At 54.1% G+C, this 230,686-nt stretch carries 214 protein-coding genes, 2 tRNA genes and 1 riboswitch (1 of these 217 running past the window's edge); of the genes, 94 read left to right on the forward strand and 122 right to left on the reverse strand.

The features are described 5' to 3' along the window. Nucleotides 1-85 precede the first annotated feature (85 nt). Nucleotides 86-2,335, forward strand: a complete 2,250-nt coding sequence (locus ABFZ83_RS08760; protein WP_411816169.1) for an ATP-binding protein — start codon at nt 86-88, stop codon at nt 2,333-2,335. A gap of 9 nt (nt 2,336-2,344) precedes the next feature. Here ABFZ83_RS08760 and ABFZ83_RS08765 read toward each other — a convergent pair whose 3' ends face one another. The 15 genes from ABFZ83_RS08765 to ABFZ83_RS08835 all read right to left on the reverse strand — a co-directional run bounded on the left by ABFZ83_RS08765 (nt 2,345) and on the right by ABFZ83_RS08835 (nt 19,707). Next, nucleotides 2,345-2,923, reverse strand: a complete 579-nt coding sequence (locus ABFZ83_RS08765; RefSeq protein ID WP_411816170.1) for a periplasmic heavy metal sensor — start codon at nt 2,921-2,923, stop codon at nt 2,345-2,347. Continuing rightward, complete coding sequence (locus tag ABFZ83_RS08770; protein ID WP_411816171.1) at nt 2,908-3,363, reverse strand: hypothetical protein; 456 nt, start codon at nt 3,361-3,363, stop codon at nt 2,908-2,910. The genes ABFZ83_RS08765 and ABFZ83_RS08770 overlap by 16 nt, the downstream gene beginning before the upstream one ends. Further along, complete coding sequence (locus tag ABFZ83_RS08775) at nt 3,353-3,952, reverse strand: RNA polymerase sigma factor (protein WP_411816172.1); 600 nt, start codon at nt 3,950-3,952, stop codon at nt 3,353-3,355. The genes ABFZ83_RS08770 and ABFZ83_RS08775 overlap by 11 nt, the downstream gene beginning before the upstream one ends. Nucleotides 3,953-4,016: 64 nt before the next feature. Beyond that, nucleotides 4,017-4,439: an EF-hand domain-containing protein gene (locus tag ABFZ83_RS08780; RefSeq protein WP_411816173.1), complete on the reverse strand. Its 423-nt coding sequence runs from the start codon at nt 4,437-4,439 to the stop codon at nt 4,017-4,019. Between the two features lie 44 nt (nt 4,440-4,483). Beyond that, complete coding sequence (locus ABFZ83_RS08785; protein ID WP_411816174.1) at nt 4,484-5,647, reverse strand: glycine cleavage T C-terminal barrel domain-containing protein; 1,164 nt, start codon at nt 5,645-5,647, stop codon at nt 4,484-4,486. Then, nucleotides 5,644-7,248, reverse strand: a complete 1,605-nt coding sequence (locus ABFZ83_RS08790; RefSeq protein ID WP_411816175.1) for a phytoene desaturase family protein — start codon at nt 7,246-7,248, stop codon at nt 5,644-5,646. The genes ABFZ83_RS08785 and ABFZ83_RS08790 overlap by 4 nt, the downstream gene beginning before the upstream one ends. After that, entirely contained in the window at nt 7,241-8,578 is a 1,338-nt protein-coding gene (locus ABFZ83_RS08795; RefSeq protein WP_411816176.1) for a hypothetical protein, read from the reverse strand. The genes ABFZ83_RS08790 and ABFZ83_RS08795 overlap by 8 nt, the downstream gene beginning before the upstream one ends. 15 nt (nt 8,579-8,593) lie before the next feature. Beyond that, the gene (locus ABFZ83_RS08800) at nt 8,594-11,467 is read right to left on the reverse strand and encodes a bifunctional [glutamine synthetase] adenylyltransferase/[glutamine synthetase]-adenylyl-L-tyrosine phosphorylase (RefSeq protein WP_411816177.1); all 2,874 of its coding nucleotides are present in this window, start codon (nt 11,465-11,467) and stop codon (nt 8,594-8,596) included. A 103-nt stretch (nt 11,468-11,570) separates the two neighbouring features. After that, nucleotides 11,571-11,855 (reverse strand): HU family DNA-binding protein, encoded by a 285-nt coding sequence (locus tag ABFZ83_RS08805; RefSeq protein WP_411816178.1) that lies wholly within the window; start codon nt 11,853-11,855, stop codon nt 11,571-11,573. A 191-nt stretch (nt 11,856-12,046) separates the two neighbouring features. Continuing rightward, a complete protein-coding gene (locus tag ABFZ83_RS08810; RefSeq protein WP_411816179.1) occupies nt 12,047-13,471 on the reverse strand; it encodes an ATP-binding protein in 1,425 nt (474 codons plus the stop codon). Nucleotides 13,472-13,478: 7 nt separating this feature from the next. Next, nucleotides 13,479-14,159, reverse strand: coding sequence for a response regulator transcription factor (locus tag ABFZ83_RS08815; RefSeq protein WP_411816180.1), 681 nt, complete (start codon nt 14,157-14,159; stop codon nt 13,479-13,481). A gap of 118 nt (nt 14,160-14,277) precedes the next feature. After that, the gene (locus ABFZ83_RS08820; RefSeq protein WP_411816181.1) at nt 14,278-15,789 is read right to left on the reverse strand and encodes a Do family serine endopeptidase; all 1,512 of its coding nucleotides are present in this window, start codon (nt 15,787-15,789) and stop codon (nt 14,278-14,280) included. A gap of 112 nt (nt 15,790-15,901) precedes the next feature. Next, complete coding sequence (locus ABFZ83_RS08825) at nt 15,902-17,122, reverse strand: alpha/beta fold hydrolase (protein WP_411816182.1); 1,221 nt, start codon at nt 17,120-17,122, stop codon at nt 15,902-15,904. 98 nt (nt 17,123-17,220) lie between these two features. Further along, complete coding sequence (locus ABFZ83_RS08830) at nt 17,221-18,642, reverse strand: hypothetical protein (RefSeq protein ID WP_411816183.1); 1,422 nt, start codon at nt 18,640-18,642, stop codon at nt 17,221-17,223. A gap of 90 nt (nt 18,643-18,732) precedes the next feature. Next, nucleotides 18,733-19,707, reverse strand: a complete 975-nt coding sequence (locus ABFZ83_RS08835; RefSeq protein ID WP_411816184.1) for a DnaJ C-terminal domain-containing protein — start codon at nt 19,705-19,707, stop codon at nt 18,733-18,735. 182 nt (nt 19,708-19,889) lie between these two features. Here ABFZ83_RS08835 and ABFZ83_RS08840 point away from each other — a divergent pair, with 182 nt between their 5' ends. Further along, nucleotides 19,890-21,674 carry a DUF885 domain-containing protein gene (locus tag ABFZ83_RS08840; RefSeq protein ID WP_411816185.1) on the forward strand — a complete coding sequence of 595 codons (1,785 nt, stop codon included), beginning with the start codon at nt 19,890-19,892 and terminating at the stop codon, nt 21,672-21,674. 1 nt (nt 21,675) lies between these two features. Here the strand turns inward: ABFZ83_RS08840 and ABFZ83_RS08845 are convergent, their stop codons facing one another. The 19 genes from ABFZ83_RS08845 to ABFZ83_RS08935 form a co-directional block, all read right to left on the reverse strand. Continuing rightward, entirely contained in the window at nt 21,676-23,427 is a 1,752-nt protein-coding gene (locus tag ABFZ83_RS08845; protein ID WP_411816186.1) for a phage tail protein, read from the reverse strand. Continuing rightward, the gene (locus ABFZ83_RS08850) at nt 23,310-24,677 is read right to left on the reverse strand and encodes a hypothetical protein (protein WP_411816187.1); all 1,368 of its coding nucleotides are present in this window, start codon (nt 24,675-24,677) and stop codon (nt 23,310-23,312) included. The genes ABFZ83_RS08845 and ABFZ83_RS08850 overlap by 118 nt, the downstream gene beginning before the upstream one ends. Then, nucleotides 24,677-25,129, reverse strand: a complete 453-nt coding sequence (locus ABFZ83_RS08855) for an NlpC/P60 family protein (protein ID WP_411816188.1) — start codon at nt 25,127-25,129, stop codon at nt 24,677-24,679. Before ABFZ83_RS08855 ends, ABFZ83_RS08850 begins: the two co-directional genes overlap by 1 nt. Further along, entirely contained in the window at nt 25,126-25,986 is an 861-nt protein-coding gene (locus ABFZ83_RS08860) for a DUF2163 domain-containing protein (RefSeq protein ID WP_411816189.1), read from the reverse strand. Before ABFZ83_RS08860 ends, ABFZ83_RS08855 begins: the two co-directional genes overlap by 4 nt. Beyond that, entirely contained in the window at nt 25,986-26,618 is a 633-nt protein-coding gene (locus ABFZ83_RS08865; RefSeq protein WP_411816190.1) for a TIGR02217 family protein, read from the reverse strand. Before ABFZ83_RS08865 ends, ABFZ83_RS08860 begins: the two co-directional genes overlap by 1 nt. A gap of 12 nt (nt 26,619-26,630) precedes the next feature. Then, nucleotides 26,631-27,176: a phage tail tape measure protein gene (locus ABFZ83_RS08870; RefSeq protein ID WP_411816191.1), complete on the reverse strand. Its 546-nt coding sequence runs from the start codon at nt 27,174-27,176 to the stop codon at nt 26,631-26,633. Beyond that, nucleotides 27,160-27,330 carry a phage tail assembly chaperone gene (locus tag ABFZ83_RS08875; protein ID WP_411816192.1) on the reverse strand — a complete coding sequence of 57 codons (171 nt, stop codon included), beginning with the start codon at nt 27,328-27,330 and terminating at the stop codon, nt 27,160-27,162. Before ABFZ83_RS08875 ends, ABFZ83_RS08870 begins: the two co-directional genes overlap by 17 nt. After that, nucleotides 27,327-27,644, reverse strand: a complete 318-nt coding sequence (locus ABFZ83_RS08880; protein ID WP_411816193.1) for a GTA-gp10 family protein — start codon at nt 27,642-27,644, stop codon at nt 27,327-27,329. Before ABFZ83_RS08880 ends, ABFZ83_RS08875 begins: the two co-directional genes overlap by 4 nt. Then, a complete protein-coding gene (locus ABFZ83_RS08885) occupies nt 27,644-28,066 on the reverse strand; it encodes a phage major tail protein, TP901-1 family (RefSeq protein ID WP_411816194.1) in 423 nt (140 codons plus the stop codon). Before ABFZ83_RS08885 ends, ABFZ83_RS08880 begins: the two co-directional genes overlap by 1 nt. Further along, entirely contained in the window at nt 28,063-28,479 is a 417-nt protein-coding gene (locus ABFZ83_RS08890; protein ID WP_411816195.1) for a DUF3168 domain-containing protein, read from the reverse strand. Before ABFZ83_RS08890 ends, ABFZ83_RS08885 begins: the two co-directional genes overlap by 4 nt. Further along, nucleotides 28,476-28,775: a phage head closure protein gene (locus ABFZ83_RS08895; protein WP_411816197.1), complete on the reverse strand. Its 300-nt coding sequence runs from the start codon at nt 28,773-28,775 to the stop codon at nt 28,476-28,478. Before ABFZ83_RS08895 ends, ABFZ83_RS08890 begins: the two co-directional genes overlap by 4 nt. An 8-nt stretch (nt 28,776-28,783) precedes the next feature. Next, nucleotides 28,784-29,329, reverse strand: a complete 546-nt coding sequence (locus ABFZ83_RS08900) for a head-tail connector protein (RefSeq protein WP_411816198.1) — start codon at nt 29,327-29,329, stop codon at nt 28,784-28,786. 129 nt (nt 29,330-29,458) lie between these two features. Beyond that, the gene (locus ABFZ83_RS08905) at nt 29,459-30,676 is read right to left on the reverse strand and encodes a phage major capsid protein (protein ID WP_411816199.1); all 1,218 of its coding nucleotides are present in this window, start codon (nt 30,674-30,676) and stop codon (nt 29,459-29,461) included. 25 nt (nt 30,677-30,701) lie between these two features. Further along, nucleotides 30,702-31,208 carry an HK97 family phage prohead protease gene (locus tag ABFZ83_RS08910; protein ID WP_411816200.1) on the reverse strand — a complete coding sequence of 169 codons (507 nt, stop codon included), beginning with the start codon at nt 31,206-31,208 and terminating at the stop codon, nt 30,702-30,704. Nucleotides 31,209-31,219: 11 nt separating this feature from the next. Further along, entirely contained in the window at nt 31,220-31,495 is a 276-nt protein-coding gene (locus ABFZ83_RS08915) for a hypothetical protein (protein WP_411816201.1), read from the reverse strand. Continuing rightward, nucleotides 31,488-32,648, reverse strand: coding sequence for a phage portal protein (locus ABFZ83_RS08920; protein ID WP_411816202.1), 1,161 nt, complete (start codon nt 32,646-32,648; stop codon nt 31,488-31,490). The genes ABFZ83_RS08915 and ABFZ83_RS08920 overlap by 8 nt, the downstream gene beginning before the upstream one ends. Nucleotides 32,649-32,659: 11 nt before the next feature. Next, nucleotides 32,660-33,913 (reverse strand): DNA-packaging protein, encoded by a 1,254-nt coding sequence (locus tag ABFZ83_RS08925; protein ID WP_411816203.1) that lies wholly within the window; start codon nt 33,911-33,913, stop codon nt 32,660-32,662. Continuing rightward, nucleotides 33,858-34,256: a hypothetical protein gene (locus ABFZ83_RS08930; protein ID WP_411816204.1), complete on the reverse strand. Its 399-nt coding sequence runs from the start codon at nt 34,254-34,256 to the stop codon at nt 33,858-33,860. The genes ABFZ83_RS08925 and ABFZ83_RS08930 overlap by 56 nt, the downstream gene beginning before the upstream one ends. Before the next feature lie 130 nt (nt 34,257-34,386). Continuing rightward, nucleotides 34,387-34,824, reverse strand: a complete 438-nt coding sequence (locus tag ABFZ83_RS08935) for a YcgN family cysteine cluster protein (RefSeq protein ID WP_411816205.1) — start codon at nt 34,822-34,824, stop codon at nt 34,387-34,389. Between the two features lie 153 nt (nt 34,825-34,977). Between ABFZ83_RS08935 and ABFZ83_RS08940 the strand changes: the two genes are divergently transcribed. Further along, nucleotides 34,978-35,463 carry a DUF2165 family protein gene (locus ABFZ83_RS08940; RefSeq protein ID WP_411816206.1) on the forward strand — a complete coding sequence of 162 codons (486 nt, stop codon included), beginning with the start codon at nt 34,978-34,980 and terminating at the stop codon, nt 35,461-35,463. 21 nt (nt 35,464-35,484) lie between these two features. On the opposite strand, the gene ABFZ83_RS08945 is transcribed toward ABFZ83_RS08940, so the two are convergent. Then, a complete protein-coding gene (locus ABFZ83_RS08945) occupies nt 35,485-36,150 on the reverse strand; it encodes a helix-turn-helix transcriptional regulator (protein WP_411816207.1) in 666 nt (221 codons plus the stop codon). A 79-nt stretch (nt 36,151-36,229) separates the two neighbouring features. Here ABFZ83_RS08945 and ABFZ83_RS08950 point away from each other — a divergent pair, with 79 nt between their 5' ends. The 4 genes from ABFZ83_RS08950 to ABFZ83_RS08965 all read left to right on the forward strand — a co-directional run bounded on the left by ABFZ83_RS08950 (nt 36,230) and on the right by ABFZ83_RS08965 (nt 39,832). Then, a complete protein-coding gene (locus ABFZ83_RS08950; RefSeq protein ID WP_411816208.1) occupies nt 36,230-36,670 on the forward strand; it encodes a VOC family protein in 441 nt (146 codons plus the stop codon). A gap of 60 nt (nt 36,671-36,730) precedes the next feature. Continuing rightward, nucleotides 36,731-37,270, forward strand: a complete 540-nt coding sequence (locus tag ABFZ83_RS08955) for a flavodoxin family protein (RefSeq protein ID WP_411816209.1) — start codon at nt 36,731-36,733, stop codon at nt 37,268-37,270. A 36-nt stretch (nt 37,271-37,306) separates the two neighbouring features. Continuing rightward, nucleotides 37,307-37,528 carry a hypothetical protein gene (locus ABFZ83_RS08960; RefSeq protein WP_411816210.1) on the forward strand — a complete coding sequence of 74 codons (222 nt, stop codon included), beginning with the start codon at nt 37,307-37,309 and terminating at the stop codon, nt 37,526-37,528. A gap of 192 nt (nt 37,529-37,720) precedes the next feature. Beyond that, nucleotides 37,721-39,832 carry a transglycosylase domain-containing protein gene (locus ABFZ83_RS08965; protein ID WP_411816211.1) on the forward strand — a complete coding sequence of 704 codons (2,112 nt, stop codon included), beginning with the start codon at nt 37,721-37,723 and terminating at the stop codon, nt 39,830-39,832. A gap of 3 nt (nt 39,833-39,835) precedes the next feature. On the opposite strand, the gene ABFZ83_RS08970 is transcribed toward ABFZ83_RS08965, so the two are convergent. Continuing rightward, on the reverse strand, nt 39,836-40,027 hold the full coding sequence (locus ABFZ83_RS08970; protein ID WP_411816212.1) for a hypothetical protein: 192 nt from the start codon (nt 40,025-40,027) through the stop codon (nt 39,836-39,838). 16 nt (nt 40,028-40,043) lie between these two features. After that, entirely contained in the window at nt 40,044-42,164 is a 2,121-nt protein-coding gene (locus ABFZ83_RS08975; RefSeq protein ID WP_411816213.1) for a TonB-dependent receptor domain-containing protein, read from the reverse strand. Nucleotides 42,165-42,389: 225 nt separating this feature from the next. Here ABFZ83_RS08975 and ABFZ83_RS08980 point away from each other — a divergent pair, with 225 nt between their 5' ends. Next, entirely contained in the window at nt 42,390-43,427 is a 1,038-nt protein-coding gene (locus ABFZ83_RS08980) for a DUF6607 family protein (protein ID WP_411816214.1), read from the forward strand. 58 nt (nt 43,428-43,485) lie between these two features. Here the strand turns inward: ABFZ83_RS08980 and ABFZ83_RS08985 are convergent, their stop codons facing one another. After that, entirely contained in the window at nt 43,486-44,223 is a 738-nt protein-coding gene (locus tag ABFZ83_RS08985) for an SH3 domain-containing protein (RefSeq protein ID WP_411816215.1), read from the reverse strand. Nucleotides 44,224-44,303: 80 nt separating this feature from the next. Here ABFZ83_RS08985 and ABFZ83_RS08990 point away from each other — a divergent pair, with 80 nt between their 5' ends. Next, nucleotides 44,304-45,464 (forward strand): DUF2336 domain-containing protein, encoded by a 1,161-nt coding sequence (locus ABFZ83_RS08990; RefSeq protein ID WP_411816216.1) that lies wholly within the window; start codon nt 44,304-44,306, stop codon nt 45,462-45,464. 19 nt (nt 45,465-45,483) lie between these two features. Here ABFZ83_RS08990 and ABFZ83_RS08995 read toward each other — a convergent pair whose 3' ends face one another. The 3 genes from ABFZ83_RS08995 to ABFZ83_RS09005 form a co-directional block, all read right to left on the reverse strand. After that, the gene (locus ABFZ83_RS08995) at nt 45,484-45,819 is read right to left on the reverse strand and encodes a DUF1491 family protein (protein ID WP_411816217.1); all 336 of its coding nucleotides are present in this window, start codon (nt 45,817-45,819) and stop codon (nt 45,484-45,486) included. 34 nt (nt 45,820-45,853) lie between these two features. Next, nucleotides 45,854-47,605 carry an ATP-binding protein gene (locus tag ABFZ83_RS09000; protein ID WP_411816218.1) on the reverse strand — a complete coding sequence of 584 codons (1,752 nt, stop codon included), beginning with the start codon at nt 47,603-47,605 and terminating at the stop codon, nt 45,854-45,856. A 195-nt stretch (nt 47,606-47,800) separates the two neighbouring features. Next, nucleotides 47,801-49,048 carry a sensor histidine kinase gene (locus ABFZ83_RS09005; protein ID WP_411816219.1) on the reverse strand — a complete coding sequence of 416 codons (1,248 nt, stop codon included), beginning with the start codon at nt 49,046-49,048 and terminating at the stop codon, nt 47,801-47,803. A 244-nt stretch (nt 49,049-49,292) separates the two neighbouring features. Between ABFZ83_RS09005 and ABFZ83_RS09010 the strand changes: the two genes are divergently transcribed. After that, the gene (locus tag ABFZ83_RS09010; RefSeq protein WP_411816220.1) at nt 49,293-50,363 is read left to right on the forward strand and encodes a hypothetical protein; all 1,071 of its coding nucleotides are present in this window, start codon (nt 49,293-49,295) and stop codon (nt 50,361-50,363) included. A gap of 60 nt (nt 50,364-50,423) precedes the next feature. Here the strand turns inward: ABFZ83_RS09010 and ABFZ83_RS09015 are convergent, their stop codons facing one another. After that, a complete protein-coding gene (locus ABFZ83_RS09015) occupies nt 50,424-51,035 on the reverse strand; it encodes a hypothetical protein (RefSeq protein ID WP_411816221.1) in 612 nt (203 codons plus the stop codon). Nucleotides 51,036-51,241: 206 nt separating this feature from the next. Between ABFZ83_RS09015 and ABFZ83_RS09020 the strand changes: the two genes are divergently transcribed. Continuing rightward, a complete protein-coding gene (locus ABFZ83_RS09020) occupies nt 51,242-51,643 on the forward strand; it encodes a SufE family protein (RefSeq protein WP_411816222.1) in 402 nt (133 codons plus the stop codon). On the opposite strand, the gene ABFZ83_RS09025 is transcribed toward ABFZ83_RS09020, so the two are convergent. The 14 genes from ABFZ83_RS09025 to ABFZ83_RS09090 all read right to left on the reverse strand — a co-directional run bounded on the left by ABFZ83_RS09025 (nt 51,596) and on the right by ABFZ83_RS09090 (nt 63,218). Further along, nucleotides 51,596-52,054, reverse strand: a complete 459-nt coding sequence (locus ABFZ83_RS09025; protein ID WP_411816223.1) for a helix-turn-helix domain-containing protein — start codon at nt 52,052-52,054, stop codon at nt 51,596-51,598. The two genes, ABFZ83_RS09020 and ABFZ83_RS09025, sit on opposite strands and share 48 nt — an antisense overlap. 138 nt (nt 52,055-52,192) lie before the next feature. Beyond that, nucleotides 52,193-53,926 carry a Na(+)/H(+) antiporter subunit D gene (locus ABFZ83_RS09030; RefSeq protein ID WP_411816224.1) on the reverse strand — a complete coding sequence of 578 codons (1,734 nt, stop codon included), beginning with the start codon at nt 53,924-53,926 and terminating at the stop codon, nt 52,193-52,195. Further along, entirely contained in the window at nt 53,913-54,191 is a 279-nt protein-coding gene (locus ABFZ83_RS09035) for a hypothetical protein (protein ID WP_411816225.1), read from the reverse strand. The genes ABFZ83_RS09030 and ABFZ83_RS09035 overlap by 14 nt, the downstream gene beginning before the upstream one ends. Further along, nucleotides 54,191-55,699 (reverse strand): monovalent cation/H+ antiporter subunit D family protein, encoded by a 1,509-nt coding sequence (locus ABFZ83_RS09040; protein ID WP_411816226.1) that lies wholly within the window; start codon nt 55,697-55,699, stop codon nt 54,191-54,193. Before ABFZ83_RS09040 ends, ABFZ83_RS09035 begins: the two co-directional genes overlap by 1 nt. Then, a complete protein-coding gene (locus ABFZ83_RS09045) occupies nt 55,696-57,201 on the reverse strand; it encodes a monovalent cation/H+ antiporter subunit D family protein (protein ID WP_411816227.1) in 1,506 nt (501 codons plus the stop codon). The genes ABFZ83_RS09040 and ABFZ83_RS09045 overlap by 4 nt, the downstream gene beginning before the upstream one ends. Continuing rightward, nucleotides 57,198-57,956, reverse strand: a complete 759-nt coding sequence (locus ABFZ83_RS09050; protein ID WP_411816228.1) for a sodium:proton antiporter — start codon at nt 57,954-57,956, stop codon at nt 57,198-57,200. Before ABFZ83_RS09050 ends, ABFZ83_RS09045 begins: the two co-directional genes overlap by 4 nt. Before the next feature lie 11 nt (nt 57,957-57,967). Continuing rightward, the gene (locus ABFZ83_RS09055) at nt 57,968-58,408 is read right to left on the reverse strand and encodes a Na(+)/H(+) antiporter subunit B (protein ID WP_411816229.1); all 441 of its coding nucleotides are present in this window, start codon (nt 58,406-58,408) and stop codon (nt 57,968-57,970) included. Continuing rightward, nucleotides 58,408-59,016, reverse strand: coding sequence for a DUF4040 domain-containing protein (locus ABFZ83_RS09060; protein WP_411816230.1), 609 nt, complete (start codon nt 59,014-59,016; stop codon nt 58,408-58,410). The genes ABFZ83_RS09055 and ABFZ83_RS09060 overlap by 1 nt, the downstream gene beginning before the upstream one ends. Then, on the reverse strand, nt 58,994-59,341 hold the full coding sequence (mnhG, locus tag ABFZ83_RS09065) for a monovalent cation/H(+) antiporter subunit G (protein WP_411816231.1): 348 nt from the start codon (nt 59,339-59,341) through the stop codon (nt 58,994-58,996). Before mnhG ends, ABFZ83_RS09060 begins: the two co-directional genes overlap by 23 nt. Next, complete coding sequence (locus ABFZ83_RS09070) at nt 59,338-59,622, reverse strand: monovalent cation/H+ antiporter complex subunit F (RefSeq protein ID WP_411818818.1); 285 nt, start codon at nt 59,620-59,622, stop codon at nt 59,338-59,340. The genes mnhG and ABFZ83_RS09070 overlap by 4 nt, the downstream gene beginning before the upstream one ends. Continuing rightward, nucleotides 59,622-60,104, reverse strand: coding sequence for a Na+/H+ antiporter subunit E (locus tag ABFZ83_RS09075; protein ID WP_411816232.1), 483 nt, complete (start codon nt 60,102-60,104; stop codon nt 59,622-59,624). Before ABFZ83_RS09075 ends, ABFZ83_RS09070 begins: the two co-directional genes overlap by 1 nt. A gap of 328 nt (nt 60,105-60,432) precedes the next feature. Next, nucleotides 60,433-61,035: a hypothetical protein gene (locus ABFZ83_RS09080; protein WP_411816233.1), complete on the reverse strand. Its 603-nt coding sequence runs from the start codon at nt 61,033-61,035 to the stop codon at nt 60,433-60,435. Continuing rightward, a complete protein-coding gene (locus ABFZ83_RS09085) occupies nt 61,032-61,736 on the reverse strand; it encodes an AAA family ATPase (RefSeq protein WP_411818819.1) in 705 nt (234 codons plus the stop codon). Before ABFZ83_RS09085 ends, ABFZ83_RS09080 begins: the two co-directional genes overlap by 4 nt. Before the next feature lie 204 nt (nt 61,737-61,940). Continuing rightward, nucleotides 61,941-63,218: a DUF2336 domain-containing protein gene (locus ABFZ83_RS09090; protein ID WP_411816234.1), complete on the reverse strand. Its 1,278-nt coding sequence runs from the start codon at nt 63,216-63,218 to the stop codon at nt 61,941-61,943. Between the two features lie 78 nt (nt 63,219-63,296). On the opposite strand from ABFZ83_RS09090, the gene ABFZ83_RS09095 reads away from it, so the two are divergent. After that, a complete protein-coding gene (locus tag ABFZ83_RS09095) occupies nt 63,297-63,635 on the forward strand; it encodes a hypothetical protein (RefSeq protein ID WP_411816235.1) in 339 nt (112 codons plus the stop codon). Between the two features lie 120 nt (nt 63,636-63,755). On the opposite strand, the gene ABFZ83_RS09100 is transcribed toward ABFZ83_RS09095, so the two are convergent. The 8 genes from ABFZ83_RS09100 to ABFZ83_RS09135 all read right to left on the reverse strand — a co-directional run bounded on the left by ABFZ83_RS09100 (nt 63,756) and on the right by ABFZ83_RS09135 (nt 70,310). Further along, a complete protein-coding gene (locus tag ABFZ83_RS09100) occupies nt 63,756-65,339 on the reverse strand; it encodes a tetratricopeptide repeat protein (RefSeq protein WP_411816236.1) in 1,584 nt (527 codons plus the stop codon). Nucleotides 65,340-65,430: 91 nt separating this feature from the next. Beyond that, nucleotides 65,431-66,030, reverse strand: coding sequence for an energy transducer TonB (locus ABFZ83_RS09105; RefSeq protein ID WP_411816237.1), 600 nt, complete (start codon nt 66,028-66,030; stop codon nt 65,431-65,433). Between the two features lie 11 nt (nt 66,031-66,041). Then, complete coding sequence (locus ABFZ83_RS09110; protein ID WP_411816238.1) at nt 66,042-66,452, reverse strand: ExbD/TolR family protein; 411 nt, start codon at nt 66,450-66,452, stop codon at nt 66,042-66,044. A gap of 53 nt (nt 66,453-66,505) precedes the next feature. Continuing rightward, nucleotides 66,506-66,928: an ExbD/TolR family protein gene (locus ABFZ83_RS09115; RefSeq protein WP_411816239.1), complete on the reverse strand. Its 423-nt coding sequence runs from the start codon at nt 66,926-66,928 to the stop codon at nt 66,506-66,508. 4 nt (nt 66,929-66,932) lie between these two features. Continuing rightward, nucleotides 66,933-67,466, reverse strand: a complete 534-nt coding sequence (locus tag ABFZ83_RS09120; RefSeq protein ID WP_411816240.1) for a MotA/TolQ/ExbB proton channel family protein — start codon at nt 67,464-67,466, stop codon at nt 66,933-66,935. Nucleotides 67,467-67,508: 42 nt separating this feature from the next. Further along, nucleotides 67,509-68,885, reverse strand: coding sequence for a MotA/TolQ/ExbB proton channel family protein (locus ABFZ83_RS09125; protein WP_411816241.1), 1,377 nt, complete (start codon nt 68,883-68,885; stop codon nt 67,509-67,511). A gap of 33 nt (nt 68,886-68,918) precedes the next feature. Continuing rightward, entirely contained in the window at nt 68,919-69,887 is a 969-nt protein-coding gene (locus tag ABFZ83_RS09130) for a DUF3450 domain-containing protein (protein WP_411816242.1), read from the reverse strand. A 348-nt stretch (nt 69,888-70,235) separates the two neighbouring features. Next, nucleotides 70,236-70,310 (reverse strand) — tRNA-Gln (locus ABFZ83_RS09135). Nucleotides 70,311-70,614: 304 nt separating this feature from the next. On the opposite strand from ABFZ83_RS09135, the gene ABFZ83_RS09140 reads away from it, so the two are divergent. Continuing rightward, nucleotides 70,615-70,691: transfer RNA gene (locus ABFZ83_RS09140), tRNA-Pro, on the forward strand. Between the two features lie 42 nt (nt 70,692-70,733). Here ABFZ83_RS09140 and ABFZ83_RS09145 read toward each other — a convergent pair. From ABFZ83_RS09145 to ABFZ83_RS09160, 4 genes are all read right to left on the reverse strand, one after another. After that, a complete protein-coding gene (locus ABFZ83_RS09145) occupies nt 70,734-71,645 on the reverse strand; it encodes an HNH endonuclease (RefSeq protein ID WP_411816243.1) in 912 nt (303 codons plus the stop codon). Between the two features lie 82 nt (nt 71,646-71,727). Then, the gene (locus ABFZ83_RS09150) at nt 71,728-72,147 is read right to left on the reverse strand and encodes a GFA family protein (protein WP_411816244.1); all 420 of its coding nucleotides are present in this window, start codon (nt 72,145-72,147) and stop codon (nt 71,728-71,730) included. A gap of 68 nt (nt 72,148-72,215) precedes the next feature. Next, nucleotides 72,216-72,890, reverse strand: coding sequence for a hypothetical protein (locus ABFZ83_RS09155; protein ID WP_411816245.1), 675 nt, complete (start codon nt 72,888-72,890; stop codon nt 72,216-72,218). Nucleotides 72,891-73,149: 259 nt separating this feature from the next. Next, the gene (locus ABFZ83_RS09160; protein WP_411816246.1) at nt 73,150-74,940 is read right to left on the reverse strand and encodes an acyl-CoA dehydrogenase; all 1,791 of its coding nucleotides are present in this window, start codon (nt 74,938-74,940) and stop codon (nt 73,150-73,152) included. Nucleotides 74,941-75,284: 344 nt separating this feature from the next. Between ABFZ83_RS09160 and ABFZ83_RS09165 the strand changes: the two genes are divergently transcribed. After that, the gene (locus tag ABFZ83_RS09165) at nt 75,285-75,887 is read left to right on the forward strand and encodes an outer membrane protein (protein ID WP_411816247.1); all 603 of its coding nucleotides are present in this window, start codon (nt 75,285-75,287) and stop codon (nt 75,885-75,887) included. 88 nt (nt 75,888-75,975) lie between these two features. Further along, complete coding sequence (locus ABFZ83_RS09170) at nt 75,976-76,941, forward strand: L-threonylcarbamoyladenylate synthase (RefSeq protein WP_411816248.1); 966 nt, start codon at nt 75,976-75,978, stop codon at nt 76,939-76,941. Nucleotides 76,942-76,947: 6 nt separating this feature from the next. Here the strand turns inward: ABFZ83_RS09170 and ABFZ83_RS09175 are convergent, their stop codons facing one another. Then, entirely contained in the window at nt 76,948-78,063 is a 1,116-nt protein-coding gene (locus ABFZ83_RS09175) for an FAD-dependent oxidoreductase (protein ID WP_411816249.1), read from the reverse strand. Between the two features lie 6 nt (nt 78,064-78,069). Beyond that, entirely contained in the window at nt 78,070-78,876 is an 807-nt protein-coding gene (locus ABFZ83_RS09180) for a class I SAM-dependent methyltransferase (protein WP_411816250.1), read from the reverse strand. 174 nt (nt 78,877-79,050) lie between these two features. On the opposite strand from ABFZ83_RS09180, the gene ABFZ83_RS09185 reads away from it, so the two are divergent. Both ABFZ83_RS09185 and yaaA read left to right on the forward strand, forming a co-directional pair. Continuing rightward, nucleotides 79,051-80,478, forward strand: coding sequence for an FAD-binding oxidoreductase (locus ABFZ83_RS09185; RefSeq protein WP_411816251.1), 1,428 nt, complete (start codon nt 79,051-79,053; stop codon nt 80,476-80,478). A gap of 30 nt (nt 80,479-80,508) precedes the next feature. Continuing rightward, a complete protein-coding gene (yaaA, locus tag ABFZ83_RS09190; protein ID WP_411816252.1) occupies nt 80,509-81,312 on the forward strand; it encodes a peroxide stress protein YaaA in 804 nt (267 codons plus the stop codon). 39 nt (nt 81,313-81,351) lie between these two features. Here yaaA and eda read toward each other — a convergent pair whose 3' ends face one another. The 5 genes from eda to ABFZ83_RS09215 form a co-directional block, all read right to left on the reverse strand. Next, nucleotides 81,352-81,999, reverse strand: coding sequence for a bifunctional 4-hydroxy-2-oxoglutarate aldolase/2-dehydro-3-deoxy-phosphogluconate aldolase (eda, locus tag ABFZ83_RS09195; protein WP_411816253.1), 648 nt, complete (start codon nt 81,997-81,999; stop codon nt 81,352-81,354). Next, nucleotides 81,999-83,822 carry a phosphogluconate dehydratase gene (gene edd, locus ABFZ83_RS09200; RefSeq protein ID WP_411816254.1) on the reverse strand — a complete coding sequence of 608 codons (1,824 nt, stop codon included), beginning with the start codon at nt 83,820-83,822 and terminating at the stop codon, nt 81,999-82,001. Before edd ends, eda begins: the two co-directional genes overlap by 1 nt. Nucleotides 83,823-83,876: 54 nt before the next feature. After that, entirely contained in the window at nt 83,877-85,364 is a 1,488-nt protein-coding gene (gene zwf, locus ABFZ83_RS09205; RefSeq protein ID WP_411816255.1) for a glucose-6-phosphate dehydrogenase, read from the reverse strand. Between the two features lie 409 nt (nt 85,365-85,773). Then, nucleotides 85,774-86,241 (reverse strand): GNAT family N-acetyltransferase, encoded by a 468-nt coding sequence (locus ABFZ83_RS09210; protein WP_411816256.1) that lies wholly within the window; start codon nt 86,239-86,241, stop codon nt 85,774-85,776. A gap of 200 nt (nt 86,242-86,441) precedes the next feature. Further along, entirely contained in the window at nt 86,442-89,159 is a 2,718-nt protein-coding gene (locus tag ABFZ83_RS09215) for a TonB-dependent receptor domain-containing protein (RefSeq protein WP_411816257.1), read from the reverse strand. A 401-nt stretch (nt 89,160-89,560) separates the two neighbouring features. Here ABFZ83_RS09215 and ABFZ83_RS09220 point away from each other — a divergent pair, with 401 nt between their 5' ends. From ABFZ83_RS09220 to dld, 5 genes are all read left to right on the forward strand, one after another. Continuing rightward, nucleotides 89,561-90,598 (forward strand): SIS domain-containing protein, encoded by a 1,038-nt coding sequence (locus ABFZ83_RS09220; RefSeq protein ID WP_411816258.1) that lies wholly within the window; start codon nt 89,561-89,563, stop codon nt 90,596-90,598. Further along, entirely contained in the window at nt 90,598-91,734 is a 1,137-nt protein-coding gene (gene nagA, locus ABFZ83_RS09225; protein ID WP_411816259.1) for an N-acetylglucosamine-6-phosphate deacetylase, read from the forward strand. Before ABFZ83_RS09220 ends, nagA begins: the two co-directional genes overlap by 1 nt. Nucleotides 91,735-91,898: 164 nt before the next feature. After that, nucleotides 91,899-92,783, forward strand: coding sequence for an N-acetylmuramic acid 6-phosphate etherase (locus ABFZ83_RS09230; protein WP_411816260.1), 885 nt, complete (start codon nt 91,899-91,901; stop codon nt 92,781-92,783). A 5-nt stretch (nt 92,784-92,788) separates the two neighbouring features. Further along, nucleotides 92,789-93,502, forward strand: coding sequence for a GntR family transcriptional regulator (locus ABFZ83_RS09235; protein WP_411816261.1), 714 nt, complete (start codon nt 92,789-92,791; stop codon nt 93,500-93,502). An 8-nt stretch (nt 93,503-93,510) separates the two neighbouring features. Beyond that, nucleotides 93,511-95,214 (forward strand): D-lactate dehydrogenase, encoded by a 1,704-nt coding sequence (dld, locus tag ABFZ83_RS09240; RefSeq protein ID WP_411816262.1) that lies wholly within the window; start codon nt 93,511-93,513, stop codon nt 95,212-95,214. On the opposite strand, the gene ABFZ83_RS09245 is transcribed toward dld, so the two are convergent. From ABFZ83_RS09245 to ABFZ83_RS09255, 3 genes are read right to left on the reverse strand one after another with little or no spacing between them, the layout of a single operon-like run. After that, the gene (locus ABFZ83_RS09245) at nt 95,189-96,067 is read right to left on the reverse strand and encodes a protein phosphatase 2C domain-containing protein (RefSeq protein WP_411816263.1); all 879 of its coding nucleotides are present in this window, start codon (nt 96,065-96,067) and stop codon (nt 95,189-95,191) included. The two genes, dld and ABFZ83_RS09245, sit on opposite strands and share 26 nt — an antisense overlap. Nucleotides 96,068-96,089: 22 nt before the next feature. Then, the gene (locus ABFZ83_RS09250; RefSeq protein ID WP_411816264.1) at nt 96,090-97,295 is read right to left on the reverse strand and encodes an exo-beta-N-acetylmuramidase NamZ domain-containing protein; all 1,206 of its coding nucleotides are present in this window, start codon (nt 97,293-97,295) and stop codon (nt 96,090-96,092) included. Then, entirely contained in the window at nt 97,295-97,891 is a 597-nt protein-coding gene (locus ABFZ83_RS09255) for a DOMON-like domain-containing protein (protein ID WP_411816265.1), read from the reverse strand. The genes ABFZ83_RS09250 and ABFZ83_RS09255 overlap by 1 nt, the downstream gene beginning before the upstream one ends. A 264-nt stretch (nt 97,892-98,155) precedes the next feature. Between ABFZ83_RS09255 and ABFZ83_RS09260 the strand changes: the two genes are divergently transcribed. From ABFZ83_RS09260 to ABFZ83_RS09275, 4 genes are all read left to right on the forward strand, one after another. Next, nucleotides 98,156-99,040, forward strand: coding sequence for a BadF/BadG/BcrA/BcrD ATPase family protein (locus tag ABFZ83_RS09260; RefSeq protein ID WP_411816266.1), 885 nt, complete (start codon nt 98,156-98,158; stop codon nt 99,038-99,040). Nucleotides 99,041-99,148: 108 nt separating this feature from the next. Next, nucleotides 99,149-100,732, forward strand: a complete 1,584-nt coding sequence (locus tag ABFZ83_RS09265) for a sodium:solute symporter family transporter (RefSeq protein ID WP_411816267.1) — start codon at nt 99,149-99,151, stop codon at nt 100,730-100,732. A 12-nt stretch (nt 100,733-100,744) separates the two neighbouring features. After that, a complete protein-coding gene (locus tag ABFZ83_RS09270) occupies nt 100,745-101,806 on the forward strand; it encodes a beta-N-acetylglucosaminidase domain-containing protein (protein ID WP_411816268.1) in 1,062 nt (353 codons plus the stop codon). Between the two features lie 394 nt (nt 101,807-102,200). Next, complete coding sequence (locus ABFZ83_RS09275) at nt 102,201-102,356, forward strand: hypothetical protein (RefSeq protein WP_411816269.1); 156 nt, start codon at nt 102,201-102,203, stop codon at nt 102,354-102,356. An 84-nt stretch (nt 102,357-102,440) separates the two neighbouring features. Here ABFZ83_RS09275 and ABFZ83_RS09280 read toward each other — a convergent pair whose 3' ends face one another. The 4 genes from ABFZ83_RS09280 to ABFZ83_RS09295 all read right to left on the reverse strand — a co-directional run bounded on the left by ABFZ83_RS09280 (nt 102,441) and on the right by ABFZ83_RS09295 (nt 105,185). Beyond that, entirely contained in the window at nt 102,441-103,592 is a 1,152-nt protein-coding gene (locus ABFZ83_RS09280; RefSeq protein WP_411816270.1) for a dipeptidase, read from the reverse strand. A gap of 72 nt (nt 103,593-103,664) precedes the next feature. Next, nucleotides 103,665-104,258 carry a TIGR04282 family arsenosugar biosynthesis glycosyltransferase gene (locus tag ABFZ83_RS09285; protein WP_411816271.1) on the reverse strand — a complete coding sequence of 198 codons (594 nt, stop codon included), beginning with the start codon at nt 104,256-104,258 and terminating at the stop codon, nt 103,665-103,667. Further along, complete coding sequence (locus tag ABFZ83_RS09290; protein ID WP_411816272.1) at nt 104,258-104,944, reverse strand: TIGR04283 family arsenosugar biosynthesis glycosyltransferase; 687 nt, start codon at nt 104,942-104,944, stop codon at nt 104,258-104,260. Before ABFZ83_RS09290 ends, ABFZ83_RS09285 begins: the two co-directional genes overlap by 1 nt. 88 nt (nt 104,945-105,032) lie before the next feature. Next, nucleotides 105,033-105,185, reverse strand: coding sequence for a hypothetical protein (locus ABFZ83_RS09295; RefSeq protein WP_411816273.1), 153 nt, complete (start codon nt 105,183-105,185; stop codon nt 105,033-105,035). A 116-nt stretch (nt 105,186-105,301) separates the two neighbouring features. Between ABFZ83_RS09295 and ABFZ83_RS09300 the strand changes: the two genes are divergently transcribed. From ABFZ83_RS09300 to ABFZ83_RS09315, 4 genes are all read left to right on the forward strand, one after another. Further along, nucleotides 105,302-106,444, forward strand: coding sequence for a PA0069 family radical SAM protein (locus tag ABFZ83_RS09300; RefSeq protein ID WP_411816274.1), 1,143 nt, complete (start codon nt 105,302-105,304; stop codon nt 106,442-106,444). A 39-nt stretch (nt 106,445-106,483) separates the two neighbouring features. Then, on the forward strand, nt 106,484-107,110 hold the full coding sequence (locus ABFZ83_RS09305) for a ribonuclease HII (protein ID WP_411818820.1): 627 nt from the start codon (nt 106,484-106,486) through the stop codon (nt 107,108-107,110). A gap of 149 nt (nt 107,111-107,259) precedes the next feature. Next, the gene (locus tag ABFZ83_RS09310; RefSeq protein ID WP_411816275.1) at nt 107,260-108,399 is read left to right on the forward strand and encodes a site-specific DNA-methyltransferase; all 1,140 of its coding nucleotides are present in this window, start codon (nt 107,260-107,262) and stop codon (nt 108,397-108,399) included. Between the two features lie 103 nt (nt 108,400-108,502). After that, nucleotides 108,503-109,246 (forward strand): hypothetical protein, encoded by a 744-nt coding sequence (locus ABFZ83_RS09315; RefSeq protein WP_411816276.1) that lies wholly within the window; start codon nt 108,503-108,505, stop codon nt 109,244-109,246. Here ABFZ83_RS09315 and ABFZ83_RS09320 read toward each other — a convergent pair. Next, the gene (locus ABFZ83_RS09320; protein ID WP_411816277.1) at nt 109,133-109,678 is read right to left on the reverse strand and encodes a lipocalin family protein; all 546 of its coding nucleotides are present in this window, start codon (nt 109,676-109,678) and stop codon (nt 109,133-109,135) included. The two genes, ABFZ83_RS09315 and ABFZ83_RS09320, sit on opposite strands and share 114 nt — an antisense overlap. A gap of 141 nt (nt 109,679-109,819) precedes the next feature. Here ABFZ83_RS09320 and ABFZ83_RS09325 point away from each other — a divergent pair, with 141 nt between their 5' ends. Both ABFZ83_RS09325 and ABFZ83_RS09330 read left to right on the forward strand, forming a co-directional pair. Then, nucleotides 109,820-110,698 (forward strand): 5'-nucleotidase, lipoprotein e(P4) family, encoded by an 879-nt coding sequence (locus ABFZ83_RS09325; RefSeq protein ID WP_411816278.1) that lies wholly within the window; start codon nt 109,820-109,822, stop codon nt 110,696-110,698. Between the two features lie 135 nt (nt 110,699-110,833). Continuing rightward, nucleotides 110,834-112,357 carry an acyl-CoA carboxylase subunit beta gene (locus ABFZ83_RS09330; protein ID WP_411816279.1) on the forward strand — a complete coding sequence of 508 codons (1,524 nt, stop codon included), beginning with the start codon at nt 110,834-110,836 and terminating at the stop codon, nt 112,355-112,357. Here ABFZ83_RS09330 and mutY read toward each other — a convergent pair. Then, nucleotides 112,354-113,472, reverse strand: coding sequence for an A/G-specific adenine glycosylase (gene mutY, locus ABFZ83_RS09335; RefSeq protein ID WP_411816280.1), 1,119 nt, complete (start codon nt 113,470-113,472; stop codon nt 112,354-112,356). The genes ABFZ83_RS09330 and mutY overlap by 4 nt on opposite strands. A gap of 26 nt (nt 113,473-113,498) precedes the next feature. Here mutY and ABFZ83_RS09340 point away from each other — a divergent pair, with 26 nt between their 5' ends. The 3 genes from ABFZ83_RS09340 (at nt 113,499) to smc (ending at nt 118,434) form a co-directional block, all read left to right on the forward strand. Continuing rightward, nucleotides 113,499-113,960, forward strand: a complete 462-nt coding sequence (locus ABFZ83_RS09340; RefSeq protein WP_411816281.1) for a DUF721 domain-containing protein — start codon at nt 113,499-113,501, stop codon at nt 113,958-113,960. Nucleotides 113,961-114,102: 142 nt separating this feature from the next. After that, the gene (locus ABFZ83_RS09345) at nt 114,103-114,834 is read left to right on the forward strand and encodes a DsbA family protein (RefSeq protein WP_411816282.1); all 732 of its coding nucleotides are present in this window, start codon (nt 114,103-114,105) and stop codon (nt 114,832-114,834) included. Between the two features lie 132 nt (nt 114,835-114,966). Continuing rightward, nucleotides 114,967-118,434: a chromosome segregation protein SMC gene (gene smc, locus ABFZ83_RS09350; RefSeq protein ID WP_411816283.1), complete on the forward strand. Its 3,468-nt coding sequence runs from the start codon at nt 114,967-114,969 to the stop codon at nt 118,432-118,434. Here the strand turns inward: smc and ABFZ83_RS09355 are convergent, their stop codons facing one another. Next, nucleotides 118,435-119,133 carry an HAD family hydrolase gene (locus tag ABFZ83_RS09355; RefSeq protein WP_411816284.1) on the reverse strand — a complete coding sequence of 233 codons (699 nt, stop codon included), beginning with the start codon at nt 119,131-119,133 and terminating at the stop codon, nt 118,435-118,437. It lies immediately after the preceding gene. A gap of 122 nt (nt 119,134-119,255) precedes the next feature. Here ABFZ83_RS09355 and ABFZ83_RS09360 point away from each other — a divergent pair, with 122 nt between their 5' ends. The 12 genes from ABFZ83_RS09360 (at nt 119,256) to ABFZ83_RS09415 (ending at nt 125,324) form a co-directional block, all read left to right on the forward strand. Then, complete coding sequence (locus ABFZ83_RS09360) at nt 119,256-119,609, forward strand: ArsR/SmtB family transcription factor (RefSeq protein WP_411816285.1); 354 nt, start codon at nt 119,256-119,258, stop codon at nt 119,607-119,609. After that, nucleotides 119,609-120,010 (forward strand): VOC family protein, encoded by a 402-nt coding sequence (locus tag ABFZ83_RS09365; RefSeq protein WP_411816286.1) that lies wholly within the window; start codon nt 119,609-119,611, stop codon nt 120,008-120,010. Before ABFZ83_RS09360 ends, ABFZ83_RS09365 begins: the two co-directional genes overlap by 1 nt. 17 nt (nt 120,011-120,027) lie before the next feature. Next, nucleotides 120,028-120,498 (forward strand): SRPBCC domain-containing protein, encoded by a 471-nt coding sequence (locus ABFZ83_RS09370; RefSeq protein WP_411816287.1) that lies wholly within the window; start codon nt 120,028-120,030, stop codon nt 120,496-120,498. Beyond that, nucleotides 120,498-120,974 (forward strand): SRPBCC family protein, encoded by a 477-nt coding sequence (locus ABFZ83_RS09375; protein ID WP_411816288.1) that lies wholly within the window; start codon nt 120,498-120,500, stop codon nt 120,972-120,974. Before ABFZ83_RS09370 ends, ABFZ83_RS09375 begins: the two co-directional genes overlap by 1 nt. Beyond that, nucleotides 120,975-121,448 (forward strand): VOC family protein, encoded by a 474-nt coding sequence (locus tag ABFZ83_RS09380; protein WP_411816289.1) that lies wholly within the window; start codon nt 120,975-120,977, stop codon nt 121,446-121,448. 8 nt (nt 121,449-121,456) lie between these two features. After that, a complete protein-coding gene (locus ABFZ83_RS09385) occupies nt 121,457-121,807 on the forward strand; it encodes a DUF1428 domain-containing protein (RefSeq protein WP_411816290.1) in 351 nt (116 codons plus the stop codon). A gap of 285 nt (nt 121,808-122,092) precedes the next feature. After that, nucleotides 122,093-122,419 carry an AtpZ/AtpI family protein gene (locus ABFZ83_RS09390; protein ID WP_411816291.1) on the forward strand — a complete coding sequence of 109 codons (327 nt, stop codon included), beginning with the start codon at nt 122,093-122,095 and terminating at the stop codon, nt 122,417-122,419. A 24-nt stretch (nt 122,420-122,443) separates the two neighbouring features. Next, on the forward strand, nt 122,444-123,235 hold the full coding sequence (locus tag ABFZ83_RS09395) for a F0F1 ATP synthase subunit A (protein ID WP_411816292.1): 792 nt from the start codon (nt 122,444-122,446) through the stop codon (nt 123,233-123,235). 81 nt (nt 123,236-123,316) lie between these two features. Continuing rightward, nucleotides 123,317-123,547, forward strand: a complete 231-nt coding sequence (locus ABFZ83_RS09400; protein ID WP_369312129.1) for a F0F1 ATP synthase subunit C — start codon at nt 123,317-123,319, stop codon at nt 123,545-123,547. 34 nt (nt 123,548-123,581) lie between these two features. Further along, nucleotides 123,582-124,136: a F0F1 ATP synthase subunit B' gene (locus ABFZ83_RS09405; RefSeq protein WP_411816293.1), complete on the forward strand. Its 555-nt coding sequence runs from the start codon at nt 123,582-123,584 to the stop codon at nt 124,134-124,136. Between the two features lie 28 nt (nt 124,137-124,164). Then, the gene (gene atpF, locus ABFZ83_RS09410; protein ID WP_411816294.1) at nt 124,165-124,728 is read left to right on the forward strand and encodes a F0F1 ATP synthase subunit B; all 564 of its coding nucleotides are present in this window, start codon (nt 124,165-124,167) and stop codon (nt 124,726-124,728) included. Beyond that, entirely contained in the window at nt 124,728-125,324 is a 597-nt protein-coding gene (locus ABFZ83_RS09415) for a DUF924 family protein (protein ID WP_411816295.1), read from the forward strand. Before atpF ends, ABFZ83_RS09415 begins: the two co-directional genes overlap by 1 nt. On the opposite strand, the gene ABFZ83_RS09420 is transcribed toward ABFZ83_RS09415, so the two are convergent. From ABFZ83_RS09420 to ABFZ83_RS09445, 6 genes are all read right to left on the reverse strand, one after another. Then, nucleotides 125,321-126,844: an FMN-binding glutamate synthase family protein gene (locus tag ABFZ83_RS09420; RefSeq protein WP_411816296.1), complete on the reverse strand. Its 1,524-nt coding sequence runs from the start codon at nt 126,842-126,844 to the stop codon at nt 125,321-125,323. The genes ABFZ83_RS09415 and ABFZ83_RS09420 overlap by 4 nt on opposite strands. Nucleotides 126,845-126,916: 72 nt before the next feature. Beyond that, nucleotides 126,917-128,491, reverse strand: a complete 1,575-nt coding sequence (gene gcvPB / locus ABFZ83_RS09425; protein ID WP_411816297.1) for an aminomethyl-transferring glycine dehydrogenase subunit GcvPB — start codon at nt 128,489-128,491, stop codon at nt 126,917-126,919. Continuing rightward, entirely contained in the window at nt 128,488-129,831 is a 1,344-nt protein-coding gene (gene gcvPA / locus ABFZ83_RS09430) for an aminomethyl-transferring glycine dehydrogenase subunit GcvPA (protein ID WP_411816298.1), read from the reverse strand. The genes gcvPB and gcvPA overlap by 4 nt, the downstream gene beginning before the upstream one ends. Beyond that, complete coding sequence (gene gcvH / locus ABFZ83_RS09435; protein ID WP_411816299.1) at nt 129,831-130,202, reverse strand: glycine cleavage system protein GcvH; 372 nt, start codon at nt 130,200-130,202, stop codon at nt 129,831-129,833. The genes gcvPA and gcvH overlap by 1 nt, the downstream gene beginning before the upstream one ends. 10 nt (nt 130,203-130,212) lie before the next feature. After that, nucleotides 130,213-131,379, reverse strand: coding sequence for a glycine cleavage system aminomethyltransferase GcvT (gcvT, locus tag ABFZ83_RS09440; protein ID WP_411816301.1), 1,167 nt, complete (start codon nt 131,377-131,379; stop codon nt 130,213-130,215). Nucleotides 131,380-131,507: 128 nt separating this feature from the next. After that, a riboswitch (glycine riboswitch) is annotated at nt 131,508-131,594 on the reverse strand. Between the two features lie 83 nt (nt 131,595-131,677). Then, nucleotides 131,678-132,112: a Fur family transcriptional regulator gene (locus tag ABFZ83_RS09445; RefSeq protein WP_411816302.1), complete on the reverse strand. Its 435-nt coding sequence runs from the start codon at nt 132,110-132,112 to the stop codon at nt 131,678-131,680. Nucleotides 132,113-132,245: 133 nt separating this feature from the next. On the opposite strand from ABFZ83_RS09445, the gene ABFZ83_RS09450 reads away from it, so the two are divergent. Beyond that, nucleotides 132,246-132,623 carry a nuclear transport factor 2 family protein gene (locus ABFZ83_RS09450; RefSeq protein WP_411816303.1) on the forward strand — a complete coding sequence of 126 codons (378 nt, stop codon included), beginning with the start codon at nt 132,246-132,248 and terminating at the stop codon, nt 132,621-132,623. Nucleotides 132,624-132,668: 45 nt separating this feature from the next. Here the strand turns inward: ABFZ83_RS09450 and ABFZ83_RS09455 are convergent, their stop codons facing one another. Together ABFZ83_RS09455 and ABFZ83_RS09460 are read right to left on the reverse strand one after the other, a co-directional pair. Beyond that, a complete protein-coding gene (locus ABFZ83_RS09455) occupies nt 132,669-133,745 on the reverse strand; it encodes a Fe(3+) ABC transporter substrate-binding protein (RefSeq protein WP_411816304.1) in 1,077 nt (358 codons plus the stop codon). Between the two features lie 91 nt (nt 133,746-133,836). Next, the gene (locus tag ABFZ83_RS09460; RefSeq protein WP_411816305.1) at nt 133,837-134,859 is read right to left on the reverse strand and encodes an ABC transporter ATP-binding protein; all 1,023 of its coding nucleotides are present in this window, start codon (nt 134,857-134,859) and stop codon (nt 133,837-133,839) included. A gap of 147 nt (nt 134,860-135,006) precedes the next feature. Between ABFZ83_RS09460 and ABFZ83_RS09465 the strand changes: the two genes are divergently transcribed. Next, the gene (locus tag ABFZ83_RS09465; protein WP_411816306.1) at nt 135,007-136,623 is read left to right on the forward strand and encodes an ABC transporter permease; all 1,617 of its coding nucleotides are present in this window, start codon (nt 135,007-135,009) and stop codon (nt 136,621-136,623) included. A 60-nt stretch (nt 136,624-136,683) separates the two neighbouring features. Here the strand turns inward: ABFZ83_RS09465 and ABFZ83_RS09470 are convergent, their stop codons facing one another. Together ABFZ83_RS09470 and ABFZ83_RS09475 are read right to left on the reverse strand one after the other, a co-directional pair. Further along, entirely contained in the window at nt 136,684-137,961 is a 1,278-nt protein-coding gene (locus ABFZ83_RS09470; protein WP_411816307.1) for an amidohydrolase family protein, read from the reverse strand. 8 nt (nt 137,962-137,969) lie between these two features. Then, nucleotides 137,970-139,493, reverse strand: coding sequence for an amidohydrolase (locus ABFZ83_RS09475; protein WP_411816308.1), 1,524 nt, complete (start codon nt 139,491-139,493; stop codon nt 137,970-137,972). A 170-nt stretch (nt 139,494-139,663) separates the two neighbouring features. Here ABFZ83_RS09475 and ABFZ83_RS09480 point away from each other — a divergent pair, with 170 nt between their 5' ends. The 3 genes from ABFZ83_RS09480 to ABFZ83_RS09490 are packed head-to-tail and all read left to right on the forward strand — an operon-like array spanning nt 139,664 to nt 142,955. Further along, nucleotides 139,664-141,388, forward strand: coding sequence for an alkaline phosphatase D family protein (locus tag ABFZ83_RS09480; protein ID WP_411816309.1), 1,725 nt, complete (start codon nt 139,664-139,666; stop codon nt 141,386-141,388). Further along, nucleotides 141,388-141,951 carry a hypothetical protein gene (locus ABFZ83_RS09485; RefSeq protein ID WP_411816310.1) on the forward strand — a complete coding sequence of 188 codons (564 nt, stop codon included), beginning with the start codon at nt 141,388-141,390 and terminating at the stop codon, nt 141,949-141,951. Before ABFZ83_RS09480 ends, ABFZ83_RS09485 begins: the two co-directional genes overlap by 1 nt. Next, nucleotides 141,948-142,955 (forward strand): adenosine deaminase, encoded by a 1,008-nt coding sequence (locus tag ABFZ83_RS09490; RefSeq protein WP_411816311.1) that lies wholly within the window; start codon nt 141,948-141,950, stop codon nt 142,953-142,955. Before ABFZ83_RS09485 ends, ABFZ83_RS09490 begins: the two co-directional genes overlap by 4 nt. Here the strand turns inward: ABFZ83_RS09490 and ABFZ83_RS09495 are convergent. Beyond that, nucleotides 142,952-143,494, reverse strand: a complete 543-nt coding sequence (locus ABFZ83_RS09495; protein ID WP_411816312.1) for a YSC84-related protein — start codon at nt 143,492-143,494, stop codon at nt 142,952-142,954. The genes ABFZ83_RS09490 and ABFZ83_RS09495 overlap by 4 nt on opposite strands. A gap of 173 nt (nt 143,495-143,667) precedes the next feature. Here ABFZ83_RS09495 and ABFZ83_RS09500 point away from each other — a divergent pair, with 173 nt between their 5' ends. Continuing rightward, a complete protein-coding gene (locus ABFZ83_RS09500; RefSeq protein ID WP_411816313.1) occupies nt 143,668-144,036 on the forward strand; it encodes a DUF423 domain-containing protein in 369 nt (122 codons plus the stop codon). A 236-nt stretch (nt 144,037-144,272) separates the two neighbouring features. Here the strand turns inward: ABFZ83_RS09500 and ABFZ83_RS09505 are convergent, their stop codons facing one another. From ABFZ83_RS09505 to ABFZ83_RS09515, 3 genes are all read right to left on the reverse strand, one after another. Next, complete coding sequence (locus ABFZ83_RS09505; RefSeq protein ID WP_411816314.1) at nt 144,273-144,662, reverse strand: hypothetical protein; 390 nt, start codon at nt 144,660-144,662, stop codon at nt 144,273-144,275. 157 nt (nt 144,663-144,819) lie between these two features. Beyond that, a complete protein-coding gene (locus ABFZ83_RS09510; protein ID WP_411816315.1) occupies nt 144,820-147,453 on the reverse strand; it encodes a TonB-dependent receptor in 2,634 nt (877 codons plus the stop codon). 400 nt (nt 147,454-147,853) lie between these two features. Continuing rightward, nucleotides 147,854-149,005, reverse strand: coding sequence for a response regulator (locus ABFZ83_RS09515; RefSeq protein WP_411816316.1), 1,152 nt, complete (start codon nt 149,003-149,005; stop codon nt 147,854-147,856). Between the two features lie 193 nt (nt 149,006-149,198). Here ABFZ83_RS09515 and ABFZ83_RS09520 point away from each other — a divergent pair, with 193 nt between their 5' ends. Continuing rightward, nucleotides 149,199-151,973, forward strand: a complete 2,775-nt coding sequence (locus ABFZ83_RS09520; protein WP_411816317.1) for an ATP-binding protein — start codon at nt 149,199-149,201, stop codon at nt 151,971-151,973. On the opposite strand, the gene ABFZ83_RS09525 is transcribed toward ABFZ83_RS09520, so the two are convergent. Next, on the reverse strand, nt 151,970-152,659 hold the full coding sequence (locus tag ABFZ83_RS09525; protein ID WP_411816318.1) for a helix-turn-helix domain-containing protein: 690 nt from the start codon (nt 152,657-152,659) through the stop codon (nt 151,970-151,972). The genes ABFZ83_RS09520 and ABFZ83_RS09525 overlap by 4 nt on opposite strands. A 232-nt stretch (nt 152,660-152,891) precedes the next feature. Between ABFZ83_RS09525 and ABFZ83_RS09530 the strand changes: the two genes are divergently transcribed. Continuing rightward, nucleotides 152,892-153,095: a phosphoglycolate phosphatase gene (locus ABFZ83_RS09530; RefSeq protein WP_411816319.1), complete on the forward strand. Its 204-nt coding sequence runs from the start codon at nt 152,892-152,894 to the stop codon at nt 153,093-153,095. Here ABFZ83_RS09530 and ABFZ83_RS09535 read toward each other — a convergent pair. Further along, entirely contained in the window at nt 153,092-153,769 is a 678-nt protein-coding gene (locus ABFZ83_RS09535) for an HAD-IA family hydrolase (RefSeq protein WP_411816320.1), read from the reverse strand. The genes ABFZ83_RS09530 and ABFZ83_RS09535 overlap by 4 nt on opposite strands. A 148-nt stretch (nt 153,770-153,917) precedes the next feature. On the opposite strand from ABFZ83_RS09535, the gene glmU reads away from it, so the two are divergent. The 5 genes from glmU to aceB all read left to right on the forward strand — a co-directional run bounded on the left by glmU (nt 153,918) and on the right by aceB (nt 159,718). Continuing rightward, nucleotides 153,918-155,294: a bifunctional UDP-N-acetylglucosamine diphosphorylase/glucosamine-1-phosphate N-acetyltransferase GlmU gene (gene glmU, locus ABFZ83_RS09540; protein WP_411816321.1), complete on the forward strand. Its 1,377-nt coding sequence runs from the start codon at nt 153,918-153,920 to the stop codon at nt 155,292-155,294. A gap of 9 nt (nt 155,295-155,303) precedes the next feature. Continuing rightward, the gene (gene rpiA, locus ABFZ83_RS09545) at nt 155,304-155,999 is read left to right on the forward strand and encodes a ribose-5-phosphate isomerase RpiA (RefSeq protein ID WP_411816322.1); all 696 of its coding nucleotides are present in this window, start codon (nt 155,304-155,306) and stop codon (nt 155,997-155,999) included. Between the two features lie 78 nt (nt 156,000-156,077). Beyond that, the gene (locus ABFZ83_RS09550; protein ID WP_411816323.1) at nt 156,078-156,593 is read left to right on the forward strand and encodes a hypothetical protein; all 516 of its coding nucleotides are present in this window, start codon (nt 156,078-156,080) and stop codon (nt 156,591-156,593) included. A gap of 9 nt (nt 156,594-156,602) precedes the next feature. Further along, on the forward strand, nt 156,603-157,976 hold the full coding sequence (gene gor / locus ABFZ83_RS09555) for a glutathione-disulfide reductase (protein WP_411816324.1): 1,374 nt from the start codon (nt 156,603-156,605) through the stop codon (nt 157,974-157,976). 146 nt (nt 157,977-158,122) lie between these two features. Further along, the gene (aceB, locus tag ABFZ83_RS09560; RefSeq protein ID WP_411816325.1) at nt 158,123-159,718 is read left to right on the forward strand and encodes a malate synthase A; all 1,596 of its coding nucleotides are present in this window, start codon (nt 158,123-158,125) and stop codon (nt 159,716-159,718) included. Between the two features lie 10 nt (nt 159,719-159,728). Here aceB and ABFZ83_RS09565 read toward each other — a convergent pair whose 3' ends face one another. After that, complete coding sequence (locus tag ABFZ83_RS09565; RefSeq protein ID WP_411816326.1) at nt 159,729-160,259, reverse strand: invasion associated locus B family protein; 531 nt, start codon at nt 160,257-160,259, stop codon at nt 159,729-159,731. 273 nt (nt 160,260-160,532) lie between these two features. Here ABFZ83_RS09565 and acnA point away from each other — a divergent pair, with 273 nt between their 5' ends. The 5 genes from acnA to ABFZ83_RS09590 all read left to right on the forward strand — a co-directional run bounded on the left by acnA (nt 160,533) and on the right by ABFZ83_RS09590 (nt 167,132). Next, nucleotides 160,533-163,202, forward strand: coding sequence for an aconitate hydratase AcnA (gene acnA, locus ABFZ83_RS09570; protein ID WP_411816327.1), 2,670 nt, complete (start codon nt 160,533-160,535; stop codon nt 163,200-163,202). 132 nt (nt 163,203-163,334) lie between these two features. Further along, the gene (locus tag ABFZ83_RS09575; protein ID WP_411816328.1) at nt 163,335-164,150 is read left to right on the forward strand and encodes a hypothetical protein; all 816 of its coding nucleotides are present in this window, start codon (nt 163,335-163,337) and stop codon (nt 164,148-164,150) included. Further along, entirely contained in the window at nt 164,147-165,685 is a 1,539-nt protein-coding gene (locus ABFZ83_RS09580; protein ID WP_411816329.1) for a glycosyltransferase family 2 protein, read from the forward strand. Before ABFZ83_RS09575 ends, ABFZ83_RS09580 begins: the two co-directional genes overlap by 4 nt. Before the next feature lie 12 nt (nt 165,686-165,697). Next, the gene (gene dapF / locus ABFZ83_RS09585; RefSeq protein ID WP_411816330.1) at nt 165,698-166,552 is read left to right on the forward strand and encodes a diaminopimelate epimerase; all 855 of its coding nucleotides are present in this window, start codon (nt 165,698-165,700) and stop codon (nt 166,550-166,552) included. Nucleotide 166,553: 1 nt separating this feature from the next. Continuing rightward, the gene (locus tag ABFZ83_RS09590) at nt 166,554-167,132 is read left to right on the forward strand and encodes a thymidine kinase (protein WP_411816331.1); all 579 of its coding nucleotides are present in this window, start codon (nt 166,554-166,556) and stop codon (nt 167,130-167,132) included. A 1-nt stretch (nt 167,133) separates the two neighbouring features. Here ABFZ83_RS09590 and ABFZ83_RS09595 read toward each other — a convergent pair whose 3' ends face one another. The 9 genes from ABFZ83_RS09595 to msrA form a co-directional block, all read right to left on the reverse strand. Continuing rightward, nucleotides 167,134-169,944, reverse strand: coding sequence for a phosphoenolpyruvate carboxylase (locus ABFZ83_RS09595; protein WP_411816332.1), 2,811 nt, complete (start codon nt 169,942-169,944; stop codon nt 167,134-167,136). 225 nt (nt 169,945-170,169) lie between these two features. Next, on the reverse strand, nt 170,170-170,940 hold the full coding sequence (locus ABFZ83_RS09600; protein WP_411816333.1) for an IclR family transcriptional regulator C-terminal domain-containing protein: 771 nt from the start codon (nt 170,938-170,940) through the stop codon (nt 170,170-170,172). 310 nt (nt 170,941-171,250) lie between these two features. After that, nucleotides 171,251-172,597, reverse strand: a complete 1,347-nt coding sequence (locus ABFZ83_RS09605; protein ID WP_411816334.1) for a M24 family metallopeptidase — start codon at nt 172,595-172,597, stop codon at nt 171,251-171,253. A 64-nt stretch (nt 172,598-172,661) separates the two neighbouring features. Beyond that, a complete protein-coding gene (locus ABFZ83_RS09610; protein WP_411816335.1) occupies nt 172,662-174,023 on the reverse strand; it encodes a M24 family metallopeptidase in 1,362 nt (453 codons plus the stop codon). A gap of 20 nt (nt 174,024-174,043) precedes the next feature. Then, nucleotides 174,044-175,318 carry a M24 family metallopeptidase gene (locus tag ABFZ83_RS09615; protein ID WP_411816336.1) on the reverse strand — a complete coding sequence of 425 codons (1,275 nt, stop codon included), beginning with the start codon at nt 175,316-175,318 and terminating at the stop codon, nt 174,044-174,046. After that, nucleotides 175,318-176,757 carry a M20/M25/M40 family metallo-hydrolase gene (locus ABFZ83_RS09620; RefSeq protein WP_411816337.1) on the reverse strand — a complete coding sequence of 480 codons (1,440 nt, stop codon included), beginning with the start codon at nt 176,755-176,757 and terminating at the stop codon, nt 175,318-175,320. Before ABFZ83_RS09620 ends, ABFZ83_RS09615 begins: the two co-directional genes overlap by 1 nt. Nucleotides 176,758-176,844: 87 nt before the next feature. After that, the gene (locus ABFZ83_RS09625) at nt 176,845-179,874 is read right to left on the reverse strand and encodes a TonB-dependent receptor domain-containing protein (RefSeq protein WP_411816338.1); all 3,030 of its coding nucleotides are present in this window, start codon (nt 179,872-179,874) and stop codon (nt 176,845-176,847) included. 67 nt (nt 179,875-179,941) lie between these two features. After that, a complete protein-coding gene (locus ABFZ83_RS09630; protein WP_411816339.1) occupies nt 179,942-181,669 on the reverse strand; it encodes an alpha/beta hydrolase-fold protein in 1,728 nt (575 codons plus the stop codon). A gap of 550 nt (nt 181,670-182,219) precedes the next feature. Beyond that, entirely contained in the window at nt 182,220-182,729 is a 510-nt protein-coding gene (gene msrA / locus ABFZ83_RS09635) for a peptide-methionine (S)-S-oxide reductase MsrA (RefSeq protein ID WP_411818821.1), read from the reverse strand. A gap of 215 nt (nt 182,730-182,944) precedes the next feature. Here msrA and ABFZ83_RS09640 point away from each other — a divergent pair, with 215 nt between their 5' ends. Together ABFZ83_RS09640 and ABFZ83_RS09645 are read left to right on the forward strand one after the other, a co-directional pair. Continuing rightward, nucleotides 182,945-183,430, forward strand: a complete 486-nt coding sequence (locus ABFZ83_RS09640; RefSeq protein WP_411816340.1) for an MgtC/SapB family protein — start codon at nt 182,945-182,947, stop codon at nt 183,428-183,430. 259 nt (nt 183,431-183,689) lie between these two features. Continuing rightward, on the forward strand, nt 183,690-184,880 hold the full coding sequence (locus tag ABFZ83_RS09645; protein WP_411816341.1) for an aromatic amino acid transaminase: 1,191 nt from the start codon (nt 183,690-183,692) through the stop codon (nt 184,878-184,880). Between the two features lie 121 nt (nt 184,881-185,001). On the opposite strand, the gene ABFZ83_RS09650 is transcribed toward ABFZ83_RS09645, so the two are convergent. Continuing rightward, nucleotides 185,002-185,943 carry an AraC family transcriptional regulator gene (locus ABFZ83_RS09650; RefSeq protein WP_411816342.1) on the reverse strand — a complete coding sequence of 314 codons (942 nt, stop codon included), beginning with the start codon at nt 185,941-185,943 and terminating at the stop codon, nt 185,002-185,004. Between the two features lie 106 nt (nt 185,944-186,049). Here ABFZ83_RS09650 and ABFZ83_RS09655 point away from each other — a divergent pair, with 106 nt between their 5' ends. The 6 genes from ABFZ83_RS09655 to ABFZ83_RS09680 all read left to right on the forward strand — a co-directional run bounded on the left by ABFZ83_RS09655 (nt 186,050) and on the right by ABFZ83_RS09680 (nt 192,496). After that, the gene (locus ABFZ83_RS09655) at nt 186,050-186,538 is read left to right on the forward strand and encodes a DUF1772 domain-containing protein (protein WP_411816343.1); all 489 of its coding nucleotides are present in this window, start codon (nt 186,050-186,052) and stop codon (nt 186,536-186,538) included. Continuing rightward, nucleotides 186,538-187,611: an MBL fold metallo-hydrolase gene (locus tag ABFZ83_RS09660; RefSeq protein WP_411816344.1), complete on the forward strand. Its 1,074-nt coding sequence runs from the start codon at nt 186,538-186,540 to the stop codon at nt 187,609-187,611. Before ABFZ83_RS09655 ends, ABFZ83_RS09660 begins: the two co-directional genes overlap by 1 nt. Before the next feature lie 51 nt (nt 187,612-187,662). Further along, the gene (locus ABFZ83_RS09665) at nt 187,663-188,910 is read left to right on the forward strand and encodes a serine hydrolase domain-containing protein (RefSeq protein ID WP_411816345.1); all 1,248 of its coding nucleotides are present in this window, start codon (nt 187,663-187,665) and stop codon (nt 188,908-188,910) included. Nucleotides 188,911-189,037: 127 nt separating this feature from the next. Then, complete coding sequence (locus ABFZ83_RS09670; RefSeq protein ID WP_411816346.1) at nt 189,038-190,282, forward strand: TetR/AcrR family transcriptional regulator; 1,245 nt, start codon at nt 189,038-189,040, stop codon at nt 190,280-190,282. 110 nt (nt 190,283-190,392) lie between these two features. Continuing rightward, nucleotides 190,393-191,304: an SDR family NAD(P)-dependent oxidoreductase gene (locus ABFZ83_RS09675; protein ID WP_411816347.1), complete on the forward strand. Its 912-nt coding sequence runs from the start codon at nt 190,393-190,395 to the stop codon at nt 191,302-191,304. Nucleotides 191,305-191,317: 13 nt separating this feature from the next. After that, the gene (locus ABFZ83_RS09680) at nt 191,318-192,496 is read left to right on the forward strand and encodes an acetyl-CoA C-acyltransferase (RefSeq protein WP_411816348.1); all 1,179 of its coding nucleotides are present in this window, start codon (nt 191,318-191,320) and stop codon (nt 192,494-192,496) included. Nucleotides 192,497-192,570: 74 nt separating this feature from the next. Here the strand turns inward: ABFZ83_RS09680 and ABFZ83_RS09685 are convergent, their stop codons facing one another. From ABFZ83_RS09685 to ABFZ83_RS09705, 5 genes are all read right to left on the reverse strand, one after another. Continuing rightward, nucleotides 192,571-193,593: a phosphotransferase family protein gene (locus ABFZ83_RS09685; protein ID WP_411816349.1), complete on the reverse strand. Its 1,023-nt coding sequence runs from the start codon at nt 193,591-193,593 to the stop codon at nt 192,571-192,573. 104 nt (nt 193,594-193,697) lie between these two features. Beyond that, entirely contained in the window at nt 193,698-196,058 is a 2,361-nt protein-coding gene (locus tag ABFZ83_RS09690; RefSeq protein WP_411816350.1) for a TonB-dependent receptor, read from the reverse strand. A 387-nt stretch (nt 196,059-196,445) separates the two neighbouring features. Further along, the gene (locus ABFZ83_RS09695) at nt 196,446-198,713 is read right to left on the reverse strand and encodes a molybdopterin cofactor-binding domain-containing protein (RefSeq protein ID WP_411816351.1); all 2,268 of its coding nucleotides are present in this window, start codon (nt 198,711-198,713) and stop codon (nt 196,446-196,448) included. Next, a complete protein-coding gene (locus ABFZ83_RS09700) occupies nt 198,710-199,174 on the reverse strand; it encodes a (2Fe-2S)-binding protein (protein ID WP_411816352.1) in 465 nt (154 codons plus the stop codon). Before ABFZ83_RS09700 ends, ABFZ83_RS09695 begins: the two co-directional genes overlap by 4 nt. A gap of 10 nt (nt 199,175-199,184) precedes the next feature. Beyond that, nucleotides 199,185-200,141 (reverse strand): dihydrodipicolinate synthase family protein, encoded by a 957-nt coding sequence (locus tag ABFZ83_RS09705; RefSeq protein WP_411816353.1) that lies wholly within the window; start codon nt 200,139-200,141, stop codon nt 199,185-199,187. A gap of 268 nt (nt 200,142-200,409) precedes the next feature. Here ABFZ83_RS09705 and ABFZ83_RS09710 point away from each other — a divergent pair, with 268 nt between their 5' ends. From ABFZ83_RS09710 to ABFZ83_RS09720, 3 genes are all read left to right on the forward strand, one after another. Then, a complete protein-coding gene (locus ABFZ83_RS09710; protein ID WP_411816354.1) occupies nt 200,410-201,204 on the forward strand; it encodes a FadR/GntR family transcriptional regulator in 795 nt (264 codons plus the stop codon). Nucleotides 201,205-201,398: 194 nt separating this feature from the next. Next, nucleotides 201,399-202,502, forward strand: a complete 1,104-nt coding sequence (locus tag ABFZ83_RS09715) for an amidohydrolase family protein (RefSeq protein WP_411816355.1) — start codon at nt 201,399-201,401, stop codon at nt 202,500-202,502. Between the two features lie 30 nt (nt 202,503-202,532). Next, nucleotides 202,533-203,333 carry an SDR family NAD(P)-dependent oxidoreductase gene (locus tag ABFZ83_RS09720; RefSeq protein WP_411816356.1) on the forward strand — a complete coding sequence of 267 codons (801 nt, stop codon included), beginning with the start codon at nt 202,533-202,535 and terminating at the stop codon, nt 203,331-203,333. A gap of 32 nt (nt 203,334-203,365) precedes the next feature. On the opposite strand, the gene ABFZ83_RS09725 is transcribed toward ABFZ83_RS09720, so the two are convergent. Then, nucleotides 203,366-204,772, reverse strand: a complete 1,407-nt coding sequence (locus ABFZ83_RS09725; protein ID WP_411816357.1) for a spinster family MFS transporter — start codon at nt 204,770-204,772, stop codon at nt 203,366-203,368. A gap of 409 nt (nt 204,773-205,181) precedes the next feature. Between ABFZ83_RS09725 and ABFZ83_RS09730 the strand changes: the two genes are divergently transcribed. Genes ABFZ83_RS09730 through ABFZ83_RS09765 form a run of 8 tightly spaced genes read left to right on the forward strand, consistent with a single transcriptional unit; the run spans nt 205,182 to nt 213,484 of the window. Further along, complete coding sequence (locus tag ABFZ83_RS09730; protein ID WP_411816358.1) at nt 205,182-206,057, forward strand: CoA transferase subunit A; 876 nt, start codon at nt 205,182-205,184, stop codon at nt 206,055-206,057. 8 nt (nt 206,058-206,065) lie between these two features. Then, entirely contained in the window at nt 206,066-206,854 is a 789-nt protein-coding gene (locus tag ABFZ83_RS09735) for a CoA-transferase subunit beta (RefSeq protein WP_411816359.1), read from the forward strand. 9 nt (nt 206,855-206,863) lie between these two features. Continuing rightward, nucleotides 206,864-207,751, forward strand: a complete 888-nt coding sequence (locus tag ABFZ83_RS09740; protein ID WP_411816360.1) for an enoyl-CoA hydratase — start codon at nt 206,864-206,866, stop codon at nt 207,749-207,751. Between the two features lie 6 nt (nt 207,752-207,757). Next, nucleotides 207,758-208,813, forward strand: a complete 1,056-nt coding sequence (locus ABFZ83_RS09745) for an NAD(P)H-dependent flavin oxidoreductase (protein WP_411816361.1) — start codon at nt 207,758-207,760, stop codon at nt 208,811-208,813. Between the two features lie 30 nt (nt 208,814-208,843). Next, a complete protein-coding gene (locus ABFZ83_RS09750) occupies nt 208,844-209,593 on the forward strand; it encodes an enoyl-CoA hydratase family protein (protein WP_411816362.1) in 750 nt (249 codons plus the stop codon). A gap of 11 nt (nt 209,594-209,604) precedes the next feature. After that, nucleotides 209,605-210,753: an acyl-CoA dehydrogenase family protein gene (locus ABFZ83_RS09755; RefSeq protein WP_411816363.1), complete on the forward strand. Its 1,149-nt coding sequence runs from the start codon at nt 209,605-209,607 to the stop codon at nt 210,751-210,753. Nucleotides 210,754-210,758: 5 nt separating this feature from the next. After that, nucleotides 210,759-211,841, forward strand: a complete 1,083-nt coding sequence (locus tag ABFZ83_RS09760; protein ID WP_411816364.1) for an acyl-CoA dehydrogenase family protein — start codon at nt 210,759-210,761, stop codon at nt 211,839-211,841. Then, nucleotides 211,838-213,484, forward strand: a complete 1,647-nt coding sequence (locus ABFZ83_RS09765) for a class I adenylate-forming enzyme family protein (RefSeq protein WP_411816365.1) — start codon at nt 211,838-211,840, stop codon at nt 213,482-213,484. The genes ABFZ83_RS09760 and ABFZ83_RS09765 overlap by 4 nt, the downstream gene beginning before the upstream one ends. Before the next feature lie 11 nt (nt 213,485-213,495). On the opposite strand, the gene ABFZ83_RS09770 is transcribed toward ABFZ83_RS09765, so the two are convergent. Next, entirely contained in the window at nt 213,496-214,260 is a 765-nt protein-coding gene (locus tag ABFZ83_RS09770; protein ID WP_411816366.1) for a FadR/GntR family transcriptional regulator, read from the reverse strand. Between the two features lie 91 nt (nt 214,261-214,351). Here ABFZ83_RS09770 and ABFZ83_RS09775 point away from each other — a divergent pair, with 91 nt between their 5' ends. The 10 genes from ABFZ83_RS09775 to ABFZ83_RS09820 all read left to right on the forward strand — a co-directional run bounded on the left by ABFZ83_RS09775 (nt 214,352) and on the right by ABFZ83_RS09820 (nt 224,798). Continuing rightward, nucleotides 214,352-215,149: an enoyl-CoA hydratase/isomerase family protein gene (locus ABFZ83_RS09775; protein WP_411816367.1), complete on the forward strand. Its 798-nt coding sequence runs from the start codon at nt 214,352-214,354 to the stop codon at nt 215,147-215,149. Between the two features lie 2 nt (nt 215,150-215,151). Next, nucleotides 215,152-216,315, forward strand: a complete 1,164-nt coding sequence (locus ABFZ83_RS09780; RefSeq protein ID WP_411816368.1) for a thiolase C-terminal domain-containing protein — start codon at nt 215,152-215,154, stop codon at nt 216,313-216,315. A gap of 2 nt (nt 216,316-216,317) precedes the next feature. Beyond that, nucleotides 216,318-216,731, forward strand: a complete 414-nt coding sequence (locus tag ABFZ83_RS09785; protein WP_411816369.1) for a Zn-ribbon domain-containing OB-fold protein — start codon at nt 216,318-216,320, stop codon at nt 216,729-216,731. A 7-nt stretch (nt 216,732-216,738) separates the two neighbouring features. Next, the gene (locus ABFZ83_RS09790; RefSeq protein ID WP_411816370.1) at nt 216,739-218,136 is read left to right on the forward strand and encodes a phenylacetate--CoA ligase family protein; all 1,398 of its coding nucleotides are present in this window, start codon (nt 216,739-216,741) and stop codon (nt 218,134-218,136) included. 27 nt (nt 218,137-218,163) lie between these two features. Beyond that, nucleotides 218,164-218,340 carry a hypothetical protein gene (locus tag ABFZ83_RS09795; RefSeq protein ID WP_411816371.1) on the forward strand — a complete coding sequence of 59 codons (177 nt, stop codon included), beginning with the start codon at nt 218,164-218,166 and terminating at the stop codon, nt 218,338-218,340. After that, complete coding sequence (locus tag ABFZ83_RS09800; RefSeq protein WP_411816372.1) at nt 218,330-219,124, forward strand: SDR family NAD(P)-dependent oxidoreductase; 795 nt, start codon at nt 218,330-218,332, stop codon at nt 219,122-219,124. The genes ABFZ83_RS09795 and ABFZ83_RS09800 overlap by 11 nt, the downstream gene beginning before the upstream one ends. Before the next feature lie 20 nt (nt 219,125-219,144). Further along, nucleotides 219,145-219,933, forward strand: a complete 789-nt coding sequence (locus ABFZ83_RS09805; RefSeq protein ID WP_411816373.1) for an SDR family oxidoreductase — start codon at nt 219,145-219,147, stop codon at nt 219,931-219,933. Nucleotides 219,934-220,196: 263 nt separating this feature from the next. After that, nucleotides 220,197-221,105 carry a flavin reductase family protein gene (locus ABFZ83_RS09810; RefSeq protein ID WP_411816374.1) on the forward strand — a complete coding sequence of 303 codons (909 nt, stop codon included), beginning with the start codon at nt 220,197-220,199 and terminating at the stop codon, nt 221,103-221,105. 85 nt (nt 221,106-221,190) lie between these two features. After that, on the forward strand, nt 221,191-223,560 hold the full coding sequence (locus ABFZ83_RS09815; RefSeq protein ID WP_411816375.1) for a membrane-bound PQQ-dependent dehydrogenase, glucose/quinate/shikimate family: 2,370 nt from the start codon (nt 221,191-221,193) through the stop codon (nt 223,558-223,560). 53 nt (nt 223,561-223,613) lie between these two features. Beyond that, complete coding sequence (locus ABFZ83_RS09820; protein WP_411816376.1) at nt 223,614-224,798, forward strand: PLP-dependent aminotransferase family protein; 1,185 nt, start codon at nt 223,614-223,616, stop codon at nt 224,796-224,798. A 23-nt stretch (nt 224,799-224,821) separates the two neighbouring features. Here the strand turns inward: ABFZ83_RS09820 and ABFZ83_RS09825 are convergent, their stop codons facing one another. From ABFZ83_RS09825 to ABFZ83_RS09835, 3 genes are all read right to left on the reverse strand, one after another. After that, nucleotides 224,822-226,000: a sulfotransferase family protein gene (locus ABFZ83_RS09825; RefSeq protein ID WP_411816377.1), complete on the reverse strand. Its 1,179-nt coding sequence runs from the start codon at nt 225,998-226,000 to the stop codon at nt 224,822-224,824. 12 nt (nt 226,001-226,012) lie between these two features. Further along, nucleotides 226,013-230,152: an amino acid adenylation domain-containing protein gene (locus ABFZ83_RS09830; RefSeq protein ID WP_411816378.1), complete on the reverse strand. Its 4,140-nt coding sequence runs from the start codon at nt 230,150-230,152 to the stop codon at nt 226,013-226,015. A gap of 237 nt (nt 230,153-230,389) precedes the next feature. Beyond that, nucleotides 230,390-230,686: the final stretch of a CPBP family intramembrane glutamic endopeptidase, BDIM_20840 family gene (locus tag ABFZ83_RS09835; RefSeq protein WP_411816379.1), read on the reverse strand. It continues 420 nt past the right edge of the window; the window shows 297 of its 717 coding nt (coding positions 421-717); its start codon lies beyond the right edge, outside the window — the gene reads right to left on this strand; the stop codon is at nt 230,390-230,392.

Below are 230,686 nucleotides of genomic sequence, written 5' to 3' on the forward strand. Positions count from 1 at the left end.
TAACCCGTGGCGTGCAGCATCATGCTAAAGACACGGTCTACTTGTGATTTTTGGCGCATTTATTGGCGGATCGGCCCTTACCTTCATGGCGGAAGACAAAAAAAATATTGATGGCGACAAGCTGGCAGCGCGAATCGATGCGCTTTCGCCCCGCCGTCTGGCCATTTTAACCGGTGCCTTTCTCGTGGCGCTGGCGACTCTGTTTGTCTTCGAGATGAACGATAAAGCCGAATTGCGGGTTGCAGAAACCCAATTGCGGTTGTCCCAGGCCGCGAGCGACGGCGCTGCGGCGCTGAATATCGCTATTATGACGGGAACCCCGGTTCGCGAGTCCCTGAGCGGAATCGAATTGGGCGGTTACACCGCCATGTTCCACCTCTCCGCCTCGGGGGATATCCTGACGGCCGAAGGTCGCACGGACATGATCGAAATCCCGGCATCATCCCTGCGGGCACTAAATCTTGATGCGGCGACATCGACCCGCCTCGATCTGCCCGGCGGAAAGATCGCGGTCGCGTGGCGGCGTCTGGATAATGGTGATGCGTTGGTGGTTGCTGCCCCCGCTAGAGATATGTTCGACCGGACGCGGGTCTGGGTTCTATATGCGGTTCTGATGGGTGCAATCACATTGGTGGTTGGCTCGTTGATGGCCGCATTCATTCGCCAAAGTCGGGCAGCCGCGAGCGCGGCTCACGCGCTTTCCACCTTAACTGAATTCAACGCCGCGCTCACAGGCGGTCGGTGTTCGCCTTGGTTTTATGACCACAAAGAACGCACGGTTCATCTTACCAAATCATTCCTGCAGCCACTTGGCCTCAGCGCGAGAGATCGAAAGTTTTCCCTGCGCGAGATTTCTGCACTGGTTCATCCACAAGATTTGCGGACAGCGCTCGCCGTAATTTCCGGCGAACCATCGGGTGTTAGCGAGGGCGTCGTCCGCCTTCGGGAGCCGGGTGGCGGATGGTCGCGCGCCTATTTCAGAACCTCGCCAGAGGCGACGCGTTTCCACCGCGCGGGCGTTGCATTTGACTTGGTCGGCGCATCGACATTAGCGCCCGGTGCCGCGATTGCGGAAACAAGGCTCCGCGACGCAATTGAAAGCATTCCAGAAGCATTCGTTCTTTGGGACGCTCAGGGCAAGCTGGCAATTTGGAACAAGCGCTTTACCAGCATATTCCGCATCCCTGCGAAAATGCTGAAACCCGGTTTGACAATTGACGAAGTCGCGACCTGCGCCGCTGTGGCCGGCGATATTCTCGTCGCCCATTTCAGCCCGCTCGAAGACGCGCAACAGGAAAATCAGGAAGTCGCCCTGCCCGGTTCCCGTTGGGCCCACGTTTCACGACGGAAAACTGCAGAAGGCGGATATGTTTGTGTCGCCAGCAATGTGACGGACCTCAAGCGCCGCGCATGGGCGCAGAAAAAGAAAGAGCGCGAGTTACAACGAACCGTTGAAGATCTCGAAAGCTCGCGGAAAGAATTATCCGAAGCCCTGCGCAAATATGAGTTTGAAAAATATCGCGCAGAGGAAGCGAGCCGGTCGAAATCCGAGTTCCTCGCTAATATGAGCCATGAGCTTCGCACACCATTAAACGCAATCAATGGCTTCTCTGAGGTCATGCAATCGGAACTTTATGGTCCGCTTGGCGACGATAAGTATAAAGAATATGTTACGGATATTCTGTCCAGTGGCCGCCACCTTCTTGAGTTGATTGACGACATTCTCGACATGTCAAAAATCGAGGCTGGTCGTCTTTCGCTTGAGCCGAAACGGATTGAGCTTGAACGCATATTAAATGAAAGCGTTCGGCTTGTGGCAAAACGCGCAAGCGATGCGGGCGTGAAGCTAACTGCGTCTGTTGCGCATGCTCCTGCAGTTTGGGCCGATCAACGTGCCGTCAAACAGGTCGTTCTGAACCTTTTGTCAAACGCGCTTAAATTTACCGGGCGTGGCGGCGAAGTTACCCTGACGGCCGAAGCAGACCTAGACGGTGTGACGATTATCGTCGCCGATAGCGGTACGGGCATCGATAAGGAACAATTACGCAAATTGGGCGCACCATTCGAACTCGCGGAAAGCCACTTCTCCCGCTCGCGGAATGGATCAGGGCTTGGTCTCGCTTTGTCGAAATCACTGATGGAGATGCAAGGCGGAATTCTTGCCCTCGCAAGCCAGCCAGGACGCGGCACCGTCGCTTGTGCGACCTTCCCTCGCCGGAAGGAAGCAAAGGTCCGCCTTCCGCAATTTATCCGTAAAGAGGCCTATGTGCTGACCGGGCGCGAAGCCCAACAGCCGCAACCCCTTCAGATCGTGGCGACACAGGCGGCAGAATAAATCTCGACCTTATTCCTCGGGTGGTGGCGGCGGCATTTGGCGATCATCTGGTCGCTCATCGCCTGGCCTGCCGGGATGATCTTTGCCGGGACCGCCCTCTCTTTGGCCACGACGATATTTCTTCTTTTTGCGCTCTAAGCGCTTGGCATTTGCCGCATCAATCAGTCGCTTTCGTTCAGCGGCGGGCAGCGTTTCAAAAGCATTCACGAAGGCTTCGTTGAAATAGACAAATTTTTGATCCTGTAACACACGGATCTCATCAAGCTTTGCGTTAACTGCTTCGCGATCCCACGGATCGGCGCTCATCAATACACCTAATTCCCGGCGTAATGCGCGAACCTGACGGTGATCTTCACGCATTTTCGGCAACTGTTTTTTGAATTCATCGCGGAACTGATCGCGCAATTCCGGAGAGAGTTCTTCGGCATAACGCATCAGTTTAAATGGGTCGTCCAATCCGGAACGATGATGAGACTCCGCCCGGGGCTTGGGCGGGCCGCCTGCGATCATAAGACCCGACAAATGACCGACCGCAAAAATATTCAACCCCAGTGAGGCTATCAATAAAATAATCAGTCCGCGTCCCATTGAAGGGTCTCCTCATCACTCAATTCTGAGAATGTAAGCCCACTCTCAATATAGGATAGCGCCTCGGTTTCAGGCGTTAGCGGCGTTTGGGCAGAGGCCGAAACAATTCCCGAAGCAACGCCCATCGCGCCGATGCCAGCCAATAAGCCCGCTGGTGCCAAGCGCACCCTTGGCAATCGGTCACGGAAACGCGAAAACCAACCGGCATTCTCAGGGATGGTTTCAAACCCCGCCAGCACCCGGCGCTCTAAATCTTCCGCCATTCGCGGTGCAGTAGCGGCGTTCAGAAAACCGTCCAGCATTTCTGCCTCAAGACGAACTTCCGGTAATTCGTCGAGCAATTCACCATATTGTTCGCGCAGTGGCGCAGGCCAACGAGCGACGTCCGCACCATACGCATCACAAATCTGGCGCACTCTTTCCATTTGATCAGTTGACATGGCTACTTTGCTCATCGTCCATCTTTCCCAACAAATGTTCACGCATAGGTGCCAATAAGTCCCGCAATTTACGTCGGCCACGAGCTAATAGTGACTCCAATGCGTCAACACTCACTTCCATAATTTCTGCCGCTTCGATATTCGACAATTCCTGATAGTGACAAAGCGTGATCGCCATGCGCTGACGCTCCGGCAATTGTTCCAACGCTTCGTCAATCGCAAAGCGCCGTTCACTGAGAAATAGCGTTTGATCCTGCCGATCAGCACCATCCGCTCGCTCAGGCGCGGCCTCTTCCGGGGCCTCGCGTTTCGTCTTTCGCAACTGATCAACGCATATATTCATGGCCACCCGGTATAACCAGGTTTCAAACTTCGCGCCCTTGGGCTTCCACTTTGACGCATGCCGCCATAGGCGCAAGAATGTCTCCTGCACAACATCTTCAGCAGCGTGTTTGCTGCCTAACATGCGATATGACGCGGCGTAGATCATCTTTGTATGTCGCTCCACAAGCATTGCGGCCGCGGTTTTGTCACCGTTGCCAGCGCGCTTGACCAGCGCTTCACTGCTATCGTTATCCGTTTCCAACAAAACGCTGGTCTTGTTCCTTCGTTGGCCGGCTCAATCAGAGCCGGCCAAAATTTTGCCAAGTCAGTTACCGATCACCACGACGTTTACCGTGATGGCCGCGGCGGCGTTTTTGCTCATCCTCAGAAAGGACGCCGTCACCATCTTTGTCCATCCGGTCAAATCGCGCTTCCGCTGCATCGACAAATTCGGCCCGGTCAACAACACCATCGCCATTCGCATCCGGATTACGCTTTTCACGGCGTTCAGCGCGCTTTTTCTTGTGATGCGCTTTTAGCTCTTCTTTTGAAACTGTACCATTGCCGTCCGCATCGGCAGCCTCAAAAAACTCTTGGTTTTTAGCACTCATTTCTGAGGCAGAAATCTCACCATCGCCATTTGTATCCAAACGGTCCCAACGGCTATCTCCCTTACCGTCCGCCGCATAAGCGGTCGCCGCGATCAACGCGGACCCAGCTACGGCCAAGGTGGCAAATGCAATTTTCTTCATAGCGTTCCTCTAGGTTATCGCCTTACCAGCACCCATTAAACGCTTCAGCGCCGAAAATCCGTCGCACGCCCCTGTTCACTAGAAAATTGGCGTTCTAACGCGCTTTCTGTGGTCTCAAACGGCTTTGCCAACACCCGTTTTTCGCCGGGCATCGCCATGGAAACCTCAAATTCCGGGCTGTGGCACGCGGCCCCAATATCTGCAAAGGCCAATACTCTTTTGCGTGAAGGCGACCACCCGCAGCTCGTTATTCGGCCAATATTCTTTCCCGCCAAATAAACGCCAGCACCCGGCACCGTCTCTTCAGCATCAAGGGAAAGTGAAATTAACCGCCTCTCGGGACGTCCTGCGGATTTTCGTAGTGCTCGGCGACCATTGAACCACCCTCCGTCAAGCGGCGCGAGATGCGCGAGCCCGAGTTCTTCGGGTGTTCGCTTGGTAGCGCTGCTTCGCCGATCCGCTGGTATAAAGTCGAGCCCACTGCGCGGCACACCGCTTTCGAGACGTAAAATCTCCATCGCATCAAGCCCAATGGGGCGCGCCATGCTACGTCGTATAATTCGTTCCCAAATCGTCAGCGCCTCGTCTTTCGGGAAAATCAATTCCACCCCTTGGATACCGCCGAATTGCAGCGGGCGCGTCGCAGTTTCAACACCGCGCAACACGCTGGACGCCGCAAAGGTTTCGCTGACTGACTTTAGGCCCGCCGCGTTCAGGGCGCTCCCGGTTTGGGGCCCCATAATACCAAGCGCGGCGACATCGCTTGAGATATCTTGTACTTCGACATCCATGCCGCGCGCCGCCAAATCAACCCGCCGTGCATGTGGCCCCGGAAAGGTGACGAGAAATAATTCTTCACTAAGGCGCGAAACCTCAGCCAAATCGATGACATGACCTTCATCCGTCAACAACAGCCCTCGCGCCCCTTCGCCGATATGAAGAGAGATCGCGGGCGCTGTCGTCAGCCGCGCCAAAAACTGCGCCGCATCATTGCCGCGTACCGCGTATCGCGCCATCGGGCCGAAATCACCGATAACCGCATTATTGCGCGCAGCATCATATTCTTCGGCGACGGAGCTATATACGCGGGCTGCAGTCCATCCGTTTACGGATGTCCAGAGATTGGCTTCGCTGACCGATGCCGCGGCCGCATAAAGTGGTGTTGGCCGTGGCGCATCCACGAAAATGTCTTCCGTTGCGAAAATCATGCCCCACCCTTTTTATAGGCGCGCAATGCTGCTTTCGCGGCCGCCCGTCCCGCCGCACAGGAAATTCCGCTACCGATTTGCGCCTCGGGGCCGCAAAAGAACAACCCACCAATTCTCGCGGCGTCTGTCACCGTACGTGAAATCGCCCATTGCTGGAGTATATCGGGCTTGGACGCTAACGCGCCCGGTGTCGCGCCGGAATTCTTGACCTCGTCCGCTGGTAATTGAAGGTCTATAATCTCGGCACGATCCGAAATGTCTGCGGCAAATGCTTCTAGGTTTTGCAATATTGCTTTTTTAATTTCATCTCGGCGGTCGTCGCTTGGGTCCGCTTCGAATGGAAGCGGATGCGCAATTACTGAAAGAAGCTGCTTCTTATCGAGCGAGGCCCCCTCATCAAGCGCGCTGGGAAACACTGCCTCCAAGATCAACTTCTTGGGAACGCGTCCCGCCCGCGCGTCAATGAAAGCCGCGGCGAGGTTTTCTGCGGTTGGCGCGAAAACCAATCGTCGCGTGAGGTTTTGACGTGTCGCATCATCCTCTGCGACGCCTTTTAGCAAAACATGCAATCGCGCGGAGCAATATTTTTGCGTGCCTGCAGTCAGTATGCGCTGCAATTCTATATCGATCATTTTCGGGCCGATCATGTCGACAAAGGTCCGCTGCGCATCGATCGCCGCCACCACGATTGGCGCTCGTAACTGGCCACCATCCTTTAACGTCACGCCGGCAACGCGATCCGCTTCGATCAGAATAGACTGAACCGGTGTCGCCGCCCGAACATCAACATTGGCCTGTTGTGCCGCTCGCCGAAGCGCGGTGATTACGGAAATCACGCCGCCCTTGGGATATGCCACCGCCCCTTGCAATCCGGCGGCCTCGCCGGAAAACCGGCGTATCAAATTCATAAAGCTATAGGCTTCAAATGGCGGAACACCTGATCTGAACGCCGCCTCGGTCAACAGTAAAACCCGCAGGGGCGATTCCCCCAAACGCGCTTTTAAAATGGTGTCAGTATTGCCCATAATCGCTTGGGTAACACTTTGCGTCATCTCCGACGGCAATGCCGCGATGAGTTTCTCAACTTTTCGCCCACCATCCTTTTCTGAAAAAGACGACATGCTGAAGAGCGGACGCAATTGCTCGGATAATTCGAGCATTTCATTCAAGAAGATCTCGAAATTCTCGCGATCGTTGTCCTCCTCCAGCGATAGCAACGCCGCTTGAGACGGGTTTCCATCAAACTTTAGAACGTCACCACCATCGAAAAAATAAGTTGTGTCGAGACGGCGCGAAGAGAATTCCAGACCATGTCTGTAGAGATCGAGTTCGTCGATTACGTCCGGGTCCAGATTGGTAACAAGGTGCTCACCATCAATAACCGAAATATTTTCGGCGATATTGCGCTCGGCGATACGGCCGCCAATTTCACCTCGGGCACCGACCAACACGGTTTTGAGGCCAGCCCGCCCAAGATACGACGCTGCGGTCAGTCCATCAGCACCCGCGCCAATCACGATCGCGTCGATGCCGCCCTCGATCCGGCCCGGCAAACGCTCGTCTTCGGTCATCACGATGGGTTCTTCGGTATTGCTACTCATCCCGGCCGATGACCTCATCAATCAGCTTTACGGCTGCACTTATTGTGTTGTGCGGACGAGACTGAACTATAATCTGATCGCAGCCGGCAAAGGGTGTTTCACCTAAATACGGTGTCACGACCTCGGTTTCTGTACGGCGTATTTGTGCGGCGAGCCCCGGCATACGGCTTGTAAGCCGTTCCTTAATGAGTGTGACCGCCGCCTGCCGGTCCTGTCCCGTCCAGCCGCGCCATTCGCCATCTTCGAAAAACGCGCCCGGAAGAAACGACGATCGCGCAATGATTTCGCCATTGCGCGTATATTCAAATTCAACGGGCAATTTTTTCGGGAACTGCCCTTTTACGGCGCTGTCACGGGCCTCCTGTAATTCAGTGGCTGAATCGACAATCTGAAAAATCCCATCACGATCACCTGCCGGCGGATCAATGAATTCCGCCAATTTAAACTTTACAGAAAAGTTTGCATGGCCCGGCGCATCGACCATTGGCGAAGACAAATTTTGATCAACGCCATAGGCGCGCGCGGTCTCGGGGGTCGCAAAAAAGATAATGCGTGTTTTGACGCTTTCATCAGCGCCTATTGATAGCGCGATGTGTTTATTGCTGGCGGTCGTTACCTCTGTTATCCGCCCAGCGAGAAATGATACGCCTTCGGTCTGACAAATTTTTTCAAGAATTGTACGTATGCTTTGACTATTTTTGTCTGGCCTGACTGGCCACGCTGTTTCATCGAGAAAATTAATCAGCGCCGCCGCCGATCCTTGTTCCCGTGGCCCAAAACCAGAGGGGGAAAGCGCGTGCGCTGAAAGATGCGCCTTTAAGGAACCATCCGTTAGATAGTCGTCCAACAGGGTTTCACTCGCACCAGTCATGCGTGCGGCACGGTCCAATGCGTAGGGGTCAGATAGCAACTTCGCTAGGCCGTTACGCAGTTTCTTTTTGGTCGAAAATTGAAGGTCTGCGACGAAATTATCATGTGCCAGAGACGCCACCTCATCGGTGAAATCCGACCAAATGTGATGATCTTTTATCTCCTTCCCCGCCAGCCAATCGGCGGTCTGGCGATCATTATCGAACGTAGAAATTTCCTTCGCGCCATGCAATAAAGTCACGCGCGTGCTGACGGGGTTGAGCGCCAGATCATAATCCTGCAATTCCAATCGTCGCCAAACAAAGTTCGGGATCGCTGGTGTCGAGGCAGTAAAGCTTTTTCGACGGGTTGCATTTTTTCTCAGTACACCGACACGTGATCCTGCCTTCGCTGCGCAAGCGGCAGCGCATAATGCTGGCTCGTCATCGCCAATAATCAATATGTCGAAAGGCCCATTCATCAAACTTGGTATAACCTAATTCATCCGCATATTCCGATCACCAACGATACTCGCAAAAAGTTGTGCGACAGTATCCTGATGGGCCTTAAGTGCTTTTTCAGCGGCTAAATGATCTTCCTCTCCGCAGACAGATGCCATCCGGCTGCGTAGCGCCTCTCCTGCCCGTTCTGGCGAGTAAACACCGCCCGTCGCCGCACGGCTCACCTGCAGCACCGCTTCGAAAATTGAATGGGCGTCAAGCAGGCTCGTCGCGTCTTTCGCCGTCAACATTTGCTGTTCCTTAAACCACTGTAATGATTGCCGGACTGCACGGGGTGGCCGTCCTACCTTATGGGCATGTCTTAATGTGAGATACTGGCAAATGAATGCAATATCCGTTAGCCCGCCGACAACATTTTTAACATCCCAAGCACTATTCCCCGGCTTGGCTGCATCAAGACGCATTCGCATATTGGCAACATCAATACCCAAGCTCTCTTCGTCGCGCTGCCGAGCAAGGATCTCTTGTATTTCTGCCTCGACTTTATCAGCCAGCGCACCGGCTGGGCCAATGACCCGCGCTTTGACGAGGGACATTGCTTCCCATGTCCAGGCTTCGTCACGATAATAGTTATGGAAGGCAGAAAACCGAACGGCAGCGGGCCCCGCCTTTCCAGAGGGCCGCAACTGCATGTCGACCTCGAAGAGCGCGCCTTCTTCGGTTGCCGCAGAGAGCGCGGTTACCGCGCGGCGAACAAAACGGCTAAAATATTCGACAACGCCTAGCGGACGCTTTCCGTTGGACTGCTCTTCGCTCTGCGCATCATAAACAAACATCAGATCAATATCCGAGGTTGCCGTCATTTCACCGGCGCCGAGGCGACCTAAGCCGATAACGACAAATTCACCATCAATTTCGCCATGCTGATGTTTCATCTCTTCCATTGCGGCTGCCAACAGCGCATTTATTGCGGCATCTGCGATTTTGGTAAAATGTGATGATGCAATGTCCGGCGCAATAAGGCCGACTGCCAATTGCGCCGTCACCTGAAATTGTTGCTCGCTGACCCATCGCCGCGCAGCGTTAAGCGCCGCTTCGTAATCCGGTGCAGCATCGACCATCGCCTCGCACGCGGTTACGTAATCCGATGTGGCAGGCGGCGGCGCTGACCATCGATTGTCGAGAAGTCGCTCAATCAAATTTGTGCGTTTCGAAAACTCCCGGCCCAGATAGGGCGAAATCGTCATGATACGAATGAGCGCATCAAAGACATCGAGATTGTTCAAGAACAGAGAAAAAATCTGAACGCCCGCGGGAAGCCGCTCAAGGAATTTCTCAAACGCAAAAAATGCTTCGTCGGGATCACTTGCCTTTGCGAGCGCCTCTAGCAAGGGCGGCACCAATTTGGTCAACAGGGTTCGTGCACGCTCTGTCTTTGTGGCCCGCATCGAACCCGTATGCCACCGGCGAATGGCGGCACTTACATCCCCCGCCCGCTGGAAACCGAGTTTTTCGAGTGTTTCAAGCGTTGCCGGGTGGGCTTCAACGCCCGTGAAGACCATTGGGCCAAGGCGTTTTTGTGGATCTTCGTCATCTTCGAAAAGTGCGTCATAACATTTTTCGACCGCGTGGAAGGTTTCCAATATTTTCTGGCGGAACTCGGTTGGGTCATTCGCGCCAACAAAAATCGACAAACGCTCTATATCGCTTTGCGAAGCAGGCAATCGATGGGTCTGCTCATCATTGATCATTTGCAACCGGTGTTCGACATGACGCAGATAGAGATAAGACTCTGTCATGATGTCCCGCGCATCTGTTTCTATCACACCCGTCTCCGCCAAAGCGGATAGCGCATCAAGCGTTGCCCTATGGCGCAGCGACGGGTTTTTCCCGCCGAGGATTAGTTGCTGGGTCTGCGCGTAAAACTCGATCTCGCGGATACCGCCGCGCCCTAGCTTTACGTCGTGACCTTCAAATGCGACATCGCGGCCACCTTTGGCCGAATGCATCTGGCGTTTAACCGCGTGAACATCTTCGATGGTGGCGTAGTCAAGATATTTCCGCCAGATGAAAGGGCGTAAGGTTTTGAGAAACTCTTCACCAAGAGCAATATCACCTGCGCAGGGGCGTGCCTTGATGAAGGCCATTCGTTCCCAGTTTTGACCATAGGATTCGTAATAGGTTTCGGCCGACCTTACCGACACAGCGGGTGCAGTCGCGCCCGGATCAGGCCGGAGCCGGAGGTCCGTTCGGAACACATAACCATCGGCCGTCTGCATTTGCATGAGATTGACAAGATCACGCGCAATTCCCACGGCGTATTTTTGTGCATCGAAGCGATCAATATTCATCCGTTCAGGATCAAATAAAACGACAAGATCAATGTCGCTTGAATAGTTGAGCTCAAACGCCCCATGTTTGCCCATGGCGAGAACGACAATACCGTCACTTGTCTCAAGCCTGGATCGCTTAATCGCGCCTAAAAGAGCACCATTCACCGCCGCATCCGCAAAGCGCGATAAACCATCTGTTGCGCGCATGACCGGCCAAGCGCCGGCAATATCCGCAAGCGCGATGACAAGTGCTGCATCGGCTTTTGCCTCACGCAGAAGCTTCATTTGCTGATTGGCATCATCCGCCATTTCGGATTGGTGACAGGATGAAATCGCTGCCTCTAACGAAGTTTCCGCTGGCACCGCCAGAATATTCGCAAGCGCTGATTTGCGCCGCGCGAACAGCCGGCGCAAATATGGTGAGGCACTGGCTACTGCGCTTAGAAAATCGGAAGCATGCGGCGGAATATTGACTAACGCATCCTTGCATTCATCGCGAAATCGCTGCGCCGCATCCGGATCAAAAACCGCCGGTGCGTGCTGGATGGCATCCGCAAGACTTGGTTGTTTATTCATAAAGCCAAATTGACATTGGCCGGGCATAAAAATCCAGCAAAAAAACCGCTGAGGAAGCGATTCCATCAGCGGTTTGACTTAGGTTGAAATGCAAACTGGTTTCTTAGCAGCCCGCTGCGTCTTTCAACGCTGATGACGGCCTGAAACGCAGGCTTTTCGATGCCTTGATCTTGATCTCTTCACCGGTGCGCGGATTGCGCCCTTTGCGTGCCGCGCGCTTGGAAACCGTAAAGGTACCAAATGTCCCGATTGTATATTTGCCTTCTTTTTTGGCGCGCTTCAGACCTTTTTCGATTTCGCCGAAAACCAGCTCGACAACCCGCTTCGCTTCCGCATTGCTCATGTCACCTGCTTGCGCGACATTGGCGATAAATTCTGCCTTGCTCATATCATTTCCCTCACGAAATGCGGCCCCAGCATTCTTTGCAAAGCCGCGATTGCAAATATTTTATAGTGGAAAGTGAGAACTGATTTCCCCAATCGCGCAAGGGCAATAACGCTAAAAGCCTGTTAGAATCTGGCAATAATGGCAATTCGAATCACTTTTCCGATTCGTTTTGCGCTGCCCCCAAAGCGAATTTACTCCGGCGGCCCGAATTTCATAACAATCCGTAGACCAAACGAATCACCATTCTTTTGCGGCAGGCCGTCAATCAATTCCAGACTAGCACCATGCGCCCGCGCAATCGCGGATACGAGCGATAAACCGAGACCGCTACCTGGGGTAGTACGGCTCTGTTCAAGGCGCACAAAGCGCTCCAATACGCGGTTTCTGTCCTCTTCCTTAATACCCGGTCCATCATCGGCAACCGACAAGACCGCACCGCCATCTTTCGAAGGCTCAACCCGAAGTTCTATTTTTGATCCGCCCTCCGCATATTTGAGCGCGTTATCAAGGAAATTCGCAACGGCCTGCGATACCAATTCACGCGAGCCTTTAACCGCCGGGGTTGGTGCAGTCACCAAAGAAAAATCAAAACCGGCATCTTGTGCGGCGGGTTCATATAGCTCGGCCATCTCCTCCGCAATCGCCACGATGTCGATCAGTTCCATCACGCCCGCGCCCTCACCAGAGCGAATGCGAGCGATCGACAAAAGCGCATTAAACGTCGCGAGAACCTTGTCTGAATCGTCAATGGTCGCGCGCAAAGCCGCATCTTTATCTTCCGCTGATCCTTCGAGCGCGCTGTTCAGACGGTTTCGGATACGGGTTAATGGCGAGCGCAGATCATGGGCAATGTTATCGCTGACATCACGCATACCAGTCATCAGACGCTCTATCTGATCGAGCATCGAATTAAGGTTTTTACCCAGATCATCAAGCTCATCACCGGAACCGGTCGTCGGAATACGCTGGGAGAGATCACCACCCCGAATTGCCCGCGTGGTTTTATTGACCACCTCAACGCGGCGCAGGAATGACCGCGAAAACATGAGGCCAATCAAAACACCAAATGCAATCGTTACCAACGCGGCGCGCATAACAACGCTTTGTGAGCGCTCGCGCAGATATTCCCGCCCCGCAACATCTCGGGCAACGACAACGAGATATGATTGCTCAGCGTCAGGAGCGGAACGAAACCGCATCATCTTGCCGCGCGCCTCGCGCTGCTGAACGCCGACTTCACGCCCCGCCGCATCAACAAGCGGTTTTTCGAATTTGAAGTTGAAAAAATCACCCTCAGCGGTCAACGCTTCGGGCGGTAGTGCGGTCAAGTTCCCCGCCAGAACAGCACCAGATGGCGCGCCAATTAGCATGTAAATCGCATCATCCGACCAAGCAACGCGCTGGCGGATAACGCGGGTGAGCATGCCCGACCCGCTAGTCGAAAAAAGATCCGCAAGCACACCGATTTCACTATCGATAACAGTGTCGGTCTGCTTGGCGGCTTCGCCAAATGTCGCGCTGTAAAGATAGGCCCCGAGTGCCGCCATCGCTCCCGCAAAGAGCACGACATAGATAATCGTGAATCGAAACGATGTCGTGCGCAGTAGACGGAGCATCACTTACCTATGGCTCTTCCGATAACCTGTATCCGGCACCGCGTATGGTTTTCAACAAAGGCTTATCGAAATCCTTATCAATTTTGGCACGCAGCCGAGAGATATGGACATCAATAACATTCGTCTGCGGATCAAAATGATATTCCCAGACATTCTCCAACAACATCGTCCGGGTTACAACCTGCCCTGCGTGGCGCATCAAATATTCCAACAGACGAAATTCGCGCGGCTGGAGATCGATCTTGGTTTCTGCACGACGCACCGTCCGCGTCAGGACGTCAAGCTCAAGATCCGCGACCTGAAACCGCGTGGTCACGCCCGCAGGCTGCGTCCGGCGCCGACCCAATGCTTCAATCCGGGCCAATAGCTCAGAAAACGCATAGGGTTTAACGAGGTAATCGTCACCGCCAGCCTTGAGGCCAGAAACGCGATCATCAACCTCGCCGAGCGCAGAGAGAAATAGCGCCGGCGTTTCATCGCCCGCTTCGCGTCGCTTGGACAATAAGGATAAGCCATCCATTTTCGGCAACATTCGGTCGATGACAAAGGCATCATACCCACCAGAAGTCGCCATATTCAGGCCAGTCTCGCCGTCAAGCGCATGGTCAACCACATGCCCGGCCTCTCTCAGGCCTTTAGCGACATAGGCTGCCGCTTCTGCATCGTCTTCAACCAATAGAATTCTCATAAGTCCACCTTACAATATGTTTGGCGAATTGGATAGAAAACAGCGCTCCCAAAACCTATCGCAAGGCCAAACAAGGCATGCGGCGGTCCCGAATAGGAGCGCTGTAAAAACCGTTACGCTATTCGTTATCCAGCGATAACGCGCCGAACTGGCGATTTGATCCATATTGCATGCGCAAGAGAACGGCGTCTTTTTTCGCTTTCTTGGCATTGGCGATCTTGTCTCGCAAATCATCACCGGAATCGACAGGCTCTCCATCAACCTGAAGAATCACAACCCCTGGCTGAAGCCCGGCATCCTGCGCGGGACTACCGGGACGCACGGCGGTAACAACCACACCGTCAACATCGTCCGGTACGCGGAATTGCTGACGCAGCATATCGTTCAGTTCAGAGACCCGCAGTCCGACATCCGCCGCCAGCGAGTCATTGTCGTTCGATGGCACGTCTGCTTCGGCAACATTCTGCTCCGCATCACGTGCGCCGAGCGTAACCGTCAGATTACGGATCTTTCCGTCTCGGTGAATTTTGACGTCAATTTTCTTACCGGGCGGGAATGACGCAACGCGCCGTGACAACGCATTCGCAGTTTCGACTTCTTCGCCTTCAATCCCGATAATGACATCGCCATCACGAAGACCGGCTTTTTGCGCGGGCGTGCCGTCAATCACATCCGCAACGAGAACGCCTTTATCATCTTTAAGGCCAATCGCCGCTGCGATCTCATTGGTCACTTCCTGCAATTGAATACCAAGCCAACCGCGCGTGACGGAACCGTTCTCAATCAGTTGGGCAACCATATCTTTTGCAACCCGCGCGGGAATAGCAAAGCCAATGCCCACACTACCGCCATTTGGCGAAAAGATCGCCGTATTCACCCCGACGACCCGGCCTTTAAGGTCAAAGGTCGGCCCACCAGAATTACCCCGGTTAATCGGCGCATCGATCTGAAGGAAATCGAGATATTGGTTTTCACGGTTCTGGCCACCAATCGCCGAGACGATGCCGCTGGTCACGGTGCCGCCAAGCCCAAACGGGTTACCAACAGCCACGACCCAATCACCAACGCGGAGATTCACATCATCGGCAAATTCGACATAGGCTTGCCCCTTGATCGGTTTTACCTTGAGCACCGCAAGGTCCGTCAACGGATCGGTACCGACGATCTCGGCATCGACTTCGTCGCCATTGGCCAGCCGAATTTTTACGCTGTCCGCTTCGGCGACAACGTGATTATTGGTGACGATATGTCCTTTGTTATCGATGAAAAACCCAGAGCCCTGCGCCTGCATGCTCTGTGTGCCGCCATCGTCGAAATCATCGCGCGGCGCATTTTCGGGATCACCAAAGCGGAAATTAAAGAACCCATCGAGCCCCGGGGGCAGACGGGGTCGCTCAACCTCGCGCTCGACCAGAACACTCACGACGGCTGGGCTAACACGTTCAACAAGATCGGCAAAGGATAACGTACCGTCAGCGGCCAAAGGCGGTGCCATCAAGCGTGGAGCCTGCGCATCGGCGGTAGAAAAACCAAATCCGGCTATCGTCAGTGCCGTAGCCGCAACGCCCGCCGCAAGAACCGCAACAGGACGTCTGGATGTTCGTTTTGTAATCTGTGACGTCAACTTCATATTCCTTCTATGCCTTCTGATCTGAAAGCGCCCCGAACCGTGACCATAATGTAAGTAATCACGATAGGACGCTATCAAAGCGCTATCTTCGCATTAAAATTTGTTAAAAATATCAAACGATTCGGGAGTTTACGCTGACTCCTTGGGTGAGAACCCGGTGAACCGGGCATTTGTCGGCAATTTCCAGAAGCCGCGCCCGCTGGGTCTCATCGAGATTTCCGGTGAGGTGCAGTTCTTTTTCGAGCACATGGGGCACATGCGAATCCTCTGACTGGCCCCGGCGAATACGAATTTCAGCAGATTCGACATCCCATTTCTTTCGGCGCGCATACATCTTGATGGTCATCACCCCACAAGCCGCGAGCGCAGCCTCCAAGGTCCGGGTGGGATTAGGCCCGAGATCATGACCGCCATCCTCGGTGCCTGCGTCGATCACCATGGGGTGGCCGTCGATCGATAGCGCAACCGCCAAGGGCTCGCCCGCAATGGTTTGTGCCAAAGCCCCGCCCTTATAGGCCGGCGCTGTTTGCGCTTGTTCCGAGGGGGCGGCAGCGGTCTCGTTGGCTGGAGCGTCAATAAACCGCCCGGCCCAGGCCTCCAGAACCGAGGCCGCATAATGCGCATCCTTGGGATTGGTCAAAAGGTGATCAGCCGTATCAAGACTAACGAAACTTTTGGGATGTTTCGCGGCGACAAAAATTTTCGTGGCGTTTTCTATTCCGACCGTCTGGTCCCTTGGGGCATGCATGATCAATAGCGGTTTTTTCAATCTCGCCGCGCTTTCGAGAACGTTCTGGTCCGCCAGATCGTCAAGAAATTGTTTCTTGATGGTAAAGGGTCGGCCCGCGAGCTTTACCGTGGCACGCCCCTTTTCTTCGATCTCTTTCCGGCTTTCGCCAATCTGAAGCGCCACATGATCGGCCTCGGCCGGTGCGCCAATCACGGCAACGCCCTTGATCTCCGGGATCCGCTCTGCCGCAACCAAAGCGGCCGCGCCGCCCAAGGAATGACCGATGATCAGGCTCGGCGCAGAATAAGTCGTACGCAGATAATCTGCGGCGCTCACAAGGTCATCAATGTTTGACGAAAAATTCGTATTCGAAAAATCACCCTCGGATGAACCGAGCCCGGTAAAGTCGAACCGCAATACCGCAAAGCCAGCGGCCCTTAGGGCGCGCGCCAATTCACGGGCAGATTTGATATCTTTGGTGCAGGAAAAACAATGCGCGAATAGCGCAAAGGCGCGCGGTTTCTGCGCCGGCAGTTCAAGCGCCGCCGCCAAGGTCTGGCCGCCCTTGGCTTTAAATTCAGTCTTTTTGGTTTCGCCGGTCATGCGATGCTCCCACTCTTCGTCTTGTTTTAAACTTCTGCGCAAACAGAACCGACCATAGAATCGTTTCCGCGAAGCGCGCCGAACGCACGAAGATAAGTCTATACAGTGACGGCCGCAGCCGCAGCACGGTCACGGATCAGGCCGATTTCATCACTTTTCAGTAAGGGCCCGACCACCGATAGGGTTTGATCAAGGAGCCGCCGCGCCGCTGCGCGGTCATTACCTTCGGCGGCGCGGATTTCCGCCACCAGATCATTGGCATAGGTCTTGGCCTGCTCATGGGCGCTGTCGGTCATGGCTTGGGCATTGGCGGGATCATCGCCCAAACGCCGCGCATCAAGCGGTGCCGCAACAATCAATTCAACCGCGCGCTTGCCTTCGTTGACAAGCTCGGGCGCAAGCGGGCGCGCAAAATCAGGGCGCGGCGGTGCGAGCCGGCTTGATCCGCTCGACCGGCGCGTCGGCAATGCTTCGCGCATAGTGGCAAGCCCCTGCTCCAGAAATCTTGCATGGGCTTCGCTGGCAATATCGCGGCACGCTTCGATTCGATTGACAAACACATTGTCACCGGTCCGCGTTGCCTGCCGCATTAAACCGTCCGCATACTCCGCAAAATAGGCAATGCGCACCATCGCCGATTGCGCGTCTAACGGTTTTGCGCAAGCGCGCTCCATCGCCCGGGCAAGCTCTTCGATATCCTCGAACAAACTTTCGGGCAGTGCCATAACTGCATCGCGGGCATCATTGAGCTGCTCATCCGCACTGCGCGCGAGATGATAATAAACGCCCAATGCACGCCAAGGTGCTTCGAGCCTGCCTTTCAGCGCCAACAAAATATAGGAGCCAAGAAACGGCGATTGATCATGCGCAGACAGGAATAATTTTCTAAGCTGGAAAAACTGTTCTTCGTTTAGCGACGGCGAAGACGAAGGAACGGTTTTGCGTAGCTCGCGCAATAAATCCACCGCCGGGAGCAATTGCCATAATTCTTCGAGATCGAACAATGACCCCTCGCCGCCAAGCTGGGACACAAGATCTTTCTTGAAGCTTTTGTTTTCCTGAGCGCGGCTGAACACACGGCCCAGACCGGCCTCCGCCGCGAGGAATAACGCATTTTCAAGCGCCTCATTCCCCTCGCCTGCGCGATAGGCATCATCGAGCGCTGCCGCCGCCATTGCCGCTTCGGTCAATGCGGAATCGGTCATCATAAAGCGCCAGATCGGCTCCAGCGATGTGCGGGCAATCTGCGCGCGACGCTTTTTGCCACTCCGTATGCTGATGAAATAATCCTCGAACGGATCAAAGAACGCGCGCTTTGCGTTTTCCGGGCGCGACGGCAAGTCGGCATTGCGCGAGGCCAGGCGCTGACGCAGATCATCGAGAATAGCGTTATGCGGAAGGCCCTTTCCGCCAATCGCGCGATCGGCCTCTAACGCAGAAAACAGCTTTACCGCCGCCGCCATGGGCAATTCACCCAAAAAGGCACTCAGGCGTTCTCTTTTCCGCGGAGAAAGTGTCATCTGCCCTGTTCTTGTTCGCCGTCGAATCGCTGCGCGTCTGGAAGCGCTATCGGTACGATTTTAACCGCCCGCGGTCAAACGCTATGCGGTTTATGCGCCCGCAAAATCCTTGCGCGATTTTTCACCCTTCCACTTCTTCACAAAGGCTTCGAGTTCATCATCGCCGCCTTCGGGTAGAACGATCTTGAGTTTGACATATTGATCGCCCGCGCCGCCATTCTTGCCTTTCGGCACGCCGCGCCCGCGCAAACGCAAGACGGTTCCGGAACTCGAATATTTTGGCACATTGACCGAAACATCACCGGCAATGGTCGGCGCTGTGACTTTACCGCCCAGAACGGCCTGTTTGATGCTGATCGGGACTTCCACATGGATGTCATCGCCTTTGCGCTCAAACATCGCATGGGGCCGCACTTTGACTTCGACATAAACGTCGCCCGCGCCGCCGGGGCCGCGTTCGCCCTGCCCTTTCAGGCGCAGGGTCTGGCCATCCTCAAAACCGGCCGGAATCGACAAATCGAGATTGCGCCCATCGGGCATGGTGACCCGCTTTTTCGCGCCATTGACCGCGTCGAGAAAGTCCACATCAAGCCGGTAGCGCACATCGCGCCCGCGCATTTGCTGAGCCGAAGCCCGCTGCCGCGCGCCAAAAAGGTCCGAGAAAATATCGCTTAAATCTTCGAAATTCGCGCCCGCGCCGGGTCCACCGCCGGGGCCCGCGCTATAGCCCTGACCATTGCCGCCCCGTTGCGACCACTGGCCAAAGGGGTTCGCGCGCTCCCGACCTTCGTCGTCGAGTTCGCCATGATCGTATTTTCTGCGCCGCTCGCTATCGCCCAGAATATCAAACGCCGCCGAGACTTCTTTGAACTTCTCTTCGGCTTTCTTGTCGCCGGGATTGCGGTCCGGATGATATTTTTTGGCAAGCTGACGGAAGGCGGTCCTAATTTCTGCGTCAGTCGCCTTCGGAGATAGTCCTAAAACAATATAAGGGTTTCGTGCCAAGGCCCGTTTATCCTCTAATTCTTCACCAAAGTGGGCGCAAACCGGCGCGCCCACGGCCATAGAGATAGGTGATTTTACCCCAAAATGAAGTCTTTAGAGTTAATTTTGCCGGGGAAAAATTAGCCCTCCCGAGGGCTTTGTAAGGGTATTCGCCCCGCAATAGCCACGGCTGACCGCTTTGACATAGGCAATTGATTTCGGGCCATGATACGGGCGAGATCAGACAAAGAAATGGGGAATACATGAAAAAATCATACCTCTTATTGGCCGCATCGGCCCTGATCCTCTCGGCCTGTGACGGGGAACGCCGACAAGCTGGCAACGAAACGACCGCCGAAGAAACGCTTGCCCAGCAAAAAGAGACCATTACCGAGATCGCAGATGATTATCTGCGGGCACTGGCCAAAGTGCACCCGCTCTATCTTGTCGGAACAGGGCTTGCCGCCGATTACGGCGTATCGAATGCCGATTTTGAGGATATCAGCCCCGAAGCATCCGCCGCATACCAAGCCGCCGAAGACCAATTGCTTGCGCGGGTCAATGCGATTGATCCGGACAAGATCGAAGACCGCAATGACTGGGTCTTGCATCAATCCCTGAAAGAGGCGCTCGTAGCGAGCATTGAGATGCGGGTCTGTAAAACGCCGCTTTGGTCGCTCAATCATATGAGCGGTTGGCAAAACTCGCTGGGTCAGGTCATTCCCCTGCAACCGGTCTCCACCGAAGAAGAGCGCGCTGATGCGCTGGAGCGCTGGGCGAAACTGCCGGCCTATCTTGCCCATGACCGCGCCAATCTTGAGGCTGGATTGGCACAAGGATATTCCGCACCCAAACGGGTTGTTGCGCGGGTCATAAAACAGCTCGATATCATCCTGGCCGCGCCGCCCGCGCAATCGCCCTTTATTGGCTTTGCAAAAAACGTCACCGACGCCCCGGAATTTACCGAAGCCGCTGAAAAACTCGTGACCGAAGAACTCAATCCGGCAATCGCATCCTACCGGGCCTTTTTGAACGATCGCTATATGCCCGCCGCGCGCGATGCGCTGGCGGTTACGGTCCTGCCCGATGGGGATGCTTGTTACGAAGCGTTTTTGCGCCTGTTCCACGGCGCGCAGATCGGATCGGAAGCGACCTTCGAGAATGGCAAAAAGGCCGTCGCCGCCAATATGGAAGGGCTTCTTGATCGCGGCGAAGAGGTGTTTGGCACCCGTGATCTTGCGGAAATTCTTGCGCGGGTAAAAGACGCACCCGGCAACCGGTTTGAAAGCGAGGAAGAACTGATCAGCTTTACGCGCGATCAGGTTGACCACACCCGCGACAAATCCGAGCCGTTTTTCACCGCGCTCCCCAAACAGCAAATGATCGTTGAACCCTATCCCGATTACCTTAAAGGCACGGGGCAATCGTCGCGCTATGAACCGATGGAAGCAGCGAAAGGCCCGGCGACCTATCGGATCAATACGGATGATTGGGCCGAACAAACCCGCGGTGAAGCGATGGTCGTCGTCATTCACGAAGGCTGGCCGGGACACCATCTGCAATTGGCGACTTTCGCGGAAAAAGGCGATCTGCATCCGGCGATGAAGCTGCTCGGCTCGTCCGCCGCAGTCGAGGGCTGGGCGCGCTATGCCGAAGCCCTTGCCGAAGAGGCCGGTATCTATCATGACGTCTACGGAGAAATCACCCGGCGCGCATGGCCGTCGCGCGGCATGGTTGGCGATCCCGGCCTTCATGCATATGGCTGGACCAATGAAGAAACGGCGGCCTATTTCATTGAAACCGGACGCTTTAACGAAGAAAGCGCCGACGTCTTGCTTGATCGTATGGCCGTCATTCCGGGTCAATTGACCGGCTATGACACCGGCGGGCTTGAGATTTTCGCCCTCCGGCGCGAAGCCGAACAACGGCTTGGCGACCGGTTCGATATTCGTGCCTTCCACGATCATGTGCTCGAAGTGGGCATGGCCCCGATTTCGGTCATGCGGGCCAATGTCGAAGCATGGATCAAGGAAGAAGCGGCGAAATAGCCTATCCAATCACCAACTCCCGGTGGGCGGCGATGCCGTCGCCCACGGCGTCCGATAGTTGCGCAACGGAGATGGTGATCGAATGTTCCGGCGCTACGCCGCCAAAATCCGTCACCATATCCGCATTGACATAGTGGTATAGAGGCGCATCGACCTCTTCCGTGCGGACCATTGTTTCGCCGTCAAAGATCCGAATACGATATCGCTCAAAGACCTCGCCCAAGGGGACGTCCCCTTGCCAGCTATCACCGCCTGACCGCGTACGGCGCACCCAGCTAAGCGCAATGTCATCGCCCGTGCGTTTGGCCTTTAGATGCACCGGCGATAGTGGCAGCAATGCCCGCTGGGTTAACGTCATGGTTTCGCGCGTGAAATTCTCCGTATCGGGAATGTCCTGCTCGGGTCCCGCTTGCCAATCAAATTCAAGCCCACGGAGATCGCTGGAAAATTCGATCGGCGTCACCGCCGGGGATAACAACACCACCCTCGCGCCGAGGCTCGCGCCGCTTTGCGCTTCTGCTTCGGTGCCTGCCTGCCCGCGCAACAGCCGCGAGACGCGCCAGCTACCATCTTCATTAAGGGTGGCATCGCGGAACTGCATCACCTCCCAGCCGCCATTATCGGCCAGCACACAAAGCGTATTTGCGCCCGCGAAAATATCGTCATGCTGGCGCGAGGCGAGATTGCCAAAAGCAAGGCGTAGGTCGGCCGTGGTCTTTACCCAACGCCCCGAAGGCGCAGGCGCAAGCGCAGATTCAAGTCGCCCCATCACCGCCCGCGCAGGGGCACGCCCGGCCAATAGCGGCGCACCACCCGCACTGCGATAAAGCGCGACACCGCCGGGCCACGGGTCCGAAAAGGCAGCGAACATCGGCGAAGTTTCCGCGCCCATCATTGGCAGATCCATCACCTCCCAAATCGGTGCTGAATAGACGGGGACGGATGGTGGCGGCGTGAAAATCGCTGGCCCGACGGGCGCATTATATACGTCCGGTGAAACACGCACCAAGGCACATTCGCGCGCGCCCGCATCGTCAATTTCGGTAATGCGATAATGCCGCCCCTCCCCAAGCGCATGCAGCGTTATGGAATCGCCCGGTTCAATCGCCAGCGCCGATGGCGGCAAGGTAAATTTCAAAGTCTCACGCATGACCCACGCATCCGCCAATATCGACCGTGCGCGGGCTTCGGCCTCCGCCGCCGGGATCACCGCCGCCAGATCAATGCCGATTTCTTTTATGGGCCGCGCGCCGGGATCACGGGCCTCGGCCACGGCCGTGCCATATTCGTCCTGCTCGTCAATAAAGCCCAACCGAAAGGCCGAGGGCAGGTCTGCCTCCTGCGCCAGATGGTGACTGAATGCGCCTTCATCTTGCGCCAGCAAATCATCAACGCCGAGCGAGAGAACTGGCGCAGCATGGCGCGGCTGGCAAGTTATTGTGCCGCCGGTTTCAACCACATCGAACTGATATATATCCGCAAGCGGATCAATCATCTCGCGCGCTGACATTGGCCGGTCGATGATATAGCCGGTGACAACGCCTTCGAGCCTATGGGCTTCCAGCGCCATCATGCCCGCTTCATCCGCCAAGGCCGAGACCAACAAACCCAGCGGCGCGCGCCCAAGCCGCCCGTTCAGCCAATGACCTTTTTCCCAATTTGCCGTATCGCCCCAAATATCCGAGCGCGCCGGGAAATCCGGGAAAGGCCGCGCGTCCCACGCATAAACATATTGCCGATCCGCATCGACCATTCCGCCGGCCCCGTATAGCCAATTTGATCACCACTTACCGGGAAATCTGCCGGGGCGACTGCGCCGAAAAAACTGGCAATCTCGGCTGTCGCCAAAGCGGATTGATCACTGCCTGCGATGCGCCCGCGCCAGGGAAAACCCGCCGCGTCCATCAGGATAAACGGATGAAACATCACCTTTAGACCCCGCTCGTTCAGGGCCCGGATGGTTTCAATCACATTCTGGTCTGATGGTGTTCCGCCATAGGCCGCGCCGCCATTATGGGTTGAGATCAAATAGGCTGCCTCGCGCCCCGCCCCGCTTACGGTCCAGTCATAGGGGATCGTTTGCTTGTCGCGGTTCTCGACCCCCGGCCGTAACAGGCACGTCCCCGCATGGGTTGAATTGCCGAACCAACTGACCACCAGCGAAACATGGTTGAGGTTTGGTGTCGCATCGAGCAGCGCATCAATCGACGCCGAAAAATCAGTGACGCCCTGATTGTTGTGAATATTCTCAGACGCGGTCACCCCTTCGTCGATCACGCGGGTAACTCCGGTGGTGCCGTAGACGAACTCACCAGAGCCGGGGATAAGGCAGATGGCGGTCAGGCGATTTTCAAGCGCGGTTTCGTCTGTTTTTTTGAGGCTTTTTTCCACCTCAAAGGATAGCTGCGGGATCCGATTGCCAAAGTCCTTGAGCGGTAAATCCTCAAACACCACATAGGCCAACCCGCGATAGGCCGGGGCTAGGCCTTCGACCGCTTCGATCAGCGAATCCGGATTCTGGGTTTCACTGCCGCGATAGACCCGCACATTGAGCTTTGACAAATCAAGCGGCTTGCCATCGGCCCAGACCCGCCCAATCCGGTCAATCTCCCCTTCGCACAGACCAACCGCAAAGGAGATCGAATATAAATATTCCGTATAGGTTGTTTGTGCGGCGGGACGCGAGCCTTTACCGCCGATCGCCTCTGTGGTTTCCGCCGATGTTTCCTTGAAATTCGCTGCCCAGATCAACTGGCCTGAAATCCGCGCGCGCCCATAGACCCGCAAGATGGCTGCGCCTTCCTGCGCGGCCTGAACCGAAAAACTATCAAGGCGCGGCCCTTCGACCGAACGCTTGCGCGGCCCGAAAATCAACCGGTCCGCATAACCGGCAGCATAGGACGCGGCGGTCGTTGCGGCGGTGCGGGCGAGAAACGCGCCGATCCCGGCCTTCGAAATTGCGGACCCAACGCCCGAAGCGGCGGTCAATAAAAGTTGCGCCATTATTCTGCTCCCGGAAAGATATAAACGCCCGCAATCCGCGCCAGCCACCAACGGTTCATCCAGCTCTCGACGACCTTTCGGCCCGCATAGGCGTGGATGAATTGCTCCGGCCCACTGGCAATGCCGCAATGTTTGGCCGGTCCATCGGGCACCACGCGAAACACCAAAACATCACCGGGCAAAAAGCGGCCATCTTTGCGCTCGATCAAATTGCGCCGCGCCGCACTCAATAATGGCTCCGCGCTGTGATTGCGTTCATTCCAATCGGGCGTATAGGCCGGCGGTGTTTCAGGCTCCGCCCCGTAAAGCGTACGCCAGACCCCACGCACCAGGCCAAGGCAATCACACCCCGCACCGCGCGTGCTTGCCTGATGCCGATAGGGGGTACCGATCCAATCGCGGGCGGCGTCGATAATGTCTATGCGTGAACGGAATGCGGTGAAGCTGGTCATGCGCGCCGACCTCCATCATTGGTTTCAGATCGCAGCGGATAGGAAATCGCGGCGTCATTGCCGGGCATGGTCGGAAAGCCGCGAAAATTGATCTGGTTTGAAAACTTGTCCCGGCAGGTAGAAAACCGTTTGTCGCAACCGGTTTGAACCTCGAATTCATCACCGAGTTCAATCGCCGCCCCTGCTGGCAGCCAAAGCGATATTGCGCCGCCGCTTGACTGGCTTTTAACAAAGCCGGTCAAACCCGCATTGCCGCCGCTCGTCCATCGCAACAATCCGTGGGCGAACCAGCCATCGTCATAGCCGCTCAATCCATCGGCGATGAAATTTTGATCATCACGCAACATCGCGACACTGGCGCTTACAAAGGGCGCGCCTGCGCCGCATTGCGCGCTGGCGAAATTGACATCGCAAAGCCGCTGATAGATCCGCCCTGTGGGCTGGTCGAGCGCATGGGAGAGCCCGCGCAATTCCGCCCGGAATTGACTGCCGCTATGGGTGACTTCGCCAATCGTCCCCGCCTTGAGCAAGACATGTTGCGATGGCTGCGCCCAATTTACGCGATAGATCTCTATCCCTGCGCCATCATACCGGCCCGCGCGGAGATCTTCGCCTTCAACCGACGATAACAACCCTTCGATTTCGGCGTTATCCGCCCCGAGATCGGCTGAGCTATTCATTGCGCTACCATTTGCGCCTGTTTCCGGGCGAAATATCGTATCCAGAAACGCAAGCGGGCGATCATGATCGGTAAACCCTAGAACCGTCTCGTCCCGACGCACGATGCGCCAACAGGTAGCAAGCGTCGTCGCCCCGCCCGCAAGATGCGCCGCAAACTGACTATCAAGCGCACGCATCAGACCAGAACCTCAATCAGCGGAATAGAGGGAATATCCCCCGCCCGAAACGCCGCGAGATTGATCCGCAGATCATCGCTATCAAATCGCACCGGCACATCGAAAACAAAACCGGCGGTGACGCTGACCCCACTCGGGGGTGGAGCCGTTAGGGTGACCAGACCCGTTGTCGGATCGACGGTAAAATCAGCACCCCGCGTTAATTCGCTGCCATCGACCGCAATGCGGACAGTCCCTTCGACCGGTTTTGTAATCGGTCTTTGATAGTCATGTGCGCCGGAATTATAGGTTTTTAAAAGCGTAAAACCGACTTCATCACCGTCACCGGTGCCGATCAACTGGTCTTCTGGCGATGGCGTATCGGCAATAGCGCAGCTTTTATTGTCAAAGGGATCGCGAAACCGGAACCCATAAAGCCGTCCATGGCGGGCCTCGAAAAAGGCAATGATATTTTCAATATCGCGAATGGATTTGACGCCATAACCCGCATTGAATGATCGCCGCGACCCGGCCCAGGGGCTGTTGCGTTCCTCATAGCCCGAATTGAGCGCATGGATTTCCGTTTTTCGGCTCGGGCCGCCTTCGGAATTAAGCGCAATATCGATGGGGAATAAGACTTCGTGGAAGTTCATGACCTTGGGTCCTTATGCGTTTCGTTGACCACGCGCGACGGCGCGCGCCAGAGCGCTTGCGATTTGGGTTTCCGACCGGCGAAAACTGTCCGTATCCGTTACAGATGGCAGGGTGATATTGACGTTCACCCCACCAACGCCCCCGGCCCGACCCATGGGCTGGACGATGCCGCCTTGGGTCGGGGTGAACCATTCCGGCCCGCGCTCGCCGACCAGATAGGCCTGCCCCGACGCAACCGGACCGCCATTGGCGCGCGCACCGCCAAACGCCCCGGTCAAGGCATTGCTGACCAGATTATGCACCGGCTGGCGAACCAGACTGTCGATGGCGAAGCCGCGAAGGTCGCGCAAAAGCGCTTGAGAGAGTTTTTTCAGCGATAGCTCGCCGCGCTCCGCCGCGCGCGCTAGATTGGATTGGATTGACCGCGCCGCAACCGCAAACGCATCTTCGATCAACATTGCCGCTGGCGCGATTTGATCGCGGGCAAGGCGCTCGATTTCCAAACCGGCTTCCGTGATCCCGCTCGTATCTACCTTGACGTTAATTGTTTCCGCCATTTCGATCTCCTTCAATTTGCTCAATCAATTGCGCAAGATCCTGCTGGCCCATGCCGCGCGGGGTTTGCGTCAGCGCATTCCATTCGTGAACGGAGAGTTGCCAGAAGCATTGCGGCATCACGCCCATGGATGCGACTGCGAAACGCAACATCATGGGCCAGCTTGTGACTTTCCCGGCGCAGCCTCCAACGCGGAAAATGCTTTGGCGATGGCCTTGCTCGCTTCGCTCAGGTCGAGATCGCTCGCCTTGAGCGCCTCCATCGCCAAGGGGGTACCGCCGCCCGCAATAAGCGCATGAAGGATCAGCACAATGTCGCTGATGCGCGGGTTTTTAAGCCGCTCCTGCAACGCCGCAAGATCGCCCCCGCCGAGCTTGTCCTCAATATCCGCGAGCGCACCCAGCGTCAGGCGCAACACTCGCTCCTCGCCATTAATCTGTAGGCGAACATCACCGCGTGGATGGGTCATCAGGCACCCTCCGCCACGAAGCTGATCTCGCCCGCAGATTCGAGCGCAAGCGCCATTGTCGCTTCGCGGTCATGCTCGCCTGCGTAATCGAGATTGGTGATCAAAAACGCGCCGGAAACCGTCCCGAAGCCGGGGATGATGATTTCCCAATGCCGGGTTTCGCCCGCAAAAAACACCGTCCGGACGGTGGATGCGGCGGCACCGTTTAAAAACACACCGGCCCCGGAAATTGACGCCTGACGGACCCCGCCTCCGGCCAGTAATTCGCGCCAGCCACCAATAGATTGCGCATGGGTCACGTCGATCATCTGTGTATTGAGCGATAAGGTTTTTGTGCGCAGGCCCCCGATGATCGAAAAGCTTTCGGGATCACCGGCATCGCCAATCTTGAGTAAGAGGTCTTTGCCCCGTTGTGCAGTCATGAGATTTCCTTTTCATGGGTTACGGCGCGAAACCGGGCCACGCCCTGATAGGTCTCGCCGTCTTGTCGGCGGAACACATCACCAAAAACAAAGCGGAGATTGACCAGCTCGTGGTCAGGCAGGGTCAGCGCGGTTTCATGAAGCGCGTCATAGACGGCGCTCAGAATCCGTTTGACTTCGCGGCGACCCGCATAGCGCGAAAACACATAGAGCTTCAGCTCATGCTCGACCCCGCCATCAACGCCCTTCCAATCACTCGTGCGGGTTTCGCCAAGCGTCAGATAGGGAAACACCGCGCCGGGTGGCGCGTCGTCGTAGATGCGTGCGGGCGTGCCGAGTTCGGCCTTGATCGCTTCGTCATTTCGCAGATGTTGATAGATCGCTTTTTGCAAATCCCAAGAGGCGACCATCATGACAACACCTCCTCACAAATGAGCGTCAAGCGGCGATCATCATCGCTTTCTATACTGACGACCTCGTATTCTACGCCATCGAAGCGGACACGCTGGCCGAGCGGTATATCGGCGCGGAAGCGCACTAATGCTGCGATCCGGCGCAAACGCTTATTACGGTCACCGGTAAAATCGCGGGTCGAGGTCAGGCGTTCGATTTTTGCCCATAATTCCGGCCCCGGCAGCCATGAAAGGCTGGCCCCGCCGCCCTCATCATCGCTGCGGGATGGGGTCAGGAATTCAATTTTTCTGTTCATGCTCCCGATCACAGCCGCATCTCCCAATAGGGCGCGATCAGCGCATTAAAACTTTCCGGGATCGCGTAGCGCCGGATTTCGCTGGTCGATTCGCGCTGTTCGTAAAAAGCGCCGCAGAGCATTTTGATGGCCTGCAGCAAGGGCGCGGGTATCGCACCGTCGAACCCTGCGGTGAAATCAATTGTGATCCCGCCAAGGGCCGCTTGTGGCCATGGAGTATCGGCACGCAATCGGCCCGGCTTTCCCGGCGCGAAGGCATAGCCCCCAGCGCCAATCGAATGGTCCGTACCCGCGATATCGGTGACGTTGATTGCATCAATCGCGGAGACCGGTCCAATCGGCAGGGTCAAACAGCGGGGCATTTCGTCAAGTCGCAATCGCCATTGCTGCGCCATCATGGCAATACCGCACCGCGCCTCGATTGCGCGGACCGCCGCGATGATGAGCCCAGTAATCAGCGCGTCTTCATCACTATGGGTGACGCGCAAATGCGCCTTCATATCGGCAAGATTTATCGGTTCCGCCGCTGGCGGTGTGATCAAAGTAAGGGACATAACGCAACTCGTCCGTTGGTTGGTGCGTGGAAAGTAACGACCGTCGTCATTGCGGGCTACGACCCGCAATCCACCGAAAAAACCAATGGATCCCGGATCGAGTCCGGGATGACGACCGTCACGAATATCCTAAGACACAGCGAATTTCAGGAACTTGATCGCATCAAAATCCTGGATGCCGCCACCCACACGTTTTGTCGTATAGAACAGAACATAAGGCTTGGCGGAGAACGGATCGCGCAACACGCGCACGCCAACCCGATCAACGATCAAATAGCCCCGGCGGAAATCACCAAACGCGATTGAATGACTGTCCGAGGCAATATCATCCATGTCTTCCGCTTCGGTCACCGCATAGCCCATGAGCCGTGCTGGCTCGCCCGGTTCGCTATTGGGCTGCCACAAATAATTGCCATCTGCGTCTTTGAACTTGCGCAATGCACCGACAACGGAACGATTCATCACGAACCGGCCATTGGCGCGATAGGCCTGTTTCGGCGCATAGATCAGGTCGAGCAATTTGTCAGACGGGTTCGACGCCGCAAAGGCACCATCCACGCCCGTTGCAATATAGCCAAGCTCGCTCGCGCTGCGCACATCATCCGCCGCAATTGTATAAGACAGAATGCCTTTTGGCTGGCTGGTGCCATCACCGCCGATAAAGGCTGCTGATTCCTGTACGGCGAATTCGGTTTGCACCTCATCTGCGAGCCATTGTTCGATATCGACGATGGAGTCATCGAGCAATGTCTGGCTTGCGGCGGGCATGGCGTAAAGTTCCATGGTCGGGAAATCGAGCGCCGTTAGCGAAGGCGAAGTGGTCTCGACCCGCGCGCCGGTTTCTGCGACCCAGCCGGCAGCGGCATCGCCATTCGAGACGGGCTTACGGAACACATTACCGCCGATCTCGCGCACCGACGCGATCTGGCGCATGGGCGAGATGTCTTTGACCGCCGCAGTGATCAGGCTTTCTACCTGGTTCGGCGCGAGATAACCGCCCTCCGCCCCGCTATCGGTATTGACGGACTTCGCTTCTAAGGCCGTTCCAACATCGCCCGCGCGCATATAGCGTTGAAAGGCGGCATTGCGCTCATCGGGTTCAGGCGTTTGACCGCCATGCAGCGCCGGACGATGCGCCTTGAGGGCGATGCGGTCAACCACGTCTTTTTGTTCGGTGACGGCCTTGTTGATGCGGTCGATTTTATCACGCAGCAACACATCGTCATTGCGTTTCTTTTCCAGCGCATCAAGGCGTTCATCATTGGCGGATTTGAAGCTTTCAAACGCCGTCAAAAATTCGCGCATTGCGCCGCGGACGTCACTGCCCGCTTTGGTTTCGATATTCATGGTACTCTCCTTTTACTGATAGGCTTTAGACTGACAGTGCCGATGCCGCCTGACGCAGCGCCGTTGCGAATTGGCCCGGCGATGGCTCGGGGTTTTGGCGCTCTGGCCGTGGCGGGCTGACCTTGGTGATCCGCGCGTGCGGGGCCATGGGAAAGGTCACCACCGATATTTCCCACAATGACGCGGACAGAATGCGCCGCCCGGCTTTGATTTTGGCGGCGCGAATGGTTTGATAGCCAATCGAAAGACCATCAAGCGCCCCGCCCATGAGCAACGCATGCACCTCCCGTGCGCGCGGCGAGGATAAAATAATCTGCCCCCGAACGAATAATCCGAACTCGTCTACTTTCAGGCTTGTCCAGCGCCCGATTGGCGTTTCCGCCGCGTGTTGATAGAGCATCCGCACCGGCCCATCATGGCGAAAGGCACCGGGCACAATGATATCGCCATTAAGATCCGGCTTATGAAATACCGCGCCATAGCCTTCGATATCGGCGACAAGGCAATTATCATTGGCTTTCACCTCGGTCATGATTCTGACCATCACTCCCCCTCGCCGCTATTGCGGTCGATTTTGTCTTCGATGCGCACAAGCGCGGCAGAGATGAAACGGGTTTGCTCTTCGAGGCGCGCAGTGCGCTCAAGGATCTGGGCGTCATCAACGGACCGGCGCTCAAGCTGGGCGAGCCGTTCGGTCGCGGCCCCGGCCCAGATCAGGCCAAGCCCGCCTTGAACAATCACGGCAGCACCAATCGCAATCGTAACCCTAAGCTCCTGGGGCTTGTCACCGGGCGGTTTCGGCAAAGTCACGCTATGCATTGCGCACCTCCAGCCCCAGCGCCTGGCGCTTTTCATCATCACTCAGGAAATCTGCGCGGCTAACCCGCGCCCAAAGCGCGTCGCGATCCGCCGATAGCGCATCAATATCCGTTGACTGACAAATAACACTGACACCCGGATAGACCGGCGCAAACCAATTGCTCAGGGCCGCTGCGGTTTTCTTGACCAGCGGCAACACGGTCTGTTTCCAGAAGGCCAGATTGGCTTCGCGGTAATTCGAATAGGTATTGTCACCGGGAATGCCGAGCAACATGGGCGGCACCCCAAAGGCGAGCGCAATTTCGCGCGCCGCGGCATTTTTGGCCTCGATAAAGTCCATATCCGATGGCGATAACGACATGCTGCGCCATTCAAGCCCGCCATCCAGCACCAAGGGCCGCCCTGCATTGGCTGATCCTTGATAGGCGTCCTCGAGCTCTGATTTCAGGCGATCAAACTGCTCTGCGGTCAGGTTTTCTGCCCCTTCGGGACCGTTATAAACCAGCGCCCCAGATGGCCGCGCCGCATTATCAAGCAGTGATTTATTCCACGCCGATGCGGCGTTATGAAGATCAACCGCAGTGGCAGCGGCTTCGAGGGGTGACAGCCCATAATGGTCATTGGTCGGGTGAAACAATTTCAGATGCAGGATCGGCGCTTGTCCGATTTCCGGTTTTCGGAACACGACCGATCGGCCGCCTGCGGAATATTCATAGGCCTCGGCCCAGCCCGATTGCCCGGTGCGCGCTTTCATCCGATCCGGGCGCAGGGAATATAACTCGCGCGGCGTACCATCAAGCGATACCGCTTCGAGATAGGCATTCCCCGCCGTTTGCAGATAGCCATAAAAACTCTCGAGCAATTCACTGCCCGATTGTTCATCATTGGGCCGCGCCAACAAATCAATCAATGGATGATCGGATAAAACTTCACCGCCCTCTTTTACCGTTAGTGGTGCCGACGCCGCCGCCTCTGCGGTCAGGCGCACACAGCGATAGGCAATGACATTGCGCTCAAAGCCGGAGCGCGCGAGCGATGCATAATCGCGCGGCGTCCAAGCGGGCGCGCCGAGCCGATGCATGGCGATGAGCGCTTTTGCGGCTGAGGCTTTGGCCTCGGGCGCACGGCTGAACAGCTTTTGGATAATGGACATGGGTTGCGCTCCTAATTCATGCGCCGGACGCCGGGCTTCGGCGCAGGTTTTTTCAACATTAAATCGGTCAGTGCCCAGACAAGCGCATCAAGGCGGTCCGGGCTTTTGCCGCTGCCGATATAGCTGGTCATCTGGTCTTCGAGCTGCGGAAACGCGCCCACATGGCGCACCCGCCCCTGTTCATAAAGCGCAGCAACCGGTTCGGCCCGTAGGCGCTTGCCCCGCGTCGCATAGACGCCGCGCACAGGCACCAAAGGGTCGATCTGGGCGATCACGGTTTTGGCCATATCGCCGCCCTGATTGACTTCGACCACGACCCGATCGGCAGAAAATTCATGATAGGCGGTGACCGCTTTTTCCGCCCACTGACGAGGCGTCAGCCCCGCCGCAGACCAGTCCGCGAGAATGAATGCGGTATGCATGTCGCCGCAATATGCAACGCCAGCGACGATGATACCGCACTCATCCGCGTCGGGGCCGCTTGTTGTGGGGGGGTCAACAGCGACCACCACTCGATCAAGGCTTGGAGCTGCGCTGATGCGTGCCGCCTCGATCAAGGTCCAGGTCCATAGCGCGCCGGCAATATCTTCGACCAGCTCGCCTAATAATTCCTGCCGCCCAAGGGCCGTGCCCTCATAAAGGGCTGCAATTTCGGTAAAGAATGCCTCTGATAAATGCGCGCGATTGTCATAGGTCGATGCGCGCGTCACATGGGTCGTTTCTGCCGCCATCAGCCGTTTGATCAGCGCCATGGGGCGCGGCGTCGTGGTTGCGATCTGGCGCGGGCGCGGCCCCAACCGCAATGCCAATTGCAGGTTCGACCATGTTTCCTCGGGGTAGCGCCATTTGCACAATTCATCCGACCACGCTGCATCGAACTGATAGCCGCGAATACCGTCGGGGTCTTCGGCAGAGAACGCATAGGCCACCGCCCCTGTGGGCCAGACAAGCCGCCGCCGCGATGCCTCATAGACCGGGCGATCAATATCGGTCGCCACCGCGCAGATGCCCGATTGCCCCTCGATCATGACTTCCCTCGCATCGGCATAGGTTTCTGCGACCAGCGCAATGGCCGGTTGCACCAATTCGTCATTGGCGCGGGCGGCCACAAGCGCACGCACCCATTCGGCGCCGGCGCGGGTTTTGCCGGCGCCACGCCCACCAAGAATGAGCCATGTGGTCCAATCGCTTTTTGGGGGCTTTTGATGGTCATGGGCGTTCGCCTCCCAATCCTTCGCCGCCAGCGTCGGAAACAGTTCGCGCATCGCTTCGGCCCTGATCCGCGCGATCTTCGCGTTCAATGCGCGCAATCTGGCGGTCGATCCGTCGTTTGATGCGGCGGATGGCGTCGTCGGAGATGGGGGGGTCTTTGGCCGTTGCATGAACGTTTCGTTCCTTTTCCTCTTCGAATTTCATTCGGCGTGCGATTTCCGCCGCGCTCATCAATGTCCGCAGGCTGCGCGCGCCGCGATCGAAACCCTCCGGCTCGTCTTCGGTTTCGAGCAAGGCAAGCGAGCGTTGATGCGCAAGCTGACGAATGCGGGCATAGAGCGATTGCCAATCGTCATCTTTTGGCTGGGCATTATGTTTGGGTTGGTTTGTCATCATGGCCCGCATAATGGGGCACCTGACAAAGGGGTGGATAACTATCCACCAACACTAGGAAATATTGAAGAATTCAACACAAGTGATGTAGCGCCATGAGTCCGCTTCGCGTTTTAGGCGAAAGTTATAGGGCTTACCGGGCTTTTGTTATGCGGCTCTCCAGCGTCGCATCATCGATCTCGCCTTCGGGGATGAGATCTGGCGACACCGCAATCTTTGCGCGCTCAACCGTTTTCGGATCGCCGCTAACCAATGGATGCCACCGCGCGAGGCCCCGCCCCTCAGCCAGCCGGCGATAAGCACAGCTTTTCGGCATCCAATGAAGGGTCGAAATATTATCCGGCGTTAACTGAACGCAATCGGGTACGCGCTTGAGCCGGTTGTCATAATCGGTGCAGCGGCGCTTTTTCGCGTCAAACAGCTTGCACGCAACATCGGTTTCAAAGACATCACCGGTTTCTTCATTATGCAGAATATAAAGACAACACCGCCCACAGCCATCGCAAAGCGACTCCCATTCTTTGGGGGTCATCTCGCTTAGTTTTTTTGTTTCCCAAAAGGGCTTGGTCACGGATTTTGGCCTTGTTTACGTAAATTGTTCCCTAGCAGCTAAAGCGCCGCGAATGCAAACCGATTGCCCGGCCCGTGGCGTATTTTTCCTGCAATTGTTTATCCCCGGAAAATCAGCCTAATATCATTGGCTGGATTACGGGAGGGAAATGCAATGATCCGCATACTCAAAATCGTTCTGGTTGCGTTTGTGGCCCTACAGGGCCTGACCTATTTCGTCGAAAACATTCTGAATTGGGAAGCGGCCAAGGGGGCTGTGGGCTATGTGTTGTCGCTGGCCGATCACAATGTTTACCCAAACAGTTTCGTGCCGCCGATTACCAATCCGGCATTGGTGACGATGACCTTGGTCATTATTGTCACGGGTGAATTGCTGGTCGGCGTGCTGGCCGGGCTTGGGGCGCTGCGGCTATTGTCCGTTGCCGGTAAATCCGCCGAGGAATTCAACAATGCGAAAACGCTGGCGCTTTTGGGCTGCGGCATGGCGTTGGTGGTCTGGTTCGGGCTTTTTACCGTCATTGGCGCAGGCGTATTTCAGATGTGGCAAACACCAGCCGGTGGCATGTCGATGGAAGGGGCCATGACCTATTATCTGTCCAGCGGGATTGTGTTGCTCTTTTTGAATATGCCCGACCGCTAAGCCCCGGTTACTGTCCCGAGATTACTGTCCCTTGACGCGATAGGTACATCGGCGCGCACCTGCGAGGATATGTTCCTCGCGGTTGACATCAACATCACTGCCAAGCACATCGGAAAAGACTTTTAGCTCGTTTGCGCAAAGGCCCGTACAGGCTTTTGCCGCCGAACAAATCGGACAATGATTTTCAATCAACAGCCAATCGCGCCCGTCTTTTTTGACCTCGGCCATATAGCCTTCGTCGCTACGCGCTTTGGCGAGGCGTTTGACACGCTCGGCCAATGGTTTTTCCGAATTGATCTTTTCGCCATAGGTCGCGCGCTGCTTATCGCCATGGCTTTGGATTAATTTCTTCAATCCCGCTTCGCCAAATAATTCCCGCACGGAATTGATCATCTCAACCGCCAGCCCTTGGTGCGCATCGGGGAATATCCGCGCTGCCTCTTCGGTCAGGCACCATTTCTTGGTGGGCCGTCCGCGCCCCTTGGCCTCGGATTCTGCGGCGACCAGCCCTTCCTCTTCGAGCGCATAAAGATGGAGCCGCACCGCCATCGGCGTCACGCCGAGGTCCTTGGCGAGGGCTGTCGCCGATTGCGGCCCGCCCCGCTTGAGCCGGTCAATCACCGCCCCGCGCGTTGCGCCGTCGGCATTATCGATTTTGTCGATGGGTTCGTTCGGAATTTTGCTCATGGATTTTTATATAAAGGAATTGCTTTCAAAAACAAGCCGAATTAATTAAAGGATATTCTTTATTAAATAGGAGGCGAAAATGACCAAAGCACGGCTTGAACATGCAAATCTGATGGTCACGGGTATTGATGAAACCGCGAATTTCCTTTTGGCAGCGTTCCCGCACTGGCGCATTCGCGGCGAAGGCGGCGGTGAATGGCATGGAGTGCCGCGCCGCTGGGTTCATGTGGGCGACGACTACAACTACATCACCCTGAATGAGTTTTTCGGCCCCAAGGCCAGTGACAAACCACAACGGGATCTCGCGGGAACTGATCCGGGGCTGGCGCATCTGGCCTTTGAGGTTGATGATCTTGAAGCCATCGTCAGCAGACTGAACAAGATCGGTTACGAATCCCATAATCTCGGCGAAGACCACCCCCACCGCCGGAACAATTATTTCAAAACCAAGGAAGGTATTGAATTCGAGTTCGTTCAGTATTTTTCCGACAAGCCGGAAGAGAGAAATCTTTATGCGTGAAGGTGCTGAAATGGTGGAATATTTGCGCCGTATTTTTGAAAGCAGACACGGGAATGGACAATGAGCTATTTGGGAATAATCGGGACGAGCCGCTCTGGCGGACAGACAGCGCAGCTCGTCCGTGAAGTCTTCAGCGGACTTGATGACGGACAGATCATCGACCTCAATGCCCTGAATATAGGCTATTTTGACTATGATTATGGCAATCAGGGTGATGATTTCCTGCCCATCGCGCAGATGATGATGCGTGCAGAGACAATTGTCCTCGCCTCGCCGGTTTATTGGTACACGATGAGCGCGCAAATGAAGGCGTTTATTGACCGGTTCAACGACTTGACCGGCCCCTATAAACCGCTCGGCAAGCGCCTTGCGGGGAAACGGCTTTATCTGGTGGCAACCGGCGCGCAGCCAACCGTGCCGAATTCATTCGATCAGCCTTTTGTGGATCTGGCGAATTATTTCGACATGCGTTGGGGCGGTATGCTGTATCAACAGGTCCGGTCCGAAAGCGAAGATATTATCGCCAATTCTGAAATTTCAGCGTTCGCACAAACGGTTAAATCACCGATTGATCTTCGCGAGGCAATGCTGTCAATTTAGGGTTCGGCTTTCCACCCGGCTAAAAGGGAGAGACCAATGCCTGTGGCTGTTGCCATCTTGAAAAACGCAATCCCCGCCATCGTCGAAGAGCGCGATGACGCGGCTTTGCTCAAGCGGCTGAAGGACTTTCCCGAACTGCCGAATTTTTCGACCGTCAATGAAGCGCGCGGCTATCTCGCCAAGCTTCCCTTCCCCAGCGGTTGGTTCGATTCGCTCAAAGAGGCGCAGCTCTACGCCAAGCAAGACGAGCCTAATTAAATGGCCCAAATAAACGCAAGCGAACATTGCCCCTTCGCTTTGGTTCCGCATAACGGGCCGAATTACCGCCTTTTCATCAAGGTCTTGAAATCTTTACGCTGATGCCCCGAAAACGCCCTCTTTGCATCACAAAGAGCAGTGTTATTTTAAATCAAGCACGTCATAATGGCGGCGAGTCACGAAAAGCCCCGCATGAGCAAGCGTCCAAAGAGTTTTAGCGCCATCCTTGCCTCGCTGTTTGCCGACCTGAAAAGAGGTGCGGTTGCGGTGCGCGGGGATATCGCCAAATTATGGGCGGGGCTAACCAAAAAGAAAAAGACGGCGGCCAAAACCGGCGGCCGCGCGCCCTATCCGGAAAATGCCAAATATGACAAACGCCCCGGCGACGGATTTGCCTGGCGCAATCTTTGGGGCTCGTTCATTGGCGCGGGCGTCTCCCTCGCCTTTCTCGGGGCCTCGGCGGTTTTGGGCTTTGCCTTTATCTATATGGCCCCGCGCGTGCCCGACGATGCTGATCTCTGGAACGTCAACCGACAGGCCGCCATCATCGTTCTTGATCGCAATGGCGAAGAGATTGCGGCGCGTGGCGCACGCTATGGCGAGCATGTGGAGCCGAACGAACTGCCGGAACATTTGATCAAAGCTATTCTCTCTACGGAGGATCGCCGGTTCTTCGATCATGGCGGTGTTGACCTCAGGGGGACTTTGCGCGCCGCCATCACCAACGCGAAATCCGGCGCGGTTGTCGAGGGCGGTTCGACCATCACCCAACAGCTCGCGAAGAATCTTTTCCTCTCCCCCACCCAGACCTATGAGCGCAAAATGCGCGAAGCCTTATTGGCGCTCTGGATCGAAGGCCATTACACCAAAGACGAAATCTTGTCGCTCTATCTCAATCGGATTTATCTCGGTGCCGGGGCCTATGGGGTCGAAAGCGCGGCGCAGACCTATTTCGCAAAATCCGCGCGCGACGTCACCTTGGCCGAGGCCGCAATGCTGGCCGGATTGCCGAAAGCGCCTTCGACCTATGCGCCGACGCAAAACCCGCTCGGGGCGCAGCGTCGCGCCGCCGAGGTTTTGGACAACCTTCTTGATATTGGTGCGATCACCGAATTTGAAGCGCGCGAAGCGCGGTCCAACCCGCCAACGATCGCAAAATATAATGTCGATAACGGGCTGGGCTATTTCTTTGACTATGCCGCCGCTGAAGCAAAACGATTGGTGCCGAATGCCAGCGGCGATCTGATCGTCCGGACCACGATCGATCAAAAATTACAGCGCGATGCGGAAGCCGCCGTGAAAGCCGCGCTCACGGTCGAGGCCCGCCTGAAAGGCGCAGACCAAGCGGCGCTGGTGGCCTATGACGCCGATGGTGCCTTGCGCGCTTTGGTCGGTGGCCGCGACTATAAGGAAAGCCAGTTCAACCGCGCTGTGCAGGCAAAGCGCCAACCGGGCTCGGCCTTTAAGCCCTTTGTCTATGTGGCGGCGATGGAAGCGGGCCTGACCCCGCAATCGCGTTTCATCGACCAGCCGATTGATATTGCCGGGTGGAAACCCACCAATTACACCCCCGGCTATGCGGGGCCGGTCCGCCTGACCGAAGCGGTCGCAAAGTCGATCAATACCGTGGCCGTTCAGGTCACCGAACGGGTGGGCCGCGCCAAAGTTGCGGCGGCGGCCAAAAGGTTGGGCATCCGCTCTGAAATCGCCGCACACCGATCAATTGCGCTCGGCGCGGTCGATGTCACCCTCGAAGAATTGACCGGTGCCTATATCCCCTTCGCCCGTGGCGGCTTGGCCCCCGAGTCCTATGCGATTTCGAGCATCGAAACCCGCGACGGCGAAGAGCTATATTACCGCGATGAACGCGCGCCCGAACGGGTCATGGCCCAAGACGTGGCGCGCGATATGAACCATCTTCTCTATCAGGTGATGTTGTCGGGTACGGGTGGCCGTGCGCGGCTCGGTCGGCGACAGGCCGCCGGCAAGACCGGCACCACCAATGATTGGCGCGATGCATGGTTTGTCGGCTACACGCCGCAAATCATTGCTGGTGTCTGGGTTGGCAATGACGCCTATACGCCCATGGAAAAGGTCACCGGCGGTACGATCCCGGCCTCAATCTGGAAAGACTTTATGACCTCCGCCCATCAGGGCTTGCCGATGCGCAATCTAGATGGGGCCTTTCCGGCGGCACGCTATGCCGCCGAGCCGGTATTGCTTGATTTCTACGCGGAAGTATCGCGCGGGTTAAATCGTGTGCGCCGCGATGGCGATGAACGCCGCTATAATCGGCGGCGCTAAAATCTAAGCCACTTTTTGCCCCGACAGGCGGTCGATCTGCGCCGACAGCCAGTCATGGTGTTTTTCGAGGTCAGCAACGAGATCGGACTCTTTTGGTCCATGTGCTGTCACGTCTTCGATCCAGAGCTGTAACACTTTTTCCTGCGTCATCAGCCAGGTGAGTAATGCGCGGTCTTCGCCCCGTTGTCTCAGCATCGCTGCCTCCGTTTTATTAGAATCCCTGCCGCCAGCTCACCGCGATCTTATAGTTGCGGCCCGGCTCGCTCACGCCTGCAGCGACGATCTGATAATCAGTGTCGGTGATGTTATCGACGCCCAGATCGACACGGATTCCTTTCAGGCCGCCGCTTGATGGTTCCCACACGGCATAAATATCACCTACCGCATAGCTGTCGCGGATATCGTTAGGGTCATTGACCTTGTCGAAGGTGCTGGCGAGCGACAGGCGGCCACCAAGACGCATATCGCCGCCTGCGAATTTCACACCGCCATCAATATAATAAATGTCCGGTGTCAGGATGCCGACAAAATCACCGCTATCCATATCGCGGCCATCAATGGTTGAAAAATTCCCGCGCAGATAGGCAAAACGGCTGTCGTAATTGGCCTCGATTTCAACGCCATCAAGTTCCGCATTGGTGACATTCACATTGCGGCTAAAATTCCCGAAGGCTTCGCCCGTGCCGCAAGGCGGGAATGGCGCACCGAAACAGCCGGCCGGAATATTGACCTCAAGATCAATCAAATTGGTCACGTCAGATTTGAAATAAGACCCTTTGATCGTAAAACTATCGCCATTGCTGAACAGATTTTCAAAATCGAGACCCGCACCCACTTCCCATGTCTGTGATTCTTCGGGAACCAGATCGGGGTTAGGGATAAAGAAGTTGGTTACAAGCTCGAAACTCGGAGACGAGAAATTCGGAATCTGGAAATGCACATTATCCGCATAGATCTCATTGAAAGACGGCGCGCGATAGGCTTCGGACCAATTGCCAAAGATAATCAGCGCATCGATGGGCTTATAAGAAACACCCACCTTTGGCGATAAGGCTTCATCATCAGTATTTGGCCCGCTCGACGCGCTGGTCTGGAACTTATCCCAGCGTACTCCCGGGAGGAGCGTGAGAACGCCGGGTGCGCCGAGCGGGCTATCTACGGCAAGTTCACCCTGAACAAACGCGCCGTAGAATTTTGCAGTCGCATTGGGGACGCCGCCCCGTGTGCCGTCAGGGGTCGTATTGTCAAAGCCGGCCTGTTGGTCGCGGTAAAACTCGCCACCATAGGTCAGCGTCAGCGCTGCCGGGCCAAGATCGAACCGTGAGCGGTTATCGAGCGAAACACCAAAGGTTTCGACTTCGCGGCTGACAATACGGGTGGTGTTGACTTCCGCCTCTTCGACCTCGTTTTTGGTCAGATAGGCAACCAGATTAGCGTCGATCAGGTCAGAATCTGCCGGGTTATAATTGACCGTTCCCTGAAATGTGTTGGTGTCGATATTCCGAAACACATTGTCATTGCCGGGCCCGCCAATATTGTTCCCCTGCGGATTGTTCGGGTCAATTGAATCGCCGCCAAACCTGATCCATGACGCGGATAATTCCCAATCCTCATTCGGGCGGAAGCTGGTTTTCAGGAGTGAGGAAACAACCTCATCATCCGCCGGAAGAGTCACGCCGCTGCCGAGCTCGATGTCTTCTGACAGGCGGAAGGTCAGGTTTCCGACGACGTCAAAGCGGTTGTCATTGCTCCGCCAGACGCCAGTGCCGCTTACGCGAAACTCGTCATTGACGCTCTGATAGCCCGACCCAACTTTGAAACCGGCCGTTTCGCCGTCTTCCAACAGATCGCTCGCCGTGATCGTCCGCATCGCGACAACACCGCCGAGCGCGCCCGAGCCATAAAGCGCAGAACCGGGCCCGCGAACAACTTCGACCGCGCGCAGGAGATCAGGATCAATGAAAAAGCGCCCGTCATGACCGGACAAAAAGCTTTGCCGCGCGCCATCAAACAGGACCAATACGCCCTCGCCGGATAGTCCACGGATATCCGGCGTCTGACCAGTCCGGCGAGGGCCTCCCCCAATTGAGGCACCGGGAACGGCGGTGAAAATATCGGCAATGGTCGATGGGTTGATGTCGTCAATAATGTCTTCGCCAATGACCGTAACCTGACCGGGATAGTCAAAAGCCGGGATCGGATTTCGGGTGGCGTAGACCGTAATTTCGTCGATCTGCGCCAATTCAAATTCTTCATCGTCCTGCGCGACAGCAATGTCTGCCTGTATTGCTGCCCCCAAAATTGCAGCACTCATCAAATATGTTTTTTTCATCTCATCCTCAAAAACTCTGCCGCAAACGCTTCGTCCTGCCGCGCGATTGGCCATTTCCCCAGTCTAGTTGCGAATGATTTGCAACAATGGATCGATAACATTGCCTAATTGCGATTGCAACTCAGAATCACTCGCAGTATAGATTTTTTTGAAAACGATTTTGGGGCCGCGCTCGGCGATGTCGGATCGGTCCGGGCAAAACCGTATATGGGAGAAAGATCGAATATGAATTTTCACAATGACGGAACGCGCATCGCGATCGCCGCTTTGGCAATACTTGCCCTTGGTGGATGCGCAACAGCACAGACAGGCCAAAGCACAAGTGATCAGGCGGAACGTGGTCAATCACAGAGCGCAAAGTTCGAGGCAGACCGCAAAGCGATTCTGGCCATGGCCGGCAATTACAAAGTGAAGTTCGACTTTATCGAAACGGTTCCTTTTGCTGCTGATTACGAAATCAAGGACCGCAAACATTCGGGCGGCCATGAAATTGTCCGGGTAATCGAAGATAGCGGCACTTTCATCAGCCTACAGCATATCCTCGTGGTGGGCGGCGAGAAGAAATTTCCGGTCAAACATTGGCGACAGGATTGGCAATATGAACCGGAAAGCGTTTTGGTTTTTATTGGCGGGAATGCCTGGGAAAGACGCCCTGTGAAAAACGGCAAAGGCAAGTGGTCGCAAACCGTTTATCAGGTTGATGATGCGCCCCGCTATGGTGCCATCGGTACATGGAGCCATGATTATGGCGTTTCCGCGTGGAACCCACCTGCGGAACTTCGCCCCCTCCCCCGCCGTGACGCCACGACGCGCGATGATTATCATGCGGTGAATGCGGTCAACCGCCATGCGATTACGCCAGATGGCTGGGTGCATGAGCAGGACAACACAAAGGTCATCCTGAGTGGTGAGCCGCGCGCCCTCGTCCGGGAAATCGCGATCAACACGTATGATCATTTCGACGATTTCGACATTGCGGTCGGCGACGATTACTGGGCCGCGACAGAAGAATTCTGGGCGGGCATCCGCGATGAGTGGACAAAGATCGAAACCGAGAACCCGGTTTTTGGCCTGACGATTCAAGGCGAACCGGAAGCGCTTTACATGCCGATCCTCGAACTGGCTGAAGCGGTCGAAAAGGATGAAAAATCCGCTGATGCCGCGCTCGAAGAGGCAAAAGCGGTCATCGCAGAATATACGACGACCGATATTGGCAATGTGACCGAGCGGGTTGCGGCCAAAGTCAGCGGCGATGCCTATTAACCGCGCACCCGACATCAATACATAAAAGAACACCGGGCCTTGCGCCCGGTGTTTTCGTTTAGAGCCCTAATAACTCATCATCCGTTGTCGGTGCTTCCGGTTCTGGCGGGGCGAGTCGCCACCCGGTGCCGTCATTACAAGCCGCGCCGCTCCATTCGGTTCGCTCCGAATAAATATTAATCCGCTGGCTGAACTTTCGGCAAAGCACCGGCATACGCACCGGCCCACCCGCCAGCTCAAGCTCAGAGCCAGGTGCCTTGATCAGCAAATCACCAAAAACATAACCACGCACAGTGTCATTCGCGGCAATCAACATCCAGTTCTTGTCGGTGACACGGCCAACCACATCGACCCCAGAACCAGACGGCAGCACCTCGGCGATTTTGCCCTTGGTCGATGGCGCAGTCCGGATATTGGAATTGCGCGTCAGCACATAAAGACCCATTTCGGTTTCCACCATATGGGTCAATTCAAAATCACCGCGGCTGGCATCAATCCGCGCATCGGGATTCCCTTTTAGATTGGCAATGGCATAGGATTCCGGCTCGACCACGCCCCTTGCGCTACTGCCGCGCCACCCTTGTGGCTTGCCGGTATTCATAGCCTGAACAAAGGCATATGCCAGCGCATCATGATCCGCGCGCGATAATTGTGAACTGAGATCCGCGCCCTTGGCATAGTTAATATCGTCGCCGCCAAACGGGTCCATCGAGGAGAGAGTCGAGCACGCCCCTAAAGTAAAGACACCCAACAAGGTAAATAAAGGTGCCGTTTTTTGAATAAAACCTCTGAACATTTAGTCACTCCTCTAGGGCAATTCGGCGACGTTTTGTTTACCTTTGTTGCACACTCTGCGCAGCTTGTGGAGGGAGACACATGGCAACGCAACTCGTCGAATTACTGACCTTGGCTGGTGCGCGCGTCAAACGCAAAAGCGCTAACGCCAGAACCGGACAAGAAGTTCAGTTTTTGCGCAGCTTAATCGACATTTTTATGGCAGCGCCAGAAAAATTTCATGGTGCGGCCTTGGATGAGTTCGATGGTTTGGTTTGCGCGCTTTGCGCGAATGCCGATCCGGAAACGCGCCAGGCCATTGGTGCGCGTCTTGCCCACAGCGCCGATGCCCCGCGACGGGTATTAAAACAATTGGCGCGCGATGACATTTCAATCGCGGAATCAATCCTGCGTCTTAGCCCGAACTTAAAAGACGACGATATTTGCGCCATTATTCGCGCACGCGGCATTGCGCATCATCGCGCCATCGCCAATCGCTTTGATCTTAGCTATGCCGTCAGTGAAGCTTTATTGGCCCTAAACAATGAAGTGATCACCATTTCCCTATTGAAAAATCAACGGGCGCATTTCAGGCCCCATGTGCTTGAAGCGTTGGTCGATCAGTCAAGGAAGCTGACATCGCTGCAAGCGCCGTTGGTCAACCGGTTTGATCTTTCACCGGCCTTGTTGACCCGCCTTTATTTCTATGTCCCTGCGGCCTTGAAATCGCAAATCCTGAACCGTTCGGACCATCTCGAACCCGCACTGATCGATGAAGCAATTCAGATCAATCGCGCATCATTATTTCATCCGGGTCAGGACAAAGAACATCTCCGCCATTCGGTGTATCAGCGCTCTATCCAGGGCCATCTCACCGAAGTGCAACTGCGCGCGTTGATCAGCGAGCGAAAAATCGACGAGTTTATTTTCGCATTCGCCTATCTTGCCGGGCTTGATGAAGATGCCGTGAAAACCATTTTGAACGACAGCCGCTTTGAGGCACTGGCCATCGCCTGCCGCGCATTGGAAATCCATCGCGATTTATTTTCGCGGCTGGTGTTTGGTGTCCTGCTCGAAGGGCGCGACAAGGCAAAGGCGCTGCGGATCCTCGATCTTTATCTGAAGGTGCCACCGGACGCCGCAAAGAAGCTGATGCGGTTATGGCGATTGCGCAGCAAAGCCGTTCAGAACGCCAATCAGACGATTATTTTAGACGCAAAGGCAACCGCGACGCGGCGTTCGGACAAGCGCCAAACAGCGTGACCTGATCGAACGCCAAATGCTATTCGAGAAAGGCTCGTCCCTCTCTGTCTTCAATCTCGACAACCCAAATATCCGGATCAATCGCACTTTCTTTTTCGATCCACCGGTCAATCTTCGCTTCGATATCGTCGGTTTCAGGATCATCGCTGAAAGGTTCGCGCCAGATCGGATTCCCGTCGAGATCGCGGCTCTGAATATAAAGGCGCACATCACCGCGCGCGATAAAAAGCTTTACCGCCACCGCGCCGGCATCCGGATCACCTTTGCGAACTATCGTCGCGAAAGCACCGCCGGCTTGGGCGCGGCGAAGATGAGCAGAAACACGGATTTCGGTTTTCAGGCGAGGTTCGATCATTACACCCGCACGCTTACGCAACGGCGCGCATTGGTCAAGCGGCTTTTGGCTCTTTCATGGTGCGTACCAACATCGCTTTTAACGCATCAGCGCGTAGCGGCTTGGTAATGAAGTCATTCATCCCCGCCGCGAGCATTTCTTCCCGCTCACCGGACATCGCATCAGCAGTGACAGCAATGATCGGTGTTGCGGCCTTATGATCATTCCGTTGCCGGATGGTTTGCACCACTTCGATACCGCCCATGATCGGCATATTCTTATCGACCAGAACCACGTCGAAGCTGCCGTCTTCAAACAGGTCGAGACATTCCTGTCCGTCGCAGGCAAATACCGGCGCAATCCCCCAGGATTTCAAAAACTCGCCCACCACGAGACGATTGACCTCGTTATCTTCGGCAACAAGGACGCGCAAGCCCGAAAGGTCGCTGGCCGCGTCATAGATTTCGTCGTCCATCTCATCAACGGAGACCGTCACCGCATCCACCGCCAGCGTCAGCAAGAAGGTCGTACCGCTGTCTGCGGTCTTTTCGACACAGATTTTCCCGCCCAACAGGCCAGCCAGTTCACGGCAAATCGGCAATCCAAGCCCAGTCCCGCCATAGACCCGCGATGTTCCGCGCTCACCTTGCTCAAACGGTTCAAAGACCCGTTCAATCAAATTGTCAGGAATGCCTTTCCCGGTATCACTGACCCGGATATCAAGGCGATAATTGCCCGCCCCGCGCGCTGTTGCGTGAAGATGCACAACAACATGTCCGTGCGCGGAGAATTTTACCCCGTTCGAAACAAGATTCTGAAGGATCTGTCGAAGGCGCAAATCATCAATCATCACCGCAGGCGGTATTGGCCCCGTGACCTTGGCCGTAACGGTCACCCCCTTTGCCGAAGCGGCCTCACGCCAGTTATCGCATACAAACCGGACGAGGTCGCGAAGATCGGTCGGGCGCGGTTCCAGCGTTAACATGCCTGCTTCGATTTTTGAAAGATCGAGCATGTCATTGAGGATCAGCAAAAGCGACTCGCCGGATGTCCGAATGGTTTCGGTCAGTTTTTTCTCACGCGCCGGCAAATCGCCGTTCAACACCGCGTCGGTCAAGCCAATGACACCATTTAGCGGTGTACGGAGCTCATGGCTCATGGTGGCGAGGAACTGGCTTTTCGCCGCTTCCGCCCGCCTTGCCCGCTGCGCATTTTTGTGGGCGTTTTCAAGCGCTGTATAAACGCTTTCGGTAATCAGGACTGAGATGCCGGTCGAAACATACAAGACGAACATCGCTTGAATGAAACGATTGGTCTCGCGCGAATAATCGAACGGCGCAATCAGCGATGGATTGTTCAGCGATACCCAATAGATCGCCACGAGCAACACTGTCCCCGCGCCGCAGAAGGTTGTCGCTGCACGACGCCCGGCGATAAACCCCGCCATCAATGGACCGATAGCGATTAATGGCAAGATCGCGGTATTAATGCCGGATGCGCCATAAAGGGCCGCCGCAAGAACTGACGTTACCATTAAGATTGAATACAGCACCGAATAGAAAAACGGGTTTTTAAACCACCGCACCATCTGCATTGAGCCAAGAATGATCGCGACGGCGACAAGCGTCAGCGTGTGATCAAAGGTCCACGTATGGTAGATGAAAAACATCAGAACGAAATTCGCGAGCTGGGTCGCACAGATCATCGCGCCGATGATCCAAACGGCGCGCATACGCATTACCTCATCTGGGCGTCCATGTTCCGATATGCGTAAAAAACGCTCATAGGATTTTACCCAGCGCTCCATCGTGAAATCGTCTCCAAAAGCAATGCTTGCCGCGTTCTCAATTTAGCGGAATGTTCCTCAAGAAAAGGTCAATGGCTAGAGCATTAGAGCGGCATTTTGCTGTTATTTTTCCGCATGCTGTGGAGCTAGTTGGTTAATTTTATTCTAAGAATTCAGATACGCATAATAAGCATGAACACCGGGTTAAGATCCGGCCTATGCAGCGCTCTTCCCGAGGCGCTCTCGCCGATATTGCGCAACGCGGTCAAGCTGGCTCTGAATGTCAGCGGCGCGTGCAGCGGACACCCCGGATGAGGCTAACTCTTCGGTGGTTTTTGCAACCGGCAATGTCAGCGTCGCAGCCGTCCCTTCGCCCTCGATGGAACTCAACGACAAGGTCCCGCCATGCAATTTGGCAAGTGCAAATGCGAGTGACAGACCAAGGCCCGTTCCCGCTGTTCCGCGTACGCCGTTTTTATGCATGTCGGTAAAACGCTCACCCAATCGCGCAAGCGCGATCTGGCTCATGCCGACACCGGTATCGGAAACCGTGAATGAAATCGTCCCGTCGGTTTCCCGCACATCAAGACCGATTGCGCCATTGGCCGTAAACTTCACGGCGTTCGATAAGAGATTGATCAAAATCTGCCTGACCGTACGGCAATCGAGCATGGTCTCTGACAGATCATCATCAATATCAATATTGAGACACAGCCCCGCCTTTTCCGCTTCGCCGCGAACCATTTCGGCGCAGCTTTTCGCAAGCGGGCCCGGCGCGGTCAAAACCGGCGCGATCTCATAACGACCCGCGGCCAATTTTGCGCGGTCCAGAATCGCAGAAATCAGTTCCGACAGATGACCGCCGGATGAATGAATCAGCTCTGCATATTCGTTGTATTTTTTATGGCCGAGCGGCCCAAAAGTTTCGGTCCGCATGGTCTCGGCAAAACCCATGATCGCATTCAACGGGGTTTTCAGTTCGTGACCAAGATCAGCCAGCAATTCAGCCGATACGCCCGTTTCTGCTTCGGCCGCGATATTGGCATTGCGGCGCTCGCTCAATTCTTCGCTGCGGTCGCGCATCAATATGGCCAGTCCGCTAGCGTTTTTGGAAAAAGAAAGCTCGACGAAACGCAATCCGTTCTTGGTTTTTTCGCCCGCTTGGGCCAATAAGCGCACCGAAACGCGAATGGTTGCCGCGCCAATTTTTGCGTCGCGGGCGCGGGTTACTGCTTCCTTAACAACTGAGCGATCATCCCGCGCAATATATTCAACAAATGAACGGCCAATCGGGCCTGATTTTCCGCCAACCAGATTTTCCGCAGCGCTCGTCGCGGCGGTGATAATGCCGTCATCATCAATGCCAAGAACCGGGTCGCCATCGCTTGAATGCCATGAAACGCCAGGCTTTCCGCCATTTTTGCCGGTGATTGCTGTCAAAAAAGATGGCAGTTTCAAAGCCATTATCATTCCGGTTTTTGAGCGCAGCCCAGAATGGACTACCCGCGCTGATTCGTTAACGGGCTTCACCATGCGCTAATTGACGTTAATAAAAGATAAACTGGAAAAACGACGAAAAAGGGGTGTATCACGGTGCAAACCGGTCGAATTTGATAATAATTCAGCTAGTGTGGTCAGCGCAGTCTTAAAAAATCGAACCATAGGATGGCGGATATGCTAAAACACCGCCACTTGGGAGAAGTAATCTATGTCGCGTAACAAGTTGGGGCCGCGTAAGATGTTGATTGCGCGAAGAAATTCTTCATCGCCAATGAAAAAATCCAAAACGCCCCGCGCCGGCCGATCGGCGTGTCGCCCCTATGCGCTTGCCGTCGCATTGATGGCTGGCTTCGCAACCACCGGGGTTGCCGCCGATACATTGGCCCAGCCAAAAGATAATTCGCTTGAACGCGCCGCCGCAAATTACATTCGTTACCGCGAGGATGTGGCGGCGATCGAAGCGATGCCGTTTAAAAACGCAGAAGTCACGCGCGAGGCGCATCGCCGCCTTGCGGGGCATGAGCCAGACAAGCTCGCTGCCGGATGGGTTGCCTATGCGGCGCTTGTTGTGGCGGACCAGCCCGACTTTGCCGAGGCCCTTGAGAAAGAGCTCAAGAAAAAGACCAAAAAGCGGAAAGGCATTCTGGGCGGGATTGACGGACTGATGTCGAATATTTCGGCAAATCCGTCCTTCCTTCGCGAACTGGAAGGAACGAAACCGGCAGTCGATGCAGTGCTTTCGATGGCGGTGCAAGATGGCGCTCGGATTTCGGCTCTGGGCGAGTCGTTCAAGACCCAAGCCTATGCCATGCAAAAAACCAGTTGGGGCAAGCAACGCATTTCCCCGAGCCAGACCCGCATCACCGAGGCGGCGGATTATCGCCGTAGCCGCGCCGAACCGGCGATGCCGACCTTCACCCATCCCTCGAATAATGGGGTGATGGCACCATCGCTTGCCAGTGCGACTGAAACCTGGTCGGCCGATTGGGGCGCGACATCCGGCGAAGCGCGGGTGACCGAAAAGAATGCCGAAGTGGTCATCGACCGTATTCTTTACCTCGCCGCGCGGTATTCCACCGACACGCTCAATCCGAAAATCGTCGAAGTTTATGCGCGCAACACCAAGTCAGAACGCTGCCTTTCCATGGCCAAGCTAACGCTCGATCAATGTATCGCCGCAACGCGCACCCCCTATGAAGAGGCATTTTGCCTTGGCGAACATGGGTTAAATGATGTCGCGACCTGCACCGGTTGGGTTGCCGGCGCTGACGGTAGCTAAAATAAACCGCACACAAACAAAAGGCCGCGCAATTGCGCGGCCTTTTTTGTTGCACCGAATTCAGGTTTTTCGTCGATAGCTTTTACACGACGCTTCATAGGCTTTTGCGGTGCGCCGGGCATTCCATCCGGCCGTCCACGCATCACCGCCATCAACGCCGAAAAATTCGCGGCACATCAAAAACCCGGTTTTATAATGTGAGGACTCAACGCTCAGCCCCTTGCCGCTCAACCGCATGGCTTCGTCATAGCAACCGCAAACATCGCCGCTAACGGTTTTTGCCTTGGCCGCAACGGGCGATGACACCGGCGCACGGGGCTCAAGGCCCGCGAATAATCCATCGCGACTTTTGGCGAAAAGCCCAAAGCCCACAATGGTCACGACCAGCATGGTGCCGAGAACAATCTCCGTATAGGGAAGTTTTGGCAGTGATTTCGATGTCTTTGCCGGCGCTGGACGGGTCGCCGTCGGCGCATTGGTTTCCGCGCCGCCGAGAGGAATCATCTCCCATGACCGGCCGCAGTCACGGCATAAATCAGCTTCCTGAAATTGGCGATTGTCGCAATCCCTGCTCTGGCAGCCGGTTTCACCACAATGGCCACAACGATAGAGCGGGTGGTCGCATGACTTTGCGCCCATTCGGGCTTTGTCGCCTTTACCGAAGAACTTCATACCAAGACCCCCACCCCGGCCCCCAAGACCCTATGGGCATTTACCATAGACTAGCGGATGGCGGCCATTTGAACAAGTTTGCCCGCGGCGGGCTATCGGCCCGTTCAAGGCCGGTTATTCGGTATATCCGCCAGCCGGTTGGCCATAAATAGCATGCACAAAAGCGCCCGGTTGCGGTGCCGGGCTACAAGCCTTATGTGACCGCCATGACAAGTTTTGACGACATCCGCAGCGATTTTGAATTCATCGACGAATGGGACGAGCGATATAAATATCTCATTGATATTGGTCGCAATCTCGAACCCTATCCGGAGGAATTCCGCGATGAAGCCCATAAGGTTCGCGGATGCGCCAGTCAGGTCTGGCTGCATGCGATTCGGGACGGCGATAAGCTTTATCTAAAGGGCGATTCGGATGCGCATATTGTCAAGGGGCTGGTTGCCCTGTTGATCGCGCTCTATTCCGGTAAAACGGTCAGTGAAATAACCGCGATTGATCCTGAGGCGGAGCTAGCGCCTTTTGATTTGAAAGACCATCTGACACCACAGCGGTCAAATGGCCTACATTCGATGATCGCGCGCATTCGCGCAATTTCCGCTCAAGGGTAAGCCCGGCTCGATCTCGACGCCCACGGCTTTATGTTCAACGACCGGTACGGATTGTTTGAACAACCCTTGTCGGGCCCCGTCGCGCAATCGCTGACGAAACCGCTTTTCCATATATTCTATTTGCAGATCAATGATCGGGCTGTCGCGGCTGTCTTCGATACTGACGCAAGCATGAGAAACAGTCGAACGATCACGACTGAAATGTTCCGCCACCTCATTTAGCGATAATTGACCAACCACATGGGCCAAATACATCGCCACCTGCCGTGCCCGTGCATGAAGCGCCTCGCCGCGCATCGTTGATACGAGTGCTGAATGCGGAAATCCGTATGCCTCGCATACAATTTCCTTGGCCATGCGCGCGGTTAATCGGTTCGCGCTTTGTGAAAATCGATTTGTCTTTCTCGCCATGCCTTATCCCCATCTAGCAGTGCTGCCAAAACGACAACAATCGAGAATAAGATAAGAGATATATACAAGTTGAGGATAAGTTTTCGAGCGTGGTTTAAGTCCCGTTAAGGCTTAACCATAAACCACGCCCACTGATGATTATGCCAGGAATGACAAGATCAAGACAAAAGCAAGTAAAACTGCGGCCCACAGCGCCATAAAGCCAATCGGCCAAGAGCGTGCCAATTGCCCCTCTGGGCCGTGAACAGCGTAAATGCGTGCCATTATTGCGTGCACCCGGCCTGCGAAAATCCCCCATAGGGCGTTCCACGTTGCGCGCGACGCACCACTGACCCACCCTAAAAATGCCCGGCCCGGCACCCGGTAGAACCAATCACTATCGAGATTCGTCGATGGTACTTCGGCAGGGTACCATTTGATCAGGATAAGTACCGCAAAGGCCAAGACCGCCCAGAGCAATAGCTGAAGCTGTTCAACAATGTGATAGGCCGTATAGGGATGGTAATTGGCGATCTGCTCCTGATCCGGCAACAGCGCATAGAGCGGGTCCGGATGGATACCGAGGCCAATACACATGACCGCAGCGATTCCCATGGCGATCATCATGCCCATCGGCGCATCTTTTGGCCGCTTACCGCTATCATGGGCAAAGAAGGTGAAATACGGGATCTTGATACCCGCATGTTCAAGAACGCCAGCAGAAGCAAAGAGCAGCGTCAGCCAGATCCAGAACAAATTCGCACCCGCCGCGCCATCAATGATGAGGCCTTTGGTGACAAAACCAAGCGTGCCCGGGAAGGCGGAAATCGACAACGCGCCGATAATACAAAGCCCCATGGTGATCGGCATTGTGCGGTAAAGGCCGCCCAGTTCCGTCGCTTTGGATGTGCCGGTCCGGTACATCGCCGCTCCGAGGGCCATGAACAACAGACCTTCGAAGATAATATTGCCGAATGCGTAGCCAACCGCGCCGTTAATCGCGCCAAGGCCAATGGCGCAAACCATAAAGCCGACCTGGTTGTTGATGGAATAGGTCAAAACCTTGCGCAGATCGTTTTCGATCAAGGCAAAGAAGATCGGGAAGATCGTCATCACTGCGCCGATATAAATCAGCTCATTCGTGCCGGGGAATGCCCGCGCCAGTGAATACACCGCCAGCTTGGTGGTGAAGATCGAAAGGATAATCGCGCCATTGATGGTCGATTTCGGATAGGAGTCCTGCACCCAGTTATGAAGAAGCGGGAACGCCGATTTGATCCCGAAGGCGAGGAACATGACCAAGGCCGAGAATTTCACAACGCCATTCGCATCGCGCAGACCGATGAAATCAAAGGCGAGCGAGCCCGTTTCGCGATAGGTCAGCACCACCCCGGCAAGCAACAAGACACCCGACAAGATCTGGATCGACAGATAGCGCATGCCTGAAAGATAGGTAACGCGCGTGCCCGGTGCCCAAACCAGAAAGACCGATGTGATCGCCGCCATCTCCCACCAGAAGAAGAGCGTGATCAAATCACCGGCGAGAACGCCCCCAAGCGCCGCCGCCGGATAGGCCAGCGTCGCAAAGTTCTGGGCACGGTCTTTTTGCCCCCACGCATAGATAATGTTTAGGGCCGCCGCGATGTGGAACACAATTGCGAAAAGCCGCGACATCGGATCAAGCCGCACTGTCGTCAATTGCTCGCCAAATAGCGAGATCGCGCCATATTCACCAAGGCCGAGCGTATAGAGCTTGATCGCCGACAGCGCGGTCGCGATCAGCAGCACCACACTGGCGAGATGGCGCGGAATCGCAAGGCACATCAGCCCGCCAACGGTCAGGATAACCGCAGGATTATCAGCAAACAGCGACATGAAACTACTCGCGTTCATCGTAATAACCCTCTTTGCGGCCTACGAGTTTGCGCAAATGCTGGCCGGCCATAACGATGAAAAAGAATGCGGCAAAGCCCCAAACCGCGAAGAACACGCCCCAGCTTTCGACTTCGAAATGCGGATGCGGGTTGTGCCAGGCACCGACAAATCCGGCGAGCGCCGCGCCGATACTCGACACGACGAGAACCCCAAGAAAGATGCGAATGAAGGTCGGATTGTCCGCCCAGCCGCCTTTGTCGTCTGAATGTTTATGGTCAGCCATTACTGCCCCCCGATCAACGGTAGGAGAAATTTATAAAGCGGGTCTGCAAAGAAGAAGAGGATGAACGCCCCGGTCGCCGTGAATAGCGGCGGCGCGATACAAAGGATCGGTGCTTCTTTGAGGGCACCCCATTGAATGCCGGCACCGCCCGCCCCTTGGGGTTTGGCGTCGCCTTCGGCGGGGTTCATGTAAAATGCCTGAACCGGAATCGATAACAGATAGATCACATTGAGGATCGACGAGATCATCAAGATCGCAATGATCGCGAGCTGTCCCGCATCGGCCGCGCCGAGCATCAAAAAGAATTTCGGCCATGAACCCGCCAGCGGCGGCAGACCGATAATCGACATCGCGCCAATAAAGAACGCACCAAACGTAAACGGCATCACCCGCCCAAGGCCGCGCATTTCAGAAATCAGCGTTTTGTGATGGGCCACATAGACGGCACCGGCACACATGAACAACGTCATCTTACCGAGTGCGTGCGCCGCGATCTGGGTCGCGCCGCCCATCACGCCCATGGACGTTGCGAGCATCGCCCCAAGCGTCACATAAGAAAGCTGGGATACGGTCGAATAGGCCAGCCGCGCTTTGAGATTGTCTTTATGCATCGCAATCGCCGAGGCGAGCAGGATCGACAAACCGGCAATCCACATAAAGGGGGTCGAGGCACCGGTATCCGCCAGAAAGTCGATACCGAAAATATAGATCACGATCTTAAGGACCGAGAACACACCGGCCTTCACGACCGCAACCGCATGAAGGAATGCAGAAACAGGCGTCGGCGCGACCATCGCGTTCGGCAACCATGGATGCGCCGGCATCAAGGCCGCTTTACCGATTCCGAAAACATAAAGCCCGAGAAGGACACCGGCAATCGGCCCAACCGCCTCGGCATGATCAGCGAAGATACCGCCGACCGCGAATTCGCTGGTGCCGGTAATCGCATAGGTCCAGACAATCGCCGGAAGCAACAGGCCGATAGAGGTCGCCATCAAGACGCCAAGATAAATCCGGCCGCCGCGCCGCGCATTGTCATCGCCTTTATGGGTGACCAATGGGAAGGTCGAAAGCGTCAGCACTTCATAAAAGATAAAGAGCGTGAACAGATTAGACGCAAAGGCAACGCCCATGGCCGCAGAAATCGCAACGGCGAAGGACATGTAAAAGCGGGTCTGATGTTTCTCATTGCCGCCGCGCATATAGCCGATGGAATAAACCGAATTGACCAGCCAAAGCCCCGAAGCAATCAGCGCAAACATCGCGCCTAACGGTTCGGCCTGAAATGAGATCGGCAGGCCGTCAATGACTTCAAAGAGTTCATAGCCGGGGCGTTGCCCCTCGCCGACGGCACCGAAAACAGTAATCACCAAGAGCAGCAAAAGACCGCCCGTGATCAAGGTCGCTGCTTCGCGCAGATTTGGCTGTTTATCGAGCAGCCAGATCAGAAGGCAGCCAACAACCGGCAAAGCCAAGGTTAGCGGAATAGCAAGACCGGGAGAAATCATGGCGCGCCTCCGGCCGTGAGCATAAGCGTTTCAGCAGCGCGGGTCGCCAGATCGCCCGTAAGGTCCGTACGCAGACCGAAATACACATTCGCCGCCACTAAAATCCACATCGGGATCAACATCGACAAAGGCGCATCCTTTTTCGGGATGACATAACGCCCCTCGGTCGCAGGTTCACGCAACAACATCATTTCAGCAATCCGGCCAACATAAACGAGCGCGATCAGCGAACTCGCCACGATCAAAAAGCCTGCATACCAATGGCCCGCAGAGAATGCGGCCTGTAGCAGGTACCATTTAGAAACAAATCCAACCGTCAGCGGCACACCGATCAGGGAAAGACCGCTGATCAAAAAGGCCCATGTAGTATAAGGCATGCGTTTCGACAGACCGGCAAAGGCCTGAATGGAATGAGATCCGGCGCGCAAAACCACACAGGCAACGGCCATGAACAACGCGCCCTTCATCAGCGCGTGATTGAACATATGGACCAATGTCGCGCTGACGCCTTCGACCGTCGCAAAGGAAATCCCGAGCAACATATAGCCGATCTGGGCAACCGATGAATAAGCGAGCATTCGTTTTACGTCGTCCTGAAAGACCGCAACGAAAGACGCGATAAACATCCCCGCAAGGCCGAGCGGCAACAACACATATTGGAAGGACGCCCCAAGGAAGGCGAAGTCGAAATTGAACACCGAGAAGAAGAAACGGATCAGAACATAGACCGCAACTTTGGTGGCCGTCGCCGCAACGAACGCCGACACCGCCGATGGCGCATAGGTATAAGCATTTGGCAGCCAGAGATGGATCGGGAACATCGCGAGTTTGAGCGCAACACCCACAAGGATGAAGGCAAAGCCCGCCTGCACCATCCGGTTATCAAGTCCCAATAGGCGCTCATGCAGATCGGCCATATTGAGCGTTCCGGTGGTCTGATACAAAAGACCAATCCCGATCACAAAGAACGTCGCGCCGATCGTCCCCATCACCAGATAGTTGAACGCAGCCGTCAAGGCGCGGCGATCACGACGGGCCCCCATGGCGATAAGCGCATAGGTCGAAAGCGATGAAATTTCGAGAAACACGAAGACGTTAAATGCGTCACCGGTAACCGTCACACCCAAAAGACCGGTCATGCAAATGAGAAGCGCACCATAAAATAACGGCGTCTGCTTTTCATCGACCTCGAGCTGGACCGAACGATAGGCAAAGGGGAAGGTAATCGCGGCGATCCCCGAGACCAGCAACAGCACCAGCGCATTGGCGAGATCAACGCGATATTCGATCCCGAGTGGCGGTGCCCAATCCCCAAGGAAATAGGAAATCATACCGCCATCGGCGACTTCGCTCAAAAGCCAAGCACTGGCCGCAAAGGTCAGCCAGCTGACCAATGTGGCCCAAGCCCAGGCGGGACGCCCCTTTGGCAAAAGCAATGTGATCGGTGCCATCGTCAATGGCACGATTACCGGCAATACGGGAAGTTGAGAAATCAAACTCATGCGGCGACCCCTTCGGTCTCGCCAAATTCAGCAATATCGTCAGCGGCCTCAAGCTCGTCCTCTTCGATCGTGCCATAGGCCTCGCGAATACGAACCGCGAGCGCAAGGCCCACAGCCGTTGTCGCAACGCCGACCACAATCGCTGTCAGGATCAAGACATGCGGCAGCGGGTTGGAATAAATAATCTCGGTCGCGTGATGCAGCCCATCCGCGCCCGCATGGCCCGCCTCGGCAACGCCGTGACCAGCGTCGGCACCATGCTCAGCCGCGATATCGAACCCTTGGCTTTGTGCATGTTTATCGGCCGATGACAGAACCTCATTCGAGATTTTCGCGCTATCCAGATGGTTCGGCGCGTCGTGCAATGTGTCTCCATGCGCTTCTGCTGGCGCTTGTTTTATTGCGTCTTTGAGCTCATTGGCGTGGGTGTTGTCGATCTTCGAATGAAGCGCAGCAGCACCCTCGCCGGTTTTTTCACTCATTTCATGAACGCTGGTTTCCGCGTCATGAATGGGCGTTTCCTCGTGGCCGCCACCATGGTCTAACTCGCCGCCGATATAAATCGGAGCCGTGCCGCCGGTGATCTTGCCGATGGTAATGTAGAAAATGAAAACAGATGTCTGGAACAGATTCAGACCCACAATCTTTTTGACCAGATTGCCGCGCGCAAACACCGTATAAAGACCGGTCATCATCAGGGTAATGACGATCCAGTAATTATAGCGTTCCAAAATAAAGAGGAGCCAATTATCCATTTGCGCTGCGCCTACCAATCTTCTTGGTCGATATCAGGCTCGCGGCCTGTGAACTGATAGAAAATTGTCAGCATGGTTGACGCAACGGTCACACCCACGCCCCACTCCACCAAAAGAATGCCGTAATGCTGACCGGCATGGTGGGTCGATTCCGGTACGATTGCGTCATACCCCAAAAGGTTTGCGCCCAGAAGCATGGTCGCAACGCCCGTCCCTGCATAGAAAAGAACACCGACCACCATGGCGATGACCAATGCCTTTTGCGGCAGAACCTTTTTGGTTTCATCAAGCCCATAAACGAAGGCATGAAGGATGAATGCGACCGCAAAGATCACACCGGCCTGAAAGCCGCCGCCGGGGCCGTAATCCCCATGAAACTGGACATAAAGCGCGAACAAAATGATCGGCGCAAATAATAGCTTTGTGGCTACACGAAGGATCAGGTGGTCCATTACTCATCCCCCTCCTTCTTGACGTCAGAAACCTCGCGGCCGCCGCGCACGGAGCCCGCGCCGAGCAAAAGCATCACCGCAACACCCGCCGTGAAAATCACCATGGTTTCGCCGAGCGTATCAAAGCCCCGATAGCTCGCCAGAACCGCCGTCACGATATTCGGTACCGCGATGTCATTCGGGGTTTGCTCGACATATTGCTGGCCTACGGCGTTATTGGCCGGTGCATTCGGATCACCAAAGGCCGGCATGTCGATGGTCGCGTACACAAGCGCCGCGCCCGCTGCAAAAACCACGGCCAGCGCAACAGGCGCACGACCCGGGGTCTTTGGTTTTTCGCGCCGCGCGGTCAACAACATCCCGCCCAGCATCAGAACCGTTGAAATACCGGCACCAACCGCCGCTTCGGTAAAGGCCACATCGACCGCATCAAGCGAGACGAAAAACGCCGCCGACAATAGTGAATAGATGCCCGACAACATGACAACCGCGAACAAATGCCGTGACCGGAGCATGCCAATCGCAACCAGCACCAGCATGGTCAAAAGCGCAAGATCGAGAAACACCGTTGAAGAAAGCCCGAGATCACTCATTGTCGTCTCCATCATAGCGGAGCTCACTGCCCTGTAGCGGCTTGAAGCCGACCATCCAGGCCGAATGGGCAATCGCATGGGTCGCCACCGGCGATGTCAAAAACAAAAAGACACCGATGAAAACGATCTTGACCGCAACAATCCATGTGGGTGCCTGCAAAAGCATGCCGATCAATATCAATTCCGCGCCGCCCGTATCGGTGACGCCAGCGGCATGGATCCGCGTATAAAAATCGGGAAACCGCACAAGGCCAATCGCGCCAGAAAGCACCGCAAGGCCGCCCACCAGGAAAAAGCCCCATGATGCAATGTCGAGGATCAACGCCCAATCGAGATTCATGCGTCGCCTCCCTTGGCTTCCGCTTTAGCGGGGTCTTTGCGGTAAGAGAAGAAACGCAAGATCGCCAATGTCGCGGTGAAATTGATCAGCGCATATAAAAGCGCGATGTCGAGAAAATCTGGACGGCCAGTCACAAAGCCCATCAGCCCCAGCAAAAGCACTGTTTTCGTACCAAAGGAGTTACCGGCCAAAATCCGGTCATAGAGCGACGGCCCGGCAAAAGCACGGACCAGCGCCAACACCATCGCGCCAATAATGGCGGCAATTGCGGTCGCAAACATCATTCTACGGCACCTTCGGTCCGGGCCACGCGATTGCCCATATCGGTAATCGCCGCCACGTCACATAGCTCTTCGGTCAGGCCATGGACCAGAATTTCGTTCTCGCGCAGATCGACCGAAACCGTACCCGGTGTCAGGGTAATCGAATTCGCAAAGGTCACTTTGCCAACGGTACTGCGCGGCGGATTGGGAACGGTGAAAAGCTTCGGCGAGAGTTTGGGCTCAACGGCTAAGGCCTGACGCATGACCATGAGATTGGCTTTGCCGATCTCGCCGCCCAGCCAGACCCAATAGGCCAAAATGCCGGGGAACAGGCTTGCAGGGACACTGTCATTATCAAGGACCGATGCCCGGCGCGCCAACCACGCAGCGAACAGAACTGACCCCGTCCCGAAGGTCAGCAATAGCGGGTGGTCGAAATAGCCTGACAACAGCAGCCATAATGCTGCGAGCGCCAGAACGAGGATTATAAAACGCCCCATCAGCCCTTTTCAGGAACCTCTCATCACCCTTGCCATTCTCGCGAATGGCGCTGCCGACTGAAAACGGGCCCGAGAAACCATTGGCCCGAAGACTCAAATGTCTCGTTACAATATCCGCATGGACAGGGTCGAGAGCAAAAAATGCCGCAACGACTCGAGACGACGGGAATTTCGCAGAATCTACGCAGAAATCAACGGGTTGAATGCCGAAAAGCGCGGCTTGGGTGAATCGTTTTCCCCGTACGCCCTATTTCGCGCGCGCCATCGGTCATTCGGTTACGCCCGGCGGAATTGTGCAGTGCAAAAACTAATCTGTACGGAATCCGAACTAGCGCTGTCGCCGGCTGCGGGCGCGCTTAATCATGCGCTCGGTTTCGCGCAGGATTTCAGGGTCATTATCATCCCGGGGCACACCATTGGCATCAAGATAACATTCAAGCGCCTCGATAATAATGCTCTGGCAAGACATCTCTAAATCCCGCGCAGCGATCCGAAGCCGGACCAAATCGAGCGATGGCATTTTAAGCGTCACAGTCGCTTTTCGATTTAAAAGATCACGATAAGGACCATTCGGCGTCGCCGGCTTGGTAGGCGCGCGCTTCATCACTGGCCGACCGGCTTGCACCCGTTGGCGGGGTGCCCGCGGCAGTGACCAGATATCGGGCACGTCGGTTTGTTGCGCAGGCTGCCCCGAATGAACCAATCGCACTGATTGCTGTTGCTCCGGCATCAGGCGCTCTTCGGTTTTTTCTTCATTATACGAAATATGTGCGGGCGCACTTTTGGCTGCCTGAACAGGCCGGATATCAATATCGACCCCTTCATGGGCGACGGCGTCAACGGCCGGCAGCGCCTCCCCCTTGCGGGCCAAAAGGCTCGACGTCAGCGACGCGAATCCGCCACCGGATGCATTTTGCGCATATGCTGTCATTGCGCCGCCCTGCGTCCGAAGATGCGGTTATGAGGGTTCGCAATGCCGCCCTGATCTTCTTGCGCACGATAGCCATTTTCCGCACGCTGAAGGCGTTCGTGAAGATATTTCCAAAGCGCAGAAACTTCCTGCGACGATTGGCAAAATGGATCGATTTCCATGACGGTTCGGCCATCAATCATCGAAGCCGCGAAATCAACCCGGTGATGCAAGGTCACGGGCGCGACCGTACCATGTTGCGACAACGCAACCGCCGCCTCGGCAGTAATCCGTGCACGGGGCGTTGCGCCATTCACCACAAAGATAAGCTGTTTACCGCGCGCTTCGGCGATATCAACCGTTGGGCCCACAGCGCGCAAATCATGCGGGCTGGGCCGGGTTGGCGCAACGACCAGATCGGCGAAACTGACCACCTCTGAAATCGCCCGCGTCACCGCAGGGGGCGTATCAATAACAACCAGTTTAAACCCTTCGGCCCGGGCGCTATCGAGATCATAAAACAGGTTTGAAAACACGGATTGAATAAAGGCAGGTGTCGGATCTTTCCGAACATTCCACCATTTCGCCAGCGACCCTTGCGGATCGGTGTCGATCAACGCAACTGGTCCCGCGCCTTGACGCTCCGCTTCGACCGCAATGTGCCCTGACAAAGTCGTTTTGCCCGATCCACCTTTTTGCGACGCGAAAACGATAACTCGCATCGATGACAGCATGCGCCCTCCCGAAAAATCACATTCCTTGTGACGATCGTGGTTATGGCACGGCGCGTATTAACACAGCGCGTTAAGCGAGATGAAAATTTTGTTTAAATTATCGGGAATAAAAAGAAACGCCGGCAGCAACCTAGATACGCAAGGTCGCCGCCAGCGCTGTAATCTGTATAGCCCAAACCTCTTAAATGAGACTTAAGAGAAGGATTTTACTTCGCCCAGTTCAAAGATATTCAGGTCGTCTGCGATCGTTGCCATCATGCGCGTGATATAGGCAATGCGTGGATTGGTATCCCAATCCCAATACCGCAGAACCGCACGGGCAAAGTCACGGGGCATTGAATCGAACACGCCCAACAAATGTTCTGCGTGTTTGATTGCTTCTTCGCCTTCCGCTGCGTCCGCAAGGAAATCGAAAAAGTCCCCACGCGGAACACCAAGGCTTTTGCACAGAACCGCAAATGGCTCGCCGCCGGCATCGCGCAAGATGCGGCCCGCAAGAACGCGGCTAACGCCGCCGATCATCGCCACAGCATCGATAATTTCTTCCGCCGGATATTTGCATGCCGCCGCCAAGGTCCGCTTGACCACATCCATTGATACCGGCTCGCCATTAACGCCGCGCGGGCGATGGCGACGCTCCGCAAGAATAAGAATATCCTTGACGATTTGATCATTGTCACCGCCGCGAAAGACACGTGGATAAAGATCCGCCAAGGCGTCTTGGATAATTGACCGATCAAGCGCAAAGCGCGTCAGAACGCGGCGGCGGCGCTCTGCGTCCACCCACCAAAACATAACAAAACCATGAGCCGGTTCGAGTTCCTGCCGGCGCAATAAAGGCCCTTGCAGTTCTTTATGAACGGCGCTCATCGCAACAAGTTTATTGACTGCGTTTGGCGACAATTCGCAGTCATCGCGCTTGAGCAATGCTCTGCACACGTCAATTTCATCAAAGCTCAAACAGGCATCGGCGACAGACGTCGTCACATTCAAGCGCTGGGCGATCATGACGCGATGGGCCGTCGTGCCTTCGCGGGCCGCTTCGATCAATAGTTCTTCAGGGAGGGACTCTGCGCCTTTCAAGATTTTTTCGGCAACCGCCGGCTCGTCGAGCATCAGCATGCGGACCAGTACCGGTGAACATTCCGAAACCCGCGCAACCCGTTGTGCAACTTCAATCCGAAGACTTTCTTCGACCTTGTCGAGCACCTGTAAAAGGATATCTGCAACCAGCGCGCGTTCATTGGACGATATTCTCGCCGTCGGCAGGACGACGATATCGGTCAATTTGCGCACCATGAGCGCCCGCACCGACGGCCCAGACGGGGCCAGCGGCGTAAGCATGGTTTCCACATCAATTGACGCCGTTGGCTCGGCTTCGGTTGTCGTTTCAAATTCGCTCATCGTCAGCGGTTCACCTGTTTCATTCCGAACCGTTGTAACCGGAACACCCTTAACGATGGATTTCATTTTTCACATAGGTTTTCCAAGACCTCATGGATTTGCGGTGTTAAGGTCTTAAAACGTAGCCAGGAAAGCCAAAAACCCGTGATTTTTTCCCTTTTCCGTCCCGCCAATTTCGCGCGCCCGACAAAATTGGTCGCGATTACCGCGATTTCCGCCCTTGGGCTGAGCGCATGCACCACAACCGCAGACATTCAGGCCCTTCGTGAAGCCCCGGGCTATCATTCCGGCTACGCCGATGGATGTTCGACTGCGACAGAAGAAGACAAAAGCTTTTCGACCGATAAAACCCGCGATGCCTATGCCTTTAAGAACGATGAGGCCTATCGGATGGGCTGGCGTCAGGGATATCTTGAATGTTCGCACACAACGCCAGTGCCCAGCGATGGCGGCCGAATTTTAGGCGAACGTAACGAATATTAATGCCGGGTAAATCCGGCAGCGGGCCCGGATGACCGGCCCCTGCCATTTTTGCAAAGAAAATAGAGAAACAAAAAAGGCGCTCCCTCGGGAGCGCCTTTTTCGTTGAACCGATGACCGGTCTTATTCCTCGTTGGCAGTAGCGTCTTCTTCTTCAGTCGCGTCTTCTGCCGGTGCACTCTCTGCTTCGTCATTTGCAGGTCCGGATGGTTTATTCCGGCTTGGCGGACCCGCTTCTTCGAGTGCTTTACACTCGTCCATGCGCGCCTGCTGTTCTTCGAGCTCTTCCGGTGTCGCTTCGCGGTTTTGAAGGTCGCGAATACGCTGGTCACGCTCGAAACGTGCCATATCATCCTTACACGCATCAAGGTTCTGTTGATATTCAAGCTTACGGCCATCCCAATACGCGTTCACAACCGCATCGATATAGGTGATCCAGTCGCTGGCGCGGCGGCGAGAGTTTGAATAACGCTGCGCATTGACAAAAGCCTGACGGGCGCTCGCCCAGATCCGTGTGTCTTCAGGACCCGCCTGCGAGAAGCGTGCAGTACCGAGCAGCAACCAAGCGTCGCCGGTGTCTTTTTGATCCATGCCGCCACGGTTGATCGCACTTTCAAGCGCGCGTTGTGACGCGGCATATTGTTCGTCCGCTAAGAGAACCATGCCGAGGCGATAGTATAGCTCACCATTGCTCGACTGGCCCGCCGCTTCGCGGAGGATCGGAATTGATTTCTTGTGCTCGCGCGCCTGGCTCCAGAGCTGCGAGAGAAGAATGAGGTTCTTCTGGTTCCGCTTGATGTTGTTCGCGTTCATTTCGCGCTCAAGCAGGACCGCACCACGATAAGGATTATCGAAGAATGAGTAATACTGAATGAGGGTCAAAAGCTCGTTCTCGGCCTTTACGAGACCAGCACGATAAGCAACCTCAAGAACCGAGAACGCATCCCGGTCTTTGCCCATGACTGAATAAGCGCCAGAAAGCTGCGTCCAGTAGCTACGTTCGTTTGGCCAGATATTGACCATCCGTTCGAGCAATGGCGTACGCTTGGCGTTGTCGTTCAGTTCTGAGTAAACGAGGTTCAAAAGGTCGAAATACCCTTTGCGCGGCTCGTCCATACCCGCAATCGCCTGCTCTGCAGGACGGACCGCCGCACGGAAATTAGGTGGCGAAATCTGCGTGTAAGCCGCAGCGAGTAGGTAATATGCGTTTGAATCAACAGCAACATTACAAGCCCGCGCATTGTTGATCCACTGATTAAGACCGGTGATCGCTGTCTGGTACCGTTCCATCTGGAAGTTCAACTGCGCGATAAAGTAACGAAGCTGATTGTTCCGTGCGGCTGGAAGACCGTTTGCGTTAAGCGCTGTCTGGAAGTCCTGAAGCGCACCACCAAAGTTTTCCATGTTCACTTTGACACTGCCGCGCAGTTCGTAAACCGTCGACTTGTCATAAGCCTTCATGGAATCGCCGCGATTAGCGATCAGATTGTTAAAACCAGCCAATGCTTCCGCATATTGCTCGTTCTGCATCAGCTCATAGATTTTTTGGATTTCGGCACCGACCCGAGGGTCAAGTGTTTTCGAGGCCCCGCCCTCTTCCGCGTCGCATTGCTGCGCAGCAGCCGGCAGCGGCGCGGTGCTCATCATCAACGCAGCTGTGAGCGACGCGACAGCCGAAAAACAAAACTTACGATAGTTCCCACGCATATTTATCATCCTGCCGTCTGTTGCCCCTTTAGGGCAGTTTCGAGCGTTAAGCCGGCGGAACGCCGCATTATAGTCAACCGGGCGGCCCGAATTACTGTTCCAATACGAATGTCACACTGGTTTGAACACCACGGCGCCATTCAGCTTTGTTATCAACAATCTTAGGCTGATACTTCCAGCGCTCAACCGACCGCATCGCAGCGCGATTAAGGCAGCTGTTGGTTGTATCAACCACTGTAATATTTGTGGTCTGACCATCCGGTGTCACGTCGAACTGAACCTGGACGGTCTCACTCGCATCCGCGCGGCTCATGCAACGCTCTGGATATTGTGGCGGGATACGAACCAGTGGCTGCGCATCACGGTCCGGGTTGAAGCCAGAACCAATATTCAGATTTGCTTCGATCGTAGGGATCTGAGCAGCAACACCATCAAGCGCCGGACGGTTTGAGGGGTCGTTCACAGCCGGTGGCGGTGGTGGTGGTGTATCGAGCGTCGGGCGTTTGAATTCCCGGTTTGCACTGGTCAAGTCAGTGTCGTCGATCTTCGCCGTGATGTCGATCTTCACCGCGGCCTTCTCATCCTGAAGACGAACTTCCTGCTTAATCATCGCAGCCATGAACAAGAACAGCGCACCAGTGACGAGAACCGAACCGGGTATGCCGAGAACCAATCTAACGAGCGATCCCATAATCTCTTTCCTTAAACGTCTTCCGTCGAAACGGCGACATCGGTGAGTCCAGTTGAGCGAATTTGATTGACCACTTCGACGAGAAGTCTCGTCTTGGCTTTCGCATCAGCCTGAACAACAGCAGTCCCCTTCGGGTTTTCACGACGCAACTGTTCGACCATTGTTTTCACAGCTTCGAGCGGAACCTGTTCTTTATTGATCCAGATCTCATCCCGGTCCGAAATCGCAACGATGATTGACGCTGCTTTACGCTCAGTCGCAGATTCTGCGAATGGACGTGTAACCTCAACACCCGGCTCCTTCACGAATGTGGACGTCACGATGAAGAAGATCAGCATGATGAACACGATGTCGAGAAGCGGTGTTACGTTGACGTCTTCGTCGTCACCGCCGCCGGACTGAGAGAAATTACGTCTCGCCATAATAATATCCGCCTACAAACCTTGTCGAATATGCGCGTGAGCGCGGGTCCGACCTATTGATTATCTTTCTGCAATGCCAACTGCACCGCACACCCACCACAGCCGCTCTGCGCCTGATCAAGCACCTCAACCGCAACACCGGATTCAGAGGTTGGTGCCGCACTGACGAGAACCACGCCTTCGGGCTCCCGTGCGATGAATTCCTGCACAACCGGCTTCACGGAACCTGGGTCAATCACACGCACATTGTTTACGCGGACAAAGCCATCTTCCTGAACCGCCAAAAGAAGTGCGGGTGGTGGAATGGTGTTTTCATCCTGCGGAGGGTTGTCCTCCGGCGTCCGGATGTCGATCCCTTTTTCGCGAAGAAACGTCGCCGTCACGATGAAGAAGATCAGCAGGATAAAGACGATGTCGAGAAGCGGTGTAATATTTACTTCTGCTTCATCGCCCGTATGTGTCGCTTTTTTTCTCATTGCGCTACTCGATCAACAGTTCATCGGAAATTTTGTGAGACGCTTTTTCAACGTTGCGGTCGAAAGCGTTGATGAAAATCAGGCCCGACAGAGACGCGACCAAGCCAGCCATCGTCGGGATCGTCGCTTTGGAAATACCCGCCGCCATGAGACGAGCATTTGACGAGCCGGTCACAGCCATAACGTCGAACACTTCGACCATGCCTGTCACAGTTCCAAGAAGACCGAGGAGCGGTGTGACCGCAACCAAGGCGCGGATCACATTGTTGAACCGCGAGGCCTCTTGAACGGCTTCGGAAATCAACCGGTCCCGAACCGCATGAGCATACCAGGATTTGTGGTCGCTCCGTGCGCTCCAGGCGCGCTGGGCCCGTTTGGCAACGCCGCCATGAGCACCAGACCAGTACATCAGTCGTTCGATTATCAGTGCCCACATAAAGAATGTGACGAACATGATGATCAGAAGGACGTTGCCGCCTGCGCCAAGGAAATCCATTAGCGCGTCATAGGCGATCGCCGGATTTAGTAACTCGAGCATTCTCGAGACCCCTTTCCCTAGTCGGGTGGAGGGACCGGGCTATTAAGCCCGGCCGCCTTCCGCATGCTCAGCAATGATGCCAGCGGCTTGTTCTTCAAGAATTTGCGTTACGCGCTTAGACGCACCTGACGCAAAGGCATGGAGAAGAAGAAGCGGGATCGCAGCAACAAGACCAAGCACCGTTGTAACAAGCGCTTCAGAGATACCAGACGCCATGATCTGTGGGTCGCCTGTACCGAAGAGCGTGATCGCCTGGAAGGTGTTGATCATACCGATAACCGTACCGAGAAGGCCGAGTAGCGGTGCAACAGCAGCGAGAACCTTGATGAGGTTGAGGCCACCTTCGAGCTTTGGAACCTCTTTGAGGATCGCATCGTCAAGCTTGAGCGCAACCGTTTCAACATCGTTGGTATTGGTGTTCTCGTAAGCGAGCATGACGCGGCCAAGTGGGTTCGATTTCGACGCTTTCTTGCGGCGGACCTGACCACGCACAGCACCGGCTGTCATTGTCAGTGTAACCCATTTGTAGATACCGAGGAGCGAACCAAGGATCGCAGCAACGATGATCACTTTACCAATGAAGCGGCCTTGATCGATACGCTCTTTAAGGGTCGGCGCAGAAACGCTGAGGTTAAGGAGCTGACCAAGCGCTGGGTCAATCGCGGCGCGGACAAAGCCTTCGCCAGATGCGTTTGCAACTTTAGAAGCCGCGCCCGTTACGTCGCCTGCTGGCTGACGTGCGAGGAACTTCAAGCTGCCTGTTTCGCTATCAAGGGTAAGATACTTGCCGTCGGAGAACGCAACGAATGGACCGATGCGTGTGACGTCAGCAGAAGCAGCCTCACCATTCGCCAAGCGGATTTCCGCTGGGAAGGTTGCTGTTTTGCCCTGCTCAGCCATTTGCTGGATCATGATTTCCCACAAATCGCGAAGCTGTTCTTCGGTTGGCAGTTTTTCTGTTTGTGCAAGCTCTGTCAGCGTCTGGCTACGGCCAGGGAACTGAGCAGAAATGATTGAGCCTTTGATCTGAGCGTTAAGGTCAGCAGCAGCCGTACGCGCCGCGCCGAAGAGCTCCTGGAATTCACCCTGCTTAGAAGCGAGTTCCTGATCGAGATCAGCAATCGTGTTTTTGTTTTCTTCCATCACCCCTTCGAGGCGTGTGGATTCGGCAGCAGCCGCAGTCACCTGCTGGCGCACCTGATTAAGAAGGGCTTGCTGCTGGTTCCGCTCAGCGAGGAAGCGCTGTTCACGCTCTCTGTTCTCGGCGCTGACTTCGCGGCGCTCAGCGCGGACCGCGCTAAGAACCTGATCGAGTGTCAACTGCTGGGCGTTGGCAGAGGCCATACCTGTTGAAAGATCCATGCTCACCGCGGTAACGCCGGCGATCAGGGAAAGAGATGCAAGTTTGAAGAATTTCATGACTTCATATTTCCTTTTAACCGATGCCACCAATTACTGCGCCGCGACCGGAGGCTTGACCGGTGCGAAGAAGATATCAGGCGCGGTTTGCTCTTTCGCCATACGCAGAGCGAATTTCACGTCCTGCAGATAGCTGCGGTTAAGATCGGTCCAGCCACCTTGTGCTGTGTCCCAAATCCGCATGGTTGAATCGTCTTCTGTTTTGAAGATAAGCGCGATCCGGCCAATCTGGAGGCACTCACCTGAGAGTGCTGCCTCGCCGTCACCGACGGTGCACTGATTGACGCCGATTGTGCGGCCTTTTTCGTTTTCGATCTGATAAGCCTCAACGATCAGGCGGTAACGCTGTGCCGCTGACATCTCTGGGTTATCAAGAACGCCTTCGAGACGGGCCGCGCGCGCTGAGCGATCCTCAATCTCGAAAGGAAGGTCAGCGTTCACAAGCTCACCAAAGCGTGTGACCATGTCTTCCATCAAAGGCTGCATTGCGCGCTGAAGACCTTCGACATTGACGATGTCTTCTTGGAGCTGAGCAATCTGACGCTCTTGCGCATCGATATTACGCGTCAATGACGCATTATAACGACGTGCTGCTTCGAGCTGTTTCAGATTTGCGCGATAGTCATTGAGCAGTGACGCAGTTTGATCGTCTAGCTGGTCAATACGCTGTTGTGACTTAGCAGTGTCACGCGCAGTCGCTTCACTTTCTTGCAGCGCGGGGCGGAACTGAGCCTCGGCTGGTGCGCTCAAGGCCGCCAGCACCATTGCCGCTGAACCCAAAATCGCTGTTCTCTTCATAATTGCCTCACCTACCGGAATATTGCGGCTAATTGAAACGGCACCATTGCCGCGGACCAATGGCGCGTCACTGCGCCGGTTTGAAACGCGTTGCCGCGCTTCGGAAATCTGTTGGTAAACATTCACCACCCCTGAACGTCCCCTGAATGGAATACAAGCCCTGAATGGAATACAAGCATTGATATATTTATCGACGAATTGCAACGGCGTTTTCCCACAAAGGGCAACACCGCTGGACCAATTGATCTGTCCTGCACTTTTAGTCGCAAGATTTTTAACACCCTATACCAAACGGCGCACGATAATCGCGCGCCAATCCACACCCCGTTAGTTTGTAACAACACTCGACCGCCCTTGCAATCGTTGAATCACGCCATTTTCGAAACAATTTTGTTTTTTTGAAAAATTTGTACGGATAGTGAAACAAAGATCCCCAAGTTTTCCCAAACATCGTGCACAGCATAAAAAATCGATGAAACTGAGCCGTTTCATGACGCTGTTTTTCATTAACTAAAATGATGACTGATTCTGAAGTCTGATTCTTTTGGGTGATGGCTGGGGCGCCAGGATTCGAACCTGGGAATGTCGATACCAAAAACCGATGCCTTACCACTTGGCGACGCCCCATCACCGCCGGACAAAGTGCGCCCGACAAGAGGAAGCGGCGAGATAGCGCTTTCGGCTCGCGGTTGCAATGGGGTTTTGCGCGAAAATATGACGAATTTTGCCGCGCCTTATATCGCGCCTTATATAATGTACGCCAAATCGCCGTTCTGCCGCGCCGGATAAGCTGATATCAACCGGATACAACCGGGCAAGCGTCGCCGTTCGCCAAGCCGCCCCCGATCACGATTGCACCCCCTTTTGGGGCGCGATATATAGACGGCCCCGTCAAGGCCGGTCATGAACCGGATCGCCGCGGCAAAGATTTCGGAGTGTAGCTCAGCCTGGTAGAGCACTGTCTTCGGGAGGCAGGGGCCGGAAGTTCGAATCTTCTCACTCCGACCAGCGATGTTTTCTATTGAAATGAAATCGCGAGACGCCATCGTATCAACGTCGAGCGGCATTTATTTTTAATAGTTGCCGAAGGCAATTTTGATCAGGCCATAACTCAACTTTTTTTGGCAAACAAAGCTTTTTCCCATCATAGGCCTGATAGAGCAAATCATTTTTCAAATTCGCTGCGACAGAACATTTGTACGTGTCAGGATTTATTTCGATAAGACCAAGATCGAAAAGGGAGTGAATATCTGCTCGTAGAAGAATTCCGTTCTGGACACGATTAGATGCAAGCCCCCTATGCGGAAGAATATGTGCGGCTTCGAGCACATCGACCACCCGGCAGCCGGAAATGGCGCAGGTACCGTTATAGGCGGATAATAATTCTTCTCGAAATCTTCCCTGCCCTTGACGACGGTACACTTCTAAAAGTGACTTCTCCCGCGCATCGTAAAGAATTTTTTCCACGTCTATGCCAATGCGCGGCTGTGGTATTTGCTCTACCCCTGCGAGCGAAACTGGTCCTTCAACAATAAAGTAATCCCCGACCATCCCAGTTACAACGCCAAGACCAAACACAAGGTATGTGCTGGGGTTCTTTGAAACTTGCTGAAGAACGCCTATCGGAACGCCATCATCTCGACATTTAATTACTCCAGCATTTGTACCATAACGCTTGGGGTTTGATTGATTGGCACGTATTTCAATATGATAGAGTAGACGCCAAGTCCCGTCATAGAAAACATCCGGACCGTCACCATAACGCTCACCATAGGAAATTCTCAAACTTGTCGAATACTCGAAGCCCTTCGGCCGACAAATTCCTTTCGCTTTGTTCGCGATATAAATATTGCTTTTTTCGCCTATCGGTCCAGGCCATTTATCTAATTTTTGCCCTTGATGATTTTCGAACCATTCAAGCAAATTGAGATGGTCATGAGTTAGCTCTGCAATTTCCGGCACATTCCCTCCACACCGCTATATCCAAAAACCTTCGCATTGTGGCGAAGCGGCAATCTAGCGGTTTTGACCTTTCAGAAACCAATTACCGCACATCAAGCAGGGATATATCCTCAGGAAATTCATCATAATGCGGAGCATTATCGGGAACGACTTCCCACGGTGCTTTTGAGCCCACAAAAATATGCGCTTTAATGTCGATGCCCGCGTCATCATTCAGGCACCCAAGCGTGACGCCATGCACCCGCCCTTCGACAATGCCGCACAGGGTTGATCCGCACCGGCCACAAAATTGCTTACCGGTTGTGCCGCCCGCCGGATAGGTCACCAAAAGATCTTCGCCCGCGATCCATGAAAATTGATCCGCATCCACACGAGCATACGAATTAGCCTGCGCGCTAAAGGCTTTGCGGCAGCGCGAGCAATGACATTGCCGCGCGCCATAAACATCGCCGTCAATTCGGTATTTCACTCCACCGCAGAAACATTCACCGGTTCTTGTCATTCCTCCCCCCTTTCAAAAAAAGGACCCCGCAGGGCCCTTTTCTAAACCACTTAATTCCGATTACGGAATTATGCGTTACGTCGGCGCATAAAGCGACCCAAAAACCCTAGACCGCCCAAAAGCAAAAGCCCGGATGCCGGTAAAGGTGTTTCTAGCACAGGGTCGGTCGTACCGCCCGTGTTCGCATCACTGCCAAAGGTCGAGAACTGATCGAACCCGCCAACATAAAATCTGGTGCGGTTCGCGCTTGGAACAAAATAGCGGTAATCGGTCGCCATTTGAGTCGTTGCATTCGCAAAGAATTCGACCAACGCGGCCTCGGTCAGCGGTACACTTGGCGTGGCCTCGCCCGGCATTGTTGCGAACAACAACGACATGACTTGTAGGTCAACATTAAGCGGAATATTGTCATCAGCACTAAGAATGAACTCAACCCGCACCCCTTGGGACTGTGGCTGGCCGTAAGCTGAACGGCTCGAAGAACTGAAGGTCGAGATCGATACGGAGTCGAACGCGCCTTCATAGCCGTTGATCGTGTAGCTGGCACCCGTAATGCCGGTGTCGTCATACTCCAATTCAACCAAAAGCGGTGAACCCGCTCCACGTGTCCCGTCGTCGAATTGCGACGAAACGCGATAGGTTGTTTCAATTCCAACTGTCGCTGCACTTGCGGAAGAGAATAACGCGCAAAAAGACGCAGCCGCCATCATGCCGGCGGCGGCAAATATCTTAGAGAATTTCATTGTGTCCCCACACTCATACTAAAGCGGGTAAATATAACCCGCCAATTTCACCATTACCTGTCCCCGCGCCAAGACGCCCGAAAACAGAAGAGGCCAAGCGAAATTTACGCCTGACCGTTTCTACACATGCTGCCGAAACAGCACCTCCCCCAAAGAGGGTGAAATGTATAGAAATGCTTTAGAAATTTTTTACTATCACCAACTAGAAACTCTGTACAAGTCCTAAAGTCGATATCAGCGAAAAAAAATCATAGTTAAATTAGGCGCTTAGCTTTTCCGGATCGAGCCGTGGCAACACGCCCGCCGTTACGCTATCCGTAACAGAAACCGCTTCGGTGAGGTAATTATCCGCGTAAAAATGCGCGATGGCGATTTTCGCTTCATAATAATCGCGGTCCTCGCCTTCATTGATGTAAAGCGCCGCAGCCTTGGCCCCGCGCGCGAGGTAATAGCCGCCAGCCACATTTCCGAATTGCTTGAGATATGGCGTTGCGCCCGCAAGCACCGCCGCCTGATCTTTACCGGCAGCGTCGAGCAACCATTCGGTAGACGCGGTCAGTGCATCCGCCGCCGCGAGAAGCCGCGCACCGATATGGGTCAGGTCATCGCGGTTCGCCGCTTCTAACAGTTTTGCTTCTGACCGGACTTCAGCAATGAAATCTTTTACGGCCGCGCCGCCATCGCCCTGTAGCTTGCGGCCCACAAGGTCAATGGCCTGAATGCCGTTAGTGCCTTCATAGATCGCCGCGATACGCGCATCGCGCATATGCTGGGCCGCGCCGGTTTCCTCGATATAGCCCATGCCGCCATGCACCTGCACGCCGATCGACGTGACTTCATTGGCGCGGTCGGTTGACCACGCTTTTGAAATTGGCGTCAGCAGGCCCTCCAAGGCTTTTGCTTTTTGGCGGGTTTCTTCGTCGGGCGATGAATGCGCGAGGTCATAAGCCACCGCATTCGCATAACAGATCGCGCGCGAGGCATCGGTCAGCGCTTTCATGGAATAGACCATGCGTTGAACATCGGGATGCTCGTAAATCGCAATCATCTCGCCTGATTTGACACCCGGTGCCCGACCCTGTTTGCGATCCTGTGCATAGGCCAGCGCCCGTTGATAACCGCGCTCTGCGATGCCGACGCCCTGCATGCCCACATCGAGCCTTGCCGAGTTCATCATCACAAACATATTGCGCAGGCCCTTATTCTCTTCGCCGAGCAAGGTGCCAATGCAATCGCCATTATCACCAAAGGCCATGACGCAGGTCGGGCTGCCATGCAGACCCATTTTTTCTTCTAGCTTGATACAATGCGCATCATTGCGCGCACCCAGCGAGCCATCTTCGTTGACGTGAAATTTCGGGACGAGGAACATCGAAATACCGGCCGTCCCCTCGGGCGCATCGGGAAGCCGCGCGAGCACGAGGTGAATGACATTGTCTGTCATGTCGTGATCGCCATAGGTGATGAAAATTTTCTGGCCCGAGATCTTGTAGGTGCCGTCGCCGACCGGTTCGGCCTTTGCGCGCACCGCCGACAAATCCGACCCGGCCGAGGGCTCCGTCAGGTTCATCGTACCGGTCCATTCGCCGGTCACCATTTTTTCGAGATAGAGCTTTTTCTGTTCGTCGGTCGCGGCATGAAGAATCGCTTTGACCGCACCGGTGGTCAGGGTCGTGCCGATCGCGAATGACATACAGGCCGCGTTGAGCGCATCAACCAGCGCCACCGCCAATGTCGATGGCAGGCCTTGTCCGCCAAATTCCTCCGGGAAGGCCAGCGACGACCAGCCGCCTTCGACATATTGCTGATAGGCTTCTTTATAGCCGGGGCTGGTGCGGACGACACCATTCTCAAGGACGGCCCCTTCGCGGTCACTGACCTCGTTGAGGGGCGCAATGACCTGATCGCAGAACTTACCCATTTCTTCGAGAATGGCAGCGACGAGATCTTCTGACAGTTCGGGATAGGCCCCGGTTTTTTCCAGCACCCCAAATCCTGCGGCATGATCAAGTAGGAAACGCATATCGCGAATGGGGGTCTGAAATGTCATCTCTTAGCTCCTTTTTGACGCTTTATGCCGGATTACGCCGCACTTGCGAAGATGAAATAGCAGACGCCAGTGACGCATCTCAAAATTCCTGCGCGTCCCGATTTGGGACAGCCGGCTGGGCGCTACTCCAGCTTCGACATCACCTTAAAAACGGCCCTAGATTAACTCTCAGCAATATTACCTAAATTACCGTTCTGTAAGAGTTTTTCTCATTTCGCTCTCGAAGTTTCACGTCGGCGTGAAACGGGCACATTTCGTCGAAATCCCGATTGAAAAAAATCACGGCGATAGGCATCTCGGCGTGACCGGGGCGGAGTGGTCCGCCCGTAAAGTAGAGAAACCCAATGCGTAAAATAATGATTGCAGCCGCTATGATCGGCGCAACCGCGGCAGGCTCCGCACAAGCAGAAACCTATGGTAAAATTTTCGGCGGTGCCATCTACGGTAGCGACCACGATTTCACCCTCGACATCCCCGGCACGGGTACAAGCGCTGGCGAATATGACACCGATACAGGCTTCGTCGTCGGCGGTGCCTATGGTTATAACCTGAACAAATTCTTCAGCGTCGAAGGTGAAATCGCCTATCGCACAAACGAAGTCGAAAGCGGAACGATTGGCGGCATCACCCTTGATGGCGATGACGACATCAATTCTCTCAGCTTCATGGGCAACGCAATTTTCAACGCGCCTAGCTATGCCGGCTTTACACCTTATGTCGGTGCCGGTGCCGGTGCTGCCCGGATTGGCGGTGCGGGCGAACATGACACCGTGTTTGCCTATCAGGCCTTTGGCGGCGTCAAGAAGAACCTTACTGAGAAAATCGATGCCGGTATCGAATATCGTTATTTCGATGCAGACACCGCTACGCTTACGGACGCGGGTGCTAGCCTGGCGACCGAATATGACTCGCACAGCCTGAACCTTGTGCTGTCACGTAGCTTCTAAATCGTCAGCTGATCCCTCCTCCACGAAAGGGCGCAATGTTTCATTGCGCCCTTTTTTGATACAAGACGAATGGCGCACAGGGTGTTATATGCGCGTCATGATTTCAACGCGCTCAAAAGAATTTACCGCTGCTTCTGACATTATCCTTCGCGGCGGGCTTGTGGCTTTGCCGACGGAAACTGTTTACGGCCTTGCGGCGGACGCAACCAATGACCGCGCCGTTGCCCGCATTTTCGAGGCCAAAGGCCGCCCACAATTCAATCCGCTGATTATTCATGTGGCGTCGATGGACATGGTCGCGCAACACGCGATCATCAGCCCGCTGGCACAAAAACTGGCCGATGCGTTCTGGCCGGGACCGCTGACCATGGTCCTGCCGCGCCGCGCCGAAAGCCCGGTGTCTTTATTGGTCAGCGCGGGGCTTGATACGATTGCAGTGCGCATGCCGAAGCATGAACTGGCGCGCGATCTCATCAAAAAGGTCGGACGCCCCCTCGCCGCGCCAAGCGCGAACCGATCAGGCTCGATTAGTCCGACCACGGCAGATCATGTAAAAACATCCCTCGGCGACAAGGTTGATTTTATCCTTGATGGCGGGCCGTGCTCGATTGGCCTTGAATCGACAATTGTCCTCGTGGCCGGGAAATCAGTTTCCCTGTTGCGGCCCGGCGGAATTGATCGCACGGCGATTGAAAAAGCCATCGGCAAACCGCTGGTCGCGCCGCAACAGGCCGATATGCCGCTAGCCCCGGGCATGCTGAAAAGCCATTACGCACCGCGTGTTGAATTGCGGCTTAATCAATCTGCCCCAAAAGACGGTGAAGCCTTTCTCGGGTTCGGCCCAACAAACGCCAATGGGCCTTATGCCCTTAACCTGTCTGAAAGCGGTGATTTGAACGAGGCCGCAGCGAATTTGTTCGCCTATCTTCGCCAGCTTGATGCGCTCTGTGCAGAACACGGACTAAGCGCCATTGCCGCTGCGCCTATCCCCGTCACCGGCCTTGGCGAAGCAATCAATGACCGCCTCTCCCGCGCCGCCGCCCCGCGCGAATAACGCGTTCTAATCTTCGATCCACGGCGGATCTTGCGTATCGAGGCCCGTGACGCGGGTCAGCGCGCGTTTCTTGAAGGCAGGGATTTTCAAAAATATATTGGCAAGATGATCGCGTGCAAAACGCCCGACACCACCAAGATGTAGCAAAGCATCCGTTTGTTGGCGGGTTTGCTTGATGACCATACGCACATGCGGCAGACGCAGTTTCGAATAATTGGCTTCGGTTCTTTTGTGGATCATCCAGGCAAGCCAACAGGCATCTTCGATTCCCAAATTCATCCCGCGCGCGCCGATCGGCGAATGGATATGGGCCGCATCACCGGCCAGAAAAACAGACCCGCGCTGCATTTTTTCGACATGACGGAAATTAATGTGGAATGATGATTGCCAAATCACGCGGCCCGTCGCCAAATCCTTTGGCAAAATGCGCTTTATATCTGTATGCGGAGAAATAAACCGAAAAACATTCCCGCCCAACGGAATTCGCGCAAGCAGGTGCCCGCCGGAAAAATCCACAACCATCTCAGTGGCATCCAGTGGCTTTTCGGTTTCAATATCCACAAGGCTAAATTCCGTCGGATAGCTGTCGCCCGTAAAGGAAAAACCAAACCCGTTGCGGATGGAGGAACTCGCCCCGTCCGCCCCGATGATTTTATTGGCGCGAATGCTCTCTAACCCGTCCGGTGCATTCACATCGAGAACAGGCTTTTTCGGGTTGCCATTGGCGGCGATCACTTCCCGGTTCCATTCCACCGCAACGCCATATTGCTTTAGCGCGTCGGCGAGAATCCGCTCGGTCCGGCCCTGCGGCAAAATTAAAATAAACGGATAGAGCGCGCCGGGATGATCAAAACCGGCGCTGATGACATCGCGGCCCTTTTCATTCCTTACGCGAATGCGCTCGCCCTTAATGCCTTGCGCCAATAGCTCCGCGCTCACGCCAGAGGGGGCCAGCAATTGCAAGCTGCGATTATTGATGCCGAGGGCGCGGGATTCTGCCTCGGGGGTGAAACCATCCCCCTTGTCGATGATGCGCGGTTTTATACCGCGCCGGGATAATTCCAGTGCACAGGCAAGCCCCGTTGGCCCTGCCCCTACAATCAAAATATCTGTATCGCTCAAGGCGGATTACTCTGGCTTTCGGAACTTCAGAATAAAGCGGTCGGTTTTTCGGCGAACCGACGCATCGAAGACATTCATATTGTAATCATCATCGCTATTGTGAAGGACATCACTTTCCCCAACAAAATCGAATGATTGTTCCGTCGCGAGATTGAGTACGATCGCCGGGTCAATCCGATGAACGGTGCCGCCGGTGGTCGGCGGTGACCCCACCGCCGCCCGGTGATCGATCACAACAAATGTGCCGCCCGGTTTCAAAATGCGTTTAATCTCTGCGAAAGTTTCGACCGGATCGCCCAGCGACGTGCCGCCATTGGGCGTAAAGTAAAGATCATGCGGGCCCAAAATCCAGGTGACGATATCGACCGACGCATCTTCCGCATCAAGATCATCAAAGGGTGACTTTGAAACCCGCACATTGGCAAGCCGGTTATTCGCAAGTCGTTTTTCAACGACGTCACCCAGAAAACTGTCAAACGCCGCCGGGTTTTGCATGATGACCTGACCATTCGGCCCCACAAGGCGCGAGAACAGCTCGGTGTAATAGCCGCGCCCGGCTTCCATTTCGAAAATGGTCATGCCCGGTTCGATCCCGATGAATGACAGGACACTCTCCGGCTTGCGCAAATCATCGTCGCTGCGGTCTTCGACCGGGCGTTGGCGACTGGCGAGCGCCGCATCGATAGCGCGGTCGCTGGCATCGGGTTTTTCCGCAAGCTCCGCCGGGGTCGTCGTTTGATCCGGCGAGCAGCCCAACAGAACCGCACTTGCGAATCCGGCCAATGCAAAGGACTTGAAAATTACGCCAGCCATAACGCCTCCCCGAATGAGCAACCTCCGCTCAATCCATCCGATTTTGCATTGTTAATCGTCTTTAGGGGCGTTGGCAAAAGTGAATCCCTGCGCGGCTTTGGCAAGATAAGCCATTTTGTCCGCTTGAACCGCCGGGCCACGGTCACTAGACAATTGGGACAGAGGACCGAAGCGATGACCATCGATACGCACAGCGCGCCGACCGCCGAACAACTCGACGCTATTCGCGCCATTGTCGGGCCGAAGGGCATTGTCGAAGGCGACGATGCCACGCCTTTTATATCGGAACGGCGCAATCGGTGGCAGGGCACGACGCCGCTGGTGGTCGCGCCGGCATCGCCGCAAGAGGTTTCCGAAATCGTCAAAATCTGCGCGAAACACAAAATCGCCATCACCCCCCAGGGCGGAAATACCGGTCTTGTGGGCGGGCAAATCCCGCTCGGCAATGAAATTCTTTTATCGCTCAAACGCCTTCGCAACATTCGCGCGGTCGAGCCGCTGAATAATTCGATGACGCTTGATGCGGGCCTGACCCTCGCCGAAGCGCAAGAAATCGCGCGCGAGGCCGGACGGTTTTTCCCGCTTTCCATCGGCTCGGAAGGCACCTGCCAGATTGGCGGCGTGATTTCGACCAATGCGGGCGGCGTGAATGTGTTGCGCTATGGGAATATGCGCGATCTGGTCCTTGGGATCGAAGCCGTCCTGCCCAATGGCGAAATCTGGAACAGCTTAAAACGTCTGCGTAAGAACAATACCGGTTATGATTTAAAGCAATTGCTGATCGGCGGCGAAGGCACGCTGGGGATTGTGACTGGCGCGGTCTTGAAGCTCTTTCCCCTTCCCGCACAGAAAGTAACGATCTGCGCGGGCCTCGATAATACGGATAATGTCGTCAAACTATTGTCGCTGGCGCAAGCGGCAACGGGCGGTAATGTTTCAAGCTTTGAGTTGATGTATCGGTTATGTATCGACTTGACCCTGAAACACATTCCCAATACGCGCGATCCGCTGAACGCGCGTCATCCAGTTTATGTGTTGGCTGAGTTCACCTCAAGCGCACCGACAGATGCGGGCCTGCGCGAGTCCGTCGAAGCACTGCTGGCTGATGCGTTAGAAAAAATTATCATCCGTGATGCGACCATCGCCGAAAATGAAGCGCAGGCGCAAAACCTTTGGCATATTCGCCATTCTGTTTCTGAGGCGACGTCGGGCGAAGGACTAGGCGCGCGGCATGATGTTTCTGTCAGCACGAATGATATTCCCGCCTTTATCGAAAAGGCGAATGCGGCCGTTAAAAAGATCGTTCCCACGGCGCGGTTTGTAACCTTTGGCCATATTGGCGACGGGAATATTCACTACAATATTCTTGCCGAAGAAGGCGCAGACAAACATGCGCTTGATGATCAGCGCGAGACCATTGAACAGGCGGTCTATGATGTGATTGGCGACTTTGACGGCTCGATTTCTGCCGAGCACGGTATTGGCCGCCATCGCCGTGATGACCTCGCCGCGCGAAAAAGCCCGGTCGAGATGGAAATGATGCGCGCCATTAAAAAAGCGCTCGATCCCCAAGGGATCATGAATCCCGGTAAGATGCTCTAGCCACATTCAACACGAAGGACGCTGCCCCGCATGCTGATATTATTGTCTCCTGCGAAGAACATGAATTTCGACCCGGCCCCGGCGGCCCCAAGGGCGACGAAACCTGTGTTTTTAAAAGACACCGCAGAACTTTCTGAAACGACAGCGACCTTAACAAAGTCAAAGATCAAGACCCTGATGGGGATTTCCGAAAAACTTGCGGATCTCAATTATGAACGCTTTCAGGCTTTCAGCCCGGACGGCAAAAGCGAGAGCCTGAAACAAGCGGCGCTCGCCTTTAATGGCGATGTCTATCTCGGGCTTGATGCCAATAGCCTTTCTGCGGACGACCTCAGGCGCGCGCAGGACAAGATCCGCATCCTTTCCGGCCTATACGGATTATTGCGGCCCCTTGATGCGATTCAGCCCTACCGGCTTGAGATGGGATCAAGGCTTAAAAATACACGCGGCAAAAACCTCTATGAATTTTGGGGTAGCCAGATCGCTCAAGAGATCGACAAATCCCTAAAAGGGCACAAAGACAAAACCGTCGTGAACCTCGCTTCGAACGAATATTTCTCCGCCGTTGACCGCGCGGCACTAAAGGCACCGGTGATCACGCCGACCTTCAAAGAAGAAAAAGACGGAAAGCTGCGTCAGCTTCAATTCTATGCGAAACGCGCGCGCGGTTTGATGGCCCGTTGGGCGGTCGAAAACCAAATCGACGATGCGAATGACCTCAAGAAATTCAATGTCGAGGGTTATCGATTCCAGAAGGACCAATCGAGCGATGACACGTGGCTTTTCACCCGGCCGCAGCCACCGGCCAAAAACCCGCCGAAAAAGCGCAGCTAAGCACGCTTTCCGATTGGGCACACCGTAACAAGGCTTGGCTTAAGCCGCAGCTTCGTTACGGGCTTTGGCCAACCCCGCTGCGAGCGATGCGTTTTCGGTGATGCTGTCCCAATCTTCATGCTGAATGAGGTGCGCTGGCGCAATCCATGACCCGCCAATACAGGGCACATTCGGAAGCGCGAGATAATTTTTCGCGGTCTCCAAGGTAATGCCGCCGGTCGGACAGAACACAATATCCGGCAGCGGGCCGTAAAGAGACTTCAAAAAGTCCACACCGCCCGATGCCTCCGCCGGGAAAAACTTCATCGCCTCAACACCCTTCTCCCGCGCGATCATTGCGCCGCTGGGGGTTGCCACCCCCGGCAGAAAGGGCAGCGCTTGTTTCAATAAATGCTCAATCAAACTCGGCGAGCAGCCCGGCGTCACCAGAAAATCCGGTTTCGCGGTCAAGGCGCGATTGAGATCGTCAAAAGACGTGACGGTGCCCATCCCAATCGTCAGTGAAGGAACGGCTTTTTTCATGAGCGGCAGGGCAGCGACCGCTTCCGGTGTCCGCATGGTCAATTCAATCACCGACAAGCCGCCGGCCTTTAGCGCATGTGCAAGCGGTGCTGCATGGTTCAGATCGCTGATCTGAAAGACCGGCATCACAACGGCCTCGGCGAGTATCTGCTTCATGCTATCCATTATGCGTTCTCCGACAATTCAAATGTCATCGCGCCGGTCTCGGCGGAGGTCACAAGCTTGCGCATACCTGCAAATAGCTCACGTCCGGTTCCCCGGCGTTCCGGCTCAAGATCGCGCGTCACCGATTCCCGCGCCGACAAATCGACCTGCAACACCTCAAGCGTTCCTGCGGTTGCATCCAGACGCACAATGTCGCCGTCACTGATCTGGCCGATTGCGCCGCCATCCATGGCTTCGGGCGACATATGTATCGCCGCAGGTACCTTGCCGCTCGCGCCAGACATACGGCCATCGGTGACCAGCGCGACCTTGAAGCCTTTGTTCTGCAGAACCGACAATGGCGGCGTGAGTTTGTGCAATTCGGGCATGCCATTGGCCTTTGGCCCCTGAAACGGAATGATCGCAATGAAATCCTTTTCAAGCTCGCCTTGCTTAAACCGGTCCATGAGGTCGGCCTGCGATGAAAACACGATGGCTGGTGCCTCGATGATTTGGTTTTCCTTCTTAACAGCAGAAACCTTGATGACCGACCGGCCAATATTGCCGTTTAGAACGACCAGGCCCCCTGTTTCGCTGAAGGGGTCTGTCACGTTACGGACGATTTCTGGGTTTCGCGGGGTCTTGTCGGCGGCATCCCAGACCAGTTGCCCCTGATCGAGGCGCGGCGTGCGCGTATAGGCATAAAGCCCCGCCCCCGCCACGGTCGACACATCATCATGGATCAAGCCCGCTTCGATAAGTTCGCGAATGATAAAGCCGATACCGCCGGCTGCGTGAAAATGGTTCACATCCGCAGACCCATTCGGATAGACACGCGCGAGCAGTGGCGTTACCGCCGACAGATCAGAAAAATCATCCCAATCAATGACCACGCCGACGGCCCGGGCCATCGCAATGAGATGGATTGTATGGTTTGTTGATCCGCCCGTGGCATGAAGCCCCACAATCGCATTCACGATGGAACGCTCGTCAATTACCTTTGAAAACGGGGTATACTGATCGCCTAGCGCTGTTGTCATTGCCGCTTGCCGGGCTGTCTCTTCGACAATTGCGGTACGCAGCGGCGTTCCGGGATTAACGAAAGCCGATCCCGGGATATGCAGCCCCATGATTTCCATCAACATTTGATTGGAATTTGCCGTGCCATAAAAGGTGCATGTGCCGGGGCTGTGATAGCTGGCGCTTTCGGCAGCGAGTAATTCGGCCTGATCGATTTTGCCTGCCGCATATTCCTGACGCACCCGCGCTTTTTCATCATTCGATAGCCCGGTCGGCATTGGTCCGGCGGGCAAGAACAGAATTGGCAAATGGCCAAATCGCGCTGCGCCGATGAAAAGACCGGGGACGATTTTATCGCAAACCCCAAGCATCAGCGCGCCATCGAAAACATTATGCGACAGGGAAACCGCGGTCGCCATCGCAATGACATCGCGCGAGAATAGAGAAAGATCCATTCCCGCCTGCCCTTGGGTCACGCCATCGCACATCGCCGGCACGCCGCCCGCAATTTGCGCCGTCGCCCCCATGTCGGAGAGGGCCGCCTTGATTATGTCGGGATAGGCCCCAAGCGGCTGATGCGCCGAGAGCATATCATTATAGGCGCTGACAATCGCGATATTAGGGCCTTCGCCGCTCGCGAGGCTATGTTTGTCCGCCACCGAACAAGCCGCCGCGGCATGCGCAAGATTTCCGCAAGAGACGCTTGTCCGATGTGGCCCTTCGCTCGCCGCCGCATTCATTTGAGACAAATAGGCTTCGCGAGTTGGTCGACTTTTCTCTCGGATACGATCGGTAACGCGCGCAACGGTTTCATGAAGCTTCATGATTTATTCCTTTTGGTGCTCAACATGCCAAGGCGATCAGGTTTAGGGCGCGCCTCATTTGCCCGCCCACCATTCGCGGCCATCACGATCAAGCAACATCGCCGCTTGTGGTGGGCCATCTGTCCCGGCGGGGTATTTATGAACCGGGGTTTCATCGGCTTCCCATGCCGCAAGAATACCATCCACCCATTGCCACGCCGCTTCGACTTCGTCGCGGCGCATGAAAAGGGCAAGATCACCCCGCACAACCGCCATCAATAGCCGCTCATAAGCATCCGGGTAACGCGCTTCGAAATGATCTGCATAGGACAGGTTAAGCGGCACATAGCGCAAACGCATACCGCCCGGCCCGGGGTCTTTGGTGGTCAGCAGCAATTTAACGCCCTCGTCCGGCTGTAGGCGGATTACCATGCGGGTCGGCGGCGGCGGCGCACCATCCTTAATCAGGGAATGGGCGACATCTTTGAACTGCACAACGATTTCCGAATGGCGGCCCGACATGCGCTTGCCCGTCCGCAAATAGAACGGCACGTCCTTCCATCGCCAATTATCCAGATTGGCTTTAAGCGCCACAAAAGTTTCGGTGTTGCTGCCGCGCTCTAATTCCGCTTCGTAGCTTTGAACGACTTCGCCGTCGGTCGCGCCGGACGCATACTGCCCCCGAACAGAGATATTGCGAATATCCCTCAGCTTGACCGGCCGGAGCGCCTTAAGAACCTTTATCTTTTCGTCGCGGACCGTGTCGGAGTTCAGGTTAAGCGGCGGCTCCATCGCCACCAGACACAACAATTGCAACAAATGATTCTGGACCATATCGCGCAAGGCCCCGGCCGTGTCATAATAACTCGCCCGCCCCTCACAACCGATCGATTCTGCGACCGTGATCTCTACGTGATCAATCGCATTGGCATTCCAGATCGGTTCAAAAATTGAATTCATGAACCGTAAAACGATCAGGTTCTGGACAGTCTCCTTGCCCAGATAATGATCGATACGGAAGATATTTTTCTCCGCGAACACAGCGCCGACGCCATCATTGATCGCGCGGGCGGAGGCAAGATCCTTCCCAATAGGTTTTTCAAGCACAATGCGGGCGTCCGGCGCTTTCAATCCCGCGCTATCAATATTTGCCGCAACCGCACCATAGATATTGGGTGGCAGCGCTAAATAGAAAACCCGTAGATTATCGCGGCGCTGTTCCAGCAATGCCGAAAGGCCAGACCAATCGGCTTCAGCGTCCGCGGCGTTCACCGCGCGATAATGTAATAGGCTCGAAAAGCGCGTCCATTCCTCTGCTGCGATTTCCGTATTCGGATTGAATTTACGATAGCTATCATAAACGAGCTTACGAAACGCCTCGTCATCCATTTCCGTTCGCGAGACACCGACAATGCGCGAGGCATCGGGGATCTGCGAATCGCGCCAACGGTGAAACAAGGCCGGGATGATCTTACGCAATGAAAGATCCCCCGCCGCACCGAAAATAATGATATCGAAAGCATCAACCGGAATGAACTGCGCAGCAGATGATATTTCTTCCATGCCTTAAAACTCTTTGTACTCGCTCATCATTTATACTCAGTATACCAACATTTTGATCGAGAATGATGGTGGGAATGTCGGCTAAGTGGCGACCAGCATTCGCCTTTTTGGTAGCAGCGACGAACCAAAATCACGCATATGGGCCCTCTCCGCTCCTCGCTGAAAACAGAAACCAATATAATACCATTTATCTACATCAGCAAGCCGGAGATCCGTGCGCAATTACCAGATTTTCGCTAATTACGGCTATTTTACTGCAGTTTCTCACAAAAGTGACTGATTTCGTTGGCGGAAAGCTGTTTGCTATTGGTATTTTATTGGCATTGAAAAAATAGGCGAAACCAGAGTGGCGCGGCCGATCTCGCGACCCCAAACCGTACTGCACAGAGACTGTGCAGCCCTTTGGCTATTACTCTTTTGGTTTTTTAACGAGCGATCCCAAAAACCCCGGTGCCCCGCCATCAATGCGCGCCGCGCCAACAACGCGCTCATAATATTCGATCGGCCCTGCGGCCCCGATCACCGCATAGGCATAGCCCGCAGCACGCATATCCGTCATTACCCGGAAGAGTAACGCAGTCCCCACGCCCCGGCCGCGTCCGGCCTCAGCCACGCCGGTAGGACCAAAAACCCCCTTCGCCGCCGCATCAAAACAGGCAAACCCGATGATGGCCTCATTGGAAAGTGCGATATAGGCGGCGCTCGGCGAAAGATTGGCGGCATAGGAAAACTCTGTCGCCCAGCCGTCGCTGAATTCCTGACGGACCCACTCGGTCGCCGTTTTAAGCTCTGCCTGAAAAACCTGACGGATCAAAATACCGGATGGCACTGGCGGTGCTTCGGGCAACCGATAAAGCGGGACGAGCAGATCATGCATAACACCAACATCCAATTTGAATTGCCACGATCACTGACTTGATCGTAAGCGCAACACAATAACGGCAAATAAAAAAAGGGGAAAGAAACCAAACGGTCCCTTTCCCCTTCATTTTCCTATCTTGCTCCCTGGGAGGAAATGGGAGCAATCAGGTCAATCGTTGCACTGATCGCGATCAGTGACGTTTCGCATTGCGAAACTTAGAAGCGCGCGCGCACCGACGCACCGAATGAACGTCCGACAGCGTCATACTCACTGACGGTACCGAAGAAGTTACCACCGGCCAGCGGCAATGGTGGCTCTTTATCAAAGAGGTTCTTGATACCTGCAGTGACCGTTACATTCTCAGTCACGTCATAGACACCAGTCAGGTCGAAATAGTTCTGTGAGCTGATGGTATCCGCTTCATCAAGCGCGTTATGAACGCCGCCGATCCGGCGCCAAGAGAATTGCGCCGCGAATGGGCCTTGCGCCCAGTTCAGATCGGTGCGGTGCTTGTAGTCCTGCTGAAGGAAGCTAGCGAAGTCACCAGAACATGAACCACCAAACGTACCCTTACAATCGACAGCATCGACTGTTGCGTTTGCCTGACGGGTGTAATCCGTCACGATGGTTGCCTGATAGTTCAGCTGGAATGCTTCACCAGGCTCGCCGAGAATATCGAGCGGCAATACAAGCGCTACGTCAATGCTCTTTTGCTTCAAGCTTGCCAGATTGAAATCGTTCACCAGCGCCTGACTAATCAAGCCCGTTACCGGATCACGGAGAACCGCGCCGCAAAGCGGGTTATCCGGGGTCGGATTATCAATATAGCAGTTTGTTAGCGCCGCAATTGGCTGGATCTGGCTGACCGCATCGGTGATTTCAATATCAACATAATCGACGGTCAGGCTTGAACCCGGATAGAAATCTGGCGTGAGGACCATACCAACGGTAATGGTTTCGCCTTTTTCCGTATCGATATTCGGGTTACCGCCAAAGCTGTAGATTGCAGCGCTTGTATCAAATGGCGTGCCGGGCGCTGCTGCACCTTGGGCCGCACATTGTGCTGCATCGCCACGTCCATCAAGACAAGGGTCGCCGTCGAAACGACCGCCAAGACGCGGAATGAAGTCAGGGCTTGTTGGGTCAAAGAGTGACAGCGAAAGCTGCACTTCCGGTCCGGCAAACTCGCCAAGGTTTGGTGAGCGAACCGTTGTCTGACGCTGACCGCGGAAACGGATCTGATCGTTGACGACCCATGTACCGCCCAATTTGTCAGCATTACCTGTGCCCGTTGTTGAGAAATCAAAGTGACGGAACGCCCCTTCGAAATTCAACTGCTGAATGAATGGCAGGTCAGCCAGCAATGGAACCAGCACCTCGCCAAAGACTTCGTTTGTGTCGAAGCTCGCATTGTCGAGTGACAACACGCTGCCAAGACCGAAGCCGAGACCATTCTGCACCGCAATTCCCGGAACAGCTGAACCGGTTTCTTCGCGATATTCATAACCGCCGGCAAAACCGATCGGGCCCGCTGGCAATTCAAAGACATCTGCCGTCGTACCGGAGATAATCAACGAAGCCACCAACTGATCACGTGTACGGTCCTGATAGAGGATTTCCGTGCCGAAATCGCTGAAGTCAGCATCCGGACCAAAAATGTCTACCGTGTCCGCGATTGCGCCAAAGCGGCTGTTGCCGCTGCTGTCATTGCGGATCGCATTACCAAAGACGGTCGCATTTTCTTCTGACCGACCATACTGGGTGTACATGTCCCAAGAAATGTTATCGGTAATATCACCGCGGATACCACCAACAAGCTGGAATGTATCGCGGCTTGTGACCGTGCGCTGAAGGCCGAGGCCGAGATTGCGCTCGACATTCACTGTCGCCTCACCGCCCACAAAAGTCAGCAGCGGCAATGCTTCAGCAGGAATGAAGGGGTTGGTCTCTGAGATCGTAACTTCTTCATTGACGCTGATTGGCGTCTGACCGCTACCACCCGCACCGGTCACTTTCATGTCGGTGTAGAATGCACGGCCGTAAACTTCGACATTGTCGAGGACTTCATAGTCGAACAGAACCGAAGCGTGGAAACGCTGCATCGGCTGGATCAAGAAACGATCAGGCGTCGCATCAAAAGTCTGACGTTCGGTTGAAAACGCGCCGTTATTGTCAAAGGCAAAGAAATTGCCGCTGGCAACATCGGTGAAGTTACCGCCGATAGAAGGCACCGCCGTAACCGTGCCCGATGTGAAATCGCGCTCGCCCGCCAAGAGCTCAAAACGCTCCGTATAGGCCAGATAACCGACAACATGACCGCGACCATCGCCGATTTCAGCGCCCGCTTTAAGGTCGGCAGAAATTGATTCGCCGCCGCCGCTTGGCACCTCACCCGATACTGACATCTCAAGGCCTTCGAAGCTGTCGTCGAGAATGAAGTTCACGACACCAGCCACAGCATCCGCACCGTAAATCGCTGCGGCACCGCCGGTTAGAACCTCTACATTTTTGATGAGACCGGTTGGGAGCGTGTTCGTATCCACCGCATTACGGAAGCTGAACGGAACAGCGCGCGTACCATTGACGAGGACCAGCGTGCGGTTCTGACCAAGACCGCGCAGGTCAATCGTTGAGGAGCCGAGGGAGTCACCAACCGCAGCACCGGTTGCATTCGCACCACCGCCGGCTTGAGGCAGGCGGAGGAAAATATCTTCGATGACAACAGAACGATCAGTTTTGATCTGTTGTTCGCCGATTGATGTCACCGGCGTCGGTGATGTCAGGCCGCTACGTTCGATACGGCTACCAGTAACAACAATAGTATCCTGCGCCTGGCTCGCTTGCTCGCCCTGCGCGTGCGCTGGGGCCAACCCGAGCGCCAAAAATGGCAAAATACTCGCCGCCCCCGATAATGTAAGTTTAGATTTCAACAAGCCGTGGTCCCTCCTATGAGCTATTGCCTGTTGCGGCCAGCAGTGGTTGCAAAGGCGGATTTATGATACCATATTGCTACCAATGCGCAGATCAGTCAAACAGGAATAGACCAATTTAAGCGCACAGATAATTGCTGTGCCATTTTGGCAACATCGAAATGACGGTCTATAACGTAGCATTCGCCAATAAAATGGCACAAATGCTTGCTTTTAATCGCCATTATCCCCTCCCCGCTTGCCAATTAGACTGGTACACAAGGTTGTATTAGTCCAAAGAAACAAATATACTACCAATGCGAGGGTGTAGCATTTTACCAGAGCCGATGCGCGATGACATGCGCACCTCGTCGCGCCGCCTGAATTGCGGCTAGTGGCCTGTAACTAGAGGATAAATTCGAGATATGCCCACCGAACAGTTCGAAACGAAGATGTTTCATGAGGCTGGCGAGGCACCCGACCGGGTTGCGGCCCAATTTCAGAATAATACCAGTGCGATTAACGAGATCGCGAAACGGCTCGCCAGTGACAAGATCAATATGGTCGTCACCTGCGCGCGCGGTAGTTCAAGCCACGCGACCGTCTACGGAAAATATCTGCTCGAACGCCAGACAGGCAAGCCTGTCTGCGCCTTTTCGCCATCGGTCGCCTCGGTCTATGGCGCGGCGTTGAACCTTCGCGGCGCAATGTTTCTCGCGGTTTCGCAGTCCGGCCGGAGCGAGGACCTGTTGCAATCGGCAAAGGCGGCCAAAGCTGGCGGTGCCTTCACGGTGGCATTGACCAATGACAGCGCTAGCCCCCTTGCGGATCTGTGCGACGTCACGCTTCCTTTGCTGGCGGGCGATGAAACCAGTGTCGCCGCAACAAAGTCTTTTATCTGCTCACTGACAGCATTGGCGCATATCGCGTTTGCTGCGGGCGGCGATGACAAAGGCTTAAGCGCGCTTGAGCAATTGCCGACGCATTTAAGCCAGGCATGGGAAGGCGAATGGAATGCGGCCCTCCCCATCTTGCAGGACGCGCGGAACCTGTTTGTTTCCGGACGCGGTGTCGGCTTTGGCATCGCCAAGGAAGCTGCGCTGAAGCTGAAAGAAACGAGCGGCCTGCATGCAGAAGCATTGAGCGCGGCGGAGCTGCGTCACGGCCCCATGGCGGTCGTTTCAGAAGGCTTTCCGATTTTAGCCTTTGTGTCTGCGGATGAGTCAAAACAAAGTGTCCGGGAGCTGGTTTCCTTTTGCGCCTCGAACGGCGCGAAATGCCTGACTGTGGGAGAGGCCGTGCCTGACGCATTAAATCTTGATTGCCCAGTTGGCGATGATCCGCGCCTGACGCCGATTTTACAAATTCAACGGTTTTACCGTTTTGCAAATGCGCTTTCATTGGCGCGCGGCAAGAACCCGGATGAACCGCCATTCCTGAAAAAAGTAACGGTGACGGTCTGATGTTCGCGCTAACGGGATGCCCCATTCTTTTCAACGATGCGTGGACGGAAGGTCATGCGGTTCTCGTTGATGGCGCGCGCATTGCGGATATTGTGCCTTTGGGATCTGTGCCCGCAGACGCAGAGAAAATAAGCCTTGATGGCGGCATCCTCGCGCCCGGATTTATCGACCTTCAGGTCAATGGCGGCGGCGGCGTTTTGTTGAACGACGCGCCAACTGTCAAAACCATTGCGACCATTGCCAATGCCCATCGCACCTACGGCACAACCGGGCTGTTGCCTACGCTCATTAGCGATACGCCAGAGATAATCGGGCAAGCGATTGCGGCCGTGGACGAAGCGATTGCATTAAAAACGCCGGGCATTTTAGGCATTCACATCGAAGGGCCTGTCCTCAACCACGAGAAAAAAGGCGTCCATGACCAGCAGAAATTCCGCGGTTTGGACAGCGACTTTATCGACCTGTTGTCGAGCCTGAAAAGCGGAAAAACCCTGGTCACCCTCGCGCCGGAACAGGTCGCGCCTGGTGAGATTGCCGAGCTTGTCAAACGCGGCGTGATCGTTTGGGCCGGCCACACCAATGCGGATTATGATACGGTCCGGGCCGCAATCGATGAAGGTCTGTCCGGGTTTACGCATCTTTATAATGCGATGTCACCGCTCACCAGCCGGGCACCGGGTGCGGTCGGCGCGGCGTTTGATTCGGATCAAACATGGGCGGGCATTATCGCCGACGGGTTTCATGTTCACGACGCCTCCCTGCGCGCGGCCATCAAATGTAAAGGCATTTCAAAAACAGTTTTAGTCACCGATGCTATGCCCAGCGTTGGTGCGCCGGACGGCTTTGATGGTTTCGATCTTTTCGGCCAATGGGTCGATGCAACCGGCCCGCGCCTCACGATCGAAGCGGGCAATCTGGCGGGCTCATCCCTTGATATGATGTCGGCCGTTCAGCACGCCCACAACCATCTCGGCGTCACACAAGCGCAAGCAATTTCCATGGCGTCATTAAGCCCGGCACAGGCCCTCGGCATTGAAAATGATTTGGGCGAAATCGCCGCCGGAAAATACGCAAATCTTGTGCACCTGTCCGATGACGGACAGGTCAAACGAAGCTGGATTAACGGAGAAGGATAACGGCCCAACCCGATTGAAAACATCATCGGTGGAGTGGCCGTTAACGCTGATTGCTTGCGTGCTCGCCTTCCCAAGCGCGCGATTAGTCGGTATATTGGTTTTATTTTGGTATTCTCGGTTAGATTTACCAATTACGAGATACGACAAGAGTTTAGGAGACCTGCATGTCCACAGAGGATGTGAGCCAACGTTTCGTCAATATCGATAGCTGGCCGGCCAAAGATGCCGTGGATGCCATGATCGACGGCCAGCTTGCTGCCGTCGCATCGATACAACCGCTGTCTTCAAAGCTCGCTGACGCTGCGACCGCCGCCGCGGCGCGTCTCGCTGATCGTGGCCGCCTGATTTATGTGGGTGCCGGTACGTCTGGCCGCGTCGCGGCACAAGATGGCGTTGAACTGTTTCCGACCTATGGCTGGCCGAATGAAAGGCTCGTCTATGTTGTTGCGGGCGGACCAACTGCGCTTGTTGAAAGCGCTGAAGGCGCTGAAGACGACGTGGACGAAGGCGCGGGTGAAATTGAAAAGCTCAATGTCGGTGAAAATGACGTAGTGATTGGCGTCGCCGCGAGCGGCAGAACGCCTTTCACCATTGCCGCGCTCGAAGTCGCTCGCCAAAAGGGTGCGCTTACGATTGGAATCGTGAATAATCCGGGTGCGCCTCTCCTCGAAACTGCCGATTTCGGGCTGGTCGCAGAAACTGGTAGCGAAGTCGTTGCAGGATCAACCCGCATGAAAGCCGGAACGGCCCAAAAAGCGATTCTGAATATCCTCTCGACAACGATTATGTTGCAATTGGGCAAAGTCTATAAAGGCCTGATGGTGAATATGGTCATCTCGAACAAAAAGCTTCGCCATCGCGGGGCCGAGATTGTCCACAAACTTTCTGGCGTATCCATGGATAAAGCCGACGCCGCGCTGACCGAAGCCAACAACGATATTCCAACCGCTGTTTTGATTGGCTTTGGTCTTGAGAAAAACGACGCCGCCGCATTGTTGGCGCGGCATAAGGGGCATTTAGGTGCTTCGATTGAAGCACTAAAGGGGTAATTTCGATGCAGCCAATGTCAAAAGACAATCCGACACCGCTTTATCTGCAAATCGCGAATAACATTCGCACCAAGATAAATGATGGTGAAATTGTCGATGACGAGGCGCTGCCATCGGAACGCGAATTGACGGCGATGACCGGCGCGTCTCGCGTCACGATTCGCAAAGCGATCGATAAACTCATTGCCGAAGGGCTGCTCTATCGCAAACAGGGATCGGGGACCTATGTCTCCCCGCGCATTCAGTCGCCCTCCTCTTTCCTGAGCAGCTTTACCGATGATGCGATCAAGCGCGGTGATGAGCCGGGTGTCTTCTGGATCGTAAAATCTTTTTCAAACCCCACTGCGGATGAAGCGGCGCAGCTAGAGATTGCCGTAACATCAGAAGTTGCGCGATTAGGCCGAGTGCGTTTGTCGAATGGCGAACCTTTGGCCATCGAAAACGCCATTGTGCCAAAGGAATTCCTGCCGGAATTGGATACGCTCGGCGATTCTCTATACGAAGCCCTCTCTAAACTCGGTCATCGCCCAATTCGGGGCCGACAAAAAATCCGCGCCTCGCTCGCAACCCCAACCGAAGCGGGTCTTTTGCAGATCGATGAAGGCAGCGAAGTTTTGCGTATCGAACGGACAACCTATTCCGCCAGCGGCTCAGTTGTCGAATATACCCGGTCGGCCTATCGCGGTGATCGCTATGAATTTGTTTCCGATTTGAGTTAAAGCTTTAAATGCCAACAACGAACGCTGCCTCCGATAACATCGTTGAAAAATTCCGTAGCGTTCTCGGGCGCAAATATGTCCTGACGGGACATCACAAAACAAAAACGTACCGAACGGGCTATCGCGGCCAATCTGGCGAGTGTCTTGCCGTGCTTCTTCCGGGCAGCTTGCTCGAATTATGGCGCACGCTCCAGATCGCGGTCGAGAACGATCTCAACATCATCATGCAGGCGGCGAATACCGGCCTCACCGGCGGATCTACGCCCCATGCCGGTTACGACCATGATGTGGTCATCATCAGCACCAACCGGTTAGAGAAAATCTACCCGATTGATAATGGCAATCAGGTCATCTGCTTTCCGGGCAGCACGCTGCACAAGCTCGAACAGACGCTGGCCCCGCTGAACAGAGATCCCCATTCCGTAATCGGATCATCCTGTCTGGGGGCTTCGGTCATTGGCGGCGTATGCAATAATTCAGGCGGCGCGCTGGTCGAACGCGGCCCCGCCTATACGGAACATTCTCTCTTTGCCAAACTGACCGAGGATGGGGAACTCGCCCTCGAAAACGGATTAGGCGTCGATTTGGGCAGCACGCCCGAAGACATTCTAACGCGCCTGGACAATAAAACTTTCTCGGACACAGACATCGCGCCGAGCAACGGCATGGCGTCCGATCACGAATATAAAGACTGGGTGCGCGATATTCATGCCCCCACGCCTGCGCGGTATAATGCGGACCCACGGCGCCTCAAGCAAGCCTCCGGTTGCGGCGGCAAGCTCGCGGTCTTTGCGGTCAGGCTCGATACCTTTCCCAAGAACACCGCCGAGAAAACATTTTTTATCGGCACCAACAAGACAGCGGTTCTGACGACCTTGCGGCGGAAAATATTGGCGGACTTTGCCGAACTACCCGTGCTTGCGGAATATATGGAACAGAACTGCTTCAAGTTCACCGAACGTTATGGGCGCGACACGGTCTATCTCATTAAAACGCTCGGCACGCAGCGCTTGCCAACTTTCTTCAAACTAAAAGAAACGCTGGCGTCGCATCTTGATGACATTCCGTTTCTTTCGTCCTCGTTGATCGATCAGTGCCTGCAAGTTTTTTCTCGGTTTGCGCCCAATCCGCTACCGAAGACGATCAAGGAAATCGCTGACAAACGGGCGCATCTCCTTATTTTAAAGGTAAAAGATCGCAGCGTAGACGAGACAAGGAAGCTTTTATCCGAACTAAGCGAAGACTATGACGTTCTATTTCATGCGTGCACCGACAAAGAGGCGTCCACCGTCGGCCTGCACCGGTTTGCGGCCGCGGGCGCAGCGGTCCGCTACCAGACCATCAAGTCAAAGGATGTCGGCGAGGTCCTCGCATTGGATATCGCACTCCCCCGCAACACAACCGATTGGCAGGAAAAACTCCCCCAGAGCCTCGACCAGAAAATCGAGAACAAACTCTATTATGGGCACTTCATGTGTCAGGTCTTTCATCAAGATTATATCTTGAAGGCAGGCACCGACACGGGCGCAATCAAATCCGAAATGCTGGACCTTTTAAAACAACGAGGCGCGAAATATCCCGCTGAGCACAATGTCGGCCATGCCTATCAGGCGGAGCCGCAACTCGCAGAGCATTACCGAGCGCTCGACCCGCGAAACCAGCTCAATCCGGGGATTGGCAAGGATTCTAAGCGTCGCTTTTATGCCGAGTAAGGTTTCGCACGCGAACCTTTAGGGCCGTTGCATCGTCAAATTGCTTAATCCGCGGATGAATTCGGCAATCGGGATCAGACTGCTCAGTTGAGCGGATTTCATCAAGGATAGTGCCGAGGGACTGTTCTTGCGCACGCGCGAAAAATGCCCGCTCATCCGAAATTTCCAAAACTTCTGTATAACGACTAAACCCGTCTGAGGTCAGCAAAAAATCCGTCTCCGCGTTATTCGGGAGAGTACTGGAAACAATGTTACGCGGCACCATCGGCGATAAGGTCAAAACATTATAGCCGTCTTCCCGATTCACATATTGACGATTGTTCCGCTGGCTTGATTTTAGCGCTTTCGACAATTCGCTATGGGGCGCATCTGGTTGTTCGTTTTGCAGTGCGATCAGCCGGTCCAGCGTTTTTTGTTCAAATGGCTCAACGGATCGGTCACCGAAAACCGTAACGCGCCCTTCCATATCTTTAAACCGGATTGCGCTGTCCCCGATGGAGGTCAGTTCGATCTGACCATCCACCAAACGCAACATGGCGAAAGTCGCCGCTGGTTCTGCCATGTCAGGTTGTCCAAGGTCAGCCCATAATGACCGGCAGTCGTCGATTGCCAGATTGATGAGCGAAAGCGTCGGCGCATCGGGCCGCAACAGCATATGCCGGGAAAAATGCGCCGAAAATGTTTGTGCGTACCACCGCGCGGCCGTGCCCCCTCCAACAATAGAGGTTTCAAGCCCCGACACCCCATCAAGGACCCAGACCGCATTGGGGAGCCAGCCAACGGCATCCTCATTATCGCGGCCATTGCCTTTTTCGCATACGGCGTCGAGAACAGAAATATAATACTGAGACATCACGGGAGCGATATGCGTTGGATTAGTAAATCGCGAATTTCTGCTGTACGTCGCGCCACGCCTCTTCGTCCGGGGTGGTTATTGCGTCGAGATCGCTGGCCACCGCCTCTGGATCGTCAACCCACTGACGAAGCAACTCACTGCCATTGATAACATCAAAGGCAAGTTTGTCATTTTCGTACTCATACGGAAAATCGCGCCAGATATTGTAATCGGGATAGAGCTTGCGAATCGCATGAAGCGCAAGCGCGATGATCCGCCAGGGCTTGAACCGGTCATGCTGATAGCTCGGTTCATCAGCGTGGATCTGGAACCCATGACAAAGCAGATGTTCATGCTTGTGGAATGTGGGCTCGAACCAACATTCTCTCAAACGGCATCCTTCCGCCCACTGAGGGGCCATTTTTTCCATCAGGGACAAAACTTCTCTGGCGTTGATGTCGGGCGCGCCGATCACTTCGAGCGCACGGGTCGTGCCCCGCCCTTCGGAAAGCGTCGTGCCCTCTAGCATCACTGTCCCCGCATAGGCCCGCGCCATATTGAGGGTCGGTGCGTTCGGGCTGGGGTTGATCCAAGAGCGCTCCAATAGCGGCCAGCCATAGCCGGGAGCCGCATCCGGTTGCCAGCCAGACATTTCAATGACTTTGTAATCCACATCGAGCTTGTTTTGATCGATGAACCATTTCCCCATCTCGCCCAAGGTCATGCCGTGGCGCATGGGCATCGGGCCAGCACCGACAAAGCTCTCCCATCCCGGCTTCAAGGTCATGCCTTCAACCGGGCGGCCCGCCGGGTTGGGCCGATCAAGGACCCAAACGGTTTTGTTGTGTTTGGCCGCCGCTTCGAGCACATAAAGAAGCGTCGTGACAAAGGTGTAAATGCGGCATCCAAGATCTTGGAGATCAACCAACAGGACATCGAATGTGTCCATCATTTCGTCGGTTGGCCGCCGCACCTCGCCATACAAACTAAAGACCGGAATATTATAGACCGGATCATGTTCGTCCGCGGTCTCGACCATATTGTCTTGCTTATCGCCTTTGAGGCCATGCTGCGGACCGAAAGCCGCCGTCAGATTAATGTCGTCTAGCGCCGCAATCGCGTCGAGCCCGTGTTCAAGCGTATTTGTGACCGTTGCTGGATGGGCCAATAGAGCGACGCGTTTATTCTGAAGCGGCTTACGCAATGACGCTTCATTCAACAGTCGATCCAATCCAAACAAAATCATTAGGTGTCCTTCCTATTCACAAGGGTTCCTGTGAACCCCTTTTTATCATGGAAATCCGGGCGATCTGATGGGTGCGCAAGCGCCCAATAGCTAATCCCATTGTCGCTGGCTTCAATCACCGCAGAAAGCGCGACCGGGACAGCCGCGCTCGGCACCGCACGCAGCGCCGGCGCATTAAGTCGTACACGAAGCATGAAGCGGTCATCATCGCGCGCAATGTCGAAAGTCTTGATCTCGACGGCCTCTAATGGCTGCATCCCCGCGCGATAGCGCTCAAAGCCATAGGCCGCCCATTGCCGTGACGGCGAAAAATTAAACTCCAGATAGCGCTCGCTATCCGGCATTGCGACAAACAGCTCAAAACAGGTCGTTTGCCAAAGCTCGTCAGCGCGGATGATTGGCCGGGCCGCTGGCCAGACGATTTGATCCAGGTCGCCGGAGACCACAAACCCCGCCTCAAGCTCACCCGATTCATCAAGACCGGCGTGGGCAACAAGGCTCCGTACCGCTGGCAGAGGCGTTGTCGGATGGGCCACAAGCGGTAGCTGATTGGTATCAGCCTTGGTCGCCATGTTATGGTTTGGAACGGTATTCATCGCTTGATATTAGAGGCCCCAGATTTATGAGTTAAGAATGGACATACACCAATTTAATACATATAGTCGAGGATTAACCGCGACCCTTGGCCAATCAGGCCGGTTTTTCGCAGTATTTTTGCTAGATCCGGCAGAATTCAGCGCAAAAGCGGACATAAGGAACGAAATTGGTGTTACATTGGTTGCTACTTTCTGACGTAAACGCGAGATGACTTTCGAGACGGTAACAGATAGAGCAATCGGGTTTCCAAATAGGCTCAATTCATGACTGAAGCATCATTTTTTCTAGGTATAGATGCAGGGGGAAGCCGCTGCAAAGCCAGGCTGGTCGATCCGAACGGGCAGATTCTGGCCGAAGTCGAATCGGGCCCTGCCAATGCCCGCATCGGTATCGAGCGCTTGAAAACCGCCCTGATTGAAATTGCAGAAAAAGCGCTCACGAAAGCGGACATCCCCCATTCCGCGCTGCCCACTGTCGTCGCAGGGATGGGCATTGCGGGCATAACCCGCCCCGGTATGCGCGCCGCCATTGAAAATCTCGACCTCCCTTATCGTTGCCGCGCATTTGATACGGATGCGGCGATTGCCTGCCTCGGTGCCCATGCCGGTGCTGATGGCGCGATCTTGATCCTCGGCACAGGAAGCATTGCCTGTATTCGCGACGGCGACAAAACATCGACCATCGGCGGATATGGGTTTCCCATCTCCGACGAGGGAAGCGGCGCGGCCCTTGGCCTGAGCGGCGTGCGCCATGCCTTGCGGGCCCTCGACGGACGCACCAAAGCGACCCCACTCAGCGCCGCGATTTCGAAACAGTTTAACGACGACACCGCCAAAGCCATTGCCTGGATGGATCAGGCAACCCCTTATGATTATGGATCATTCGCGCCGTTGATTTTGGATTTCGCCGAGAAGAATGATGAAATCGCGCGGTCAATCGTCGAAGACGCAGCGAAACATGTGGAGCGGTTTATCGAGACCATCTTTGCAAAAGGGGCCAAGCGCTGCGCGCTGGTGGGCGGCGTTGCGCCGCGCATGATCCCGTGGCTGCGTGCGCGCACTACAAGCCGACTTGTCGATGCCGCCGGTGATGGCCTTGATGGGGCGCTCCTTCTGGCCGGATGTAATCGCTTTCAAGGGAAGTCATGACCATCAGTCTAAAGAGCAATAATTTTTCATCATAACTTGTGACAAAATCAGCAGATCAAATACGCGCTTTTGATTTGCCTTGAGGATCCTTTGCGCGGAGGACCATGGATGAGCTTTACAATAATTGATTGGGCCGTGCTCGGCGGATATTTCGCGATCGTATCAGCATTAGGGATCTATCTTTCCCGGCGCACGGCGGCTTCATCCAAGGAATATTTTCTCTCAAAAGGCGGTTTGCCGCTTGCGCTGATTATCTTTTCGGTTCTGGCCACCACCCAATCAGCGGCGACGTTTCTGGGTGGCCCGGATATTGGTTTTCGCGGCAACTACACCTATCTCGCCGGCACGATCGGCACCATTCTCGCCAGTGTTATCGTGGCCGTGGTTCTGTTGCCCAAGTTTTATGCCGCCAATGTCATAACGGTCTACGATCTTCTGGACAAAGCCTATGGCGCGATTGCCATGCGGTCTGCGGGGGCGATGTATCTTGTGGGCCGTATTTTCGCCAATGGCGCGCGGTTATTCATGGCGGCCCTCGCCGTTGCCTTGATGGTGTTCTCCGATACGAGCTTTAGCAGCGTTGCCCTCGCCTCTTGCTTCATCACTTTTGTCGCCTTGGCGTTTACCCTTGTTGGTGGGCTTCGCTCGGTCGTGGCCAGTGATGCGCTGCAATTCGCCGTCTACGTATTTACGGCAATTTTCATCTTGATCGGCCTCTATCAGACCCTTGATCTCCCGCTTTCCGAAATCATGGCCGCGGCGCAAAACGCCCCCGATGGTCAGAACAAATTGGTCCTTTTCGACTTTTCGCTGAATATGCAGGACCCGTTTACAATGCTGTCTATTCTGACCGGGCTGACACTTTTGCTTTTGGGCAATTATGGCCTCGATCAAGATACAACGCAGCGCTTGCTCGCCGCCGGTAGTGCAAAACGCGCAGGCACCGCATTGATTATTGCAGCGCTTTTGGCGGTTCCGCTGACCTTCATCTTTGTTTCGATTGGCCAGCTCTTACATATCTTTTATGAGCGTCCTGAAATTACGGGACGGCCTGTGACCTCGCTCGAACTCGAGAGCACAACGGTCTTTATGCAGTATATTCTGAGCGAACTTCCGGCAGGCGTGCGCGGTCTTGCGGTGACCGGCGTTGTGGCCGCTGCAGTCTCGACCCTTAATTCGGGCCTTAATTCTATGTCCGCTGTGGCCGTGAGCGATTTTTACCGCCCGCTTCGGAATGACAAATCCGAACGCCATTATGTCCGCGCCGGCCAAGTCGCGATGCTGAGCTTTGCGCTTTTGTTGTTTTTGATGTCCTGCCTTTGCTTTTATTGGCAACAATCGACCGACGCACCGCTTCTCGAATTTGCGCTGTCGGTCATGACTTTTGCCTATGCGGGCCTGTTGGGCATCTATGCGACGGTCGTCTTCACCAAACGCGGCAGCACGCTGTCGATTGTTGCGGCGCTTATTGTTGGCTTTATCGCAATGGGATTGGGCGACAATAATATTGGCGGTGCGATCGGCGTCCCCGAAAGCTACACCAAGCTCGCCTTTACATGGAAACTTTGCGTGGCAACCTTTGTGGCGTTTCTGGTCGCGAGCATGGGCAATCGCCGCAATGCGCCAGTAGAAGCGCAAACAGCGGATGCACCGGAAGTGAAGGCACAAACAGCGGAAGCGCAGCCAGCGTAAAGCAATCGCAGCATGGTCAGCCTTGGAATCGTAGAGGGTTTTTTCGGGCCGCGATGGTCACCCGAAGACCGCACCTTTGTCATGCGCTATCTCGCCGAAAGCGGATATCGCCATTATTTATATGCCCCGAAAGCGGATCAATATTTACGCAAAAACTGGAAACAGCCCTATCCAAAGGATGAGCTTGCGCAGTTGAAAGCGTTTGCCTCATCCTGCCGTAAAGCGGGCGTTCGCTTTGGCGTCGGGTTAAGCCCTTTTGAGCTTTACAAATCCTTTGACCAAACCGCGCGCGAAACACTGCGGGCCAAATTAGACGAACTGCAATCGCTTGACCTCGACGAGCTTGCTATCTTTTTTGATGACATGCGCGGTGATCTCCCCGATCTGGCAGCGCGGCAAATCGAGATCATGGAGTTTGCCGCTGACCATTCAGCGTCCAAACAAATTTCGTTCTGCCCGACCTATTATTCCGATGATGCTGCGCTTGATCGCGTATTTGGCAAACGGCCAGGCGATTACCTCGAAGCTCTTGGGCTGGGCCTGCGTCCCGAAATTGATATTTTCTGGACCGGCGAAGAAGTTTGCGCGCGCGAGATCTCGCCGCACCATATGAAAGAGATTGGTACGCTTCTTCGGCGCAAACCGACCTTATGGGATAATTATCCGGTGAATGATGGCCCGGTCAAAAGCCAGAACCTTCACATTCGCGGATTTACCGGCCGCCCGGCGGAGAACAAAAACCACATCGCGCGCCATATGGTGAACCCGGCCCTGCAACCGCATTTGTCGATCATCCCAGCGTTGACCCTCGCGGAAAGTTATGCCCGAGGGGGCGACTATAAATATTCAGAAGCCGCCTATGAGGCCGCCATTCGCTATCTCGGTCAGCCATTTGCGACGCAGTTAAAAAGCGATTTGATCGCCCTCAACGATACCGGGCGCGACCGGCTGGGGGCGAAGGCGGAAACATTACGCGCGATCTATGCCAAATTCGACCATCCCGCCGCCCGCGAAATCCTTTCGTGGCTTGATGGGAAATGGGAGAATGCCGGCGTCGAAATGGAAATCGATTAGCCGCCGCGTCCTGCCTCTTTGGGGGTGCTCCGAGCGACAGTCAGCCCCGATCCCAACATTCCCGATCCCGACTTTTGTGACAGTTTTGCGGAGTGTATTAGTGAGTTAATACACGCAAATGACGAATTTGTCATTTCAGAACCGTTGTTTTTCTTTAATTTTTCCTGAATTTCGCCGCCAATGCTTTGTGACAGCAATATTTCATACCGAGGTGGAACCCGCATATTTACTGGGTTTCAGCCGTCATAAAATTACAGTTTTGTGTCATATGCGCATAATTTGCGCATCCATATTGACTTTGCGCAAAGAGTGCGCAAATATTCATGACAGTTTGATGACGGGCCAAAAACAATAGGCAATCAAGCCAATAACCAATGCCCGAGGAGTAATAACTATGGCAATTACACACCCTAACGACTTTGCCGACCACAGCGTGTCATTCGGACCAAAAGCCAAAACTGCGCTGTTCTATATCCTTGTCGCGATTATCGCGATGGCGGTCGCAATTCCTGCGGCCATCACCTTTGGGAATGCGCCTGTCCTTAGCTAAGGCAAGACGCGGTTTCCGCCCTTTTGATCTAAACAAAAACGGACGGTTTGAGCACAGTCTCAGCCGTCCGTTTTGTTTTTGGGGTTAGCGCGCCGGCAGGTTCTCCCGGAAAAAGCGGATCGCGTTCTCGCCCATCACCGCGCGAATCGTTGCCGCATCCGCGCCCTTATCCAATAGCGCTTGGGTCAGCGCTGCCATCTCTGAACCATCGATGGGCGTTGTGACCGTTCCGTCAAAGTCAGAGCCAAGCGCCACATGATCAACGCCCAGATGTTCCACCGCATATAAAAGCGCGTCGGCAATTCCTTCCGGTGAAGGATCACACACCGCGGCATCCCAGAACCCGATACCCACCAGGCCGCCTGCATCGGCAATCGCCTTCATGAGGTCATCAGGGATGTTTCGCGCGGTATCGCAATGTCCTTTCATCCCCGTATGGGAAACGATTACGGGCTCATCGATCCGGGCCAAAACATCCCACGCCACCTGTTCCGAAGAATGAGCGAGATCAATGATCATGCCTTTTGCGACGGCGCGATCGACCGCCGCCTTACCGAATTCCGTAAGCCCCGCCCCGGACTTTCCGTGCAGCGATCCGCCCAGCGCATTATCGAAAAAATGCTGAAGCCCCATGATGCGCAGTCCCTGATCATAAAGCCGGTCGATATTCTCTAATTCGACCTCCAGCGGATGGGCCCCTTCGATCCCATAAATTCCGGCGAGCGCCCCGCGATCAAGCGCCTTGTTGAGGTCAGACGCGCTTTTGACAAACACAAATTCGTCGGGCGCGGTTTTTTCAAGCTTTTGAAGCCGCTCCGCCTGATAGGCGGCGCGCTCATAGATCGAATTCCATGTGCGGCGCGGCCATAATTGAGCGAAGGTCAACAGGTTCAGGTCATCTGTACTCGCATCATTTTCATCATAATTCAAACCGCTGGGCGATTTGGTTACGGCGGTAAAAACCTGTAGCGCGACACCGCCCTCACGCAGGCGCGGCACATCCGTATGACCGCGCGCATTCTTTTTGGCAGGGTTTCTGCGCCAGAGGAGCATATCCGAATGAAGGTCAGCCACCGGAATCGTATCATGCAATGATTGCGCTTCTTCGCTGATGACATAGGGATCATGCGGAATGACGACATTGGCATTTCGGTCGAAACGCTGGGGCAGCACGCCAAAGAATATTGATGCAGCGGCTAATAAAATGACAATGATCGCAAGGCCAATTTTTTTCATGTGCTCTCTCGCATGGTTTTCTGTTTCGCGAGTGAAAACCCGAACGCCACCATGTTCAAGCAAAGATTACACCTATGCTTTGGAAAATGGGCCCATGCTCGCAAGGTCGCTTTTGGTATCCACATCGGTGAGTTGGTCGATCTGAACAATCTCGAAATTCTGCGGCAGGCTTTTGATCGTATCCTCCAACGCGTGTGCCGTAGACCATCGCACACCATCAAAAAGGCCCGGTGCCACGCGCCGACGTGATAAGCCAATTAGCCAGTAACCGCCATCTTCCGCAGGGCCAAAAACTGCATCGGAACCGCGCAGCGCCTTGAACGCCGCCTTGATATGACGCGCGCGCATATCCGGCGCATCTGCACCAATGACGATAACCGGCCCATCCGCGATTTGATCCATCGCATATTTCATGCGCTGGCCGAGATTGCCATGGCCCTGCCCGATACGACGCAATGAAGGTGGCCAGAGATTGCGGAAGCCTGCATTAAGCGGATCAATCGCGAGCACGCATCGCCAATCGCCTTTGCGCGCTTCTTTAATCGTTCGCCTCGTCATGATACGGAACAATGCGCTCGCGCGCCCAAGCCCTATATCAGCACCCAGTCGAGTTTTAACCTTACCCGCAATCGGGGCCTTCAGAAATATGATAATTGTCCCGCGCATCAATCGTAGTTTTTCTTGAGCGCTTCGGGCGATGCGCCCAACAAATATCGCAATAAGGTGAAGCTGTTTTTGAGAACGCGCTTTATATAACCGTCGCGTTCATAGCGCGCCGCCGAGGTGATTGCCTGTGCGGGTAAAATCTCGATCGCGCGGCGTCCATATTTCTTGGTAAGCCTGCGGATAAAATCCGCATCTTCCATCAGCGGTAAATCACCAAAACCGCCAACCGCATCATAGAGCCTGCGAGAAATCAAAAGCCCTTGGTCACCATAGGGTAATTTCAACAGGCGCGTCCGCAGCATCGCCCCGCCCGATACGAAATTAGGCGCAAAGCCCGAACGGTCAAACTGAAGCGTGAATACTGCGGCTCGGTCCTGGTCGCCCCGCATGAAAATTGCCGCGCCCTTGGCCCAATCATCCGAAAGGACCGTGTCTGCATGGAGGAACAAAAGCCAGTCCGACTTTGCGGCTTCGGCTCCGGCCCTGAGCTGCGTGCCGCGCCCCGGTTCGGTTTCAATGACCCGCGCGCCAAACCCGTCGGCGATCAATGCGCTTTGATCGGTCGAGCCGCCATCAACAACGATGACTTCGCGCACGAGCCCTTCAACCGCTGGCCCGACCAAGGCATCAAGACAGGCGGGCAAGCGCGTTTCGCCATTGAGGCAAGGAATAACAACAGAAATCAATGGGCCCCCAAAGCATTATGAACCGCAGAGCCATAGCCGGTTGTGGGATTGGCGCAAAGACCACTCGCCGAAAGATGATCGGGCGTGACTAACGGCCAAACCGCCGCGCGAGATACATAATGACATAAATTGCAATCGCGACACCGACCCCGACGGCCAAATCATCAAGCGCAACGGCGGTGGCGACCCCAACCGCAACGCTAATGCCGATTGCGGCACCGTTTGAAATGCTTCGCTTCATCAAAGAGCCTCTTCGCTTTTGAATATTATCAATAGCTTGCGCCGCGCTGGCCAGTCGGCGATCTTTTGTTGAAAAAATGTTCTTGATTTGTTCTTTTTCGGTGGTAGCTTCTTTTCATGGCCCGCGCCGCGCATCTTTCCTTCCACCCGCCCCACCGCCCTGGGGTCACCGCCGACAGGGATCTCCCTGCCAAAGGGTCCGCCACTGGGAAAGGGCGCGGCGCGCGGTCTAACCAATCCGGCCGATATGAAGCCGAACAACGTATCGCGATTGATGATGGATGGGATAATGACGAACCCCTGCCGCCATTGCGCACCAAAGTCACCGATGAAGCCCCGCGCAAGATCATCACCTTTAATGACTCGCCCTATGTCGGGTTTGATCGGTCGATCAATCCCTATCGCGGGTGTGAGCATGGCTGCATCTATTGTTTCGCGCGCCCGACCCACGCCTATATGGGCCTGTCGCCGGGGCTCGATTTTGAAAGCCGTCTGTTCGCCAAACCATCCGCATCGAAATTATTGGAAAAAGAACTTTCCAACAAACGCTATCGACCGCGCGCCATCGCCATGGGTACGAATACGGACCCCTATCAACCGATTGAAAAGCGCTATCAGATCATGCGCGGTATTTTATCGACCTTTGATCGGTTTAATCATCCGGTTTCGGTTCTGACCAAATCGCAATTAATTTTGCGCGATCTTGATCTCCTGGTTCCGCTCGCGGAAAAAGGGCTTACACGGACGATGATCTCCATCACCACCCGGGACAAGAAACTGGCCCGGTCGATGGAGCCGCGCGCCGCCGCGCCGAAATGGCGATTCGAAGCCATTAGAAAAATGAGCGAAGCCGGGATCGAGGTTGGCGTCATGACGGCACCGATGATCCCCGGCCTGAATGACGATGAAATGGAATCGATCCTCGAAGAAGCCGCCGATGCGGGCGCAAAATTTTGCGGCTTCACGATTATCCGCCTTCCTCAGGAGGTCTCGCCCCTGTTTCAGGAATGGTTGGAGGCCTTTGCCCCCAATCGCGCCAAGCGGATCATGAACCATATTCGCCATATGAATGGCGGCCGCGATTACGATCCGCAATGGTCGCGCAGCAAGGAAATCAAGACCGAATATGCGCGGCTTATCGCGCTGCGCCACAAAAAAGCGCGCGTAAAATATGGCCTTGATGCCAAGCTGGCCCCGCTGGATGTCAGCCAGTTTCGCGTGCCCCCTTCGGTGACCGGGCAATATGATCTGTTCAGCTAGGCGGTTTCAGTGATCGGCGACTCACGCAAAATGATCACCATGATGAAATTCACGCCCAGCTTTGACATTGAAAACTGCCATGATGGCATTGTCGCCGGAATTGACGAAGCCGGGCGCGGCCCATGGGCGGGCCCTGTTGTGGCCGCAGCCGTGATCCTCGATCCGGCGAACATGCCCGAGGGGCTCAATGATTCAAAAACCATCTCCGAGAAAAAGCGCGATGTGATCGCGGCGGAAATTCGCGCAAAAGCCGTGGTCGGTGTCGGGATTGCCAGCGTCGATGAAATTGACGAGATCAATATTCTTCAAGCGACCTTTCTGGCGATGAAACGCGCCAAAGCCGATTTATCGGTAACGCCCGACATCTGTATCATTGACGGCTCGGCGAAACCAAAGCTCGACACGCCGATTGAAATGGTCGTGAAAGGCGACGCGAAATCATTTTCTATTGCCGCTGCATCGATCATCGCCAAGACCGTGCGCGATCAAATGATGCGCGATCTTGCAAAAATTCATCCCGAATATGCGTGGGAGAAAAATAAAGGTTACGGCGCACCGGCCCATCGGGCGGCGCTCGAAATTCATGGGGTAACCCCACATCATCGCAAAAGCTATGCGCCGATCCACAACATCTTGTATCCGGAAGGCAAGATCGCCGCGCGATGAAAGGATTTGTTAACCTAGGTTAACACCCTGATTCCATTGGAAAAATTTACCAAGACTCTTGACGCGGAATCCTCCTCGACTCACAGTGCCGGTCCTTGGGTTCTGCGCGGCGTCACCTTTCGCCGCTATTTGAGAAAACCGGTACGATCATGGCGACGAAAAAGAAAACTCCGAAAAAAGCCAGCACGCAGTCTGTCGATATTTCCAAATATCTCGATCAGATCGTCGAAGGCGATTGCATTGAGGCAATGAAAAAATTGCCTGACGGGTGTGTCGATCTGATTTTCGCGGACCCGCCCTATAATCTTCAACTTGGCGGCGATCTGACCCGGCCGGATAATTCGCGCGTTGATGGCGTTGATGATGAGTGGGACAAATTCGACTCGTTCCGCGCCTATGACGAATTCACCCGCAACTGGCTGACCGAAGCGCGCCGCATCTTGAAACCTGATGGGGCGATCTGGGTCATTGGTTCCTATCACAATATTTTCCGTGTCGGCACCGCCATTCAGGATACCGGTTTCTGGATTTTGAACGATGTGATCTGGCGCAAGTCCAATCCTATGCCGAATTTCCGCGGCACGCGCCTGACCAACGCCCATGAAACATTGATCTGGGCTGCGAAAAGCCAAAAGTCGAAATATACGTTCAACTATCGCGCCCTGAAGACATCGAATGATGATTTGCAAATGCGGTCCGATTGGGAATTCCCGATTTGCACAGGCAGTGAACGCATCAAAGGCGAGGATGGCAACAAAACCCACCCCACGCAGAAACCAGAATCCCTATTGTTCCGTATTCTGATCGGCTCGACCAAACCCGGCGATGTTGTACTTGATCCATTTTTTGGGTCAGGCACCACCGGCGCGGCCGCCAAATATCTTGGCCGTCACTTTATCGGCCTAGAGCGCGACAAGACCTATATCAAGGCGGCAAAAGCCCGGATCGCCAAGGTCAAACCGCTGGATGATGAAAGCCTGATCACCCAGCCTTCACCGAAAGCCGCCGCACGGGTGCCTTTCGGTACGGTGATCGAACACAAGCTTTTGAAACCCGGTGCCAAGCTTTATTCACCGCGCAAAAACCACGCCGCGCAGGTTCGCGCAGATGGCTCGCTTTACGTCAAGGAAGGCGATAACGAAATTCAAGGTTCAATCCACAAGGTCGGCGCGGCGGTGCAAAATGCTGCGGCCTGTAATGGCTGGACCTATTGGCACTATGAAGAGAAAACCGGCCTTAAGCCGATTGATTTTCTGCGCGATAAAATCCGCAAAGGCATGGCCAGCTAAAACTTCGTCTCGGCCCTGACTTTTGTCAGGATGATGAGATGTTTAGCCTTCGTCATCCCGGACTTGATCCGGGGGCCATTTCGAAACACCCGTCATCCCGGACTTGATCCGGGATCCATTCACTCACGCTGCGCTTTCCGACGGATTGCGCGTCGATGCCCGCAATGACGCACGCGGCAAAGGCCCAAACCTCTCAACCGTCATCCCGGACTTGATTCAGGATCCATTCACGCACGCTGCGCTTTCCCATGGATTGCGGGTCGATGCCCGCAATGACACACGCGGCAGGGGCCCAAACCTCTCAACCGTCGTCCCGGACTTGACCCGGGATCCACTTACCTACGCTGCGCTTGCCGATGGATTGCGGGTCGGTGCCCGCAATGACAAACGCGGCAAGGGCCCAAATCTCTCAACCGTCATCCCGGGCTTGACCCGGGATCCAGCGTTCGTGCGCGACGCTGAAAGGATAATGCTTGTTATCGGATTGCGCGTCGATGCCCGCAATGACGCCCGCAGCAAAGGCCCAAACCTCTCAACCGTCATCCCGGACGTGATCCGGGATCCACCCACTCACGCTACGCCTTCCGATGGATTGCGGGTCGGTGCCCGCAATGACACACGCAGCAAGGGCTCAAACCTCTCAACCGTCATCCCGGACTTGATCCAGGATCCATTCACCCACGCTGCGCTTTCCCATGGATTGCGGGTCGGTGACCACAATGACGTCATCCGATTAACCCGGCGGTTGCTCGGTCCAGTAAAGCGCATTGGTATTATACCCAAAGGCCTGAAGATCCTGAATCGCATCGACGCGGGTTTCGTTCGAAATTGTTGGTGTACGGGATAAAATCCAGAGATATTTCCCGGAGGGTTCTCCAACCAATGCCAGCGAATAATCCTCAGCCAGACCGATGACCCAATAATCGCCCCAGAACGGGCCAAAAAAGCTCACTTCCAGTTTTGCGTTTGATTGCTCATCGACGATGCGCGCCCGACCCTTGGCCGCTTTTTCTTCGCCGTCCGGTGTACCCTTGCGGCAGGTATTGATCACCGAGATCAAACCATCATCGCGCATCGCGTAATCAGCGGTGACCCCTTCGCAGTTTTCTTCAAAGCTGTTGGGAAAGCGCGCGATTTCATACCAGCGCCCCAAATAGCGTTCGGTATCTACATAATCGACCGTTGTCAGGGGAATGGATTGATCGCGGTTCACCGGCGGGCTTTGGCAAGCCATTAAACCAAGCGGCGCAAGAAGCGCGCAAAGAACGGAAATTCGCATTATCTCTCCTTTTGGCACAGAACACTGTTTTTACGGTTTGGTTCAAAAGTTAGATTGGTCCGCAGTGCCTTTCCGGCTTTACGAATAATCGCAGCGCACTACACTCCGCCTTTTTTACGGCAAATCTATTCGGGGTGACAAATGAAACGGATCAAAGATAGTGCGAACCACATCAAACTGGCAGCGCTGATGACATTAGCGCTATCCGCTTGTGCGACCGCGCCGGATCGCCCGCGCGCGAGTGACGGCCCCGCACCAAACGATCTATTAAACGCCACCTTATGGCTGCAACAGGCCATCGAATATAAAGCCACCGCAGATAGCGTTTATGCCCTGGCGCATCTGCGCCTTGATGAAGCGCTGAATGATCCGACTTGGACGGCCCTCCCCGACGACCAAAAACCCGGATATGAAGCGCTGCCGCCGGCAATCATTCTTGATGCGGATGAAACGGTTCTGGACAACTCCCCCTATCAGGCATTGCTGGTGGAAACTGACCAAACCTATTCTAACGAAACATGGACCGCTTGGGCGGGCGCTGGCGAGGCCGATGCCGTTCCCGGTTCACTGGCCTTTACGCGCGCCGCCGCCGCAAAAGGTGTAACGGTTTTTTATGTGACCAATCGCAATGCGGATGTGGACGAAGGTACCACGCGCAACCTCAAGGATCTTGGCTTCCCGGTTAAAGACGGCATCAACGCCGTCATGACCGTTGGCGAAAAACCCGAATGGACATCAAAGAAAGGGACACGCCGGGCCGCGATTGCCGCCGATTACCGCGTGCTGATGCTGTTTGGTGATAATCTCGGTGATTTTGTTGATGACTATAAAGGCTCACCCGCGGCACGGCAGAAAGTTTACGTAACCAATGCGCATCATTGGGGCCGTGACTGGCTGGTACTGCCCAATCCGGGATACGGTTCATGGGAATCATCGGCCTTTGGCAATGATTATTCGCTGACGCGCGAACAACAACGGGCGCGCAAACTAGAGCAACTAAAAAGCTGGACGCCGGAATAATTTGCGTCTCCCGTCCTGATTTTCGGTTCTGCCGATGCGATTACAGCTTTACCTGACGCGAGAGACGATTACACTTGCATAATAATACCATTAAACAAGACCGTGTTGTAAGGGTGGAAACCGTAAGAGCGAAAAATGGCCTTTGAAAAACAGCTAGACGAATTGAAACGCCGCGAAGCAATGGCGAACAAAATGGGCGGCGAAGAAAAGCTCGCCCGTCAATATGCGCGCGGCAAGCTTGATGTACGCGAGCGCATGCGCCGTTTGCTCGACGATAATTCGTTTCGCGAGATCGGAAAAATCGCCGGCAAAGGGCAATATGACGACAATGGCGATTTGATCGATTTCTCGCCGTCAAATTTTATCTTTGGTCGTGGACGGATCAATAATGCGCCGGTCGTTGCGACCGCCGACGACTTTACCGTGCGCGGCGGCGCGGGCGATGCCTCTATTCACCGCAAATTTATCATGGCCGAGCGCATGGCCCATGAGTTGAAATTACCCATCATACGGATGATTGACGGCACGGGCGGCGGCGGATCCATCAAGGCGCTTGATGATTTGGGCTTTACCTATGTGCCGTTTATCCCGCTTTGGGCCGATGTGGTGAAGAACCTGAAAACCGTGCCTGTCGTTGCATTGGCGCTTGGCCCGACGGCGGGCCTTGGGGCGGCGCGCATGGTCGCCAGTCATTATTCGATCATGGTGCGCGGTGTTGCGCAGATTTTTACCGCGGGCCCTGCGGTTGTGGCGGGCATGGGCGATGGCAGCGAGGCCCTCGACAAAGAAGCCTTGGGCGGCGCGGATATACATGCGCGCAATGGCGTTATCGACGACGAAGCGGAAAGCGAAGACGAAGCCTTTGCCATGGCGCGGACGTTTCTTTCCTATTTGCCGCCTCATGTGGGCGCGCGTGCGGAACGCGTTGAAACCCATGACAGCCCCGAACGGCGGGATGAGACCTTGCTCAATGCCGTGCCGGAAAACCCGAAACACGCCTATAATATGCGCCGGATCGTGGAAACCGTGGCGGACCATGGCTCGGTCTTTGAAATCGGCCGTCGCTGGGGCCGCGCGGCGATTACGGCTTTGGCGCGGCTCGACGGTTACCCGGTCGCGATCCTGGCGGGCGATCCGACATTTCTTGGCGGTTCGTGGACGGCCGGCACCGCAGAAAAGGTCAAACGATTTGTAGAGCTAGCGGAGCAATTCCGCCTTCCGGTTGTGCATCTGGTTGACAATCCGGGCTTCATGATCGGGCTTGAAGCGGAAAAAGCCGCCACCATCCGGCGCGGCGTTGAAACCCTGAATGCGATTTATGACGCAAGCGTGCCCTGGGCGACGATCATTGTGCGCAATGCTTTTGGCGTTGCCGGTGCGGCGATGTCAGATGATACCCGCTTTCAATATCGCTTTGCGTGGCCATCTGGCGATTGGGGATCCCTGCCCATGGCGGGCGGCCTTGAGGTAGCTTATAAGTCGGAACTTGAAAAGGCCGATGATCCGGCTGCGGAGCTTCAAAAGATCAAGTCGCGGCTTGAGAAAGTATCATCACCATTCAGAACCGCCGAGCAATTCTTGATTGAAGATATAATCGACCCGCGCGAGACCCGGCCCCTGCTTTGTGAATTTGCTCAGCTTGCGCAACGCAGCCTTTAGGGCTGGGTGATGCTCACGGCTTTTTTCATGACCGTGGGCAGAAGTGCTTTTTCGGGCTTGATCCATTGCTGGTCGGTAGATTTGCGAAACCCTTTTGGAGCACTCGCTACATAGACATCCAGTGTCAAAAGGAAATGGGTGAACACATGGGTGACCTCGCCCACTCGCTCCCACTCGGCTTTGACCGGCGCAAGGGCGAAACACTCGTCTTTTTGATCTGACGTCCATGCGGTTCCCGGCAGGCCGAGCATCCCGCCTAGCAAACCCTTTTCGGGCCGCCGCTCGAATAACATCTCGCCGCGACCATTGCTGAGCGCGAACACCGCGCCTTTCCGGTTTGGCTTAGGCTTTTTCGCGGGCCGTACGGGGAAGTCTTCCTGATTTCCTTGCGCATATGCGTCGCACACAGAGGAAATCGGGCAAATTAAACAAAGCGGGGTTTTCGGGCGGCAAACGCCGGCCCCGAGATCCATCATGGCTTGCGCAAAATCGCCCGAGCGAAGGTCAGGCCAGATGTCATCTGCACGGGCTTTGATTTCGGGCTTTGCGCCTGGCATCGGCGTATCGATCGCAAAAAGCCGCGCAACCACCCGCTCAATATTGCCATCAACCACCACCGCCCGGCGATCAAACGCAATCGCCGCTACAGCCGCCGCCGTGTAATCGCCAATCCCCGGCAGGGTTTTCAGCTCTTCTTCCGTATCCGGAAAGCCGCCGCGCTCGGTAACGGCGACCGCACATTTATGAAGATTGCGCGCCCGGGCGTAATACCCAAGCCCCGCCCATTCCCCCAACACATCATCAAGGGGGGCGGCGGCCATGGCCTCGACAGTCGGCCAGCGTTTCAAAAACCGCTCAAAGCGCGGCTTGACGGTAGCGACCGTGGTTTGCTGAAGCATGACTTCGGAAAGCCAAACCGCATAGGGGTCTGGTCGCCGACCCAACTTGCGCGCCTTGGGGCCAATCCGCCACGGCAAATCCCGCGCATGGCTGTCATACCAATCGAGCAGGGCCTTCGCCACGCGCTTTGGCGAAGCGGGCTGAGAACTGATTGCGGATTTATTTCCCGAGGCGATTGTTTCCGATGGCATAGGGTTGATATTATAGAGATCCACCGAAACGCCGCAAAGAGCCAAGGTTTATGCAGCAAAAATGGACAACCCGTCCCGCCAGATCCGCGCCGCCCGCAATCGGCCGCGCTGGTGCCGGTATTTTTGCGCAGCTTGCCCAGAAAACGAAATATATGGACCCGGCGCTTGCCGGTCATTGGCCGACCCTTGCGGGGCCGCGTCTGGCGTCACTCTCGCGCCCGGGCCGTATCACCGGGGCGGGCCGCGTTGGAAAAACCCTTGAATTGCATGTCCCCAACGGATCGGCCGCCGCAGAAGTTCAAATGGCAACAGATGAGCTTTTAAAACGCATCAACGCCTATCTTGGCCCCGGCAGCGTTACGCGAATTGCGGTGCTCCAGTCGGGAAAACGCGTGCCGCCCACGCGAAAAACTGCGCCGAAACCGGCCAAACAAGAGGACGATGATAGCCCGCTTGGCAGCGCATTGGCCTCTTTCCGGGCAGCCATAAACCGGCGAAACGAGGAAAATTAACGGTTTTTCGGCGTTTCGGGCTGGCGAGAACCAATCGTGCCTTGCCAATTCATGCGCCATCAGCGATTTTGCGCCACAGCTTTCGACATCTAAAAGGGCGGAACCGTAAATTGGTGTCCGCGACGGAAAGGTTCCCTGTCTAATGTCTCAAACAATTTTCTCACTTCGCCAGCCTGTCTTTAAATCCGGCGTCGCTATTGCCGCCTCGCTAGCGCTCATCGCCTGCGGCGGCGCGAACTCTGAATCAAGCGCGGAATCAACACCGGCTGAACCGACCGAGACCGCTGAAATCCAAGGCGAAGGTGCTCTTTCTGACATGGCACTGGGTAACCCCGACGCAAAAGTCACGGTGATTGAATTTGCGTCCGTCACCTGCCCCCATTGCGCGACCTTCCACGAAGACATTTTCCCGGCAATTAAGGAAAAATATGTGGATACGGGCAAGGTCCGGTTCATCTTCCGCGAGTTTCCGACCGCGCCAGCTAACCTTTCGGTTGCGGGCTCCATGCTTGCGCGCTGTGCCGCTGATAAAGGCGGTCCCGATGCTTACTTCCTGATTTTGGGCTCTTTGTTCAAAACCCAGCAAACCTGGATCTATGGCGAAAGCCCACGCACGGAACTGCTCAAGATCGCTTCACAGGCCGGTATGGATGAAGCGGATTTTGACGCCTGTGTAAAAAGGGAAGAATTGCTTGATTTCCTTAATGAAAATATCAACGAAGCTGCTGACAAATATAAAATTGCGTCAACGCCAAGCTTCGTCGTGAACGGACAAACGCGTCACCTGAATTCCGTCGAAGCGTTCTCGGAAGCGCTTGATGAAGCGCTCGAAAAAGCGGGTGGAACAGATGGAGAAGAGGCCGCAACAGAATAGGCTGGGGAATAACGGATTGCGCGGGGGCGCATTCCTCCCCTTGGCCTTGCGGCAGAATCGGCAATCATTGGTGGTTTACGGGACTGAAATGAGGAAGTGGGCCTCATTTCAGCACTTATCGGGAAAAGACGCGTGAAATTCACCAATGTTCGCCTTGTAGGGTTCAAATCTTTCGTAGAACCAACTGACTTCGAAATCCGCGAAGGCCTGACAGGTATTGTCGGGCCTAATGGATGCGGGAAGTCAAACCTCCTCGAAGCCATGCGCTGGGTTATGGGCGCGACCTCGGCCAAAGCATTGCGCGGCGATGCGATGGACGCGGTGATCTTTGCAGGGACGACCATGCGCCCGGCACGGAATTGGGCTGAGGTCATTTTGACCATCGACAATTCCGATCGCTCCGCACCCGCCGAATATAACGAACACACAACGCTCGAAATCTCGCGCCGTATCCTCCGCAAGGAAGAAGGCACGCAGTCGATCTATCGGATCAACAATAAGGAAGTCCGCGCAAAAGATGTGCAGCTCCTATTTGCGGATGCCTCGACCGGTGCAAACTCCCCTGCCCTTGTTCGTCAGGGTCAGGTTGCGGAATTGATCAGTGCAAAGCCGCAAAATCGCCGCCGCCTCTTGGAAGAAGCTGCGGGCGTGACCGGCCTTCATTCGCGCCGTCACGAAGCGGAATTACGCTTGCGCGCGACCGAGGCAAATCTCGAACGCCTCGATGATGTTATCTCCGAACTTGAGACCCAAAAGGGCGCGCTCGCCCGGCAAGCGCGTCAGGCCACGCGCTATCGCAATGTCTCTGGCGACATTCGCCGGACCGAGGCGATGCTCGCCTATATCCGCTGGCGGGATGCGGTTGATGCTCAGGAAAAAGCAAAAGCTGGCCTTGATGAAATCAGTGCCCTGATCGAAGAGACGACCCGCGTTGCGGCGATCGCGGCGACCGCGCAATCGAACGCACATGAAGCGCTTGAACCACTGCGCCTGAAGGAAGCCGAAGAAGCGGCGGGCCTTCACCGTCTGACCGTTGCGCGCGAAAATCTCGACGAAGAAGCACGCCGGGCCGAAGCGGAACTGCGCCGTCTTGCGGGCGAAATTGAGCGCCTTGAAAACGACATGGCGCGGGAAAAAGACCTTCTTTCCGATGCGGACAACGCGGTTGCCGCCCTGAACGAAGAGCGCGAGGGCCTGAATGCCAATGCGGCCAGCGAAGAGCAGCGCGTTGCCGAAGCAGCTGAGTTGATGAACCAAGCCAGCGCCGCGCTGGAACAGGCCGAAGCAGCGTTCGACCAGAAAAGTAAAGAAGCCGCCGATATCGAAGCTCGCCGTAAAGCGGTCGCCGGTAATCTTTCCGCCACGGAACGACGCCTCGAAAAGATCAAGGATCAAATCCGTAACTATACGGATGAACGCGAGGTCATTTCGCCTTCGCCGGAACAGGCGCAATCGCTTGAAGAAGCGAAACAGAAATTTGCCAATGCGGAACAGGCAGCGAATGCTGCGGAAGCCGCCTTCCACCGCGCCGAAGAAGAACGCACAGCGGCAGAAGAGCAAGAAAAAGCGCAGCGCGGCCCATTGCGGGATGCTGAGCAGAGCGTCACCGAGATGGGCGCGGAGCGCGATGCCCTGCGCCGTGTCCTAGCGGCAAATGACAGCGATGATTTCGAACCGTTGATTGAAATGATCGAAGTCGATCCCGGCTATGAGAACGCCTTGGCCGCGGCCTTAGGGGATGATCTTGGCGCGCCAACCGACGAAGACGCCCCGGCCCATTGGTCGAGCTTTGGGAACAATGCGGCCGAGCTATCACTGCCCGAGGGCGTGCAACCGCTGAGCCGGTTTGTGCGGGCACCGGCGGCATTGAACCGTCGCCTTTCGGCAATCGGCGTTATTGATGCGCAGGATGGTCCGCGCTTGCGTGATCAATTGCGCCCCGGCCAACGGCTTGTGTCCCGTGATGGTGACCTTTGGCGTTGGGATGGCTTTACCAGCCATGCAGATGCGAAAACGGCCGCCGCTATTCGCCTTGAACAGCGCAACCGGTTGCAGACCCTTGAGCAGGAACTGGAAACCGCCCAAGCAAACGCAGACGAAGCGCGCCGCATCCATAGCGAAGCTAGCGACAATCTAAAAGCCAAGCAGAATATGGAACGTGAAGCACGTTCCCTCTGGCAGGAAGCCCGCCGCGCCGTTGACAGTGCACGGACCAATCTCAATGCGCTGGAACGCGAACATGAACGCGCGGCCGCACGAATTTCGTCCATCGACGAAAATCTAGCGCGCCTATCGGAAGAAAATATCGAGACCAGCCGGAATCTGGAAACGCTGCAGGCTGAACATGCGGAATTTCCGGACGCTGATTTAATTGCCGAAGGGCTGAATGCATCCCGTGAACGGGTTGCCGAAGCACGCGCCCGGGCAACTGAAACTCGCACGGCCCATAGCGATCTTGCCAATGAGGCCCGCCGCCGCGCGAACCGTTTGGCGGAGATCGAACGCGATTGCACGTCATGGACGAGCCGGGGCGAAACCGCCCGGAGCCGCCTGGCGGAAATCGAAACGCATCTCAATGAGACCAAAGCCGCCCATGAAGGCGCGGCGGGTGCTCCTGCGGAAATTGACGAAAAGCGCAAAGCTCTTCTCGATCAATTGTCTGTCGCAGAGCAGCGCCGCAACGAAGCGGCTGATGCCCTCGCCGAGGGGCAGCGTCTCGCCCTTGAGAGCGACAAAAACGCCAAAGCCGCCGACCACGAAGCCAGTGAAGCGCGCGAAGCCCGCGCCCGACTGGAGGCGCAGGCCGAAGCCGCGCAGGAGCGCGTGGAAGAAGCGACGCATCTAGCGCAGGAAACCTGCGAAGCGACGCCCGACGAGTTGCTCGGCATTGCTGAACACAAAGAAGGCGCTGACCTGCCTGCCCGTGATGACATCGAACGCAAGTTAGAGCGCTATAAGCGCGAGCGGGAAAATCTCGGCGGCGTCAATCTGCGTGCTGACGAAGAGATGCAGGAAGTGTCGGAACGCCTCGAAGAGCTGGGTACCGAGCGCGAAGATTGCGACGCGGCGATCCGCAAATTGCGGACGGCGATTGGCAATCTCAATCGCGAGGCGCGCCAGCGGCTTCTCGATGCGTTTGAAACGGTCAACACAAACTTCACCGACCTCTTCAAGCGACTGTTTAATGGCGGTCAGGCGGAGCTGCGCCTGGTCGATGCCGAAGACCCGCTCGAAGCTGGTCTGGAGATCTTTGCCTCACCGCCCGGCAAGAAGCTAGCCTCGATGTCGCTGATGTCCGGTGGTGAACAGGCCTTGACCGCAACGGCGCTGATCTTTGCGGTCTTCATGGCGAATCCTGCGCCTGTGTGTGTCCTCGATGAGGTCGATGCACCGCTTGATGACGCGAATGTTGAGCGCTTCTGCCGCCTGCTTCATGAAATGGCGCAGGAAACAGAAACGCGCTTCATCATCATCACGCACCACGCATTGACCATGTCACGCATGAACCGGCTGTTCGGCGTGACCATGATCGAGCGCGGCGTATCGCAATTGGTCTCGGTCGATCTTTCAAGCGCCGAACAATTGGTTGCCGCTGAGTAATCAGCCCAAAGATTTTAGAATATCTTGCAGGCCCCCGAGATGATCAATTTCGCGAAAACGCGGATGCGATTGCGGGGGTTCTGCACGTTCAAAAGCCCATGTTTGGGAATGCGGTACATGCACGCCCCATCCGCCCAGATCGAGAACCGGTAGCACATCGGACTTTAGGGAATTCCCCACCATCATTGCCTTTTCGGCGCTCACCCCATGACGCGAGAATACATTCCGATAGGTCTCCGGGTTCTTGTCAGAGACAATCTCGATCCCGTCGAACTGATCTGCCAATCCGGAAAGCGCAATCTTTCGCTCCTGATCGAACAGGTCCCCCTTGGTGATCACCATCAAACGAAACTCGCCTTTCAGTCGTTGAACAGTTTCCGCCGCATGAGGAAGCAATTCAACCGGATGCTCAAGCATCTCATGCCCCTTGTCGAGAATGGCCTGAATGACACTGGCCGGGGCTTTGCCTTCGGTAATCTCTAACGCAGTTTCAATCATCGACAGGGTGAACCCTTTGATCCCGAACCCATAGCGGGCGAGATTGCGCCGCTCGGTTTCGAGCAAACGCTCGGTCAGATGATCCGGGTCAGCATAGTCCGCCAATAACTCGGTAAATGCCGCCTCGGTCAGCCGGTAAAACCGCTCATTCTGCCAAAGCGTGTCATCTGCATCGAACGCGACAACGTCTAGCGCGGGCATAAATCATCCTCTTCTTGCTGTGCCCGCCTTTGAACATCCCTAAAGGCCGCGTGCAATATTAAACTTAGGCAATCACCTAATTTTTACTTGTGCCTCGCGCTCGCCTCGATTAACTTAGGCATATGCCTAACCATCAAAACACCCCCGAGACACCGCTCGACAGCGTTTTTCACGCCCTCGCCGACCCGACGCGTCGGGCGGTGATCCAGCAATTATCAAAAGGACCAGCCACCGTTAGCGAGCTGGCCGCTCCTTTTGACATGGCCCTTCCCTCCTTCCTTCAGCATCTAAAAGTGCTCGAAGACAGCGGGCTTATGACCTCGAAGAAATCCGGCCGTGTTCGAACCTGCGAAATGGATATCCAGAACTTATCCGCGGCGGGGGGATGGATCGACCATCAACGGGCCATTTGGGAAGGCCGGCTTGGCCGGATCGATCAGTATCTCAATAAAATTCATCCAAAGGAGAAGGATTAATGCAGGTCAATGTCTATTTAAATTTCGACGGAAATTGCAAAGAGGCGATGACGTTTTACCACGAAACGCTCGGTGGCGATCTTGAAGTCATGCTCCCCTTTGCGGGCTCTGAAGCGGAGCCGCATGTTCCCGACGATATGAAGGACAATATTCTGCACGCGTCTCTCGTTGTCGGCGAGACCAAGATAATGGCAAGCGACGCCTCGCCCGATCATTATCAACGTGCGCGCGGCACTAGCATTTGCCTCAATCTCGACGACCCGGAAGAGGCCAAACGGCTCTATTTCACGCTCAGTCAGGATGGCGAGATCATCATGCCGCTAGAGCCCACCTTCTTTGCGAAGGCGTTTGCATCCTTCCATGACCGCTTCGGCGTCCTCTGGATGATCCATAGCAGTTAAAAATAAGTGGGGAGAACATGAGTAAAGACCATCTAATCATCATTGAACGAACGTTTAAATTTCCGCGAAAAACCCTGTGGCATGCATGTACAGACGCAGAAGCCATTAGCGCCTGGTATGGGCCGAAAGGATTTCGCACCCGGGTCGAAGAACATGATTTCCGCGAGGGCGGTGCCTATCGCTATGTAATGATCGGTCCGGACGGAAAGGAATATCCATCGGTCGGGCGCTTTGTCGAAATTGTCGAATTATCAAAAATTGTCGCAACAGATGATTTCGGTGAAGGTTTTGAGTATGACAAGCCACTTCCCGATCAAATGGTGAGTACACAGCATTTCGAAGATCATGCTGATGGCTCCAAACTGATTATTTCCATCAGCCACCCAACCGAAGCCGATCGCCAGAAACATATTGATATGGGCGTTGTCGATGGTTGGCAGTCATCGCTTGATTGTCTTGATGAATATGTAGCGGGAAAGGACACCTAATGCCGCCATTACCCAAGGAACTGACTTTGTCGCGCAAATATGCTGCGCCGCGCACCCTACTGTGGAAAATCTGGTCAGACCCACACCACATTAAACAATGGTGGGGCCCGTTTGGCCCAACCAATACGACATGCGACATCGACTTTCGCGTTGGCGGACAGTTCAATATCGCAATGCGCACCCCGGAGGGCGACATGCTTTATGCGGTCGGCGAGTATTTAGAGATTAAGCGTCCTGAACGGATCGTTTATCTCGGCGATGCCGACACAGTGACGGCCTGCGGTTGCGGCGCGCCACCAAAGGCAAAAGTCACGGTCACCTTTGACGAGTTTGCAAAGGATAAAACCAATTTGACCGTGCACACCCTATTTGACCGACCAGAAGATATGATCGCCGCGAATGAAGAAGGCTACACTTCTGGCTGGACAAATACGCTGATCGAACTTGAAGAAACATTACAACTGCTGGAGGCGTAAATGCCAAAACTAGCATCAAAAGTGCGTACCTGTCTTTGGTATAACGGCGATGGGCATGAAGCCGCTGAGTTTTATGTGTCTCTGTTGCCGGATAGCTATTTCGAGGACGGATATATTCCAAACCCGGAAAAGCCACCACTGGTCGTTGAGTTCATGCTGTGCGGTGCGCCCTTTATGATTTTAAACGGCGGCCCCACCTTCCCCCATACGCCCGCCGCGTCGATTTCTGTGCTGACCAAAGACCAGACCGAGACGGATCATTTATGGTCTTCCCTGACAGCGAATGGCGGTGAAGAAAGCATGTGCGGCTGGTTGAAAGATCGCTACGGCGTTTCGTGGCAAATTGTTCCCGAAGCGCTGCCAAAAATGTTATCATCAGACGACAAAGACGCTGCCCAACGGGCACAGGCCGAAATGATGAAGATGAAGAAGCTCAACATTGCGGCCCTCGAAGCCGCATTTAACCAACAATAGGTGCAATTATGACTTACATTGATGGATTTGTGGCCGCAGTCGAAACGAAAAACCGCGACGCCTATAAGGCGGTCGCAGAAAAAGCCGCCGTGGTTTTCAAGGAAAATGGCGCGCTAAGCGTGGTCGAAGGCTGGGGCGATGACGTGCCCGACGGCGAAGTCACCTCCTTCCCTATGGCCGTGAAAGCAAAGCCTGACGAGGCGGTCATTTTTTCCTGGATTATCTGGCCGTCCAAAGAGGCCAGAGACGCGGGCATGAAAAAATCCATGGAAGACCCTCGCCTTGGCAATCCGGAAGACATGCCCTTTGATGGGAAGCGGCTTATTTATGGCGGCTTTGAAGTTTTGCTTGAGGCCTAAGACCAAAAGTTCGACCCGAAACGATTCGCTCAAGCGCCGCTTCGGGTCGTAAAATTGGCGAAAAACCATGCGAATCTTATCAATCCGCACTGTGCTTTTTCGCCAAACGGCTTGAAAGCCGCAAAGTTCTTAGCGCGGCAGGACGCCGCGCCACATTTTCCCCAATTAAATCAGACCTTTAGCATTTTTTTCCATCGCTTGACGCTGCGTTGCAGCGCCTATATGGTCCGCCGCGATTTCAAAAGGTACGGGCGTCCGTTCGTACCTGTTTTTTCGGGCAAGCTCATGGGCGAAGACACCGGCAGAGATGAGGCCAATAACGACCGGCCACCCTCGCTGGATGAATTTTCCGAGCGGTTGGACCGGATGCGCGGCACGGGCAAAGTCCCCAATGCCAATGCTTCGGGTCCTGCGTGGGGGCGAGCCTTGCGGGTCTCCTCGGACCTTTTAGCGGGTCTGATTGTCGGGGGCTTTTTGGGTTGGGGTCTTGATTACTGGTTGGGGACGAGCCCTTGGCTCCTCCTTCTGGGGCTGGGCCTGGGTTTTGCGGCGGGACTGCGCAATATGATGCGCACCCTTAAAGAAGATACGGAGCAATCATCAGGCGACTGATGACACGCTGGGAAGAATAACGAGATGATAGACTTTCACGCTGCCGGCCCTATGGAGCAATTTGAGATTTTACCGATCATTCCGGTACATCTCGGCTCCATTGATATTTCGCTGACCAATTCAGCGCTCTGGATGATCATTGCAACGGCAGCGATTTGCGCTTTCTTCTTTTTTGCGACGCGCCGCGCCAGCCTGATCCCAAACCGGATCCAATCTACCGCCGAAGTCCTATACGAATTTGTCGCTGACCTCGTTCGTGACACCATCGGCAGCGAAGGCCGCAAATTCTTCCCTTACGTCTTTACGCTGTTCATCTTTATCTTGATCGCCAACCTCTTTGGCTTGATCCCGTCCATTCCGGGCACCCCAGCAGAAGCACACACCTTTACGCCGACCAGCCACCTCATCGTGACGCTGGCGTTGGCGATGGTCACCATCACAATCGTTGTGGTCTATGGCTTCATGAAAAACGGCCTCGGCTTTCTGCGCCTGTTCGCGCCATCCGGTCAGCCCTTGCCAATGTATTTGATCCTCGTCCCTGTTGAGGTGATTTCATTCCTGTCGCGGCCGCTTTCACTGGCAATTCGTTTGTTCGCCAACATGTTTGCGGGCCACATCATCCTTAAAGTGTTCGCGGGCTTTATCGTATCGCTCGTTGGCGCGGGCAGCGGTTGGTTTCTGCTCGGACTTGCGCCATTCTTCGGGATCGTGGCGGTGACCATGCTCGAAGTGCTGGTTGCCGGCCTTCAAGCCTATGTGTTTGCGATTCTCACTTGTATATATCTCAGCGATGCGGCACACGCGGCTGACCACTAACAACAAATTCCCGCGCGGCGCGAAGAGCCAGCCGCGATTATGGGATCACCGGCTCAACGATAACCTCACTAGGAGTAAAAAATGGACGCTGAAGCAGCAAAACTGATCGGGGCGGGCATTGCATCAATTCCACTCGCTGGCGCAGCCATCGGTCTTGGCCTTATCTTTTCTAGCTTTCTTTCGGGCGCATTCCGCAACCCGTCAGCATCAGCTCAAAACCAGCCAACCATGCTTCTCGCATTCGCGCTGACAGAATTCACGGGTCTTCTTGGCTTCGTTATCGCGATCCTGATTCTTTTGAACGTTCTTTAAGTCGTAACGTCATCAAAGCAGAAAGAAGCTTACGTTGTCTTTTTCTTCGATAATGCTAGCCGCTGCCGCAGGTGCTGCAGAGTCCCACGGGGAATCTGCTGGCCTGCCGCAGTTGGACCCCACATGGTGGCCTAGCCAGCTATTCTGGCTCGCCATCACATTCGGTATTCTCTTTGCTCTGATGTCGAGCCGGTTCCTCCCTGCTTTGGGTGGTGCCATCGAGGAACGCCGCGACCGTATTGCGGATGACCTTGATCAGGCGAATGAGTTCAAACGTCAGGCGGAAGATGCCGAGAACGCCTATAATCAGGCCCTCGCCGATGCCCGCGCCAAGGCGCAAGGCATTGCGGCAGACACCCGCGCAGAGGTTGATTCCGATATTGCAAAAGAGCAGGCAGAAACAGATGCCGCGCTCGAAAAGCAATTGGAAGCTGCCGAAGCACGCATCGCAGAGATGAAAGCCAATGCAGCGGCGAAAGTTCGTGAAGCTGCGGCGGAAACAACACGGGCGGTGGTTGAGACCCTCATCGACGAGGCCCCAACCGATGAAGCCGTTTCCAAAGCCATTGACGGCGTTGCTCGCGCCTAAAAGTACTCGCGCTGAATTTTGAAAGACTATGACGATGATCGCATATTCAAGCCTTGCCGTTGCTGCCGCTGCTGAAACCGCTGAAGCGGGACATGCAGCTCCGGGTCTGTTTCAGGACACTTCGCTTTATGTTCTGATTGCGTTCATCGTTGTCGTCGTCGTTTTCGCCCGCGCTGGCGTACACAAAATGATCGTCGGTGGCCTCGACAAACGTGCGCAGAAAATCTCTGACGAGATCAATGAAGCCCGTAAAATGCGCGAAGAAGCCCAAGAGCTTCTCGCCAGCTACCAGCGTCGCCAACGCGAAGCCGAAGAAGAAGCGGCGGCGATCATTGAACAGGCCAAAAAAGATGCGCAGCGTCTTGCGGTCGAAGCCCGTGAGAAAATCGCGGAACAAACCGAACGACGGACCAAAGCCGCGGAAGAGAAAATCGCGCGCGCTGAGGCACAAGCCATTTCAGAAGTTCGCGGCCAAACTGCCGACCTCGCAATCGAAGCTGCACGCACCATCATTCGCGACCGGATGGATGGCGGCGCACAAGGCCCCTTCATCGACAAAGCGATTGCTGGTCTGCGCGACAAACTCAATTAATGGGCGGGGCTTTAGGCCTCCCCTCCTCTGGCCGATCAATTCGGCCCACGGCGGCTGCCGCCGAATCAATCCTGACATTCTGGTTCGAAGAGGCGAAACCTTATCAATGGTTTCGTCGCGACGATGACTTTGACGCCGAGATTGCGCGCCGGTTTGCTCATTATGTAGCCGCCGCGAAGGCCGGGCATCTGGATGTCTGGCGTGCTCATCCGCGCTATTCGCTCGCCTTGATCATCCTGCTCGACCAATTCTCGCGCAATCTATTCCGCGATACGCCGCGCGCCTTTGCGCAAGATGCGCAGGCCCTTGAGATCGCGCGTGAAGCGATTCGTCGGCGACATGACAAGCTTGCTGATGATCGCACCAAGGCATTTTATTATATGCCCTTCATGCACGCCGAAGACCTAAACGTTCAAATCGAATCGGTTGCGCTCTTTAAAGCGCAACTTCCGAGTACGATGAACATGCCCTTCGCGATCGAGCATTATGAGATTGTTCGCGACTATGGGCGCTTCCCGCATCGGAATAAAATTTTAGGGCGCGAATCAACACAAGCAGAAATCGCTTTTCTCAAGGCTGGCGGATTTAACCCCTAGCGCTGCTTTTGATATTCATGGGGCGCAAGCGGGCGATTACGCGCCAGCAATTGATCCAGCGGCACCGACGTTCCATCGGCCTGTTGAATGCGGACATGCATGCGCCGCAATCCGCGCGCATGTGGCGCGCCGCAGGAATGGGCAATCATCGCAACATCTTTGCGCATCTTATTGACGAAATTTGCAACGCTCGGCCCCTTCACTTCCGGATCGAGCCCCCCTTGCAGATGTTTTTTATGGGTCGTCACACCGGTCGGGCAATTATTGGTGTGGCATTTCATGGCCTGAATACAGCCGATCGAAAACATAAAGCCCCGCGCGGTGTTGACCATATCTGCGCCCGCGCAATAGGCCCAGGCGACCTCCGCCGGGGTAACGAGCTTGCCTGATGCGATCACCTTGATCCGGTCGCGCAGCCCGCGCCGCTCCAATATATCGACCAGCATCGGCAGCGATTGTTTGAGCGGTAATCCAACATTATCCATGAGCGACATCGGCGCGGCACCGGTCCCGCCATCGCCGCCATCAAGGGTGATGAAGTCCGGTGCCGATTCAATTCCGCGCCGTTCGATTTCATCGCAAAGCTCATCAACCCAGCCATAGGCACCGATAACAGTTTTAAAACCGGTGGGCAGGCGCGATACACTCCGTACCCGTCCGATGAAATCAATAAGCTCAGAAATATTGTCGATTTCAGGGTGCCGGTTCGGCGAGATTGACGCCGTATGCACCGGAATATGCCGTATTTCCGCAATCTCCGGCGTGACCTTCGCCGCTGGCAATATACCGCCCTTACCCGGCTTGGCCCCTTGCGCGAGTTTGACCTCGATCATTTTGACCTGTGGGTTCATCGCGATGGCGCGCAGCTTTTCATCATCAAGCCGGCCATGATCATCCCGGCAGCCATATTTCGCGGTGCCCATTTGAAAGACGATATCGCATCCGCCTTCGAGGTGATAAGGCGCAAGGCCGCCCTCGCCTGTATTTAAGTAGCAACCTGCCAAATGTGCGCCGCGCGAGAGTGCCTGAATAGCGGGCTTCGATAGCGAACCATAACTCATGGCAGAAATATTGATGATCGACGAAAGCCGGTAGGGATTAGGCGTAAAGGGCCCGAACTCAACAGGAGGCGGATCCGACGCCTCTTCATCAAGTCGCGGAAAGGCAACATTCACAAATATCGGTGTACCAACAATCGTGAGGTTGCGCGTTGATCCAAAGGGAACTGTGTTGTTCTGGCCTTTCGCAGACCTGTAGATCCAGTCCCGTTCGGCGCGATTGAACGGCATTTCTTCGCGATCAAGCGCAAAGAAATATTGCCGAAAGAACTCACCAAGATGGGTAAAGAGATCACGGAACCGCCCGATGACCGGATAATTATGGCGGATTGCATCCTTCGATTGGGTCGCGTCCAGAATGAACATCGCCACAATCGCAAGAACCGTAACGCCAATGACGAAGATAAAAATCGTCGCCAACAGCTCTAGCCCGTTTACGGTGAAACTGTTCAGGAAATCCATATCGTGCCCTTATTCGTTTTAAGGGCAACAATAGGACGAGTTACGCCCCCGCGTGAAGCCGGGGGCGTAGACTTACTCGGCGGCTTTTGCCGGCTCTTCCGGTGTCCAGCGCAGGACCGGCTTGCGCGCGGCTGCGGTTTCGTCGAGGCGCCGACGCGGCGCGTGAACCGGTGCCGCTTTGAACGCCTCTGCCTCACCTGCCTTCGCCCGCTTGGCAAGCGAGAGCAACGCATCACAGAACTGATCAAGCTCGCGCTTTGATTCTGACTCCGTTGGCTCGATCAACATGGCACCATGAACGACCAGCGGGAAATACATGGTCATCGGGTGATAGCCTTCGTCGATCATCGCCTTTGCGAAATCAATCGTTTCAACGCCGGTGTCTTTCAAGAACCGGTCATCGAACAACGCTTCGTGCATGCAATAGCCTTCATAGGCAGGGGTCATTTCCGCTTTGAGGCGCGCAAGCACATAATTCGCGTTCAATACCGCATCTTCGGCAGCCTGACGCACACCGTCCTTACCATGGCTAAGCATATAGGCGAGCGCACGAACAAACATGCCCATCTGACCGTGGAACGCTGTTAAACGCCCCATGCTTTCATGGCCGTCGCCTTCGTCTTTGGCAGCGCGGCGCGATTCGATCAGGCTATATTTACCGTCTTCACAAATCACATAGGGAACAGGCGCAAAAGGCGCGAGCGCATCAGACAACACTGTTGGGCCAGAACCCGGTCCGCCGCCGCCATGCGGCGTCGAAAAGGTCTTGTGAAGATTGATGTGCATGGCATCGACGCCAAGGTCACCGGGGCGAACCTTGCCAGCGATGGCGTTGAAATTCGCGCCGTCACAATAAAAATAGCCGCCCGCCTCATGAACCGCATCGGCCATTTCGCGAATGTCGCGTTCAAACAGCCCGCATGTATTCGGGTTGGTCACCATGATACCGGCGACATCGGGGGCGAGCTTTTCTTTCAGCGCCGCAATATCGACCCGGCCCGTTTTATCCGCAGGGATGGCCTCGACCTTGAAGCCACACTGAACGGCGGTTGCCGGATTTGTTCCGTGTGAAGATTCTGGGGCAAGCACGCGCAGCCGGGTCTCGCCCTCACCGCGCGCAATCAAAGCCGCCTTGATCGCCATCATGCCGCAAAGCTCGCCATGGGCACCGGCCTTTGGCGACATCGCAACGGCGGGCATGCCAGTCAGTTCCTTGAGCCAATGGGCCAATTCGTCGATGACTTCCAATGCGCCTTGCACGGCAGATTCCGGCGCAAGCGGATGAAGGTCCGCAAAACCCGGCAACCGCGCAACTTTTTCGTTAAGGCGCGGATTGTGTTTCATGGTGCACGAGCCAAGCGGGAACGGCCCCATGTCGATTGCATAGTTCTTTTGCGAAAGACGCACAAAATGGCGCATGGTTTCCGGCTCAGACAAGCCCGGCAAGCCAATATCACTATTCCGATTGAGCCCGCCCAGGCGGTCTTCGTCGCCACTCGGCGCTGGCATATCGACGCCCGTGCCGGCGAAATCACCGATCTCGAATGACAAAGCCTCTTCAATTTGAAGCGCCTTGTTGCCGGTGAAGGTCGGTGCATCATTTACGGTTGTAGTTTCTGCGCGTGTGGCGCGGCCCTGATTATTCATGACAATGCTCCACGCAGGCTAGTGGCGAAACGATCAATATCTTCATCGCTGACGCATTCCGTTGCGGCGACAAGCAATAAATTATCGGCAGACCGATCAAATGGCCAAAGTCGATCACCGGGGACACCGGCGAGAATGCCGTCACTTGCCAAACGCTCAACGATCTCGCTGGCTTTTACCGGAAGGCGCAATGTGAATTCATTGAAATAGCTCTTATTGACCACTTCAACGCCGTCGATTGCGGCTAGAGCGTTAGCGGTTTTACACGCCGCTTCATGATTGAGCATCGCCAAGCGGCGCAAACCAGCCTCACCCAAAAGCGTCATATGAACGGTGAACGCCAACGTGCATAAACCCGAATTGGTGCAGATATTCGACGTCGCTTTATCGCGGCGGATATGCTGCTCGCGGGTTGAAAGCGTCAACACGAAACCACGCTTGCGTTCGGCATCGACCGTTTCACCGCAGAGCCGGCCTGGCATCTGGCGGATATATTTTTGACGGGTCGCAAAAAGGCCCACATAAGGCCCACCGAAATTAAGACCATTGCCAATCGACTGGCCTTCGCCGACGACAATATCAGCGCCCATCTCGCCGGGGCTTTTAAGCGCGCCAAGCGAAACGGCCTCGGTGACCACCGCAACCAAAAGCGCGCCTTTTTCATGGGCCGCCTCTGCGATCGGGGTCAGGTCGCGAATATTACCAAAGACATCCGGGTTCTGAACGATGACGCAGGCCGTGTCGTCATCGATCTGGCCGATCAAGTCCTCGGAGGCATCAACATCAATCGGCGATAATTCAACCGTGGCGTTGACGAGTTCAAGATTAGTGCGGGTCACCGCGCCATATTGCGGATGCAGCCCACCAGAGACCAAAATCTTGTTCCGCTTGGTAATACGCCGTGCCATCAAAGCCGCTTCAGCGCAGCCAGTGGAGCCGTCATACATGGACGCATTGGCGACTTCCATGCCAGTAAGCGCCGCAACCTGCGTCTGGAACTCAAACAAATATTGCAAGGTTCCTTGTGCGATCTCTGGCTGATAGGGCGTGTAGGCCGTCAGAAACTCTGACCGCTGAATAATATGATCGACTGTCGCCGGGATGTGGTGTTTATAAGCACCGGCCCCAATAAAAAACGGCCCCGCGCCTGCTGCACGGTTTTTCGCAGCCATCGCACCGAGCGCCTGCTCGACCTGCATCTCGCTTTGATGATCAGGCAAGTCGAATGTCGCATTCAGCGCATTCGCCGGCACGTCAGAGAATAGCGCGTCAATATTATCGGTGCCGATGACATTCATCATCGCCCGACGATCCGTATCATTCAGCGGTAGATAACGCATCAGGAATTGCTTTCCGTAAATGTTTTATAGGCTGCTTCGTCCATCAGCGCGTCAAGTTCGCTTGCGTCGCTCGCTTTGATTTTCACAAACCACGCATCATTGTCAGCGGCTTCGTTGATTTTACCGGGCTGATCGACAATTGACTGATTGACCTCGACGATTTCACCTGAAATCGGTGCGTATACGTCAGATGCGGCCTTGACCGATTCAACGACGGCCATGTCGTCGCCTTTGTTGAAGCTCTTGCCGACTTCCGGCAGCTCGACAAATACCACATCGCCAAGCTGTTCGGCCGCATGGGCACTAATGCCAATTACGTAATGGCCGCCTTCTTCGCGCACCCATTCATGATCTTCAGTATATTTTGTCATGTTAGTCTCCTCAACCGCGGTAATAATTTTGAGGCACGAATGGCATATCAGCGATTTTCGCCGACACGGCTTTGCCCCGGATGATTAAATTCACTTCAGTCCCAGTCTTGGCAAATTCTGATGCGACATAGCCCATGGCGATAGGCCCGCCAAAGGTCGGGCCGAACCCGCCAGAAGTTACGGTGCCGATGGCTTTTCCATCTTTAGACTGAATTTCTGTCCCCTCACGGGCGGGCGCTCTGCCGTCTGGCAAGATACCGACCCGCAGGCGGCTCGGCCCTTCTTCGCGCTCGCTCAGAATGCGCGCCGCGCCGGGGAAACCGCCCTCTTCGCGGCGGCGTTTGCCGATTGCAAAGCCGATATTCCCTTCAATCGGCGATGTTTCTGGCGTCAAATCATGACCGTAAAGACATAGCCCGGCCTCAAGGCGAAGCGAATCGCGCGCACCGAGTCCGATCGGCTCGACTTCCGGCTCCGCCAACAAGGCCTTGGCGAGCTGTTCCGCAAAACCGACCTGGACGGAAAGTTCAAATCCATCCTCGCCCGTATAACCGCAACGGCTGACGAGAACCTTCATGCCCTCATTGTTATTTGCAGGCCAAGAATAAGGCCGCATCGTCATAAAGGTCTGCTCACCCGCGCCGGGGATGATCCGCTCAACGACTTCGGCCGCTTTCGGCCCCTGAATTGCGAGTAGCGCACGACGTTCCGCGCGCTCTAGCTTTGCAATGCCGTCGAGTTTTTTCTCGATCAAAGCAAAATCCTGATCCTTCATGGCGGCGTTCACAACCAGAAACAGCGTACCCTGATTTTCATCGCGGATTGGGCGCGTGATCATCAAATCATCAAGGATGCCGCCATCATCATTCAAAAGCACGCTATAGCGCATGCCGCCCTGTTTCAGCTTCTTGATTTCACCGGGGACCAGCGTCTCGATTGCCGCTGCGATTTTTTCATGGGCTTCTTGTGTACCGATTTTGGCTTCGGTCGTTGTCAGGAATGCCTGCCCCATATGCGAGACATCAAAGAGGCCCGCATTCTCGCGCGTGTGCTGGTGTTCTTTTAAAACACCCAATGGAAATTGAACCGGCATTTCGTAACCGGCGAATTCGACCATCTTACCGCCCAATGCGCGGTGCAATTCATTTAGGGGAGTCTTTTTTAAATTCTCTGACATTCATCCGTCCCATGACAAAAATCGCCGCTAAACTGCGGCAACCCCGGCTGTCACGGGACCTGAGAGATTTCACGGGAATTTCCGCTTACTCCGTCGGTGGGGCATCCAAGCCCACTTTCCAGCCTTTAACGCTTCATGCGGTCCTTTTGCCTGAGAGTTTCCGGGGCGGTTGCTCCTTCGGCGCCATTCAAAATGGTCTCTCCCGCATGGGAGCTTGTTCACAAATGAACATTGCGTCGGACAATAGGCAGGCCACAAGCGGAGTCAATGATTCTCAACGGCGTTGCACAACAAAAACTTAGGCCGCCGCGCACGCGTTGCAATTCCCTTTGATCTCAAGCCGGGCCGTATGCATGTCGAAAGCAGCAGCACGCACTGCCGGCGCAATATCCGCCTCAACGGCGACAACTTCCAACTCTTTTACGGTTGAACAACTCTCACAAACGAGAAAAGTCTGCACGACATGAGGGCCTTCGTGATTGCAAAGCACAAAGGCATTCAGCCCATCAAGTTTGTGGATATGCCCCTTAGTCTCGAGCCCATCGAGCGCCCGATAAACGGTCATCGGCGCGCGAACGCCCAACTCTTTGAGTTTATCGAGAATTTCATAGGCTTTGAGTGGCTCTTTGTTCTCAGCGAGAACATTCCAGACGAGCTTTTCATTTTTCAATAGACCGGCAGGCCGTTTTACGCCCTTATGCTCGTCACCCGTTTTTGTTGTTTCGTCAGACATAAATTCCCTCCCGAGGATATATGACTGTTATATCTTTGTTATATCGTATGACAAAGCAAAAAGCACCCCTAAGGTGAGATTATCAACCGGAACTACGTTCGGTCCGGGCCAACCAATTTGATGGGAGGCGTAAATGTCTGAAAATACTGACATCGTGAAAAGAGCCCTGCGGGCCTATGTGAATGATGATCGCGACGAAATCGAAGCCTTGATCGCCGACGATTTCAGCTTCACCAGCCCCTATGACAATCATATTGACCGCGCTTCTTATATGGAGCGATGTTGGCCCAACCACGAAGCGACCAAACATATTGAATTTATACGGCTTTTTGAAAGCGGCGATGACGTGGTCGCGTCCTATGAAGTGACCTTGATCTCGGGGCGCGAATTCCGAAATACCGAAATTCTTTCGCTCAAGGACGGCAAAATCAGCGCTATTGAAGTCTTTTTTGGCTGGGATATTCCGCACCCGGCCGCACGCGGGAAATCTATCGATATTGGTGAGGAATAAAAAAGCCCGCCATAGGGCGGGCTTTTTAAATCGGTTTTCGTAGCGCTATTGCCAACCGACCCGGTCAAAAATCCGAACGGCTTCGGCTTGGTTTTCTCCGAGTGCGGACACCGGCAGCGCATCAGCTTTGAAATCTGAATAGGCGGCGATTGGCCCACGCGCCTCAACACCCGGCACGACCGGATATTCGTTATTACCGCTCGCGAAGGCTTTTTGCGTTTCATCACGCAACAGGAACTCAAGCAGCTTTTCCGCATTTTCCGGGTTCGGCGCATATTTCGTTACCCCCGCACCGGAAATATTCACATGCGCGCCATTACCATCCTGATCGGGGAAGAACAGATCAAATTTCTCACCGATGGCGGCGTTCTTTTCATTGTCCGAACCAATGAAGCGTGCGGTGTAATAGGAATTGACTATACCAAGGCGGCAAAGCCCTGCGGCCACCGCTTCGATCTGGGAAGTGTCATTGCCTTGCGGCTTACGCGCAAAATTCGCAACGACGCCGCGCGTCCATTCCTCAGCCGCTTCGGAACCGAAATGCGCAATCCGCGATGCCAGCAAAGATTGGTTGTAGATATTGGATGAAGACCGTACACAGATCATCCCGCGATAAGCCGGGTCCGCAAGATCCGCATAGGTCTCTAAACCTTCGGGCAAACCCATCTCTTTATTGTAAATGACGATCCGCGCCCGCTTTGAGAGCCCGAACCATTTGTCTTCAGGATGACGATATTGCGGCGGAACGCGGCTTTCCAATGTCGGGTTATCGATGCTGCGAAAGACATCGCGTTCTTCCGCGCGCCAGAGAATGCCCGCATCCGCCGTGATGAAAATATCAGCCGGGCTTGCTTCCCCTTCTTGGGCAATACGTTCGATCAAGGAGTCCCCACCGGCTTCGATTGTGTTGACCTTGATCCCGGTTTCCTTGGTGAAGGCCGCATAGATTTCTGCATCCGAATCGTAATGACGACCGGAATAAACATTCACCTCTCCCGCTGGCTTGGCTGCCGGGCTGTCCGTGGTGGTTTCGCCGCCGCATGCCGCCAGCGCGACCACCCCGAGCCCGATCACCAGAGCCATACCCCATCGAGAAACGTGAGAATTACTGACCTGCGCCATAAAAACCGCCATCCTGATATTTGCGAATAATTCTTAATAACAGGGGTATAGCGTTATTAGCACGGATTGCAACCGCCGCGCCGGCGGATTTCTAAGCGCCGAAAATAAACGCGCGTTCCCAATCAACCGTGACATTCATATGGGTCGCATAATCAGGACGGGCATCCATCAAAACTGAAAGATGCGCCCCTTCATCAGTTTCCAATCGTGTCAGCCAGCCAGGACCGGCAAAGCGCGTATCGGCCACATGGAACTTGCCCGCAGGATCGAAGATCGCGACCAGCGTATCGGGCCGCACCACTGCCGTTGCCGGGCCGTCATTCAAGTCTCGTGATGCACCATTGAGCGGCACCGGCCCGAGGAACGATTGAAACATACCGGATTTAACATTACCGGAAATTCTTTGGCTGCCCGGAAACAGCGCCGCCCCTTCGATGGTTTTCGGTGTTTGGTAAAGCGTCTCCGGGGTGGCGACTTCGATAATCTCGCCGGCGCGCATTAACGCGACACGATCACCGAGTGAAAGGGCTTCTTCTGCGTCATGGGTCACGAGCAGAACGGCGGCGTTCTGGTCTTTCAGTATGCGTCTTAATCGCTCGCGCAGGCGACGCCGCAAGGCGACATCAATGCTGGCGAATGGCTCGTCGAGCAACAATGCCTTTGGTCGCCGCACCATGGCGCGGGCCAACGCGACGCGTTGCTGCTGCCCGCCCGAAAGTTCATGAGGATAGCGCCGCGCAAGATCTTTGATATTGAAGTGCTCGAGCTGTTCCGCGACGCGCGCTTTTTCATCGGTCTCGCCCGCCAAACCAAAGGCAATATTTTTCGCAACCGTCAGATGCGGGAACAGAACGTAATCTTGAAAGACCAATCCGATCGGTCGTTTTTCCGGCGGGATTTCATTGCCCGGTTTCGCAATTTCGGTTCCGTCCAGTTCAACGGAGCCCGACTGAAGCGGCTCCAGACCGCCCGCGATCCGCAAAAGAGTCGTCTTGCCGCAACCGGAATGCCCAAAGAGGCACACAATCTCTCCCGGACGGATTTCCAGCGACGCCCCGCGCACAGCCCTGACATCACCAAAACGGTGAGAAATATCCCGCAAGATCAGGCTCATGTCCGGTTCGCGCTACCCTTTTTTACGCCGAGGCCGCCCGTCACCCGTGCCAACAAGACCAATATTGCGGACGTCCCAAACAAGAAGGCTTGGGAAATGCCGCATTTTCGCATAGATGTCACCTGTTGAGAACGAGAATTAAGAACGATGACAACAATTACCGAAGAAGGCGGGCGGTTGGAGGCACAATCCAGACCGACAAAACGTCTCGCCCCGGGCCTTATGGGGATTTTGCTCATCGCTCTCTTAGCGGCGGCCCCGATCATCGCGATTATTGTCGGCGCGGCCCAAAGCGGTCTCGGCGAAGCGCAGGCGCATATGCTGTCGGTTACTGGTGGTCGTTATTTGCGCACCACCTTGCTGCTTTGCCTGTTTGCGGGAATAGGCGCGAGCGTCATTGGTGTTGTCTCAGCCTTATTAATTTCTTTGACCGATTTTCCCGGCAGGCGGTTGCTCGCGGTTGCCCTTGCGCTGCCTTTTGCCATCCCCGCCTATGTGGGGGCCTATGCTTATGGCGACCTGTTCGGACCGTTCGGCCTTGTCGCGAATATTATCGGCGCAAACAACCTGCCGGAGATCCGGTCACTCCCCGGTGCGGCATTAATCCTGATGCTGACGACCTATCCCTATATTTATCTCGCGATGAATGCGGCCTTGGCGTCACGCTCGGCGTCGATGATGGAGGCAGCCCGGTCCCTCGGCGCAAGCCCTGCCCGCACAGCGGTTGAAATTCTTTTCACGCTCAGTCGCCCGGCCTTTATTGGCGGGCTCGCTTTGGCGCTCATGGAAATTACGGCGGATTATGGCGTTGCGGATTACTTTGGTGTGCCGACCCTTAGCGTCGGTATCTTTCGCACCTGGTATGGCATGGGCGACCTTTCGGCGGCGATGCAATTGGCGGCGGGGCTGTTCTTTCTGGCGTTGCTTTTAGCGATATTGGAACAGGCAGGTCGCCGTGGCCGAACGACCGAGGATACGCGCGCCCATCGCGCTAATCGCCGCTTGGCTTTGTCTGCGCCCCATGCCCTTTTGGCGATTGTGTTTTGTGCATTGCCTGTGATTTTAGGCTTTATTGCGCCCGCAGCCGTCTTGCTTTCATTGCTCGACCTTCAGCAAAGCGGCCCCTCGATCAATGCCTTTACCAAAGCCGGTATCAACACCGCATTTATCGCCGCGATTGGGGCGGTTTTTGCCATGGCCCTTGCCCTCATTCTGGCCTATGGCGCGCGGCGGGCCCGTGGCCATATCGCAAAATTCTTTCTCCGGATTGCAACCCTTGGCTACGCGGTGCCCGGCGCGGTGATGGCCATTGGTATTCTCGCGCTGACCGCCAATATCGGGCGCGTATCCGGTGTCGCCGCTGCGGGCGGGGTCGCGGCCCTTTTATATGCTTATGTGGCGCGTTTTCTGACGGCAGGGTTTAATGCGGCCGATGGCGGGTTACAGCAAATCAGCCCGCAAATGGATGCCGCTGCGCGAATGTTGGGCGCAAATTCAGGGCGGATTTTGCGCGAACTCCATCTGCCTCTGGCGAAACGGTCAATTCTTGCTGGCGCGGCGATTGTTGCGATTGATATCGCCAAAGAGCTGCCGGCGACATTGATATTGCGGCCTTTCAATTTTGAAACGCTCAGCACACATATCTATAGACTTGCAGCCGATGAGCGTCTCGCGGACGCCGCACCGGCTGCACTGATTTTGATTATTCTTGGATTGATCCCGACCTTGGTATTAAGCCGCCTCAACCGTCAGACATCACATTGACAATCGCTTTGGTTGAGGCTGGCACTTTGGTCGAAGCAAGTTTGTGATCGAGGCCTGATCTTACTCGCCGCCGCGATAAGCGAAAGGCAAATCACCCCGCGTTAGGTCGCGATAGCGTTCCACCAGCATTTTCTGGCGGTTGTTCAGGCCTTGTTGCTGACCGGCAATGAACACGGCCTCTGGCTGTGTCGTCACCTCAAGTGGATCGCCATCCCAAATCACGACATCGGCAATCTTGCCCACTTCGAGCGAACCAAGCTGGCTATCGACGCCATAGATTTCCGCTGGCGTGAGCGTGATCGCCCGCAGTGCGGCTGCCATTGGCAATCCTTCCGCCACCGCATTCCCCGCATGTTGACGGATCAAATGCGCTTTATGCGTGTCGGAAACAAATGCGAGTTTCACACCCGCACGATGAAGGCGGGCAGCGTTTTTAAGGGTCGAATCAATATCTTCAAATTGACGGGGAAGATTAGCGAGACCCGAAATAATCACCGGTATATTTGCAGACACCAGTTCATCCGCAACGCGCCAAGCTTCGGTACCGCCGAGAATAACGATATTCAACCGATAGGTATTTTTCAGCCGGATGACGGAACGAATGTCATTGGCGCTGTTCACCTGAACGATCAAAGGCTGTTGACCATCGATCACCGCACCGAGCGCCTTAAGGTCAGACAAAGCAAAACGTTCATTACGCGGACGACGCGTATATTCGTTCGGGTTTGCATGATATGACCGCGCTTCATCAAGATACTCACGAAGCACCGCCCAAGCCCCCATGCGGGTGTCGCCGGCACGTGCAGCGCCGCCATAGCCCATAACCGCCACCTGCGCGGCTTCGGCCTTGGTGATCGAATTGGCACGGCCGGAAAGATCGACCACCGCAGCCCGGCCACCGAATAATTTGTCGCCAGCCGATGGCGCGGATAGCGCACGGGTCACGCCTTCAGCGCGATTTACCGGAATGACAACCGATGAAGGGTTGAAGGCGTCAATCGTATTGAGGGCCGCGCTAAGCGGAAAGCCCTCTGCGGGTCTGGAGTCATTTGTTTCTTTCTGGGAACCAATCTCAACCAGACCGATCTGTGAATAGGGAACAAACAATCCCGGCGTCACGATCTTGCCCGTCGCATCAATGACGGTTGCCCCGGCCGGTGCCGTCAGGTCCGCCCCGATTTCTGCGATGCGGCCATCACGAATGATGATGTCACCATTTTCGATGACGTCACCGGCGATCGTATGCACGCGCGCATCCATGATCGCCGTAGTTTGCGCCAGCGCGGCAGAAAATACGGCTGCGCTGGATGCCAAAAGGCTTATAAGCGTCTTTTTCATTAACTTTCTCATTGTCCTGCACCACCGGTAAAGCTGTTGTCATGTTGACCAAGTTCGAAATCCACCCGTGGGGATAGCGAAGGATCGGCGCGGTCAAACATCAGTGCACCATCAATATAAACTTTCTCTGCCCGGGCGTAGACCGAGAACGGATTTCGGTTCCAGACAACCACATCAGCCATCTTGCCGGTCTCAAGTGTTCCGGTTTGATCGATGATCCCCATGGCTTTTGCAGGGTTTGATGTGATCCAGCCGATTGCGTCTTTCGGTTCAATCTCAAAACCGATCCGCCGACCATCGGCCATCGCTTTTGCTGCTTCCTGATTGAGGCGTTGAATATCGCCTGCATTATCAGAATGGATGATGGCACAGCTATTTGGCTGCGCATCGATCAGGGCCGCATTCGCACCAACTGTATCAAACGCTTCGAGCTTAAAGCCCCACCAATCGGCCCAAACCGCCGCACAAACATTGTTTTCCGCAAGATAGTCCGCGATTTTATAGGCTTCGATTGCGTGGTGGAATGTTGTGACCTGATAATCAAACTCTTTCGCGATATCGAGAATCTGAACCATCTCGTCGGCACGGTAGCAATGCATATTAACGACAATGTCGCCTTCGAGTGCACCGGCCAGAGTTTCAAGTTTCAAATCGCGGGTTGGTGCCTCCGGCGGATTGTCAGACTTGTCGTCGCTGTCGTCTTTTTTCCACTCGTCGAATTCGCGCCAGTATTTTTCCCATTTCTGTTGATAGGCTTGCGCTTCGATCCATGCAGCGCGATAGCCCGCAACATTGCCCATGCGCGTATCGGGGCCACCGCGATCGCCATAAACGCGTTTCGGATTTTCACCACAGGCCATTTTCAGGCCATAGGGTGCATTCGGAAACTTCATTCCTTGTACGGACCGTGAAGGCACATTTTTAAGAACAACCGACCGGCCACCAAACAGATTCGCCGAACCGGGAAGGATCTGTAGCGATGTCACACCGCCAGCGAGCGCACGGGTAAAACCGGCATCTTGAGGCCAGACCGAATGTTCTGCCCAAACATGGGCGGTGTTCGGTGAGGTGACTTCATTGCCATCCGCCGTGGATTCGGTTGACGGCGAAGGATAATCACCAAGATGAGAGTGGATATCGATAATGCCCGGCGTGATCCATTTGCCGTCCGCATCAATGGTCACCGCACCTTCTGGCACCGTCAGCGAGCCCGCTTCGCCAAGGCCCGCGATTTTTCCGTCCTGCAGCAAAACATCGCCATTATTGATGCGCTCACCAGTCCCCGTCAGGATCGTCGCGCCGCTCAACAAGACGGTTTCACCGGGATAAGGCTGATAGGTCGAGGGAAAAGGGTCCGCTGGCGGCCTTACTGGTTCCTTGTCGGATTTAACCTCGGTTTCGCCCTCTGTCGTCGCCACTTCCGTAGCAGGCGTCTCGGCGTCGTTATTCGCCTCTCCAGATTCTTGCGAACACGCGCCAAGCATAAGTGTCGGCACAAGAACAGCGAGTGCCGTTCTTCCTAATTTTTGCATACTATTCCTCAACATGCTGCGAGACACACTTCGTAGGTGCTCAATGTTATGTCATAAGATTAGCGTAAAATATCCGGGCGACCACCCCGCCTTATGACTTAAGGTGCGGTATATTTTCCAGATCGGGTTTCGTGCCGAAAAAAGAAAAATCGGTAAAGAGGGGTTTGACCATGTCGAAATTCACACGCCGCGCCGCGATAACAACAGGCATCGCCGCTGGCGCTGCGTCCTGCGCGACTACACCCAAAATGACACCTTATGTGGCGCTTACAACCGCGCCTCAGGGCGTGTTTGCCCATGGCGTTGCAAGCGGCGACCCCGGCGTAAATGATGTTATTTTGTGGACCCGCCTGACCTTACCGGACGCAGACAACACAACCCGCGCCAAAATTGCTTGGGAAGTTGCCAGTGACGAAAGCTTTTCTTCGGTCCTTCGCTCAGGCGAAACCCAGACCGGCGCATCACGGGATTGGACCGTCAAAGTCCTTGCAGAGGGGCTGGAACCCGGCCGCACCTATTTCTATCGCTTTACCGTTGGTGGCATGATCTCTCCTACCGGGCGAACAAAAACGCTGCCTATGGGGAATGTCGACCAAGCCAGATTTGCGGTGATGTCGTGCTCGAATGTTCCGTTTGGATATTTCAACGTATACGACCTAGTTGCCCGGCAAGATGATATTGATGCGGTCATTCATCTTGGTGACTATATTTATGAATATAGCCGCAACGGCTATGGCGGCGAGGCGGGCCGCAAGCTTGGGCGAGAGCATCTTCCGCCGCATGATTGCGTAACCTTAAGCGATTACCGCATCCGGCACGCGCAATATAAATCGGACCCCTCCAGTCAGGCCATGCATAAAAATCACGCGATGATCTCTATTTGGGATGATCATGAGACGGCCAATGATTCTTGGAAAGATGGCGCTGAACATCATGACCCGGCGACCGATGGCGATTGGCATACGCGCCGCCGCGCCGCGCTTCAGGCCTATTATGAATGGATGCCCGTGCGCGAGCCCAACATGACACCGGAAGCGTTCTTCCGATCGTTTTCCTATGGTAATTTGATGACCATTGCGGCCATTGAAACCCGCCTTATGGCGCGAACAAAGCAATTTGATTATGGCGATGTCGTAAGGGCCCTAAACACACCAGAGGAAATCGAAACCTTTAAATCCACCGTTTTATGGGATGAAACCCGCGAGATGCTGGGCGGTGCGCAGATCGATTATCTCGACCGCACGATCCGCAATTCTGTTTCGCGCGGACAACCTTGGCGCTTAATCGCCAATCAGGTGATCATGGCAAAAGTCACCTCGCCTGATCTCAATGTGCACGTCACCGAAGAAGACATCGTTGCCCTCGAAAAAGAATGGCCGCCTGCCCGCGCCTTTATCGAAACATCCGCCTTCGGATTACCGTCAAACTTTGACGCATGGGACGGCTACCCCGCTGCGCGAGAACGCTTTTACGACATGGCGCGCACCGCCGGCGATGACGGCATGATCGTGATTACAGGCGACACCCATTCCTGGTGGGCCAATGACCTTGTTGATAAGAATGGTGCTCATATGGGCGTCGAACTGGGAACCCATTCCGTAAGCTCGCCCTCACCCTATAATAAGAATTTCCTTGGGGGCAAAGGCGCTGAATATGCGCTTTTGACCAATCGCGAAAACGAGGACGTTCGCTATCTATCTGGCGAGAACCATGGATTTATTCACCTGACCGTGAATAGGGATAATGCGAGAGCGGAATACCGGGCCGTCGACACAATCGAAACACCGGCCTACAATGCCTTCACAAAAGTTGCGTTCGACATCGAGAAGACAGACGGCACAGCGAAATTCGCAAATGCCGATGGCCTTGGTTTTAAAGAGGGTTTCTTATTCTAGTGTCTTGGACGGAAAAGAAAATCGAACAAGCCAGCTTCAGATCATTCTTAATCTGGTTTGCGCTGTTGTTCGTTTATTCCTTTTGGGCATTCACCATCCCCGGCCCATGGAGCCGTGCCATTACGGCGGCGGGCGGAAAACTCCCCGAAACACAACCGGGCCTACCGGCGATTGAACCGGTTCGCTCGCTCGAAGCCCTAAGCCAAAATATGAACGATTACCTTTTGTGGCAGGTGCTCGATATTCCCTATTTCGTGCTGACCTTTTTAGCGTCGACCGCGGCCATCGCGCTCGGCCTGAAAATGGCCGGCAAATGGGGACGCGTTTTCAAAATCGTTTTATTTTTACCCGCGATTTATGTGGTCGCCGAGCTTATCGAGAATAGTCTTTTGACGCTCTTTGCGGCTGGCATCATTGCGCCGGTTGAACCATTGGTTCTCGTGCAGCAAATCGCTACCACGCTTAAATTTTCAAGCGCCATGCCCGCCATGTTGTTTTCTTTGATCGGCATCGTATTTGCGACAATCGTTTTGGTCATTGGCGCTGTGCGAAAAAATTCATGAAAAAATCTGACCTGAAAGCCTATGTGGCAGCATTGCCAAAAGCGGAATTGCATCTCCACATCGAAGGCAGCCTTGAGCCAGAACTCATGCTCAAGCTGGCGCAGCGAAACAATATCGATTTTCCGTTTCAATCGGTCGAAGAAATTCGCAAAGCCTATCAGTTCTCCGAGCTGCAAGACTTCCTCGATATTTACTATCAAGGCATGAATGTTCTGCAGACGGAGGAAGATTTCTTCGACCTGACCATGGCCTATCTCAACCGGGCCCGCGCCGATAATGTGCGCCACGCAGAGATCTTTTTTGACCCGCAAGGCCATACGGCGCGCGGCGTGCCCTTCGGCACCGCCATTAGCGGTATCGTGACCGCACTCGGCATGGCGAAGATGCAATTTGGCATGACAACAAAATTGATCATGTGTTTCCTGCGCCATTTGCCCGAAGAAGACGCATTCGAAACGCTCAAACAAGCGGACCCATGGCTCGATCATATCGCCGGGATTGGGCTTGATTCATCCGAGCTAGGGCACCCACCCGCAAAGTTCAAAAACGTTTTTGCCAAGGCAAAAGACATGGGCCTCAAGCTTGTGGCCCATGCGGGTGAAGAAGGCCCGCCGGATTATGTTTACGAAGCGCTGGACCAGCTAAAAGTGGACCGCATTGATCACGGCAACCGGTCTCTTGAGGACGAGGCCCTCGTCGCTCGCCTAGCGGCAGAAGAGATGACGCTGACCGTTTGCCCGCTTTCGAATTTGAAGCTCTGTGTCGTCGATCAGCTAAGCACCCATCCGATTAAACGGATGCTTGATCTTGGCTTGCGCGCGACGGTGAATTCCGATGATCCGTCCTATTTTGGCGGATATGTAAACGATAACTTCTATGCCTTGATCGACGCAGTTGATCTGACCAAGGATGATATTCGCACGCTTTGCGAGAACAGCTTTAAAGGATCGTTTCTGCCAGAGGGACAAAAACGGGCGCAGCTCGCGGCCATCGCGAAGGTTTAGTCGTCGTGAATGCGCGAGATTTTAGACCCTTCGAGCGATAAATTATACATCAGCCCTTTTGAATCAAAAACAAAGGCAACGATAGGTTGGTTCAATTGCGTTGCATCGATTGCGCCGCCCGCACCAATCGTCACCGCCGTGACCGATGCATCGACGCCAATTTCCCAACCATCACTGGCGCGAAATTTTTGGAGTGCTTTCGGATCAAGGAAAACAATGATCTGGCGTCGTGCCTGAGCGCCCAACTGAAACCCGACGGACGCTGATGCGGTTGAATAATACGCCACGGTTTTTCCGCCGACGCGCAAGGCACCCTGTCCATATTCGCCGCCAATTCCGATCCCGGCTTTTTTAATGGATGGAAAAACCAGAACCCCTGCGGCCTTGGCCAATACGTCATTGGCACCGCTGATGTCTTCGCGAAACTCCGCCAACGCCTTATCGGTACGGCGATCAATCTTTTCCGGCGACGCAGCGCTTGCCGGCGCAAGGATACAAAACACGATAGCAACAAAGCTGAGAACGATTTGCTTGAACATTTTAGTGCTCACCTTCCAATCATAACGGGCGTCAGAATCTATCTGAGTTTGGGGCAACTTAATGACCGCCGCCCTAATTTGATGCTTAAGAATTCTCCATCTCCGCAGCAAATTATCCGAAAACTAGGCACGCAGGCAAAAACATTATATTTCATGCCTTTTTGAGGAGCCCTATGAAACCTTTGATTTTTGCCGCAGGGATTTCCGGGTTTGGTGCCGTTGCCTTGGGGGCGTTTGGCGCACATGGCCTGAGCCTTTCACCGGAAGCATCAGCATGGTGGGATACGGCAAGCCTGTATTTTCTCGTTCACAGTGTTGGCGCGCTTTTCGCCGGCATCAGCCGGATGCGTTCGGCGGGCTGGGCATTCATTATTGGCTCTCTGTTTTTTGCGGGTTCGCTTTATCTCATGGCGCTGGGTGGTCCGCGCATTCTTGGCGCAATCACCCCAATCGGCGGCGTAAGCTATCTGGTCGGTTGGGCGCTGATTGCGCTGAACGGCCTTCGGAAAGCTAATGCCGACGGCGAAGGAACGGCACAATAATCGATACACCAATCGCGGAATTGATGACGATAAAGCTGATAATTGTAAGTTCGATAATACCCATCTGTCTCTCTCCCCAAAGACGACAATGAACCTTCGCCAATTGGGCCGTTGTTGATGGTGGAAATAAGGCGACCCCGTGACAGAACAAGGGGCTTTAATGTTCACATAGCGTCACGAAAAGGGGAGATTCGCCAAACCGACCAGCCTTTGCGCCAAATTGCATCGCGCGAGGGTCAGGAAGAAAACGCATCGGCGGCTTTAGCGGTAACCCGCAACAGATCAAGGCTGATTGCGATTACCCCGGCGGCCACCCCGCGATGGACCGTGCCGGTCATTTCATAGACTTCGTAACCAAAATTTCCGAGCGCGGCGATGATGACCAACCGTGCAATGATCGTCGCGCCGAAATTCAATCGGTTTGACGCCATACGGCGTTTACGTTGTTCCGGTGTTTCTTCTCTTCGCCGTGTCTTGATCCGTGAAAGATCAGGCTGAACGCCAACGCGCGGCGCGGGTTTCGCAATTTCTGCGTCCAGAGCCTCATTTGCCGGTGCGCCAATGACATTCGCCAAACGCGAAGAACTGATTTGCGCTGTAGCCTGCTGCTGATTTCCGAATGCCATGCCCGCATCTCCACCCAACGGTCGATTAAGATTGCCCTAGGTGATCTTGCGATGGCCTAAATTTTTTAAATGCAATTTTATATTTCAACCGAAATAAAAAAACGAGCGACCCGAAGGTCGCCCGCTTTTCTTTCGTCCCCTCCCGACGCGTCCGGCGTTAGAAGCTCTTGCGGACTGTCACACCGTAGGTACGCGGTGCATTGGTGTAACCTGACGCACTTCCGGCCTGAACAACCGTTGGGAAGCCCTGAAGGAAGTATTCGTCATCTGTGAGGTTACGACCCCAGACCATCACTTCGAATCCGCTTTCGGTTTGAACGCCGACACTGGCATTCAGAACATTCACAGAGCGCGTGATGCTTTGCGGAATGTTTTCGATAAGTGGCACATCTGATTCATGGACATATTCAACACGCCCATAACCACTCAACCATTCATTGAAGTCATGAGTATAGGTCGCTGATGTGGTGATGCTGACTTCGTGAACGCCTGGAACGCGTGTTCCAGAAAGGTCACGGAAATCTTCGCCCGCGCCGCAATTGACCGTATCAAATGGCGTACAACCGGCCATTGTGAATGAGTCATATTCCGGATCGAGATAGGTCAGTGCGAAGGTCAATGTCAGTGGCGTTACCGGTGAGTAGAGCGATTCAATTTCAAAACCGCGGACTGATTGTTTACCTGCGTTCGCAAGGTCAAAACCGGTACCGTTAAAGACGTTTGACTGGAAGCCTTCGATTTCCTGATCGAAAATCGCGAAGTTGATATAGCCGCCATCAAAGTTGGCTTTGATGCCAAGCTCAAGAAGGCGAACTTCTTCCGGTGCCGCTGTCCGGCCAAAGCCAGAAACAGGATCCGGTGGACGCGAGTCCGATGATAGGTTGAACGCACCAGCCTTAAAGCCAGTCGCGTATGTGAAATACGCGTTCAAGCTATCGGTAAGGTCATAACCAAGACGCGCTGTCCATGTAATGTCGTCACTGTCGAGCTTGCCATTATCAAGCGGATCCGCCGCATTCGGGAAGTTGACTTGTGGCGCAAAGAACTGTGCCGCCGTCAATGCCGCAAATGGGTTGAGGCTTGGATCAGCCGCAAGCGCTGCCTGCGCTGCTGCGAGTGAACCATCACGGGCCGCTTGATAAGTCGCTGGATCAGACATCGCCAATGTTTGTGCCGCGACGAAGAACGGCGTTGGGTTTGCCGGATCAAATGGCGTACCGATTGCACCACCCATAATTGTCGCTGCGACGAACGAGCCGCCCGCTGACATATCAAAGAGCGAGAAGACATCGGTCAGGTTACTGATACCCGTCGCGGTCTTGCTGTCATTGATGTAGGAAACACCGCCGCTGAGAGTCAGGCGATCAGTAATATCGAAGTCAAACTGACCAAACAGCGAATAGGATTCGTTGTCCATGTTATAGGTACCAAAGACACCCGTGCCCGCCTGGAAGGACGAACCGAATGCGATTGGCATAACAGGACCAAATTCCGGGAAGATCGCTGTCGGACCTGTCGTCAGCGCACCAATTACCTGCGACCCACCCTCAACTGTGAGGAGGTCAGAGCCAAGAGGTGACAACAAGATGTTGACAAAATCACGCTGCTGCGAGCCGAAGACCACGTCACGCTGCAAGAACACATCTTCGTTGAAATAGAAACCACCGATCAACCAATCCAGACGATTGTCACCGGTCGATGCCAAACGAATTTCTTGCGTGAAGGTTTCGTATTTGCGGTCTTGTGGGTTCTGCGCGAGATCAGCACCAGAAAAGTCAACGTCTGTGTTCGCTGAGTCCGTCTGTTCACGATAAGAGGTGATCGACGTCAACTGAGCACCACCAAGGTCCCAATCGCCCTGAAGCGAAATGCCCTTACCTTTAAGAACGTTGAATGTATCGGTATCGACCGCAACTTCGCGTGAGAATGGGTCGGTGCCGTCAGTGATCTCTTCACCGAGACCGCCAAACGCAACCGGCGCGCCAATTGCCTGCGTCGCCGGACCATTAAGGATCGTCACAGCACCACAGCAATTCTCGTCGATCTTGTTGTAGTCACCGATAACCCGGAACGACATGTTCTCGGTTGGCTCCCAAAGGAGCTGGCCGCGAACCGCCCAGCGGTTGCGCTCGTTCTGGTCGGTGCCGTCAACGATATTTGTATAATAACCTTCGCGATTATTGGTGCTACCAGAAACGCGGAAGGCCAATGTATCCGTTAGCGGGCCCGTCAATGAACCTTTGAAAAGAACCTGATCGTAGTTGCCATAGCTGGCTTCTACGCTGCCGCCCCATTCGAACTCTGGCGATTTGGTTGTGATCGAAATCGCACCAGCCGACACGTTCTTACCGAACAATGTTGACTGCGGACCACGCAGAACCTCGACCCGCTCCATCACAGGAAGGTCAAGGATCGCCGCCGCAGAACGTGAACGATAAACGCCATCGATGAACACACCGACAGAGCTTTCAATACCTGGGTTATTGGCACCGTTACCAAATCCACGAATGGTGAAATTTGTCTGCGATGCGTTTTGCAGCTGCGTGATGCGCAGCGAAGGAACAACGGTCTGCAAATCAATAAGGTCATTGATTTGAGCTTTTTCAATTGTCTCGGCGTCAACCACACTAACCGCGATCGGTACTTCCTGCAGTGTCTGCGCACGCTTGGTTGCCGTAACAACGATCTGGTCTGACTGCGCCGACGCACCGGTCGCCGCAACCGCGCCCAACGCAGCACCCATAAGGAGCCGCGAAGAAAACACTTTAAGAACGGAATCCTGTTTCATCATCTAACCTCTGTTTTGCCCCCTCCCTGAATGGGGCGTGCCGAACCCGACTGATTTGAGCCGCCGGGTCTTGAAAACACTATTCTCTTTTTGATCGGTTCCCGTCCAGTAATGGAATGAAAATCAACTGCGGTCCGACCAATAGCGTTACAAAATTACAACAAACTACAAATGCAAAACATTTGCTGCGACGCAACACGTTACGCGAAGCGAACTCGCCGGATCGCCCCATACTGAGCGTCGGATTAATAGTTCAAGATTTTATTAACAACGTATCGCAATGAGGTGACAGTAAAATTACGATTGCCGGATCGTGGCACAGGTCGATCCGTATGCGACACAAGTGGTTTTGTGCAAGTGCGAAATATTGCGATTTTCGTATTGTGGTCAGTGTCATCGCCGCTTAGGCGACTTCGCGTCCCTGTTGCTTCGGCATAGAGCCCGGCAATTCATGGATGCGTCGGGCCGGCAATACAATTATAGCGCGCGTTCCTTCATTCACGACCGAGTCCAACCGGAAGGACCCGCCATGAGCTTTTGCAATTGCCTGCACGAGCGGCAAACCAAGCCCCAGCCCCTCGCGAGAACGTTGAAATGACATATCAATTTGCTCAAAGGGGGCCGTCACCTTATCGAGCAATTCCGGCTTCACACCGGGACCGGTATCCTTGACCACAATCGCAAGGTCACCGCTTCGGGTGAGCGCCGCGCCGATCAAAACCGAAACGCCCTTCGGCGAAAACTTGACCGCATTATCCACAAGCTTGCGAATAGCCTTGGCCATCAAGCCGCGATCACAACAAATTTCCAGATTGTTTGAACAAAGCTTTTGTATTGGCTCGACATCCGCAAGGCGGAGCGTTTTTTCAAGGCCAGACAACGCCTCCTCGACAATATCACCGAGGCAAACATCGGTTTCATTGATGGCAATCGGCCCTGATCGCGCATCGGACGCAAGCAACATGTCCGATACTGAGTTCAACAATCGCCGTCCGCCATCGATGATATATTCAGCATACTCATGATGCATATTGTCATTTTCATTATCGAATCGCTCAGCGATGATCTGACCGAATCCGATAATCGCGTTCAGTGGTGTTCTGAGTTCATGACTCATTACCGACATCAGACTGTCTTTAAACTTCGCGCCGGCTTCTGCTTGATCCTTGGCCGTTTTCAACCCGCGCCGGTCATCACTGGCGCGCAGAACGAATTTCACCGCATGGTGAAACAGAGACCAATTCATCGGTTTTGCGAGGAATGACGTCGCACCGGACGCAAATGCGCGATCGACCGCATCGCTCTGGTCACTTGCGGTAATCACCATGACCGGCGTTTCACAAAAAGCCTCATCGGCGCGAATGGCTTCGGTCAGCTCGTAACCGTTCATATTCGGCATATCGATGTCAGAAATCACGAGATCCGGCGCAATTTTTCGCAATAACGAAAGCGCCTGCGCGCCGTCTTCTGCGGTTGTCACCGCATATCCGGCTTCTTTCAACTTAGCCGATGCCAATTCCCGCATAACCGGGTCATCATCAGCAAGTAAAACCATTCTAGCGCTATCTGACAAAGTAAATCCCCTGTAAAACGCAAAGCAGTTATGGCTTAACGCCCGCCTATTTATGCAACCTTTCCTTAACAATCGCTTTCACCGAAATCGCACCGATAGAAATTAAATTTCAAGTAATTGCGGTCACACTCCCGGTATGTCGAGACCAACCGGAACTGTCTGGGACCGTTAACAATTGTTTAAACGCCACTCAAAATCCATGCGAAGCCGCCTTACGGCGCTTGTTATCATCGCGATTTTCGGTGCTGTCGTTATCGCGACGGCGTCGTCTGTGTGGCGCGAGACCGCGCAGTTTGGTGCGGGCAAGCGGGCAGAGCTTTATGCGTCGGCAAATGTTTTTGCGTCGGCAATTTCGGAACATGTCGATAATCAGGATAAATCAGCGACGCTCTATTCCTTGCGGGCAATTTCTTACATTCCAACAATCGAATATGTGAATGTTAAAACCCCGGATGGAGAAACTTTCGTTGAATTAGGCAGCGCGACGCAAATCGTCGATACCTCGTCTATTTCGTTGTTTCCCGAAAATTCGCCCTTATCGATGCTGACTTCAGGCTCGGCCGAAGCGACCGTGCCCGTGGTTCAGGGCGGGCGCACGATTGGTAGTCTTACGATTCACGCCAATACCGGCGAGCTTTCTGATCGTATCGGCTTTTTGCTCTATGACGCCTTTGTCGCCGCCATCTTCGCGGGCGGGATTGGCGTTTTAATTGCGCTCAAATTGCAGCGCTCGATTACCGACCCGATCCTGAGCCTTGCGCGGGTCATGAGCCGGGTTAGAGAGTCTGGGGATTTCTCTGTTCGCGCAGAAAAAGCCGAAGATGAAGAAACCGCCCAGCTTGTCGACACCTTCAATACCATGCTTGATCACATTCAAGACCGTGATGAAGCCTTGAAAACCCACCAGCGCACGCTGGAAAAAACCGTTGAACAACGAACCAGCCAGTTGCGCCTCGCGAAAGAATCCGCCGAAGCGGCAAATCACGCAAAATCAGACTTCCTCGCCACGATGAGCCACGAAATTCGTACACCGATGAATGGCATGCTGGCGATGGCAGATCTCCTGAGTAAAGCGCGTCTTGCGCCGCGGCATCATCGCTATGCAGAAGTTATTGCAAAATCCGGCCAGAGCCTTCTTGCGATCATCAATGATATTCTCGACTTTTCTAAAATCGAGGCCGGGCGACTAGAGCTTGAGAAAATCGCTGTCCGTCCCGCCGATGTCATTGACGATGTGGTTGGTCTTTTCTGTGAGCGTGCAGCGTCGAAAAACATCGACCTTGCGGCCTATGTCGCGCCTGATACGCCCGAGGAAATCGAAGGCGACCCGGTTCGGATCTCGCAGGTCATTTCCAACCTCGTCAATAATGCCCTCAAATTCACCGAAGAAGGTCACGTCCTTGTATCGGTTGAGGTGAAAAAGAACAAAAAAGGCCAAAATGCTGGCGATGTCGTCATTGAATTTTCAGTCACTGATACTGGGGTCGGTATCGCGCAAGACAAGCAAGCGGCGATCTTTGAAGCGTTCTCGCAGGCCGACCAGACAACCACACGCCGTTTCGGTGGCACTGGCTTGGGCCTCGCGATCTGTCGCCGTCTGGTCGAAGCAATGAACGGCAATATCGGCCTCACCAGTAAGCCGAATAAGGGGTCACGCTTCTTCTTTAACATGCCGGCAAAAACCCTGAAGGCCCCACCGGCTATCAGACGCGCGGAAGGCGAAAAGCGTGCCCTTGTCGCGATCGATGGGAACGCTGCGCCGCGCATGCTTGCCCGCTATTTGCGTGAAACAGGCGTTATTCCGCATATCATCGAAAAAGGCGCAGATCTGGGCCCACATATCGCCTATGCGGATATGATTTTCGCCTCACCGGAATTTTTCCGCGGCTATCACGAATCGATCATGAACGGCGAAGCGCAATGGATCCCCGCACGCATATGCGTTTGCGAGCTCGGCGATACAGCGCCGGACCAACTTCTTGAGAGCGGTGTCGTCGAAGACATCCTGCTTGCGCCGCTTTCACGGCGCGAGGTGATGGACCAGATTGGCCGGATCTTTGACGACAAATTACGGGGCAAAGCGGCGCTCAGCCATGCAGAAGTCGCCGGACCGTCGCATCTCTATTTCAGTGGACAGAAAATTCTTGCCGCTGACGATAGCGCGGTTAACCGCGAAGTTGTGCTTGAGGCCCTGTCGCGCCTCAACCTGAGCGTCACACTCGCCAATGATGGACGCGAAGCGGTCCACAAAGCGCAGAAAGAGAAATTTGATCTTATCCTTATGGATTGCTCCATGCCGGAAATGGATGGTTTTGAAGCCACCCAGGCCATTCGGGCATTGGAGAAACGCGCCCAGAAAGAACCCGTTCCGATTGTCGCCCTCACCGCCCATGTTGCCGGCAAAGACGATGCGTGGCGCGAAGCGGGCATGGATGACTATCTTACCAAGCCGTTCACCCTTGATACGCTGGGCAGTGTACTGACAAAGTACCTTGAGGTGAACGAAGACCAAACCCCGACGCCGGACGAGGAAGACATTCCGCCACCGCCAATCGTCGCGCCAAGTAAGGACGAAGAGCAATATCCGGTATTCGACCATAATGTTCTCGACCAGATCGCCGCTATGCAGGGCGGTAGTAGCGATCTCCCTGTGCGCGCGATCAACCTGTTTGAAGAACACTCACGCAAGGCCATGAAAAATCTGGCTGAAGCACTGAAATCCGGTGACCGCGAGACCATTGCGAAAGCCGCCCACGCGCTCAAATCCATGAGCGTAAATGTCGGTGCTCGCGCGCTGGGTGCTGCATGCAGCGAGATCGAGGCACAAGCGCGGTCGGACGCGTCGCTGAAAGCGATTTCCGCCCTATGCAAAATTGCAGTGATGGAATTTAAAACGGCTCACAAAGCGATCCCGAGCGTTATCGGTACTCTGCAAAAGAAAGCCGCCTAATAGATCTTAATCGACACCCGCACGCTACCAATAATCGCGACAGAGCGCGTGACTTCGATCACCGAATGACCTTCCTGACTTGAATAAGGCTCAAGCCGCGCGGCGCTCACATTATCTGTAACCTGACTTTTTTCGTATCCAGTGCGCCACCGCCTGACGATGAGCGAGTCATTATATAAGGCGAGGCAAAAGTCGCCGTCTTCCGGCACCCGGTCATCATAATCGATCACCAGCACCGTATCAGGCAGGAATGCCAGATTAACAGCCGGGTCATTGATAAATACCGCAAACAGCTTCGGCGCACTCAAAGTGACGGGAATATAGTCTTCAGCCATCATATGCGGATCGGCCTTTGCGTCCTGTACGAACAAAGCCGCCCCGCGCAGAGAGATGACCGGAACATGACGAACCGGGCGGCGGATATAGGCGGCCGCCGCGTGTTTATCACTCTCCGCCGATGAGCGATCACCGGCAGCAAGCCAATCAAGCGACGCATCAAGCGCATCCGCCAGTTTGGCCAATGTCAGACGCCGGGGATCGTGAACACCGCTTTCCCAATTGGCGATCGCTGGCTGGCTCACGCCGACCCGGTGGGCAAGATCGGACTGGCTATAGCCTTGGGCCTTTCGGGCCTGCCGGATGCGCTCGCCGATTGAGCGGGCAATAACCTTTTGGGTGAAATCCATATCCCCTCCATCGAAATATAAGATATACTTATAATATAAGTGCGGCCCGCGCTATAAAATTCTGCAGTTGGCCGGGGGTGGTTGAAAGAATGCCACTAAACTACTGTATTTTAGTCATTTTTGAAGTAAACCGATTGGTGCAAAATTTTTTGAAAAGTGACTTGAATTAATCAGATTGTCTTATATTCTACGCCGCGTGGAAACGTTCAAATGCATAGCTCGGGGTAAAAATATGACTGACCTGTGTGATCGAGACGGTGCTCAACGTCTCGCAGCAAAAATTCAGGACTTCTGGAAAAAACGCGGCTTTGATGTCAGCATCGAAGTGAAGGACGAAGGTTTTGTGTCGACCATGCGGTCTGCACGAAGCGATGTCCGGAGCAACATGATCAATGGCATGCCGACCAAATTTTTCGGTGAAGCGGCGACCAGTTAGGCCGCCAGCAATTTCTCTATAATCACCGCCGCTTCGCGATAATTACCAAAAACGGCGGTGGCCTCTCCGGCCAGCTCTAATGGGCCATATCCAAAATCAGCAATGGCGCTTGGTAATCCGGCCGCCATTGCCGCTCTGATGTCGGTGTCACTATCGCCGACAAAAACCGCTTTGCGCGCATCCAATCTTTCAAGGCAAAGATTGACCGGTGCCGGATCTGGCTTGGCCGCGGCCGCTGTATCCGCCCCGACAATTGTCTCAAACAAATGATCAAGGCCCAAGCTTTTGATAAGCTGAACCGCCAAGGCCTCGCGCTTGTTGGTGCAGATCGCACAGACAACGCCGCGCGCACGAAAAGCTTCGATCATATCCAATACATGCGCGAAGGGTCGCGAATGATCAGCGATATTGGCGCTGTAATATTGGGAAAACAGCGTGAACGCCTCATCGAGTTCCGCCGCGGTTGCTTCGCGATCCGCCGAAATCCGAATCCCGCGCATCAACATTCGCCGCGCCCCATGCCCAACCAGATGACGAACCTCTTTTGGGGCAACCGCCTCAAACCCGAGATCGGTCAAGGCATGGTTCATAGCCGCCGCAAGGTCATCAGCCGTATCCAACAGCGTTCCATCAAGGTCAAAAATCAACGCTCCGCCTTTTAGGTCTTGGGTCATCTTTACGCCTGTTTTTTCCGCTAATCTTTGCTTTTGCCAATATCGCCTTAAGGGATCCTCGTTAGCATCGCGCAACGCTGAGGGCTCGCGAATCGGGCCATCTCCGCCCATAAGACACGAATTGGCCATAGGCCGGTTTGCGTCTTTTATGATAGACGAATTTGAGCATTTGAAAGGCGCAGTGATGAAAGACGTCAATACGGCAACCGTCATTTTGGCAGCAGGCCACGGAACGCGGATGAAATCCGCGCTGCCGAAAGTCATGCACCGGATTGGCGGTCGCGCAATGATTGCGCATGTAATTGATACTGCCGCCTCTCTTTCGCCGGATCGCCTTGTCGTCGTGATCGGTGATCACGCGCCCCAAATTGGTGACTTCGCGAAAGACATTGACCCGAATATTTCAGTGGCGGTTCAATCACCGCCCCAAGGCACCGGCCATGCAGTAATGCAAGCCATGCCCGCCCTTGAAGGATTTTCCGGGGCCGTGTTGGTGCTCTATGCAGACACCCCCCTCGTCACCGCAACGACCCTATCGGCTTTGGCAAAAGAAATTGAAGATGGTGCCGCCGTTGCTGTTCTCGGTTTTACGCCGAACGACCCCGGCGCATACGGACGATTAAAACGTGACGCTAATGGCGCGCTCTTGGCTATTGTCGAAGCGAAAGACGCAAGCGAGGACGAACTTGCGATTACGCTTTGCAATTCAGGCGTCATGGCCATCGACAGCGCTTTTCTGAACAAGCGCCTCAATGACATCGACGCCAATAATGCCAAGGGCGAATATTATTTGACCGACCTCGTCGAGCTGGCCCGGAACGATAAATTGCGCTGCGCGATTATCGAAGCTGACGAAACAGAAGTCCTTGGGGTCAATTCACGGGTTGAATTAGCCGAAGTAGAAACCGAATTTCAAAACCGCATGCGCCAGAAGGTGATGGAAAATGGCGCAACCCTTGCCGACCCGGCGAGCGTTTATTTTTCCTGTGACACCAAAATCGGCCAGGACGTCACCATCGGCCAGAATGTCGTCTTTGGGCTAGGCGTTACGATTGGCGACAATGCTGAAATCAAAGCGTTCTCCCATCTTGAAGGCGCAATAATCGGCGAAGGTGCCGCCATTGGCCCGTTCGCGCGCTTACGCCCCGGCGCAACGCTTGGCCGCGATGCAAAAGTCGGAAATTTTGTCGAAATCAAGAAAGCGCAAATCGGTGATGGCGCAAAGGTCAGCCATCTTTCCTATATCGGTGATGCCGACATCGGCGCGGACGCCAATATCGGCGCGGGCACAATTACGTGCAATTATGACGGATACGGAAAATACAAGACAACCATCGGCGCTGGCGCATTTGTCGGTTCAAATTCATCGCTGGTCGCCCCGGTCACCATTGGCGATGGTGCCTATGTCGGATCAGGATCGGTAATCACAAAAGACGTCGCGCCAGACGACCTTGCGGTTGCGCGAGGCCGTCAATCTGCGATCAAAGGCTGGGCCGCACGGTTCAGAAAATCAAAACAGAAATAGGACCCCAAAATGGACAAAGAAGCCGGCAAGCGACTTGCCGCAGAAGAAGCCGCAAAACACGTAACGAATGATATGACCCTTGGCTTGGGGACAGGGTCTACCGCCCGGTATTTTGTCGACATTATGGGTGAACGCGTCAAACAGGGCTGGGCGCTGCGAGGCATCCCGACCTCTGAGGAAACGCGCCGTCAGGCCGAAAGCCTTGGCATAGAAATCATCGAACCGGATGAGACAACCATTGTCGATCTGGCAATCGACGGCACAGACGAGGCGGATCCGCAATTTAACCTCATCAAAGGTGGCGGCGCGGCCCTCTTGCGGGAAAAGATCGTTGCCAAAGCCGCACACAAATTCATTGTGATCGCAGATAATTCAAAGCGCGTTGTTGCGCTGGGCGCTTTTCCGTTGCCGATTGAAATTTCTCCCTATAGCTGGGCATTGACGGTCAAGGCCATTCGCGAGGCGCTCTCGGCCAATGGCTTCCCGTCCCCTCGGCTGACCCTGCGCGCCAAAGACGGCGCACCGGTCAAAACCGATGGCGGCAATCTGATTATCGACGCAGAACTCGGCCGTATTGATGATCCGGCGTCGCTTGAACGGATCTTGGCAGCCATTCCCGGCGTGCTTGAAAGCGGCTTATTCTGCGGCATGGCGGATATGATCATTTACGGCGACACCGACGGTGTCAGCGTCGTCAAGCCATAACACGTTCATTTGATCGTCCGGCCTTTGCGCTAGCCCCTTCCGCAGGCTAGCGTGCGCCCCTAATTTAGAGACAACGATATGACGCAATCGCGATTTGAAAAACTGCAAGAGGCCATTCGCACCTATGGTGCCGCGGCATTTGAAAATCTTCTTCGGTGCAAGGGCCTCGGCGAGGCCATTCTCGATGGCTTTCCCGCCTATCTTGGCTGCGACCCGAAATGCGTGACCGCCGTTCCGGCGCAGGGGCAATTTGACCCACGCAAGGATTATGGCGAAGACGCGTTCAGCTATCGCCAGAAACAGGTCATCGTGCTGGAGCCGATCCAGTTCGGCATCGCACTCACCGTCAAGAATTTCGAGGATTCCGGCTCTTTATGGCTCCGCACGGCGCTTTCCATTGAGGTCACCGGTGATACTTTTGATGTTTTTGTGGCGCAGCAGCCGATTATCCGTGTGCCGCTTGAATATACCGATAAGCTAGAGCCTATTTATAACGCGATATATCGCGAATTTTTGAATACATTTCAACTCGAAGTGCTCGAGTTTAATGATAAGCGTTTTGAAACCCGTATTGGATTTGTTCCGGAAAAATAAGTGATTTCTATGACCAAGTATGATTATGACCTGTTTACAATTGGTGCCGGCTCAGGCGGCGTACGTGCCTCGCGCCTGGCCTCGACCTATGGAGCGAAAGTCGGCATCGCAGAGGAATATCGTGTCGGCGGCACATGCGTCATTCGCGGCTGCGTTCCTAAAAAATATCTCGTTTACGCAAGTGAATATGGTCACGGGTTCGAACATGCGAAAGGTTATGGCTGGTCTGCCGACAACGTATCCTTTGACTGGTCTACGTTGATTGCGAACAAGGACAATGAAATTGACCGGCTGAATGGCATCTATATTCGCAATCTGAAAAATGCGGGTACGGAGATTTTTCAGTCGAGAGCAACCATCAAGGACGCCCATACGATTCACCTTGAGGCCGAAAACCGTGACATAACAGCGGAGCGGATTCTCATTGCCACGGGCGGCACGCCTTGGGTTGATGAAAGCGTGCCCGGACATGATCTCGGCATAACCTCAAACGAGGCATTCCACCTTGAAAAGCTTCCAAAACATGTGGTTGTCGCGGGCGGCGGCTATATCGCCATTGAGTTCGCCTGTATCTTCAAGGGCCTTGGCTGCGACGTTTGCCTTGTCTATCGCGGGGAAGATATCTTGCGTTATTTCGATGCGGATATTTCCGTGCAGGTTCACAATGAACTACAGCGCCAAGGTATTCGGGTCATTACACAATCGGTTTTCGAGAAAATTGAAAAACGCGAAGGCGATGAAAAGCGGGTTCATCTCAGCAATGGCACGCATATCGATACGGACCTTATTTTTTGGGCCGTCGGCCGCAAGCCAGCCACAAACGGCCTCGGGCTTGAAAATGCTGGCGTCGAGATGACAAAAAATGGCGCGATCAAAGTCGATGACCAATCGAGAACATCCGTAGACAACATTTTTGCTGTCGGTGATGTCACCGATCGGGTCAACCTGACCCCGGTTGCTATTCGTGAAGGCGCGGCATTTGCTGAGACCTTTTATAACGATAATCCAACTGAGACAGACTATCGCTTCATTCCAAAAGCGGTGTTCTCGCAGCCACCGGTTGGTTCAGTCGGTTATGCAGAGCATGAAGCGCGCGCGGAATTTGAAAATATCGACATTTACAAAACCAATTTCCGCTCAATGAAACACATCCTGACCGGTTCTGAAGAGCGGGTTTTGATGAAGCTCGTCGTCGATGGCGATACCGACCGGGTTTTGGGCTGTCATATTGTTGGCGACGAAGCAGCGGAAATGATCCAGTGCGTTGCGATTGCGGTCAAAGCCGGCCTCAAGAAAAAGGACTTTGACGCCACGGTTGCGCTACACCCCACCATCGCCGAAGAGTTGGTGACCATGAAAGAGAAATTCGTCCCTGACGTTTAATGCCAATTTCTCATTAGGTTGTGGTGTATTCTGTCACCACAACCAGCCGACTGCGAGCTAATGTTGCGCTGCACAAGAGGTTCGGCTATCACTCCCTCCGATTAGGAAAAAACGGCGCACGAGCCGTCCGAGGAAGGGAATGAATTATGGCGACGAATATCGGTGGGTTGGAAATTCTTGGGGATTTGACGGCGGAAGACCGGGAAATCCTGACAGAAAAGAATGCGGTATTTCTCGCCGGATTGGTGGATGAATTTGCGGCACGCCGCGATGACCTCTTAAAAGCCCGCGCGGCGTGGCAATCAAAAATCGATGCTGGGGACCTGCCCGCATTCCGCGACGATTCAAAAGACGTACGTGCTGGCGACTGGCGCGTTGGCGATCTGCCCGCCGATTTGCTCGACCGCCGTGTCGAAATCACCGGCCCTGTCGAGCGCAAGATGATTATCAATGCGCTCAACGCGGACGTAAAAGTTTTCATGGCCGATTTCGAAGATGCGCTGGCACCGACTTGGCGCAATGTCATCGAAGGTCAGATCAATCTGCGCGATGCCGTCAACCGCACGATCAGCTTTGACGACCCGAAAAGCGGTAAGGCCTATCGGCTGAACGATGATCCAGCGACGTTGATCGCCCGGGTGCGCGGCCTGCATCTTGATGAAAAACATGTGCTGCGCAATGGCAAGCCGATCCCCGGCTGTCTGATGGACTTTGCGCTTTACTTTCTCACGAACCAGGAACAGCTGCGCAAAAATGGCTCCGGCCCCTATTTCTATGTGCCTAAGCTCGAACATTACGAAGAAGCGCGCTGGTGGAACGAAGTCTTTGTCCGTGCACAGAACCATGTTGGCCTGCCGGTCGGGACGATCAAAGCGACAATGCTAATCGAAACGCTACCCGCAGTGTTTGAAATGGACGAGATTTTATATGAGCTAAAAGATCACGCGGCGGCGCTGAACTGTGGGCGCTGGGACTATATTTTCAGCTATATCAAGACACTGAAAAACCATGGTGACCGGATGTTGCCGGACCGGCACGCCGTTGGGATGGATAAGCCATTCCTTGATGCTTATTCGCGGCTTTTAATCCGTACCTGCCACCGCCGCGGCGCGCTCGCCATGGGCGGTATGTCGGCTTTCTTGCCCGCCAAGACGCCTGATGAAGACGCAGCGAACAAAGAAAAAGTCCGCGCCGACAAACAGCGCGAGGCTGACAATGGCCATGATGGATCATGGATCGCGCACCCGGCTCTCTCGGATGTTGTAAACAAGGTTTATTCCGATGCGTTTAAAGCTGGCAAAACCAATCAGCTCGACGTAACCCGTGAGAGCGATGACGAAATCACGGCTGCTGACCTTGTCGAAACGCCAGAAGGTCCGTTCACGGAAGATGGCCTGCGGAACAATATTCGCGTCGCGGTTCAATATATCGAAGCCTGGCTTGGTGGCCTCGGCGCAGTGGCGATCTACGGCCTCATGGAAGATGCCGCAACGGCCGAAATTTCCCGCGCTTCAATCTGGCAATGGATTAAAAACGGTGCGACCCTTTCAAATGGCGAGACCATGACCGTGGACTATTTCCGCAAGGTCATGGCCGAAGAGCTAGAGGTCGTGAAATCCGAAGTTGGTGATGACCGCTGGGAAAATGGTCACTTCAAAGAAGCCATCGCCCTGTTGGACGATCTGTGCGTCTCTGAAAAATTTGACACCTTCCTGACATTAGGCGCTTATCGCGCCCTTTAAGCAGAAATGACTACCGGCACTCGGCTGCAGCGCGGTCGAGTGCCGCTGACACACCGCGTAACGAGATCACATAGCTCGTCGCGGTTCCGCGCTGGGAAACGGCGCTGACCCGCATATCCGCCCCGCGCCGCATCGCCCGGATCAACCGGTCTTCTTCCGATGCAGACTCGATAAAAGCCTCATTATCCGACACATACATGTCCCATTTATCGGACCCGATCCGCAATGTCGGCTCTGGCTTGCTGTTCAGCGTATAGCCAGTCATCAGGCTGGGCTGTTCTTTCGCGGCACCCGATTTCCAGCTGGCAATGAGGAAGAAAACATCACCGTGATTCACTGATTTCGGTGATTTATCAGTGGCTTCCGTCGCGGCGAAACAGATTTTTTCACCATCAACTTCGCGCACGAAAACACTCCAGTCCCGGAAATTCGCTTTTGCTTCAGGTTGTTGGGCGACTGCCGCCGATGAGCCAACGGCGCACCCCGCAGCAACAAGACCAGAAATAATGGCAAATTTTGTGGAAAACGGCTTGCGAGACATGGAAACTATGCTCCCTCGATGCGAACTGATAAGGCGAAATCGTCAAATTTATTCGCCACATAGCATAGTTCTAAATTTGTCGCGACTGTGACGTTTAGAAGAATTGCAAGCGGCGCGCCCATGGGCCATAACGGCGCGGAATTTCATACATTTTTTAGCGCCGTTTCGATATCCGAGTTCCACAGAGGCGACGCTGGATTTTTGTTTTACCGCGCACCTGATGGGACAGGTCTCCACCTGCTCCCCTGACGGCGCACCAACCGGAGGGAATTGATGATACCCGGACGCGACTCACTAAAGACCAAAAAGACGCTGACTGTCGGCGGCTCTAAATATTCTTATTACAGCTTGAAAGAAGCTGAGAAGCATATTGGCGATATTTCACGTTTGCCATTCTCACTGAAAGTTCTTCTCGAAAACCTTCTTCGATTCGAAGACGATCGCTCAGTCACCGTCGATGACATCAAAGCGTTTGCGGATTGGCTCGGCAAAGGCAAATCAACACGCGAGATCGCATACCGCCCTGCGCGCGTTTTGATGCAAGACTTCACCGGCGTACCTGCGGTTGTTGACCTTGCCGCCATGCGCGACGCGATGAAAACCCTTGGCGAAGACCCAGAGAAAATTAATCCGCTGGCACCGGTCGACCTCGTAATCGACCACTCAGTGATGGTTGACTATTTTGGCGGCGAAAACGCTTTCGAGAAAAACGTTGACCGCGAATATGAGCGCAATGGCGAGCGTTATAAATTCCTGAAATGGGGCCAGGGCGCGTTCGACAATTTCCGCGTTGTGCCACCGGGCACAGGTATCTGCCACCAGGTCAATCTTGAATATCTTGCACAGACGGTCTGGACGGCGCAGTCAAACGGCGAAACTTTTGCCTACCCTGACACATTGGTTGGCACCGATAGCCACACAACAATGGTCAATGGTTTGTCCGTACTCGGATGGGGTGTTGGCGGTATCGAAGCTGAAGCGGCGATGCTCGGTCAGCCGGTATCAATGCTGATCCCTGAAGTGATCGGTTTCAAACTGACTGGTAAATTGCCAGAAGGCGCAACGGCTACTGACCTCGTTCTCGTGATCGTGGAAATGCTCCGCAAAAAAGGTGTTGTTGGTAAGTTCGTTGAATTCTACGGCCCGGGCCTTGACCATCTCGCACTCGAAGATCAGGCGACCATCGCCAATATGGCACCGGAATATGGCGCAACTTGCGGCTTCTTCCCGGTCGATGACGAAACACTTCGCTATCTCAAAGCGACAGGTCGCGAAGATGACCGCGTTGCGCTGGTCGAAGCCTACGCAAAAGAGCAGGGCATGTGGCGTGAAAAAGATACGCCGGATCCTGTCTTTACAGACACGCTCGAACTTGAGCTTTCTTCGGTCGTACCTTCACTTGCGGGTCCGAAACGCCCACAAGACCGGATCGCCCTTGACCGCGCACCGCAAGGTTTTGCCGAATCGCTGAATACGGAATATGGTAAAATCGACGAAGCCGACAAACGCTTCCCTGTAAAAGGCGAAGACTATGATCTCGGCCATGGTGACGTCACCATCGCGGCGATTACGTCTTGCACGAACACATCCAACCCATCCGTGCTGATTGCCGCGGGTCTTGTCGCACGCAACGCCCGCGCCAAAGGCCTGACCGTTAAGCCATGGGTTAAAACATCACTCGCACCGGGTAGCCAGGTCGTGACCGATTATCTCGACGCGGCTGGTCTTAGCGATGATCTTGATTCGCTCGGCTTTAACCTTGTCGGTTATGGTTGCACGACCTGTATCGGTAACTCAGGCCCATTGCCTGCGCCGATCTCCAACACCATTCAGGAAAATGACCTCGCCGTTGCTTCGGTGCTTTCTGGCAACCGCAACTTCGAAGGTCGTATTTCTCAAGACGTTCGCGCGAACTATCTCGCATCACCGCCATTGGTTGTTGCCTATGCGATTGCCGGATCGATGAATGTCAATATGACAACTGACCCGCTCGGCAAGGATGCGGATGGCAATGACGTTTACCTGAAAGACATCTGGCCGTCGAATAAAGAGATCGCCGATGTGGTCCGTGAACATGTCACCGCGCAAATGTTTTCGTCGCGCTATGCGGACGTATTCAAAGGCGACGAAAAATGGCAGGCAATTGATGCTGGCGACGGCCAGACCTATCAGTGGCCGGCTTCAACCTATGTTGCGAACCCGCCATATTTCGAAGGCATGAGCAAAGAGCCAAAAGCGGTTGAACCAATCGCCGGTGCTCGGGTACTCGCGCTGTTTGGCGACTCGATCACAACCGACCACATTTCTCCGGCCGGTTCGATCAAAGAAGACAGCCCTGCGGGCGAATATCTGAAATCGCATCAGGTTCCTGTGGCGGAGTTCAATTCCTATGGCTCACGTCGCGGTAACCACGAAGTCATGATGCGCGGTACATTCGCGAATATTCGGATCAAGAACCAAATGCTTCCGGGTACTGAAGGTGGCGTCACAAAGTATAACGGTGAAGAAATGCCGATTTACGACGCCGCAATGAAGTACAAAAAAGACGGCGCACCATTGGTCGTCTTTGCGGGCGAGCAATATGGTACGGGCTCGTCTCGTGACTGGGCCGCGAAAGGCACAATCCTTCTCGGGGTTCGCGCGGTTGTCGCTGGTAGCTTTGAACGTATCCACCGGTCAAACCTGATCGGCATGGGTGTTCTGCCGCTACAGTTCAAAGAGGGCGAGTCATGGTCATCACTTGGCCTGACAGGCGATGAAGAAATCGAAATCCCGGATATCGATAAAATCGAGCCGCGCTCAAACGTAACCATCGCGGTTAAATTCGCGAATGGCGACGTCAAAAACATTGAAGCGCTCGTACGCATCGATACTGCTGACGAGCTTGATTATTTCCGTCATGGCGGAATTCTTCATTACGTTATTCGTAAGCTTGCTGCTTAAACAGCAAACGCGAAGTTCTATTATGAAAGCCTGCAACACTTCGTTGCAGGCTTTTTTTATTTTGAAATATTGACCTAACACCGATAAGTTACTGAAGGGAACGAGAGACCAAACAACCAGAAAGGGTGTTCGGTGGGGGGCTTCGTAGAACGCGCTTGCGCGCGCAGATATTTATTATCTGCGCTTTTGTTTATCAGCACATTTTCATTTCCCGCTCATGCGTCCCCTTGGGCACGGCCTGATGGGAATTTCCTTATTATTTCGAGGGCGGAATATTTTTCCGTTGATTTACCACCGGCACAAATCGATGAACCGGTCGGCCGATTTCAACGGATCGAGTCAAATAGCTATGCCGAATATGGTTTGACCGACGCGATCACCATTGGCGGCAAAGTAATCTACGGAACAACATGGCTTAACAATGCCAGCCTATCGCACACACAATCCGGCTTTTCCGAGATCGAAGGCTTTGGGCAATACCAAATTCTGCGTAACAGAAATCATGCGGCGTCATTGCGGTTCGCAGTTGCATCACCCGTTCAATTACAGTCGGGCACCCGATCGAGCCTTCTTGGTAAGGGCGTCGATCTCGATTTCTCGGCGCTTTATGGCCGCGATATCATTTTTAGGCCGATCAAAATCTTTGCCGCGGCTGAAATAGGCTACCGCAAAAATATTGGCACCAATGCCGATCAAATTCGAAGCCAATTGACCTTGGGGACCGAGCCGCACGAACGCATTCTCTTCCTGCTCGAAGCCTTTGGCACGCGATCAATGCGAAACGAAACCCAAGGCGGCGCGGATTTCGACGTGATCAAGGTTCAACCTTCTCTCGTCGCGAAAATCACAAATCGCTGGTCCATTCAAGCGGGCATGAACCGAGAAATCGCGGGCCGAAATCTTGAATTAGGCCAAACATTTTTCATCGGACTGTGGAGCCGGTTTTGAGCCTTGATCCGCAACAGGAGAAAACTCTCAGCGATCACGATGGCGCAAACACCGCCCCTTTTTCAAATCTTTCGACCACACATTCGCTTCTAATGGGCGACGCCCTTAACGTCGCCGCGATATCCGGCCTTCGTGCCAATCACCCTGACCAATCAGCCTACAAACTTTTCACGCGAACGCAACTTGTATTCGCGCTTTGCATTGCGGTGATTGTTTGTGCCGCATTGTTTATTTGGCCGTTTGCAACCATTATCGCGATCAATGGGGCAACGACATTATACTTTATAAGCGCAATTCTGTTTCGGGTTTACCTGTTGGTACTTGGGGCCGGTGACAATCCGGCAGAAGCGCCACCCACTGGTTATGACATCGCGTCACTGCCGACAATTACAATTCTCTTGCCGCTCTATCACGACGCTGCGGCATTGCCATCATTGGCGCGGGCGATCAATCGGCTCGATTATCCCGCCCATAAAAAGGATGTGAAATTACTGCTGGAGGCAGATGATCCCGAAACCATTGATGAGGCAAAACGCTTGGGCCTTGATCGCCAATTTGAAATCATAACGATCCCTCCGCTCGCCCCGCGCACAAAACCAAAAGCCTGCAACTATGGCCTTTATCGCGCCCGTGGCGATCTGATCGTAATTTATGATGCCGAAGACCTGCCCGAGCGCGATCAACTTTTAAAGGCCGCACGCGCATTCGATAAGAGCGATCAAAACCTTGCCTGCGTGCAAGCGCGGCTGAACTATTATAACCCCGATGATAATTGGCTCACGCGCCTTTTCACGCTTGAATATTCGCTCTGGTTCGATTGGCTTTTGCCTGCGCTTTCGCGGCTCGGTGCCCCTATTCCACTTGGCGGCACGTCCAATTTCTTCCGCACAAGGATTTTGACAGAAATCGGCGGTTGGGACCCTTATAACGTAACGGAAGACGCGGATCTTGGTTTGCGATTAGCGCGGTTGGGGTACCGTGTTGATCTGATCAACTCAACGACATTCGAAGAGGCCAATTGCCGTACCCATAATTGGATCAGACAGCGCTCGCGCTGGATGAAGGGGTATTTACAGACCTGGCTCGTCCATATGCGCCGCCCCTATTGTATCCTCGCCACCACAGGATTACGCGGCTTTTTAGCGGTTCAACTATTCGTAGCCGGTAATATTTTCAGCGCCTTGATTAATCCGATCATGTGGTCGCTCTCACTGTTTTGGCTGATCGCAGACCCGCCGCTTCTCTCGCGCCTGTTCCCTACCCCGATTTTACAGCTCAACCTCTTTGCGCTTTTTTTCGGAAATTTCTTTTTCGTCGCCATGATGGCGATTGCCCCCCTTAAACGAGGGCTGGGCAAACTGGCCATATATGGCCTGACCGCACCCGCATATTGGTTGCTAACCTCGGTCGCCGCCTATAAAGCTGTCTGGCAGTCGGTCACCCGTCTTCATTATTGGGAGAAAACCGACCATATTATTAGCCGCGCAGCGCAGCAAAAACGTGAAGACGCGCTGAACGATCATTTCGAGCAGTAAGAATACGGCCCTATGTCATCTCTATCCGGACACCCCTATTTGATCATGAACGGTCTAGGCAATCGGTTTGTCATCATCGACCTTCGCGATAACCCCATGGTTATTGATAATGATCTGGCCAAAAAAATCGCTGATCCGAAAACCGGTCCCGGTTGTGATCAGGTGATCACTCTCGAACACCGTAAAGGGATCGACGGTGTGTTCATGGGGATTTGGAATGCCGATGGTGATGAGGTTGGTGCCTGCGGCAATGCCTCGCGCTGTGTTGGCTGGCTCTTGATGGAAGAGCAGGACGAAAGCGAAACCCGATTCGAAACGGCGAGCGGCGCGCTCCATGCGACAAAGGTTGGCGACAAACGCATTGCGGTCGATATGGGCGAGCCGAAATTCCATTGGCGCGATATTCCGCTCGCCGAGCAAATGGACGACACCCGCTTTGTTGATATCAAATTAGGCCCGATCGACAATCCGGTCCTTTGGGGCCCTTCGACGGTCAATGTCGGTAACCCGCATTGCATCTTTTTCGTTGACGATGTGAACGCTCATGCGCTCGAAAAATTCGGACCGATGATTGAGCACCATCCGCTCTTCCCTGAACGCGCGAATGTTTCCATCGCCCAAGTAACCAGCAAACACGCGATCCGCCTTCGCGTGTGGGAACGCGGTGCGGGCATCACCAAAGCCTGCGGCACCGCCGCTTGTGCCGCACTGGTTTGCGCCCACCGGCGGCGATTAACCGGACGCAAGGCTGTTATCACGCTGGATGGCGGCGATCTTGCGGTTGAATGGCGCGAAGACGATAATCGCATCATCATGACCGGGCCGATATCACTTGACGAAAAAGGCGAATTCGGGACCGACTTCTAAAATGGCAAAGCTCTATTTCAATTATGCGGCGATGAATGCCGGTAAGTCGACAACCCTATTACAAGCGAGCTTCAATTACCGTGAACGCGGTATGGACACGATTGAATTTACCGCCAAGATCGATAACCGGGTTGAAACCGGCGTCATCGCGTCACGTATCGGCCTTCGTAAAGACGCTTATCTATTTGATCGGGATACGAACCTGTTTGATGTTGTCCGCAATGCGGTCACACAAAAACCCGCGGCCTGTGTGTTTCTCGACGAAGCTCAATTTTTGAATGCGCTTCAGGTTACGCAACTCGCGCAGATCGTCGATGAATTGAACATACCAGTCATGTGTTATGGCTTGCGCACTGATTTCAGCGGTGAGCTATTCGAGGGCAGCGCGCGACTTTTGGCGGTCGCGGATGAGATTCGCGAGCTGAAAACGATATGCCGTTGCGGCAGCAAAGCGACAATGAATCTGCGGATTGACGCCGCCGGCAATGCAGTCACCAGCGGCGCAAAGATCGAAATTGGCGGCAATGATCGCTATGTCCCGCTTTGCCGCAAACATTTCTACGAGGCGTTCAATCGGTAAATTATCCGAACGCCCCGTAATGATTTGCGATGGCTTCGCTTAACGTTCGCGAAGCGACCGAAATTTCGCGAAGCGGCCAGATGATCTCACGATGAATTTCGGGATAGGCACCGCCCTCTGCGTCGATATCCTCGACCTTTTCATCGAGCCCTGAGAACATATTCCCGCCTTTACTATTGGCCGGGAAGATGCGGCCCAGTAGGTCCGCGGTTTCATCAATTCTGAGATCCAGCGTCATCTCGATTAGATTGCGATGCTCAACATCGTGACGGCGCGAGAATGGCGGTGCACTCGCTACCAACGAGACTGCTTTCGCCATGAGGGCCTGACGAACCGCATGCAGAACACATAACCGGTCGCGATTTACGGTTTCTTTTCGCATGCCCGATAAATCAACGGCGCCGATCATTTCATCGAAATGACGAAGGTCACTGGAAACAAAGTCTGCAAGATGTTGAAACGCTTGCGACGTACCGCTGTCTTCCAAAGCCATTTGCGCGGCCTCATAGGAATCTGCAGCTTTACCCGCCCCGGCACTCACGGCCATCGCCGACCAATAACCGGGCGCATAAATATCAGCATAGGCACGAAGTACCGACACATCGGTCAGATCGCGGGCATGCACAGCCATCGCCATCAAAGCGCGCATTCGCGTCGAGCCTTCGACCTGTTCGACAAAACGGTCAGGCTCCTTGCCCGCGGCCTTCCCGAAACCGCCGGAAACATTCACCGGCGCACCCAACTGCTGAAGAATGGCATTATGCGGAATCGCCCGTAACGCGCTTAGGTCAAACCCACCACTTTGTGACCGTTTCGTTTGGCGGGAACCGGTTTTGAACAAAAGCCGAAGCGCAAAGCCGGATAGGATTTTGCGGTAATCTTCCCGTTCGAACAATCCTTCCTGCCATGTCTTCAGGCCGCGATACACATCCCATGAATAATTGATATCGCTATAAAACCGGTCTTCCTGAGCTGCTTCGGGGATTGAGCGGGAATGGGCCCACACCATCGCCATTGTTTGCGCTGCCAGCTCAGGCGTTTGGAAATGCGTATAGCCTTCGCCGCCCTGGAAACTACATTCCGTACGGAGACGAATGTTCTCTTTTGCAAAGCGCGACCGAACCCAAGGGGTTGTCAAATGATCGAGCCGATTACTGAAAGAACCCGGATGCGCCCCGCGCCCCATGGATTCGCCATGCGTGTTGAACACCAAGGCTTCAATGCCGGGCAGGTCCGCCGCGCCAAGGGCCCGCGCAAAAAGAACCTGCAACCGTTCAATCGCCAGATCCGCCGCGCATTGCCCCATAAACCGGCCTGAGTCAGAAAAGCCGAGTTGAATACTCATGACCCCGCGGCCAGAAACGTAATCCCGATATTCCGGTTCGCGCAGAAGGCGTTCGATAAAGCGGCCGCCGCTTTCGAGCGCTTGCGGGGTTTCAAATAGGGGTGAGATGTCCAGCTTATGTTCAACGCCATAAAGACGCGCAAGATAGACCGCCCCCATGATGGTCGCGGGCGCTTCGCATTCAGCAATCAAAAACCGGATGGGCGTATCGGCATCAATATGTTTCAGGATCTGTGCACAGAGCATGAATTGACGGCGCGCCGTCATTTTCTCCAAGAAGACAGAGCCAAAATTAACCGCTCGCCGTTGCGCCGCCATAGCCTTTTTCGCTGCCACATCAAGCGCAGAACGGCCTAGAAAACCGGTATCCGGATCAAGGCCGAGATCTGCCCGAAGGGCAGAGCGCACCTGCGCCGAATTGACCCGCAAATGAATGCGCGCGAGGCCCAAACCATAAGATTCCATCTCGGCGCGAAGGAGCAACAGTTCCGCCTTGCGCGCATCGCTATCGCTTTCTTCAATTTCTTTCGTCAGCGCCTCAACGATGGGATCAAGCGATGTGAGCCGTGCCGGATTTTCGTCGGTCAACAAATTTGCCGCCTGCACTACGGTTGACGGGTCATCCAGATCCCCAGCAAATGCCTTTGCTTGTTGTTCGGCGAGTTTTGCCGATGCCGTGAGCTGGCTTAGCAAATCCTGCAAAGATTTTGACGGCGTCTCACCCTGAATTTTCTGTAGCGAAGCGACATATCGCTGGAGTTGCTTTGCTTTTTCATCGATCCGTATGCGAATGGATTCGCCCCAATGAATATCGGTTCGCCCATCAAGATCATAACCAACCCATGTGGCAACGCTTAAAGGTTGCAATCGCAGGTCCGCCCATTTTTCTGGGAAATGTTTTTGCGCCACATTCAGGATCGCGCGGTTGATCCGTGCCACGGCCTCCTGCGCATTGGCGATGGCTTTGCGAGCCTCATCATGTTCGTAACGCAGCGTGATCTGGTCATCGCCTTCGTCAACTTTGGCAAGCTTCTGTCGCCAATCGGTTTTGTCCGAATCGCTTCCATTCACCGGATAAGCAGCAAGCACATCCCGCCGCGCCGCGCTAAGGGCAAAGGTAGGGTGGGCTGTAAAAACGACCCCTTCCGGCGCGCCTTCAACAGCCGCTTTGAATTCTTCGAAGCCGCCTTGGGCCAGTTGGGCCAAAATATCTTCCAGTGCACAGGCCCCGTCTCCCCGCCGGAGGTGGAAGGCTTCTGCACGATCCTCGAAAGACCGATCATTCAGATCATTTGCGATCGCCGTCAGGCTGCCAATCGAAACCTCACCAGATTCCAACCCCAGAAATAGCGCAGAAGCCAGACGTGAAACCGGGTTCAGATGGGGATCATTGTCGCTTTCCCCGGAAAACCGACGAAAATCGGACAAAAGACGGTCGACATTTTTCGCAACTGGTTGATCGTTCATTATGTTCCCTTGGCCTGCGTAATTGTGTGCTGCAACATAGGCAAACTGCCCAGCGCGAACCACCACAAACTGAGGGAAAAACTTTAGTTCAACACATTTTTTTGACGCTTATGAACGCGCACAAAAGATTGCGCAGCACAACCTGCTAAAAAATAGAAATAATCCTGCGCAAATTGGTATGGTACCTAGAGCAATACGACTAATTTATGGACCGCGCCCGCCAAATCAAAGGCAAGAAGAAATCTGCTCAGAGGTTCGTTGCAGCACGCCGAGAATTTCGCTTTCCATATATTCCATCGAAATTCGCGATGCCGGGCAGCACACATTCAACGCGGCAATGACCTTGGAGCCCCCCCGGTAGATCGGCACGGAAATTGACCGCAAACCCGGTTCCATCTCCTGATCGACCATGCTGTATCCATCTTCGCGGACTTTCTGGACGACCTCACGGAGCTTCTCTTTTGACGTAATGGTGGTTGGCGTATGCAACTCCATCTTCACTTCGCTCAGATATTGCTCAAACGCCTTTTCGCTCTCACCCGCGAGGAGAACCCGGCCGGTTGATGTTCCGTATGCGGGCCCACGATTGCCTACCGTAATACCGATACTGATACGCCGGTCGACCGTTGCACGCGCAATATAGATCACGTCATGCCCCGTAAGGACAGCAACGAAAACCGACTCGTTAAGCTCTTTCGACATGTCATTAATGATCGGCTGAATCACTTCGAGCATATTCATCGAAGACAGAGCGGAATAGCCTAACTCCAATATCTTTGGCTTGAGGTTGAAATAGTTCCCCTCTTTCTCAGCGTAGCCTTCCTGCACCAATGTCAAAAGGAAACGACGCGCCGAGGCGCGCGTCATCCCTGTTTCTTCGGCGATATTAGTTAACGTCATTTGCGGACGGTCGCGCTTGAATGCGCGAATAACTTCGAGCCCACGCGCCAAGGAATTGACGTAATCACGCTCGTTAATTTCTACTTCTTCTTTCACGCCCAGCTATTCCCCAAATCTGTTTTTTTCATTCGGTCGTCTATGTGAAGCTTCGGCCCTGATAGGATCTTCTGTTCTGTTTTTGTTATAAAAACTATCATCGCCGATGCCAAGCGCCGGCTTAGCCCGCTCTTTCGCCCCCCATGCGATAGAGCCTCCAGCTTTAAAACTCGGCCTTCTGCCCTTTTTTGCGCGCCGCGGATTACATTTCGGCGCGAACCTCGCCCCTCGCCCGCAAATGGCTCATGGAGACCACCTGCGAAACGAGATGCTGATTGCCATGATAGGCAATACTTATTTGGCCTACGGACTATGGAAGCCTCGGAATGAGGTGAAGCTCCGTCTGACGACCATCAATATAACGGAAGTCTTCGCCATCGAAATAACCATCGACTTCGAGCATGAACCGCACTTCCTGATTATCCCATTCCGGCACTTTCGAAATCGCATTGAGCTCGATTGAATAAGCGGTATCGGGGCGCATTTTATAATCGCCTCTCACCGGTGTGCCGTTTTGCTGCTCCCATGACCCAATCGTAGGTCCTGCACCGTGGCCGTGATAGCCAATCGGATGGGTATAGATCGTTGGGTTAAGACCGCGTCTGATCGCTTTTTTCCGTGCAGCAAAGAGAATGTTGTTGCCGCTGACGCCCGTCTTGAATTCAGACGTCAACGCATCCTGAACGCCATTCGCATCGCTAAGCCCCTTGCGAAGGCCCTTTGGCGCGGCGGTTTCGCCAGGCTTGAGAACATAAGCCATTTGCTGCGTGTCTGTTTTCAAACCCATATAGTCCATGCAGAAATCCACATGAAGCAAATCACCGGGCATAATGGTCTGACCATTTTCAAGCACCATGCTGTCAATGGCAAATGTTTCCATTGCATTGCGCTGTACACTGACGCTTGGTTGGCACCATGGCTCAACATCAAGCTCCGCAAGGCGCTCTCTATACCACCAAACAACTTGCGATGTTGTTGTCACGCCCGGAGTAATCACGGCCTCTGAAAGGCCTTCCTCAACGATTGAATGCGCAACCCGCATAATCGTTTGATAGGTATTCATTTCCGCCGGAATACGCGTTTCCAGCCAGCCAACCGCTAACGCGTCGTGGCTGACAATACGTTTCGAAAGCTCAGGGCCAATCGCCGCGCGGAATTGCCGGTCCTGACTGACTGACAAACCATCCGCCAATGGGAAGTGATCGGAAATATTGACCGCAATATTCTTTGGGTTCCGTTCACGGATAATTTCTTCAACCCGCGCCCACTGATCTGGCTGGGTATCCGGATCCCAAGCGGATGGGAAAACGTCTCCGACGGGGTACCGGGCTACAGCAAGGCGTTCAACGTTTTCGCCATTATCGAAAAAGATCAAAACCATGCGGCGACGCGCCGACATCCACGTCGCCGGTAACATGGTCTCAAGGACAGGATCTTCGTTATATTCGCGGGCGATCAACACCCACATCTCGACGCCATTTTCGCGCATCAAGGCAGGAACAACCGTATCAAGACGTTCCTTGAGCCACTGATCCTGAATTTTGGCCCGTTGTTGCAACGAGACCATTCCCGGCGTTGGCAGTTCATTTTGTTGCGCAATCGCTGGCGATGCCGACGCAACGACCGCAGCTAAAAGTGACGAAACGACTTTTTTCATTTTGTTCCTATTCCTTATTCGAACCGCGATACCCGACAAAAGTCAGCGAAGATCGATTTATTGTTTATTCGGCTTTGATCAGGTGAAACTTGGTCTGACGACCGTCCACATACCTTACTTTCTTGCCATCAAAAAACGCGTCTTCTTCCGATTTGAAATCGACATCCTGATTATTCCATTCAGGAACTTTTTTCGTGGCTTTCAGCTCGATTGACCAAGCGGTGTTTGCATATACCGGATACTCACCGCGCGGCACCATGACCTGATTTTCAGAGAGGCCGATGGAGCTACCAGCACCATGACCATGATACCCAATCGGGTGCGAATAGATGGTTGGGCGCAAGCCCTTCGCGATTGCTTTTTCTCTTGCAAGGCGAAGAATTTCATTACCCGTGCGACCGGCCTTGAATGAAGACGTCAGCGCATCCTGCACGGCGTTGTTTGCCGCCAAACCCGCCTTCAATCCTTCGGGGGCATCGGTTTCGCCGTCACGGAGGACATAGGCTACATGCTGTGTATCGGTGCTGTAGCCGTTATAGACGATGCCAAAATCTACCCGCAACATATCGCCTTTTTCGATCACGGCTGGCTTTCCGCGCATAACACCTTCAACGCCCTTGCGGGTAACCTCAACCGAAGGATGGAACCATGATCCCAATCCGAGATCATTGACCCGCTGACGATACCACCAGACCAGATCTTCATTCGTCGTTACGCCGGGCTTGACGACCTTGCCCGAGAATCCCTCACCGATAATGGCATGAGCGACACGGACCATCTCCTGATAGCGCTCCATCTCTGATGGGGTGCGCGTCTCAAGCCAGCCAACGGCGAGCGGGTAAGCAGAAACCACGCGGCTATCCATGCCCGACGGCAGCGAAGACATGAACCCGATATACTGGGAATGAGTCAGACCATCGGCAAAGGCCGTTAATTCAGACGTATTGATCGCGATTTTTTTTGGATCACGGTCAGCAATAATTTCTGTAAGCTGATCCCACTGGTTTGGATATTTATTCATATCCCACGCCGCTTCAAACATGCCATTCATGCCATGCTTGCTCACCACTAGGCGCTCAATGGGCTTGCCTTTGCCGGGATCGAAAAATACCAGAATCGTCCGGCGCCGCGCGCGCATATTCTTTGCGTCGAGCATTGTCGTGATGACGGGATCTTCGTTATATTCGCGAGCAATAATGACCCACATATCGATGTCATTATCGCGCATCAATTTCGGCAGAACAGTATCAAACCGTTCAATCAGCGCTTCATCATGAATTTTTGCCTGTTCCCGCAGTGATAGAATCTCGGGTAGTGCCGGGCTCATGGATTCTTCTGATTGCAGCGGCTCGGCAGCGATTACAGGTGACGCCGCAACTGACATGAATAAGCATGCGAGGACGCTATTTTTAAGACGGGCTGACATTAGAACCTCTTTCGCTGAAATTAATCAAATGGGCGATGAATTGATGCTGGCGGCGTAGAAAACCATTTAGGGCCAGCTTCGGTCATGTAAATACAATCTTCGATACGCACACCATATTTACCGGGCATATAAATGCCTGGCTCGTTCGACAAACACATGCCCGGTGCAAGCGGCATGGTTTCATTGGAAACGAAGTTAATCGGCTCGTGAACATCAAGGCCGATACCGTGGCCGGTCCGATGTGAAAGGCCAGGCAGTTGATAGCCGGGGCCATAGCCAAGCGATTCGTAATATCGCCTTACCGCTTTATCGACCTCGCCCGCTGGGGTACCGACCTGCGCCATTTCAAAGGCGATGTCTTGTCCGCGCCGGACTTGGTTCCAGACACGGATTTGTTCCGTGTTCGGCTCACCAAATACAAATGTCCGGGAAATGTCAGAGCGATAGCCGTGAATATTGCAGCCAAAGTCCAACAGGATCACCGAACCGTCTTCGACATATTCGGGAATCGTTGATCCGTGTGGTAACGCACTTCCCTTACCGACTTGTGCACCACCCGATGGGCCACTGCCGCCGAATTTGGCTTGGGTCTGATACATCAGATTTTGTATATCTTCCCGGCCCATCCCTTTTTCGATCCGCGGATAGACATCACGATAAGCGGCGATCGTCACGTCTGATGCAATCTGCATCAACTCTAGCTCGGCCGGTGACTTTATTAGACGGCAACCATTCACCACATCCCGCGCCGTTACCAGTTTCGCGCGCGGCGCTTCACGATTGATGCCATCAACAATGAAATGCCGGACCGCTTCGTCGATAGCGATCTTTTTGCTGTGAATGCGTTTTTCTTTCATCCACTGCGCAACAAGCGCAAATGGATCTTCATGCTCTTCCCATGTGCGCACTTCACCGGGGACCTTCATCACTTCGCGAAGGCGGCTTTCCTCAAAGCCCGGTGTCACGAAAAAGATTTCGCCCTCGGCGGGAATGATCGCGGCCGTCAAGCGTTCGCTAAGCCACCAATGAACACCGGTGAAATAGATCAGGCTTGATCCCGGCTCGATCAGGGTCGCTGCGATTCCTTGATCGCGCATAATGCGTTGGGCTTTTTCGATCCGCGCATTGCGCTCAGCTTTGCTAATCGGTGCCGCATTGCGGGCGCGCGCGATTACCGGATGCGAAGGCTCAGCTTTCTGTGCATTCGCATTCTTTTTCATGCCGGCGATAAGCCCGGCTCCAATCGCGATCATGCCGCCTGTACGAAGAAACTTCCGTCTATCCGCGCGCAACATTAGTCTGCGTCCTGTGCAAGATCACGGATCAATGTGTCCCAGTAAGTCAGCTCTTTATAATATGAATCAAGGAGAATACGCTCATTGATACCATGCGCACGGCTGTCTTCCGGCCGCACAAGACCCAAACTCCCGGCACCATAGGTCGGAATACCGACGCTACGATATTCACGGCCTTCAGTACCACCGGATGACATAACCGGCTGGAGCTTAACGCCCGGATAGTTGACCGCGACTGCGCGCTGCAACGCGCCCATAATATCTTCGCGGATTGGCGATGCAGGGCTTTCAACAGAACCGCGCTGCAAGGTCACCTCTAACTCGTCATTCTCAATCGTATCAATCAGTACACCGCGCACCTCTTCGGCACTCGTGCCCGGCATGATACGGCAATTGACGGTCGCATGCGCACTTTGCGGCAGGGCGTTTTCCGCATTACCAGCTTTCAGCATGGTCGCAACGCACGTCGTCCAAAGCATATGGGACGTGTTTGGATATTGCTTCACAATATCGATGGCTTGCCGGTCGGTGGGGTCTTCCATTAGCGCATTCAACGCATAGGCGAGTTCTCCGCCTTCACGTTCAGCAACATTCTTCGCCATCAAGCGGGTGATCTCGTTGAATTCTACCGGGAATTCATGATCTTCGATTTTCGTCAGTGCATGCGCGAGGTCGTAGATTGCGTTCTCTAGACCCGGACGAGAACTATGTCCGCCATCGCTCTTAGCTGTAATGATATAGGTTGCGAATGTTTTCTCCGCGGCCTGCATTGTAAAGGAGACAGGCGTGCCGTCTTTAGTGATCGTACCGCCGCCAGCGTCTGAGTTGAGCGCGAATTCGACCGATTTAATCTCTGGTGTTTTCAAAATCTCACGGGTTGTCAGCATGCCGGTTTCTTCATCACCGGAAAATGCCAGATAAAGATCGCGGTTCGGTTTGAACCCGTTTTCCTTCAAATTGGCAAAGGTCGAAACGAGTAGTGCGACACCGAATTTGTTATCTTGTGATCCACGCCCGTAAAGATAGCCGTCTTTCTCAACCGGTGTATAGGGGTCTGTATCCCAATTTTCGGGCAACGCGTCGACAACATCCATATGCGCGAGAAATGCAATCGCGGATTTGTCGCTATTCTCTTCGCCGGAATACCGAACGATCAGTCCTTCGACCTCTTCACCGTCAATCGTCAGTGGTACTTTTATAATATCTTCATTCGAAAAGCCCGCAGCTTTGAGCCGTTCTTCAAGAACATTGACCATCGCCGGGACCTGGCCAAAACCTTTTGCGGTTCTGAAGGTAATTAATTCTTCGAGCAACTCACGCGCTTCAACTTTGCGCTCCTGTTCAACACCGGTCGATTGCTTGCTCTCCGCGCAGGCTTGAGTGGAGATCGCTAAGGCAACGAGGGCGGCAGTCTGGCAAAGTCTTTTAATCAGCATCATGAATTCTCGCATTTTGGAAGTTTTGGAAAATGAAGCGGGACATCATTCGACATCCCGCTTCACTTGGAGCACTTCGTGAACGAACGACTAGAAGTCGACTGTGACGCCCATGAAGATGTTGCGACCAACAGCATCGTAGAACTGTGGATAGGTATTACCGTTTCCACCGTCCTCAATAGCCGTAGAAGTCGTCAACGGAGGGTCGGTATCGAAGACATTGTTCACGCCAAGGCGGAAACGAGCCATCTCCGAAAGTGTGTAGCCGAGTGAAAGGTCAAAGTAGTTACGTGAACCAAGTGACTCGTTGATCTCGGCATAGCTGCCAGACAGCGCTGGCTGCGAGCTTGTTTGTGCGATGTCTACTGATGAAATGTAGCGCCATGTGACAGACACAGACAGATCCGAAGGAGCATACCATGTTGTCAGGAACTTGTGACGCCATTCAGGACGTGGACGACCGCAAAGTCCGCCGTAGAGACCTTGGCAATCAAAGATGTCTGATTCCGGTGAATTCGGAAGCGGCTTTGATTCATACTCAGCCAGATAAGTTCCGACAAAGTTGAATTTCAGATCGCCCATCTTCGCCAGGTCATAGCGGTAGTTGATGTTCAAATCGACGCCAGAGGTCGTAAGTGAACCGGTATTGATGTTGAAGCGTTCAAAGTAGCCGTCTTCAAACAGGAAGAGTGAACCACCCTGACCGCGATTAATCCGGTCGCAGAAGAACGCATCACCAGTCGCAAGACAGTTGCTCATGGAGAGGTTCGGGTTCACACTGCCAACCAGCTTGTCAACTTTGATGTTGAAGTAGTCAACGGAAACGTTGAGGCCAGGAACGAAGGCAGGTGTGACAACCGCACCAAGCGAGAATGTGTTTGCGACTTCTGGCTCAAGATCCTCGTTACCACCGATCAATGTATTGAACTGACCTGCAGGGTTATCCTGAATATTGCCATACTGAGCCGCAGTCACACCCGTGTTCATGCACTGCTCAAGCGTTGCAAATGGTGTTGCACCTGAACATGGATCGAATGTGCCGTTTGGCAATTCAGTTAGTTCAACCTCGAAGCGCTGCTGCGATGAGAACAACTCAATTACGTTTGGCGCACGAACCGCACGTTGATAGCTGCCACGGAAGCGAACATCGCTGACTGGTGCCCAGTTTGCGCCCACTTTGTAAGTGTGCGTTGTGTGACCTGTGCTGTAGTCAGAGAAACGGTAAGCAGATTCAATCGACAGAAGGTCGAAGAATGGCTGACCATCAACAATCGGAATGTTCAACTCGCCAAAGAATTCTTTGACATTGACTTCACCGCTGATTGGCAGTTCTGGCGTAACCGCTGACTGATAAATTTCATCCGGCACATAAGACAATGTGTTCCGGCGATATTCACCACCAAGCGCGACAGCAACACCATCAGACGCCCATGGCATTTGAATGCCATAGTCCGCGAGATTACCGTTGATCGCAAAGATGATATTCGTCAGCGACGTATCACCTGTGATGCCTTTGTCCTCTAGGACATAAGACGTTGCTTCTGCGCTTGCGCCATTTGGACCGAAGTAATCAAGCGGCAAGCAGTTTGCGTCATCATTCGATGCGTCCGCATCTGCATTAATCGCACAAACAGTTTCGCCGAATGTCGAAGAGCCCGGACGTTGGTCGACCACAGCGTTCAAGGCATTCGCCAAGCGAACGCGGTTCGCATCACCGGTAAACCGGCTGCGGTAAGTCACTTTCGCATATGACGCAGAAAGATCATATTCGAATGGACCAGCAAGCACACCGTTCATGCCAGCAACCATGCGGTAGCTCGTGTGATTCAGGTCGTCCTGACGCGGGCCACCTTCGATGTTACGGCGACGAACGAGAACGCCATTTGCGACATCCTCTGGGCCGACATAGTTGCCGTCAACATCATAGATGCTGCCCGTTGAAAGGCCATTTGAACCACAAAGGTAATCCGCCTGCTGAGCGCTGAACAATGCGTTGTCACAGTTCAGGCCACCAGTAGAACCGTTGATACCACCGGATACCGTACCTGGCGCAATCTGCGCAACAGAGCGGTCATCCATGAAGTTCAGCTCAAGGTAAGGACGGAAATGATCGTTGATGTCGTAATGCGCATAAGCACCAAGCGTATAACGCTCGTCTGGACGCTGATAGTAGTTGTAAGGCGCGTAGTTAAATACGCCGCTACCATCTACGAACTCACCATTGTCAACGCGGAAGCCGTTTGCGAGGCCCGGAATACCCAATGAGTTAGACAGGTTGGCAGGGAATGCGAAACCTGAACCACCGCATTTATATTCGCTACCGCCTGGTCCGTCAGTACCGAGCGCACACGCACTATAGTCGCGTTCGCTTTGAACGATTGGGTTGACCTTACGATATGTACCGTAAGCGGTGACGTTACCGCGACCATCTTCGGAGTTGGTACCAACAACAACAGAATATTCCTGTGTCAGACCGTCAACAACATTGTTCGCAGGCTTTTCATAAGCGCCCGGCGTGATTGCGTTGTTCTGGTCGAGAAGGTCCTGAAGCTCATCATTGGAATTGTTGTGCTGAGAGAAGCCAATATTCGCGTTGAGGCGAAGACCTTCAAAATCGTCAATCATTTTGAAGTTCACAACACCAGCAATCGCGTCTGAGCCGTAAACCGCAGAAGCACCACCTGTCAGGACTTCAACGCCACCGATAAGCGCTGTCGGAATTTGGTTGAGGTCAGACGGTACAGATTTTGGCGAGCCATATGGCAAGCGGCGGCCATTGACCAGAACCAGCGTACGTGACGGGTCGAGACCACGAAGGTCAACCTGCGCCGTACCGGTCGCTTCGTTAGAGTGTGCGGCACCTTGCGATGCAAACACCTGTGGTAGTGCGTTTACGAGGTCTTCGGCGCGAACCGTACCGCGTAGTTCGAATTCAGCTGCGTCAACCGCAGTGATTGGGCTTACGCTTTCTGCATTCGCAGAACGAAGACGCGTACCCGTTACCACAATTTGGTCAGAACCCGCATCAACGGCCGCGGATTGCGCCAGCGCAGCCCCCGATGCGCCAATGCCAGTTAGTATAGTTGTTGTTGCCAACATTAATCGTATGGAATTTTTCACAATAATATCCTCTCGTTGCTTTGAAGCAATTCCCCTAGGCACAAGTTTTTAGTTAGAACGGTTTTCGTTATTTATATTTCCAGCTTGTTAGATCCGCCCCTTTCGGTGCCGCCGCTTCGATCCGTTTAAGGATCTTTGGCACATAGAAAGTATTGTATCTAAGCCGTGAAACCGCATTTGGATTTTGGTGATCGCCATTCCAGCAATGTTCAGCACGGTCACCATAGTCGACCTCCCCTTGATAAGGCGGGTTCGCCTTCTCAAGAAAATCTTCAGTCAAATAGACTGCGTTATTCAGGTAGTAGTTATCCATATCGCCAGTGTAGATATGAATCTTGCCCTGAAGCTTTGGACCAATTTCTTTCCAGTCCCGCTCCATGATGTAGCGGAGATCATAATTCTGGCGCCAATATTCAGCGACTTCCTTATCAATCTCGCCTGTTTCTTTATCCCAGATCCGTTTCGGGTAACCGTCTTCTCCATTGGGTGAGAATACAGCCTCCCATACGTCCCATTGCGCGCCAGAACGGGTCTTGTCACCAAGTACGAGTTCCCAGCGGTTCTCGCCTTCCATCGTACGCGAAATATGGCCGAGATAATTTCTGTGCGCAGGGCGATCGATCTTTGTGAACGGACCTTCGCGATAATAGGCATTGTCATCTTCATAGATATTGACGGTCATGAACTGACGGAAATCAATCGGATCAGGACATGCCGCGAATGCGCCATTATATTCGTCCGGATATTTCACCTGAACGCCAAGCGCTTCCCAACCGCCGGTTGAACCACCATATAGGAAACGCGCCCAGCCTTCGCCCAGACCGCGAAGTTCTTTTTCAATCGCCGGGATCAGCTCATAGGTAATTGCGTCGCCATACGGCCCGATATTCTCTGAGTTCACCGCATAGCTATCGTCATAATACGGATTACTATGGTCGATTTCCGCGATCAGCATGCGCGGCATGTCGTCGGAGATCCACTTTTTGTAGAAGTCATAAGCTTCTTGCTGCTCGATATGATTGTAACAATCCACATCGAAGCGCGAGCTATAGACACATTCCTCTTCGAGATTTGGCGGCGTTGTGCGGAAGCCACCAAAGTCAGCCGGGAAGTGACCGTGGAAAATCGCGAGCGGGAACTTTGCTTCCGGATGCTTGTCGAAATCTTTTGGCACAAGAACATGCGCTCGAAGATAGACATCGGTCCCCCAGAATTCTGAGAGCATGTCGCTGCGGATTTTGATGTGACGGATGAATTCCGTATCTTCCGGCTCAGCAATTTCAGGATTGACCTGATTGAGCGAAACCTTGATCCGGCCACGTTTTTTAGGGTCGAATTTTACTTTTTTCGGCTCGCTCACGAGATTGCCTGGCTCAAGACGCCAGTTCTGGCCCGCACCGCGCGCAGCAGGCAGCTTTACGGTTTTGCCATTCGAGAGATTGAACGTGTCGTATTTGTGCAGAACAGCCTGCACGTAATATTCGCCCGCAGGGACATCTTTGAGGTCACGCGCCGGGAAACCGAGAACATTCGTGCCGATATCCGTATATTGGCCCGGCTTGATGCCATCGACATTTACGCCAAACACCTGAGCCGCGTCGAAATTCGCGCTCACCTGAAAGCGGGGTTCCTTCTCACCATCGGGCGTAAGGATCAAAATGACCCGACCATCATACGCCGCCTCAGGCGCAGATTTGGGCAGTTCGACACGAAATGTTTCGGCGTTTGCTGCAGCGCCCATCAGCGCGAGCCCACCGATTACGGAACCCAATTTCAGAATATGTTTTAGCGACATAGCCCCTCACAAAATTACTGTTCTGAAATCTGGACGCACCTCTCCTGCCCTCGGAAAACGGCCCGAAGCGCGCGATTAATGCGTCGAAAAATCAGCAACCCTCTAAGCCACACAAATGGCGGCCATGGTGCTATTCGTAGTTTGTACGCATAGCGTTGTAAAGTGCGATATGTAAACTTTGTGAAATTTAGCCGATTATGCTAATCTGGCGCAATATTTTTCAGAGTTGCGCATACCCTTTCCTATCGGAAATGCTGCACTGTAGCAATAGTTTTGTTCGCATTGTGGTGCACTTTTTCACATTGCGCACAATTGCGAACCGACCTCATCGCGAAAACAAATGAGTAAAACTGAGAAATAACAGACCTGAACGCGCGACGTTTTCTCCGACGCGCGTAAACGCCCGGCACCCGCATCGAACCGATCGGTGCCAGTTATTCAGCATTCGGATAGATACGCGCTTAAAAGAAATTGCCTGAGACGGCTGCCGCCACGGAAACAGAACAAACCAAATTGCACTGCCTACACCGAAGCAGCACAGGCCCCGCTATTAGTCCGTAGACCGCGGTAATTTCCATTCCGGGCGGGGGAAATGGCAAGTATATCCATTCGGGAAGCGCTCCAGATAGTCTTGATGTTCGGGCTCCGCCTCCCAAAAGTCACTGACCGGAGAAACCTTTGTGACAACCTCACCCGGCCATAAACCGGACGCATTGACATCTTTGATGGTTCTTAGCGCTTCTTCTTTTTGTGCCTCGTCCACGTAAAAGATTTCGGAGCGATAGGACGTACCAATATCATTACCCTGACGATTTAAGGTTGATGGGTCGTGAATCTGAAAAAAGAATTCCAACAAGTTCCGATAACTCGTTTTCGTCGGATCGAAGATGATCTCGATTGCTTCGGCGTGTCCATGGTGGTTTTGATAGGTCGCATTCGGCACATCCCCACCCGTATAGCCGACGCGGGTTTTAACCACGCCCGGCTGTGCGCGAATGAGGTCCTGCATCCCCCAAAAGCACCCACCGGCAAGCACTGCACGCTCAGTATCCGCAGACATCATCAACTTCCTATTCACCCGTTCGCGACCACGATCGCCCGTTATTCGCGCCAAAAGCGCCCTGCGCAATTTATGGGGTCGTCCCCCGCTGCCTTAAAGTATAACGCAGCTCACATTTTGGCGAGCGCACCCCATAGTCCCAATATCTGCAGTCCGCCACATAAATCGGCACTCGGCCACCGGAACTGACCCAAACGGGGGGTGTTTTCTATGGTATGCTAGAGGTCTTCGCATCTTCCTTTGCGACCGCGACCCCATTTGCGGAAATTTTGGCCCGAATGCTTATGGCCTGCGTTTTCGCCTTTGTGATTGGCGTGGATCGCGAATATCGCAGCCGCCCCGCCGGCCTGCGCACGAATATGCTCACGGCCCTCGCCGCATGTGCTTTTACGATTATCGCGATTGAAATGATTTCCGATCTGGGCAGCTATGATGACCGCACCCAACTTGACCCAATCCGTGTGGTCCAGGCGGTTACGGCGGGCGTCGCCTTCCTCGCGGCGGGTACCATCATCCAATCGGGCGGAAGCGTGAAAGGTCTCACGACCGGCGCGGGCATGTGGCTCGCGGGCGCAGTCGGCCTCGCCTGCGGCGCGGGTTATTTGGCGGTCGGCTTCATCGCGACCTGCCTCGCGCTTTTGATCCTGATTCCAATCAACATTTTCGAAAAGAAAATGCCGACCAAGGACGACGAAAACTAGGCTTGGCGACAGACCATCCCACAATCGGCGTATGCCCCTCCTTTTATCGAAGAAATCGCCGCCCATTTTAGTTGAAAATTGCGGGCGGGCTCTTGTTTATCCGCTTGCATGGGCTATTGGTGAGCTGCTGGCGATGGGGGCGAATTTTCACCCCTAGCCAGATAATTTGTAACGTCATTTTCGAAACTCAATGGCCCGCCGGGCCAATACAAAGCTTGCCATTCAGGTAAGCCTTCGCTGATTTAAAGGAGCGCTTTCAATGTTCGCCGCCGTCACCCCTGTGCCGCCTGACGCTATTCTCGGTTTGTCCCTTGCTTACGCAGCAGACACGAGAAGCGATAAAATTGATCTTGGTGTCGGGGTGTACCGAACGATCGAGGGCGAGACACCCGTAATGGCGGCGGTTAAAAAAGCCGAAGCGTTTGTCATCGATCATCAGAACAGCAAACGCTATACGCCACCCGAAGGCGCACCCGGATTTACAGATAACATCCTTAAACTGGTTTTCGGCGACGCCGACGTGCTTCAATCCGGTCGCGCGGCTGCGGTACAAGCGCCGGGCGGATGTGGTGCATTGCGCCTTGCCGCTGACCTGCTTAACCGCTTTGGTGCAAAAACGATTTCAACGGGCGCACCAACTTGGGCCAATCACAAACCGCTTATGGGCGCGGCTGGCTTTGATATTCAAATGCTGCCCTATTATGACGCTGCATCGTCGTCGATCGATTTCGACGCTTATGTCGAAGCTGTTAAAAAGCTCGGGCCGAGCGATGTTCTGTTGATCCATAATTGCTGCCACAACCCAACCGGCGCAGATCTCAGTACGGATCAAATTGATATTCTCGCGCAAATGGCCAAAGAACAAGGCTTCTTCCCGCTGATTGACGCGGCCTATCACGGCTTCGCACAAGATCTCGAAAAAGACGCCTATATGATCCGCGCATTCGCAGATCAGGTTCCGGAAGTTTTGGTGACGTACTCTTGCTCCAAGAATTTCGGCCTTTATCGCGAACGTGTTGGTGCACTGATCGTTGTTTCCGACACTGCGGAGCGCGCACTGGCCATTAAATCCCACGCATTGAATATTGCGCGGGCGAACTATTCCATGCCGCCGGCCCATGGCGGCGCTATCGTTTCCGAAATTCTGGGGTCACCGGAACTCTCAAAAATGTGGCGCGATGAACTTGCTGCCATGTCCGGCGAAGTTCGGGGTAACCGGCAAAAACTTGTCGCGGAAGCGGAGAAAGCAGGCCTGGGTAATCGCCTGTCTTATATCACGAACCAACATGGCATGTTTTCACTTCTTCCGCTCAACGAAGAAGAGGTCGTTAAAATGCGTGTCGATCATGGGGTTTATATTGTTGGCGGCGGCCGCATTAATATGTGCGGTGTCAACCACACAAATGTCGAACGCCTTGTGGCTGCGTTTAAAGCCGTGACACAATCCTAAATATTTCTTTCAAAGAAAATCAGAAAAGGGCGTGCGGACTGCACGCCCTTTTTGTTTGTTGGCTGACGAAAGTCACAAACCCACAAAGTTTTCGGCGATCATCCGATGACTGGAAATCTTACTATTCCGCCCTCACCTGTGCGCGATAGGCATGGGGGCTTAAGCCACGCGCGCGTTTAAAGGCGGCACTAAAGGCAAAGGGGCTGCTATAGCCAATCTTGTCGGCGACTGTTCCGACGGTTTCATCGGGCTTACTCAATAAATCGGCGGCCATTGCCATTCGCCAGTTCTTCAAAAACGTCATTGGCGGCTCGCCTACGATATCGTTAAATCGGCGCGCAAGACTGGCGCGCGATGCATTGGTTTCTGCCGCGAGTTTATCGAGCGTCCAAGAACGACGCGGGTCTTGATGAATGAGCGCCAATGCCCGCTCAACAATCGGATCACCTTGCGATCGCCACGAAACCGGCCGTGCGGCATCATCTTTCGCCGCCCATGCTTTGAGCGCCGCCGTCAACAGAAGGTCAAACAAACGGTCTAATACCGCGGCTTGCCCCGGCTCATCTTTGGTCACTTCGTCAACGAGGAAAGACACCAAAGGCGAGTCCCAATCGTCTTGGTTCAACGATATGACCGGCGGCAACAACTTCCCGAGCTTGTCGCTCACCGTACTTAGATGTTCATAGGCACCGACAATAAAAATACTCTCCCCTTGCGGATCATTCCCCCATGTTCGGATACCGAGATCCATTTCTTCGAATAGGGAATTTCCGTCGAGATCTACGCATTGTTGCTGTGGTTTGATGACAATTTCCGGCGTGACATCCGGTGCGCTCACAACACAATAATGTTCGGGTGCACGGGTGACAGCAACACCGCCGGGCCGCACATGGTGGGGCGCGCCCTCATCGGGAACAACCCAGAAATCGCCATGGACCGCTGCGATTAAGGTCACTGGCGATTCCGCGATGACCCGCAGGCCCCAAGGGGCGCGCATGACACCGCGAAGCGCAAACGCACCACGGGCGCGGGTCCCCTCCAAAAGATTAGCTATCCCGTCCATCGATGAAAATTAGACGATCTCGTATGAATATGACTAGCCCTAACATGGGCCAATTTGCGTCCCGCCCGTATATCTCGGCCAGAACCAAGAATTAATGGGCACAACGATGATCAATTCAATTCTAATCATTTTGCTTTGGATCGGCGCAATCGGCTGCGGATTGATGGCAGGGATTTACTTCGCCTTCTCCACTTTCATCATGTCGTCGCTCGCGCGGATTGAAACACCATCGGGAATTTTAGCGATGCAATCGATCAATGAAACGATCCTGCGCTCTCCGTTTATGCCGTTATTTTTTGGCACGACCCTTTGCGCAGCGGCCACCTTCGTTATCGCTTTAAGAAACACAGCCGCCACCGATACGGGATTAGTTATCGCCGCGTGCGTAATTTACATCGGCGGCATGTTTCTCGTCACGGCTATATTGAATGTTCCGCTCAACAACATCCTCAAGGATGTCGATCCATATTCCGCACACGGCGCAGAGGTCTGGGACCACTACCTCCTCCGCTGGACCCTGTGGAATCACATTCGGACCGGCGCATCGCTTCTCTCGGCAATTCTTTTTTTCATCTCACTCAAGGGAGACATCTGATGAAAGCGCGTATAAAAATGACGGCCACCCCTTTATTGGCCGGCCTTTCTGCGATTGCATGGGCCACGGCGGCCATGGCCGAAACACAGTCACCTAAGCCCCAATTTAATACGGCAAATGATATTGGCTATGATGTAAATGACCCCAGCTATTTCGCAAACTTCGCGCCGGAACGCCCCGCTATGCTCGCGCGGATGCCCGAGATTTCTGCGGATACCGGGCTGCACCTTTCAGAGATAGAACCGGGCCTCTTCTTTGTAACAGACGGCGTCTATCAATCCGCTTTTCTCGTGACCGACGAAGGTATCGCCGTGTTTGATGCGCCGCCTAGCTACGCCCATAAACTTCCGGACCTTATTCGAAAAACCGCACCTGATAGCCAAATCCGCTATTTAATCTATAGCCACAATCACAGCGATCACATTGGCGGCGCGGGCGTATTTGCGGAAATCGAGGGGTTGGACATTATTGCCCATGAGCGTACCGCAGAGAGCCTCGGCAAAAGTGATCGAACAGACCTCCCCTTGCCGACAATCACATTTTCCGGCGATCATCAATTTGAATTCGGCGGTGTACCAATTGAAATCGCTACCGCATCATTTCATGCAGAGGATGTGGATACGATTGTATATCTACCTGATCAAAAGTTCGTTATGGCGGTAGATACTATCACGCCCGGTGAAGTACCGTTCATGAACTTCGGTGCTACATCCGATGTGGGCGCTTACATGACATTCTTTGACACCATTCTCGAATATGACTTCGAGCATCTTTTATCGGGGCATGTGTCAGTATTAGGCACGCGAGAGGATGTCATCATCAATCGCGATTACGCCTTTGACGTTCGGCAAACCGCAGGGAAAACGATGACAACATTCTTTGACGAATTCGAAACTGCATTCGCAAATTTTGAATACAAGAACGCCAATCTAGGCTATCGCGCCGCAATCGAGTCCGTACGCCGTCAATGTGCCGAAGAGATAATTGATCGCTGGCAGGACAAATTATCCGTTGTTGATGTGTGGGCGGACAGCCATTGCGAGACTGTCATTCTTTACAACATCATGCACTAATCAGATTGAGCGGGCACGGGAAATTTGTGTCGGGCTGGAGAAATCAACGTAATGAAGATTGTTAAAACCATATCAATTGTCCTCGGGACCATTATTGCGCTCGGCGCTTGGGTCGCATTCACGATATTCGGCGCATTTCTTGGCTGGTGGATGAAACCAATCGCAACGCCAGATGACCATGACGCTTTTATTGAAAAAGCGACAACTGCCATCGCGAGCAATAATTTGGGGAACACCGCGTTTGTCCTCATTGAAAATGGTGAAGTGGTCGGGGAATATTATGCGCAATCTGGCCGCAATATCGATTCGCATACAGCCTTCCCGACCGCGTCGTTCAGCAAATGGATCACCGCTCTCGGGGTAAACGCGCTGGCAGATCAAGGCCGCATAGATCTCGACGCACCGGTCTCTACCTATCTCTCTCGCTGGCATCTGCCGGAGACAGGCTATAACAATGACGGCGTAACAATCCGGCGACTTTTAAGCCATACGGCAGGACTGACGGACGGTCTCGGATTTGCAGATTTCGGCACCGATGAAGATATTCCCGCCCTCGAAGACAGCCTGTCTAACCCGCGTGCGTCATCCGGTGAGGATGTTGTTATCGCAGCCGGTGCCGAACCGGGTGAAAGCTTTGCTTATTCCGGCGGCGGTTATCTGATTTTGCAGCTTTTGATCGAGGAAGTCTCCGGCCAATCCTTTGAAGACTTTATAGACGAGACCATTTTAAGCCCGCTCGATATGCGCGAATCTTCATTCGCTTTTATCGGCGACATTCCAAACGCAACGGCATCTTTTACCGTCACTGGCGTTGAGGCCCCGCAATATAAATATGCCGCGCTTGGGGCCACCGGTTTTTCAAGCTCCACGTCTGATCTGACAAAACTGGTCAAGGCGATGATCGCGTCAACGCCATCTTTTGGTGTTACCACAGAGACATTGACCTCGATGCGCGCACCGATCGCCTATGTTTTTGGAAGCCCAATTTGGGGTTCAGGTCCGATGTTGTTCGCCCCAACCGGGGCCGGCGACTACATTTATGGACATGATGGGGTAAATGAGCCAGCGATAAATGTCTCTGTTCGGATCAACCCCATTACCAATGACGCTTATATCATGTTGGTCAATGGCCACCCATCATTAGCGAGCGACATTGGAGGCGAATGGGTGTTATGGCAAAGCGGCATTCCCGACTTCCTCTCAACGGAGCGAGCCTTGGAAAGCGCCCTGAAACCCGCAGCCATCGGCAGCGTGATCATCCTTTTGGTGATTGCATTTTTTATCCGACGCAGCCGATGACATCGGTAGCGCGATAAATTTTTTCGACGCTAATAAATGGATTGCGTCTTTCGGGATAACGCATCACGATAGATTATTAGTCTCCAGGGGGAGGCGGTAATCAGCGATACCGTCAAACATTCTAATTATGCACGCAGCCAATAAATCGCGGGAAGCCAAACAGGAACGCTCAGCATTACGCCAACAACGCATTCTTGAAGCCACCATCGAACTCATTGCGGAGAACGGGGTTGCATCCGTCAATCACCGGCTGATTGCCAAACGCGCGGAGGTCTCCCTTGCGGCGACGACCTATCATTTCGCAACGAAATCGGAAATTATTTCGCGGGCATCCGCGTTGTTGCTCGAAAAATATATAGAACGCTTTGACAATTTCGCGGCGCGGCAACTCGATTCCAAAACAATAACGTTTCGTGATTTTGCAATGCGCGTTGTCTGTAACGCAGCCGAAAAAAACCGTCAGGAATCCTTGGCATGGTGCGAAATCATGCTGCACGCCGCGCGCAATAAAGAAGCCCGGATCATGGCGCAGGACTGGTATAACAGTCTTGGCGATATCTGGAAAAAAATCGCAGATGCGCTCGATGAGCCCAATACTGACGAGAAGATTCAATCTGCGATTGATATTGTTGTCGGCATGTTATTTGTCGTCATCCCACTTGGCATTTCTGAACATGATGCCAAGCGCTCACTGATCGACAAAAACGCGCCCGACGACATCTGGTCATTGCCTAAGCCCCCAGACGAGCAAACCGAAACACCGCCAAAACGGCGCAGTAAAAAATCAAAACTAACCCGCGCCGCGATTTTGGCATCAGCCATCGATATTTTGACAAAGGATGGTCCCGGCGGGCTTACCTATCAGGCAGTCGCCGAACATTCTGGTCTTGTCAGATCGGCACCGATTTACCACTACCCGACCATGGCTTCATTATTGAGTGCGGCACAGGCCTGTCTGTTTGCGCAGTCAAAAGATCGGTACAGAGAGGTTATGTCGGGCGTTAATCGTGATGCAACGAAAACCAACGATATTATCGAATTAACAGTTTCTGTTTTCCGGCATGAAGCCAAAAAATACGGCGCGAAAAATCTCGCCAGTCTTCCGATCTGGCTCGAAGCCGCACGGCAAGCGGAAATTCGCCCCGTGGTTTGGGACGCCTTTTGCGACCAGAACAAAGCCTGGGAACGGGCCTTTGCCCGAATCGGTCTGGATGCAAAACCGCTCGATGCCTTGATTCTCCACCGTTTGTTCGTGGGAAAGCTGGTTCGGGCCCTTGCCACCGGCTCTGATGAGGCGACCCTCAGTCGAATTCACGACGAATTTGCGTTCGATATTCGCGCTATATTTGAGGGTTCGCACTGGGCCTCATAAAATTGGTACAAATGATCAAAAACTATTGACATTCGCAGCTGCAAAAAACTACCTTCCCTCGCGGGAGGGCGCACCCAAAGCGGTAATTGCGCACTTGTTATGGAGTGAGAATGTCAATCGATTTAACTGGCAAGGTTGCCATTGTGACCGGTGCTGGCGGCGGATTGGGCCGCGCACATGCACTGCTTTTGGGTAAGCGCGGCGCGAAAGTCGTCGTCAATGATCTGGGCGCTAATGTCGATGGGTCGGGCGGATCTATTTCTGCGGCGGCGCAGGTTGTCGCTGAACTGAAAGATATGGGCTGCGACGCTTTTGCGAATGGCGCCTCGGTAACGGAATTCGATCAGGTCGAAGCCATGGTTTCCGAAACGGTCGATCGCTGGGGCCGTGTCGATATTTTGGTCAATAATGCGGGCATTCTTCGCGATAAAAGCTTTATGAAAATGTCCATCGATGACTTTAAAACCGTCGTCGATGTTCACCTCATGGGCGCGGTACATTGCACAAAAGCCGTTTGGCCGATTATGCGTGAACAGAATTTCGGTCGCATCGTAATGACCACCTCGTCTTCCGGGCTTTATGGCAATTTCGGTCAAGCGAATTATGGCGCGGCGAAAATGGCCCTCGTCGGATTGATGCAAACGCTTGCGCTTGAGGGTGAGCGGTACAATATCCGCGTGAACTCACTCGCACCGACAGCGGGCACGCGCATGCTCGAAGGGCTGTTACCGCAAGAACAGCTAGACCTTTTGACCCCAGAAGTTGTGAGCCCGGCGATGCTTGCGCTGGTTACGGACGATGCCCCGACGCGGACGGTTTTGTGTGCCGGGGCGGGCGGTGTCGAACAGGCAAATATCACGCTGACCAAAGGGATTTTTATCGGTGCGGATGACGACGCGCCGGAGAAACTCGTCGCCAATATGTCGGAAATCTCGGATCGCTCGAACGAAATAGTTCCCAGCAGCGGCGCGGCGCAAGGGGCGCTTGAACTCGAAAAAGCTGGCTACAAACCGGCACAATAGGAAAGGAACTAACATGCGTTCCGCAGTTATCGTCTCTACTGCCCGCACGCCGATTGGCCGGGCCTATAAAGGTGCATTTAACGCAACGCCGTCGCCAACGCTTGCGGGGCATGCTATCGCCGAAGCCGTAAAGCGCGCCGGTATCGACGGCGGCGAAGTTGAGGATGTGGTCCTCGGCTCCGCCATGCCACAAGGGGTTCAGTCGTCAAATATCGGGCGCGTTGCCGCGCTTCGTGGGGGTCTTCCGGTTTCTGTCGGTGGACAGACCGTTGACCGTCAGTGTGCGTCTGGATTGATGGCTATTTCAATTGCCGCCAAACAAATCATTGTCGATGGGCAACAAATCGCAATTGGCGGCGGCGTCGATTCGATCTCCATGGTGCAGAACGAAAATTTCCGCGCTGAACGCGATCCTTCTGTCGTCGAAATGCACCCCGATGCCTATATGCCGATGATTGATACGGCTGAAACCGTTGCGAAGCGATATAATGTCGATCGCGAATTATGCGATGAATATGCGGTCGAATCGCAACGTCGCACGGCCGCCGCGCAAGAGGCCGGAAAGTTTGATCAGGAGGTCGTTCCCCTGCCGTCACGCATGAAAGTCGTCGATAAGGAAACCAAAGAAGTTTCATGGCGCGACGTGACGCTTGAAAAGGATGAAGGAAACCGCCCGCAAACTACGCTCGAAAGTTTGCAAAATCTGAAACCCGTACGGGCCGATGGAATCAACGTTACAGCCGGTAACGCAAGCCAACTCTCAGACGGTGCCTCCGCGAGCGTTTTGATGGAAGAAGCCGAAGCCGAACGTCGCGGCCTTACGCCTATGGGTCGCTATGTAGGGATGGCTGTCGCCGGACTGGAGCCGGATGAAATGGGCATCGGCCCGGTTTACGCAATTCCGAAATTGCTCAAACAACACGACCTTTCAATCGACGATATCGGGTTGTGGGAACTGAACGAGGCATTTGCCGTTCAGGTTGTCTATTGCCGTGACAAACTCGGCATCCCGCATGATCGCCTTAATGTAAATGGCGGCGGTATCTCTATCGGACACCCTTACGGAATGTCCGGCGCGCGCCTAACCGGTCATGCGTTGATCGAAGGGAAACGCCGGGGCGCAAAATATGCCGTTGTCACTATGTGTATTGGCGGCGGCCAGGGCGCAGCCGGTCTATTTGAAATTCTCTAATACTATAGCAACTTAAAAAACCATCAATTTTAAGGCTATCGACGGGTATGGATCTTTTCCATGCCCGTCTTTTCTTATCGGGCACCCGAAAGTTGGGCTCGACGCCACGCTTCATCCGCAAGCGGAATTAATCTCGCAACCGCCTCTTCCGCATTTTGGCTTGACGCATTCCCATCAATGACCCGCTTTTTGATACCCTGAATAATCCCCACAAGGCGGAACAAATTATAGGCGAAATACCAATCGAGATTAGGTAGTGCTTCCCGCCCCGCACGCTCGCAATAGATTTCCGCCGCCTCTTCAAGGCTCGGCACACCTGCCGCTTCGAGGTCCAGACCACCCATTGCGGCCTTACCGTCTGCGGGCATGATCCAATGCATCAGGAGATAGGTAATATCCGCCAATGGATCACCGCAAGTCGCCAATTCCCAATCAATGACCCCGCGAACAACCGGCTCATTGCGGTCAAAGATTAGATTATCAATGCGGTAGTCACCATGAATAAGCGATGTATGTGTCTCCTCAGGAATTGATGTCGGCAACCATTCAATCAACTTCTCGACTGTTTCAATATCATCGGTTTGCGCAATGCGATATTGCTTGATCCACCGCGATACCTGACGAGCGAAATAATTTCCTGACCGCTGAAAATTCGCTAATGCCGGTTGCGATATATCAACCGCATGAAGATCCGCGAGCGTCGTAATCATGGCGCGGTAATGATCTGCGCGCATGTTTTTTTCTATCGACGGTAGGCACCCATCGAAATAGGATTCGCCATCAATCAATTCCATAATGTAGAACATGGCCCCGATCACCGCACTGTCCTCACAAAGCGCTATGGGGCGCGGCACGGGAAAACCCGTGGGAAATAGACCAGAAATCAGATGAAATTCGCGATCCACGGCATGCGCGGATGGGAGCAATTCGCCAAAAGGTTTTCGGCGCAAAACATATGCCCCCTCACTGGTTTCTAGCCGATAAGTGGGATTTGATTGCCCGCCCGCGAATTTTTCTAGCGATGATGGCCTACCGATATCTTGTGCATTTTCGCCCAACCAATCGCCCAATTTTTCAAGATCAATATCACTTGTCATCTATACCCCCCATCAGTGATGAGCACACTAAGCAATGTCAGAATAAAAAAAGGCAGGTGCGCATTTTGCACACCTGCTAGTTAGTTCTCAAATACGCCGCTCAATTAGAATTCGGCAGAGAGACGCGCACCAAAGACACGTGGTCGATTGAATGACGCTGTCGCAACACCCAATACCGAACCAAAGCTTACATAATAGGCTTCATAACGGTTATTGGTCAGGTTTTCTGCAAACAGTGACAGCTTCAAATCAATGTCATCAGTACCCACTGCAATATCAGAGAGTGTGATACGAGCGCTTAGATTTTTGTCGGCACCGATCATGAAGTTGTTACCAAATCCACCATCATCAACCGGGATCGCGGGTGCCTCGCCTGTATAGGCGTAATCCACACGAAGCGAGAGCGTTCCAAGATCCATTGGCTCGCTTGTAAACTGGCCACCAATCCGGAAGCTATGGTTTGACACATAAGGGAATTTGGCCTGGTCCGAAATATCCACTCCGCCAGATTCAAATTCCTTCATCTCCGGATCCAGATAACCGTAATTACCGTCAATCTGGAAATAGTCATTCAGCTTCGCAATGCCTTCTGCTTCGAAGCCGATTATGGTGGCCTTACCGACGTTCTGTACGAATGAAGAGCTAAGAACCGGATCAAATGAAAGTAACTGCAGGTCTTTATAGTCTGTATAGAAACCTGTCAGGTTCAATTTAACATCACCATCTAACCAGTTCGTTTTGATACCAGCTTCGTAGTTCAGAACCGTTTCTTCTTCAAACGGCGGTGAACCAAATGCGATCGCGTTAAAGCCCCCTGCGCGATAACTCGAATTCGCACTCACATAGCCGAGAATGTTCTCAGAAAACTCATAGCTGAGTGACGCGCTGAAGCCGATATTGTCAAACTTGACCTTATCGGGCGTATCTTCCGCGACCGGCCGGCCCACAGGGATACTTGCCCAGCTGGTCCGATAGATCAGGCTAGATTCTTCGGTCGTGTAACGGATACCCGCACTGATTTCGAGCTTGTCGTCAAGCGCCGCAGGGCGATAGCCGAAATGTCCGAATGCGGCGAATGACTGATTTTCGAGACCATAGGTCCGCGACGTGCGGCGATTGACATTGGTCGGCCCAAAGAATGTGCCGCCCGGCACACCATTGACCACGTCGAGACCTTCATTGACCTCTTCATCCCAATAGAAAAGCCCGATGACGTAATCGAAATCACCCATTTCGCCAGAGGCCTGCAATTCTTGTGTGAATTGCTTCGCGTCACCCGGGCTTGATGTCGTCGAATGACCGACGAAGGGCTCGACATTCGTTGTACCGGTTTCAAAGTCAAAAACCGGTGTTTCGACATAGCTACCGGCGAGTGTCGTTGTCAGGTGCTCGTTCAACGAACGATAGGCCGAGATCGATTTAAGCGAGAAAGAATCGTTAACTTCGAGTTCAACCGTAAATGTATTCCCCCAGCTTTCAATTTCGGAACTGCGGGTACGACGGGGGTCGCGATATTGCTTGTCCAACGGCTCAAGTCCGATGACTGGCTCTGGTGACCCCGGCACACGCGTGTCGAATGCCGCTTGCGCACCGTCATTTGCAAACAGGATTTGCCATGGCGCGTCATTTTCAATCCGCGACCAGCTGATCGTGTTTCTAAAGCTCAACCGATCACTTGCGTCTAATAGAAGGTCGAGGCTTGCCTGTTTTGATTTCAGGAAGCCGCCCCACTCCGATTCATTATGGCCAGGTGCCTGTACCCAACCATCGCGATCACGGTCTTGATAAGTCAGCTTGGCTTTGAGGCCACTTCCCAAAAGGTTTCCGGTATGGCCCACAAAAGCAATGTTGAAATCGTTATGTGAAGCATAGGTTAGATCAACCGACCCACCGGCTTCCTCGCGTGGCTTGACGGTGTTTAGCAAGATCGCGCCGCCGGTCGTATTCCGACCAAACAATGTTCCTTGCGGACCGCGCACAACCTCAACCTGCTCGACATCGGGGAGCGAGAAAAGATTAGCGGTCGCCCGTGGAGAATATACTCCGTCTACATAGACACCGACCGATGGCTCTTGGAAGAGTGACGTAGAACGCGCGCCCTGCCCGCGAATGTAAAGTGCTGGCGCACCAGAGCTACCGGATGATTCCGTAAACCGAGCATTCGGTACGAACTCATCAAGTTGTGGCAACTGAAGAACATTCGCATCAGTAATTTCATCGCCTGATAAGGCCGTGACCGCGACAGGGGTTTTTTGAACTGTCTCAGTACGGCGACGTGCGGTTACCGTAATCTGGTCGCCCCCTCCCTGCGAGGCTGCATCGCCACCATTATCACCTTGCGCGGCCGCAGTTCCCGTATTGCAAACGATGAGCGCACCTGCGGCGAGGCCAATGATACTCGAACGTTTTTTGAGCGAAGCCGCTAACCGCCCATCCCCCCGGACTTGTGTCACGTAATCAAACATTTGTTCCTCCCAAGCCCTCTTAACTGGGGCGTATTGTCCAACAATCGGATGACACCTTAAATGATATAATACTTTAAAACAATATAAACTTGCTACCTCAAACGATCATGCCGACAGCATACAACGAAATCCGGCGCAGGATGGTGATTTCAGGTCACATCGCGGTCTAATTCATTGTTTATAAACAGCAATGCTAAGAGCCAAGAAAACGAAACCGAGCGCGCGCTACTGGCGCCCAGGGGCGGCAGTCCCGCCACAACCCGCGTAAAATCTAGGCTATCGAAAAGGCATGTGAAAATTCGATCATTTATTCTATATATGATTAAGCGGATTTTTTGAGGTAAGGTGTAATATCAATGCAACACAACCAGAGCCCACATTGATCGATCAAGACCAACTGAGACCCTGTTTCATGAATGGCTGGTGGCGAACACGAATTCCCGTCGCCGCGAAAATTGCATTACCGACCGCCGGACCAACCGGCCCAACCGGCGGCTCTCCGAGCTCGCCGAAACGGTCCGCGCCGCTCAATCCGCCATAGTGGATATTTATTTCAGGTACGTCGCGCATTCTAAGAATGTGGTATTGATGAAAATTCCCCTCAACGACGCGCGCATTTTCAACGTTGATCTCTTCATTCAATGCCATGTTAAGGCCGTAAATCGTTCCGCCTTCAATCATGTTTTCCGCAAAATCCTTGTTCATCACCTGCCCGCAATCAAAGGCGACATCTAAACTTTCGACCGTTAACTGACCTTCTGGTGTCACTTCGACCGTTGCAACAACAGCCACGCATGTGCCGCCCATCTTGTCGCCATTTAACCCCCAAGCCGAAATCGCAACGCCTTTGCCTTTCCCGCGCGGTAACTTCTCGCCCCAATTTGATTTCTTTTTGACTTCCTCAAGGCATTTCACCCATCCGGGATTCGGCCAATCGCGAAGCAGCTTTATTCTGTACGCCAATGGATCGATACCAGCGGCGACAGCACATTCATCGATAAATGTATCGACAACAAATCCATAGGAATTATATCCCGGACCGCGATAGGGCCCCGGCTCAAGGTGGAAAGGCAGGTCACGGGCATCTACCCGCACATTGGGCACAAGGCCCATGAAGTACGGACAATCCGCAAGACGCGGATAGTGCCCCCGACTGGCCTGTCGCGCCGACAGGGTTTCGGGAAGACCGCTTTCGCTGTTTAGCTTTGCCCGGAACCGAGCCGCAAAAACGGGCCGGTACTTCCCCTGGCGGGTCATTTCCTCTCGCGACCAGATCACTTTCACCGGCCTGCCTGGAAACTTCTTGGCGACCGCGACGACCATGCGCGTGTCATCCCCCATGAGGCGCCGGCCAAAGGCACCGCCCACATATGGCTGATGGAGAATGACTCGTTCTGGCAACATGCCAGCTTCATCGGCGGCAACCCAATAGCTTTGCTGCGCATTCTGCCCCGGATGCCAGACCTCGACACGGTCATCAGTGACCATCGCCGTGCCGTTAAGCGGCTCAAGCGGTGCCTGATCACACCACGGCGTTAAATATTCATGCTCGACAATGTCAGTGCCGTCATCCGCGACGTCACCAGTTTCAACCTCAACCCGCGCATTATCGTCGCTATCAAGCGCCGTGCTCAATGCGTCATACATTTTCTCGGTGCTGTCCCATTCAGCACCCGGACCATCGCTCCACTCTATCGGCAGTGCATCAAGCGCCTTTCGCGCCTGCCAATAATGCTCTGCGATCACCGCAACGCCGGCGCGGGGTTCGGAATAGGCGAATCCATAGGGCGGCTGTGACAGAATGGGTAAGCCGCGCGGCTCGTCAGGATCAACCGTGACAATATCAAGAACACCCGGAAAATCTTTCACCGCGTCGGCATCATAGCGAACCAACCGGCCACCGCTCACGGGTGATTGCGCCAATGCCGCATAGACCATGCCCGAAGGATTGACATCGATACCATATTCCAATGCACCCTCGACAATTTTTGGCGTGGTGACTTTTCCCGGTGATGGCTTCGAGAGAAACGCCCAATCAGACTGGTCTTTTATCGCCGGCTCAACATCTAAGGTGATTTGCGCCGCTTTTTCTGCCACCGCCCCAAAAGACAGCTTTTGTCCCGAAGTACGGTCGACCAGAACGCCATCTTTAATGTCTATTTTTTCGGGCTTTACAGAAAAATGCTCCGCTGCCGCAAGGCGCAAACGCTCACGCACGCTTGCCCCGACCTGCTGCATAGACTTGATCCGCATACTTATTGTTGACCGCCCACCAAAAAATGCAATCACATGGGGAACGGGCGAATATTCACCGCGATTTATATAATCGCGCTGAACCGACGCGACCTCGACATCGACCTTTGACCAATCCGCCATCAACTCTTCGTTGACGATCATGGCTTGCTGGGTCATGCCGCCAGTGCCGAATTCCGGCGAAGGCACATAGATCTTGATGCTATCGTCAGGATTGATCACGACCCACGGGCCAATCTCCTGCGGCTTTGTTAGGCCCCCGCCTGATATCTGTTCGTTTTCGCCGGATGTGGAGCCACCGCAGCCCGTTAACATCCCCGCCGCCAATCCGCCGCCCATCGCCGCGCCAACAAAAAGTACCTGCCGACGATTTATGGTCGCTTTGCCCTTGTTATTGGTCATGTCTTCGCACCCGCCGCTGTGTGGATGGCCGCGCGGATTCGGTTATAGGTCCCGCATCGACAGAGATTGGTGACATAATTATCAATGTCGTCATCGGTCGGCGCATCAACCTCCGCCAGCAATGCCGCCGCCGCCATGATCATTCCCGCCTGACAATATCCGCATTGCGGCACATCATGTTCGACCCATGCCGCTTGCAAAGGATGCGGCGCGCTTTCATCTCGCGACGAAGCCAGTCCTTCAATTGTCGTAATTTCCTGATCCCCCACATACTCTACCGGCAACACACAGGAACGAACGGCCTGACCATCAAGATGCACCGTACACGCACCACACTGGCCAGCGCCGCAACCGAATTTCACGCCTGAAAGCCCGAGATGATCTCTTAACACCCACAGCAATGGCGTTTGCGGATCGACATCCCCGGCGTCCAAGACCTTATTATTGACCCGAAGTTCCATGAGCGTTTCCTTACGAAATTGCCGTTGTAAAAACGGCTTCATCCTTGAATTGCCACTCGTGCCAATTTTCTATGGCATCGATTTTTTCGTCGCGAATAACCTTTAAAACCGCTTGCAGCGCATCGTCTTCGATCGGCAATCGCGGCCGTCGCGGCCAGCCCCCCGCAACGCCATGCGCGTTTAACACCGCTTTTGCAGCACGAATGCCGCCATTGGCATATGTCGTGGTGAACAAGCGAATTACTTTACCATAGGCATTGAACATGCCGTGCATGTCACCGGCCTCATAGCAATTAACAACCGTCATGCAGAGATTTGGTGCGATATTCGCTTCTGACGTCAGAAAGCCATAGCCGCCAAGCGATAAACACAATGTCGCTTGATGCGGACCACCTACAAAGATATTGGCGCGCCCTTTAAGCCCCTCAATCAAAGAGGTCAGATAAGAAATGTCCTGATGGCTACAATTAAGGTCGATCAAATTATCATGCTCTTTAAACAGAGCAAAAATCACCTCCGGCGGGATTACATATCCAACCGATTGGTGTGTCGAGAAGACAAGCGGTATTGAGACCGCCCCCAGCACTTCGCCATAATAAGCCTTTAATTCATCCGGGCGCGGCGCATGACCATGACCGACATCGAGCGAATAAACCTGCGCCGCATCAACGCCACACGCCTCCGCCAGTTTAAGGAAATCGACCATCTGGTCGGCAGTGCGCGGCTCGACGCCCATGGCCCGAATGGGGACTGTGCCCTTCACTTCGTCCACGGCAATTTCGAGCAATTTGCGCGTTTCATCGCGCGAAAGCGTATAGCCTTCGCCGCTTCCCGCGCCCCCTACATAGATCCCTATGCCCGCATCCGCCAAGCGCCGCAGATGCGCCCGAAAACGCGCTTCATCCAACTCCCCGGCTTCAGCAAATGGTGTTATGCTGATGGCAAACGCTCTTGGGGTTGCGCTCACGCTACCACCCTCCCTGAAGCCTTATTGAATGGCCCCTGATTAATATATAGATCTTTTATACCATTATTTATTCGACGCGACAACTGGTTGAGCGCGCACAAATAATCTATATTATTGAAACCATATAATGAGATTGCGCGCGCTGGCGTATAGCGCTAACACCAAACCAGATCGGTTTCGCCGCAGTTTGCGGAATGTACAGTAGAATAGGCAATCTCGATCACACAGACCAACCCGGCAACCGACACTAAAAACGAAGAATAAAACCTTGCAACCAGCGAACCCCGAAAGACCAGCGCAAATAAAACAGCCCCGCATCGCGGAAATTATTGCTGATGCCTTGCGCCAAAAGATCCTCTCCGGCGAACTCGAGGATGGCGGAATGCTGCCCAAGCAAGATGAGCTGGAAAACGAATATGCGGTCAGCCCGCCATCTATTCGCGAGGCGCTTCGCATTCTTGAGACCGAAGGCCTTCTGACGGTTCAGCGCGGCAAGATCGGGGGCGCAGTTGTGCACCGTCCACGCCCGAAAAAAGCGGCCTATATGCTGGCGCTTGTGATGCAATCTCGCTCGATTGATCTGCAAGATCTGGTGGATGCCATGCGCCAGCTAGAGCCGGCTTGTGCCGCTGCCTGTGCAGACCGGAAAGACCGACATCAAACCGTCCTTCCGAAACTCCGCGCTGTTCTCGACCTTGCCAATGAATTTATCGAAGACGCCCATACATTTATTGGCCTCGCCCGCCAGTTTCATATCGAAATTGTTGCTCATTGCGGCAATGAAACCATGAGCATCGTGGTCGGGGCGCTGGAACAAATCTGGTCGGCACAGGTTGATTTGCTCGGACGGTCCCAATCGCAACACGGCTCTTTTGCCAATCTGGCAACCCGCAAAGCGCTCGCCCGGGAACATGAAGAAATTTACAATCTGATCTCCGATGGCGATTCGCGCGGCGTCGAAGAGGCGCTACGCAAGCACTATTCAAGCACCGCCGAAACCGGCGAGCGGCGTCATGAATTCAGCCTGGATTCAATCGTGAACGCCTCTACGATCTCCAAGTAATTAGCGTCCGCACACTTTAACCCTCTGAAAATCCGATCGCCGATTGGGGCTAGCTTTTTGAAAAAAGCCGGTCCGATCGGCCGTTCGACCTATTATCCGCACAATTTTCTCGCCCGAGCGCATATTGGCATTTGACTTTTGCATTTTCTTTATCTTATATATCTTTTAATATTATAGGAGTGCGGAGAAAATCTATGCCATTAGGGAATTCAATACTGATCTCGGCGGACAGCCATTACACAGAACCAGGTGATATTTTCATCAACCGCGTTCCATCGAAGTTTAAGGATGTCGTGCCGCGCATGGAGCGCATGGAAAAAGGCGACGCCTGGGTTTACGAGGGCTTTAAAGAGCCGATCAATTTTGGCCTCAATGTCTGTGCCGGCAACGAACCGGAAAACATGAAGCCTTGGGTGAATTTCGATGAAATTCGCGCTGGCGGCTATGACCCCAAAGCCCGGTTGGAAGAACAGGATCGCGACGGCATCTCAGGCGAGGTCATGTATCCGACCCCGCGCCTTTCCGTTGCTATGTATGCGACCGAAGATGTTGATCTGCACCTTTCGATTGTTCGTGCGTATAATGATTGGCAGTCGGAGTTTTGTGAGCACGCGCCAAACCGCTTTTGCGGATTGGTGATGATGCCAAATCGCGGCGGCCCAAAAGCCACGATCGAAGAAATGGAGCGCGTGCTTGGCCGTCCCGGCATGCGCGGCGTTACCATGGGTTGTTATCCAAACGGCACGACGACAATCAAACCTGAAGATGACATGGTCTGGGAATATCTGGAAGACAAAGGTATTCCGGTAAACATACACGTTGCCCTTTCGGTTGGTCGTCCCGGCGAACACAAGGTCAAGCTGCCGGGCTGGGGGCGCTTTTTCGACGTACCAACCCGCATGATCGAGATGATCTTCTCCGGCGTATTCGATCGCTACCCCAATCTCGAAATCATGTTTGCGGAAGTTGATTTTGGCTGGCTGCCTTATGTCAAAGAACAAATTGATAATAACTACCAGCGGCTCGAGCCGACGAATAAGTTTGGCCTCCAGAAAATGCCAAGCGATTATATCGATCGCCATATTCATCTAGGATATATGACCGACTCGTTTGGTGTACGGAACATGGACCTTGTGAATCCGGAACGGGTTTTGTGGGGTTCTGATTACCCGCATATCAGCGCCGATTACCCCTTCTCATGGCGCACAATTCAATCGTCCACCATTGGATTGAATCAAAAAGTCAAAGATCTGATTACCTATAAAAATGCCGCGCGCATGTATGGGTTTGATATCTAAGTCAGGACCACACCTTGATATGGAGTTCACTTGACACCCAACCCTGTAAGTGACGTTCATTTCAACTTTTCCGGCCGCTCTGCCATTGTTACAGGCGCAGCGGCCGGCATTGGTAAGGCAATCGCAATTCGGCTTGCCCGCGCTGGCGCATCAGTTTGCCTCGTCGACATCGATCAAGATAAATTAAACACCGTTGCGCAATCACTTGGCGATCAAAATCACCAAGTGCTTTCCATTTATGGTGATCTCCGAAACTGGGATTTCGCAGATCAGGTTTTCGAACGCGCATATGACGCATTCGGACCGATTGATACGCTGGTCAATTGCGCCGGTATTTTTCCCGCCTCACCCTTTGCCGAAATAACCGCTGATTTCTGGGACAAAATTCACGACCTGAATCTGAAGGCGGCGATGCGCATGTCTCAGGTTGCCTGCGCGCATATGAACGAGCGCAAAATCAGCGGCACTATTGTCAATATTGCTTCGATTAACGCATTCCGGGGCAAGGCACGCCACGCCGCCTATTCCGCGTCCAAAGCCGGTCTTGTATCGCTAACACGAACGCTCGCGCTCGAACTCGCCCCATCAATTCGCGTAAACGCAATCGCACCGGGTCCGGTCGATACGGAAGGCGCAGTGGCCGCAGCCGCCGAAAAAACAGAAGGCCGGGAAGCGGAGCGGATCAAAGAAAACTATATCGAAAAAATTCCGCTACAACGTTTTGCCTCACCCGATGAGATCGCAATTGCGGCAATGTTCCTCGCAAGTCAGAGCGCAAATTACATTACCGGTACCACGCTTGTGGCCGACGGCGGCTTAACCCTCAGCTAAGACACCACCGACCACATAGATAAATCGGTTATTTATTGCTCGGTCTCTTCAACGACCGTGCGCCGCGCCCGCCAGAACAGATAAGCGGCAAGGAAGCCCGGAAAAGTCGATACAATCAACGACCATCGCAATCCCTCCCCTTCACCCATATTGAACTGGTGCGCGAATATATCGCTCATCAGGCCGACACCAACCGGCCCCAGACCCAAGCCAATCAGATTGACCACCAACATTAGAACCGCAGTGGCTGTTGCCCGCACATGACGCGGAACAATTGTCTGCGCAGTCGCAAACACAGGGCCAAACCAAAGCGCGTTTACAACCGCTTGCAGCGCGAGCAGGAAGATCGCCGCAACGGCACTGCCAACCAGAATTGCACTGATGTAAAGCGGTATCGTCACGAGCGAAGCGACAGCCGGGATCGTAACATAGGCCTTGATATCGTTCTTACTGAACCGGTCTGCGAGGTAACCCCCTAAAAACGTTCCGATTACACCTGCCGTACCGCCAATACCGCCAAGCGCCAGACCGAGAAAGCCGATTGACTGGACATTGAATTGCGCCGCCAATGACGCAATTTCCTCAGCGTGATTGCGTAGAAAAAATGATGCTGTAAATGGTGAATGGCCATAGCTGATGAAGGATTTAATTGCGAAGCCAAAAACGATGAGCCAATAGGTCTTTTTATTATATAACAGCTTCATCGCATCCCGAAAATTGACGCGATTTTCGGCGGTTTTCACGGCCTGAAGGGCCTGCGCCGCCCGCGGCTCACGCAAAGTGAAATAGGCAATAAAGGCGATCAATATACCCGGCGCACCAGCGACATAAAATGCCACGCGCCAGCCATACATATCGGCAATTAATCCGCCTACCGTTGTTCCGATCAAAAAGCCAAGCGGCGTACCAATCGAAAAGAATGCAATTGCCGATGCCCGTTTTTGTTTCGGCGCATAGTCGGAAATTAGCGATAACGCAGCAGGCGCACACCCCGCCTCACCGACACCGACCCCGACGCGAACAAGCACCAACTGGACAAAGTTCCGCGCAACACCACAGAGCACTGTAAACGCACTCCAGAACCCTATGCTCAGCGATATGATCAGCGGGCGATTGCCATATTCCGCAAACCGCGCAATCGGAATGCCCAGAAGACTATAAAAGACCGCAAAGGCAAGCCCCGTCATAACGCCGAGCTGCCAATCGGCAAGGCCAAGCTCTTGTTTTATAGGCTCAGCGAGAATGTTGATGATCTGCCGATCAATATAATTGAGGGTAAAGATAATCAGTAAGAGGACGAGCGCATACCGCAAATATCCTGGCGATACTGGCTTTATTTCATCGTCTTCCTGCGTCGCATCATTATCATTCGGTTCGTTTTCTGGTCGCGCTTTCGCTAAATCTTTTAAAATTGGCGACTCTCCCTGTTGACTTCGCATATGCATTTTTAGTGCGACACGCGATTACCGGGCCGCTATTATAGTTGTATCGATGTGCGCCGCCCCCACTGCGATTGCCATCCGGCACGCTTGGCACCCTGAAACCGGGTCTTGAGAGACGCCACACATCCAGCCCGGTTCGATTTTTATTTTTATAAATGATTTAGTCAAGTTATTTTGCGCCCTGCAAATTTTGACACCCCTCGCCCTCCATTTGCCCATTGTTTTTATTACATATTTCTCGGCATTGCGTGCAAACCCCTGATTTCACAGGGAGATTTTATCGACCTATTTTGGCCAATTCGATCCTTGTTATATAAACATTTATATGATAACGAATTTCACAAGATAGGGCGACGCCTGAAAGAGCGCCCGCACAGGGATTGAAACAAAGGGGTGAGCGAGATCGATGCTCAACAAAGTAACCTCCATAGAAAATATCGTCGACAATCTGGAAGACGGCATGACCATCGCCATTGGGGGGTGGGCCACTCGGCGTAAACCCATGGCGCTTATTCGGGCCATTGCGCGCTCGTCCGTTAAAGACCTCACCATAATCAGCTATGGCGGGCCAGACGTCGGCACGCTTTGTGCCGCAAAAAAAATTCGGAAACTGATCTTTGGTTTTGTCTCCCTCGATCACATTCCCCTTGACCCTCATTTCCAACTTGCGCGCCAGTCTGGCGAACTTGAAGTCATCGATCTTGACGAAGGAATGGTTCATCTGGGACTTCGCGCCGCCGCCATGCGGCTACCATTTTTGCCGACCCGATTGGGGATCGGAACCAGTGTCGTCGATCAAGATTTATTCAAGACCATACGCTCCCCATATGGCGATGGAGAACTCTTGATCGCGATGCCTGCCTTAAAACCGGATGTCGCTTTGATTCATGTTCACGAGAGTGATCAGGCGGGCAACTCGCTAATATTCAGCCCAGATCCCTTTTTCGATGAAATGATGGCGCGCGCGGCAGACAAGGTTTACCTTTCGGCAGAGCGCATTGTGACGACCGAGGCGCTAGACATGCATAAAAACGCGCGGTTCAACCTGTTTGAACGATGCGTTGTCTCTGCCGTAGCAGAAGTGCCTTTTGGCGCTCATCCGACCGGTGCCTCACCCGACTATGGCATCGATATGAACCATCTAAAGGCATATAAGTCAGCATCCGATGAGGAAGCATGGGCGGACTATAGCGCCCGTTATATCACGCAATCCCATGACGAATATATCGATGCGGTCGGCGGCAAAGACGCCATTTCTTCAATTCCAGCACCAATTTACTAGTGACAGGCATGACCGATTATTCTTTATCCGAACTATGCATTGCCGCTGCTGCCGACGCCTGGCGGGATGATGGCGAAGTTTTGGCCACGGGGATTACGCTATTACCGCGCCTCGCCGCGGGTCTAGCAAAGCTGACCATCAATCCCGCACTGATGTTGACGAATGGTGAGAACATGTTCGCCGCTGCGCCCGTGCCTGTTGGTCCGCGCAAAGCCGATGATTTCATCGCCGAAGGGTGGGCCCCTTATGACCGTACATTCTATAATCTATGGAGCGGCAAACGCCACGCGATGGTCAGCCCCGTTCAAATTGATCGGTTCGGCCAAACCAATATAAACCTCATTGGCGATGTTAACGCGCCAAAGCGCGCCTTTCTTGGTGCGCGGGGTTTTCCCGGAAATTCAATTTCGCACCCGAATAGTTTATTCGTGTACGCACACTCTACGAAAACCTTTGTCGCAGACGAAGTCGATTATGTTTGTAGCGTCGGTTACAACCCCGCACGATGGCCAGACGGCAAAAAACCTGCGGGGCTCGATCTTCGGGTCATTATAACGGATCTTTGCATTCTCGACTTTAATGGGCCGAACAATGCAATTCGCCTCAAAAGTGTTCACCCGGGCATTTCGGTCGATCAAATTGTCGAAAATACCGGTTTCTCGCTGGTCATTGACGGAGAACCACCGACGACCCCCGCCCCAACGGAAGAACAACTGACCATCATTCGCGAAAAGCTAGATCCGCACGATATGCGCGCAACTGCATTTAAAGGGAATCCACCCGGCGATCGCCGATAGGGGGCTGTAATGGCTGACGAAAACACATCCGACGCAGTCTACGAAACCGATGAACCTGTCCTTTATAAAAAGGATGGGGCGATCGCATGGATTACGATCTCTCGCCCGCGCTACCACAATGCACAAAACTCTCAAGTTACTTACGCGCTCGACGATGCATTCAAGCGCGCGGTCGATGATGATGACATCAAAGTCATTGTCCTGGGCGGCGATGGCAAACATTTTTCTGCCGGCCATGATATCGGCACACCCGGTCGTGACGTCGATAAAAGCTTTGATCGAACCACCCTATGGTATGACCATGTAAACAAGCCGGGTGCTGAGTTTCTCTATACGCGAGAGCAAGAAGTCTATTTAGGAATGTGTCGCCGTTGGCGCGATATTCCCAAACCGACCATTGCGATGGTGCAAGGTGCCTGCATCGCGGGCGGATTAATGCTCGCATGGGTTTGCGATCTCATCGTCGCATCTGACGATGCCTTCTTTCAAGATCCGGTTGTTCGGATGGGCATACCGGGCGTTGAATATTTCGCCCATGCTTTTGAGCTTCACCCGCGCATCGCGAAAGAGTTTCTATTCTTGGGCGATCGTTTACCGGCGGATCGGGCCTATCAACTCGGCATGGTCAATCGCATCTTCCCGAGAGATGAATTGCGCGATGGTGTCGCCGACATGGCAGCGCGCATCGCGAAAATGCCGCGATTGGGATTGGCGCTCACCAAACAAGCGGTGAACCATGTCGAAGACCTTCGCGGCAAACGCACAGCGATGGATAGCGTTTTTCACATGCACCATTTCGCCCATGCGCAGAATGATCTCGTTTCGGGCGACAGCCTCGCCGGCCTTGATGGCAAGGGAATGGCTCAAGCAAACAAGTCTTCGAAGGACGGAAAGTAGGCATTGGTGGCTGATCCGTTTCATACGGCACTTTGTGAAAGGACCGGATGTCGGTACCCGATCATTCAGACCGCGATGGGTTGGGTTGCCACCCCCGACCTTGTGATCGCGTCATGTCAGGCTGGCGCGCTCGGCTTTCTCGCTGGTGCAGTGATGACACCGCCGGAATTAACGACGGCAATTGCGCGCGTCAAAGCCGTTACCAATGCGCCATTTGGTGTAAATTTCCATATGTTTCAGCCCGGCGCGGAAGAAATTGTGGACATCATCATCCGCGAAAAAGTCGCCGCTGTTAGCTTCGGGCGCGGCCCAAATGCGGATATGATCGCGCGTTTCCGTGATGCCGGGATTTTAACGATACCGACCGTAGGCGCATTAAAACACGCCCGCAAAGTCGCTGACCTAGGCGTGGATATGATTACGGTCCAAGGTGGTGAAGGCGGCGGCCATACAGGCGGCGTCGCGACAACTGTTTTATTGCCGCAAATTCTTGACGAAATTGACATCCCCGTCGTCGCAGCTGGCGGCTTTGGGGATGGACGCGGATTAGCTGCTGCCCTCGCCTATGGCGCTGCGGGCATTGCGATGGGCACGCGTTTTCTTCTGTGCAAGGAGAGCCCGGTTCCGCCGGGCACGAAAGATAAATATTTAAACGCACGCGGCGAAGATATTATCGTTTCTTCGAAAATTGACGGCTTGCCGCAACGGGCAATACTCAATGAAAAACTGAGAAAGATCGAACAATCCTCCCCGCTATTGCGGTGGCGCGAAGCCATTATCGCCGGTCTTGAGCTTAAAAAACAAACCGGCGCGTCGTCGCTTGAACTGCTTCGATCGTTACGCTCGATGACGGCCCAGTCAGAGATGACCCTGACGCAGGCCATGATGGCCGCGGCCTCGCCCATGCTCATTCGCAAAGCCATCGTCGAGGGCAAACCCGAGCAAGGGATTATGGCATCCGGTCAGGTTGCTGGACGGATTGAAGAAATACCGTCTTGCCAGGAGTTAATCGAAAACATCATGAGCGACGCATCCGCACGGATCGCCAGCTTGTGTGGATAAACGAGAATAAGAAAGCGGGAGGGTAATTCGATGCCTATACGGACCAATGTCGAAAATCAAATCGCAGAAATCGTGCTTGATTGCCCGCCTGTCAATGCTCTTGATAGCCAGAGCTGGTTAAACCTCGCAGAGACGATTAGTAGAACCGGAGAACACGCGGATATTAAATGTATCCTTATCCGCGCCGAAGGACGGGGCTTTTGCGGCGGCGTAGACATCAAGGAAATGCAGGCCCACCCGGAACGTATCGTTACGCTTAATCGCGGCAATTATCTGACCTTTAAAGCCGTGCGCGATTGCCCGGTTCCTGTCATCGTCAGCGCACATGGCTTTATTATCGGCGGGGGAATCGGCATTTGCGGTGCCTCGGATACGATTATTGCTGCTGATAACGCTTATTTTTCACTTCCGGAAATTGATCGGGGCGCAATGGGCGGCGCTTCGCATTTATCGCGCATGCTCCCGCTTCACAAAGTCCGTGCCGCTTTCTTTACAGGCGGGAAAATATCGGCGGACGAAGCCTATCGGTTGGGCGGCGTTGAAAAAATCGTACCGGCGGAGACGCTTTTGGATCAATCGCGTGCGTTCGCTGCGATCATTGCCTCGAAAAGCCGAAAAGCACTGACACTCGCGAAACAAGCGCTGAATGGCCTCGAAGCCCGCGATGTCGATCACGGCTATCGGTTCGAACAGGGCTTTACCTTGGAAATGTATCTTCACGAAGACAGCCAGAAGGCAAGAGATGCGTTCGTCGCATCGAAAGACAAGGCTGTCTACTAAGGAAGAATGTGATGGAATTAGCGTACACAGAACAACAAAAAGCGTTTCGCAAATTATCGCGAGAATGGCTAACCGAAAATGTGCCTTCCGATCCCCTCCCCTCTTTTGACACGCCAGAAGGTTTCGAGGCACACCGCGCATGGGAAATGACGTTGCACGAGGGCAGCTGGAGCGCTGTTACCTGGCCCAAGGAATATGGTGGACGCGGATTAAACCTGATTGAATGGTTGATTTTTGAAGAAGAATACTGGCGCGCGGGCGCGCCCGGCCGCGTAAATCAAAATGGCTTGTTCCTACTCGCGCCGACCATGATGGAATATGGTTCAGATGCGCAGAAAGAACGGTTTTTGCCGCCAATGGCCAGCGGTGAAGAAATTTGGGCGCAAGCCTGGTCTGAACCGGGGGCCGGATCTGACCTCGCGGCAGTCAAAGCAAAAGCAACACGTGACGGTGATCGCTATGTCTTGAACGGTCATAAAATTTGGTCGTCACGCGCGGTGTTTGCCGACTGGGCATTCGGGTTATTTCGAACCGACCCCGATTCAGAACGCCACCGGGGATTATCGCTTTTGCTATTTCCCTTGGACAGCGACGGCGTAAGGGTTGAACCCATTGCGCAGATCGACGGCGAACCCGGCTTTGCAGAAATATTCCTTGAAGATGTAAAAGTCCCCGCTGACAATCTATTGGGCGGCGAAGGCAATGGCTGGTCCGTTTGTATGGCCACCGCCGGTTTCGAGCGCGGCTTAATGTTGCGTAGCCCCGCACGGTTTCAGGCCGCCGCCAAGCGATTAGTTTCTTTATACAAAGAGAATGCCGACCGGTTGGATGCGAGCGTTGAAGCCGCCGTCATGCAGGCAGTCTTAGATACTGACGCCTATTGCCTTTCGATTTATGCGGCCGCATCGAACATTTTAGCCGATGGATCAATTGGCCCAGAGGCCAGTTGTAACAAGATTTTCTGGTCGGAAATGGACATCGCCCTGCACCGTGCCGCCCTGTCAATTTTAGGCGCGCAAGCCGAGATTACCGCACAACCACAATCCGCTTCATGGCTTGATGGATATCTGTTTTCTCTCGCTGGCCCCATTTATGCGGGCACAAATGAAATTCAGAAAACGATCATTGCTGAACGTGTTTTGGGCATGCCGCGGAAGTAATAGCTATGAAATTTTTATTCAACGAAACACAAACCATGATGGCAGAGAGCATCCATTCTCTGCTCAATGATAATTACAGCTTCGGCGCCTTGCGCAAATTACTATCGGAAAACAAAAAGCACTCGCCCGACCTATGGCAGCAATTTGCAGAACTCGGGGTCACCGGCATGTTGGTCAGCGAAGAGCTGAACGGCCTTGGCTTGACCGAATCCGATCTTATCCTGATTGCCGAAGCGTGCGGATATTCGGCTATCCCTGACCCTTTAATTGATCAAGCTGGATTAGTTGCTCCTCTTTTAGCTGCGTGCACGAAGGCGTCCCGCGCTCATGATGTACTCCAGACCATCCTTGAGGGGCGCGGTATTGTCAGTATCAGCCATCCGCAAAATAAAATTACCACCGATACAAGCGTGTCTCAGTTTCTGCTTGGGATTTCTGATGCAGAAATACATCTGATCGACATGAACGAGGTTCATGTTACTCCTGTTGAAAGTGTCGATCCGCTGCGCGATATCGCGAATGTTGACTGGCAAACTAGCGCAGACACAAAAATCGCCGAGGGTGCAGACGCAGATCGACAGGCCGCATTATTGTTTGAACGCGGTGCATTGTTCAGCGCGGCGCAGGGATTAGGGCTTGCACAACGGGCAATCGATATCGCCGTTGAGTTTGCCAAGGAAAGGCAACAATTTGGAAAGGCAATCGGAACCTTCCAAGCGGTTAAGCACCTGTTAGCGACGGCCAAAGTTAAAATCGAGTTTGCCAAGCCGGTTGTTTACGCAGCGGCCGCGCAAATTGCGCAATCAGATATTTATTCCCGCTCCCGCGTCTCTCATGCGAAGCTCGCGGCGTTCGACGCCGCTGATCATGCAGCCCGAGCCGCGCTTCAGGTGCATGGCGCAATGGGCTATTCGTGGGAAGTTGATATTCACTTTATCCTTAAACGGATCATTGCGCTAAGCGGCATGTGGGGCGATTCGATATTCCATCGCGAACGCACAAAATTACGCATCCTTTCAACAGAGCTGGGTCCTGACCGCACATTCCTATCCGAAAATGAACAAGCGTTATCGGGAGGGCACCCATGACAGACAAAGACCCTGCTCTCGAAATCGATCCCGCACGCGCCCGGGAATACTATCAAAAAGGCTATTGGGAAAAAGAAACAATAGCCGAGCGCGTCGCGAAACACGCGCGCGAGAAACCAGGCGCAGTCGCCTATTACACCAGCCACGGCGCATTCACATGGCGCGACTATCATGATGCGTCAGAGAAGATTGCTGATGCGCTGTCATCCATCGGGTTAGAGCGCGGCGACCGTATTGCGGTCCTGCTTCCTGATGGCGCGTCGGTGCATGCGGCTTTTGTGGGGCTTGAAAAAGCCGGGTTCGTCATCGTCGGAATTGGAATTCGCGCGGGCCTTTCTGAGATAACGCATATCCTCAACCGGACGGGCGCGCGGGCGATGATTTCACACGCTTCGATACGAGACCTTAGCGCCGAGGATCTGGCCTCAAAGCTGCGCGCAAATGATTTGCCTGATCTCTTTTCTATCGTCATCCCGGAATTACAGACCGAAAAAGACGCGCCGATCACGATCAATGGCAAGCCTGTCACTCAACCAACAATTGAACGTCATGCCCCGCGCGGCCCCGACGAGTTATTTATGATCAACTCGACGTCGGGCACCACCGGCCTCCCCAAATGCGTGATGCACACCCAAAACCGTTGGGTCTATTTTCACAAACTTGCGGCCGAAGCGGGAAACTTTTCTGAGGCTGACATATTTCTTGGCCTCGTCCCTGCGCCCTATGGGTTTGGTTTGTGGACGGCGCATTTCTCGCCGACCCTTTTAGGCTGCCCTACCGTATTGATGGATCGGTTCAACGCGAAACATGCGCTTGATCTGGTCGAGATGCACAAAGTGAGTGTGGTGTGTTGCGTAAGCACACAATTTATCATGATGCTGAATGAGCGCGATGAGAACCCTCGGGACCTCACCTCCATCCGTTGTATGTTTACCGGGGGCGAGGCCGTTCCCGCCAAACGAGCCGCCGAGTTTGAAGACATAACCGGCGGCGCAGTCCTTCAGTTCTATGGGTCGAACGAAACCGGCGCGCTTAGCCGCACTACGTTCTCCGATAGCCAGGAACATAGATTGACAACCGCCGGCAAGATTATCGACGAGATGCAAGTACGCCTCTTCGATCCGGAAACCGGCGCGGACATAACCGATACGGCCTCAACCGGGCAGCCGGGCTGCAAAGGCCCGGCATTATGCCTTGGTTATTGGAATGACCCTAAAGCGAACCAGTCTCTGTATACAAAAGACGGATATATGCTGATGGGCGATATCGTCTCCATTAATGAGGACGGTTATCTTCGCGTTATTGGACGCACATCAGAATTCATTATCCGCGGCGGCAAAAACATAAGCGCGGCAGCGGTTGAGGAAGCCGTGGCGACCCATCCCGGAATCGCCCTTGCCGCCGTGGTTCCTGTCCCTGATACCGTCTTTGGCGAGCGCGTTTGCCTATACGCCTCCCCCAAACCAGGTTACGAAATTACCCTTGAAACGGTCGTCGATCATCTTGCAAGTAACGGCGTCAGCAAAGAATGGTACCCTGAATATTTTGTCGCTGTCGATGAATTGCCGCGTTCATCGGGCGGCAAAGTATCGAAAGCGGCGCTCAAAGAAGACGCGAAGAATCGCTTCGCGACAAAGGCATGAGAGGCGCAAGCCTATTGCCAATCGATCGAGCTGATCGGTCGATCAAGATCAAGACTGGTTTGATCATAACCGCGCTTGAAGTCGTCCATATGGCGTTGCATCCACTCGCGCGCGTTCTTCGTGTTTTTCGCCTTCAGGTGTTTGAAAATATTTTTATGCGCGTCAAGCACGCGCCGATGCGTTTTCATCCGGGACAAGATCACTTTACCGGACGGAATAAACAGCGTCGAGACCGGCTCATGGGCCAAGACAAGAACATGGTTATGGGTGGCAGCAGCAATGACCTTGTGAAACTCACGGTCAAGCTCAACGAAACGGCCCAACTCGTCATTCATACCTTGGTCAAGGTTTTTAACGATCACCTCCATCTCGGCAATATTTTGTGCGAGCGCGTCGAGCTCCTCCGGAAGGATGGTCGCCGCTGCAATCTCTGCAATTGGCGGTTCGATCATCGCCGATGCTGCCCAAAGCTCACGGAAAGTGACTTCGTGCAGGATCAATGCGCGAGCCGCCGACGAGGCGAGATCACCATATTTGGGCGCGGAGATTTTAGGCCGTTTTCCACCATCGCGAGCAACAAACCCGCTTTGCTCCAACAATCGTACACCCTCCCGCACGGTGGACCGGTTAACACCCAATTGCTCGGCAAGCGCGTGTTCCGTCGGCAACATGTCGCCAACGCGCAAACGCCCCGCAAGTATCTCTTTTTCAATTGCATCGTAAACGCGACGGTAGGTCGGTATGCGCCCTAATTTTGGTAATTTTGGCTGGTCCAATTTTCTGCCTTTCGAATTCGTATCGTGTTGCGATGTACCACTATTCGTGCTAAATACCAATTGTCGGACAATCCGATAGTCGGGGTGTAGAGTGGCAGATTTCGAGAACATAAAGTTGAGCATTGCTGGGCGGCGGGCGAACATCACCCTTGCGCGCCCGGACAAACTCAATCCACTCGATTGGTCGACGGTCCGCGAATTGAAACGCGTCACAAAACAGATCGACGCGAATGAAGACATAAGTTTTGTCGTTATCACCGGTGAAGGACGGAGTTTTTCAGCGGGGGGCGACCTCGATGGTTACCTGCACCTATATCGGCACCCTGAAGAATTCGCGGCGTTTCTTGCGGATTTCTACGATATGTTGGTAACCATCGAACAATCACCCAAAATTTATATTGCGGCCATTAATGGTATCTGCGTCGCAGGCGGCCTTGAGCTTTTGCTCGCATGCGATTTGGTAATCGCGCCGGAAAGTGCGCGCATTGGCGACGCTCATTTAAATTTTGGCCAACTCCCCGGTGCTGGCGGTTCGCAACGCTTACCGCGCGCTGTCGGAATGTTACGCGCAAAATATCTGATGATGACCGGTGTTTTAATCAGCGCACAAACCGCTGCTGAGTATGGCCTGGTTTCCCTTGTTGTGGCGGATGACGACTTCACCAAGGAAATCGATGCGTTAGTTGATAATCTCAGCGCGAAAAGCGTGATCGGCCTGCGCGGTATGAAAACGCTTTCAGCAATGTCTGAGCAGCTTTCTCTGGAAGAAGGGCTGAAGCAGGAAATCGAATATGTGCACCGCTATGCGACCACAGAACGGGACGCAACCGAAGGGCTGGTAGCATTCAAGGAAAAGCGTCAGCCAAAGTTTAATAAGGGCGAAAACTAATCATGGTTATGTGGAGTTTGAGAGATAAATACGCCATCGCGGGAATTGGGTGGACGGATTTTTCAAAAAAATCTGGAAAGACAGTACAAAGCCTCGCCTCCGAAGCGTGTCTGCGCGCGATCGAAGATGCTGGATTGACGGTTGATGATATTGACGGCTTTGTCAGCTATAATTTCAATGACTCAGTCCCATCAATGGCGGTCGCAACTGAGCTTGGTGTCCCCAAAGCCGGATATGCGGTTGATTTTCTAAGTGGCGGTAATGCCGCAAATTTGATTACCCTTACCGCAACAGCCGCGATTGAGGCTGGCCTTGCAAAGAATGTCATTTGCTTTCGCGCAATGAATGGGCGGTCCGGCTTTCGCCTTGGTGGTGGCCGAGATATGGCCGCACACGGAATAACCCAATATACGGCCCCGTTCGGCTGGATCACATACCCGCAAGCGATGGCCATGTGGTGCCGCCGGCATATGATCGACTTTGGCACGACGCCGGAACAGCTTGGCGAGATTGCGGTCACCTTCCGCCATAATGCTATCAAAAATGAACGCGCTATGCAGCGCGAACCGATCACCATGGATGACTATCTGAACTCAAAAAAGATCGTCGATCCGTTTCGCATGCTCGACATTTGCCTTGAAACCGATGGTGCCTGTGCGGTGCTGATTACCAGCGCGGATCGCGCCAAGGACATGAAACAAAAGCCGGTCTATATTTCGGGCGGCGCTTATGGCGGCGGCCCGAACCAGGGCGAGGATTTATTCGACGCCATTCGCTGGCCAGACCATTCAAGCAATTATGCCGCCTATATCGCCGACGAGCTTTGGGCCAGTGCGGGCATGGGGCCAAACGATATTGACTTCGCCCAGATCTATGACTGCTTCACCTATTCCATCATCATGCAGCTCGAAGGCTTGGGCTTTTGCAAAAAGGGCGAAGGCGGCCCCTTCGTCGAAGGCGGGCGCATCGCGATGGATGGTGAATTACCGCTCAATACCGCTGGGGGCCTGTTATCGGAAGGCTATATCCATGGGCTGAACCATGTGATCGAGGCAACGCAACAATTGCGCGGTCAGGCCGGTGATCGGCAATTGAAAGACATCGAAACCTGCTTGACGACCGCTGGTGCCATGACCTGCGGCAGCGCGATGGTATTGAGGAATTAGCAATGACATATAATAAACCGACACCCGCGCTGGACCCCGACAGTACAAAGTTTTGGGAAAGCTGCCGTGCGCACCAATTACAGGTTCAGCAATGTTCGAATTGCAACCGTAAACGGTTTCCGGCCAAAACCCATTGCGCAAACTGTCAGTCTACCGACCATGATTGGGTTGAGGCATCCAACACCGGCCATGTTTATAGCTGGATTGTCGTACGCCACCCGATTCCCAAAAGCGTCTTTGGAGATGATGTCCCCTACGCTGTTGCGCTTATCGACCTAGAGCCCGGGGTGCGGATGGTATCCCGTATTGTCGATTGCGACCCTGATGATGTCGCCGCCAATATGCAGGTACAGGTGAAATTCGACGACGTCACCGATGAGCTTACGCTTCCAAACTTCAAACCAATTGACAGGTAAGAGCACGATGGAACAGCAAGCCCCTTTTGAAAGCTCCCCTTTGCTTGGCGATGCCGCCCGGTTATCGAGGCCAGAGCTTGAGGCGCTTCAGCTGTCCAAATTAAAACAACAGATTGCGCGCCTCTATAAAAAAAGCGCCTATTACCATGACCGGATGAAGCAAGCTGGTCTGACGCCAGATGACATCACGTCGATCCGCACTTTCACCGAACGCTTTCCGACGACAAACAAGGCAGACTTTCTAAAAGACCAGAACGAACACCCGCCCTTTGGGGAGCGTCTGAGTATCGACCGGAATGAAGTCGCGCTCGTCAATATGACTGGCGGCACCTCCGGCCAGGGGCAAGAGATATACGGGCGCACCCATCGCGACATTCATCAATTGGGATACTTACATGCGCTGCCATGGTATTTTGCCGGGCTTCGGCGCGGCCAGATTGCCATAAACTGCGTACCGTCTGGCGGCCTCACCACGGGTGGCTGGGGTCCGGCCGAAGGCTTTCGTATCATTGGCGCAACCGCATTCAATGCCGGTGGCACCTTGTCGACCGACGCACTAATCGATTTGATGGTGCGAATTGGTGACGTGAATTTTATTTATGCGTCCACCAACTATTTGCACACCCTAACCGAGGCGATGCTGAAACGCGGCATATCGCCAAAAGACTCATTTCCCAATATGCGGGGGCTTTTTATTGCCGCTGAGGGATATCCGCTCGAATGGGCAACAAAGATCGAAACCCACTGGAACTGTCGCCTGCAAGAAGGCTATGGCAGTACCCAGTGTAATGGTTTTGGCGGGTCCACCTGCGATAATGGCGTATTCGGCGATTACAATGGTCGTGGATTAATTCGCCTGTTCGAGTGGGAATTTCTTTTTGAAATTATTGATCCAGATACCAACCAGCCCACAGAACCCGGCGAACGGGGTGAACTAGTTGTCACCACCCTATCTGCGCAAGGAAGCCCGACAGTCCGATTTAGAACTGGCGATTCTGCCCGCTATATTCCGTGGGATCAGGTCGACGATGGTCGCGCGTGGAACGCTATTCCGTGCGGTGAAATAAGCCGGCTTGACGATATGATGAAAATTCGCGGCAACAATGTTTGGCCAAGTGCAATTGACGCCGCCATTTTCTCTTTTGCAGAAGTCAATGAATATGCAGGACGTGTGTTCACGGAAAATGGCAAAACGCAAGTTTTGGTCCGCATTGCCCTGAATGACAACGCATTATCAATGACGGAAAATCAGAAAACAAATTTCCTGCGGTCAGTACAGGACGCAATCAAACAAAAAACAAATGTGAAGATGCAAATCGAAATTGCTCCGCGCTCAGCACTGCCGGAATTCACCTACAAAGCCCGTCGCTGGACTGATGACCGACAGGAAGGATACCAACTTTAAGAATATCGGCGCTGAAGGGAGGAACCTATGGCCCGTAAGGAAGATCAAAAAGACACGGACGACGACCTCATATTGAGAAACATGCTGGACCTCGCGACAACGCTTTGCGAAGGCGAGGACGCATTTCTATCCGGCCAGTATGATTATCTCAGACAAAGGATTGATGCACTCATTGAAATAAGGCGCGCGCGATATGCCAACTAAACCAAAAAACAAACAGAAAATCGACTCTCGTTTTCGGCTTGACGGACGCGTGGCGGCCATAGTTGGCGGGGGCGGTGACATCGGCGCGGCCGCGGCTTGCGCCATTACCGACGCTGGCGGCTCAGTCGCCTTAATCGGTAGGAACATCGACCGCTTAAACGAATCCGCCGCCGCCGTAGAGCAATTCGGCGCGGAACCATTAATCATCAAGGCGGATGCACGAAATCAGAACGAAATTCGTGCGGCATGTAATGACGTGATCGATACTTTTGGAAAAGTCGATATTCTTTTTAACAATGCGGGCATCACTTCTCCAAAGACGATATTTGATCTTGAACCTGATGAATGGAACAACATCATCGAGACCAATATAAACGGTGCCTATAATGCGATCCGATTTTTTGGACAGGAAATGATCAAAAATAAATATGGCCGCATAATCAATATGGGTTCGATTCTCTCTGGTCGGGGGATGGCGACACGATCCGCCTATTGCGCCAGTAAGGCCGCCCTCGCCAATCTTGGATCGGCAACCGCATTCGAGCTCGGCGAACACGGCATCACCGTCAACACCATCGGTGCATCGGTGATCGTGACAAATCTGAATCGCGATTTGATTACCGCACAGCCGGAACTTTATTCGCAGATCATCAAACGGACGGCACTCGGCCGCTTAGGTCAGCTCGAGGATGTAACTGGCACACTTGTCTTTCTTGCTTCGGATGCTGCGCGTTACATCACTGGCCAAACGATATATGTCGATGGCGGTTACACCGCCGGTTAATCACTAAACGGAATATTTGAATGACCCAATCAACACCGCTTGCAACGCTCTTTGATCTTTCCGGAAAGACAGCGCTCATCACCGGGGGATCACGAGGCATTGGCTTTCAGATGGGTGAAGCACTGGGCGAGTTCGGGGCCCGGCTGATCATAACCGCACGAAAAGAGGATGAACTCAAAGAAGCCGTAGCGAAATTTGCGGAACAAGGGATCGAGGCCCGTGCAATTTCAGCCGACCTTGGCAAAAACGGCGAAGTCGACCGTGTAATGGAAGACATCGAAAAGAATGACGATCGCGTCGATATTCTTATCAACAATGCCGGGACTTCTTGGGGCGCTCACACAGAAGATCATCCACCCGAAGCATGGGACAAGCTTGTTGCATTGAATATGACTGCGCCTTTCCTTTTGGCGCAGGCTGTCGCCAAGCGCTGGATGCTAACGCAAAAGCATGGCCGCATTATCAATGTCGCGTCTGTTGAAGGGCTGCAGGGGCACCATCCTAGAATGATCGGCACCATCGCCTATAATACCACTAAGGGCGGACTAATTAATTTCACGCGCGCCCTCGCCGCAGAATGGGCCCAGCATGGCATCAATGTGAACGCGATTGCACCGGGATACTTCCCATCGAAATTAACCGGCTATGTCATTTCAAAATTCGAAAAAGAACTCGTGAACGATACGCCGCGCGGCAAGCTCGGCGATGAAACCGACCTGAAAGGCGCGGCGTTGCTGCTTGCGTCTGGCGCAAGTGCCCATATCACCGGACAAATTCTGGTGGTCGATGGCGGTGCATCCGTAATTTAGCGCCCGCCCATCATATAGAAAACAACTCACGATCGTCCTAACGCCGGCTTACTCAATCGAGTGGCCGGTATTTTCTGTTCTGGGCAAATGGCGTCCAAAGCCTAAATTTCTCCCCGAAAAACAATGCCCTATCACGGGAACGAAGGGATATTCGCGGAAAAATCAGTCATTCCGGATGGCAGGCGCATAATCAAGATTGACTTTTCTTATAAATCCTTTATAAGATTAGAGCATGAAAGATACACGGAATGCTGGCTGAAAAAATGAGTATCACGGACCCTAAAAAACTACGCAGCGCCCTCGGTAAATTCGCAACTGGTGTCACCATCGTCACCACGATCTCGCCCGACGGCGAACCGGTTGGCGTTACGGCGAACAGCTTTAGCTCCGTTTCGCTTAATCCCCCGCTCGTTCTTTGGTCGCTAAGCAAGTCCGCCTATTCGTTGGAGGCGTTTAGCGAGTCCGGTCATTTTGCTATCCATGTGTTGACCCAAGACCAGTCAGCGCTTTCGAATAAATTTGCTCGTTCCGGTGAGAATAAATTCGATGACACCGACTGGCGCGCTGGCACATTAGGATCACCAGTCTTTCCGCAATATGCAGTTCGTTTTGAATGTAAGACCCGTCATCAATATGATGGTGGTGATCATTTCATTTTCGTCGGCGAAGTAATTTCGTTTGACGAGCAGAACCTGCCGCCGCTCGTATTCCACGATGGAAAATACGCAGGCACAACGCAACTTGAAAAACTTGCGAATGGCGCAGCAAACAATCAAGCGATCACGAATAAGTTCGTCCTGCGCCTACTCGCGGAGAGCGAATTTCTTACGGCACCACTTGCCTCGAAAAAGCTGAGCGATTGGGACCTTTCCGGCGAGGAATTCATCTTGCTCGCTGCGGTAAAACTTGGCGGCATAAAGACGCTTTCAGCGCTCCAGAAGGAAATGAATGAGCTTGGTTTCGTCTTCGACGACGAGCTTATCAATGCGCTTGTGTCAAAACAGAAGATCCGACTGCTGGATCAGGAAAATGACCGCGAAATCGTTCTGAGCCAGGACGCAATAGCTGCAATTCTTGATATTAGCGAACAAACCGCCTCCCCCACGCAACGTCGTCACTTGCGGATTGCGCGTGCTGATGATCGTCACATTGAAAATCGTCAGCACGCGTAAATGTTTCCTGATCAGCAGCAGCGTTGAAAATCACCCTGCCGCAGGTCGAACGCCGATTTAACAGCGCGTGAAGCGCCCAAGACCTATGGTTGAGATTTTGATCAAGAAGATATTCCCGCTCATTGCCGGCCTAATAATATTCGCCATCGGTATTGCTCAGGTGCTCCCCGGCGCTGTTTTATTACAATTAGGGGGCACGCCCTATTACATTTTTGCGGGCATCATTTCCATTGCGGCGGGCGTTCTTATGTTCATGCGCCAGCGCGAAGGCATTGCGCTCTTTGCGGTACTGGTGTTGGCGAGCAATTGGTGGGCCTATACCGAAATCGCCTTTTCCGGTTTCGACTATTTCACACGCATCGCCTTTGTTTTTTCCGCGCTCTTGGCATTAACAATCGCGCAAGCACCGTTCAACAAACTGTTCAGTGACACAAGACACTATAGGACGCTCGTGCATTACTTGCCCGTGACGACGCTCGGCATCACCGCAATATTGTGTGCCTACGCCATAGTGTCATCGATACCGGCCCAAAAGTACCATGACGGCGACCTACCGCCCCCGGTCATTCAGGAAACAGCCGATTACGAAGATTGGACTGACTATGGCGGGTCATTGGCCGGTCAGCGCTTTAGCGGACTGACGCAGATATCACCTCAAAATATCAAAAAGCTAAAGCTTGCCTGGTCCTACCGGACAGGGGCACAAGACGGCCTTGGCGCGCGTAGCCGCTTTACCGCGACGCCAATAAAAATCGACAATTCATTATTCGCTTGCACGCCCAATAATGTGGTCTTTGCGCTTGATGCAGGAACCGGCGCTGAGCTTTGGCGCTATGACCCAGCGCCGAAACTTGAAAAAGCATTCTCTTTGGTATGTCGAGGCGTCTCCATCCATCAATCCGGCGGGACTGAGTTTTGCGCTGATCGCATTCTGTTCGGCACTGTCGATGCGCGCCTCATTGCTCTTGACGCGAAAACTGGAAATCGGTGTACTGATTTTGGTCAGAGCGGCGAAATTGATCTTCGTGTTGACCCTGAAAGCCCCTATGCGCTCTATTATTACCCTTCATCGCCGCCAACAGTCATTGGCGATATCGCGATAATTGGCGGTTACATCCTTGATAATCAGACCGACCAAGCGCCCACCGGTCTGGTCCGTGCCTTTGATGTTAAAACCGGCGCGCTACGCTGGACCTGGGATGCTGGCCGCAGCATCGCAAAAACGCTCCCTATCGACGACACACCCACGCCGGGCAATCCTAATGCTTGGGCCGTTTTTAGCGCCGATCCGCAACTTGGATTGGTGTATGTCCCGACCGGGAACAGCGCCCACGACATCTACGGCGGACAACGCACAACTGCGGCGGAGAAATTCTCAACCTCAATTGTCGCGCTCGACGCGGCGAACGGAAACGTCGTCTGGAATTTTCAAGCCGTGCATCATGATGTGTGGGACTATGATATGCCGGCGCAGCCGCCGCTACTTGACGTGACCGTGGATGGTGTGAAAACACCGGCCCTTATCGCACCGACAAAAGCTGGCGAGATTTTTCTACTCGACCGGCGAACCGGTGTTCCCTTGTCGGACGTCACGGAAAAGCCCGTCCCGCAAGGGGGCGTTTCTGGCGAGCGACTTTCCCCGACCCAGCCACACACGGCCGAATTGCCGAGCTTTGGCCCTCCTGATTTGACCGAAACATCTATGTGGGGTGCTACGCCGTTTGACGCCATTGCGTGCCGAACCAAGTTTCTACGCGCCCGATATGATGGACGCTTCACCCCACCCTCCTTAGGCGGATCGATCGCCTATCCGGGGACAATCGGTGCATTGAACTGGGGCAGCGTTTCTGTTGATCCCCATCGAGAGATCATGGTCGTGAATACGTCCTGGATGCCGTCGATGTTGACATTGGTTCCGCGCGACGAAGCTGACGCGCTTGGCGCGGTGCCAATTTTTCCGGACAAGAGCAAACCCATCATCGATAAGGATGGCGGCATATTAATGGCGCAAGCCGGTGCCGATTACGCCGTGAAATTTCAGATTGCCATTTTATCGCCGCTGGGCTTCCCATGCCATGCACCGCCTTGGGGCATGTTATCGGCGGTCGATCTGAAAACCAAAAAACGTCTTTGGTCGCGGCCGATTGGCACGACCGCGGATACCGCCCCATTCGGATTGTCGCTGCCCCTCGGCATATTCAATATCGGCGGCTCAGTTACTACCGCAAGCGGTCTCGTTTTCATTGGCGCAACAACGGATGGATATTTTCGTGCATTTGATTTGGCCAGTGGCAAAATTTTATGGGCATACAAACTACCTGCTGGCGGGCAGGCAACGCCGATGACCTATCAGGCCGACAATGGCAAACAATACGTCGTCATTGCTGCCGGTGGACATGGTTCTTTGAGTACGAAACGGGGTGATTACATACTCGCTTTCGCGATCGAAGAGTGAATTTGAAAAGCATTGAAAAAATAATTTAGGCATATGGGAGAGACATTTTGAAAATGGATTGGAACTCGGCTTTCGCAACGCAGATGAACCGCGTAATGGCTTCGGAAATTCGCGAACGCGCAAAAACAATTGATCTTTCAGCCGTAATCCAGCTTGGCGGCGGGCTGCCAGACCGGGCAATATTACCGCATCCGCTCGTTCAATCCGTATGCGATACGATACTGAAAACTGATGGTGAGGCAGCGCTACAATACGCGCCGAGTGAAGGCTATGGCCCCCTACGGGAATGGCTGGCGGCGTATGTTACCAAAACGGAATTTCCGTGCTCGCCCGATAATATCCTGATTACGAATGGCTCCCAACAAGCGCTTGACCTGATTGGCCGCGTATTTCTTGATGTCGGCGATCAGGTTGTTCTTGATGCCCCGACATTTATTGGTGCAATCCGCGCATTTGACCTTACCGGTGCGGACTATGCGGATATTGGCTCTGATTTTAATCAGCCGAATGAAGATAGCTTGAAAAATTCCAGCCTCGGGTATTTTCAGGCCGATTTTTCGAACCCCGGCGGTACATGTTATTCCGAAAAGGAACGGACATTATTGAGCGATCTTGTTAATCGCTATTCCCTACCGATTATCGAAGATGCGTGTTACACCCCGCTTCGGTATGAAGGTGAACCCCTGCCATCTATTCAGGCAATAAACGTCGCGCAAAATGGCGGTATCGATAATTCGCTTGTCTTCCGCACCGGAACATTTTCAAAAACCATCGCGCCCTCACTTCGTGTTGGCTGGATTATCGGGCCTAAAGAAGCCATCCGAAAAATTACGCTGGTGAAACAGGCTTGCGATCTATCCACCGGAAAATTGGCGCAGATGATCGCCCAATCCATCGCAAGCCAGCATTTTGACTCTCAATGTGAAAAAGCAGTCGCGACCTATAAGCCTCGATGCGCCGCAATGTTAAAGGCATTGCGAGAACACATGCCCGATGGTGTCAGCTGGACCAAACCAGAAGGTGGTTTTTACATCTGGCTGACCCTGCCGGACCTTATAGACAGCAAGGACCTCGCCAACCGATCCTTGACCGAAGCGCAGGTGTCGATCATTTCCGGCCATGCATTCTTTCCCGGTGACGGGGGCGCAAAATATGCGCGGTTGAGCTTCTCGCTTGAGCCCGAAGAGAAAGGCACCGAAGCGATTAAACGATTAAGCGCACTTATTCGCTCAATGTAAGGGACATTTCCGATGCACAGTGATCAATGGGATAGTTGGTCACGATAGGTCGATAGGTAATCGGAAAATGCTTTCTTTATCTCAGAGTCGGTGATCCCAAAATCTGATGCCGCGTAATGATGCGCCCCATGCTTCCCCTGTCGGTTCTCGGTCAGATAGTCCGATATCTTCTGGTCGAGATCATTCGGCCAATCCAGATGATAACGTTCATAAATCGATCGAACGACCAGATGCGGATCACGAAGTAAGTCAGGGTAAAATACATCCTGCACCGAACCAGGGTCCGCAGCCTTGTTGGCTAAATTCCGGCGCATCACTTCACTTTGCATCTTAATATGAAAGCGCGCTGTTTCTGCGGCATTCACCTCAGCCGTTTTGGTATGAAGAGATAGCGCTAAACTCGTCATGCTCGGAATAACGTCTACCGGGTCGCGATGGGTCTGCACGATCATGGCGTTTGGAATATATTTTCGTAACAAATCCGTATTCGGTGTATGGACCGGTGATTTGAGAACCAGCCGCCGATCAAGATCGAGACTTTGAAACAGCGGCAGGAAGGACGCGTATTCTTGATAGGCGCGCGCTTCGTCTTGCGACATCAACCAATCGATATAGCCGTAAAATGGCCCAAAGCCCCACCACGCATAGGAAAGAAAAGATTGCGCCATCACGGCGGTATCTTCTTCCGGCGTATCGGCAAACATCGCATGTTTCTTCACGAGGTCCGGTGACGCGGCCGACAATAGTGCGAGACTGAATTGCGCGCGCCGACGGCGCAGCTTTTTCGGTTGCCATGCAAAGGGGTAAAAAACCTCATAGGCCGCAACGCCGCGATGATTAGGGTCAAGCGACAAAAGCCTGTGCAGTAGTGTTGTCCCCGAGCGCGGCTGGCCCGTAACGATAAGAGGCGCATGAAGCGGTGTCTCGAAGAACTGTTTTTGCGTGCTTTGGCCTTGCACCCAGATAAGGCGATTAACGAGCTGTCGGGTAATTGTGAGGCGCATAACCCAACTGCCAAACGGGGTCAGTCTAGCGTCGTGATTTGCGGAATCGACAAGCGCCTTCAACCCGTCAAGAAAACGCATATCGCCAAAATCATCAAGCTTTGATCGGCGTCTGGCAATAGACAGCAATTGATCGGCGTTGAGTTCACGCACTGAACCATGTTTATTATAGGTTTTGATCAGTGTCGGAACAATCATGGATTTATTCGGCTAAGACGCTGAGAGGCCGCGACGAATGATCGGCCCGATGGTATTTAACGGCTCCGCATTCATCATTGTAAAATGCGTGCATGACACATCATGCTCGGTCACATGACCGGTCGTATAGGCCGACCATGCGCCATTATGGTTCTCAACAACATCACGCAAGCCCGAATGGCGATCACCGGTTGCTCTGAATATTGTCAAATCGCTCTTGATTTTATGGGGTCGATAGCGACGCGCGATTTCAAATCCATTGACGATGACGGCCTGGAATTGTTGCCGCAACTTCTCGACGTCGAGACCTGCTCTCGAAATAATCGGTAGCGAAAAGACATCAAATTCCTGAAACAGAAATTCTGCCAAGGCATTCATATCCGCTGGCTTGTTCTTCATCGCCTCAGGGGCGTAATTCACAAAACGCAAGGCAATATCGATCAGGTCACCGGCAATCTGATCCGTAGCGGCGATCTGTTGCGCATAGGGAAAGGCGTCGAGCAAACCGACATAGCTGACTTCCTCGCCTTCCGCTTCCAGGCGCGCGGCAATGGCATGCGCTGCGAGACCGCCTAATGACCACCCTAAAAGCCGATAAGGCCCGTGCGGCTGAATTGCGCGGATCTCGTTCAGATAATCTTGCGCCATATCATCGACACTCTGTGGCTGGGGCGCAGCCGCATCCGCTAGTCGTCGCGCCTGCAAGCCATAGACAGGATCATGATCACTCAAATGACGCAATAATCCGCCATAAGACCAACTGACGCCAACAATCGAATGAATACAAAATAGCGGCGTGCCTTTTTCCGCGCGGCGCAATGGGAACACGACCCCAAACGGATCTTGCGGGGTTGCGCTGTCCATTCCCCGCGCGAGGTTGGCAATCGTCGGCGCGTCAAAAAGCGAAACGAGGGAAAGCTTCGTCGAAAATTGCGTTTCGATTTCGATCAATAATTGTACCGCCGTCAGGGAGTCCGCACCCAGATCAAAGAAATTGTCCTCAACCCCGACCTTCTCCAGCCCCAACATTTCCGCAAAGATATTTGTCAGCTTTTCTTCCGTGGGTGTACGCGGCGCGACATACCCTTTCAACGCTTTCGCATCCGTCGTCGGCAGTGCATGCCGGTTTATTTTGCCCGCCTGATTTAGCGGCAACGCATCAAGGATAAATATCGCAGCCGGGACCAAATGCGCAGGCAAAGTTTGCGAAACCGAATTTCGCAAGACCGCTTTATCTAACTGCGCGCCAGGCTTTTCCGCGATATACGCCGCAAGACGCTTACCGCCCTGAGGGCAAGACACAGCCCTGACATGCGCGGCGGCAACACCATCACAAGACAAAAACGCCGCCTCTACCTCGCCGGGTTCTATCCGAAACCCTCTGACTTTTAACTGGCTGTCGCGTCGCCCCAAAAATTCCAATGCTCCGTCATCACGCCATCGACCTAAATCACCGGTGCGATAAAGTCTTCGCCCATCAAGACCGGTGACGAATTTTTCAGCTGTTAACTGAGGCCTATTCAAATAGCCAAGACCTACCGCCGCGCCGGCGATACATATTTCGCCCGCAATACCTGCTGGCAACATCTGGAGCGCATCATCAAGAATATATATCTGTGTATTCGCGATGGGGCGTCCGATTGGGGGCGCGTCATAATTATCTTCATTAATCCGTTGCCAGATGGTCTGAACCGTCGCCTCGGTCGGTCCATAAAGATTGGTAACCTCTGCACCTAAATTATGAAGCGTCTTTGCAAGCCGGCTTGTCAGCACATCACCGCCAACCGCCGCCTTAAAGCCTTGCAATGGTGCTTCGCGTGTCGCAACCAACGCATCCCATAGAGGCGGCGTCGCAAGCATCATCGTTGCTTGCTCTTTGCGCATAAGCTCAGCCAGCGCGCTCGGGGCGCGTACTGTTTCTTGTGATGCGACGACTAACGATGCACCAGCAGACAGCGCCGCATGGATTTCAAGGATTGACGCATCGAATGCGGGGGACGCCACCGAAAGGACCCGATCGTCCGGCGATAATGAAAATTGTTCGATCGTCGTCGCGGCCATATTGATGAGGCCGCCATGGCTCAAAACTGCACCTTTCGGCACGCCGGTCGAGCCGGAAGTATAGATCACATAGGCTGGCCGGTCAGCCGCAATCGCTTCGTCGGTCGCATGATCTTCCCCATCACCCGGTTTGATGGACATTACGTCAAGGAAAGGCATGTCTTCGGGGATCGTCTCTTGAATTGATTGATCGCACCCTATGACCGCCCGCGCGCCAGAATCCTCGAGAACCTGACAAAGACGCGCTTTTGGATCAGCGGGATCGAGCGGCAAGAAGGCTGCGCCAACCTTGTTAACCGCCATCATCGCGCTCGGTAAAAATTCGCCGCGTGGTAACATCAGGGCCACAATGTCACCGATCCCTATATTCCGTGTTCGAAGCGCTTCGGCTATCGCATTCGCGCGGCGCAGAAGGATTTTATAGGTGATCAGATTTCCGTCATCGCGTATGGCAATTGCGTTAGGGTGTTCCTGCGCTCTGGCTTCGATTTGTTGAAAGACCGCGTGTTGCGAATTTTCGCGTGCAGGCCCTCGGCCCAAGGCGATTAACGTATCCCGTTCGGCCTCATCGAGCAGTTCGATTTCATCAAGATCGGAGTCGCTATTGGCCAGTACCGACCGCAATAAGCGCGCATATCGGTCTTTATGTTTTTGCAGATCATCATCCGAATAAAGCGAGGGGTTAGCATCGAAATCAACACGGACCCCTTGGGAAGTTCCCCGGTCATAGTGGAACAACACCATATCTTCGACTGACGAATTCGCGAGATTATGCGCGCTACAGGGCGCACCGCCAAACCGCAAATCATAGTCAAACGGCTCGATATTCACGGCAATCCGGGCGATGTGATCATGCTGCCCGGTCATTCCAAGATCGCGACGCATATCTTCAAACCGGTAGCGTTGATGGCGCAACGCATACCGAACTTCGCGGGCTGTTTCTTCAGCAACGGCTTTTAACGTTGTATTCGGCTTTATCTTTAACCGGAGCAATACGCCATTCGCTGCCATGCCCGGAACCGTTCGCGCAATCTTTGTTCGCGCGGAAACCGGCAAGCCGAAAACCAGATCGCGGCAGCCGGTGGTCTTGCTAATGAAGATCGCCGACAACGCAATCAGTAATTGCGGAACGGAACAGCTATAGGCTTTCGCAAGATCTCGCACCGCCGCCGTTTCGTCAGATGAAAAGGTGAACGAAACTCGCGCCAGCCCATTGGCGGTCGGCTGTCGCCCTTGCGCAAATGAAACCGGGTCAGGCGCATCCGATAGTCGCTCTAGCCAATAGGCGCGGTCTCTGTCAAACGCTTTTGATGCGCGATAGCTTGCGTCGCTCTCTGTCAAGACGCGCAGCGGATTAAAGGGGTTCGGGGGTGGCTCCTCCCCTTCGAGCAAGCAATTATAAATTTCCGCCATCCGCCGCACGATCAGCCCGCCGGCGAAACCATCAAGAATAATGTGATGCGCATTTTGGAGAATATAAAAACGATCAGGGGCAAGCTTGGCTAATGCTGTTGTCCATAAGGCATCGCGCTCCAAATCTAACGGGGCGCACACGATTTCCATCATCCAATCCCGTGCCGCCTGATCGGGGTCCGCCTTTTCACTAAAATCTTTATACGGAATTTGGCCGCGATAGATCGGCCTGACTTCCTGACGCGGGCCGTGCGCATCTTCGACGATATTGACGCGCATCGTTTCCGCTTCTTGCGTCAACTGCCGGATGGTTTTCTCGAATAGGTCAGGATCAATCGGACCGTGAACCTCTATCGCCTCAGCGATATTGAAAATCGATCCCATGCGCGCGATTTTTTCGCCAATCCAGATACCGCGCTGGGCGATTGATAATGGTAGTGGTGGGCTTGTCTGTGAACGTTCTTGTTGACGGCGATCCGCAGGCCTGTTCAGCGGCGACCCAAGCGCGTCAACTTGTGTCGGATCAGCCTTTTCGAAGCAACGAAGCCGGTCCGTAAGGGGATTCTTTGTCGTAAGAGAACGCTTGGTGCCGAGTGCCTTCGCTCCTCCCACCAGAATACGCTGCTTGTCCGCAGCCGGAAAGACCGGCGGCGTGATGCCTCTGTGGCCTCCCCCCACAACAACCCCCAATATGTAATCAGCTAGCCTATAATCGCAGCATACAAATTGTCGCCGGTCAAGGCGCGAGAGGGGTTATACGGTTGACTTTGCGACAATTGTTGCGCCCAGTCGTCAGTAAACTAATCAGTCCGGGATGGTTGGGCGATTAAACGACGTGGCACCGATAGTTTAACCGATCGTCGTTGCTATGTGTTTCCAAGAAAAACTTGCCCACGCTTATTTTAAAATCCCGCTTTAGAATAATGTGAAAGCGCCATTCGCGACGTTATGGGCGATGATAGGCATCACAATACTGCCGGTTTTCTCTCGCAACCACAGGAGCAAAACTGACGGCCCGCCGGTGATTGCAAAAAACGGCCAATCAAATGCAAAGCCGTCACTGCCGTAAGACAGGCCATGCGCCAATCCAAACAAGACACAAGTCAACAGCCCGCCATATCCGATCGGCGCACCTAATACCATCATCCGGTCACGGAAGGCTTCATTCATCGCAAGAAGAAGGACGCCGCGGTAAAACACTTCCTCATCAAA

It is taken from the genome of Hyphococcus formosus, assembly GCF_046736345.1.
Lineage (GTDB): Bacteria > Pseudomonadota > Alphaproteobacteria > Caulobacterales > Parvularculaceae > Hyphococcus > Hyphococcus formosus.

Coding starts and splice junctions, on each gene's coding strand:
- ABFZ83_RS08760 (WP_411816169.1), top strand. CDS start 86: ATGGCGGAAGACAAAAAAAATATTGATGGCGACAAGCTGGCAGCGCGA.
- ABFZ83_RS08765 (WP_411816170.1), bottom strand. CDS start 2,923: ATGGGACGCGGACTGATTATTTTATTGATAGCCTCACTGGGGTTGAAT.
- ABFZ83_RS08770 (WP_411816171.1), bottom strand. CDS start 3,363: ATGTCAACTGATCAAATGGAAAGAGTGCGCCAGATTTGTGATGCGTAT.
- ABFZ83_RS08780 (WP_411816173.1), bottom strand. CDS start 4,439: ATGAAGAAAATTGCATTTGCCACCTTGGCCGTAGCTGGGTCCGCGTTG.
- ABFZ83_RS08785 (WP_411816174.1), bottom strand. CDS start 5,647: ATGATTTTCGCAACGGAAGACATTTTCGTGGATGCGCCACGGCCAACA.
- ABFZ83_RS08790 (WP_411816175.1), bottom strand. CDS start 7,248: ATGAGTAGCAATACCGAAGAACCCATCGTGATGACCGAAGACGAGCGT.
- ABFZ83_RS08795 (WP_411816176.1), bottom strand. CDS start 8,578: ATGAATGGGCCTTTCGACATATTGATTATTGGCGATGACGAGCCAGCA.
- ABFZ83_RS08800 (WP_411816177.1), bottom strand. CDS start 11,467: ATGAATAAACAACCAAGTCTTGCGGATGCCATCCAGCACGCACCGGCG.
- ABFZ83_RS08805 (WP_411816178.1), bottom strand. CDS start 11,855: ATGAGCAAGGCAGAATTTATCGCCAATGTCGCGCAAGCAGGTGACATG.
- ABFZ83_RS08810 (WP_411816179.1), bottom strand. CDS start 13,471: ATGCTCCGTCTACTGCGCACGACATCGTTTCGATTCACGATTATCTAT.
- ABFZ83_RS08815 (WP_411816180.1), bottom strand. CDS start 14,159: ATGAGAATTCTATTGGTTGAAGACGATGCAGAAGCGGCAGCCTATGTC.
- ABFZ83_RS08820 (WP_411816181.1), bottom strand. CDS start 15,789: ATGAAGTTGACGTCACAGATTACAAAACGAACATCCAGACGTCCTGTT.
- ABFZ83_RS08825 (WP_411816182.1), bottom strand. CDS start 17,122: ATGACCGGCGAAACCAAAAAGACTGAATTTAAAGCCAAGGGCGGCCAG.
- ABFZ83_RS08830 (WP_411816183.1), bottom strand. CDS start 18,642: ATGACACTTTCTCCGCGGAAAAGAGAACGCCTGAGTGCCTTTTTGGGT.
- ABFZ83_RS08835 (WP_411816184.1), bottom strand. CDS start 19,707: ATGGCCGTGGGCGCGCCGGTTTGCGCCCACTTTGGTGAAGAATTAGAG.
- ABFZ83_RS08840 (WP_411816185.1), top strand. CDS start 19,890: ATGAAAAAATCATACCTCTTATTGGCCGCATCGGCCCTGATCCTCTCG.
- ABFZ83_RS08845 (WP_411816186.1), bottom strand. CDS start 23,427: ATGGTCGATGCGGATCGGCAATATGTTTATGCGTGGGACGCGCGGCCT.
- ABFZ83_RS08850 (WP_411816187.1), bottom strand. CDS start 24,677: ATGGCGCAACTTTTATTGACCGCCGCTTCGGGCGTTGGGTCCGCAATT.
- ABFZ83_RS08855 (WP_411816188.1), bottom strand. CDS start 25,129: ATGACCAGCTTCACCGCATTCCGTTCACGCATAGACATTATCGACGCC.
- ABFZ83_RS08860 (WP_411816189.1), bottom strand. CDS start 25,986: ATGCGTGCGCTTGATAGTCAGTTTGCGGCGCATCTTGCGGGCGGGGCG.
- ABFZ83_RS08865 (WP_411816190.1), bottom strand. CDS start 26,618: ATGAACTTCCACGAAGTCTTATTCCCCATCGATATTGCGCTTAATTCC.
- ABFZ83_RS08870 (WP_411816191.1), bottom strand. CDS start 27,176: ATGGCGGAAACAATTAACGTCAAGGTAGATACGAGCGGGATCACGGAA.
- ABFZ83_RS08875 (WP_411816192.1), bottom strand. CDS start 27,330: ATGATGTTGCGTTTCGCAGTCGCATCCATGGGCGTGATGCCGCAATGC.
- ABFZ83_RS08880 (WP_411816193.1), bottom strand. CDS start 27,644: ATGACCCATCCACGCGGTGATGTTCGCCTACAGATTAATGGCGAGGAG.
- ABFZ83_RS08885 (WP_411816194.1), bottom strand. CDS start 28,066: ATGACTGCACAACGGGGCAAAGACCTCTTACTCAAGATTGGCGATGCC.
- ABFZ83_RS08890 (WP_411816195.1), bottom strand. CDS start 28,479: ATGATGGTCGCCTCTTGGGATTTGCAAAAAGCGATCTATCAACATCTG.
- ABFZ83_RS08895 (WP_411816197.1), bottom strand. CDS start 28,775: ATGAACAGAAAAATTGAATTCCTGACCCCATCCCGCAGCGATGATGAG.
- ABFZ83_RS08900 (WP_411816198.1), bottom strand. CDS start 29,329: ATGTCCCTTACTTTGATCACACCGCCAGCGGCGGAACCGATAAATCTT.
- ABFZ83_RS08905 (WP_411816199.1), bottom strand. CDS start 30,676: ATGAATATCGAAACCAAAGCGGGCAGTGACGTCCGCGGCGCAATGCGC.
- ABFZ83_RS08910 (WP_411816200.1), bottom strand. CDS start 31,208: ATGACCGAGGTGAAAGCCAATGATAATTGCCTTGTCGCCGATATCGAA.
- ABFZ83_RS08915 (WP_411816201.1), bottom strand. CDS start 31,495: ATGCATAGCGTGACTTTGCCGAAACCGCCCGGTGACAAGCCCCAGGAG.
- ABFZ83_RS08920 (WP_411816202.1), bottom strand. CDS start 32,648: ATGTCCATTATCCAAAAGCTGTTCAGCCGTGCGCCCGAGGCCAAAGCC.
- ABFZ83_RS08925 (WP_411816203.1), bottom strand. CDS start 33,913: ATGCGCGAACTGTTTCCGACGCTGGCGGCGAAGGATTGGGAGGCGAAC.
- ABFZ83_RS08930 (WP_411816204.1), bottom strand. CDS start 34,256: ATGATGACAAACCAACCCAAACATAATGCCCAGCCAAAAGATGACGAT.
- ABFZ83_RS08940 (WP_411816206.1), top strand. CDS start 34,978: ATGATCCGCATACTCAAAATCGTTCTGGTTGCGTTTGTGGCCCTACAG.
- ABFZ83_RS08945 (WP_411816207.1), bottom strand. CDS start 36,150: ATGAGCAAAATTCCGAACGAACCCATCGACAAAATCGATAATGCCGAC.
- ABFZ83_RS08950 (WP_411816208.1), top strand. CDS start 36,230: ATGACCAAAGCACGGCTTGAACATGCAAATCTGATGGTCACGGGTATT.
- ABFZ83_RS08955 (WP_411816209.1), top strand. CDS start 36,731: ATGAGCTATTTGGGAATAATCGGGACGAGCCGCTCTGGCGGACAGACA.
- ABFZ83_RS08960 (WP_411816210.1), top strand. CDS start 37,307: ATGCCTGTGGCTGTTGCCATCTTGAAAAACGCAATCCCCGCCATCGTC.
- ABFZ83_RS08965 (WP_411816211.1), top strand. CDS start 37,721: ATGAGCAAGCGTCCAAAGAGTTTTAGCGCCATCCTTGCCTCGCTGTTT.
- ABFZ83_RS08970 (WP_411816212.1), bottom strand. CDS start 40,027: ATGCTGAGACAACGGGGCGAAGACCGCGCATTACTCACCTGGCTGATG.
- ABFZ83_RS08975 (WP_411816213.1), bottom strand. CDS start 42,164: ATGAAAAAAACATATTTGATGAGTGCTGCAATTTTGGGGGCAGCAATA.
- ABFZ83_RS08980 (WP_411816214.1), top strand. CDS start 42,390: ATGAATTTTCACAATGACGGAACGCGCATCGCGATCGCCGCTTTGGCA.
- ABFZ83_RS08985 (WP_411816215.1), bottom strand. CDS start 44,223: ATGTTCAGAGGTTTTATTCAAAAAACGGCACCTTTATTTACCTTGTTG.
- ABFZ83_RS08990 (WP_411816216.1), top strand. CDS start 44,304: ATGGCAACGCAACTCGTCGAATTACTGACCTTGGCTGGTGCGCGCGTC.
- ABFZ83_RS08995 (WP_411816217.1), bottom strand. CDS start 45,819: ATGATCGAACCTCGCCTGAAAACCGAAATCCGTGTTTCTGCTCATCTT.
- ABFZ83_RS09000 (WP_411816218.1), bottom strand. CDS start 47,605: ATGGAGCGCTGGGTAAAATCCTATGAGCGTTTTTTACGCATATCGGAA.
- ABFZ83_RS09005 (WP_411816219.1), bottom strand. CDS start 49,048: ATGGCTTTGAAACTGCCATCTTTTTTGACAGCAATCACCGGCAAAAAT.
- ABFZ83_RS09010 (WP_411816220.1), top strand. CDS start 49,293: ATGTCGCGTAACAAGTTGGGGCCGCGTAAGATGTTGATTGCGCGAAGA.
- ABFZ83_RS09015 (WP_411816221.1), bottom strand. CDS start 51,035: ATGAAGTTCTTCGGTAAAGGCGACAAAGCCCGAATGGGCGCAAAGTCA.
- ABFZ83_RS09020 (WP_411816222.1), top strand. CDS start 51,242: ATGACAAGTTTTGACGACATCCGCAGCGATTTTGAATTCATCGACGAA.
- ABFZ83_RS09025 (WP_411816223.1), bottom strand. CDS start 52,054: ATGGCGAGAAAGACAAATCGATTTTCACAAAGCGCGAACCGATTAACC.
- ABFZ83_RS09030 (WP_411816224.1), bottom strand. CDS start 53,926: ATGAACGCGAGTAGTTTCATGTCGCTGTTTGCTGATAATCCTGCGGTT.
- ABFZ83_RS09035 (WP_411816225.1), bottom strand. CDS start 54,191: ATGGCTGACCATAAACATTCAGACGACAAAGGCGGCTGGGCGGACAAT.
- ABFZ83_RS09040 (WP_411816226.1), bottom strand. CDS start 55,699: ATGATTTCTCCCGGTCTTGCTATTCCGCTAACCTTGGCTTTGCCGGTT.
- ABFZ83_RS09045 (WP_411816227.1), bottom strand. CDS start 57,201: ATGAGTTTGATTTCTCAACTTCCCGTATTGCCGGTAATCGTGCCATTG.
- ABFZ83_RS09050 (WP_411816228.1), bottom strand. CDS start 57,956: ATGGATAATTGGCTCCTCTTTATTTTGGAACGCTATAATTACTGGATC.
- ABFZ83_RS09055 (WP_411816229.1), bottom strand. CDS start 58,408: ATGGACCACCTGATCCTTCGTGTAGCCACAAAGCTATTATTTGCGCCG.
- ABFZ83_RS09060 (WP_411816230.1), bottom strand. CDS start 59,016: ATGATGGAGACGACAATGAGTGATCTCGGGCTTTCTTCAACGGTGTTT.
- mnhG (WP_411816231.1), bottom strand. CDS start 59,341: ATGAATCTCGATTGGGCGTTGATCCTCGACATTGCATCATGGGGCTTT.
- ABFZ83_RS09070 (WP_411818818.1), bottom strand. CDS start 59,622: ATGTTTGCGACCGCAATTGCCGCCATTATTGGCGCGATGGTGTTGGCG.
- ABFZ83_RS09075 (WP_411816232.1), bottom strand. CDS start 60,104: ATGGGGCGTTTTATAATCCTCGTTCTGGCGCTCGCAGCATTATGGCTG.
- ABFZ83_RS09080 (WP_411816233.1), bottom strand. CDS start 61,035: ATGACAGCATATGCGCAAAATGCATCCGGTGGCGGATTCGCGTCGCTG.
- ABFZ83_RS09085 (WP_411818819.1), bottom strand. CDS start 61,736: ATGCGAGTTATCGTTTTCGCGTCGCAAAAAGGTGGATCGGGCAAAACG.
- ABFZ83_RS09090 (WP_411816234.1), bottom strand. CDS start 63,218: ATGAAATCCATCGTTAAGGGTGTTCCGGTTACAACGGTTCGGAATGAA.
- ABFZ83_RS09100 (WP_411816236.1), bottom strand. CDS start 65,339: ATGCGTGGGAACTATCGTAAGTTTTGTTTTTCGGCTGTCGCGTCGCTC.
- ABFZ83_RS09105 (WP_411816237.1), bottom strand. CDS start 66,030: ATGGGATCGCTCGTTAGATTGGTTCTCGGCATACCCGGTTCGGTTCTC.
- ABFZ83_RS09110 (WP_411816238.1), bottom strand. CDS start 66,452: ATGGCGAGACGTAATTTCTCTCAGTCCGGCGGCGGTGACGACGAAGAC.
- ABFZ83_RS09115 (WP_411816239.1), bottom strand. CDS start 66,928: ATGAGAAAAAAAGCGACACATACGGGCGATGAAGCAGAAGTAAATATT.
- ABFZ83_RS09120 (WP_411816240.1), bottom strand. CDS start 67,466: ATGCTCGAGTTACTAAATCCGGCGATCGCCTATGACGCGCTAATGGAT.
- ABFZ83_RS09125 (WP_411816241.1), bottom strand. CDS start 68,885: ATGAAATTCTTCAAACTTGCATCTCTTTCCCTGATCGCCGGCGTTACC.
- ABFZ83_RS09150 (WP_411816244.1), bottom strand. CDS start 72,147: ATGACAAGAACCGGTGAATGTTTCTGCGGTGGAGTGAAATACCGAATT.
- ABFZ83_RS09155 (WP_411816245.1), bottom strand. CDS start 72,890: ATGAAATTCTCTAAGATATTTGCCGCCGCCGGCATGATGGCGGCTGCG.
- ABFZ83_RS09160 (WP_411816246.1), bottom strand. CDS start 74,940: ATGACATTTCAGACCCCCATTCGCGATATGCGTTTCCTACTTGATCAT.
- ABFZ83_RS09165 (WP_411816247.1), top strand. CDS start 75,285: ATGCGTAAAATAATGATTGCAGCCGCTATGATCGGCGCAACCGCGGCA.
- ABFZ83_RS09170 (WP_411816248.1), top strand. CDS start 75,976: ATGCGCGTCATGATTTCAACGCGCTCAAAAGAATTTACCGCTGCTTCT.
- ABFZ83_RS09180 (WP_411816250.1), bottom strand. CDS start 78,876: ATGGCTGGCGTAATTTTCAAGTCCTTTGCATTGGCCGGATTCGCAAGT.
- ABFZ83_RS09185 (WP_411816251.1), top strand. CDS start 79,051: ATGACCATCGATACGCACAGCGCGCCGACCGCCGAACAACTCGACGCT.
- yaaA (WP_411816252.1), top strand. CDS start 80,509: ATGCTGATATTATTGTCTCCTGCGAAGAACATGAATTTCGACCCGGCC.
- eda (WP_411816253.1), bottom strand. CDS start 81,999: ATGGATAGCATGAAGCAGATACTCGCCGAGGCCGTTGTGATGCCGGTC.
- edd (WP_411816254.1), bottom strand. CDS start 83,822: ATGAAGCTTCATGAAACCGTTGCGCGCGTTACCGATCGTATCCGAGAG.
- zwf (WP_411816255.1), bottom strand. CDS start 85,364: ATGGAAGAAATATCATCTGCTGCGCAGTTCATTCCGGTTGATGCTTTC.
- ABFZ83_RS09210 (WP_411816256.1), bottom strand. CDS start 86,241: ATGCATGATCTGCTCGTCCCGCTTTATCGGTTGCCCGAAGCACCGCCA.
- ABFZ83_RS09220 (WP_411816258.1), top strand. CDS start 89,561: ATGCCCACCGAACAGTTCGAAACGAAGATGTTTCATGAGGCTGGCGAG.
- nagA (WP_411816259.1), top strand. CDS start 90,598: ATGTTCGCGCTAACGGGATGCCCCATTCTTTTCAACGATGCGTGGACG.
- ABFZ83_RS09230 (WP_411816260.1), top strand. CDS start 91,899: ATGTCCACAGAGGATGTGAGCCAACGTTTCGTCAATATCGATAGCTGG.
- ABFZ83_RS09235 (WP_411816261.1), top strand. CDS start 92,789: ATGCAGCCAATGTCAAAAGACAATCCGACACCGCTTTATCTGCAAATC.
- dld (WP_411816262.1), top strand. CDS start 93,511: ATGCCAACAACGAACGCTGCCTCCGATAACATCGTTGAAAAATTCCGT.
- ABFZ83_RS09245 (WP_411816263.1), bottom strand. CDS start 96,067: ATGTCTCAGTATTATATTTCTGTTCTCGACGCCGTATGCGAAAAAGGC.
- ABFZ83_RS09250 (WP_411816264.1), bottom strand. CDS start 97,295: ATGATTTTGTTTGGATTGGATCGACTGTTGAATGAAGCGTCATTGCGT.
- ABFZ83_RS09255 (WP_411816265.1), bottom strand. CDS start 97,891: ATGAATACCGTTCCAAACCATAACATGGCGACCAAGGCTGATACCAAT.
- ABFZ83_RS09260 (WP_411816266.1), top strand. CDS start 98,156: ATGACTGAAGCATCATTTTTTCTAGGTATAGATGCAGGGGGAAGCCGC.
- ABFZ83_RS09265 (WP_411816267.1), top strand. CDS start 99,149: ATGAGCTTTACAATAATTGATTGGGCCGTGCTCGGCGGATATTTCGCG.
- ABFZ83_RS09270 (WP_411816268.1), top strand. CDS start 100,745: ATGGTCAGCCTTGGAATCGTAGAGGGTTTTTTCGGGCCGCGATGGTCA.
- ABFZ83_RS09275 (WP_411816269.1), top strand. CDS start 102,201: ATGGCAATTACACACCCTAACGACTTTGCCGACCACAGCGTGTCATTC.
- ABFZ83_RS09280 (WP_411816270.1), bottom strand. CDS start 103,592: ATGAAAAAAATTGGCCTTGCGATCATTGTCATTTTATTAGCCGCTGCA.
- ABFZ83_RS09285 (WP_411816271.1), bottom strand. CDS start 104,258: ATGCGCGGGACAATTATCATATTTCTGAAGGCCCCGATTGCGGGTAAG.
- ABFZ83_RS09295 (WP_411816273.1), bottom strand. CDS start 105,185: ATGAAGCGAAGCATTTCAAACGGTGCCGCAATCGGCATTAGCGTTGCG.
- ABFZ83_RS09300 (WP_411816274.1), top strand. CDS start 105,302: ATGGCCCGCGCCGCGCATCTTTCCTTCCACCCGCCCCACCGCCCTGGG.
- ABFZ83_RS09305 (WP_411818820.1), top strand. CDS start 106,484: ATGATGAAATTCACGCCCAGCTTTGACATTGAAAACTGCCATGATGGC.
- ABFZ83_RS09310 (WP_411816275.1), top strand. CDS start 107,260: ATGGCGACGAAAAAGAAAACTCCGAAAAAAGCCAGCACGCAGTCTGTC.
- ABFZ83_RS09320 (WP_411816277.1), bottom strand. CDS start 109,678: ATGCGAATTTCCGTTCTTTGCGCGCTTCTTGCGCCGCTTGGTTTAATG.
- ABFZ83_RS09325 (WP_411816278.1), top strand. CDS start 109,820: ATGAAACGGATCAAAGATAGTGCGAACCACATCAAACTGGCAGCGCTG.
- ABFZ83_RS09330 (WP_411816279.1), top strand. CDS start 110,834: ATGGCCTTTGAAAAACAGCTAGACGAATTGAAACGCCGCGAAGCAATG.
- ABFZ83_RS09340 (WP_411816281.1), top strand. CDS start 113,499: ATGCAGCAAAAATGGACAACCCGTCCCGCCAGATCCGCGCCGCCCGCA.
- ABFZ83_RS09345 (WP_411816282.1), top strand. CDS start 114,103: ATGTCTCAAACAATTTTCTCACTTCGCCAGCCTGTCTTTAAATCCGGC.
- ABFZ83_RS09355 (WP_411816284.1), bottom strand. CDS start 119,133: ATGCCCGCGCTAGACGTTGTCGCGTTCGATGCAGATGACACGCTTTGG.
- ABFZ83_RS09360 (WP_411816285.1), top strand. CDS start 119,256: ATGCCTAACCATCAAAACACCCCCGAGACACCGCTCGACAGCGTTTTT.
- ABFZ83_RS09365 (WP_411816286.1), top strand. CDS start 119,609: ATGCAGGTCAATGTCTATTTAAATTTCGACGGAAATTGCAAAGAGGCG.
- ABFZ83_RS09370 (WP_411816287.1), top strand. CDS start 120,028: ATGAGTAAAGACCATCTAATCATCATTGAACGAACGTTTAAATTTCCG.
- ABFZ83_RS09375 (WP_411816288.1), top strand. CDS start 120,498: ATGCCGCCATTACCCAAGGAACTGACTTTGTCGCGCAAATATGCTGCG.
- ABFZ83_RS09380 (WP_411816289.1), top strand. CDS start 120,975: ATGCCAAAACTAGCATCAAAAGTGCGTACCTGTCTTTGGTATAACGGC.
- ABFZ83_RS09385 (WP_411816290.1), top strand. CDS start 121,457: ATGACTTACATTGATGGATTTGTGGCCGCAGTCGAAACGAAAAACCGC.
- ABFZ83_RS09390 (WP_411816291.1), top strand. CDS start 122,093: ATGGGCGAAGACACCGGCAGAGATGAGGCCAATAACGACCGGCCACCC.
- ABFZ83_RS09395 (WP_411816292.1), top strand. CDS start 122,444: ATGATAGACTTTCACGCTGCCGGCCCTATGGAGCAATTTGAGATTTTA.
- ABFZ83_RS09400 (WP_369312129.1), top strand. CDS start 123,317: ATGGACGCTGAAGCAGCAAAACTGATCGGGGCGGGCATTGCATCAATT.
- atpF (WP_411816294.1), top strand. CDS start 124,165: ATGACGATGATCGCATATTCAAGCCTTGCCGTTGCTGCCGCTGCTGAA.
- ABFZ83_RS09415 (WP_411816295.1), top strand. CDS start 124,728: ATGGGCGGGGCTTTAGGCCTCCCCTCCTCTGGCCGATCAATTCGGCCC.
- ABFZ83_RS09420 (WP_411816296.1), bottom strand. CDS start 126,844: ATGGATTTCCTGAACAGTTTCACCGTAAACGGGCTAGAGCTGTTGGCG.
- gcvPB (WP_411816297.1), bottom strand. CDS start 128,491: ATGAATAATCAGGGCCGCGCCACACGCGCAGAAACTACAACCGTAAAT.
- gcvPA (WP_411816298.1), bottom strand. CDS start 129,831: ATGCGTTATCTACCGCTGAATGATACGGATCGTCGGGCGATGATGAAT.
- gcvH (WP_411816299.1), bottom strand. CDS start 130,202: ATGACAAAATATACTGAAGATCATGAATGGGTGCGCGAAGAAGGCGGC.
- gcvT (WP_411816301.1), bottom strand. CDS start 131,379: ATGTCAGAGAATTTAAAAAAGACTCCCCTAAATGAATTGCACCGCGCA.
- ABFZ83_RS09445 (WP_411816302.1), bottom strand. CDS start 132,112: ATGTCTGACGAAACAACAAAAACGGGTGACGAGCATAAGGGCGTAAAA.
- ABFZ83_RS09450 (WP_411816303.1), top strand. CDS start 132,246: ATGTCTGAAAATACTGACATCGTGAAAAGAGCCCTGCGGGCCTATGTG.
- ABFZ83_RS09455 (WP_411816304.1), bottom strand. CDS start 133,745: ATGGCGCAGGTCAGTAATTCTCACGTTTCTCGATGGGGTATGGCTCTG.
- ABFZ83_RS09460 (WP_411816305.1), bottom strand. CDS start 134,859: ATGAGCCTGATCTTGCGGGATATTTCTCACCGTTTTGGTGATGTCAGG.
- ABFZ83_RS09465 (WP_411816306.1), top strand. CDS start 135,007: ATGACAACAATTACCGAAGAAGGCGGGCGGTTGGAGGCACAATCCAGA.
- ABFZ83_RS09470 (WP_411816307.1), bottom strand. CDS start 137,961: ATGAAAAAGACGCTTATAAGCCTTTTGGCATCCAGCGCAGCCGTATTT.
- ABFZ83_RS09475 (WP_411816308.1), bottom strand. CDS start 139,493: ATGCAAAAATTAGGAAGAACGGCACTCGCTGTTCTTGTGCCGACACTT.
- ABFZ83_RS09480 (WP_411816309.1), top strand. CDS start 139,664: ATGTCGAAATTCACACGCCGCGCCGCGATAACAACAGGCATCGCCGCT.
- ABFZ83_RS09490 (WP_411816311.1), top strand. CDS start 141,948: ATGAAAAAATCTGACCTGAAAGCCTATGTGGCAGCATTGCCAAAAGCG.
- ABFZ83_RS09495 (WP_411816312.1), bottom strand. CDS start 143,494: ATGTTCAAGCAAATCGTTCTCAGCTTTGTTGCTATCGTGTTTTGTATC.
- ABFZ83_RS09500 (WP_411816313.1), top strand. CDS start 143,668: ATGAAACCTTTGATTTTTGCCGCAGGGATTTCCGGGTTTGGTGCCGTT.
- ABFZ83_RS09505 (WP_411816314.1), bottom strand. CDS start 144,662: ATGGCATTCGGAAATCAGCAGCAGGCTACAGCGCAAATCAGTTCTTCG.
- ABFZ83_RS09510 (WP_411816315.1), bottom strand. CDS start 147,453: ATGATGAAACAGGATTCCGTTCTTAAAGTGTTTTCTTCGCGGCTCCTT.
- ABFZ83_RS09515 (WP_411816316.1), bottom strand. CDS start 149,005: ATGGTTTTACTTGCTGATGATGACCCGGTTATGCGGGAATTGGCATCG.
- ABFZ83_RS09525 (WP_411816318.1), bottom strand. CDS start 152,659: ATGGATTTCACCCAAAAGGTTATTGCCCGCTCAATCGGCGAGCGCATC.
- ABFZ83_RS09530 (WP_411816319.1), top strand. CDS start 152,892: ATGACTGACCTGTGTGATCGAGACGGTGCTCAACGTCTCGCAGCAAAA.
- ABFZ83_RS09535 (WP_411816320.1), bottom strand. CDS start 153,769: ATGACCCAAGACCTAAAAGGCGGAGCGTTGATTTTTGACCTTGATGGA.
- glmU (WP_411816321.1), top strand. CDS start 153,918: ATGATAGACGAATTTGAGCATTTGAAAGGCGCAGTGATGAAAGACGTC.
- rpiA (WP_411816322.1), top strand. CDS start 155,304: ATGGACAAAGAAGCCGGCAAGCGACTTGCCGCAGAAGAAGCCGCAAAA.
- ABFZ83_RS09550 (WP_411816323.1), top strand. CDS start 156,078: ATGACGCAATCGCGATTTGAAAAACTGCAAGAGGCCATTCGCACCTAT.
- gor (WP_411816324.1), top strand. CDS start 156,603: ATGACCAAGTATGATTATGACCTGTTTACAATTGGTGCCGGCTCAGGC.
- aceB (WP_411816325.1), top strand. CDS start 158,123: ATGGCGACGAATATCGGTGGGTTGGAAATTCTTGGGGATTTGACGGCG.
- ABFZ83_RS09565 (WP_411816326.1), bottom strand. CDS start 160,259: ATGTCTCGCAAGCCGTTTTCCACAAAATTTGCCATTATTTCTGGTCTT.
- acnA (WP_411816327.1), top strand. CDS start 160,533: ATGATACCCGGACGCGACTCACTAAAGACCAAAAAGACGCTGACTGTC.
- dapF (WP_411816330.1), top strand. CDS start 165,698: ATGTCATCTCTATCCGGACACCCCTATTTGATCATGAACGGTCTAGGC.
- ABFZ83_RS09590 (WP_411816331.1), top strand. CDS start 166,554: ATGGCAAAGCTCTATTTCAATTATGCGGCGATGAATGCCGGTAAGTCG.
- ABFZ83_RS09595 (WP_411816332.1), bottom strand. CDS start 169,944: ATGAACGATCAACCAGTTGCGAAAAATGTCGACCGTCTTTTGTCCGAT.
- ABFZ83_RS09605 (WP_411816334.1), bottom strand. CDS start 172,597: ATGAAAAAAGTCGTTTCGTCACTTTTAGCTGCGGTCGTTGCGTCGGCA.
- ABFZ83_RS09610 (WP_411816335.1), bottom strand. CDS start 174,023: ATGTCAGCCCGTCTTAAAAATAGCGTCCTCGCATGCTTATTCATGTCA.
- ABFZ83_RS09615 (WP_411816336.1), bottom strand. CDS start 175,318: ATGTTGCGCGCGGATAGACGGAAGTTTCTTCGTACAGGCGGCATGATC.
- ABFZ83_RS09620 (WP_411816337.1), bottom strand. CDS start 176,757: ATGATGCTGATTAAAAGACTTTGCCAGACTGCCGCCCTCGTTGCCTTA.
- ABFZ83_RS09630 (WP_411816339.1), bottom strand. CDS start 181,669: ATGTCGCTAAAACATATTCTGAAATTGGGTTCCGTAATCGGTGGGCTC.
- msrA (WP_411818821.1), bottom strand. CDS start 182,729: ATGTCTGCGGATACTGAGCGTGCAGTGCTTGCCGGTGGGTGCTTTTGG.
- ABFZ83_RS09640 (WP_411816340.1), top strand. CDS start 182,945: ATGCTAGAGGTCTTCGCATCTTCCTTTGCGACCGCGACCCCATTTGCG.
- ABFZ83_RS09645 (WP_411816341.1), top strand. CDS start 183,690: ATGTTCGCCGCCGTCACCCCTGTGCCGCCTGACGCTATTCTCGGTTTG.
- ABFZ83_RS09650 (WP_411816342.1), bottom strand. CDS start 185,943: ATGGACGGGATAGCTAATCTTTTGGAGGGGACCCGCGCCCGTGGTGCG.
- ABFZ83_RS09655 (WP_411816343.1), top strand. CDS start 186,050: ATGATCAATTCAATTCTAATCATTTTGCTTTGGATCGGCGCAATCGGC.
- ABFZ83_RS09660 (WP_411816344.1), top strand. CDS start 186,538: ATGAAAGCGCGTATAAAAATGACGGCCACCCCTTTATTGGCCGGCCTT.
- ABFZ83_RS09665 (WP_411816345.1), top strand. CDS start 187,663: ATGAAGATTGTTAAAACCATATCAATTGTCCTCGGGACCATTATTGCG.
- ABFZ83_RS09670 (WP_411816346.1), top strand. CDS start 189,038: ATGCACGCAGCCAATAAATCGCGGGAAGCCAAACAGGAACGCTCAGCA.
- ABFZ83_RS09675 (WP_411816347.1), top strand. CDS start 190,393: ATGTCAATCGATTTAACTGGCAAGGTTGCCATTGTGACCGGTGCTGGC.
- ABFZ83_RS09680 (WP_411816348.1), top strand. CDS start 191,318: ATGCGTTCCGCAGTTATCGTCTCTACTGCCCGCACGCCGATTGGCCGG.
- ABFZ83_RS09685 (WP_411816349.1), bottom strand. CDS start 193,593: ATGACAAGTGATATTGATCTTGAAAAATTGGGCGATTGGTTGGGCGAA.
- ABFZ83_RS09690 (WP_411816350.1), bottom strand. CDS start 196,058: ATGTTTGATTACGTGACACAAGTCCGGGGGGATGGGCGGTTAGCGGCT.
- ABFZ83_RS09695 (WP_411816351.1), bottom strand. CDS start 198,713: ATGACCAATAACAAGGGCAAAGCGACCATAAATCGTCGGCAGGTACTT.
- ABFZ83_RS09700 (WP_411816352.1), bottom strand. CDS start 199,174: ATGGAACTTCGGGTCAATAATAAGGTCTTGGACGCCGGGGATGTCGAT.
- ABFZ83_RS09715 (WP_411816355.1), top strand. CDS start 201,399: ATGCCATTAGGGAATTCAATACTGATCTCGGCGGACAGCCATTACACA.
- ABFZ83_RS09725 (WP_411816357.1), bottom strand. CDS start 204,772: ATGCGAAGTCAACAGGGAGAGTCGCCAATTTTAAAAGATTTAGCGAAA.
- ABFZ83_RS09730 (WP_411816358.1), top strand. CDS start 205,182: ATGCTCAACAAAGTAACCTCCATAGAAAATATCGTCGACAATCTGGAA.
- ABFZ83_RS09735 (WP_411816359.1), top strand. CDS start 206,066: ATGACCGATTATTCTTTATCCGAACTATGCATTGCCGCTGCTGCCGAC.
- ABFZ83_RS09740 (WP_411816360.1), top strand. CDS start 206,864: ATGGCTGACGAAAACACATCCGACGCAGTCTACGAAACCGATGAACCT.
- ABFZ83_RS09750 (WP_411816362.1), top strand. CDS start 208,844: ATGCCTATACGGACCAATGTCGAAAATCAAATCGCAGAAATCGTGCTT.
- ABFZ83_RS09755 (WP_411816363.1), top strand. CDS start 209,605: ATGGAATTAGCGTACACAGAACAACAAAAAGCGTTTCGCAAATTATCG.
- ABFZ83_RS09760 (WP_411816364.1), top strand. CDS start 210,759: ATGAAATTTTTATTCAACGAAACACAAACCATGATGGCAGAGAGCATC.
- ABFZ83_RS09765 (WP_411816365.1), top strand. CDS start 211,838: ATGACAGACAAAGACCCTGCTCTCGAAATCGATCCCGCACGCGCCCGG.
- ABFZ83_RS09780 (WP_411816368.1), top strand. CDS start 215,152: ATGGTTATGTGGAGTTTGAGAGATAAATACGCCATCGCGGGAATTGGG.
- ABFZ83_RS09785 (WP_411816369.1), top strand. CDS start 216,318: ATGACATATAATAAACCGACACCCGCGCTGGACCCCGACAGTACAAAG.
- ABFZ83_RS09790 (WP_411816370.1), top strand. CDS start 216,739: ATGGAACAGCAAGCCCCTTTTGAAAGCTCCCCTTTGCTTGGCGATGCC.
- ABFZ83_RS09795 (WP_411816371.1), top strand. CDS start 218,164: ATGGCCCGTAAGGAAGATCAAAAAGACACGGACGACGACCTCATATTG.
- ABFZ83_RS09800 (WP_411816372.1), top strand. CDS start 218,330: ATGCCAACTAAACCAAAAAACAAACAGAAAATCGACTCTCGTTTTCGG.
- ABFZ83_RS09805 (WP_411816373.1), top strand. CDS start 219,145: ATGACCCAATCAACACCGCTTGCAACGCTCTTTGATCTTTCCGGAAAG.
- ABFZ83_RS09810 (WP_411816374.1), top strand. CDS start 220,197: ATGAGTATCACGGACCCTAAAAAACTACGCAGCGCCCTCGGTAAATTC.
- ABFZ83_RS09815 (WP_411816375.1), top strand. CDS start 221,191: ATGGTTGAGATTTTGATCAAGAAGATATTCCCGCTCATTGCCGGCCTA.
- ABFZ83_RS09820 (WP_411816376.1), top strand. CDS start 223,614: ATGGATTGGAACTCGGCTTTCGCAACGCAGATGAACCGCGTAATGGCT.
- ABFZ83_RS09825 (WP_411816377.1), bottom strand. CDS start 226,000: ATGATTGTTCCGACACTGATCAAAACCTATAATAAACATGGTTCAGTG.